Annotated in this window: 162 protein-coding genes, 1 tRNA gene and 2 riboswitches; of the genes, 111 read left to right on the forward strand and 52 right to left on the reverse strand. The window is 42.6% G+C overall.

The genetic code is table 11. The features are described 5' to 3' along the window. Positions 1-109: IS3 family transposase (locus tag EJP82_RS00005; protein ID WP_148125746.1), on the forward strand; the 109-nt coding region annotated here is incomplete at its 5' end. Between the two features lie 150 nt (positions 110-259). Here the strand turns inward: EJP82_RS00005 and EJP82_RS00010 are convergent. The 3 genes from EJP82_RS00010 to EJP82_RS00020 all read right to left on the reverse strand — a co-directional run bounded on the left by EJP82_RS00010 (position 260) and on the right by EJP82_RS00020 (position 4,446). Beyond that, positions 260-2,578: a glycoside hydrolase family 65 protein gene (locus tag EJP82_RS00010; protein ID WP_127189972.1), complete on the reverse strand. Its 2,319-nt coding sequence runs from the start codon at positions 2,576-2,578 to the stop codon at positions 260-262. Between the two features lie 74 nt (positions 2,579-2,652). Then, the gene (gene pgmB, locus EJP82_RS00015) at positions 2,653-3,321 is read right to left on the reverse strand and encodes a beta-phosphoglucomutase (protein ID WP_127189973.1); all 669 of its coding nucleotides are present in this window, start codon (positions 3,319-3,321) and stop codon (positions 2,653-2,655) included. A 90-nt stretch (positions 3,322-3,411) separates the two neighbouring features. Continuing rightward, a complete protein-coding gene (locus EJP82_RS00020) occupies positions 3,412-4,446 on the reverse strand; it encodes a LacI family DNA-binding transcriptional regulator (protein ID WP_127189974.1) in 1,035 nt (344 codons plus the stop codon). 360 nt (positions 4,447-4,806) lie between these two features. Here EJP82_RS00020 and EJP82_RS00025 point away from each other — a divergent pair, with 360 nt between their 5' ends. Next, the gene (locus EJP82_RS00025; RefSeq protein WP_127190364.1) at positions 4,807-5,034 is read left to right on the forward strand and encodes a DNA-binding protein; all 228 of its coding nucleotides are present in this window, start codon (positions 4,807-4,809) and stop codon (positions 5,032-5,034) included. 75 nt (positions 5,035-5,109) lie between these two features. After that, positions 5,110-5,346: a DUF6953 family protein gene (locus EJP82_RS00030; protein ID WP_127189975.1), complete on the forward strand. Its 237-nt coding sequence runs from the start codon at positions 5,110-5,112 to the stop codon at positions 5,344-5,346. 81 nt (positions 5,347-5,427) lie between these two features. Here the strand turns inward: EJP82_RS00030 and EJP82_RS00035 are convergent, their stop codons facing one another. Next, complete coding sequence (locus tag EJP82_RS00035) at positions 5,428-7,173, reverse strand: alpha-glycosidase (RefSeq protein ID WP_127189976.1); 1,746 nt, start codon at positions 7,171-7,173, stop codon at positions 5,428-5,430. 583 nt (positions 7,174-7,756) lie between these two features. On the opposite strand from EJP82_RS00035, the gene EJP82_RS00040 reads away from it, so the two are divergent. The 4 genes from EJP82_RS00040 to EJP82_RS00055 all read left to right on the forward strand — a co-directional run bounded on the left by EJP82_RS00040 (position 7,757) and on the right by EJP82_RS00055 (position 13,555). Beyond that, positions 7,757-9,079 carry a sugar ABC transporter substrate-binding protein gene (locus tag EJP82_RS00040; RefSeq protein WP_127189977.1) on the forward strand — a complete coding sequence of 441 codons (1,323 nt, stop codon included), beginning with the start codon at positions 7,757-7,759 and terminating at the stop codon, positions 9,077-9,079. Between the two features lie 96 nt (positions 9,080-9,175). Beyond that, entirely contained in the window at positions 9,176-10,477 is a 1,302-nt protein-coding gene (locus tag EJP82_RS00045; protein WP_127189978.1) for a carbohydrate ABC transporter permease, read from the forward strand. After that, positions 10,474-11,319 carry a sugar ABC transporter permease gene (locus EJP82_RS00050; RefSeq protein WP_127189979.1) on the forward strand — a complete coding sequence of 282 codons (846 nt, stop codon included), beginning with the start codon at positions 10,474-10,476 and terminating at the stop codon, positions 11,317-11,319. Before EJP82_RS00045 ends, EJP82_RS00050 begins: the two co-directional genes overlap by 4 nt. A gap of 157 nt (positions 11,320-11,476) precedes the next feature. Next, positions 11,477-13,555, forward strand: coding sequence for a methyl-accepting chemotaxis protein (locus tag EJP82_RS00055; RefSeq protein ID WP_127189980.1), 2,079 nt, complete (start codon positions 11,477-11,479; stop codon positions 13,553-13,555). 111 nt (positions 13,556-13,666) lie between these two features. Here EJP82_RS00055 and EJP82_RS00060 read toward each other — a convergent pair whose 3' ends face one another. From EJP82_RS00060 to EJP82_RS00075, 4 genes are all read right to left on the reverse strand, one after another. After that, positions 13,667-15,388: an alpha-amylase family glycosyl hydrolase gene (locus tag EJP82_RS00060; protein ID WP_127189981.1), complete on the reverse strand. Its 1,722-nt coding sequence runs from the start codon at positions 15,386-15,388 to the stop codon at positions 13,667-13,669. 327 nt (positions 15,389-15,715) lie between these two features. Continuing rightward, positions 15,716-16,684, reverse strand: a complete 969-nt coding sequence (locus EJP82_RS00065; protein ID WP_127189982.1) for a LacI family DNA-binding transcriptional regulator — start codon at positions 16,682-16,684, stop codon at positions 15,716-15,718. A 113-nt stretch (positions 16,685-16,797) separates the two neighbouring features. Then, positions 16,798-18,159 (reverse strand): alpha/beta hydrolase, encoded by a 1,362-nt coding sequence (locus EJP82_RS00070; RefSeq protein WP_127189983.1) that lies wholly within the window; start codon positions 18,157-18,159, stop codon positions 16,798-16,800. Beyond that, positions 18,156-19,481 (reverse strand): alpha/beta hydrolase, encoded by a 1,326-nt coding sequence (locus EJP82_RS00075; protein ID WP_127189984.1) that lies wholly within the window; start codon positions 19,479-19,481, stop codon positions 18,156-18,158. The genes EJP82_RS00070 and EJP82_RS00075 overlap by 4 nt, the downstream gene beginning before the upstream one ends. 111 nt (positions 19,482-19,592) lie before the next feature. Here EJP82_RS00075 and EJP82_RS00080 point away from each other — a divergent pair, with 111 nt between their 5' ends. From EJP82_RS00080 to EJP82_RS00090, 3 genes are all read left to right on the forward strand, one after another. Next, positions 19,593-20,963, forward strand: coding sequence for an MATE family efflux transporter (locus EJP82_RS00080; RefSeq protein WP_246053927.1), 1,371 nt, complete (start codon positions 19,593-19,595; stop codon positions 20,961-20,963). A 192-nt stretch (positions 20,964-21,155) separates the two neighbouring features. Continuing rightward, entirely contained in the window at positions 21,156-21,590 is a 435-nt protein-coding gene (locus EJP82_RS00085; protein WP_127189985.1) for an NfeD family protein, read from the forward strand. Next, positions 21,590-22,525 (forward strand): SPFH domain-containing protein, encoded by a 936-nt coding sequence (locus EJP82_RS00090; RefSeq protein ID WP_127189986.1) that lies wholly within the window; start codon positions 21,590-21,592, stop codon positions 22,523-22,525. Before EJP82_RS00085 ends, EJP82_RS00090 begins: the two co-directional genes overlap by 1 nt. 110 nt (positions 22,526-22,635) lie before the next feature. Here EJP82_RS00090 and EJP82_RS00095 read toward each other — a convergent pair whose 3' ends face one another. After that, positions 22,636-23,304 (reverse strand): PspA/IM30 family protein, encoded by a 669-nt coding sequence (locus tag EJP82_RS00095; protein WP_127189987.1) that lies wholly within the window; start codon positions 23,302-23,304, stop codon positions 22,636-22,638. Between the two features lie 29 nt (positions 23,305-23,333). After that, the gene (locus EJP82_RS00100) at positions 23,334-23,558 is read right to left on the reverse strand and encodes a PspC domain-containing protein (protein WP_127189988.1); all 225 of its coding nucleotides are present in this window, start codon (positions 23,556-23,558) and stop codon (positions 23,334-23,336) included. Positions 23,559-23,817: 259 nt separating this feature from the next. On the opposite strand from EJP82_RS00100, the gene EJP82_RS00105 reads away from it, so the two are divergent. The 3 genes from EJP82_RS00105 to EJP82_RS00115 all read left to right on the forward strand — a co-directional run bounded on the left by EJP82_RS00105 (position 23,818) and on the right by EJP82_RS00115 (position 26,439). Continuing rightward, positions 23,818-24,363: a flavodoxin family protein gene (locus EJP82_RS00105; protein WP_127189989.1), complete on the forward strand. Its 546-nt coding sequence runs from the start codon at positions 23,818-23,820 to the stop codon at positions 24,361-24,363. A gap of 92 nt (positions 24,364-24,455) precedes the next feature. After that, a complete protein-coding gene (locus tag EJP82_RS00110) occupies positions 24,456-25,205 on the forward strand; it encodes a glycerophosphodiester phosphodiesterase (RefSeq protein ID WP_127190366.1) in 750 nt (249 codons plus the stop codon). 19 nt (positions 25,206-25,224) lie between these two features. Then, positions 25,225-26,439 (forward strand): SLC45 family MFS transporter, encoded by a 1,215-nt coding sequence (locus EJP82_RS00115; RefSeq protein WP_127189990.1) that lies wholly within the window; start codon positions 25,225-25,227, stop codon positions 26,437-26,439. 110 nt (positions 26,440-26,549) lie between these two features. Here the strand turns inward: EJP82_RS00115 and EJP82_RS00120 are convergent, their stop codons facing one another. Continuing rightward, positions 26,550-27,224, reverse strand: coding sequence for a YcnI family copper-binding membrane protein (locus tag EJP82_RS00120; RefSeq protein ID WP_127190367.1), 675 nt, complete (start codon positions 27,222-27,224; stop codon positions 26,550-26,552). Positions 27,225-27,475: 251 nt separating this feature from the next. Between EJP82_RS00120 and EJP82_RS00125 the strand changes: the two genes are divergently transcribed. From EJP82_RS00125 to EJP82_RS00180, 13 genes are all read left to right on the forward strand, one after another. After that, positions 27,476-28,453, forward strand: a complete 978-nt coding sequence (locus tag EJP82_RS00125; protein WP_127189991.1) for a diaminopimelate dehydrogenase — start codon at positions 27,476-27,478, stop codon at positions 28,451-28,453. Between the two features lie 188 nt (positions 28,454-28,641). Beyond that, positions 28,642-28,935 (forward strand): RNA polymerase sigma factor, encoded by a 294-nt coding sequence (locus EJP82_RS00130; protein WP_127189992.1) that lies wholly within the window; start codon positions 28,642-28,644, stop codon positions 28,933-28,935. A gap of 1 nt (position 28,936) precedes the next feature. Continuing rightward, positions 28,937-29,092 (forward strand): cytochrome c oxidase subunit Vb family protein, encoded by a 156-nt coding sequence (locus tag EJP82_RS27840; RefSeq protein ID WP_170220087.1) that lies wholly within the window; start codon positions 28,937-28,939, stop codon positions 29,090-29,092. 379 nt (positions 29,093-29,471) lie between these two features. Continuing rightward, a complete protein-coding gene (qoxA, locus tag EJP82_RS00135) occupies positions 29,472-30,422 on the forward strand; it encodes a cytochrome aa3 quinol oxidase subunit II (protein ID WP_127189993.1) in 951 nt (316 codons plus the stop codon). 26 nt (positions 30,423-30,448) lie between these two features. Next, positions 30,449-32,392, forward strand: a complete 1,944-nt coding sequence (gene qoxB, locus EJP82_RS00140) for a cytochrome aa3 quinol oxidase subunit I (protein WP_127189994.1) — start codon at positions 30,449-30,451, stop codon at positions 32,390-32,392. Beyond that, positions 32,389-32,985 carry a cytochrome aa3 quinol oxidase subunit III gene (qoxC, locus tag EJP82_RS00145; protein WP_127189995.1) on the forward strand — a complete coding sequence of 199 codons (597 nt, stop codon included), beginning with the start codon at positions 32,389-32,391 and terminating at the stop codon, positions 32,983-32,985. Before qoxB ends, qoxC begins: the two co-directional genes overlap by 4 nt. Before the next feature lies 1 nt (position 32,986). Next, positions 32,987-33,277 (forward strand): cytochrome aa3 quinol oxidase subunit IV, encoded by a 291-nt coding sequence (gene qoxD, locus EJP82_RS00150; protein WP_127189996.1) that lies wholly within the window; start codon positions 32,987-32,989, stop codon positions 33,275-33,277. 259 nt (positions 33,278-33,536) lie between these two features. Beyond that, positions 33,537-33,884: a metal-sensitive transcriptional regulator gene (locus tag EJP82_RS00155; RefSeq protein WP_127189997.1), complete on the forward strand. Its 348-nt coding sequence runs from the start codon at positions 33,537-33,539 to the stop codon at positions 33,882-33,884. Between the two features lie 173 nt (positions 33,885-34,057). Further along, entirely contained in the window at positions 34,058-34,258 is a 201-nt protein-coding gene (locus EJP82_RS00160) for a copper ion binding protein (RefSeq protein ID WP_127189998.1), read from the forward strand. Positions 34,259-34,644: 386 nt separating this feature from the next. Then, positions 34,645-35,253, forward strand: a complete 609-nt coding sequence (locus EJP82_RS00165; RefSeq protein ID WP_246053928.1) for an HD-GYP domain-containing protein — start codon at positions 34,645-34,647, stop codon at positions 35,251-35,253. Positions 35,254-35,434: 181 nt separating this feature from the next. Beyond that, positions 35,435-36,451: an EAL domain-containing protein gene (locus EJP82_RS00170; protein ID WP_127189999.1), complete on the forward strand. Its 1,017-nt coding sequence runs from the start codon at positions 35,435-35,437 to the stop codon at positions 36,449-36,451. A 232-nt stretch (positions 36,452-36,683) separates the two neighbouring features. Further along, complete coding sequence (locus EJP82_RS00175) at positions 36,684-36,884, forward strand: cold-shock protein (RefSeq protein ID WP_009223993.1); 201 nt, start codon at positions 36,684-36,686, stop codon at positions 36,882-36,884. 103 nt (positions 36,885-36,987) lie between these two features. After that, positions 36,988-37,221 carry a cold-shock protein gene (locus EJP82_RS00180; RefSeq protein WP_127190000.1) on the forward strand — a complete coding sequence of 78 codons (234 nt, stop codon included), beginning with the start codon at positions 36,988-36,990 and terminating at the stop codon, positions 37,219-37,221. A gap of 84 nt (positions 37,222-37,305) precedes the next feature. On the opposite strand, the gene EJP82_RS00185 is transcribed toward EJP82_RS00180, so the two are convergent. After that, the gene (locus EJP82_RS00185) at positions 37,306-37,971 is read right to left on the reverse strand and encodes a response regulator (RefSeq protein ID WP_127190001.1); all 666 of its coding nucleotides are present in this window, start codon (positions 37,969-37,971) and stop codon (positions 37,306-37,308) included. Positions 37,972-37,988: 17 nt separating this feature from the next. Next, positions 37,989-39,143: a sensor histidine kinase gene (locus EJP82_RS00190; protein WP_127190002.1), complete on the reverse strand. Its 1,155-nt coding sequence runs from the start codon at positions 39,141-39,143 to the stop codon at positions 37,989-37,991. Positions 39,144-39,343: 200 nt separating this feature from the next. Between EJP82_RS00190 and EJP82_RS00195 the strand changes: the two genes are divergently transcribed. The 4 genes from EJP82_RS00195 (at position 39,344) to EJP82_RS00210 (ending at position 44,247) form a co-directional block, all read left to right on the forward strand. Next, positions 39,344-40,279, forward strand: coding sequence for an ABC transporter ATP-binding protein (locus tag EJP82_RS00195; RefSeq protein ID WP_127190003.1), 936 nt, complete (start codon positions 39,344-39,346; stop codon positions 40,277-40,279). A 12-nt stretch (positions 40,280-40,291) separates the two neighbouring features. After that, positions 40,292-41,458, forward strand: a complete 1,167-nt coding sequence (locus EJP82_RS00200) for an ABC transporter permease (RefSeq protein WP_127190004.1) — start codon at positions 40,292-40,294, stop codon at positions 41,456-41,458. Further along, entirely contained in the window at positions 41,451-42,608 is a 1,158-nt protein-coding gene (locus EJP82_RS00205) for an ABC transporter permease (protein WP_127190005.1), read from the forward strand. Before EJP82_RS00200 ends, EJP82_RS00205 begins: the two co-directional genes overlap by 8 nt. Before the next feature lie 184 nt (positions 42,609-42,792). Continuing rightward, on the forward strand, positions 42,793-44,247 hold the full coding sequence (locus EJP82_RS00210; protein WP_170220088.1) for a sensor domain-containing diguanylate cyclase: 1,455 nt from the start codon (positions 42,793-42,795) through the stop codon (positions 44,245-44,247). Here EJP82_RS00210 and EJP82_RS00215 read toward each other — a convergent pair. After that, positions 44,244-44,732, reverse strand: a complete 489-nt coding sequence (locus EJP82_RS00215) for a CcdC family protein (RefSeq protein ID WP_127190007.1) — start codon at positions 44,730-44,732, stop codon at positions 44,244-44,246. The two genes, EJP82_RS00210 and EJP82_RS00215, sit on opposite strands and share 4 nt — an antisense overlap. A 167-nt stretch (positions 44,733-44,899) precedes the next feature. Here EJP82_RS00215 and EJP82_RS00220 point away from each other — a divergent pair, with 167 nt between their 5' ends. The 6 genes from EJP82_RS00220 to EJP82_RS00245 all read left to right on the forward strand — a co-directional run bounded on the left by EJP82_RS00220 (position 44,900) and on the right by EJP82_RS00245 (position 50,019). Next, positions 44,900-45,355, forward strand: coding sequence for an Rrf2 family transcriptional regulator (locus EJP82_RS00220; RefSeq protein ID WP_127190008.1), 456 nt, complete (start codon positions 44,900-44,902; stop codon positions 45,353-45,355). Positions 45,356-45,401: 46 nt separating this feature from the next. Beyond that, positions 45,402-46,469: a lactonase family protein gene (locus EJP82_RS00225; RefSeq protein WP_127190009.1), complete on the forward strand. Its 1,068-nt coding sequence runs from the start codon at positions 45,402-45,404 to the stop codon at positions 46,467-46,469. 411 nt (positions 46,470-46,880) lie between these two features. Continuing rightward, entirely contained in the window at positions 46,881-47,954 is a 1,074-nt protein-coding gene (locus EJP82_RS00230; RefSeq protein ID WP_127190010.1) for a sulfate ABC transporter substrate-binding protein, read from the forward strand. A gap of 70 nt (positions 47,955-48,024) precedes the next feature. Next, a complete protein-coding gene (cysT, locus tag EJP82_RS00235) occupies positions 48,025-48,855 on the forward strand; it encodes a sulfate ABC transporter permease subunit CysT (RefSeq protein ID WP_127190011.1) in 831 nt (276 codons plus the stop codon). Positions 48,856-48,888: 33 nt separating this feature from the next. Further along, positions 48,889-49,749 carry a sulfate ABC transporter permease subunit CysW gene (gene cysW, locus EJP82_RS00240; protein ID WP_127190012.1) on the forward strand — a complete coding sequence of 287 codons (861 nt, stop codon included), beginning with the start codon at positions 48,889-48,891 and terminating at the stop codon, positions 49,747-49,749. Positions 49,750-49,794: 45 nt separating this feature from the next. Continuing rightward, a complete protein-coding gene (locus EJP82_RS00245; RefSeq protein ID WP_127190369.1) occupies positions 49,795-50,019 on the forward strand; it encodes a YezD family protein in 225 nt (74 codons plus the stop codon). 97 nt (positions 50,020-50,116) lie between these two features. Here the strand turns inward: EJP82_RS00245 and EJP82_RS00250 are convergent, their stop codons facing one another. Then, positions 50,117-51,022, reverse strand: a complete 906-nt coding sequence (locus EJP82_RS00250) for a hypothetical protein (RefSeq protein WP_127190013.1) — start codon at positions 51,020-51,022, stop codon at positions 50,117-50,119. Positions 51,023-51,731: 709 nt separating this feature from the next. Between EJP82_RS00250 and ssuE the strand changes: the two genes are divergently transcribed. From ssuE to EJP82_RS00315, 13 genes are all read left to right on the forward strand, one after another. Then, positions 51,732-52,289 carry an NADPH-dependent FMN reductase gene (gene ssuE, locus EJP82_RS00255; protein ID WP_127190014.1) on the forward strand — a complete coding sequence of 186 codons (558 nt, stop codon included), beginning with the start codon at positions 51,732-51,734 and terminating at the stop codon, positions 52,287-52,289. A 155-nt stretch (positions 52,290-52,444) separates the two neighbouring features. Continuing rightward, positions 52,445-53,050 carry a P-loop nucleotide/nucleoside kinase family protein gene (locus tag EJP82_RS00260; RefSeq protein ID WP_127190015.1) on the forward strand — a complete coding sequence of 202 codons (606 nt, stop codon included), beginning with the start codon at positions 52,445-52,447 and terminating at the stop codon, positions 53,048-53,050. 216 nt (positions 53,051-53,266) lie between these two features. Next, complete coding sequence (locus EJP82_RS00265) at positions 53,267-53,971, forward strand: response regulator transcription factor (protein ID WP_211350018.1); 705 nt, start codon at positions 53,267-53,269, stop codon at positions 53,969-53,971. A 4-nt stretch (positions 53,972-53,975) separates the two neighbouring features. After that, on the forward strand, positions 53,976-55,385 hold the full coding sequence (locus EJP82_RS00270; protein ID WP_127190017.1) for a sensor histidine kinase: 1,410 nt from the start codon (positions 53,976-53,978) through the stop codon (positions 55,383-55,385). Positions 55,386-55,451: 66 nt separating this feature from the next. Next, complete coding sequence (locus EJP82_RS00275; RefSeq protein WP_127190018.1) at positions 55,452-55,985, forward strand: hypothetical protein; 534 nt, start codon at positions 55,452-55,454, stop codon at positions 55,983-55,985. Positions 55,986-56,030: 45 nt separating this feature from the next. Then, on the forward strand, positions 56,031-57,170 hold the full coding sequence (ftsW, locus tag EJP82_RS00280) for a putative lipid II flippase FtsW (RefSeq protein WP_127190019.1): 1,140 nt from the start codon (positions 56,031-56,033) through the stop codon (positions 57,168-57,170). Then, positions 57,171-58,295 carry an FtsW/RodA/SpoVE family cell cycle protein gene (locus tag EJP82_RS00285; protein WP_127190020.1) on the forward strand — a complete coding sequence of 375 codons (1,125 nt, stop codon included), beginning with the start codon at positions 57,171-57,173 and terminating at the stop codon, positions 58,293-58,295. A 50-nt stretch (positions 58,296-58,345) separates the two neighbouring features. After that, positions 58,346-58,948 (forward strand): undecaprenyl-diphosphatase, encoded by a 603-nt coding sequence (locus EJP82_RS00290; RefSeq protein WP_246053929.1) that lies wholly within the window; start codon positions 58,346-58,348, stop codon positions 58,946-58,948. A 48-nt stretch (positions 58,949-58,996) separates the two neighbouring features. Then, entirely contained in the window at positions 58,997-60,031 is a 1,035-nt protein-coding gene (locus EJP82_RS00295) for an LCP family protein (protein WP_127190021.1), read from the forward strand. Positions 60,032-60,287: 256 nt separating this feature from the next. Beyond that, entirely contained in the window at positions 60,288-60,989 is a 702-nt protein-coding gene (locus EJP82_RS00300) for an ABC transporter ATP-binding protein (protein WP_127190022.1), read from the forward strand. Between the two features lie 6 nt (positions 60,990-60,995). Continuing rightward, positions 60,996-64,319: an FtsX-like permease family protein gene (locus EJP82_RS00305; RefSeq protein WP_127190023.1), complete on the forward strand. Its 3,324-nt coding sequence runs from the start codon at positions 60,996-60,998 to the stop codon at positions 64,317-64,319. Positions 64,320-64,339: 20 nt separating this feature from the next. Continuing rightward, positions 64,340-66,118 (forward strand): ABC transporter ATP-binding protein, encoded by a 1,779-nt coding sequence (locus EJP82_RS00310; RefSeq protein ID WP_127190024.1) that lies wholly within the window; start codon positions 64,340-64,342, stop codon positions 66,116-66,118. After that, positions 66,084-67,904, forward strand: a complete 1,821-nt coding sequence (locus EJP82_RS00315; RefSeq protein WP_127190025.1) for an ABC transporter ATP-binding protein — start codon at positions 66,084-66,086, stop codon at positions 67,902-67,904. The genes EJP82_RS00310 and EJP82_RS00315 overlap by 35 nt, the downstream gene beginning before the upstream one ends. A gap of 42 nt (positions 67,905-67,946) precedes the next feature. On the opposite strand, the gene EJP82_RS00320 is transcribed toward EJP82_RS00315, so the two are convergent. From EJP82_RS00320 to EJP82_RS00340, 5 genes are all read right to left on the reverse strand, one after another. Continuing rightward, a complete protein-coding gene (locus tag EJP82_RS00320) occupies positions 67,947-68,459 on the reverse strand; it encodes a hypothetical protein (protein ID WP_127190026.1) in 513 nt (170 codons plus the stop codon). 166 nt (positions 68,460-68,625) lie between these two features. Then, the gene (locus EJP82_RS00325) at positions 68,626-69,657 is read right to left on the reverse strand and encodes a ribonucleotide-diphosphate reductase subunit beta (protein WP_127190027.1); all 1,032 of its coding nucleotides are present in this window, start codon (positions 69,655-69,657) and stop codon (positions 68,626-68,628) included. 658 nt (positions 69,658-70,315) lie between these two features. Then, positions 70,316-72,649, reverse strand: a complete 2,334-nt coding sequence (locus EJP82_RS00330) for a ribonucleoside-diphosphate reductase subunit alpha (protein ID WP_127190028.1) — start codon at positions 72,647-72,649, stop codon at positions 70,316-70,318. A gap of 184 nt (positions 72,650-72,833) precedes the next feature. After that, on the reverse strand, positions 72,834-73,352 hold the full coding sequence (gene nrdG, locus EJP82_RS00335) for an anaerobic ribonucleoside-triphosphate reductase activating protein (RefSeq protein WP_127190029.1): 519 nt from the start codon (positions 73,350-73,352) through the stop codon (positions 72,834-72,836). Further along, entirely contained in the window at positions 73,349-75,325 is a 1,977-nt protein-coding gene (locus tag EJP82_RS00340; RefSeq protein ID WP_127190030.1) for an anaerobic ribonucleoside triphosphate reductase, read from the reverse strand. The genes nrdG and EJP82_RS00340 overlap by 4 nt, the downstream gene beginning before the upstream one ends. 171 nt (positions 75,326-75,496) lie before the next feature. Continuing rightward, a riboswitch (cobalamin riboswitch) is annotated at positions 75,497-75,728 on the reverse strand. Between the two features lie 200 nt (positions 75,729-75,928). Between EJP82_RS00340 and EJP82_RS00345 the strand changes: the two genes are divergently transcribed. Beyond that, positions 75,929-76,228: an MTH1187 family thiamine-binding protein gene (locus tag EJP82_RS00345; protein ID WP_127190031.1), complete on the forward strand. Its 300-nt coding sequence runs from the start codon at positions 75,929-75,931 to the stop codon at positions 76,226-76,228. A 97-nt stretch (positions 76,229-76,325) separates the two neighbouring features. Beyond that, positions 76,326-76,397, forward strand: a tRNA-Thr gene (locus EJP82_RS00350). A 599-nt stretch (positions 76,398-76,996) separates the two neighbouring features. On the opposite strand, the gene EJP82_RS00355 is transcribed toward EJP82_RS00350, so the two are convergent. After that, the gene (locus tag EJP82_RS00355; protein ID WP_211350019.1) at positions 76,997-77,413 is read right to left on the reverse strand and encodes a DUF2752 domain-containing protein; all 417 of its coding nucleotides are present in this window, start codon (positions 77,411-77,413) and stop codon (positions 76,997-76,999) included. A 21-nt stretch (positions 77,414-77,434) separates the two neighbouring features. Continuing rightward, complete coding sequence (locus EJP82_RS00360) at positions 77,435-77,779, reverse strand: DUF4234 domain-containing protein (RefSeq protein ID WP_127190033.1); 345 nt, start codon at positions 77,777-77,779, stop codon at positions 77,435-77,437. Positions 77,780-77,983: 204 nt separating this feature from the next. Between EJP82_RS00360 and EJP82_RS00365 the strand changes: the two genes are divergently transcribed. Further along, positions 77,984-79,072, forward strand: a complete 1,089-nt coding sequence (locus EJP82_RS00365; RefSeq protein ID WP_127190034.1) for an FAD:protein FMN transferase — start codon at positions 77,984-77,986, stop codon at positions 79,070-79,072. Positions 79,073-79,187: 115 nt separating this feature from the next. Here EJP82_RS00365 and EJP82_RS00370 read toward each other — a convergent pair whose 3' ends face one another. Continuing rightward, positions 79,188-79,649 (reverse strand): GNAT family N-acetyltransferase, encoded by a 462-nt coding sequence (locus EJP82_RS00370; protein ID WP_127190035.1) that lies wholly within the window; start codon positions 79,647-79,649, stop codon positions 79,188-79,190. Between the two features lie 187 nt (positions 79,650-79,836). Between EJP82_RS00370 and EJP82_RS00375 the strand changes: the two genes are divergently transcribed. Together EJP82_RS00375 and EJP82_RS28615 are read left to right on the forward strand one after the other, a co-directional pair. Then, positions 79,837-80,136 (forward strand): hypothetical protein, encoded by a 300-nt coding sequence (locus tag EJP82_RS00375; RefSeq protein WP_127190036.1) that lies wholly within the window; start codon positions 79,837-79,839, stop codon positions 80,134-80,136. A 25-nt stretch (positions 80,137-80,161) separates the two neighbouring features. After that, entirely contained in the window at positions 80,162-80,287 is a 126-nt protein-coding gene (locus EJP82_RS28615; RefSeq protein WP_281278176.1) for a hypothetical protein, read from the forward strand. A 117-nt stretch (positions 80,288-80,404) separates the two neighbouring features. On the opposite strand, the gene EJP82_RS00380 is transcribed toward EJP82_RS28615, so the two are convergent. Further along, complete coding sequence (locus EJP82_RS00380) at positions 80,405-80,563, reverse strand: asparagine synthase (RefSeq protein ID WP_127190037.1); 159 nt, start codon at positions 80,561-80,563, stop codon at positions 80,405-80,407. A gap of 569 nt (positions 80,564-81,132) precedes the next feature. Further along, a complete protein-coding gene (locus EJP82_RS00385) occupies positions 81,133-82,227 on the reverse strand; it encodes an FAD:protein FMN transferase (protein WP_127190038.1) in 1,095 nt (364 codons plus the stop codon). A 213-nt stretch (positions 82,228-82,440) separates the two neighbouring features. Here EJP82_RS00385 and EJP82_RS00390 point away from each other — a divergent pair, with 213 nt between their 5' ends. The 8 genes from EJP82_RS00390 (at position 82,441) to EJP82_RS00425 (ending at position 90,320) form a co-directional block, all read left to right on the forward strand. After that, a complete protein-coding gene (locus tag EJP82_RS00390; RefSeq protein WP_127190039.1) occupies positions 82,441-82,830 on the forward strand; it encodes a NusG domain II-containing protein in 390 nt (129 codons plus the stop codon). Further along, complete coding sequence (locus EJP82_RS00395; protein WP_211350020.1) at positions 82,814-83,368, forward strand: Gx transporter family protein; 555 nt, start codon at positions 82,814-82,816, stop codon at positions 83,366-83,368. Before EJP82_RS00390 ends, EJP82_RS00395 begins: the two co-directional genes overlap by 17 nt. Before the next feature lie 50 nt (positions 83,369-83,418). Continuing rightward, on the forward strand, positions 83,419-84,261 hold the full coding sequence (locus EJP82_RS00400) for an ATP-binding cassette domain-containing protein (protein ID WP_127190040.1): 843 nt from the start codon (positions 83,419-83,421) through the stop codon (positions 84,259-84,261). Then, complete coding sequence (locus EJP82_RS00405) at positions 84,237-85,121, forward strand: energy-coupling factor transporter ATPase (RefSeq protein ID WP_127190041.1); 885 nt, start codon at positions 84,237-84,239, stop codon at positions 85,119-85,121. The genes EJP82_RS00400 and EJP82_RS00405 overlap by 25 nt, the downstream gene beginning before the upstream one ends. Before the next feature lie 3 nt (positions 85,122-85,124). Further along, positions 85,125-85,925: an energy-coupling factor transporter transmembrane component T family protein gene (locus EJP82_RS00410; protein WP_127190042.1), complete on the forward strand. Its 801-nt coding sequence runs from the start codon at positions 85,125-85,127 to the stop codon at positions 85,923-85,925. A 74-nt stretch (positions 85,926-85,999) separates the two neighbouring features. Then, the gene (locus EJP82_RS00415; protein WP_127190043.1) at positions 86,000-87,994 is read left to right on the forward strand and encodes a peptidase U32 family protein; all 1,995 of its coding nucleotides are present in this window, start codon (positions 86,000-86,002) and stop codon (positions 87,992-87,994) included. 87 nt (positions 87,995-88,081) lie between these two features. After that, complete coding sequence (locus EJP82_RS00420; protein ID WP_127190044.1) at positions 88,082-89,368, forward strand: aspartate aminotransferase family protein; 1,287 nt, start codon at positions 88,082-88,084, stop codon at positions 89,366-89,368. 76 nt (positions 89,369-89,444) lie between these two features. After that, a complete protein-coding gene (locus tag EJP82_RS00425; protein ID WP_127190045.1) occupies positions 89,445-90,320 on the forward strand; it encodes a UbiA-like polyprenyltransferase in 876 nt (291 codons plus the stop codon). Between the two features lie 407 nt (positions 90,321-90,727). Here the strand turns inward: EJP82_RS00425 and EJP82_RS00430 are convergent, their stop codons facing one another. From EJP82_RS00430 to EJP82_RS00445, 4 genes are all read right to left on the reverse strand, one after another. Further along, a complete protein-coding gene (locus EJP82_RS00430) occupies positions 90,728-91,708 on the reverse strand; it encodes a polyprenyl synthetase family protein (protein WP_127190046.1) in 981 nt (326 codons plus the stop codon). Between the two features lie 62 nt (positions 91,709-91,770). Then, positions 91,771-92,217: a hypothetical protein gene (locus EJP82_RS00435; protein WP_127190047.1), complete on the reverse strand. Its 447-nt coding sequence runs from the start codon at positions 92,215-92,217 to the stop codon at positions 91,771-91,773. 271 nt (positions 92,218-92,488) lie between these two features. Further along, positions 92,489-94,366 (reverse strand): NAD(P)/FAD-dependent oxidoreductase, encoded by a 1,878-nt coding sequence (locus EJP82_RS00440; RefSeq protein ID WP_127190048.1) that lies wholly within the window; start codon positions 94,364-94,366, stop codon positions 92,489-92,491. A 55-nt stretch (positions 94,367-94,421) separates the two neighbouring features. Further along, a complete protein-coding gene (locus EJP82_RS00445) occupies positions 94,422-95,309 on the reverse strand; it encodes an FMN-binding protein (protein WP_127190049.1) in 888 nt (295 codons plus the stop codon). 772 nt (positions 95,310-96,081) lie between these two features. Between EJP82_RS00445 and EJP82_RS00450 the strand changes: the two genes are divergently transcribed. Continuing rightward, positions 96,082-96,459, forward strand: coding sequence for a RidA family protein (locus EJP82_RS00450; RefSeq protein ID WP_127190050.1), 378 nt, complete (start codon positions 96,082-96,084; stop codon positions 96,457-96,459). A gap of 84 nt (positions 96,460-96,543) precedes the next feature. Here EJP82_RS00450 and EJP82_RS00455 read toward each other — a convergent pair whose 3' ends face one another. Further along, positions 96,544-97,299 (reverse strand): TspO/MBR family protein, encoded by a 756-nt coding sequence (locus tag EJP82_RS00455; protein ID WP_127190051.1) that lies wholly within the window; start codon positions 97,297-97,299, stop codon positions 96,544-96,546. A 209-nt stretch (positions 97,300-97,508) separates the two neighbouring features. Between EJP82_RS00455 and EJP82_RS00460 the strand changes: the two genes are divergently transcribed. Both EJP82_RS00460 and EJP82_RS00465 read left to right on the forward strand, forming a co-directional pair. Then, positions 97,509-100,649, forward strand: coding sequence for a DEAD/DEAH box helicase (locus EJP82_RS00460; protein ID WP_127190052.1), 3,141 nt, complete (start codon positions 97,509-97,511; stop codon positions 100,647-100,649). Then, the gene (locus tag EJP82_RS00465) at positions 100,646-101,431 is read left to right on the forward strand and encodes a hypothetical protein (protein ID WP_127190053.1); all 786 of its coding nucleotides are present in this window, start codon (positions 100,646-100,648) and stop codon (positions 101,429-101,431) included. Before EJP82_RS00460 ends, EJP82_RS00465 begins: the two co-directional genes overlap by 4 nt. A gap of 103 nt (positions 101,432-101,534) precedes the next feature. Here EJP82_RS00465 and EJP82_RS00470 read toward each other — a convergent pair whose 3' ends face one another. Next, positions 101,535-102,218, reverse strand: a complete 684-nt coding sequence (locus EJP82_RS00470; RefSeq protein WP_246053949.1) for a GTP pyrophosphokinase — start codon at positions 102,216-102,218, stop codon at positions 101,535-101,537. Between the two features lie 322 nt (positions 102,219-102,540). Here EJP82_RS00470 and EJP82_RS00475 point away from each other — a divergent pair, with 322 nt between their 5' ends. Both EJP82_RS00475 and EJP82_RS00480 read left to right on the forward strand, forming a co-directional pair. Beyond that, a complete protein-coding gene (locus tag EJP82_RS00475; RefSeq protein WP_127190055.1) occupies positions 102,541-103,269 on the forward strand; it encodes a zinc-ribbon domain-containing protein in 729 nt (242 codons plus the stop codon). Between the two features lie 154 nt (positions 103,270-103,423). Continuing rightward, positions 103,424-103,729 carry a hypothetical protein gene (locus EJP82_RS00480; RefSeq protein ID WP_127190056.1) on the forward strand — a complete coding sequence of 102 codons (306 nt, stop codon included), beginning with the start codon at positions 103,424-103,426 and terminating at the stop codon, positions 103,727-103,729. A 29-nt stretch (positions 103,730-103,758) separates the two neighbouring features. Here EJP82_RS00480 and mscL read toward each other — a convergent pair whose 3' ends face one another. After that, positions 103,759-104,256: a large conductance mechanosensitive channel protein MscL gene (gene mscL, locus EJP82_RS00485; RefSeq protein WP_127190057.1), complete on the reverse strand. Its 498-nt coding sequence runs from the start codon at positions 104,254-104,256 to the stop codon at positions 103,759-103,761. Between the two features lie 174 nt (positions 104,257-104,430). Next, positions 104,431-104,530, forward strand: a riboswitch (purine riboswitch). A 156-nt stretch (positions 104,531-104,686) separates the two neighbouring features. Between mscL and EJP82_RS00490 the strand changes: the two genes are divergently transcribed. Together EJP82_RS00490 and EJP82_RS00495 are read left to right on the forward strand one after the other, a co-directional pair. Further along, positions 104,687-105,265 carry a xanthine phosphoribosyltransferase gene (locus tag EJP82_RS00490; protein WP_127190058.1) on the forward strand — a complete coding sequence of 193 codons (579 nt, stop codon included), beginning with the start codon at positions 104,687-104,689 and terminating at the stop codon, positions 105,263-105,265. A 65-nt stretch (positions 105,266-105,330) separates the two neighbouring features. Next, the gene (locus EJP82_RS00495; protein WP_127190059.1) at positions 105,331-106,683 is read left to right on the forward strand and encodes a nucleobase:cation symporter-2 family protein; all 1,353 of its coding nucleotides are present in this window, start codon (positions 105,331-105,333) and stop codon (positions 106,681-106,683) included. A gap of 7 nt (positions 106,684-106,690) precedes the next feature. Here EJP82_RS00495 and EJP82_RS00500 read toward each other — a convergent pair whose 3' ends face one another. Next, positions 106,691-107,029, reverse strand: a complete 339-nt coding sequence (locus EJP82_RS00500; protein ID WP_127190060.1) for a DUF4870 domain-containing protein — start codon at positions 107,027-107,029, stop codon at positions 106,691-106,693. A 108-nt stretch (positions 107,030-107,137) separates the two neighbouring features. Next, positions 107,138-108,286, reverse strand: a complete 1,149-nt coding sequence (locus tag EJP82_RS00505; RefSeq protein ID WP_127190061.1) for an MGDG synthase family glycosyltransferase — start codon at positions 108,284-108,286, stop codon at positions 107,138-107,140. A gap of 367 nt (positions 108,287-108,653) precedes the next feature. Here EJP82_RS00505 and EJP82_RS00510 point away from each other — a divergent pair, with 367 nt between their 5' ends. From EJP82_RS00510 to EJP82_RS00610, 21 genes are all read left to right on the forward strand, one after another. Continuing rightward, positions 108,654-108,842, forward strand: a complete 189-nt coding sequence (locus EJP82_RS00510; protein WP_127190062.1) for a hypothetical protein — start codon at positions 108,654-108,656, stop codon at positions 108,840-108,842. Between the two features lie 161 nt (positions 108,843-109,003). Further along, the gene (map, locus tag EJP82_RS00515; RefSeq protein ID WP_127190063.1) at positions 109,004-109,753 is read left to right on the forward strand and encodes a type I methionyl aminopeptidase; all 750 of its coding nucleotides are present in this window, start codon (positions 109,004-109,006) and stop codon (positions 109,751-109,753) included. Positions 109,754-109,827: 74 nt separating this feature from the next. Next, complete coding sequence (locus tag EJP82_RS00520) at positions 109,828-110,340, forward strand: GNAT family N-acetyltransferase (RefSeq protein ID WP_127190372.1); 513 nt, start codon at positions 109,828-109,830, stop codon at positions 110,338-110,340. Positions 110,341-110,755: 415 nt separating this feature from the next. Continuing rightward, positions 110,756-111,814, forward strand: a complete 1,059-nt coding sequence (coxB, locus tag EJP82_RS00525; protein ID WP_127190064.1) for a cytochrome c oxidase subunit II — start codon at positions 110,756-110,758, stop codon at positions 111,812-111,814. A gap of 94 nt (positions 111,815-111,908) precedes the next feature. After that, positions 111,909-113,759 (forward strand): cytochrome c oxidase subunit I, encoded by a 1,851-nt coding sequence (gene ctaD / locus EJP82_RS00530; RefSeq protein WP_211350026.1) that lies wholly within the window; start codon positions 111,909-111,911, stop codon positions 113,757-113,759. Further along, positions 113,756-114,385 carry a cytochrome (ubi)quinol oxidase subunit III gene (locus EJP82_RS00535; protein WP_127190066.1) on the forward strand — a complete coding sequence of 210 codons (630 nt, stop codon included), beginning with the start codon at positions 113,756-113,758 and terminating at the stop codon, positions 114,383-114,385. Before ctaD ends, EJP82_RS00535 begins: the two co-directional genes overlap by 4 nt. A 3-nt stretch (positions 114,386-114,388) precedes the next feature. Beyond that, entirely contained in the window at positions 114,389-114,712 is a 324-nt protein-coding gene (locus EJP82_RS00540) for a cytochrome C oxidase subunit IV family protein (RefSeq protein ID WP_127190067.1), read from the forward strand. A 137-nt stretch (positions 114,713-114,849) separates the two neighbouring features. Continuing rightward, complete coding sequence (ctaG, locus tag EJP82_RS00545; protein WP_127190068.1) at positions 114,850-115,779, forward strand: cytochrome c oxidase assembly factor CtaG; 930 nt, start codon at positions 114,850-114,852, stop codon at positions 115,777-115,779. An 18-nt stretch (positions 115,780-115,797) separates the two neighbouring features. Further along, complete coding sequence (locus EJP82_RS00550; protein ID WP_127190069.1) at positions 115,798-116,262, forward strand: DUF420 domain-containing protein; 465 nt, start codon at positions 115,798-115,800, stop codon at positions 116,260-116,262. Positions 116,263-116,568: 306 nt separating this feature from the next. Further along, the gene (locus EJP82_RS00555; RefSeq protein ID WP_127190070.1) at positions 116,569-117,288 is read left to right on the forward strand and encodes a hypothetical protein; all 720 of its coding nucleotides are present in this window, start codon (positions 116,569-116,571) and stop codon (positions 117,286-117,288) included. 46 nt (positions 117,289-117,334) lie between these two features. Continuing rightward, positions 117,335-117,745 carry a GntR family transcriptional regulator gene (locus tag EJP82_RS00560; protein ID WP_127190071.1) on the forward strand — a complete coding sequence of 137 codons (411 nt, stop codon included), beginning with the start codon at positions 117,335-117,337 and terminating at the stop codon, positions 117,743-117,745. Beyond that, a complete protein-coding gene (locus tag EJP82_RS00565) occupies positions 117,742-118,635 on the forward strand; it encodes an ATP-binding cassette domain-containing protein (RefSeq protein WP_246053930.1) in 894 nt (297 codons plus the stop codon). Before EJP82_RS00560 ends, EJP82_RS00565 begins: the two co-directional genes overlap by 4 nt. A gap of 32 nt (positions 118,636-118,667) precedes the next feature. Beyond that, a complete protein-coding gene (locus EJP82_RS00570; RefSeq protein WP_127190072.1) occupies positions 118,668-119,573 on the forward strand; it encodes an ABC transporter ATP-binding protein in 906 nt (301 codons plus the stop codon). After that, positions 119,566-120,861, forward strand: coding sequence for an ABC transporter permease (locus tag EJP82_RS00575; protein WP_127190073.1), 1,296 nt, complete (start codon positions 119,566-119,568; stop codon positions 120,859-120,861). Before EJP82_RS00570 ends, EJP82_RS00575 begins: the two co-directional genes overlap by 8 nt. Positions 120,862-120,914: 53 nt before the next feature. Further along, a complete protein-coding gene (locus tag EJP82_RS00580; RefSeq protein WP_127190074.1) occupies positions 120,915-121,115 on the forward strand; it encodes a hypothetical protein in 201 nt (66 codons plus the stop codon). A gap of 279 nt (positions 121,116-121,394) precedes the next feature. Next, positions 121,395-121,862, forward strand: coding sequence for an Hsp20/alpha crystallin family protein (locus EJP82_RS00585; RefSeq protein WP_127190075.1), 468 nt, complete (start codon positions 121,395-121,397; stop codon positions 121,860-121,862). A 149-nt stretch (positions 121,863-122,011) separates the two neighbouring features. Beyond that, a complete protein-coding gene (locus EJP82_RS00590) occupies positions 122,012-122,995 on the forward strand; it encodes a DnaJ C-terminal domain-containing protein (RefSeq protein ID WP_127190076.1) in 984 nt (327 codons plus the stop codon). A 33-nt stretch (positions 122,996-123,028) separates the two neighbouring features. Then, complete coding sequence (gene clpB / locus EJP82_RS00595; RefSeq protein ID WP_127190077.1) at positions 123,029-125,647, forward strand: ATP-dependent chaperone ClpB; 2,619 nt, start codon at positions 123,029-123,031, stop codon at positions 125,645-125,647. Between the two features lie 207 nt (positions 125,648-125,854). Then, positions 125,855-126,382 carry an AraC family transcriptional regulator gene (locus EJP82_RS00600; protein WP_127190078.1) on the forward strand — a complete coding sequence of 176 codons (528 nt, stop codon included), beginning with the start codon at positions 125,855-125,857 and terminating at the stop codon, positions 126,380-126,382. A gap of 167 nt (positions 126,383-126,549) precedes the next feature. Then, positions 126,550-129,567, forward strand: coding sequence for an efflux RND transporter permease subunit (locus EJP82_RS00605; RefSeq protein WP_127190079.1), 3,018 nt, complete (start codon positions 126,550-126,552; stop codon positions 129,565-129,567). Positions 129,568-129,685: 118 nt separating this feature from the next. Further along, positions 129,686-130,810: a phosphodiester glycosidase family protein gene (locus EJP82_RS00610; protein ID WP_127190080.1), complete on the forward strand. Its 1,125-nt coding sequence runs from the start codon at positions 129,686-129,688 to the stop codon at positions 130,808-130,810. Between the two features lie 149 nt (positions 130,811-130,959). On the opposite strand, the gene EJP82_RS00615 is transcribed toward EJP82_RS00610, so the two are convergent. From EJP82_RS00615 to EJP82_RS00625, 3 genes are all read right to left on the reverse strand, one after another. Beyond that, positions 130,960-131,667 carry an AIM24 family protein gene (locus EJP82_RS00615; protein ID WP_127190081.1) on the reverse strand — a complete coding sequence of 236 codons (708 nt, stop codon included), beginning with the start codon at positions 131,665-131,667 and terminating at the stop codon, positions 130,960-130,962. A 15-nt stretch (positions 131,668-131,682) separates the two neighbouring features. Beyond that, positions 131,683-132,093 carry a hypothetical protein gene (locus EJP82_RS00620; protein WP_127190082.1) on the reverse strand — a complete coding sequence of 137 codons (411 nt, stop codon included), beginning with the start codon at positions 132,091-132,093 and terminating at the stop codon, positions 131,683-131,685. Between the two features lie 87 nt (positions 132,094-132,180). Further along, positions 132,181-133,083 carry an AraC family transcriptional regulator gene (locus EJP82_RS00625; protein WP_127190083.1) on the reverse strand — a complete coding sequence of 301 codons (903 nt, stop codon included), beginning with the start codon at positions 133,081-133,083 and terminating at the stop codon, positions 132,181-132,183. 162 nt (positions 133,084-133,245) lie between these two features. Here EJP82_RS00625 and EJP82_RS00630 point away from each other — a divergent pair, with 162 nt between their 5' ends. Continuing rightward, complete coding sequence (locus EJP82_RS00630) at positions 133,246-134,643, forward strand: MATE family efflux transporter (RefSeq protein ID WP_127190084.1); 1,398 nt, start codon at positions 133,246-133,248, stop codon at positions 134,641-134,643. A 98-nt stretch (positions 134,644-134,741) separates the two neighbouring features. Here the strand turns inward: EJP82_RS00630 and EJP82_RS00635 are convergent, their stop codons facing one another. Beyond that, complete coding sequence (locus EJP82_RS00635) at positions 134,742-136,613, reverse strand: LTA synthase family protein (protein ID WP_127190085.1); 1,872 nt, start codon at positions 136,611-136,613, stop codon at positions 134,742-134,744. 589 nt (positions 136,614-137,202) lie between these two features. Here EJP82_RS00635 and EJP82_RS00640 point away from each other — a divergent pair. Beyond that, complete coding sequence (locus tag EJP82_RS00640) at positions 137,203-139,137, forward strand: endonuclease MutS2 (RefSeq protein ID WP_170220108.1); 1,935 nt, start codon at positions 137,203-137,205, stop codon at positions 139,135-139,137. Between the two features lie 47 nt (positions 139,138-139,184). Here the strand turns inward: EJP82_RS00640 and EJP82_RS00645 are convergent, their stop codons facing one another. Both EJP82_RS00645 and EJP82_RS00650 read right to left on the reverse strand, forming a co-directional pair. Then, on the reverse strand, positions 139,185-139,664 hold the full coding sequence (locus EJP82_RS00645; RefSeq protein ID WP_127190374.1) for a GAF domain-containing protein: 480 nt from the start codon (positions 139,662-139,664) through the stop codon (positions 139,185-139,187). 31 nt (positions 139,665-139,695) lie between these two features. Further along, positions 139,696-140,619, reverse strand: coding sequence for an alpha/beta hydrolase (locus tag EJP82_RS00650; protein WP_127190087.1), 924 nt, complete (start codon positions 140,617-140,619; stop codon positions 139,696-139,698). A 156-nt stretch (positions 140,620-140,775) separates the two neighbouring features. Here EJP82_RS00650 and EJP82_RS00655 point away from each other — a divergent pair, with 156 nt between their 5' ends. The 3 genes from EJP82_RS00655 (at position 140,776) to EJP82_RS00665 (ending at position 143,430) form a co-directional block, all read left to right on the forward strand. Next, positions 140,776-141,345, forward strand: a complete 570-nt coding sequence (locus EJP82_RS00655) for a GNAT family N-acetyltransferase (RefSeq protein WP_127190088.1) — start codon at positions 140,776-140,778, stop codon at positions 141,343-141,345. 150 nt (positions 141,346-141,495) lie between these two features. Beyond that, a complete protein-coding gene (locus EJP82_RS00660) occupies positions 141,496-143,013 on the forward strand; it encodes an MDR family MFS transporter (protein WP_127190089.1) in 1,518 nt (505 codons plus the stop codon). 72 nt (positions 143,014-143,085) lie between these two features. Beyond that, positions 143,086-143,430 carry a hypothetical protein gene (locus tag EJP82_RS00665; RefSeq protein ID WP_127190090.1) on the forward strand — a complete coding sequence of 115 codons (345 nt, stop codon included), beginning with the start codon at positions 143,086-143,088 and terminating at the stop codon, positions 143,428-143,430. Between the two features lie 112 nt (positions 143,431-143,542). Here EJP82_RS00665 and EJP82_RS00670 read toward each other — a convergent pair whose 3' ends face one another. Continuing rightward, on the reverse strand, positions 143,543-144,010 hold the full coding sequence (locus EJP82_RS00670) for a MarR family winged helix-turn-helix transcriptional regulator (protein WP_127190091.1): 468 nt from the start codon (positions 144,008-144,010) through the stop codon (positions 143,543-143,545). 450 nt (positions 144,011-144,460) lie between these two features. On the opposite strand from EJP82_RS00670, the gene EJP82_RS00675 reads away from it, so the two are divergent. The 3 genes from EJP82_RS00675 to EJP82_RS00685 are packed head-to-tail and all read left to right on the forward strand — an operon-like array spanning position 144,461 to position 147,793. Next, positions 144,461-145,756, forward strand: coding sequence for an MFS transporter (locus EJP82_RS00675; RefSeq protein ID WP_246053931.1), 1,296 nt, complete (start codon positions 144,461-144,463; stop codon positions 145,754-145,756). A 58-nt stretch (positions 145,757-145,814) separates the two neighbouring features. After that, entirely contained in the window at positions 145,815-146,522 is a 708-nt protein-coding gene (locus EJP82_RS00680) for an ABC transporter ATP-binding protein (protein WP_127190093.1), read from the forward strand. A gap of 29 nt (positions 146,523-146,551) precedes the next feature. After that, on the forward strand, positions 146,552-147,793 hold the full coding sequence (locus EJP82_RS00685) for an ABC transporter permease (protein WP_127190094.1): 1,242 nt from the start codon (positions 146,552-146,554) through the stop codon (positions 147,791-147,793). Positions 147,794-147,805: 12 nt separating this feature from the next. On the opposite strand, the gene EJP82_RS00690 is transcribed toward EJP82_RS00685, so the two are convergent. Beyond that, complete coding sequence (locus EJP82_RS00690; protein ID WP_127190095.1) at positions 147,806-149,062, reverse strand: BaiN/RdsA family NAD(P)/FAD-dependent oxidoreductase; 1,257 nt, start codon at positions 149,060-149,062, stop codon at positions 147,806-147,808. Between the two features lie 158 nt (positions 149,063-149,220). Between EJP82_RS00690 and EJP82_RS00695 the strand changes: the two genes are divergently transcribed. The 3 genes from EJP82_RS00695 (at position 149,221) to nadE (ending at position 152,423) form a co-directional block, all read left to right on the forward strand. Then, entirely contained in the window at positions 149,221-150,942 is a 1,722-nt protein-coding gene (locus EJP82_RS00695) for a two-component system sensor histidine kinase NtrB (RefSeq protein ID WP_127190096.1), read from the forward strand. Between the two features lie 143 nt (positions 150,943-151,085). Beyond that, on the forward strand, positions 151,086-151,520 hold the full coding sequence (locus EJP82_RS00700; RefSeq protein ID WP_127190097.1) for a BrxA/BrxB family bacilliredoxin: 435 nt from the start codon (positions 151,086-151,088) through the stop codon (positions 151,518-151,520). Positions 151,521-151,613: 93 nt separating this feature from the next. Further along, positions 151,614-152,423, forward strand: a complete 810-nt coding sequence (gene nadE, locus EJP82_RS00705; RefSeq protein ID WP_127190098.1) for an ammonia-dependent NAD(+) synthetase — start codon at positions 151,614-151,616, stop codon at positions 152,421-152,423. Between the two features lie 104 nt (positions 152,424-152,527). Here the strand turns inward: nadE and EJP82_RS00710 are convergent, their stop codons facing one another. The 4 genes from EJP82_RS00710 to EJP82_RS00725 all read right to left on the reverse strand — a co-directional run bounded on the left by EJP82_RS00710 (position 152,528) and on the right by EJP82_RS00725 (position 157,810). Continuing rightward, a complete protein-coding gene (locus EJP82_RS00710; RefSeq protein ID WP_127190099.1) occupies positions 152,528-154,714 on the reverse strand; it encodes an alpha-galactosidase in 2,187 nt (728 codons plus the stop codon). 10 nt (positions 154,715-154,724) lie between these two features. Then, positions 154,725-155,531 carry a carbohydrate ABC transporter permease gene (locus EJP82_RS00715; RefSeq protein WP_127190100.1) on the reverse strand — a complete coding sequence of 269 codons (807 nt, stop codon included), beginning with the start codon at positions 155,529-155,531 and terminating at the stop codon, positions 154,725-154,727. 1 nt (position 155,532) lies between these two features. After that, positions 155,533-156,402, reverse strand: coding sequence for a carbohydrate ABC transporter permease (locus EJP82_RS00720; protein WP_127190375.1), 870 nt, complete (start codon positions 156,400-156,402; stop codon positions 155,533-155,535). 103 nt (positions 156,403-156,505) lie between these two features. Continuing rightward, on the reverse strand, positions 156,506-157,810 hold the full coding sequence (locus tag EJP82_RS00725; protein WP_170220089.1) for an ABC transporter substrate-binding protein: 1,305 nt from the start codon (positions 157,808-157,810) through the stop codon (positions 156,506-156,508). A gap of 190 nt (positions 157,811-158,000) precedes the next feature. On the opposite strand from EJP82_RS00725, the gene EJP82_RS00730 reads away from it, so the two are divergent. Further along, positions 158,001-159,803, forward strand: coding sequence for a cache domain-containing sensor histidine kinase (locus tag EJP82_RS00730; protein WP_170220090.1), 1,803 nt, complete (start codon positions 158,001-158,003; stop codon positions 159,801-159,803). Here EJP82_RS00730 and EJP82_RS00735 read toward each other — a convergent pair. Beyond that, a complete protein-coding gene (locus EJP82_RS00735; RefSeq protein WP_127190103.1) occupies positions 159,727-161,247 on the reverse strand; it encodes a response regulator in 1,521 nt (506 codons plus the stop codon). The two genes, EJP82_RS00730 and EJP82_RS00735, sit on opposite strands and share 77 nt — an antisense overlap. A 177-nt stretch (positions 161,248-161,424) precedes the next feature. Between EJP82_RS00735 and EJP82_RS00740 the strand changes: the two genes are divergently transcribed. The 4 genes from EJP82_RS00740 to EJP82_RS00755 are packed head-to-tail and all read left to right on the forward strand — an operon-like array spanning position 161,425 to position 165,037. Then, positions 161,425-162,069: a YIP1 family protein gene (locus tag EJP82_RS00740; protein WP_127190104.1), complete on the forward strand. Its 645-nt coding sequence runs from the start codon at positions 161,425-161,427 to the stop codon at positions 162,067-162,069. A 27-nt stretch (positions 162,070-162,096) separates the two neighbouring features. Next, entirely contained in the window at positions 162,097-163,158 is a 1,062-nt protein-coding gene (locus tag EJP82_RS00745) for an efflux RND transporter periplasmic adaptor subunit (protein ID WP_127190105.1), read from the forward strand. Continuing rightward, the gene (locus EJP82_RS00750; protein ID WP_127190106.1) at positions 163,155-163,844 is read left to right on the forward strand and encodes an ABC transporter ATP-binding protein; all 690 of its coding nucleotides are present in this window, start codon (positions 163,155-163,157) and stop codon (positions 163,842-163,844) included. The genes EJP82_RS00745 and EJP82_RS00750 overlap by 4 nt, the downstream gene beginning before the upstream one ends. Further along, the gene (locus EJP82_RS00755) at positions 163,841-165,037 is read left to right on the forward strand and encodes an ABC transporter permease (RefSeq protein ID WP_127190107.1); all 1,197 of its coding nucleotides are present in this window, start codon (positions 163,841-163,843) and stop codon (positions 165,035-165,037) included. The genes EJP82_RS00750 and EJP82_RS00755 overlap by 4 nt, the downstream gene beginning before the upstream one ends. A 76-nt stretch (positions 165,038-165,113) precedes the next feature. Here the strand turns inward: EJP82_RS00755 and EJP82_RS00760 are convergent, their stop codons facing one another. Beyond that, entirely contained in the window at positions 165,114-165,959 is an 846-nt protein-coding gene (locus EJP82_RS00760; RefSeq protein WP_127190376.1) for an alpha/beta hydrolase family protein, read from the reverse strand. Between the two features lie 149 nt (positions 165,960-166,108). Between EJP82_RS00760 and acpS the strand changes: the two genes are divergently transcribed. Together acpS and mutY are read left to right on the forward strand one after the other, a co-directional pair. Next, positions 166,109-166,501 (forward strand): holo-ACP synthase, encoded by a 393-nt coding sequence (gene acpS, locus EJP82_RS00765; protein ID WP_127190108.1) that lies wholly within the window; start codon positions 166,109-166,111, stop codon positions 166,499-166,501. Positions 166,502-166,512: 11 nt separating this feature from the next. Beyond that, positions 166,513-167,694 (forward strand): A/G-specific adenine glycosylase, encoded by a 1,182-nt coding sequence (gene mutY, locus EJP82_RS00770; RefSeq protein WP_127190109.1) that lies wholly within the window; start codon positions 166,513-166,515, stop codon positions 167,692-167,694. A 3-nt stretch (positions 167,695-167,697) separates the two neighbouring features. On the opposite strand, the gene EJP82_RS00775 is transcribed toward mutY, so the two are convergent. The 3 genes from EJP82_RS00775 to EJP82_RS00785 all read right to left on the reverse strand — a co-directional run bounded on the left by EJP82_RS00775 (position 167,698) and on the right by EJP82_RS00785 (position 172,246). Further along, a complete protein-coding gene (locus EJP82_RS00775) occupies positions 167,698-168,810 on the reverse strand; it encodes a family 10 glycosylhydrolase (protein ID WP_127190110.1) in 1,113 nt (370 codons plus the stop codon). Positions 168,811-168,905: 95 nt separating this feature from the next. Further along, positions 168,906-170,648 carry a sensor histidine kinase gene (locus EJP82_RS00780; RefSeq protein ID WP_127190111.1) on the reverse strand — a complete coding sequence of 581 codons (1,743 nt, stop codon included), beginning with the start codon at positions 170,646-170,648 and terminating at the stop codon, positions 168,906-168,908. Positions 170,649-170,671: 23 nt separating this feature from the next. After that, a complete protein-coding gene (locus tag EJP82_RS00785; protein ID WP_170220091.1) occupies positions 170,672-172,246 on the reverse strand; it encodes a response regulator in 1,575 nt (524 codons plus the stop codon). 199 nt (positions 172,247-172,445) lie between these two features. Between EJP82_RS00785 and EJP82_RS00790 the strand changes: the two genes are divergently transcribed. The 3 genes from EJP82_RS00790 to EJP82_RS00800 all read left to right on the forward strand — a co-directional run bounded on the left by EJP82_RS00790 (position 172,446) and on the right by EJP82_RS00800 (position 176,057). Beyond that, complete coding sequence (locus EJP82_RS00790) at positions 172,446-173,402, forward strand: ABC transporter permease (protein ID WP_370877686.1); 957 nt, start codon at positions 172,446-172,448, stop codon at positions 173,400-173,402. 49 nt (positions 173,403-173,451) lie between these two features. Further along, positions 173,452-174,345: a carbohydrate ABC transporter permease gene (locus EJP82_RS00795; protein ID WP_127190113.1), complete on the forward strand. Its 894-nt coding sequence runs from the start codon at positions 173,452-173,454 to the stop codon at positions 174,343-174,345. Between the two features lie 74 nt (positions 174,346-174,419). After that, on the forward strand, positions 174,420-176,057 hold the full coding sequence (locus EJP82_RS00800; RefSeq protein ID WP_425464310.1) for an extracellular solute-binding protein: 1,638 nt from the start codon (positions 174,420-174,422) through the stop codon (positions 176,055-176,057). 344 nt (positions 176,058-176,401) lie between these two features. On the opposite strand, the gene EJP82_RS00805 is transcribed toward EJP82_RS00800, so the two are convergent. Further along, a protein-coding gene (locus EJP82_RS00805; protein WP_127190379.1) for an IS1182 family transposase occupies positions 176,402-177,697 on the reverse strand; the annotation gives its coding sequence in 2 pieces (ribosomal slippage) (positions 176,402-177,195 and positions 177,195-177,697; 1,297 coding nt annotated over the 2 pieces). This gene is flagged as partial in the annotation.

A 177,697-nucleotide genomic window follows, 5' to 3' on the forward strand; every position in this document is an offset into this window, starting at 1 on the left:
AGCATTGATCTCCGCAATTCATGAATACATACGGTTTTACAATTATGATAGGTTTCAGAAAAAATTAAACAACCTTAGTCCAGTGGAATACCGAACTAAGGCTGCTTAATGTACTTCAGTTTTATTAATGTCTACTTGACGGGGGTAAGATCATTTTGTCAGCCTCTTAAACATCAATAGCTCTTTCTTTTTAAAGTGTCCTTGACAAGGGGTACAGTTTAATCTACTTCAGATCGGGAACTTCTCTTTTTTTATTTTTTTAGATCGTAACCGCTGAACGTAGTACTTGAACTTCTCCAAGGCTACTTACTGTGTAGCTTTGATCGTAAACCTTGATGGAGACCGAAGTTTCCGTTTCATTCGTTACGGTAACGTTGTTGTCAGTAACGTTCACTTTGAGACGAGAACCACGGAACATAACTTTGAACGAGAACGATTTCCAGTGGGATGGAATGAATGGATGTAGAATCAGCTCGCCATCCTTCACACGCAATCCACCAAAGCCCTGAACGATAGACATCCATGTTCCCGCCATACTTGTAATATGGCAGCCATCCTCTGTATCGTTATTATAGTTATCGAGGTCGAGTCTGGCCGTACGCAGATACATTTCATATGCTTTATCTTGATAGCCAAGCTCGCAGGCAAGGATAACATGTAGACAAGGTGACAGGGATGATTCATGAACGGTCAATGGCTCATAGAAGTCGAAGTTACGTTTCTTAGTCTCCATGTCGTAACGATCACCAAGGAAATAGAGACCTTGTAGTACATCGGCTTGTTTAATGTAGCAAGAGCGCAAAATGCGATCCCATGACCAGTTCTGGTTGATCGGTAAGTGCTCAGGGGCCAGGTCCTTCACGGGTATAAGTTCTTTATCCAAGAAGCCATCTTGTTGTAAGAACACCTGACGTTCCTCATCATAAGGATAGTACATATTGTCTATAATCGTTTTCCATTGCTTCATTTCTTCATCTTGCAGTTTTAGCTTATCAGCCAATTCGAGATAATGGGCTTCCTCGTTTGCTTTGAGGTAACTTATTACTTCCAATGTGTACTCTAGCGTCCAAACGGCAATTCGGTTAGTGTACCAGTTATTGTTGACATTGTTCTCATACTCGTTTGGTCCGGTAACGCCAAGAATTACATATTTCCCCTTAGCAGCTGAGTAGTTAACACGTTGTTCCCAGAAACGAGAGATTTCCACGAGAACCTCTAAACCGTATTGCCCTAGGTAGGATTTGTCACCAGTATAGTTAACGTAGTTATAGATTGCGTAAGCGATCGCACCATTCCGATGGATTTCTTCAAATGTGATTTCCCACTCGTTATGGCATTCTTCGCCGTTCATCGTGACCATCGGGAAAAGGGCACCTTTAGTGAATCCAAGCTTTCTAGCGTTTTCCTTCGCCTTCTCCAAGTGTTTATAACGGTATATGAGTAGGTTACGAGCAATATCTGATTCCGCCGTACTGAGATAGAATGGGACGCAATATGCCTCAGTATCCCAGTAAGTGCTTCCGCCGTATTTCTCACCCGTGAAGCCTTTAGGTCCGATATTTAAACGGTCGTCTTCCCCGCTGTAGGTTTGATTCAATTGAAAAATGTTAAAGCGCACCGCTTGTTGTGCCGAGACATCTCCTTCAATGATAATGTCGCTGCCTTTCCATTTCTCATTCCATGCTACCGCTTGTTCAGCAAGCAATGCTTCAAATCCAGCTGCTTTTGCAGCTAGAAGCGAATTCTTCCCGGCCGGAACTAGTTCACCAAGCCCATAGTTACGGGAAGTAACGTTGGCTACATATTTGTACAGGGTTAAAGGGATACCTTGTTCCGCATGTACTGTGAATTCACTGGCTACATATTTCTCGCGTTCGGTTAGCGATGGTTCAATATCTAACTTCTCATCACTCTTATAAACGTCAAAGGCCATGATGGAGGTGATATGGAAGTCCAGCTTTTTAGTCTTTAAGGTAAGGTAGGAAAGATCACTAGCGGCTGATTTTTCTACTTCAAGCCAGAATTTTTCCTCATAGTTGGAGTCCTTGTTCTGAACGTCGCCGTCAAGATAAGGGACAACCGTAATGGAACCTGAAAAATTGAGTGGAGTTACCTGATAACGAATCGCTCCAATTTCGTGACGTGTGATGCTGACGAAACGGATAGTTTTCACTTCAATTTCTTTACCGTCCTCAAGCGTGGCTACAAAGCTACGGGACAAGTATCCTTCTTTCATGTTTAATTCACGAACGAAGTCTTTAACATTGCATTTTGCCAAATCTAAAGCCGTTCCCTCTATGAATACATTAATACCAATCCAGTTCGTGCTGTTCAACACTTTGGCAAAGTATTCAGGATAACCATTCTTCCACCAGCCAACACGGGTTTTGTCGGGATAGTATACTCCAGCCATGTAGCTACCTTGTAAGGAGGCACCGCTATATTGCTCTTCGAAATTAGCTCGTTGCCCCATGAATCCGTTACCAATACTAAAGATACTTTCGGATATCTCATGCGTTGTCGGATCAAAAGAATCTTCAATAATTGACCATTCATCCAGTTTTAAATATTGTTTCACGTTAATCGGCTCCTTTAAGTCATCATACTGATGATATTATATGGTGAATAGCGAAAACTACTGCCTAGTGATATCTACATGCAGGAGTCTGTTGTTAGTTCTTGCAGACGGTCTACCGACATGTTTTGGAGTGAGGGGATCACGAAATCAGCACTGCCAAGAGTCTGTGGTGATCCAATACCCACACAAGCCATACCAGCGCGACGTGCGGCCTCAATTCCCGCCTCAGCATCTTCAAAGACGACACATTGCTCTGGAAGAACACCTAATTCAGCAGCTCCAAGTATAAACACCTCTGGATCGGGTTTGGCACTCGCCGTTCGAGTCCCATCAATAATCACGTCGAAATATGGAGTAAGGCCTGTATTATTTAGGATCGTCATTGCATTTTTACTGGCGGATCCTAAGGCAATCTTTAGGCCATGATCGCGGCATTCTTTAACAAACTCCAGCGCACCGGATAAGATTTCTGAATGATCCATCGTCGAGATGGACTGGAAATACCAATCGTTTTTACGAGTTGCAAGCTCATTTTTGATGGATTCATCCAAGCTAAGCCCACCGATACTCAATAAAATGTCTAGTGAGGCCATACGACTAACACCTTTTAGCTTCTCGTTATCTTGTTCAGTAAATTCAAATCCTAGTTCATATGCTAATCGTTGCCAAGCTAGATAGTGATATTTAGCGGTATCAACTAAGACACCATCTAAATCGAATAAACAAGCTTTAATGGGGGACATTTAACTTTCTCCTCTCAATAGCGCAAACGTTTGAACAAAGTGTAAAAAATAAAAGAAGCAGAATGCTTCATTTATTTTTGTGCTTATTACTTAGTGCTTCGGTACAGAGTACATAGACGAATCGCGAACAATTAAGCGATGAGGAATGATCTGTCGCTTTTGGTAAGATGCATCGTTACTGTTCTGAATAGACTGGATCAAGACCTGGGAAGCGGTATAACCTAAGTTATATATCCCGATATCTATACTACTCAGTGGTGGTGTTGATAATTCCGTTAAAGGAATGTTATTGAAGCTAACTAGACATAAATCCTCAGGAACTTTGTAATTGAGCTCATTTAATCCACGTAAAACACCGAAGGCAACGACATCGTCGATCAGCACAATGGATGTGGGACGATCAGGGAGATTCATGAAGAATGACATGGCTCGGTAGCCGCTTTCCTGAAGGAACTCACCTTCCACAATCCATTCTTGTTTCGACTCGAGTCCGGCATCATGAAGTGCGTCTAAGTAGCCCTTGAGTCGATCCTTGGATACAACAAGATGTGGTGGTCCACTGACGAATCCAATTCGCTCATGTCCCAAAGAGATTAGGTGTTTCGTGGCATCATAAGAAGCCTGTACGTTATTGTTATCTACCGATAAAATGTCGGGATATTGTTCACTGCGTCCGATCAAGACGAAATTATGTCCATTGTCATGTAAAAAATCGATAACTGGATCGTCTTTGCGCGAATAAAGTAGAATCACTCCATCAACCCGACGTCCATTCAGAAGCCTAGATACTCCATCAACTTCTTCTTTCTCATTAGAACCTGAACTGATCAACACATCGTATCCCAGACGACTAGCTTGTGTCACAATACCACGAATCAACTCCATGAAGAAAAAGTTAGAGAATAACTCCTCGGCTGATTTCGGTAACATGATACAAATACTATTCGTTGTTTTGGAAACTAGGCTCTTGGCCATGATGTTAGGGTGATAACCCATCTCTTCCATAATAAGTTTTACTTTTCTTGAAGTTTCGGTACTGATTCTAGGGTGATTGGATAGTACCCGGGACACGGTAGAAGGTGATACTCCAGCCCTTTTGGCAACATCCTTTATGGTTACAGCCATAATAAAACTCCTCTGTGGAACCGTTTGCTTTTACATTGTAATTTTAATCTAAAGGTAATAGATTGTAAATAGATATTCCCAGTGAAAGTGTGACCTAAGAATGAACTAACCCTAATCATGTCTATATATGTGAATATTAACCTGGTAAATATGAATGATATAGGTTTTTTTGGGTATGTCCAGGAATTGTATCTGATATTTTTGCAATAAAATAAATTAGAGCTGGATTATGGTTTGAGCAAACGTTTTACATAAAGGGAGGATTGAAAGAGATTTCTCTAATTGGCTCAAATTTTGTGCATTCATGGTATAATGAAGGATCTAGTTAAAAAGAATGATTTAAGAAAGGGTTTATTATATATGCTTGCATTTGAGGATTGGAATCAAAAGGCGAAGAAAACTTTTAATGCGACAAGTAATGAAGTTGTATTAACGGTTACGGAAGCAGGGGAATCTTTAGGTCTAACTAAGGATCAAATGAAAGTTTATGTGGATAAAAACAAACTAACTAAAGTTCCAATCATGAGAAATGTCCATAGGTATCTATTGTTGAAGAGTGAAATAGATAAGATCGTTAGTAACATGTAGACTGGTTTTTATTACAACGCCTATCTGTATATTGTGTTGTTCACAACATAAGCCGATATAGTAGGGAGGATTTTAGTGGAGTATACAGAGAATGACGTTGCCGAATGGATGGTAAATGAAATCAAGTTTAAAGGAATCCTTAGTCAAAGTGATGCCATAGACTATGTCAAGTCACATTTCGGGGATGAGTTTGTTTTTGTGAATGAGAAGGGACATTCATCACTTTCCAAAGAAGTGAAGAAGGTGTTTCGTAAACTGCACGCTGGGAAGATTGCCTGGGATAGAGATGGGTTTTTCTGGGCGTGGACCTAATAGGTATCAAATAAAATAAGCAGGTGCCTAAGTAGTATATAATAGGCACCTGCTTATTTCGGTTGGTATTGTGTATTTTTCCTACTTGATTGCCGTTAGTATAGCATATCCATAGGCTGGAAGGTGGACTGATAATGTGTTACCCTTCGCCTCTATTGTGATGTCGTTGTTGGTATTTAACCACATGCATTGCTCCACTACTAACTCTATCGTCTGAGCGGAATTATCGTTATTGAGCAGTACGAGTACTGTTTCATCACCAAGCTGGCGCTTGAAGGCTAACTTTGTAGCGGATTCTTCAGCCAACAAAAACTGGAGCGAACCTGTTCGTAGTGCAGGAAGTTCCTTGCGCAGAGAAATTAGTCGTTGGTAGAAATTAAATAAGTCGCGATCTTGTAACGTTTCATCCCATTCCATACATTTTCGGCTATCCGGATCTTGTCCACCGTCGAGACCGATTTCACTACCGTAGTAGATACAAGGCGTTCCGCTATAAGTAAATAATAACATGGAAGCCAATTTCATTTTATTCTTGTTCCCCTCACAAACAGTTAGCAGACGTGGAGTATCATGACTATCGAGTAGGTTGAATGCAACTTCACTTGCCTGCTGCGGATAACGCGATAACTGTTTGCCGATAGCATGAGCGAAGCCTTGAGCGTCTAAGGTTCCATTTGCGATAAAATCTAGTACAGCATCGGTAAAAGGATAGTTCATGACTGCATCAAATTGATCTCCTTGCAACCAATTGGATGACTCATTCCAAACCTCCCCAAGAATATATGCCTCAGGGTTAGCTTGTTTCACAACTTTACGGAACTCCCGCCAAAATTGATGATCGACCTCATTCGCTACATCTAGTCTCCAACCGTCGATTCCGACTTCTTTAATCCAAAAATGTGCAACTTGCAGCAGGTAGTCCCGTACCTCTGGATTACCAGTATTTAGTTTAGGCATTATCGGATCAAAAGAAAAAGTGTCATAGGTTGGAATCCCATCAACCACATTTAAAGGGAACTTATGTATGTGAAACCAATCCCTATAAACGGAATGTTCTCCCTTATCAAGTACATCAACGAATGGCGCGAACTTCTTACCTGAATGATTGAACACCGCGTCGAGTAGAATGCGAATTCCCCGCTCATGACAAGCGATAACAAGTTGTTTCATGGTCTCTACATCACCAAAATGTGGATCGATTGTCATGTAATCGGTAGTGTCATATTTATGGTTGGTCGTTGCTGTGAATACAGGCGTGAAATAAATAGCTGTAATGCCGAGTTCGCTTAAGTGATCCAAGTGATGGATAACTCCTTGCAGATCACCTCCAAAGAAATTGTCACGCTCAGGTTTACCACCCCAGGGAAGAACACCTGCAGGATCGTTGTGGGGGTCTCCATTGGCGAAGCGTTCCGGGAAAATTTGATAAAAGGTAGCATCTTTAACCCAATCTGGCACTATAAATATATCGGACGGGTTAAGGTAGGGATATTCAAATAAACGATTGGGGGTAGTTGGGCGTGTAATAGTGAACTCATCCTCGGACATCCAGTGTTGTTCGTGTCCAGATTGCAACAAAAATCCATATTTCAAACGGCGAAATGGAGGTTTCACCGAACATTCCCAATAATCGAACATTTCATCGCATATTAGCTTCTTCATAGGAATCAATTCATTTGTTTGCTCCCATGCATATTTGTCACCTATATAAGCAAATACCTCAGAAAGATCATTCTTCTTGGAACGTAACCGAAGATGAATGGTCTCACGATCATAGGCGTAACACCAGTTTAATCTAGGACGATGATAAATTGCTTCTAGTAGCATTGTGTAATTCCTCCTATATACTTTTGATAATCAAAAAAGATACAACTAGGCCGAAGAACTACAGCCGAAGATGTACCTTTCGCTAAGAATCTCCTATAGTTCGTATGTGATAAGGAGATAGTAACCTATGTAATATCCAATATAGCTCAGGAGTATAACACTGTTCAAACCGTTGTACAAGATGACAACATATTTTTTTGTGCATAATATTTAAGGAATTAATAGGAATATATAATCTAATAAAGTGTTGACTTATAAGGGGAAACATAGGAGTTATCAGCAAAAATCGAGTTATTTTTTTACATTAAATAAAGATAAATTACGATAAAGTGAGTATGTTGGAGATATCCAAAGATAAGTGGGCAAAAGAACATAAAAACGATATGTGCAAACGTTTTTACAAAGATAGATCTGTGTTGTATGATGTTTCCGAGGATAAAGCGCTTTCCATCCTAGAAACTGGTCTCGTCTCAGGGTTTTCAAGAGAGATTAAGGTAAAACGAGGGACAACTTCAGGTTTTATGGTATCGTTTGCGCAAATTCTTGGCGGTCATGATGTATACATTTTGGGAGGGGTTATTTAATGAAACTTAAAAAGCTACTAGTTCTAGTTGCTGCAATGTCTCTGATGCTTTCTATCACAGCTTGCGGTTCGAAGAACAACACTGCTAACGGTGGCAACAATGTTCCGGCACCAACTACTGAAAATACACCTGAGAATACTACAGAGCCAGCACCAGCTGACACGGCGCTTGTGCCTGAAGAAGGCGCAGAATTGTTAATTTGGGATAGTAAAGACGAAATAAAATTCACGAATGAAATTGTGAAACGCTTTGAAGAGAAGTATGGTGTTAAGGTGAAAATTGAAGAAGTTGCCCCTACAGATCAAATAGGCAGATTGACAACTGATGGTCCTTCCGGACTTGCAGCTGACGTAATTATTACTCCGCATGATAAGATGGGTGAAGCTGCGAATTCAGGTTTAGTTTTAGCTAATGATGTTTTCGCAGAAGAAACAACAAAGAACAATACGGAAGCTTCTATTATAGCATCCACATATGATGGCGTGTTATACGGTTATCCGAGAGCAGCTGAAACCTATGCATTGTTCTATAACAAGTCACTTGTACCAACTCCTCCGGCCTCTTTCGAAGAAGTCATTGAGTTCGCGAAGACGTTTAATGATACTAAGAAAAAGAAATATGCTTTGATGTGGGAAGCAGGCAACCTGTATTTCAACTATCCGTTTATCGCAACTGGTGGAGGATACCTGTTCGGTGACAATGGTACCAATAAAGATGATATTGGTGTTGCTACAGATGGCGCAATTGAAGGCCTGAAGGTTTTCCAAAGCTTGCATGCAATTCTTCCAATCAAGAGTGGTGATATCAACGCAGATATCAAACGTGGTTTGTTTAACACTGGCGATGTAGCAATGGACATCAATGGTCCTTGGGAAGTTGCTGGTTACAAAGAAGCTTTAGGCGATAACCTAGCAATAGCACCAATTCCAACGATTAATGGGAAGACAGCTATTTCATTCTCAGGTATGAAAATTTACGTTGTTAACTCGTTTACGAAATATCCGAATGCTTCTAAATTGTTTGCTCAATTCGCATCATCCAAGGAAGCTCAACTTTTACTGAACGAATCAGTTGGTTCAGTTCCTACCAACCTAGAAGCTCTAGAGTCAGATCAAATTAAAAATGATCCAATCGTATCCGGATTTGCAGTTCAAGCTGCTAATTCCCAACCAATGCCTTCCATTCCGGAAATAGGTAACACATGGGCTCCTATAGGAGCCGCACTCACAGAAATGTGGAATAATAACGCAGATCCAAAAGCAACGATGGAGAATGCTGCGAATCAAATTAAAGATCTGAACAACGGAGTCGCTGCCGAGTAATCAGAGGACAATACTACCCACGTGGAGCTGTTTTTACCCGCCGCCTAAGGGCGGCGGGTAATTCCTCGATTTCAAAGGGAGAGGAGAAGGAACGCAATGGACCGACATCGGAACAAAGCAACGATACTGTCAATTTTATGCATGGGATTGGGACAATTATATAACCGGCAATTTATAAAAGGATTAATCTTGTTAATATTTGAAGTCTTTAGCGTTACATATCTCATTAATAATTTGCCAAGAGCATTATGGGGAATTGTTACTCTTGGGGAGCACCCAAGAACGCTCGTAAAAGGAAAATGGATGGACGGGGACCATTCCATTTTTATAATGGTAACTAGTTTGATTACGATATTGTTTCTATTGATTTTTATTGGAGTTTATATTCTAAATGTCAAAGATGCTAGAAAGATTGGCCGGGATAGAGAACTTGGGAAACAAGTGAATAATTTCAGGCAGTCAGTCAGATATGTACTTGACTATAAATTTGCCCTAGCCTTTTTGAGTATTCCTGCTACAGGGATTTTATTCTTTACGGTGATGCCGATTATATTTATGGTGATGTTGTCATTCACTAACTATTCTGCACCGAATCATATACCTCCAGCTAAGTTAGTTGGTTGGGTTGGATTCGATACATTTAAAAGTCTATTAGTACTTAAAACTTGGAGTCATACTTTCTATGGTGTATTGACTTGGACTATTATCTGGGCAGTGTTATCAACGGTCACCACCTATTTCGGAGGAATGCTCGTTGCATTGCTCATTAATCAGAAGGGGATTCGCTATAAAGGGTTGTGGAGAACGATATTGATTCTTCCCTACGCAATTCCGCAGATTATCTCGTTACTAGTTATGAGAATGATGTTTAACGGCCAGTTTGGAGCAATAAATCAATATCTTGGCTATTTTGGACTTGGAGGGCTGCCGTGGCTGACTGATGAATACTGGGCCAAGGTTACCTTAATCGTCGTTAATATGTGGGTTGGTATTCCTGTCTCTATGTTGCTCATCATGGGAGTGCTGACTACGATACCGAGAGATATGTACGAAGCGGCAGAAGTCGATGGTGCGACTGGATTCCAAAAATTCAAGATCGTTACCTTACCGATGATTTTATTTACAACGGCGCCAACGCTCATCATGCAGTTTGCTGGTAACATTAACAATTTCAATATGATCTACCTGTTGACAGGTGGAGATCCAGTCAAAGGCGACTATCAATATGCTGGAGCTACTGATTTGCTAGTAACATGGTTATATAAACTAACGCTAAATCAGAATAAATACAACATGGCTTCTGCTATCGGTATCATTATCTTCTTGATCGTTGCCTCGTTCTCGATATACAACTATCGTCGAACCAAGTCATTTAAAGAGGAGGATATGATCCAATGAGCGGACATAAAATCAAAAATAACCTACGGTTAGGTGTAAGCTATATTACATTGGTTTTATTGGCAATTGCGGCGATCTACCCGGCCTTATGGATCATAATGGGTTCCGTTCGGCCCGGAAAGTCCTTATATAGTAAAACACTGTTTCCCGAGTCCATTACGTTTAGTCACTACAAAGAGCTATTCCATTCACAAACTGTTCTATTTGGACAATGGTATATGAACACCTTGAAGGTTGCTACTTTTTCAACGATACTAGGAGTCCTTCTTATCTTACTTACTAGTTATGCTGTATCCAGATTCCGGTTTCGTGGACGTCAGACTGCGCTTTCGGTTGTGCTGGTATTAGGGATGTTTCCTGGTTTTATGAGTATGATTGCAATCTTCTTATTGCTTAAAGAAATAAACTTGTTGGATACACACACCGCTATAATTCTTGTGTATGCATCTGGAGCACCTTTAGGAGGAACGTTGATAGCAAAAGGATTTTTTGACACGATTCCTCGATCTCTGGATGAAGCGGCAAGAATTGATGGAGCCAGCAATTTTGCTATTTTCTCACGTATTATTTTGCCCTTATCTAGGCCTATACTGACCTATCTAGCATTACTCCAGTTTGTTGGCCCATGGGCGGATTTCATCTTTGCTAGGCTCGTTCTCCGGTCTAAAGACAAATGGACCATTGCGGTCGGGATGTGGGACATGGTTAATAGTAACCAGAACTCCAACTTCACATTATTTGCAGCTGGAGCAGTCCTAATCGCCGTGCCGATTACAATATTGTTCATGTTTCTACAGCGATTACTGGTTGATGGTTTAACATCAGGCGCTAGTAAAGGTTAATAACTACAACATAGAGGATCCAAGTAGATCCATCATAAAGAGCAAAATCACTAATGGTATAGTCTCAGCATTCGCGAGAGGCTATACCATTTTTTCACAATAAAAACCCTTTGAATATTTCTTACTGAAATTACTCATTAGAAGGGGGAGGCAAACTATGAAATTTTGGGGTCGGATTCAATTTAAGTCGGTCGGAATGAAGTTGTTTTTTATTATATTTGGGGCGATTGTATTGTTGTCAGTGGTTTTGGGGTTAAGCTCGTATGTCATGTCCAAAGAAATCATCCGTGGTCAGGTTGGGATGGCATCGAGTCAAGCGATTGAACAGGCGGCGGACAAGCTTGATTTCCTGTTTACACAATATGAATCGATATCTAGACAGTTGGCTGTAGATCAGACCTTGAAGAGTGATTTGGAGATCGTGAACAAGGAAAATGTTGATACTGTAACAAAGAATCAAGCTGAGAGTCGGATTAATAAAAGATTGGATTCCTTGAGAGCGTCCGATGATCGATTATTAGCTGTGAGACTTGTCAGCAAGAGCATGGAAGATGTTAAATCGTACAAGTCTACTGGCATTGCTGCTATCCGCACGGATGAGGTTGTTGAGGGTAGGGTGAAGTCGGTCCTTGATGCTAGTGGTGAACCAGTATGGTTACCCGCACTTTCGAAGGGGTTCTTCGACGCCTACACGGAACCAACGGTAACCATGGGTAGACTGTTACGAAACATGAAGAACCCGGATGCGGAATACATATTGTTGATAGAGATCAAAGAGAGATCGCTCGGAAGCTTATTATCCAATTTAAAGATTGGTAATTCCGGAGAAGTACGTATCCTGACAGCGGACAATAAGATCGTTCATGCCCCCGATGTTGAACTATTGGAGTCCGAGTCATTTATTGGTTTAGATGACAGTGTGTTGAAGAGTGAACAAAGCTCGTTCAGCAGGGAAGATGAACAAGGTGTTAAGCAATTGGTGGTTTATCAACCACTGCTAACGGGGGATTGGCGCATTATAGGGTATGCTCCTGAAAGTGACTTCCTCAGTGCAGCGGACAAGCTAATTTATGTGATGTTAATCGTATTGTTGCTTGCTATTATTGTGGCACTGCTTATTGGATATTCTTTGGTCCGAATGATTGGCAAGCCACTGGAGAAATTATGTCGTTTGATGGAAGAAGGGGAGCGCGGGAACTTGAAGGTGCGTGCTCATTTTAAGGGGCGGGATGAAATTGGCCGACTCGGACATAGTTTCAATAAGATGCTGGAACAGATTTCTTTGCTGGTAGATCGAACGAACCATTCGACGCTGGAACTACTGACGACAGCTGAGAATTTGGCAAAGGCATCGAAGGATACATCGCAAACCGCAGGGGAAATATCAGGAGCAACATTAGAAATTGCCAAAGGTGCAGCAAGTTTAGCTAATGAAGCAGAGAGAGGTACTGAACTTGTAGAGGATATAGGCACTCAAATGAACAAAGTAGTTGAAATGAATGATACGATGAATCAATCGGTTGAACGTGTTATTGAAGTTAGTTATCAGGGCAAAGAGTATATGGAGCAGTTAGTCAGCAAAACAGAAGCCGTTACACGTATGACCGGATTAATTGAAGAAAATTCCGACAAGCTCAGTAAGAGCACCTATTCAATCCGAAACATATTAGCACCCATGGTGGAAATGACCAAGCAGACGAATATCCTGTCGCTTAATGCTTCAATCGAAGCGGCACGAGCGGGCGCAGCGGGCAAAGGATTCATGGTCATTGCGGAGGAAATACGTAAACTTGCTGTTCAATCTAACAATTCAATTCAGACGGTGTCTATGATTACAGAGGAAATTCAGGAAGCGATTCAGAATACGGTGAATGTATTGCTAAGTATTTCACCTATGTTTGATGAGCAATTAAACTCGGTGAACGAGGTGAGTTCCATCTTTCAGAACGTGACAGGGGAAATGGAGAATTTCGTGGGAGATATTCAGAGCTCCTCTACCTCGGTTCATGAACTGTTGGCCTCTCAAGTATCGCTGGGAGAATTCATCATGAACGTAAGTTCAGTAGTCCAGCAGAGTAATGCTTCAACGGAAGAGGTGGCCTCCATGTCTTCAGATCAATATAAGGTAAGTGAAGAACTTGTTGCGCTATCCAACCGTTTAGAGGAGCTTGCTGAGTCACTAAATCAGTCCTTAAATGCATTTCATATCGAGACGGATAAAGATGTTCCAGCGTAATAAGCAATTTTGATTTATATAAACACGTGAATAGGGGCTGTTCCCAGAAGTCTTTATCGACCTGGGAACAGCCCCTTTATGTTCTTGAGCAACAGGAGAGTTGCAGTGTAACTATTTGAGAATTACAGTGGTATAAGCCGGTAAAGTTAACGTGTTACTAGTAAGGGTAGCCTCTGGTTTCGTGGCTTGCAAAATACTCTTAAATTCGCCAAGATCTGTGTCCAGAGCTAATCCTAACGTTTGTTCCTTACCTGATAAGTTATGAACAACAAGAACCGTTTCCTCATCACTCTGACGGATGTAAGCTGCCAAACTGGCATTATCGGTCGTGTATTCTTGGATTCCCCCGTCTCTTAGAGCGGGTATAGAACTTTTCCAACGAATTAATTGTCGATAATGGGAGAGTAGAGAATCTGGATCAGATAATTGTTCTTCCACACTAGATCTTGCTGTGCCATGATTGTTGATAGATGCCTGCCAAGTCGCCTGTCCAGCGGCACTGTCATCTGTGAACCAAACCATTGGCTCGCGGATCCCTTCGTCAGGTTTTACTCCAAGCATCCCAATCTCTTCTCCGTAATAGATAAATGGATTTCCTGGGAGAGTCAGCAGGAGGCTCGCCGCCATCTTAGCATGTTCTTTGTTCCCCTCTAATTGGCTCATTACTCGGTTTAAGTCATGATTAGTCAGAAATGTTGCGTCGACGAATTCGCCACCAGACTTCTCAGCATATAGCTTATAGGTACGTTCGAGAATAAAACCAATGTTGTTGTCTCGTTCTGATTTAGCAGACTGGATTATCGTCTCAGCTAAGCTGAAATTGAAGCTGGAGTCAAACGCTTTATTGAGATAAGAGGCAACCGTCACAGCTCCTTTATCCCATACTTCACTGACGAGGTAAGTATTGGGATTACTTTGCACTAGACCGCTGCGAAACTCTTGCCACCAAGCCACATTCTTATCTGTCGTTTCTTGGCTTTTATCGGTTAGTAAATCCTCGTAGATATGTTTGGCTGCATCCACTCGGAAGCCGTCCAGCCCCTTTTCTAACCAGAACTTCCCTATATCTTTCATCTCATCCCGGACTTCTTGATTGTCGAAGTTCAGATCTGGCATACCTCCCCAGAAGATACCGAGGTAGTGACCATCTTTGCCCTCCACAGTGTGCCAAGGATCACCAGTACTAGCAGCACTGGTTCCACCTAGGCTTCGATTGGAATCCTCGGCCCATACATACCAGTTGCGGTACTTGCTACTTTTGTCCTTGGCGGACTGGGTGAACCATGGATTTTCATTACTTGTATGATTGACGACTAAATCCATAATGACCTTAATTCCCCGTTTATGCGCTTCATTAATAAAATTTGTGAAGTCCTCCATTGTACCATAATCAGGATTGACTTCCCGATAGTTGCTGACGTCATAACCGTGATAGCTAGGTGAAGTGTTAATAGGCATTAACCATATCCCACCGATACCAAGATCATTGTCTGTATCTGGATTACCATCGTTCAGATAGTCCAACTTTTCCGTAAGCCCTTTGAAATCACCTATTCCATCACCATCTGAGTCATAAAAGGAGCGGACGAAAATTTCATAATAAACGGTGGATGGCTGAGTATCTAAGGAAGTTGTTGTCAACGTAGGTATGCTAGGATCATTGCTTAGATTATTTGTGGGGGATTCTGTCTCATTTGCTCCATTCGAAGAGGTGTTGGAAATGCCCCCAGTACAACCTGTCAGTAGAACTATGAATAGGGTTGTGACTAAGGCTACATGTAGGGTCCATCTGGATGTCTGACTTGAAGAGATAAACCAATTTCGATATTTCATAAATGACCTCCTTACAAGTGTAAACGCTTTATTAACTCATCATACCCCAGGCATCGAAATAATTCAAACGTTTGCACATCGAAAAAGGAACTAAAGTTTTAGGAGATAGCAGCACTTGTTTTGGTTTGAATACTGAATGATATGAAGTGAGATTGAAGTGAGATTAAAGTGAGGATAGGAGATTTCTCCAGTTCAAATGACTGAAATCGACTCGTGTTCAACTTAAATGAAGTTTCTCCATCTGATTTTACGTTTTAATGCAAAAGAGATGGAGAATGCTTAAATGTACTCGAGTTACTCCAGTTAAATGAGAAAAAAGGAGGAGGATTATCGCATCATCTTACTAAATATTATATGTGAAGCTGGATCCTCTATGCTATTAGCCACATTAGTAGGTATGGGGGCATGTAAAAGATGTTGCATTAATTCAAAAGCAAGTTCCGCAGTATCTGCTGTTGGATTCATATGAATCGGTTGCACTGTTGGGGGGAGTATATGTGGACATCCTCCAGTACAAAGGACAAACACGTCAAGTTGCAATCGAACGGTTTCATTGGCTACCAATGTTCCAATAAATTCGTTAGTCACGATCCCCATGTTGCCACGTTGTTGCTCAAGGAAAGAAGACAAGCCTTCCATATTATCAGCATCGAGCACATATACACAATCGGCTGGGACCTGTGAAGAGCGAATGATATTTTCAGTCATCTCTTTATTATTAAACGCTTCAGTAACCAAAAACCAGGATTTCGATGTTACTCCAACCATTTCTCTGAGTTTAAAAAAGGCCTCTTCATAATCAATGAGTACCTTATAGAATAAGGGGTCTTGAATATAGCTATCCAACACAATTAACGGAACACCCATTTGAAAATGCACGGATATGTCATTGAATACATCACTATTAACATCAACAAGGAAAACGCCATCCAACTCACGCTCTAAAACAATATTTAGGCTCGGTTTGTTGGTGTCTATATAAGATACGAGTAAATGATAGCCCTTGTCCTTACACAGCGACTCTAATCTTTCAGTTAACATGCCCCAATATAATTTTCTCCAAAATCCGTCGTTTGAATTCCTCATTAATAAGAGACCTAACAGACCGGTTTTTCCTTTAACAAGTGACCTTGCTGTTAGGTTAGGGACATAATTTAATCTGGATGCTATTTCTAAAACACGGTTACGTGTTTCATCTGAAATGGTTTGATTGTTTACTTGATTAAGAATATAACTGACTGTTGCTGAAGACACATTGGCTTCACGTGCGATATCTTTCATTGTGATCTTTCTCAACTTGTCGCCTCCATTGACAGATGACAGAATGAACCATGAATCATTGTGAATTGTAAAATATCACTCCAACTCTATCACCGCGGTTTTTTCCTGTCAAACCATGTAGGATGCACCTAAGTGGAGATGTCATTTTCCCAAGCTTCTACGAAATATTTAACCGCCATATCCTGATCTACTTTAAGAATACGATAGTAATTTGGATCCTGAGATCTGAAGGTTTCTTGATTTCCATCCTGAACTTTTATCCTGAATTGCATCCCGATGTCCCTTGGCAGTGTAAATGTCCCGCCATAACTACAATCAGATAGGCGCGGAACCGCCAACTTATCAACGAATAGCGTATCAACTGAGTGCATTTTATAAGGAACTGTAATTAACAGAGAAAGTTGGACTTGCTCGTTCAAATGGGGAATTATATTATATCTTCCGACAACAGAATCAGCGCCATCATAAGCATATGACACCTCAGTTTTTCCAGTTTGTTGTGGAATGAGTGTTCCGTTTGGCTTAATCTCTAGAATATCATGGTGGTCAACGTGATAAATACCGGATAGATCAGTCATTACAAACCCACTATCGTAGGTTACAACAGCATTTGTCTTCACTTCCATTCCGGTCAAACCTAGTTCCTTCCTACCATATAGATGATTTGATACGGGATGGCCGATAGTTCCGAAGAAATAAAGCAATGGAGCATGCACACGTTGTGCCCAGTCCCTCTCAGTATGGGCCCCATTTGGAACTTCGTAATACATGAGGTTTTGACCAGGAACGAAGCCATCATCAATGAGCTGGTCTACTACTTTACGAACATGCTGAACGAGAATATTCGACTCGTTTTCCCCGATATCAATCCAAAGGGATAAGTTAGCCTTATCAACTTCAGGATAGCGTTTATAGAAGATTACTTCTTGTAAGCTGTTTAAATTGAGTCGAATGAAAAATGGAGAGAGAATTGCGAGCTTGGAAAAGATTTCAGGATTACGAAGGCCGATGTTATAAGTTACTAACCCTCCTAAAGAGGAGCCCATTAACGCCGTATGTTCTCTACCTGGTATCGTTGAAAAGGTGTTATCAATATAAGGTTTCAGTTCATCAATAATAAATCGTTCATACAATTCTCCGCGAGTCTCGATATCGGGTGCTCCTTGAATCCCGAGTTCATCTAAAGAATGAGTATATTCATGAAGTCGTTCAGAGCCTCGATTATGTATACCCACAATAATGATTTCTTTCATAAGTCCTTGTGAGACCAATCTGTCCGTTGTCTCATGAATCCTCCAAGAACTTCCGGAGAAAGGATTGGGCTCGAATAGGCCTTGTCCATCATGTAAATACAGAACCGGATAACCTTTATTACTTTGAGTATCATAGCTAGGCGGAAGATAGACTGTAATTCCACGTTCGTTTTGTAGATATTCTGACTTTATGGGGCCAACATGAAGGATTCGACCTGTGAGATTGGACTGATTCATTCTTCCCACTCCTCGACAATGAATTTCAAATGTTGATTATTTGTAGTTGAGAATCTACGACTCTCTTTTCTTTTCTCATGACTCCCGAATTTTTTGGATACCTTAATATCAAAGGTAAGATCACGTGGCAATATGAATCTTCCTTCATACAAGCCATCGCGTACTTTTTGAAGTTTTATGCCAGCATGAATATCTGTATCAGTTGGTGTGCTATCCGGCACCTCTACAGTAATGACTAGTTCAACAGCCTCAGAAATATGTTGTACGATCTCGATATTTGTACTAGCTTTTAGATTCTCAAAAGAAACAGATAAGTTCGTTAAACCCTCCCTATTCGGGGTTAAGGTACCATCCGATAAAATTGACACAATATCAGGTTGATCTATCGAATAATCAGCATGCAATAAACTCATTTTGAAGCCGGAATCATAGGTGACGGTGGGATATAATCGTAAATGTCGTTCATTTAGTCCAATGGTTGTTCTGCCAACAATATCTATACATTGCGGAGTTCCTATATCACCAAAGAAGTATAAGAAAACGGAATATATTCGCTTTGCCCACTCCTCCTGAGTATGGCTTGCTTCTGGATCAAGCAAGAACACGAAATCTGATCCTGGGGTGAATCCAATATCAATGAATTGATCCGCAACTGAACGGACATGTTTAACCATGAGTGTTCCTTCTGCGCCGCCCATATCCATCCAAACTTTAATGGGTGGAGTAGGCTTTTCATCAAATTCTGTATAATTTTTTGTTTCAATCATGTCCTGATCTCCAGATTCAAGTGACACCAACTCGGTTTGGACAAAAAATGGCGAGAGAATTCCGATTTTTCCAAACACATCTGGACGACGAAATCCAATATGATAGGAAACTAACCCGCCAGCAGAAGACCCTAACATCGCGGTATTTTGTTGATCTGACAATGTTCTAAACCGAATATCAATCAAAGGTTTAAGTTCCTCAACTATAAAACGTTCATAGAGCTCTCCGGCACATTTATAATGGTAGCGCTCTTCTACATCCTGATTATAGTGAAAATACTCTGTTACCCTCAAATGAGAAACGGAAGATATAGCGACAATTATGATCTCCTGCATCATTCCTTCGCTGATTAAGTGGTCTGCTGCAATGTGTAGATCCCATGATCCACCTTGTAGGTCTCCTTGAAATGCATGCTGACCGTCGTGTACATAAAGAACAGGATATTGTTTATTAAGTGAGCTCTCATAAGAAGGGGGTAAATAAATAATGATATCCCTACTGCTTTGCAGAAATTTTGAATTCAGATTTTCGAAAGTAACAAAACTTGATTTCATACGATTCCTCCTCTTTACTTATTCGATTAAGTTCTTATACTTATACGTATAAGTTAATATGGGGAGATTATATCTACTTCTCATTTTTTTGTCAATGAAGGGGGAGTTTGGGTGAAGAATACGGGTAGTAACTTATCGATGTTTGCACTGACTTGGCCCATATTTATTGAAATGCTCTTGGGTATGCTTATGGGCAACATCGATACTTTCATGCTTAGTCATTATTCAGATCAGGCAGTGGCTTCAGTGGGGGTAGCGAATCAAATTTTATTTTTTATAAACTTAATGTTTAATGTTGTGTCAGCGGGTACGAGTATTATTATTGCCCAGAATTTAGGGGCAGGCAGGGAGAAATCTGCGACAGAAGTGGCTTCCGTAGCCATTGTTTTAAATATGTTATTTGGGATTCTAGTGAGTGGACTGCTACTAGGTGGTGGAAAATTTGTATTCCGTCTCATGAACATTCCAGAAGAATTAGCTCCAGATGCCACAACTTATTTATTGATTACTGGTGGTTTTGTGTTCATTGAGGCTGTGCGGTTAACTTTGTCGACCATTATCCGTAGTTATGGATTGACTCGTTTGACGATGTACGTAGCTCTTGGAATTAATGTGATTCATTTGGGTGGCAATTATGCGGTTTTATATGGGTCGTTCGGAGCGCCGTTCTCTGGGATTACAGGTGTAGCCATGTCCACAGTGCTCTCCCGATTGATCGGTTTAGTTCTCCTGCTTATCTTGCTGAGGATAAAAACGGATTTCACTTGGAAGCCGCGGGAATTGCGAGGGGCAACAATTCGAACTCATGCTTCAGCGTTATTTAAAATTGGAATTCCAACAGCGGGGGAGAGTTTTTTTTCGACTTTGGCCCAAATTTGTATTACTTCTTTTATTGCTCTTTTAGGTACCCAGGCACTATCAGCTAAAATTTATGCTCAGAATATCGGGATGTTCAACAACCTCTTCACCATCTCCCTCGCACTGGCAACGGAAATTTTGATTGGTCGATACGTTGGTGCCAAGTTGTTTGATGATGCTTACAGGAGAGGCAAGATATATGTTAGAGCTGCTGCAATGTTGTCAGCTGGTTCAGCTTTACTGATTGCTTTAAGCTCCAGTTTTTTGATTTCGTTATTTACGAATAATGAAGTAATCATTAGTCAGGCGATGCAACTATTATGGCTAGCGGTATTATTGGAATCGGGGAGGTCAGGTAATCTGATCCTGATCAATGCACTGCGTGCAGCAGGTGACGTGAAGGTTCCCGTATATATTAGCGTATCGTCTGTATGGATTGTCAGTGTTTCACTATCCTATGTGCTCGGAGTGTATTTCGGATTTGGAATGGTGGGAGTGTATATTGCCTTTATAGCTGATGAATGGATTAAAACGTTCCTGTTAAGGCGTCGATGGAAATCGCGCCGTTGGGAGAGAATAGATCTGATCGGACGAGATCAAGTATCAGGAATTAGTCCATTTTAGGATAATGATCTGATGTGCTAATTGCGAATAAAATAGAATTTCATGGCTTATTTTGACAATGAAGACCTAAAAAAGTCCTGATTTTTAGTGTTCCGAATAATTTTTTAGATACAAAACTTTCATTTATTGATACTTTTTACTCAGATACCCGTATACTATTAGTATAATGCGGAAAGGTGGTGCATCTACTAGATGGATGCATGGGTAGTTTGGTTAATTGCCGCAGGAGTTCTGTTGGTGTTTGAAATGATGACGCTAACTTTCTATCTTCTCTGGTTGAGTCTAGGTGCTGCGGTCGCAGCGATTATCGCACTCATTACTCCAGAGGGATTCCTGTTGCAGGTGTTGGTTGGTTGTTTGGTTGCTTTGGGTTTGACTTTTTTTACAAAGCCAATTGTCAAAAAGCTTCGTGCTTCAAAAGGATTTCAGGATACTGGGACCGAATTAGTAGGAAAGCAAGGAGTAGTGGTCGAACCGATCGAGCAAGGCCAGTATGGTATTGTGAAGGTTGGGGGAGATACCTGGAGCGCCATCTCAACACAGACTCTACGTAAGGATGAACGGGTGCGCGTGCTGGAACGAAGCAGTACCATTATCGAAGTGGAAAGATGGGAGGAAATTATTTAATGGAATGGGCAATTATAGTCGTCGTTCTTCTAGTAGTAGTTGTATTTATCTCACTTACAGTCAAAGTAGTACCACAGCAGCGGGTAGGTGTCGTAGAACGACTAGGTAAATTTCACCGTTTACTAACGCCGGGTCTTAACATTCTGATTCCGGTTATCGATCAAGTACGTGTTAATCATGATCTACGGATTCAACAAGCTAATGTACCACCACAAACCGTAATTACGAAAGATAACGTTCAAGTACAGATCGATACGATTATTTTCTATCAAGTCGTAGGTCCTGAACAAGCTACTTATGGTATCTCCGATTATGTATATGGTGTTAGAAACATTTCAACAGCTACAATGCGTCAAATTATCGGTAAGCTGGAACTGGATGAAACATTGTCCGGCCGTGAGAAAATCTCAACTGAAATCCGGGTTGCCCTGGATGAGGCCACTGAGAAGTGGGGCGTAAGAATTGAGCGGGTTGAAGTTATTGATATTAAACCACCTTTAGATATTCAAGAGTCGATGGACAAACAAATGAAAGCTGAGCGTAGCAAGCGTGCTATCGTTCTGGAAGCTGAAGCTGCTAAGCAGGATATGATTCTGCGCGCAGAAGGGGATAAGCAAAGTAAGATCCTCAAGGCGGAAGGGGATAAGGAAGCTCGTATTCGTGAAGCAGAAGGTTTACGTCAAGCTCAAGAATTGGAAGCACTCGGGGAAGCAGCTGCTATTAGATCAGTAGCCGAGGCTGAGAAGGCACGGATTGAGTTCTTGGCAAGCGCTGGATTGAATGAGCAAATTTTGGCTTATCGTTCCTTTGAGGCATTGGGTGATATCGCTAAAGGACCTGCAAATAAAGTATTTATTCCTTCGAATGCGATCGAGACGCTGGGTAGCTTAGGAGCTATCGGTGAAATCTTCAAAGCAAGCAAAGAGACTAAATAATTAACTTCAATACAGATGCAATGGAAGAGCCCAGGATACTTACATCCTGGGCTCTTCTTATAGCTCTAAAAAATTGCCTGGTAAATGATCTGATTCTACAGATCTAAGATTTATTTCGAGGACAATTTGTTCTTCAAACGCTGGATTTCATCGCGGACTGCGGAGTCATCTACTGCTGGAGTAGAATTAATACTCTCGCTAGGCGAGTATTGATGGCCAGAGACCTCAGCACCAGCTTCCCAAGCTAGAATTTTTTCTTCCATTCGTTGAAATCCTTTAGCTGCATCGCCACTTTCTATGCCGCGGCTGAAGTTAGGACGTTCAGCTTGTGCACGTTCCTTCGCTTTACGTGCTCTTTCCGCTAATTCGTTTTGCTTCTCTTTCAGACGATCGTATTCCTCTTTGCCTTCTTTCAGGCGAATTTCTAACTCAATTACTCGGCCTCTAGCTTCTTCCGCTTCAGTTGCAAACTGTGCGGCTTGCTCCTCATAGTTGATCTTAGCTACAGCAGCTTGACGGGCACGATCTTCGTCTCCCGCTTCTAGTGCTGCCAAGGCATCTAACTCGAATTTTTTCGATGTTGCTTCTGCCTCAGAATTCTTTCTTTTCAGAATACTAGCCGTCATCTTCTGTTCTTTGAGCATGTTTTCTGCTGCAGCGATATCTCCCTCCAGGTTACGTAAATATTGTCCTGTCATCATTACGGGATCTTCTACTTTGTTCAATACTTCATGGATCGTAGCTTTGGTTAAATTAGATAATCTGTCGAATAGGTTCATTTTATTCGCTCCTTTAGGATAATTAGAATTTAATAACTTGAGAATTGGTCATTAGGTCCGAAACCGTAGGTTGGCTCTTTGGGCACGATGATACTACCGAGCAGGTACAAGGCAACTACAGTACCGAAACTGAACAATACTGCTACTACTGCAACTAGCCGTACTACTGTAGGATCTATTCCAAGCCACTGAGCCACCCCTGCGCATAATCCACTGACTTGTTTATCTGTCACAGATCGATATAACCTTTTCATATACTAACCACTCACTTTCCTTTTATGATTTTATGGCGAAGGTAATTGTATTTGTCCGTTGTTCATGTCTTTATTCTAACGGGATTCGTGGCGCCTGATAACGGCCTGCAGACCGTTTGTAGACTGGACTTTGGTCGAGGAAGTTCCTAGTCAAGAAGTCTGGGCTGGCATAAAATGGCTAAATCGTAGTATAACAATAGGGAAGCTGTTTCATCGGATGGATCAACATAAGATCACAATAAGAAGGGAAGTGCGGTACATGAGTATTGCAATTTTACACGGCAGCACAAGAGAGGATGGGAATACCGAGGAACTAGCGAAACTGGTTCTTGAAGGGATTCCACATACGGAAATTAAACTTCGCGATAAGACGATATTACCGATTCACGATCAAAGGCATGATGAAGGTGGTTTTGATGCAGTAGATGACGATTATGATGGGATTATAAGACAAGTATTAGAACATGACGTTCTTATTTTCACCACTCCGGTATATTGGTATGGGATTTCTGGAATTTTAAAAAATTTCATCGACCGCTGGTCACAAAGCTTACGAGCACCTGATTACGATTTGAAGGCTATTCTCGCTAAGAAAAAGGCATATGTTATTACTGTTGGGGGAGATAATCCGAGAATTAAAGCATTACCCCTAATTCAACAATTGAAATATACATTTGATTATGTTGGCCTCCCTTTTGAAGGGTACATTATCGGTAAAGCCAGCAGACCGGGTGATATGAAGAAGGACTCGAGAGCAGCCGTGGAAGCAGCGTGGTTGAATGCCGAGTTGAAGTCTCTGGTATAGGAAATAGCGAACAATGAACAGTAAAAGGAGGGGCGTAAAGCGCCTCTCCTTTATACAGATTTAACAATGTTAAATTACAATAAGGTAGCATGATGTTATTTAAGGAGGACGAAATTTTGACTACTAACATAATTAATTTTGCGCATCGCGGGGCAGCAGGACTCTACCCGGAGAACACGATGATTTCATTTGCCCGTGCCCTAGAACTTGGAGCAACTGGGATTGAGACGGATGTACAAGTGACGAAGGATGGACATTTGATATTGATTCATGATGAGAACCTGCACCGTACGGCAGGGGTTGCGGCATGGGTAAAGGATTTGACACTAGAGGAAGTGAAATCGCATGAAGCTGGTTCGTGGTTTCATGAAGATTACCGTGGAGAGCAAATTCCTACACTTGAGGAACTGCTAGAGCTTGTGAAATCCAGTGATACCATCATTAATTTGGAACTTAAGAATGGTATCGTCATGTATCCCGATATCGAGAAAAAAGTAATTGAGACAGTGCAAAGATATGAAATGTCGGAACGAGTTATTATTTCTAGTTTTAATCATTATTCTTTGGTGGAATGTAAGAAGCTTGCGCCGGAAATCCGTACAGGCATTCTGTATATGGAAGGTTTATATGAGCCATGGGATTATGCAAAGCGGATAGGAGCAGATGCACTGCATGCCAATAAGTTTGCCGTAATTCCAGAACTCGTCGCAGCTGCTGCGGAGCAGGGAGTAGTTTATCATGCATTTACTGTTAACGAGCAAAGTGAAATGAAAGCACTAATTAAGGCGGGAGTAGCCGGAATCATTACAGATTATCCAGACCGTTTGGCAGAACTTTTATAATTATTAGGAGTGTGATGGGGTGAAAAAGACTTGGCTGCTTGGTCTTGGTTTTTTTAGCATCAGCATAACCTGGGCTTTGTATAATGCGTTTGTTCCATTGTTTTTGGACAACTATTTAAAGAGTACGGCGATGATCGGGTTTATGATGACGATTGATAATTATTTTGCGATGTTTTTGCAGCCATGGATTGGTCACCGTAGTGACAAGACGAATTCCAAATACGGGCGACGGATGCCCTATTTGTTAATCGGAATGCCGCTGGGTGCTGTTTTTGCCACACTAATTCCTTTACATACAGGGTTCATTACATTAGTTATATTTATGGTGTTGATGAACTTATCTATGAGCTTATTCCGTTCTCCAACGGTCGCACTGATGCCTGACATTACACCGGATCACCTGCGTACAAAGGCAAATGGAGTCATTAATTTTATGGGCGGGCTGGGGTCGGTACTTGCATTTGGTATTGGTTCTAAATTGTACGGGATGGGGTCTTATCTTCCGTTCCTTTGTGCAGGGCTTGTGATGTTATTCTCCATGTTTGTGCTTAAAGCGGTGATTAAGGAGCCTATAACTTTAGCGACTATAAATCCTTCAGAAGTGAAACCGAAAAATCCAGTGCGGATTCGGGAACAATTAGACAAGAAGACGGTATTCATTTTGGCTGCTATCTTCTTCTGGTTTGTTGCTTATCAGGGAGTCGAAGCCCTATTTACCTTATATGGTAAAAATCAATTAGGAATGTCGGATAGCGCTGCTTCCTTCTCATTGACGTTCTTTTCACTTGCTTTCCTTGTTTTTGCTCTGCCGAGTGGTTGGCTTGGGGCTAAATTTGGGAAGAAGAAAATTATCTTAATCGGTGTTGTTGGTCTTATGGTAATTTTCGGATCATTAATATTCATCCAGTCTGTCCTTTGGTTGCGGGTGTTTCTTATTATTGGAGGTCTCTTCTGGGCGTGTATTAATATTAATTCATATCCTTGGATTGTATCGACAGGGCGTGAGGAGAGTATCGGTACTCGGACAGGGATCTATTACTTCGTATCTTCACTAGCTGCAATTACATCTCCACCTTTGCTTGGCCTATTAATCGATACATTTGGATATTCTGCACTCTTTATTAGTGCTACTGGTGGTATGCTGCTTGCATTACTCTGTATGCTTAAAATTGCACCTGATGAAAAGAGGATCGAGAGTGATCCAGGAAATGAAACTCCAATTGGAGCGATATAACAAGCAGAGGGCAATCAAACTCTAGTTTGGTGCTACTGTGTAAAATAAAGAACCTCCGAATCGGCTCTATGGGCGATTCAGGAGGTTCATTGTTGTTTCAGCATGTATGACTAAGTTGACTTCTTAGCGGAGCGTAAAGAGATCCAGAAGGCTATGAGTGCGATAAGTAATGCTACCGAGGACAGCACGATGCTCGTTGTACCTGCAGCTGTAGAACCACCTTGTGTCGCTTCTCTAGCTGGAGTAGCAGTATTGCCTGAGGAGGCGCTTCCACTAGTATGGTTATGGCCACCTGTCATTTCAGTGCCTGTTTCGGTAGTCACCATTGTAATTGAATGAGGGTTCTTCTCGTTCTCTGCGCCAGTCCATTCTACAATACTTCCATCACTATAATATTGATAAGCATCCCACGCTAAGTGGCTCTCTTCTTTAGGGTTCTTAGCTACAAATTCAAACTGCTGGAATTGACCGGGTTGTATCCCATCCCCTTCAGCAGACCATGTGATCATCGTTATTAAACCTGTATCATTTTTGACCAACTCTACTGTCCAATCGGGCACTGGGCGATATTGTTGAAATTCCATACCACTTGGTATTTCAAGTGAAATTTTGACGGTCGGAATGTCCTTCTCAACTGGAATTTTGATGCTGTAGGTCTCCCATGCACCAGGAGAAGAAACTCCAGGGCTTACAGTGACATGCGCGCTGGCTATACCAGAGTATAGTAACAATACAACTGTGGCGATGGTGAAAGAGCTGATAAAACGGTTTTTGAATCTATTCATCATCAAATCTCCTTATCTATGGGTGTAATATGTGACGGTAATCATTGTACAACTATTCTTCCCGAATGAACATGCTTATAACGGGTTATAAATATATGTGGACTGGAAATGTACGTGTATAAATATGTAGAATGATAGTACATCCCGACTATATACAGTGGAAAAGTTGTTTACTTTTTATGTTAGTTATTTAAAAATGAACAAGAGTAAGATAAAATGATAACAGATTGTATTTTAAGGAGGAAACGTTAGTGTCAACAACGATTAAAGTAGGTATTGTAGGATACGGAAACTTAGGGCGTGGCGTGGAAAAAGCGCTGAAACAAAACCCGGATTTCGAACTACGTGCAATTTTTTCAAGAAGAAATCCGGACGATGTGGCGGCTGGAAACGGAGTCGTACATATTTCGGAAGTAGAGAAGTATAAAGGTGATATCGATGTATTGATTCTTTGTGGCGGTTCGGCTACTGATCTTCCAGAGCAAGGTCCAGAGCTTGCAGCGTTGTTTAACACTGTTGACAGTTTTGATACCCATGCAAACATTCCTGGGTATTTCGATAAAGTTAACGCGGCGGCACTTCAAGGTGGTAACGTAAGTGTAATTTCTACTGGCTGGGATCCAGGTTTATTCTCGTTAAATCGCTTGCTAGCAGAGTCGGTGCTTCCTGAAGGTAAAGAGTATACATTCTGGGGCAAGGGCGTTAGCCAAGGCCACTCCGATGCGATTCGTCGTGTTGAGGGCGTAAAGAATGGTGTCCAATATACGATTCCTGTAGAATCCGTGGTAGAGAGTGTTCGTAAAGGTGAGGACCCTGTGTTAACTACGAAAGATAAGCATCTTCGTGAGTGCTACGTTGTTGTCGAAGAAGGCGCAGATAAAGCGAAGATCGAACGTGAGATTAAAGAGATGCCTAACTATTTCGCTGATTATGTGACAACTGTTAATTTTATTAGTGAAGAGGAATTGAAGAGCAATCACTCTGCAATGCCTCACGGTGGTACGGTGTTGAGAAGTGGACGCACAGGTGAGAACAATACGCAGATTATTGAATTTGGATTGAAACTCGATAGTAATCCAGAATTCACTGCCAGTGTTCTTGTAGCCTATACGCGTGCGGTATACAAGTTATCCAAAGATGGACAAGCCGGAGCTAAGACAGTATTCGACATCCCTTTTGGTTTACTCTCACCGAAGTCGCCAGAGCAGCTTCGCAAAGAACTTTTGTAGAATTAGGCTATTCGTTTCTTCATAAATCAATTCTAAACCGCAGGAATCCTATGTTCTTGCGGTTTTTTTTGTGTTGGACAAACATACTTGCGTCGCTATACATAATTTTTTATAAAAATTGATTTTAAAGTGGTTGATACTTTTCGTAGTGCTGATTCGATTAATACTCATGAGGAGGTGCTTACCGGTTGCATGAGAATTTTGAGCGTATATATGATCAACATTTCGATGGCGTTTATCGATTTGTCTTGTTTAAGACAGGAGATCGATGGGTTACAGATGATTTAGTAAGTGAGATTTTTCGTAAAGTATTTCAAAGAATCGATGTCATAGGTACATTAGCGCCGGATCAATGGAAACCGTGGTTAATGACAGTTAGCCGTAATACGGTCATCGATTACTATCGACGTAAAAAGGAATATCCTTATGGTCATGACCCGGAAGTCTACGGATATTCAAAGGTTGAACCTGCGGAGCCATAAAATGACGTTAATTTCCCAGTTAGTTGGGGGAGCAGAGCCAGGAGAGATTACCACGCGACTCTGGAATAATGAGAAATTAATATTCCTTGCGGAAATGGAGGGGAGAGATGTCTTTTTCTCTTTTGATCCAGAGTCTGGCGAAGTAAACGCGAACTGAATAAACGGAATGAAATAGTCATCAAACACCTAAAACAAAAGAGGTGATTGATGATTATTTCATTTAATAAGTGATAATAATCACAATCGATGTTTATAATATGACAATTTTCCGAACTTATGCGTTTACGATGATTAATGTGAACAATTATCGAAATCGTGATATTTGCTGAAATATGACCGAATATGGACGTAAACGGGGTATAAATTCAATGTGGGAGCAATATAGATGATTACATTTGTAAATATATTACATAATTTACTTTCTCTATGATTTGTATTTAATTTGGTGCTTTCATAACATAGAACTTAGATGTAAGACAAAGTCATTCCGATGTGATCGGGAAGATGATATTTAGAGAAAGGGGTATCAGTATCCTATGAAAAGGAAAGGGTTGCTGCTTGTAGTTTTTTCAGCGCTTCTTGTTCTCCTGACCGGTTGTAATTCACTAGCTGTATTAAACCCAAAAGGTCCGGCGGCCAAGACTCAATCTGAAGTCATTATTTTTTCAATGATAGTAATGGCGATTATACTACTGGTTGTTTATGTTTTGTATATCTTCATAATTACTAAGTACCGTGCGTCCAAAGCGGCACCAGATTATGAGCCACCTCATGAAGAGGGGAATTGGTTGTTAGAAATGGTTTGGATTGTCATACCTATCATCATTGTTACTGTGCTGTCTGTTGTTACGGTACGGAGTACAAGTGCAGTTGAGAATGTTGCTGCAGGTTATGAGAATGAGAAACCACTAGTTATTTATGCCGCATCCTCGGATTGGAAATGGCACTTTAGCTATCCTGAGGAAGGAATTGAAACGGTAAATTACGTTAATATCCCTACCCATCGCCCGATAGAGTTTCGATTGTACTCATACGGTGCAATATCGAGTTTGTGGATTCCGCAGCTTGGTGGTCAGAAGTACGCGATGAGCGATATGGTTAATACCCTACATCTTCTGGCAGAGCAACCGGGTTCTTATGTTGGTAAGAATGCTAACTTCTCCGGAAAAGGCTTCTCGCAAATGGAGTTTGAAGCTTTAGCGATGTCACCTACTGAATACGCAGAATGGGTTAAAGAAGTCAAGGATACGGCTTCGGATCTAACCGAAGAAGAATTCAATTCTCTTTTAGAAATGAATTTTGCTGGTAGAAAGACCTATAAATCAACGCATTTAGAGTTTAACCCGCCACCTGAGGGTGAGAATGCGGGACATGATCATGGGGGTTCCTCAGATTCTGATTCTAGCACGGAGATGGACCACTCTGAAATGGACATGGACCATTCTAATATGGATCATTCAGAGGAAAATGCGACGAACGGCAACTGAAACTACTGGAAGGGGGTATATTTTAAATGAAATGGGATGAATTTTTCGTCACAGGAGAACCGATGATTTACGGAGCGATGGCTAGTATCGTTCTAGCTTCACTCGCGATCGTCGTTGGGTTGACCTATTTTAAGAAATGGGGCTACTTGTGGCGTGAATGGTTAACGACTGTTGACCATAAGAAAATCGGTATCATGTACATTATCGCTGCATTACTCATGTTATTCCGCGGTGGTATGGACGGGTTGCTAATGAGAGCCCAACTTGCCATTCCAGAGAATGGGCTTTTGGACGCGCAGCATTATAATGAGATATTTACTACACACGGACTTATCATGATTCTATTTATGGCTATGCCTTTCGTTATAGGATTGATGAACGTCGTAATACCGCTACAAATTGGTGCTCGCGACGTAGCTTTCCCTCGATTAAACGCTGTCAGCTTCTGGTTGTTCTTCGCGGGTGCAATGCTATTAAATATATCATTCGTAATCGGGGGTTCCCCGGATGCAGGATGGACTGCTTACTTCCCGCTAGCGAGTATTGAACTTAGTCCGACTGTAGGTAATAACTATTACTCAATTGCACTGCAGATTGCAGGGATAGGTACCTTGCTAACAAGTGTAAACTTCTTAGTTACGATTCTTAAAATGCGTGCGCCTGGTATGAAGTTAATGCGTATGCCGATGTTCACGTGGTCAGTATTAATCACGAACGTCATTATTTTGTTCGCATTCCCGGTGCTTACGGTTTCGCTAGCTTTGATGATGTTTGACCGTATGTTCGGTGCGCAGTTCTTTACGATGGCAAACGGTGGAATGGATATGCTCTGGGCGAACTTGTTCTGGGTATGGGGCCATCCTGAGGTTTACATCGTAATATTGCCAGCATTTGGTATTTATAGTGAGATTATCTCAACGTTCTCTCGTAAAAATCTGTATGGTTACAAATCGATGGTATACAGTATGGTTATCATTTCGCTATTGTCGTTCCTTGTATGGGCGCATCACTTCTATACAATGGGTCATGGTGTTACGGTCAATGGCTTCTTCTCCATCTCAACGATGGCCATTGCAGTACCTACTGGGGTTAAAATATTTAACTGGCTGTTTACGCTCCGAAAGGGCAAGATCGAATTTACGACTCCTATGTTGTATTCACTTGCTTTCATTCCGATCTTTACGATCGGTGGCGTAACAGGTGTCATGCTTGCTATGGCAAGTGCCGATTACCAGTATCATAATACAATGTTCCTGGTAGCTCACTTCCACTATGTATTAATCCCAGGCACAGTATTTGCAGTACTTGCAGGCTTCTACTATTGGTTCCCGAAATTGTTCGGATTTAGATTGAATGATAAGCAAGGTAAACGTGCTTTCTGGCTAATCGCTGTCAGCTTCAACGTGACTTTCTTGCCATTGTTCTTCTTGGGCCTTAAAGGAATGACACGCCGGACTTTCACGTATTCGGCAGAAACAGGTTTTGGTCCATTAAATATGCTTGCATCAATCGGTGCTGTCGGTCTGGCTCTTGGATTTGTATATCTGGTATATAACATTTACTGGAGTTTCCGTTATGCTCCGAGAGATACTACGGGCGATCCGTGGGATGCACGTACGTTGGAATGGAGCACGCCAAGTCCAGTTCCAGAGTACAACTTTGCACTCATTCCTAAAGTGGACGGACTAGATCCTTTCTGGAATTCTAAGAAGACAGGACAACCGTTAACTGAAGGAGAATATGAAGAAATTCATATGCCGAACAACAGTGGACAGCCATTTATCCTAGGGATGATTTTCATGGCCTTCGGATTCTGTATGGTATTCAGCTGGTGGGTTCCTTCGATAGTATTCGGAATTGGTATTGTGATCATGCTCGCGGTACGTTCATTCGAACGCGATCATGGACGTCATATTTCTGTCAAAGAAATTAAGGAGACGGAACAACGATTGCGGGGTGAACAGTCATGAAATTAGACAATACTTTGCCAATGGAATATAGATCAGAAGAGAACAGTAATCGAATTCTCGGGTTCTGGTTGTTTCTTGGAGCGGAAATTGTGCTCTTCTCAACTCTGTTTGCTGTCTACTTGACACTTTGGACTCGTACTGGGAGTGGACCTGATGCCAAGGAAATCTTTGAAATCGGGCCGGTACTCATTGAAACATTCCTGCTCTTGACTAGTAGTTTTACCTGCGGTCTTGCAGTGCATAGTATGCGACTTGGACTGAAGAAACCTTCGATGGTGTTCTTTGGAATCACGTTGTTATTGGGACTAGGGTTCCTCGGTGTAGAAATTATGGAATTTGTAACATATGTAAATGAAGGTGCTACACTTCAAACCAGTGCGTTCTTGTCCAGCTTGTTTGTTCTTCTAGGGACACACGGACTACACGTTTTAATGGGATTGCTGTGGGGCGGTGGCCTTATGCTACAAATCAGACGCGAAGGTTACACTTTAGAAACGTCAAATAAATCGTTTATTTTCTCACTATACTGGCATTTCCTTGACGTTGTCTGGATCTTCATTTTCAGTTTTGTATATTTGAAAGGACTGATGTGATATGAAAAAGCTATTCCCGATTCAACACGTGATGGGATATCTATTTTCACTTATCCTTTCAGTCGTTGCATTGTCCGTAATACTTTGGGATATGTCTGTAGCTCTGGGATTAACCATCCTGCTGATTTGTGCAGCCGTTCAGATGTCAGTTCAGTTGTTCATGTTCATGCACATTGGTGAGAATAAATCGAAAACAGCGCTATACACAAATCTCGGATATGCGTTATTGGTTGGTTTAATCACCATATTTGGTACATTGTTTACGATGATTTGGGGCTACCAGATCAAGTAATACAATAGTAAATAATTGAATGAGTTCAAGTTATAAAGATCACCTTGTATGCAGATGTGCTGCGTGCAGGGTGATTTTTTTGTGTGCTGGTGTGATAGAGAGGTGGGATCATTTATTCGAGTTGTTCACTTTGAATGAATATTCCAATCTATTAAAGAAGATATTAATAAAAATGAAACTCGCACTTTACATACCCCTAGGGGGTATGTAATAATGGATTTGTAGGGAAAAGCTAATGGGTTTTGTGAGGAGGGTTTATATGGAGAAGGAGAGTCATCCTCTTTCATCGCATTGTGCTAGGGAAGAAGGTCAAGAGGACGGCAAACGGATCAGAAACAGTCATCATTCGGAAGCGACTAAGAGTAATCTGACGAGCCGCTTAAACAGAATTGAAGGACAGATTCGCGGAATCAAAGGATTGATCGAGAAGGACACCTACTGCGATGACGTACTAAATCAAATTGCCGCTGCCCAGTCCGCCCTGAATAGTGTGGCGCGTCTACTCCTCGAAGGCCATATGAAGAGCTGTGTAATAGAACGCATTCAGGCTGGAGAAGAAGATGTTGTTGATGAGTTGTTGGTTACGATGAACAAGTTAATGAAATAATATTGGGAGTAATGCTAACAAAACTTTGAGCTTATGCTTCCGATGTGAGTTTTGTACGATCCATATTCATGAAGTAATGCTAACAAAACTTTAAGCTTATGCTTACGATGTAAGTTTTGTACGAACAATATTCAATGAAGTAATGCTAACAAAACTTTTAGGAGGAATTATTCATGCAAAATATTACTTTGAACGTAGAAGGTATGTCATGTGGTCATTGTGTTAAATCCGTAGAGGGTGCTGTTGCTGGTCTCGGCGCAGAAGCGAAGGTTGATCTAGGGGCGAAAAGTGTTAGTGTTTCTTTCGATGAAAGTAAGCTGACGGTTGAAGCCATTAAAGAAGCCATCGAAGAACAAGGATATGATGTTGTCTAAAGCAGAATAGGTTTTCTGCTGCTGCATTTAAGGCGTCTGCGAAAAGCAGGCGCTTTTTTGCGTTTATATGAACCGCCTCCAGTAGGAGGGTATTTATGCTGCTGATGATGAGTGTTGGGGTTTGTTTTTAAAAAAGTGACTTCGTTTATATTAATTTCACTGTAAGTATGTCTATGTTATAATTCCCTTTTTATCCTATAATATAATCGATATTTCCGACAAGAGATGCTAAATTTCGACTGTTTATTTTGTAAAATATGGCGTATAGTTGTAAGTGCAAGATATCCAATTTCCGCCTGTAAATACTAAAAAGGGGAGAATGGGACGAGAGGGGTCATACAAGCTACGATAAGTAAGTACGACTTAGTTTTAGGAGGCAAAGGACTGTGGTGACTGTTCCAAACGGAGCTGAGAAACAGAATATAGATAGGGAACCGGATGCTGCCAAGTGGATTAGTATGTTATGGCGGAAACATCCAGAGACTTATCAGCATTGTGTTAGGGTGGCCATTTTAGCTGAAAAAATAGCAATTCCATTAGAGTTAAGTAGTGCGGATAAGGATCAACTGATTCGAGGCTGCTTTTTACATGATATTGGCAAAGCAATGATTCCTCGTGAGCTCGTTCTTCAGCGAGCCCCGTTAACTAGGAAGCAATGGGATATTATTAAGATGCATCCCATACTAGGGGCAGAAATGGTTGAAATGAACACTGGACTTAGCGGGGACATTCTCGGGTTAATTCGACATCATCATGAACGGTGGGATGGTAGAGGATATCCAGAAGGCTTAAGTATGGAACAGATTCCAGTGCATGCACGAATATGTGCCGTTATTGACGCATTCGATTCTATGTTATCAGACAGACCTTATGGAAGTAAAATGCGTACTAGTGAAGCCAAATTAGAATTACTGCGGCATGCAGGTACCCAATTTGATCCTAATGTAGTGCATGCATTTATGAAACTTTCCGATGAAACTCTAAATATTTATTAATGGAGTAATGGAAGGAATTATATTAAACCAATAAATAGACTAGCTGGAAAATCTGTAATCGAGATTTCTACTGGTCTATTTTTTTCGTATTTGATAAAGAGACTAAGGTCACTCTAAGATATATTTGGGTTATGTTATAATTTTCCTCATCAACTGCTAAAGTGACTCTAGGGGGATTAACATGTTGCGTAGTGATCATGGCATTCATGCGGTACTTGTCGATCAGGGAGCTATTTCGTTTCGTCCGTGTTCGATGCCATTGATGACTTTTATGGAAGACCAGGGATGTATTCGTGATAGCAGTGTGCTTGGTTGTCAGTATAATTACTTGTCATGGGATGAAGCATTTCATCTGCTTGGCTGTGCGCTTGACTATAGCTCTTTAACTGGAGAAATACTTATGGGCAGCTTGATTACAGGCGACCAGCAGAATCGATCTCCGCTGTGGTTTTCCTTACCTCAAATGGAGTCTCGTATGAAGCGTCGCCGAATTATAAATATTATCGTGAACAAATGCTTCGAGAGTCATATGCAACCTATTGTGAATATTTTAGAAGAGACCATTGGGTATGAATTTCTACTTCGGCCTTCACTGAGTAAGGATCACTTTAGACCAAGTGATCTATTTGATGTGGCGCGGGAGACGGGACTTCAGTCTCAGCTTGATCAGGCAGCTAGGTTGACGGCTATTGAGACCAGTGCGCGGCATTTACCCCGCGGAATAAAGCGGTTTATTAATTTTTTGCCGTCTTCAATCGAGAACCCCAATCAATGCTTAAATCAAACGTTTGCGGCGATGGAGAAAATGTCGCTCGACCCGCGAGATTTTGTGTTTGAAGTCGTCGAGACTGAACGAATTACACACATGTCTCATTTGAAAAGTATTTTTAAAGTGTGCCGTAATATGGGGATTTCGATGGCTCTTGATGATGTGGGATCGGGTTATTCTACACTAGAGGAGATGAATGCTCTACGGCCTGACTATATTAAGATCGACCGTAGCTTGGTGAACGGGTGTAGTCGTAACCTTTTCAAACAAGAGCAAATTAAGCTCATTATACAGCAAGCGTATGCATTTGGGGGGAAGGTATTAGCAGAGGGAGTAGAACAACGAGAAGACTTCGAATTTTGCCTGAACAGTGGTGTAGTACTGGCTCAAGGCTATTTATTTGGTCGGCCGTGCAGGCCTGCTGAATAGTTGAATATTCCTAAAAAGAAGTGTAAGATAAAACATGACGAGTAAATTTATTTATTAATTCTGGATTTGCTTTTTACTTAAAAGGAGGATATAATGAATTTACTTGAGTTATTAAAAAAAACAATATTCACACATTGAAAAGAGTGTCACTCTTGTAAATGGAACTTTTTTCAATATGTGAATTTTTTTATGTAAAAAAGGAGCATGTTAATATTTTTTAGGAGGTACCCTCATGGAAACAGGAACAGTAAAATGGTTTAACGCTGAAAAAGGCTTCGGTTTTATCGAAGTTGAAGGCGGAAATGACGTATTCGTACATTTCAGTGCTATCACCGGCGAAGGCTTTAAAACGCTTGACGAAGGCCAACGTGTACAATTCAACGTTGTTCAAGGCAACCGCGGACCACAAGCCGAAAACGTCGTAAAACTGTAATGCAGGCTAAACTGCTCTTAACGCGTGCGTTAAGAGCAGTTTTTGTTTATTTTGGGGTATCGGGATCTTATAGGCCCATTCCAAAACCCGAAGGAGGAAAAGCATGAATTACCGTAAAAAAACGTTAGAAGAAATTCCTGAGGAGAGTACACCGGTTTGGTCTTGTAGCAGTGAGGATTGCAACGGATGGATGAGGGATAATTTTGCGTTTGATTACACTCCGGTATGTCCTCTGTGTTCCTCTGAAATGGTGAAGGGAACTAAAATGCTCCCCCAACTTGTGAATACTAACTCCGATCATAAATCGTTGCCGAAAGGCGTAAAGATTGATCGCTAGTTCATCGTAATTCGATCGAATTTGAGCAACCCTACTCGTTATTACGATTAGGGCTGCTTTTTTATTATGTAAATTATTAACTAATTAAATGTCTGTAGATGGAGTTTGTTCTTTCCAATAGAGGATAGCAATTTGTGTTCGGTCTCGGACGCCAAGTTTGCCCAGGATATCAGTTATGTAATTTTTAACCGTTCCTTCACTCAGGAATAGGTTCTGTGCGATTTCTTTGTTGGACATCCCGTCCGCAATTAGCGTTACAACATTGAGCTCAGTTGCTGTCAGCCCCGCTACAGATAGTTTGTTTACTTGTGGAGTTGGCATCGCTGGACGAAGTAGCCCTGACAGTTTGCGGGCGACATCGGGATGAATAAGCATACTACCGCTTTGTACCGTTTTGATTCCTTGAATGATTCGATCCGGCGGAATATTTTTAAGTAAATAACCGCTAGCTCCATTGCGTAGTGCTTCGAGAATGAATTCGTCGTCATCGAAGGTGGTTAATATCAGAACAGAAGTGTTAGCTGAAATCTCCTTGATTCTTCTAGTTCCTTCTACACCATCACAGACTGGCATACGTATATCCATCAGCACGACATCCGGTTGTCCTCCGCGTTGTAAGAAATCTACCGCTTCGGCTCCATTCGATGCAGATCCAATCACTTCAATATCCGAATCCATTCCAATTAAAAGTGTTAAACTCTCTCGAATAAAAGGATCATCGTCTACAATCAGCACTGCGATCTTTGACATGTGTAACACTCCTGTTCTTATCTGACCTCTTGGCGATACGTAATTGGAAGTCTTGTAGTGACGGTGAAGCGGGGCTCTAGGCTCCATTCCAGATGCCCTCCGGCCAAGTCACATCGTTCTTTCATCCCCGCTAGACCAAGTCCTGCACTCAGTTGGAGATTACCCGCGGGTAGAATGCCATCATTGCATACCGACATACAAACCTCCGTGTCTCTATAATGAATAACAATTCCAATCGATTCAGCATGACCGTGTCTTAGGGCATTCGTCACCGCTTCACGCGCGTTCTTATACAGGATGATCTCTTGGCTAGGGTAGAGGGTACAAGGTACCCCCTCCACAGTCAAAGAGGTAAGGATACCGGTATCTCTACCGATTTCCTCCAGCATTCGGCTTAGGGAGTGCATCCCTGTAACTTGTGGGGATGGTCTCATTCGGCGAACCGTTGCACGCATTTCATCCAGTCCGGTTGCTAACTGATCGCGAATCTCCTTCAATAAGTCCATTCCCTTGTCCTGGTCGGCTGGAATAATCTGAAGTGCTGCTTCCATCATCATTTTGGTTCGAATCATGCGATGTCCAACATCGTCGTGAAGTTGCTGCGAGATTCTACTGCGTTCCTCTGCCTGAGCAAATCCCTCTACTTGCTTGCTAAATAAGACTAGTCGGCTCTTGGATTCATCAAGCTCATAATGTTTCTTGCGCAGTTCGTCATATAAAAGTTGAGCTGCTTCCCTACGAAGCTCTAATCGCTGTAATAAGGTTACTAAGGCGGTGATAAGTAATAAGAAGATATTACTGGTTACAATCAGAACAGGGGGATGATTCAGTAGGGCGTAGTTAATAGCAATTAGATGCATCCCAAGCATCACCCAGCGAACCATTATAACAGGAAGAAGCAAGTATACAAATAACGGAGTAAGCGCAATGATGAACATCAAATTTCCATATGTCATACATAACCAGGTGGAGAAAATGATCTCGACAATGGAGAGCAACGTCAAGTGCGCTTCTTTATTCAGAAAACGGCCAAGTACAACTAGTGTGAAAAATAATAGAATATGAACAACGAATATTTCGTAAGAGATATCTTTTAGTAAGAAGATGTTGATAATTCCCGGAATCAACACCATTCCGTACATCAGTGGAAGGAGAGTATGTTTAGACATCATTCCCACCCTTTACTCGAGATATGGACATGTTTATAGGGATGACTTCAATGGAGTTATTATAGCATAATCATTTTTGGCCGAAGAGATGACTATAGTCACCTTCAATTCATGACCATTCGGACCTTCGTAATGAAAGCTGACTTGATACAATAAACACATGGAATTGGGAAATCAGCTCATTTGGGGGAGAGAAGAAACTAATGGCATTTATAGAAGTGAACGATGTCGGTAAGCGTTATGGAGATAAGTTGTCGGTGGATCATCTCAACTTACGTATAGAGGAGGGCGAGATCTTCGGGTTACTTGGTCCCAATGGTGCTGGGAAAAGTACGACGATAAACATGATCGTAGGTTTGCTTAAGTTAGATCAAGGTGAAATCCTTGTGGACGGAATTTCCGTTAAAGATCGGCCATTGGAAGTAAAGAAGAAGATAGGCCTCGTTCCACAGGATTTAGCGTTATATGAGATGATGTCAGCCGCAGATAACATTACGTTTTTCGGGAAATTATACGGTCTTCGGGGGCGTGAACTCAAGGAGCGGGTGACCGAAGCGTTACGATTTGTAGGTCTTGAGGATCGAGCTAAAGAAGCGCCGCGTACATTCTCGGGGGGGATGAAACGGCGGTTAAATATTGCTTGCGCGATAATGCATCACCCAAAATTGATTATTATGGATGAACCAACTGTAGGGATAGACCCGCAATCACGCAATCATATTTTAGAGTCAGTACGGGAATTAAATCGGATGGGATCTACGATTATTTATACGAGTCATTATATGGAAGAGGTGTCAGCTATTTGCGACCGAGTAGCTATCATGGATCAGGGGCATGTCATTGCTTGTGGCACCCAAGAGGAGCTACGCGACCTTGTTGCAGGAGAAGAAAAAATTGTCATGACGGCAATGGGAATAGGGGAAGCGGTTCTTGCGGAATTAAAACTCCATCCACGGATTAATAGCTTACACCAACATGATAATGTGTTAGAGCTGTATACAGCCTCCTCACAGAGTGATCTTCAGGATATTCTGTATATTTGTGCACAGCATGATGTGGTCATTCATTCTGTAGTGTGCGAGCGGCCTACGCTAGAGACACTATTCCTAAATCTGACCGGGCGCACGTTGCGAGATTAGGGGGATATCGTAATGAAGATGTGGCATATTATATGGTTTGAACTCCGAATGTTGATCCGAATGCGCGTTGTACTGCTCAATCAATTTCTACTTCCAATGGTGCTGATTTTGATTCTGGGCAATGCCTTGTCCGGGATGATTTCATTAGGAGATGATGCCCCGATAGATACGGTCACAGCAATGATTGTAGAGTCTCCTGGGCAAGAAGCTTTAACAAGTGTGGGGTGGAATGAATTCCTTAAGACTCCAGAGATAAGTGAACTGCTGAAGGTTCAACACGGTGATCATCGTGAGGAAGCAATCAGCTCACTTAAGTCAGGCGATAGTGACTTTGCCGTAGTTATTCCGACGGATTTTGCAGACAAGGTCATGAAAGGCGAGTCGGTCAAATGGGAGATGATTTATGGGAAAGATCACTCCAAGAATCATGTGGCTGAGATGATCTTTGAATCTTATTTGGATGAGGTGAATCGGGTGCAAGCTTCAACCATGGTGCTTGGACCTAATACCCTCAATTCTGCACCACAAAATGTTCCTACATCCTATGTTGAAATGGCTTCACTTAATAAAGAGGGTAATGCCTATTCAGCTTTCCAATATTATGCTGCGTCGATGCTTATCATGTTCTTGCTCTATTCTGGACTTACGGCAAGTAGCAGTCTTCAGAGTGAGAAGAGGAACAAGACACTCTATCGTTTAAACTCAACGCCAATTAGCACGCTGAAGATTTTTCTGGGGAAAATAGGTGGAAATAGCCTAGTCGCATGCATTCAGGCTGTAGTCATTATTCTTGGTACTACATGGCTATACGGTGTGAACTGGGGAAGACATCCTATATATCTAATTCTTCTGTGTGCATTGGTCATTATGGCAGCGATGCTAATGGCAGTAGTCATAACTCTTCTATCTAAATCTTCAGAGTCCGCACAGACCATTTTTCAGGTTATCATTGTTGGAATGACTTTTCTTAGCGGAGGTTTTCAACGGATTCCGGTTGATATTATCGAGAAGTTAGGTGAATTTACAATCAATCACTGGGCGCTGCAAGGGATGATACGTATTATTCTGGATGCGAGTACTGGGGAAATACTTCATCATGTGTTGATATTAGGATTATTTAATGTCATTTTGCTACTGGTAGGCACGGTGTCGTACCGAAAGGTGGGTTACCATGAATAGCTTTACGATTGCGTTGAATATAATTAAGCGAACGATTGGAACCAAAAAAGGCGTATTAGCGCATATTTTCTTGCCTTGCATTGTAATTGCTGCAGTTGTTGGTTTGCTTGGAAGGGAAGAAATAACCCGAGCAGAAATTGCCTATGTCAATGAAGATACAGGTGTAGCAAGTGAGTATCTGCTCGATGAATTGGCTAATAAACCGGATTATGTATTGAAGTCGTTCCAAAGTGAAGAGGTTATGAAGGAATATCTCATCGGGCTGAAAGGAAGTGTTGGCGTTATGATCCCTTCCGGGTTTACGGAAGGTGTTCTAACAGGGAATACTCCGATTTTGCAAACCTATGAAATGAAGATGAGTGAAGCAACGGTTACGATAAAAATAAATATTAACAATCTAGTAGCAGGGATGTCTTCGACTGCGGCAAGAGTGAATGCTTCCGCGATAGCTCAGGGTGAGGTGAGTGTCAACTTTTCGCGAGTACTGGACGAGATCAAGAAACACCGTATAAGCGCAGTTGATAATGACCTTAGATTATATCCTAAGCCAGGAATTACAACAGTTACAGGATTTACGCTTATGTTCTTGATGGGGTTGGTCAGTAGCACCGTTACTAGAATTGTAGAGGATCGCAGCCGTAGGACGATGGCAAGGGTGTTTAGTGCTCCCGTAAGGGCGTGGGAGATTGCTCTGGGTAACTTCGTAGGCAGCTTCATTGTGGGGCTTATACAAATTGTTGTGGTGTTGTTCCTGACTCGCTCGGTACTGAACTACGATTATGGTGTTTCTGTACTGCCACACTTTCTAGTTTTGAGCGCTTTTATGCTTGTGGCGATGGGGCTTGCGAGTGCAGTAGCTGGTTTGATCCGCAATCCACAAAACACGGGGACTTTAAATAGTTTGATTATTATACCTACAAGTATGATTGGCGGATGTTTTTGGCCCATTTCCTTCATGCCTGATATTATGCAGAAAGCAGCGAATTTTGTACCCCAGAAGTGGGCAATTGAAGCGGTGGAGAACTTATCAGCTGGGGCGGGTATGCAGAGCCTAGCGCTACCCATGCTAATGCTGGGTTTGATGGCCGTGATTCTACTAGCCATTGGCTCGGCCATTCTTCGTCCTAGCGAAACGAGTGCTGGTTTGTAAATAATAATATAGACGAATAAACAGGGTTATCTAGAGGCCACATTGGCGTTTGGATAGCCCTGTTAATGCGTTCTCTTAATATGGAAAATATCAATTAAGGTAAAAAGATTGCGTAAATATATTAAATCTAATATGTTGTAATTGTAATTAGTACCATCACAACATGAAGGGGGGGGACTCGCCTTTGCAGAATAATTTGAAGGTAGCAACCCAGATATTCGACATTCCCTCCGGCAACAAGCAAAGAAAGTTCGCTTGGATTTTGTCGTTATTTATTATTATCGTTTCTATGGCAGTTATACCGTTTGGAAAGGAGATGTTACCTGATATACATCCTTTCTTACCGGCGATTATTTCTTGGTTTGTATTTGGTGATCTGATAACAGGTTATATTCTATTTAGCCAATACCGGGCTTCTGGCACAATCCCCCTTCTTGTACTCTCTTGTACATATCTCTATATGGGACTCATTGCAATTCCTTATGCTCTAACATTTCCAGGCGTGATCTCAGAGGCAGGATTACTTGGAAATGGGGGCCAAACCTCGGTCTGGTTGTGGGTGTTCTGGCATGGGGGATTTCCTACGGGGATCATCATATATTTGATTACAGGTCTTGTATGGAAGGATCCTCTGATTTCGAAACAAAGGATTAATAAGTATGGCTTAATGGCTGTTGGCGGTAGTATCTTATCTGTCTTTATCGTATTTGCATTGGTAACGCTGGGAAGTGGTTGGTTTCCGAATATAATCTCTAAGGGAAACTACAGTAAGCTCATTAGTTCAGGAGTTGGCCCGGTAATCTGGATCCTAAATGTAATGGCATTGATGCTTATTATTATCAAATACCAGGGACGTAGTGTACTCAATCTCTGGGTCTCCGTGGCCATCCTTGCCTGTACACTTGATGTGACGCTTACGTTGTTTGCAGGTGCACGGTTTAGCCTCGGTTGGTATCTTGCTAGAGTTAATTCTATACTTGCGGGTACCGTCGTCTTTTATTCTATAGTTAATGAGGTTAATCGATTATTTATCAGATTGTCTGAGCAGCATAGAAAGCTAAGCGAATCGGAAAGACAATTGGAAGAAGCAAATGAGGAGCTTACCAGGCTATCCAATTTGGATGGGCTGACCGGTATACCAAATCGGAGACAAATGGACGAAGTATTGAGTAAGGAATTGGAAAGTTCAGAAGAGAGATCTTTATCCTTATTGTTGCTTGATGTAGACTACTTCAAACAATATAACGATTATTACGGACATTTGGGCGGGGACCACATTCTAAAAACCATTGCCCAGACTATATATGCGGACGTGAAACCGTTTCGCGGCTTTGTAGCACGCTATGGTGGAGAAGAGTTTGCCGTGGTATTGACTAATCTGGACGCGATCGGAACGCTACTCATAGCCGAGAGGATCCGCGAGGGCATAGTTGAACTGAATATCCCACACGAAGCTTGTATAGCGTCCGATCGTGTGACGATTAGTATTGGAGGTTATGTTGTGGCCCCGCATGAATCGATAGATGGAGATGAGCTGATCCGCAAGGCGGATGAAAGTCTGTACCGAGCTAAGGATGAAGGTCGCAATCGCAGTATAGTGAATGGGTGGTACGACGGATATAGCGACTTTGAAATTTAATTACGGGCAGTGTTGGTAATCTTGTGGTATTCTTTCAGCATATACAAGCGCCAACGGAGGATCATTCCAAAAGCTAATATGAAGAATACAGATCCTGTTTGCAGTACAGTAATATATTGCTCTACTACTTCATGAAGGCCCAATCGAATGACGAGTAGGCCGATTAAGATGTAGGCGAATCCACGAGAGCGCTTAGCATATACTTGACCGTCCACAACTTCAAAGTGAGTACTTCGGATGAGTGGGTAAGAGAACAGCAAGGCTCCAACTACAAAAGCAATCAAGGCCCAGAGAACAGGAATATGCATCTCAGGCGCAACGAACATAAAGAATCCTGTCGACATACCCAGTGGCGGGATAATAATCCCTTTGATGGTTACAGGTCTACGGCTTGCTTTGAGCCTGATAAAGAGCGTCATAATAGCCATGACAAACGCTCCAACTGTAACGATAATGGGTATATAAGAGGAATGTAGAAAATTCATAATGCGGTCCCCTTCTCTTAATCTAATAATTAGATATGACATTAGTTTAGCGAGAACATTATATCATAATCACCTTAGAAATATAAAAATATGAAGATTGTGATGAGAATATTTAAATCTAGGGTCATTTTTTCGAAATATATGTAGTAGGGAAGGAGAGGTGAGGAGTGAATAGCGAGTTTACAGTTGCCATTCATTGTCTTCTGTTTCTGTACAAAAAGGACGAGTGTATGTCCAATAGTGAAGAGATCGCATGTAGTGTAGCGACCCATCCGGCAAGGGTGCGAAAAGTATTAAGCTCTCTTCGTAAGCAGGGGTATGTCGCAACGAAAGAAGGAGTGGGTGGGGGTTATCTACTTAGTGTGAGTTTGGATGATATTCATTTAGGAGATCTTTACCGTTTGTTTGCACGAGGTTCACTACATCCAGGATGGTGCTCGGGCAACGAGGTGTCGTCATGTTCTGTTTCTTCAAATATTCATGGTGTAATGAATCTTATCTTTGCTGGTGGTGAGGAACGACTGGAGTCATATTTTGCTGAGATCAGATTGTCTGATGTTAAGGCGCTATTAGAGGGAAATAAATTGGAAGCTATCAGAAGCAACATGAGTGATGGCTCGTAGTTAAGCTTCAAAAATAATAATAGGTATCATGAGAGGGGATTGTTTAATGCATTATCAGAGTGGGAAAGACGAGTTGCTGTTCTATGTAGGATCTTATGCCTCCAAGGATGAACCAAGTATTTATTTGTGTAAGTTAGACAGGAGGACTGGGCTGCTCACAATGATCGACAGTACTTCAGGGATCCTCAATCCATCTTTTCTAGTAGCAAATAATGAGGCATCCCATCTGTATGTGGTTAGCGAGCAGACAACGGGTTCTGTATCTGCCTATGCGATAAATCCTGATAACGGTAAGTTGTCTGAACTGGGTGTACAGGTAATGGAAGGTGCAGATCCTTGTCATCTCGCGATTACTTCATCTGGATACATACTCATATCGCATTATTCTAGTGGTCATATCAATAGCTTTGGGTTAAATGAGAATGGTGCGCTTGCAGATATAAGCTCGCAAGTACAACATATAGGCGGAAGTGGTGCCATTGCTGACCGACAGGAAGCAGCTCATGCACACAGTATTGTACCGAATCAAGAAGGTAGTTATGCCTATGTCTCTGATTTGGGCCAGGATCAAGTTGTGATTTATGCGCTGAAGGATGGGAAGCTCGAGGCACGCGGAGAGGTAGCACTTCCTCCTGGCACTGGTCCAAGGCATTTCGTTATCCAAGAGTCAGTATCTGCTGCTTATGGAATTAACGAGCTTAATAATACAATAACAACTTATGCCTATGATCATACGGATGGTCATCTCGAAATGATTCAGCATATTACCACAATACCTGAGGATTTTACGGGAGTGAGCTATCCTGCGGATATCCACCTTTCACCTGATGGTCGTTATTTATATGGCTCAAATCGTGGTCATGACAGTATTGTGCGTTTTGCAATAGACCCTTCAACTGGTCTACTCAGTGAACCAAAATGGATGGGCACAGGAGGAGAATGGCCACGGAACTTCGCTGTATTGGAGGATTATGTACTAGTAGCGAACCAGAACAGCAATAACATTGTGGCATTTAAGCGAGATGGAGATACGGGTACGCTTACAGTCACGGGCAGTGAACTTGAGATAAAGGCTCCTTCGTGCATCGAGCCGTTGAATGGCGGAACAGAGTAACAATTAATTGGGATAAATAACCAAATGTAAACATGGATACCAATAACCTCCAAGCCACTTCTCGTCTAGTGGTTTTGGGGTTTTTTGTGTTAGCTGGGAGGATGGCTTTTATAAGCATAACTTATATGTTTTTCATTATTTTTACAAAAAAGGTTTGACAACAAAACAGGGTGCATATAGAATAATCCCATAGCACACTAAACAGGTAGGAATAATAAAAGTTCTCACCGTACGAACGGAAGAACGCTCTACTTACCTAGGCAGACACGGGTAGTAGCTCGGTTTGACTATTGGGGAGGGGCGTTTCTCCGTTTTTCTCGTATTTTCCATACCATGTGGAATTTACACCATCCTGTGAGCTCAGATTTGGAAGTCATGAACGATAATAAAGAGAGTATGGGGAGTGATAAGATGAAAAAGGTGTTGAAGCAAGGGGTTCTGTTGAGTTTGGTTCTAGTAATGTCCATGGTTATTGGAGCCTGCGGAAACGAGAAGAAGAACAACGCAGCAAGCGCAGAGGTCAATACGTCCAGCAGTGGAGAAAAGCTGAAAGACATCGAAATCTTAAATGTATCTTATGACCCCACACGTGAACTATACGAGAAATATAATAAGGCATTTGCAGAACATTGGCTTAAAGAGAAGGGTCAGAAAGTTACGATTAAGCAATCACATGGTGGTTCAGGCAAGCAAGGTAGAGCGGTCATTGACGGCTTAGAAGCAGATGTTGTAACACTTGCCCTTGGATATGACATCGATGCGATTCAGCAGAGTGGATTAATTAATGAAGGATGGCAACAAAAGTATGAACTGAACAGTTCGCCATATACTTCAACCATTGTATTCCTTGTTCGTAAGGGGAATCCAAAGGAGATTAAGGATTGGGATGATCTCATTAAAGAAGGCGTTGAAGTCATTACACCCAACCCACAAACTTCGGGTGGAGCACGTTGGAATTATCTAGCTGCATGGGGCTATGCTCTACACCACAACAATAATGATGAAGAAAAGGCGAAAGAATTTGTGAAAGAACTATTCCAACACGTGCCGGTTCTAGATAGCGGTGCTCGTGGATCAACGACAACGTTTGTGGAACGTGGATTAGGTGATGTTTTACTTGCTTGGGAGAACGAAGCTTGGTTATCCGTTAAGGAGCTTGGCCCCGACAAGTTCGACATTGTGTACCCTTCTGAGAGTATTCTAGCCGAACCTCCAGTAGCTATTGTTGATAAGAACGCTGATAAAAGAGGGACTCGCGAGGTCGCCGATGAGTATCTGAAATATTTGTATTCAGAGGAAGGGCAAACAATCGCTGCGGAGAACTATTATCGTCCTACACTAGAAAGTGTAAAGACGAAGTTTGCTGATCAGTTCCCTGAAATCAAGTTGTATACGATTGACGAGGAATTTGGGGGCTGGGCTGAGGCACAACCGAAGCATTTTAATGACGGAGGCATATTCACGCAGATTTATGCGCCTAAATAACCGACCGTAATAAACGGAGGCGCGTCTCTATATTTTGCAGTAGGGATGCATTAGGAAAGGATGAAGATTGATGCACAGTACCACGACAAAGCGCGGGGTGTTGCCCGGCTTCGGATTGACTATGGGCTACAGCGTTCTTTATCTCAGTCTGGTGGTATTGATACCACTGTCTGCGTTGCTGTTAAATTCAACGGGACTTACTTGGAGCAAGTTTTGGGATGTTGCAACGGATCCGCGAGTACTTGCTTCATTTAAAGTTAGCTTCTTAACCGCTGCAGCGGCAGGACTAATTGACGTAGTACTTGGTCTGCTACTCGCTTGGGTGCTGGTGAGATATGATTTTCCGGGGAAAAGTATCTTTGATGCCATGATCGATCTTCCATTTGCGCTTCCTACTGCAGTTGCGGGGGTAGCACTAACGGCGATTTATTCCCCTAATGGTTGGATTGGTTCACTGTTTGAACCACTTGGGATACGAATCGCCTTCTCACCGATAGGGATTACGCTCGCACTTATGTTTATCGGTATTCCGTTTGTCGTCCGCACGGTACAGCCCGTGTTGCAGGAGCTAGATGCAGAAGTGGAGGAAGCAGCGGCGACACTAGGTTCAAGTCGGTATCGCACCTTCCGTAAGGTAGTGTTGCCTGAATTGTTGCCACCTCTTATGACGGGTTTTGCACTAGCCTTCGCACGTGGAATTGGGGAGTATGGCTCGGTCGTCTTCATCTCCGGTAACATGCCGATGAGAACGGAGATTGCTCCGCTACTTATTATGTCGAAGCTCGAACAGTTCGACTATGCTGGAGCAACCGCCGTGGCCTTACTGCTGCTGCTGATCTCGTTCGCGTTGCTGTTGCTTATAAATTCACTGCAACGCCGCGTCCGCAAGACGGCACGTTAACCTGGATATGACGATGAACGGAGGATAAAGAAAATGGCCGGTTCTGTACCTTTAGCTTCAAATAAACCTTCCACGGTAAGAAAACGAGTGGCGAATGAATCGGTTGCTGTGAAGTGGACACTGATCGGGGCTGCTGTGTTAGTTATGCTCTGGTTAATTGTATTACCACTTACGATCGTATTGGCTGAAGCCCTGAAAAAGGGCTGGGGAGTATACGTGGAGGCTATTACTAATCCCGATGCATTGTCTGCGTTACGGTTGACCCTTCTAGTTGCTCTCATCACAGTACCGCTGAATACGATATTTGGCGTGGTAGCAGCTTGGGCGATTACGAAGTTTAAGTTTCGGGGTAAAGGGATACTCGTTACGTTAATCGATTTGCCCTTTGCGGTGTCACCTGTAATCGGTGGGCTAATTTATGTACTCGTCTATGGGGCACATGGTTGGTTCGGTCCCTGGTTACAGGAGCATGATATAAAAATAATCTTTGCACTTCCTGGAATTATTCTGGCCACATTATTTGTTACGTTTCCGTTCGTAGCTAGGGAGTTAATCCCGTTGATGGAGGATCAGGGTCAGCAAGAGGAAGAGGCGGCTGTTACACTTGGTGCCCGGGGATTTAGGGTTTTCTGGAAAGTAACGTTGCCTAATATTAAATGGGGTCTATTGTACGGAATTATTCTTTGTAATGCTAGAGCCATGGGTGAATTTGGAGCTGTGTCTGTTGTATCGGGTCATATTCGGGGAGAGACCAACACGCTTCCACTGCATGTAGAAATTTTGTATAACGAGTACCAGTTCTCCGCGTCCTTTGCGGTATCTTCGCTGCTGTTGCTGTTAGCGCTTGTTACCTTATTGTTGAAGAACTGGTTTACTCGTAAGAGTCATCATTAAGATTTGTTTTGACTTGAATCGCCAGAGGAGAAAGGAGATTGCATGATGTCAAAACCATTACAGGTCGATAACGTGTGGCTAGAGCGGATCGCAGGAATGCTGAATGAAATGGAATTCGGATCGTTAAATATCATCGTTCATGAAGGGCAAATTGTTCAGGTGGAACGTACAGAACGGAAACGATATGAACTGGGTCAATCCGGGGGCGTCAAGTCATCTGGTGGACCACGGAATGTCGTCAAGCCTCTGCGCGAATCAGGAACGAGATAGAGAATGAACCTAAACAGAAAACCCCGATATCCGGTTACGCCTGGGCTATGGAGCCTGGTGTTCACGGAAATCGGGGTTTTTGTAAAGATGGCTTCGTTTAATTAGTTGAACTTTCTGACTCCGGATCTGTAGGCAGGTCTCCTGTTGCTCTTCCAGTTGATTCGTTGTTCATCTGATCATAGTGGCCTGCAAAGGGGCGCGATCTCCGTGGTTTATTCCCTGCTAGCAGAAAGCCTACAAAGAAGAGTAGCGCCTGGGCTCCAAGGATGTACGGGGATAAATCTAGACTAATCCAATGAATCAAACTGATGAGGGCGATAAAGATAGATAGGGCTTGAAGTAATGCTGCCCCTTCCACTTTTCTACGGCCACCCATTAGTGCGGGATAGAGTAGCAGCAGAGAGAAGATGACGGACACAAAGCATGTCCAGTTATTTAGCAGTATTCGTCCCTCTATCGTTGTTCCGACACTGAGATCTATGATGAGTTTGAATAGCCAACCAAAACAGAATAGTAGGGCCGATGCGAATAGAAAAGGTAGTATAGGACGTACTTGCTGCCATAGAGACTGCCCCCAGCTGGGGCGTTCAATCCCACTAAGCAGATTCTCGCGTTCTTCAATTAAGCGCTCGCTTTCTCTCTCCAACGTCTTTTGAAGCAGAGGGAGGCGAGCAGGGTCTTGATCATTGATATAAGCTCCGATTTGCACTAGCAGATCAGCAGTTATGTAAGGAGCAGCTCTACAGGCAAGTAGTCTGTCGCTTAATAGTTCTTCTTCGTAAGAAGCGGTCTCCAATTTATGAACCTTGCGCATCAACGGTCCTGCGGCAGCGGAGAACAGTTCTAAGCTAATTCTGAGATGATCTAACCTGGAGCGTTCCTTGCGCGCCATCTTGCGCTCCGATACACCATATAATCCAAGAAATAGAGCAAGTGCAAGGAAGGAGGCTAAAGCTGTCCTCTCGTGTTGCTGAAGCCAGGTTATCCATTCCGAAAGTGACACACTGATCACCCTTTCGATTTTCCTTTCTCCACTATTACATACGTTTGGGGCGTATTTCAAGACTCTACGATGAAATGAGGTCAAGAGATTGCAGAAATAGGGTGATAAACGGTGAATATATATGAAAGTTTGTATATGTAAGCAGTTTCCTACGAGATTGACAGGTAATTAAAATATTGATAGCATCATTTTTAAATAAAATGAAGGGTTCAGAATCAAAATCAATGCTAGACTACTTAAAATAGTGAGGGATTAACCCACTATCTGCATACTATCTGAACCGCCGTGCGTTGTCGCAAAGCATAGTGTATGGAAATGAGCCTAGAAGGTGGATGATCCGAGTCCAGATGGTGGACACCATGTAGGGTAAGCGGACACTGTGTACGCTAATTACTCAAAAACGCCCCGAAATTCAGATTTGGCGGACATGGGTTCCGTTATTGACCTAAATTGAGGATAAATCAGCACTATATCGACGAATAACGGATCCTATGTCCGTTACTACTTCTATATTGATGCTTTTGAGCGAAATAAGGTATCTCATGTCCGTCTAGCTACTTAGGCTTATGCCACTTGTTTTTATCCGGTACCTAAGATACCCAAGGGACTATGTATGGTTGTCGGAGGGATATTAAGTACATTAATTACTCATAAACAAACGCCGCAAAGTTCACATTAGGATTATACAACATTAAAAAGGAGTGTCATCATGGCAAAAGCTACGATAATAAATGGTAGTCCAACACCGGGCTCACGATTGACTGCCGTAATTTCTTTAGCGGAAGAGTTGCTGATTAAAGAGGGCTTTGAAGTACAACACGTCAATGTGGGTGAACTTCCACCAGGAGATCTGATACATACTAAATTCGAGAGCGAAGCCATCGTCAAGGCGAATGCCTTGGTAGCCGGGGCTGATGCGGTCATTGTGGCTAGTCCAGTATATAAGGCTTCATACACAGGGGTCTTGAAGACATTTCTAGATCTCGTTCCGGAAAAAGGCTTGGCGGGGAAAGTGATTTTACCGCTCTTCATCGGGGGGAGTCTCGCGCATCTGCTCGCAATAGACTATTCTCTCAAACCCGTGTTGTCTGTACTGGGTGCAAGGCATATCTTGGGAGGTGTCTATACTGTAGACTCTCAAGTGGTCCGAACTGAAGAGGGTGGTTTTGAAATTACGGAGGAGCTAGTAGGAAGAGTTAAAGATAATGTGAAAGAATTAGCGGAGGAAACAAAGATTCGTATTCACTATGCTTCATTATCTGAATAGTAAATTGCCGCGTTGTTGTTGCACCGGGTCAGCACACTTTGGAGTATATCCAAAGAAAATGATCCGGTTTATTATTATTTGCTAACGGTTGGAATTGGAATGGACGAATAGTACAATGAAAGCAGATGAATTTTAAAACCATAGGGGGCGCAACAATGCTGAAATTAGTGTTTTTTGTTGGGGTTGCGGGAACTGGGAAGACGACAGTCGCTCGGGGACTTGCTGAACGTATGCAGGCTACTTTTCTAGACCGTGATACAGTAGGCGGTAGATTTGTTGAGAAGATGTTGGAGATGAACGGACTGGATGTAAATGACCGCGATTCTGATTTTTATAAGAAACACCTCCGTGATTTGGAGTATGATACGACGAAAGACATCTGTATCGAGAATCTGGCGGCAGGGCAAAACGTATTTATGATTTCACCTTTTACAGCAGAGTTGAAAAATAAGGCATGGATCGAAGAGGTCATTTCAGCGGCGGGCCTAACAAAGCAAGAAGTAGATGTTAAGGTAATAGCCGTTACTCTTAGCGACATGGAGACACAGCGCAAACGGATTATTGATAGACAAACCGAACGTGACACGTACAAGCTAGAGCATTGGGATGACTTTAAGCAACGCGTTCAATTTGTACCGGACATTAACTGGGATATTTCTTCCACTTCGATTCTTGTTTTCGATAATAGCGGAGAACTGACAGAAGAGAAGATTAACAGCGTGTATCAGTTTGTGAATGGTTCAGATAGTAGTGTGTCCTGAAACATGTACTAAGATCGAGCTACTTGAAGAACATATGATAGATAAATATTAGCCTATACTATTCAAAATGACGCATAAACTGGATTCAGTGAATGCGTTATTTTTTTGTGTTTAGTGTAATAATAGGCTAAGCTAATCTGATACTAGAGGGAGTGTGCTCGCCCAATTTGCTGAGACCTTTGAACAAGAACAGAACTGATTTTGATGGAGGATTTCGTGGATAATAATAATCGTAATGAAATACTTCTCGTTGAAGATGATGATAACATAAGACGGTTTATAACGATTCATTTAACAAGTAATGGATTTGTGGTAAATGAGGCTGCATTAGGAGCAGAAGCGTTACTGAGCTTCGAATTGAGCAGGCCTGATATAGTTGTTCTGGACATTATGCTACCTGATGCCGATGGGTTTGAGATCTGCCGAAAGCTAAGGGAAAGGGAACCAGCGATTATCATCGTTTTCTTAACTGCACGTGGACAAGATCTGGATAAGATCAAAGGACTTGAAATCGGCGCTGACGATTATATTGTTAAACCGTTTAATCCACTAGAGCTTGTAGCAAGAATCAAAGCGATATTGCGTCGTACAGATATCGCTCTACAACCGCAAAGACTAGTACTTCAATCAGGTCCAATTCGGATGGATCTGAATTCGAATAAGGTGTTTAAGTGTGACGATTGTATTGAATTAACGCCGAAGGAATTCCACATGATAAAAACTTTTTTAGAACATCCCAACACAGCATTATCCAGGAATGAATTATTGAACCTCGTATGGGGAGAGGACTTCATTGGAGATCCTAAAACAGTAGATGTTCATGTACGAAAGTTAAGAGAGAAGATTGAAGATGATAGCTCGAATCCTTATTGGATCGAGACGGTATGGGGGTTAGGTTACCGCTTTAGGGAGGACGACTGAAGAAATGGGAATTCAGAAAAGATTAGTAGGAAGTTATGTGACGGTCATCACCATCACAGTATTTATTCTTGAGATTTTTCTCATTATTTCGGTGAGATATTATTATTTACATAATGTAGAGCGAGCCCTTTGGAACCAGGCGGAATTATCAGCTTCCTTTTTTCAACAATATTTTACGGGTGAAGATTTGGAGAAACAATCAGATCGATTGTTGAAAGGATTTGCCCACAATTCCGAGGCACAAGTGCAGATCATTCTTCCATCGGGGCGACTTCTGCAAGACTCTAGCGGACTTCCGGGCAACAACACTATGGCCGAGTATACGGATGTCCAAGAGGCTATCATTGGGCAACCCAGTACCTGGAAAGGTAAGGTTGCCTCAACTCGAGGAGACATATTAGCGGTATCTTTTCCCTTACAAACCAATGGCATTACCGTAGGGGTAGTCAGGTTTGTTACTTCCTTAACGGAAACGTTAAATACCATTAATAGAATTGCCGCCATTCTAATCGGTGTTGGTTTACTTGTTATTGCGATAGTTACTGTCCTCGGATTATTGCTATCATGGACAATTACGAGATCTATTAGGGACCTTAAACGGGCAGCAGATCGAATGACGGAGGGAGACTTCAGCATTAAGGTTCGTAAGCGCTACCAGGATGAGCTAGGTTCTCTCGCCGATACGTTAAATATGATGGCAAATAGAATTTTGAAGAGTGAACAACTTAAAAATGATTTTATTTCCTCTGTATCGCATGAACTGCGTACCCCATTAACGTCGATTAAAGGCTGGATTATTACGATGAAATCGAATGGAGCGGACAACAAGCCTCTACTTCTTGAGGGACTTGAGATTATTGATTCGGAAAGTGACAGGTTAGCACATATGGTAGATGAACTATTAGATTTCTCTAAAATGGATAACGGAAGAATTGTCATGCACTTCGGACCTGTTCATCTACCAGAATTACTTGATCATATTGGTAGACAACTTGCCCCAAGGGCTACTCGGCAAGGAATTTCATTCGAAATTGAAATGGATAAGAATATTCCAGTTATTCAAGCTGACGAGAATCGTATGAAGCAAGTATTTATTAATATTATTGATAATTCACTTAAATTTACTGCCCCTTTTGGTCGAATTGTTGTTCAAGCCCATACTCCTCCGGGACAGATTGTTATTACTATTGAGGATACAGGTTCAGGAATTGCAGAGGGGGATTTAGAGTATGTGCTGCAAAAGTTCTACAAAGCAAATCAAAATGCTTCTGGCAGTGGTTTGGGTCTTTCTATATCCGCTCAAATCATCAAGCTACACTATGGAGAATTACGTATAACTAGTGAGATGGGAAGGGGAACGAAGGTATCTATCTATCTTCCGACAGAAGAAAAACGAAATTTAACTATTTCATAACCACTTTGTACGCTTCCAAAGATAGAATAGTACTTAATCGTGATAAGCGAGGAGTAGGATATCAGAATGTTCAACAAGCTCTTTAGAGTAGGGATCATGCTGATTACGTTAGTGTTGATTGGAGGATGTGGGATTCCCGTGACTCCCATCGATATGATTAAGCCTCCAATAGCTGAGGGGAGTATTCAGCGAGATAAAATAAGCATTGAACTTATTAATTTGCTTCCTGTCGAAGTTCAATTGATTGCTCCCCTGCAAGGAAGGGAGAGCAATGACATCTCATTTGGAGATATGGATGGAGACGGTATCAATGAGGCTGTCGTGGTGTATGAAGAAAACAAAGCTACAGGTAAGATGCTAAAAGCGGCATTGTTCAAGCAACATAATGAGAAGTGGCGAATTATTTCTCAAGTTGAGGGTTTTGGTTACGGCTTAGAGTATGCTGGATTTCCAGATCTCGATCATGATGGTCGATCCGAGCTTGTGCTAGGCTGGTCATTGGGGGAGGCTGGAGGTGGCCTGGATGTATATGGGTTTAGCGGTGATGAATTGAAGCTGTTGTCTAGGGAAGATTACCACGGCCAGCTCGATCTTGAGTAATCATCCGTAAGGATTATGGTTATAGAGATGGAGGTGTCCCATGATTTGAGCGGTAATATAAGAGGCCGCCCTGATTTTCTCCTGCTTTTTTTGACTATTTTACTTGTAGGTAGTGGATTGATTATGATTTTTAGCGCCAGCTCTCACTTGGCGTTGATACAACACGATAATCCGTGGCATTACGTCATGAAACAAGGCGTGTTTGCACTCATCGGATTATTTGTGATGTTCACTTTTATGGGTATTCCATTTACATGGTGGAAGAGGGCTGCGCCAATTCTCCTGCTCTTCTCATTATTGGCGCTCACCCTGGTATTAATTGGGGGAACGAGCATAAATGGAGCTAGACGTTGGTTTTTTCTAGGTGCTTTTAATTTTCAGCCGGCTGAGTTTACTAAGTTATCCATCATCGTATATCTGTCCGCAGTAATTAGTAAAAAGGGTGAACGTATCCGGGAATTTCGGAAAGGGCTACTTCCGATTTTGGCGATTGTAGTTATCATTCTGCTGCTTGTCATGAAACAGCCAGACTTCGGCACGATGTTAATCTTGCTCTTTATTGCTGCAACGATCTTACTGATCGGTGGTACTGACCTCCGTCATCTTGTCATTTTTAGTATGGGACTCATCCCTATCATTGTTTATTTTGCGGTCAGTAAGAGTTATCGTCTCCAGCGACTCACCTCGTTTCTAAATCCGCTGGATAGTCCCCAAGGCTCAGGGTATCAACTTATTCAGTCACTGTATGCATTAGGACATGGAGGTCTTACGGGGGTAGGAATTGGACAAAGTGTGCAAAAATTATTTTATCTACCGGAGGCACATACCGATTTTATCTTTGCTGTGATTGGTGAGGAATTAGGATTTGTAGGTACATCTCTGCTCATCTTCGTGTTCTTCCTGTTTATCTGGCGTGGGTTTATGGCTGCGATAAGCAGTTATGATCCATTCGGTATCATGTTAGGAATAGGCGTCATTATGATGATATTCATTCAATTCTTGTTGAATGCTGGAGCTGTAACCGGCATCTTACCGATTACGGGAGTACCGCTTCCTTTTATTAGTTATGGAGGTTCTTCGCTAGTGTTGTGTTTAGCGAGTACCGGTATTCTGCTCAGTATTTCAAGGGATAACAATCGAAGACGTCAAGAAGCCACCAGAATTCAACAAAATAGAGGTTCTTAAATGATTATCATCCGTAAAATCGCAAAGTTGGATAAACTCGTGTTATTCATTGTGTTGTGTCTAATTACAATAGGTACCATTGCTATTTATGGAGCCACAACGGAGACAAAATTAGAAGGTCTCCACAGGACAAATTTATACCTATTCGGTGCATTTTGCATTCCAATGCTTTTTCTCGCACTGTTCGATTATCAAATTCTGTTAGGTAAGCTTGCCTACCTTTTCTATGGAATTGGCATTGGAATGCTGGTGCTTGTCAAGTTTACCGGAGAGCATATTAACGGTGCAGTTCGTTGGCTAAGTATTGGACATTTCCAGCTACAGCCGTCTGAAATAGCTAAAATCTGTACAGTGCTGCTGGTTGCTCATGTACTTAGTAAGCGAGAGGGAGAGAAGCTCCGTCTTTTACAAGATTTAATACCGATTTGCATTATTTTTATGATCCCTATTCTCTTAATCATGCAACAGCCAGATTTAGGTACTGCTCTTGTCTTTGTGGGCGTACTGCTGAGTATGCTGTGGATGGGGAATATCCGTTCACTATACATGATACTGTTCATCAGTATTATGGCTGTTATGATTGGCACCATATTGTGGTTGTACTATGCCAACTTTGAACTATTATCCAAGGTTACAGAACCTCATCAATTATCCAGAATTCAGACTTTCCTTGATCCAACTAGTGACCCCGATAAATCATGGCATGTGAAAAACGCGATCATTGCGATTGGTTCTGGAGGAATGACCGGAAGTGACGGATTTTTTTTGCGTAAAGGATATATTCCCTATGCCTATTCCGACTCGATTTATGTGGTCATAGGCGAGAAATATGGTTTTATGGGTTCAGCAGTGCTGTTATTACTATTTTTTCTGCTTGTGTATCGTATGGTTCAAATCGTTATGGATAGTAGAGAACTTGCCGGATCGTACCTTGTTATTGGGCTTATGGGGATGTTCATCTTTCAAATTTTCGTTAATATTGGCATGCATATAGGTCTGGTACCACTGACGGGTATTTCGTTACCGTTTATAAGTTATGGGGGGAGCTCCCTACTTAGCAATATGATTGCAATTGGATTGGTGTTGAGTGTTAACGTCCATAAAGACGAGATTCATTATATATAAAAAAGGGAAAATCGGACTTTTCCGTAAACATAGAAAGAAGGTTTTTACATTTGGATATATCTCATGTGGATTATCTCGTATTTCAGTTCATCAATCATGGGGCCGTAACATTCTCAGCATTAAATCCATTTATGAAATTGTTGTCAGAGAGAGCTGAATATCTGTTTTACCTCGGTATTATAGTATATTGGTTTACTCGCATTCATAGGCACAGGGAAATGGCGATCATAGCACTCTTGTCAGCTTGCGTTGGATTTAGTGCAGGTAGTATGATTTCTCACTTTTTCTATAGGGACCGACCGTTTGTTCAACATGCGGTTAATCAACTCATTGAACATGCGGCTAATGCTTCCTTTCCAAGCGATCATTCAATAGGGGCGTTTGTCATCGCAACATCAATATGGTTATTTCGTAAGAAAGACGGAGCCGTATGGCTTGTATTAGCCGGGTTGATTTCATTTTCAAGAGTTTGGAATGGAGTTCATTATCCTTCCGATATCATGGCGGGGGCACTATTAGGAGTAGTCAGTGCATTCTTAATGTATCAAATGTTTAAACGATGGTCTGTACTTCATCAATGTGTCAACACCGGGATTCAGCTATATGAAAAAATAGAGGACAAGATTTGGGAAAGACATAAAAAAGATCAGTAGTCCAATCTCTAATAGCTTAGATATAAATGTAATGGAGTGGAGGAAATTATGCCAGTCAAACCCAAGAGAATAGCTATTCGTAAAGTTTTTCTGATCATGTCTCTTGTCATAGTTGCTCTCATCATCGGAGTTGGAATCTATGGCGGGTACATATATTACAAGGCGGATTCTGCCATTCAGCGTATAGCTGCTCCACCTAGTCTTCAACATAAGGATCCCTTAGTCGAGAATTCGCCCGATGATGAGGAGAAGAAGCTGACCCCACCGCTGATTATGCTTCTGGCAGGAATTGATAGTCGGGATGGAGGTGCAGGCTTGTTGAATACAGATGTCCTTATGCTGATAAGCTTTAATCCGCAAACACATTCCGCCAGTCTATTATCGCTGCCGCGTGATTTGCTACTCAAACCTAAATCATTACCTTCGCGTAAAGCAAATTTTTATTATGCTTATTACTCAATAAAGGATAAGTCAACGGCCATTCACAACACAAAGCATTTGTTTGGCGATTTGTTGGGGCTTCCAATTGATTATATGGTTGTGGTGAACTTTGACGCCTTACGCCAAACGGTAGATACGCTTGGTGGTCTTGAAATCGATGTTGATATGGATATGAAATATAACGATTCTGCAGATGGGACTCATATCGATTTGAAAAAGGGATTGCATAGACTTGACGGAAAACAAGTACTGGACTTCGTGCGGTATCGTAAATCGAATCAAGGGACTGGGGAATCCTCTGATTTCGCGCGCAACGATCGTCAGCAGCAAGTGATCAAGCAAATCATAGAGAAGTTGGGGGCATTCCAACAAATATCCCAATGGGGAAAAGTAATAGATATCATTGGCGAAAATGTGAAGTCAGATATTCCTCAATCCGAACTTAATCAATGGATTTTCAACTTCTCCAAAATCAAACCGGATCATATTCGTTCATTACATTTAGAATCCCAATGGAAAAGCCCTTATGTTTACGTAGAAAAAGAGGGTTTGATAGACGCATTAGTCGCTCTACGAGATGAAGCAGGTATCAGTTCAGAGAGCCCGATCAATCTTGAAGGCGTTGGAACGATGGATAAATAAATGTAAGCAACGTTAAGGATGTTACCCTCATTGTTAAAGGACTATTTGCTGAGTGGACATCATAATGAAGAAAAGCTTGATATTTAAGCTTTTCTTTTTTTTTGTGAAAAGAACTTAAAAGAATAAAAATTCTTAGGCCAGTTCAACCGATTAAACCTAGCTTTTTTTTGTACAGCATTTTTATGTGATACACTAGCTAATAAGTGTAAGTACGGAATAGAGATCAGTTTGGGTAACTATCGATAGGGGGATCGGAATGGCATTTGTGACGATTAAGGATGAGTACAAAAGATATAAAATGGGTGATACAACGATTGTTGCTAACGACGGGATTAATTTTGAGATTGAGCGCGGTGAATTTGCAATTATTGTTGGCCCCAGTGGTGCGGGGAAGTCAACGGTACTGAATATATTGGGTGGGATGGATACTTCGGATGAAGGTCAGGTTCTGGTCGATGGGATAGATATTGCACGCTTTAGTAACAAGGAATTAATCGGGTACCGCCGGAATGATGTTGGTTTTGTGTTTCAATTTTACAATTTGGTACCGAACCTAACAACGAAAGAAAATGTGGAACTTGCCTCACAAATTTCTCCTCATGCCTTGGATGCGGAACAGGTGCTTAGGGACGTGGGACTAGGAGATCGCCTTAATAACTTCCCGGCACAACTATCAGGGGGGGAACAGCAGCGGGTAGCCATTGCCAGAGCGCTTGCCAAACAACCTAAGCTTCTACTCTGTGATGAGCCAACGGGTGCCTTGGACTATAACACGGGTAAACAAGTTCTGAAGTTACTACAAGACACTTGCCGTAATACAGGGACTACCGTGATTGTAATTACCCACAATTCGGCGTTAACACCGATGGCAGACCGGGTAATCGAGATTAACAACGCCAAGGTTCGTAAAATGGTGATTAATCCGAGTCCAGTATCCGTTGATGATATCGAGTGGTAAGGGGTTATGACATTGAAGAAAAAGGCACTTTGGACTGATATATTTCGGGAGATTTGGCGTACCAAAGCAAGATTTTTATCTATTTTCGCTATTATAGCGCTTGGCATTGGTTTCTTTGCGGGTATCAAAGCGACGGGTCCGGATATGCTGGACACAGCAGACCATTATTTTAAACAGCATGATTTGTTGGACTTGAAGGTTGTTTCGTCTTATGGATTAACGGAAGACAATATTGCAATATTAGAGCAGGCAACCGAGGTAAGAGTTGTTCAGCCAGGGTATAGTGCAGATGTATTCTTAGGCGACACCGGACTGATTGCCAAAGTCTCCTCCTACAATAATGAAGATACGTTGAACCGGGTTAAGGTGACTTCAGGCAGACTACCCGAGCACTCCGGTGAAATCGCAATTGATGATAATTTCGTCATGAACAAACATTTCAAGTTGGGGGATACCGTTACTTTTACAAATCCGGACCCGGATATCGACTTGGGAGATACTTTCAATACGGTCAGCTATAAAGTGGTAGGTATAGTCAAGAGTCCACAATATATTGAATCCCTTACTCGTGGAATCAGCCGTATTGGTAAAGGAACAACGGATGCATTCGTCCTTATTCCGGAAGAGGACTTCAACTTATCTGTATATACAGAAGCTTATGTAAGCTTTAAAGATACGGTAGACCAGACCGCCTATACTTCTACTTATGATGATCTTGTAGAGAAACATAAGATAGCATTGGAGCAAGCTTTAAGCGGGCAGCCTGATGTACGTTTAGCGGAGGTGCGTTCTGAGGGACAAGAGAAGCTGGATGAAGCGCAGGCTAAGATTAAAGATGGCAGAGAGAAGTTAGCTGAAGCCGAGAAAGAGTTGGCAGATGCAAAAACCAAGCTGGATGAAGGTCAAAAAAGCTACGACGATGGTGCATTAAAGCTAGAAACTGAAATTGCTAAAGGACAGGCGAAGCTAGATGCGGCCGCCAAAGAAATAGCAATAGGTAAGGCTGAACTTGAGAAAAATCGAAAATCGCTGAAAGAGGGACAGACCCAGCTGAAGGCGGGTCAAGTTGCCTTGGATGCACAAAAGAAAAGTGCCGAGCCTCGGATTGAACAAGGGAAAAAGTTGGCCCAGTCATTAACTGGGGTCATGAGTTTACCACCGGATAGTATCCCAGCAGAGCAGAAGCAACCTCTAATCACAGGTGCAGAAGCGGCGGATGCTCAGTTAGGCAAGGCTGTGGCGGGATTCTTCAATGGTAACGTTGATGTAGAGACGTTGCGAGGGGCTATCACCTCTTTTGAACAAGGCCTAACTCAAGGTGAGCAGCAGCTTAAGTCTGCTCAAGATGAAATCGACTCGAAGCAGAAGGTAATAGATGAAGGTCTGAAACAACTTGCCGCAGCAGAGCGGAAGTTGGCTCAAGGAGAAGCGGATTACGCCGCGGGTATCTCCAAGCTTGGGAAGAGCAAACAAGAAGGAGAAGAAAGTCTTGCCAAAGCCAAGGTAGAGCTAGATCAAGGGCTGGCCGATTATAATGCAGGCTTGGCAACTTATAAAGAAGAGAAAGAAAAAGCTGATCAGGACATAAAGGATGGAGAGCATGATATCTCGGAAGGTCAGCAAAAGTTAGATGAACTGGAGTTGCCGAAATACTATGTGCTTGACCGCAGTAGTAATCCCGGATATACCGAGTTTAGTGATAATGCGGACAGATTAGCTTCGATCGCGACAGCCTTTCCCGTTTTCTTCTTCCTCATCGCCGCCTTGGTCAGTTTGACAACGATGACGCGAATGGTAGAAGAGCATCGGTTGCAGATTGGTACATTAAAAGCGCTTGGTTATGGCAATGGCGATATTATGAAGAAGTTCCTGGTTTATGGAACTCTAGCGAGCCTTGCCGCAGCTGTTGTGGGGCTGGCTGTCGGGTTTACTATTTTCCCGAATATCATATTTAATGCATATGGGGCTTTATATAACCTACCTAAAGTCCGAATTAGCTATTATGCAAGTTATAGTATCTTGTCCGTCCTTGTTGCACTGCTCTGTACAACGATGACGGCTGTGATTGTTACTAGAGTTGAGCTTCGCAGTAATGCTTCCGCACTTATGCGGCCCAAAGCTCCAAAGAGCGGGCAACGGATATTACTCGAACGCTTTACCTTGATATGGAGAAACTTAGGTTTCATTGGCAAGGTGACAGCGCGTAATCTGTTCCGTTATAAGCAACGCATGTTTATGACTGTGTTTGGAGTTGCAGGTTGTACGGCATTGATCCTGACCGGGTTTGGATTGAAGGATTCTATTGCTGATATTGCTGGGCTACAGTATGGCCAAATCATGAAATACAACGCTTTGGTGGCATTTAATGACGATAGTAATAACAGTACGCAGAAGAAGTTGAAATATGACGAGCTGATTGCTGGAGTTCCAGACATTACAGGAACGCTAAATGTGGCGCAGGATAAAATGACGACAGTAGCCAAAGGGGTCAACAACCAGGAGGTGACGCTGTTCGTTCCTGAATCGACAGATCAGTTTGATGATTTTGTAATGCTGCAGGAGCGAGTGTCTGGCGAGAGGAAACAACTGACTCAACAAGGTGTAATCGTTACAGAGAAGCTTGCTAAGCTGTACGATCTGGAGGCAGGAAGTAAGTTAACGCTACAAAATAAAGACAATGAGCTTTTTGAGGTCAACGTAGAGGGAATAACCGAGAACTATTCTATGCACTATATTTATATGTTACCAACATATTATGAAGAAACATTTGGTAAGATACCTACGTACAACACTCAACTGCTTACTTATAGTGAAGTAAATCAGCCTTGGGAGGATGCCTTAGCTGAGAAGTTAACTAACAATGAGCGGGTAGCGCTTGTGAGTTTCTCTAGCCGTGCGGGAGGCGCCTTTGGTGATACGATGGAAAGTATGGATGTTGTTGTACTTGTTCTGATTATTTCAGCCGCAGCCTTAGCGTTTGTAGTGTTATATAATCTGACCAATATTAATGTGTCTGAGCGGATTCGGGAGCTATCGACAATTAAAGTGTTAGGCTTCTATGACAAGGAAGTAACGATGTATATATATCGTGAGAATATTATCCTAAGCTTCCTTGGGATCATTGCAGGGTGTTTCCTGGGTATACTGTTGCACGGTTTTGTACTCGAGACTGCAGCGGTTGATATGATGATGTTCAGTCCAACTATTCAATGGCAGAGCTATGGTTATGCTGCCTTACTAACTTTGCTATTCTCCGGAATTGTTATGCTATCTATGCACTTCAAGCTGAAGCATATCGATATGATTGAAGCTTTGAAATCCGTTGAATAGGCTTAACCGGAGGAATACTAATGGCAATGATCTTATCTTTTCTGAAAAAATACCGGATTGCCGCGCTTTCTGCATTATGTATGATGCTAATCGAGCTATCCGTAGAATTGATTCAACCGCTGCTTATTTCCAAAATCATCGATAATGGGATTCGTGAGGAAAACTTATCTGTAGTTTGGTTATGGGGCGGAGTACTAGTGGGGAGCGCGATCCTTGCCTTTGGGGCGGGGATTGCTAGCTCCTTCTTTGCGTCACATGCAAGTCAGGGATTCGGCTATGATCTGCGAGATAAACTATATGATAAGGTGCAATCTTTCTCTTATAGCGTATTTAACAAGTTTGAGACATCGTCCCTCATTACCCGTCTGACTGGAGATATTACACAGCTTCAGGATATGGTGTTCATGAGTCTACGTTTTGCCACGCGTGTACCGCTTGTGGTATTTGGTAGTATGATTATGGCCTTGTTTGTTAATGTGAAACTCGGTCTGCTGTTAACTGTAACGGTTCCTATACTATTTATATTCGTCATTTGGATGATGAAGTTAGCTTCTCGTTTATTCAAGAAGGTGCAGCAGCGAATGGATGCAGTTAATGGGGTCATTCAGGAGAATCTGACTGGGATGCGGTTGATCCGTGTCTTCGTGCGAATGGGCCATGAGATCAAGCGATTTGAGAAGCACAGTAAGGAATTAATGAAAGCTACAGTGTCTGCCATTCGATTAACTGAGACAATGATGCCATTTGTTCTGCTCATGATGAATGGCGGAGTTATAGCGATATTATGGTTCGGACGTAAGGATATTGCGGCTGGACAAGCGACACTTGGAGAGGTGGTCGCAGTATTGAATTATACACTTCGCACACTGGGAGCTTTATCCGCACTCTCGTGGATTATGACCTCCTACTCCCGGGCTTCCGCTTCAAAGGATCGGGTTCAAGAAGTATTTATGATGGAAGATGCGGTTCAGGTAGATGAGCATTCTGATAAACAGCTAGCTCAGGGAAATCGTCATGATTCCGTGGATGGAAAACTTGAGTTCGAGAAGGTTGGTTTCCGGTACCCTGAAAGTGATATTAGTGTACTAGAGGATATCTCTTTTACAGCATTACCGGGCCAACGGATTGCTATTATGGGTGCTACTGGGTCGGGAAAATCATCACTCATTAGGCTTATTCCCCGTCTATATGAGCCGACTAGCGGTATCATTCGAATCGATGGAACCGATATACGTCAGATTCCTAGCACGCAGCTTCGTGGTGCAATCGGTTATGTTCCACAAGAAGTGATGCTGTTTACAGGCACAATCAGGGAGAACATCGCCTGGGGACGAGAGGGTGCTAGCCTAGAACAGATTCAAGAGGCCGCGAAACGGGCTCAAATTCACGAGACGATCGAATCATTGACCCATGGCTATGACACTTTGCTAGGTCAGCGTGGGGTCAATCTGTCCGGCGGGCAAAAGCAACGCCTGTCCATTGCCAGGGCACTTGTCCGGCAGCCTTCTATTCTTATATTGGATGACTGCACCAGTGCCCTAGACGTGCGCACTGAAGCTGCGTTGCTGAACGCGCTGACGGAATTGTCTTGTACGACATTTCTGATTACTCAAAAAATCAGCTCTACTACAGCAGCCGATCTCATTCTGCTACTTGATGAAGGTTGTCTACTTGCTAGTGGCAGACACGAAGAGTTATTAATCAACTCCACATTATATCGGAAAATCTATGAATCTCAGAATAGAAAGGGGGAGGAACCGGGATATGTTCAAGACCTTCACCGAACCTTTCAGACATGAATTTCCTAAGCTAGATCGCCAGCAAACCAGCTCGAATGGGCGGAAACCAAAGGCAAGGGCCAAGGACTGGTCTGGAACACTCGGACGAATCTGGAGATATCTGGCCCTCCGTAAAGCGAAGCTAACGCTAGTGCTACTCATGGTTCTCTGCAGCTCTGCACTAGCGCTACTGGGACCTTATCTAGTTGGAGTAGCAGTTGATGACTTCTTAGAAGGCGGCGAGGGAACGGCTTGGATTTTATTTCTAGCAGGCTTAGGGCTATCGTATGTAGGCTTCTCTCTGACTTCATGGCTGCAAAATATATGGATGATCGAGATTTCTCAAGAGACGGTATACCGGATGAGACTAGACTTGTTCCGTCATCTCCATCAGCTACCGATTCCTTTCTACGGTAAGAGACAACAGGGCGAGATTATGAGCCGATTAACCAATGATATTGAGAATGTTAGCTCTACCCTGAATAGCTCAGCGATTCAGATCTTCTCCAGTGTCCTTACATTGGTCGGGACGTTGATTGTTATGTTGTATCTAAGTCCATTGTTAACGCTATTAACATTTCTCATTGTGCCGCTTATGGCGCTCGGAATGCGCTGGATATCACGGCGAACGGGCCCACTATTCAAGCAACGTCAGAAGAACCTAGGCGATTTGAATGGATATATTGAAGAGACGTTGTCCGGGCAAGTGATAATCCAGGCTTTTTCCCAGGAACAGCGAGTCATTAGTGAATTTAAGGAACGAAATGTAGCGATTCGCCAATCTGGATTTTGGGCTCAGACATTCTCGGGCTTCATTCCGAAGCTGATGAATGCTCTTAACAATTTAAGCTTTGCAGTTGTGGCTGGGGTTGGAGGAATTCTGGCGATCCGAGGTGCGATTACGGTTGGAGTTATTATCGTATTTGTGGAATATGCACGGCAGTTTACCAGACCGCTTAACGATTTGGCTAATCAATGGAATACATTACTGTCAGCTATAGCGGGCGCCGAGCGGGTATTTGAAATCATGGATGAGGAAGTCGAGGAGAAGCACGATACAGATGCGGTTAAGCTGGATCATGTGGAAGGGGCTGTTGTCTTCTCGGGAGTTTCTTTCTCTTATGATGAAGATGAAGCAGAAGAGACGCTAGAAGATATCAGTTTTGAAGCCAAGACTGGCGAGATGATCGCACTAGTAGGGCCAACAGGCGCAGGTAAAACAACTCTGATTCAGTTGTTATCCCAATTCTACAATCCGGGGCAAGGAACCATTACTGTAGATGGGCGAGATATCACAACAATCCGCAGGGAAAGCTTGCGTTCGCATATGGCGTTTGTATTGCAGGATTCCTTTCTATTCAAGGGGACCATTAGGGAAAATATTCGTTTCGGCAGATTGGATGCTACCGATGAAGAGGTTGAGGAAGCGTCTAGGCTTGCTAATGCTCATTCCTTTATTAAGCGTCTGCCAGGTGGTTACGATAAGGTGCTAGAAACAGGTGGAACGGGGATCAGCCAAGGGCAGAAGCAATTACTCGCCATTGCGCGAGCCATTCTAGCGAATCCCTCCATACTCGTATTGGATGAGGCGACGAGCAGTATCGACACCGTGACCGAAATCAAGATTCAAGAGGGCCTGGAACGGCTGATGAAGGGAAGAACAAGCTTTGTTATTGCGCATCGACTGAATACCATTCGGCAGGCTGATCGTATCTTAGTTCTGAAGGATGGACGTCTGATAGAACAAGGTTCACATGATGAACTATTGGAGCAGCAAGGGTTCTATAGTGGGCTGTATCAGGGATGAACAATATAGTCACTATCTAGGATATAGTGACTATGTTGTTTTTCATTGTAGATGTATGGGCTTTCTCTCTCCCGTTAAGGTGAAGGGCTTCACTACATCGCTTAATTTGATTTCTCCAACAACATCCTTAGATTCACCATTTACTTTGTAATGAATCTCCACATGAATTGAATCTTCCTTGCTAACCTTCATATTTTCAAATAAATTATTGGTGTTGTAATATATTTTACCATTCGCAGTATCAGGTAAATGAAAGGGATCATCTGCCTGACTTAGTGATACAATCATATTTTCACCGATAGATAGGCCATAACTAACACCATCAAATACCTTATTTTCACCAATGACCTCTAGATATTGCTTCGCAACATATATATAATCAGGCAAAACTACAAACTCAATATCTTTAATGTAGAAATCATCTGTTTCGATATCGAAGACGTAGATCGTGGGGGTTTGACGAATTTGAGATTGATTATAAAATAGGACACCAATAAGAGCGATGAAGATAAGACTAAAGGATATAGTTACTATGTATTTTTTCAGTTCATTCAACTCCCATCTTTTGTAATTCGTTTATTAAATTATAATCTCAGGGACTATAAATTGATATTATTAAATTGATGGATTACCGAATGAATAGTGACTATACAAGCGCAAAAACCTTGATGGCTAGAAAAGCCGATTCAAGGTTTTTGTGTTTATGAACTAAATCATTTTATTACAAATCGTCAAATCCATTGTCATCGCCGACCTTACCGTAGTTACGGGACTTGGCTTCGAAGAAGTCAGTCTTCGTCGCATTAAGTGCGTCATCTGAGAAAGGTTTGATCCAAGGCATACAATTGACGTCAACGCCTTCATAAGCCTTTTCCATGCCCATTAGTGTAAGACGCTTATTCGCGGTGTACTTGATGTAATCGGATAGTTCGTTCAAGTCAATGCCACGAACATCCTTGAGTGTATAATGAGCCCAATTTATCTCAAGTTCCACAGCACGGTCAATCGTGCGGTACGTATATTGGATGTTCTCCTCAGTATTAAGCTCAGGATAGTCAGCCAAAAGTTGTTTGAACACTTCAGCAAAGAAGTAGCAGTGCTGATTCTCATCACGCTGAATGTAGGAGATCATTTGGCTAGTACCCATCATTTTCTGATCGCGTGCCAGATTATAGAAGAAAGCAAAAGTACTGTAGAAGAAGATCCCTTCTAGAATCAAATCTGCAACGAGTGACTCGAAGAACGTCTGAGGAGTCGCATTGTCACGGAAATTTTGATAAATATCCGAGATGAATTTGTTGCGTTCAAGTAAGACCGGATCTTGCTTCCAATATTCAAAGACTTCCTTCTGTTCCTGATCGGATACGATGGAGGACAATACATAGGAGTAGGATTGGTTATGAACAACTTCCTGCTGCCCGATAATCGCTGAGATGGCCTCTAGTGAGGAATCCGTAAAATACCGCTTCACGTCGCCGACGAACATCGTCTGCATCGAATCAAGTACCGCGAGTAGCGAAATGTTAATTTTGAATGTGCGTTGCTCTTCGGGATCAAGTTGTCTGAATTGTTGTGCATCTTTTGACATCGGGATTTCGTCCGCGATCCAGTGGTTTAGTAGTAATACTTTGTACAGCTTATACATATGCGGCATGCGAATGTCGTTCCAGTTGAGGATACCTGAGCATTCTCCGCCGATAATACGTGTAGATTTATTTGGTGCTTCTGTATTAAAAATAGTTTGCAGTTGCATTGATCTTCATCTCCTTGAAGTAATTTTCGATAGGCTGCGATAGCGAAATGTTCTTACGATCGCTGTTGCCCTCGGATTTCCTGATTTAATAACCGCCTATAGCGGTAGAAATCCGAGGGCAAAGGCGAACGCTTCGCTTCTTCAGAATCATTTCGCTCTCTCCGCTGTCCTCAAAGTAGCAGTGTCCGATATTATTCCAAGTAGGAATCTAACATATCAATCCCCTCTGGAAATCTTGTGCCCCGATCCAACCTAAGCGTTTCCCGTAGGGAGAGCGCCTCAAAGCATGTAGTATTATATAACAACACTCAATTTGCTCTCTCCACGCTTTTGCAGGAGTGCCAAAAGTAGAGCGTGCCCGAAGGGCGACAAGCGGCTCATTGCACTCATCAATCTCGGGTGGATACGAAAGCAGAAGTGTCTGCAGCGTGTTTACCCAGGTAACTCGGGTGCATCCAAAGTAAGACGTGCCCGAAGGGGGAAAAGCGTGCCACGCACCAAAATTATAGTGCATCCCCGAAGGGGACAGCGGGCAGGAGCGCCTCTTAATCTCCCACGTTACCTAAGCGGGTATCCAAAGGGCGGCAGCCCTTGGGGCCCTCCCTTACGGTAAGGGAGGGTTTGGGTGGGTTGAGAAACATGGGTGGGATGAGACCTATCAGGATGCGCAGCTCTCACATTCCTCGATCGTTAATGCACGGCTACGAACGTAATAAGTTGATTTCAAACCGGCCTTCCAGGCGTGAATGTGAAGTTCTAGGAATTCTGTAGCCTTGATGTCAGGGCGTACATATAGGTTGAAGCTTTGAGCCTGATCAACGTGACGTTGGCGGGCACCAGCCATTTCAATGGACCAGTTCTGGTCGATCATGAAGGCTGTTTTGTAGTACCAGATTGTTTTCTCAGACAAGTCTGGAGCTGGGTTGGCAATTTTATAGGTCGTCTTCTCTTCATAGGAGAGAAGTTCATATAGTGGATCAATGCTGGCTGTCGAACCGGCAATGATCGAAGTCGATCCGTTAGGAGCGATAGCGAACATCCATGCATTACGTACACCATTCTCAGCTACTTCCGCTTGCAACTCTTGCCACTGTGCTGTGGTTACGAATTTTCCTTCGCGTGTGCCGTCCGTATAATTGCGGTAGGTGAAGTAATTTCCATTCTCCCAATCAGAACCACCGAATTTAGGATAACGGCCTTTTTCTTTGGCTAGTTCCATACTTGATTTGACGAGAAGGTAGTTGATCTTCTCATATAATGCATCGTTATATGCAACAGCTTCGTTAGATTCCCACTTGATGCCTTCGAGGGCGAGTAGATGGTGCAGTCCAAATGTTCCGAGTCCGATGGCCCGGTATTGGCTGTTGGTGTATTGTGCTTGCAGCACTTCAATATTATTAATGTCGATTACGTTATCTAGCATACGTGTCTGGATCGGTACGAGTCGATCTAGAACTCCTGCTGGTACTGCGCGTGCTAAGTGGATGGAGTTTAGGTTACAGACAACGAAATCGCCTGGAATTTTGGAGATAACAATCCGGGTCTGTCCATCTTTGGTCACAAGCTCTTCATGTTCGATAACCGTAGGTGATTGGTTCTGCATGATTTCAGTGCACAGGTTTGACGAATAGATCATCCCGTGTGCACGGTTAGTATTCGCACGGTTAACCGTGTCTCTATAGAACATATATGGTGTGCCTGTTTCAAGCTGCGATTTCATAATTCGTTTCATGATATCAATAGCTGGCATTGTGATACGTGATAGAGTTGGGTGATTAACAGCTTCCTCATATTTTTCACGGAACTGCCCTTGACCAAGTTGGTCATCGTAAAAGTCTTCCAAACCAAGTGGGCGACCATTCGCGTCTTTCCAATCCATTGTTTTCTTCACTTCATGTGGGCAGAAGAGATTCCATTCACCACGTGCTTCTACTGCTTCCATGAAGAGATCGGGTATACAGATGCCGTGGAATACGTCATGTGCGCGCATCCGCTCATCCCCATTGTTAAGCTTCAAATCAAGGAAAGCGAGAATATCTTTATGAAAAACATCCAAGTAGACAGCAATTGCACCTTTACGTGTACCAAGCTGATCCACACTGACAGCTGTATTGTTAAGCTGGCGGATCCAAGGGATGACGCCGGAGCTAGTGTTCTTGTGACCACGGATATCCGAACCACGTGCCCGTACCTTACCTAGGTAGACGCCAATGCCACCGCCCATTTTGCTAAGTCTAGCTACGTCGGTATTGGAATCGAAAATTCCCTCAAGCGAGTCGTCTACGGTGTCGATGAAACAACTGGAGAGCTGCCCAGCGACTTTTTTACCAGCGTTAGACATCGTTGGAGTTGCGGCAGTCATGTAGATGTTACTCATTGCCCAGTAGGCTTCTTTAACCAAGTCAAGGCGCTTATCCGCTGGTTCTTTGTGCATTAGATACATTGCAATGACCATGTAACGTTCTTGTGGCAATTCCATTGTCCGACCGTCGAAATCAGTCGCTAGATAACGCTCGGTAAGAGTCAATAGCCCTATGTAATCAAATAATAGATCACGAGTTGGATCAATAGTTTCCCCGAGTTCTTCAATTTGCTCTTTAGTATAGTACTCTAGCAATTCTTCACGGTAGATTCCGGCTTTACACAGATCAACGATTAGGTGGTGAAATGATCCGTAAGGCTCCTCTGGATAAGCCTTGTAACGGCGATGAACGGCTGCCTTTTTATAGAGAGAGGTAAGTAGGGAGCGAGCCGCAGCGAATTTCCACTCGGGTTCTTCTTTGGTGACAAGTTCCAGAGATGACATGGTAAAGGCATTACTAACTTCTTCGCCTGTTACTTCGTCACGTCTAAGTTTGGCATTAACACCACGTAGTAGGCGTTCCTTGTTGAGTTTATTTAAGTCCTCTAGAATGCGGTCAGCATAAGTGCTTAGGCGCTCCTGATCGAAGGCTAGTTGGCGGTTGTTTGGTTTAGTTACGAATATTGGCATGAGATATCCTCACTTTCATGGATGGGGTAATAGGATAGAAAGAGGTAGTTCAGTTTTCAAATCTTTAAATTTGAATTAAAGTCTGTAAAAAAAGGCGCTAAGTAAAGTAGCGCCGATGAAATTGATATAATCATTAGGCTTAAAAAGTATCACAGAAGTTCAATTATACTAGAAACTTGAATAGCTAGAAAGAGTAAGTTGGTTTCCATAGCTTAATTTCCCCATGGGACAGGCTTTGTTGGATATCAATTAGCCGTTGATTGGAACTACCACAATAGAGTAGTGAAGGATCACGAAGTTTTTCGACGAAACGTCCGTCTACCAATACTTGGCAACGCCGAAGTAACTCGTATTCCGGCGAATCTGTTTGTTCTATTAATTCTTCGTAAGTATAACCGCTATATATCCAAATCGATATCGGACCTACTTCTTGAACTAGTCGTTCAATGAATGCACTAACCTCTGATGCAGAGAAGAAGGGGTCTCCTCCAAGAATTGTGACGCCACTGAGTAAAGGGTTGTTCTTGATGTCGTTTATAATCTCCGCTTCCCGTTCCTTTGTGAAGGGATCGCCATAATTAAAATTCCAGGTGGCGGGACTGAAGCAGCCCTTGCAGAAATGGCGACATCCGCTAACGAAGATGGAGGCTCTTAGGCCTTCACCCTCATTAATTGATTCCGGATAGTAGCCACAGATGTTCATGTGTTATGCTTCAACCGATCCCGAACTTCAGCCTGTTTGGCAGAATTAAATCGAGTCTGATAATCTCCAGTAAGATACCCAGTAACACGGCGTAGACGGCGGATGTGCACATCATTCTCATGACTATTGCAAGAAGGACAGGTTGCTCCGATAATTCCCTCAAAGCCGCAGGCTGAGCAGCGATCAATCGGGTGATTGATACTGAAATAGCTGACCTGTTGCGATAGAGCGTATTGAATGATTTTCAAGAACGCTGCGGGATTACTCCGGGCATTACCGTTCAGCTCAATATAAGAGATGGCTCCTGCATTACATAGATCGTGGAAAGCGGATTCTAGTTCAATCTTTCTAGCAGCACTAATAGAATAGTAGACTGGAATATGAAAAGAGTTCGTATAGTATTCACGATCCGTTACACCTGCGATCGAACCATAAGTGGACTTATCCCGCTTAGTAAACTTGCCGGACAAGCCTTCTGCCGGTGTGGCGAACAGGGTAATGTTCAGGTTGTGGCGCTCACTCTGACGGTCGCAATAATTACGCATATAGGAAATTAATTCGAAAGCTTTTTTGTATACGTCGTTATCTTCGCCATGATGTTTGCCGTACATAGCCTTCATACATTCTGCGAGACCAATGAATCCAATGGACAAACTACCATGTTTAAGGAGTTCGCCAACGGGCTCTTCTGGATGAAGATGTTCGCCGCCTTCCCATACGCCTTCTCTCATCATGAAGTCTGAGGCTTTGGCTTTTTGGGCCTTTTGAATGTTGTAGCGGTGCAGTAGTCCTTCAAGTGCGATATCGAGGTAATGATCTAACTCCCGGTAGAATCCGCGCTCATCAGCTACTTTACGTTGTCCTAATACGGTACCATGCTCCAAACCAAGCTTCACAAGATTCATCGTATTGAAGGAGAGATTTCCTTTGCCGGACAAATGATTCTGTCCAAAGCGGTCGTGTAGTACTCGTGTACGACATCCCATTGTTGCGAATTCCGTATCAGGATCACCTGGCACGTAATACATCAAGTTTAGCGGCGCATCTAGGTTCGCAAAGTTTGGATAGAGCCTTTTAGCGGAACATTCTGCCGCTTTTAGAAATAGCGAATAGTTAGGGTCCTCTGGTGCTTGATTGACGCCTTGTTTACATTTGAAAATTTGAATGGGGAAAATCGGTGTTTCGCCACTGCCCAGTCCGCGCATCGTAGCTGTCAGTAGTGACTCTGTAACGAGCTTGCCTTCCGGTGAGGTGTCGGTACCATAGTTTATACTTGTGAATGGAATTTGCCCACCTGCACGGCTCGACATCGTATTCAAATTGTGAATAAGACTCTCAGCAGCTTGTAGTGTTTCACTCTCGGTTTCTTTGAGTGCAAATTTAAATGATTTAGGATAACTCTCTTGTAAGTCGCTACGGCTCATTGAGATGTAGCCCATGCTGTCATCCAAGCTACCTTCATCAAAGTAATCCAGACCTTTGCGGAAATATTTGAAGAACGACTTCGCTACAAAAGGAGCCAGGTCGAAATCTATTTTATTAGCTGAAACGCCGCCATATTGTGAATTTTGCTGGGATTGAAAAATAATAGCGACTAAAGCCATAGCAGTCATTATTGAGTTTGGAGGACGTACGCTCCCATTGCCGGTATTGAAACCTTCACGGAGTAATTTGTCGAATGGGATAAAAATGCAGTTGGTCGTGCCGATCGCATATTGATCAAGATCGTGGACATAAACAACATTATCTTTAATTGCTTGTATCAACCGTTTTGGCATAACGAAGTTTCCTGCATACCATTTGGCGTATTCACTACCGAATTTACTCATTTTGCCCGAGAAACTTTCCCCGTTCAAATTGGCGTTTTCGCGAAGCATCTCCAAATTTCGACTCTCAACGATTTCATCGCCCAGAGTAATTACTTCATCAAGCATTATTTCACGGTCGGTAAAAATAGGGTTTAACAACGCCATTTCAAAGTTCTCCTCCCAAAAAACTCAGCATTAATATAATATAAAAAGCATTCTCAACCCTACTAGGTCAAAAATGCCCGAATGCATCTCAAGAAAAGCCTAATGGCATTTCAAAAAATAGCTGAATGTCAGCTGCAAGCGGACACCATACCCGTTCCTCGCAGGATTGTTCCGGTGTCGTCTAAACAGGCAGGTATCCTGGCTTCCGGAATAGTCCTCCGACGCCTTCCCGCAGGATAGAAATAACTGCAGTGGCATTCTGTCGGATGATTCTTTAGAGGGTCCATATTAACCCTAGAAGCTTCCGGTTACAGTGGCGGGACCGCAGCGGAATTGCACCGCACTTCCCTTTTTAAGTCGCAGCGGGATTTCCCGCTGGATCACCTGTTTACACTATATTTGGTTGCGTTGTTACAAGAGTAACCCAATATATTGTGTTTGTAAACGGAAAATTTACAAAAAAAACGATAAGATAATGAGCCGGAAGTGAAGGATTGGCTTCATGATGCGGGCTCGCGGGGACAAAATAAAATTGTGAACTTTTATTGCATCTGTGGAGTGGTTACAATAGAGAGAGGTGAAAATAATTAAGGAGGTTTTACGATGGCAATTGCGGAGGTAACGGTTATTCCGATCGGAACGGGAACGACTAGTCTCAGTCCCTATGTAGCAGAATTACAGCGAGTATTGGAGAAACAAGAGGGAATACAGTATCAATTGACGTCGATGAGTACGATTATTGAAGGCTCACTTGATCATATTTTTGCGGCAATCCGGGCCATACATGAAGCGCCTTTTCAATCTGATGCCCAGCGTGTGTCCACCTCGATCAAAATAGATGATCGTCGGGACAAAATTAGCTCTTCGGAACAAAAGCTACGCTCAGTGCGTGAGAAGTTATAGGAACTTTATTGAATAGAGGGAATCATTAGCCACTTATGCTTGCAATAATTTCTGAGCGTTGTATAATTGTTTTTGTTTCCCGCATAACAAGCACCATGCTGGTGTAGCTCAGGGGTAGAGCAACGCACTCGTAATGCGTAGGCCGGGGGTTCAATTCCCTTCACCAGCATCTTTATAATATACGCAGCCTTCTACGAAATTCGTGGGAGGTTTTTTTGATATTTCACACGGTCTATATATACATTTTATCCCAACAGAGGATATAATAAGTTATACGATAGTTTAGGAGGGATCCAAATTACTGCACAAGGTAGGGGAACACGCAATGCTACAGTAATTGTCTTATTACTAGTAGCTATTTTACTAGCGATAACGAACCCAACAATAGAGGATTTCAGCGAATATATCGTGAAGGAAATTACGAATGAAAGTGACGGTGTAATAGTACAAGGAATTGCTAACTCGTTGGGAAGATCTGTTATTGAGGCTACTAGTGAACGCGATAACTATGTTATTTTTTCAATATTTACAGTAATTGATGGTGCATCGTCTGGTAAAGTTCTAGGACTCTTAAACAGGATATTTATCACGTTATGAACATACATAATTAGCGCTGGCCTGCGGATATTCTCCGTATGGCCCTTTTTTATGAAATTTACCTTTCCTTCTTATCACCCACATGATAGTTATAGAAAAAAGAGCATGATCTCCCGTTTCCGAGAAACCATGCTCCAAATCTTTGTACCTGTTACCCTTAAACTATCGTTACTACAACCCAATCCATTGCTTCACAATAGTGAGCAGGGTGGGGATCAACGCATCCGGATTGTACACCATCGGCTCGATTTGATCGGGAAGCATGAAGATTAATCGTAAAATCCACACTGCTAGTAGCAAAATAATAAATAGGATAATAATTGGCTGACTTAATTTTTTATAAGCTGCGAGTATGCACATCAGTATAGGCATGATGAATAACGGATGGTATATCAATGCTGCTCCAATATCCCCTTGAAAGAGACTCATATAAGCTCTCGTCATACCACAAGCAGGACTAGGAATACCAAATACATTTGTAAAGATACAAATACTCCCTTGGAACAGAAGATTTACCGCAATACTAAGGAGTCCCACGACACCAAAAACGAAGATGGGCAGGAACCTCTTCCGGTCCAATTGTTTCAATGCACTAATCATATAGAATGATTAAGCTGTTATAAACTTATTAATTTTGTGCTGAAGAATTGCCACAGAAACAATCGAACCAAATAAATACAAGATAACGATCAATGCCGTATCATTAGTTGCATACCTATTTCCACGAGCAACATCCGCTTCATATATACGTGAACCTGCTTTGTAGAACGCAAAGAACCCGTAAATTCCGCAAGTGATTATTGTTAATATCAAATCTAGACCTGCGCTGCCTTCATTATCTCGGCTAATCTCTCTTGATTCGTCCAAGACTTTGTACATCCAATAAATCCCGTAAATTCCGCATGTGATAATAGAAAAAAGAATACCCAAACCAATACTACGCTGTTGAACCAAAAGTCATCATTCCTCTCAATTTTACAAAATACTACTATTTTCACATATGATAAGGTATCAGAAGCCAAAATGGTAGTACTTTTATCTACTTCACCAAAAAATAAATAAGATAATGTATGCAAACGTGAATTTTTACACTTTTAGTCCTGTTTCTTTTCTGCTACAATCAAGGACGAAAATGACAGAGAGAAAAGAGGTTCACTTATGAAGAGGAACAAATCAGCAATTATGCTGGTAATCATATCTATTGTTAGTACTCTAATCGGGGGCTGCGGAAATTCCGGTAATGCGAAGGAACCCACAGCAAATAAGGAGCAGTCACAGGCACAACAGAATAATGGGCCAATGAAGGAAACTTTTTTTATTTTTGATACCGTTGTGAATGTATCCATTTACGATGATCGGGCGACCAAAGAAAACCTTAAAGATATCGAGGATCTACTCAATAAGATTGATAACAAAATCAGCCGCACGAATAGTGAAAGTGAAATTTTCAAGGTTAATGCGAACAGTGGGATAGCTCCCGTACAGGTTTCTCCAGATACGTTCGAACTTGTCTCAATTGCGATAGATTATGCCAAAAGGACAAATGGTTTGCTTGACCCATCGATTGGGAGGCTCGTTACCCTGTGGAATATTGGGCACGAAGGCGCTCATGTGCTTCCTATAGAAGAGATCGCTCCTATGCAACAACTTTGTGATTATCGCAAGATTGAAATGAACGAAGAAACTCATGAGATTTATTTACAGGATAAGGGCATGGAAATCGACCTAGGTTCCTACGGTAAAGGTTATGCCGCAGATGCCGTTTACGATTATTTGGCGGAGCAAGGATTTAACAGTGCAATTATCGATTTGGGTGGTAATGTCTTTGCCATGGGCCAGAAACCTACAGGTGAAGATTGGAACATTGGGATTCAGGATCCTACCCAGGAGCGGGGCATTCCCATTGGTTCAATTCGCATTAATGACAAAACCGTTGTGACCGCAGGTATTTACGAGCGTTATTTCATTGAAGATGGAAGGATGTACCCACATATTATTAATCCGAAAACGGGATATCCGGTCGACAATAATATCAGCAGCGTAACGATCATAACTGACCGCTCGACTGATGCGGATACTATGGATACAGCCCTGGTACTTCTAGGAATCGAAGAGGGGCTGAAATTCGTGGAGAATATCCCCAATGCGGAAGTCCTCTTTATTACGAAGGACAAGAAACTGTATGCTTCTTCTGGATTTAAGGAAATGCTGAATAAAACCAATGATAGTTATACTTATGCAAATTGAAAGTAGCATATTAATTTAATTCTCAAAAAAAGTAGGGTGAATAACAAGAGGATGTCCTTTAAGCCATATAAATTGGCTAAGGGGCATCCTCTTGTTCATGTTAAGGAAGGATATATTATCGTAGTTGTTTCTCATAGCAAAGACTGGACTCACAATCCACATACTCTCCGTATTTATCGATGGGATAATACCCGTGCTTCTGATACAAAGTTATGGCTTCTGGGAGTTTTTCTCCAGTCTCTAGTCTAATGGTTGAGTAATTCAAAGCTAGGGCTCTATTTTCAAGGTCGTTAAGAATCGCTGTCGCTATTCCACGATTTCTAAATTCAGGGTCTACAAAAAATCTCTTCAATTCTACGATTTCATCATCAATAGGTTTGATTGCGCCGCATCCAACTGCAATTTCGTTAAAATATGCAACGATAAAGATGGTCTTGTTATTCTTAGAATCGGTAAGATCTAGCCCGAATATCTCACTTGGTGGGTAGACCTGTAATAAATAATGATCAAGTTTTGTTATTATACCGTTCAAATCTGGATGATCAGCAGTGACCTGCACCAATGTTACGTTGTCCATTTTACCCATTCCTTCCTTCAATCAAGTGCTAGAGCCGAAATATCTAAGTTGAAATTATCTCTTGTGCATCTGCTTATTGTCAATGAAAACAAAACTAACGTTTTTTAAAAGCATGAATGCCACGTACGCATTTTTATTTTCAGCATAAGATGTCTAATATGACTTAAATGAAATGGGAGGGTACCGTATGGCTCCCCTTGATAGAAATAAGAAGCAGAATTGTAAACGTTCAACGCCAAAGTCCTCCCTGAAGAGTAAAAATTTAGAGATCATTGTAGCCTCGCTACTGTTAACTGGTAAATTAAAAGTGGATTCTATAGAACTCTTTCGGGAAGCATCAACCGTTATTAGTCTAGTTGGTAAATTCAATACTCTTGGTGACTTGAGTAATCCAAATATAGGGAAGATGACACAATTTCTAGATGAAAATGGTGGAATGACTTTGGATGAAGTATTTGCAGCTTTGAAGAAGAAGAGTGGAAGATGAGGACATTTGACTGAAGAGGTGAATTATGAGTAATTCATTTGATGGAGAGGGTTTCACAGAAGCGGTCATTATAGTGATATTAATTGCCCTATTTTTCTTTGGATCTGAGGATATTGGGGATTTATCAACAGGGCCTACACCAGCGGACTAATAAACAGAGGGGGATTTTCTATGCGAGGGCTTAGACTTTGGTGCGTATGAGATTGGGACAGGCTAAAGAAAAAAGTGTATATACCGGGAGGAATTCCTCCCGGGTCACCCTCCAAAGCTAGCGTCGGTCAAACAGGTCAATGGCACCTAGCACGACATGTGCGAGGCCAAAACCAAGAGCTCCCGTTGCAGCAAGTTTATACTTGCTTCCAAGCAGTGATGCAGCAGAAGCGGATACTACAGCTCCGAGAACAGTAGGAATCATACCTTCACGCATACGAAACACCTCTTTGAGTTAGTTTGGAAGACATCGTTATTCTGGGCTCAATCATGAGTTGTTATTCATTCGTGGAGTGATATTTAGTGGGAAAAAAAACGAATTAAAGAAATAGAAAATCGCCCTGCGGATTATCCGCAGGGCGATTGCCTAGCTCCGGTTCCAATGAAGTGGATAATGGGGGACCGGACTTAGTTATAATGCTGTATGATAATCTGTCTTTTATGTACACGTTAAAAGACATCAACATCGGTATTCCTACTTGTACAAGTACCTGTTTTTCTAAAACGACAAAAGCCCTACCTCTCTTTCATCCTTGCGGCTCCGAAGACCGCGCCAGTGTGAATCAGAAACAAATTCTTACTCTTGGGTCAATAGAATAGGAATGCTATACCTGAAACGGTATATAGAAGGGTTGTACGTTGAGGAATCAAAAACCGAGGATAATCAATCAAATTATATTATATAACAATATACACACATATGTCAATAGCGCAACAAAGAAAAACGGGCAGTTGATATTAATGTATCAACTTACCCGTTAAACATTTGATATAATAGTTGTTTATCTAATTCGCAAATGTATAGCTGTCATTCGTTTTATTCAACAATTTTTTGAAACCAGAAGTGCCATAAAGCTTCTTATCTTTCGAAATGAACAACGCCTCGGCGTCGGGTGTATTTTCGATAAATTTGAGCCCTTCTTCGATTCCAAGCACGAATAATGTAGTAGATAAGGCGTCAGCATCGGTCGAGCGGTTGGTCACGATGGTCACGCTACTGATATTATTGTCTACAGGGTATCCCGTGGTCGGATTAAGGATATGCTGGTATAACTTACCGTCCTCTATAAAAAAGCGTTCATATATCCCTGAAGTTACGATGGTCTTGTCCTCGACTTGGATGGTACCAATCGGATTTCCTCGCTCTTTGTCGGGGTCTTGAACACCAACGGTCCATTTCTTGCCACCGGGTTTACTACCCATAGCAAAGACATTGCCGCCGAGGTCGATAATGGCACTGTTGAACCCTTTGTCAGTGAGATAATCGTAAATGACATCTGCTGCATACCCTTTACCAATAGAACCAAGGTCGATGTCCATGCCTTTTTCCTGTAAATAAATTTCATGTGTATCGTCGTTCATCTCAACCTTACGGTAGTCACTTAGCAGCAATGCCTCTGCGATGTCTTCCTTAGCGGGAACATGCGCACCTTCATGCCCAATGTTCCATAGTCCAACGAGCTTACCGATCGCGGGATCGAACAAGCCATCTGTACGCTCGGCGTATTCTAGTGCTTTGGAGACGAGATCATACGTATCTTCTGATACTTTAACCGCTGCAATACCTGATTTAGCATTGACCTTAGATATTTCACTGGTTTCTTGATTGCGGCTAATTTTTTGGTCAATATTTTTCAGTATATTCTCAATGTCTTGTAAATTGTCCTTGGTCGCTCGTGTGTCGTAAATTTTGACATTTACAACCGTATCGAATATAAAATAGGTTTGGGATAGTGGCTCGAGTGTTTCGTACTGAGATGAATTGCCGCTCGTAATTTGGGTAGAGTCCGCTGCATTATTGTTATTGCCAAAGCATCCACTTAACAGACTGGCGAATAGAGCTAGGGTGGTAAGTGTGATTGTAAGTTTGTATTTTTTCATTAGAAGCCTCTTTTCTTCCTGTCAGTTCGTCATTGATTTTAGCAGATCGACCTTTATTACACAAATTGGATTCCAAAAGACGACTTCCGAAGTGAGAGTTTTGTGAAAAGAGGTGAAATAAACACAATAACAGACGTTATTCATTGAAGGTTGATCTAGTTCCATGTATAATGAATAAGATTTATATAATCAAAAAATAAGGGAGTTTACCCCATGAAACGCGGAGATATGCTATTAATCGGCTTGATTGTTATCGTTGCGCTTGCATTTCTAGTTCCTAGGTGGTTTGAATCTAGTGAAAAAAATCACAACGAGACACCAAAGGTTGCTAATATTACAGTTGATGGAAAGTTATTTAAAACCGTTGAATTGACAAAAGAAGAGCAGATAATCGATGTAAAAACAGAATTTGGGTATAATATATTAAAGGTTCACGATTACGGGATCGAGATGATCGAAGCAGATTGCCCTGATGAAGTATGTCTGTCGTTTGGATTTGTTGAGCGGAATGGGGGCACTATTGTTTGCTTGCCTCATCGAGTGCTAGTTGAAATCGAGGGGATTCCTGGGGAAGGTGATGATGTCGATGTCATCGTTAAATGAGCAATCTAGTATCGCATTAAAAAGAACGGTGATCATTGCGATCTTTGCCGCTGTGTCTGTAGTTCTTAGTCTAGTGGAAATGTACATCCCTGTTAATATGAGTGTTCCAGGCGCGAAGCTAGGCCTCGCTAATATTATGGTGCTGACCTGTCTATATTTTTTACGGACGAGGGACGCTTTCATGATGGTCATACTTAAGACCTTGTTAACGTCTTTTATGTTTGGGACTTTTTCTAGCTTCTTATTCAGTATTATGGGAGCGTTGTTCAGCTTTGCTGCGATGTGGTTCCTGCTACTGGTGGGACGAGATAAACTGAGTGTAATCGGAATTAGTATTATCGGTGGGATTGCGCATAACTTCGGACAACTCACTGCAGCAGCACTTTACTTTGGAACTTTAAATATTTTTTATTATTTGCCTATGCTTATGATTATGGGAGTTCTGACGGGGATTGCAGTAGGTATCGCGGTGAGATATTTAATACCGGCACTCTCCAAACTGTCTCTATTTGATAGTTTTCTGGCTAAAACATCTTGATCGGGTGTAGTTGACCAGTTCCTAGCTGGTCAAGAAGGGGGAAGAGGGTTATGGAAGGAACAAAACTAGCCTATGATCTGCAGCAGGTTTCCTTCGCCTACGAACCGGAGCATCCGGTCCTCAGCGATGTGACACTAAGCATTACCTCTGGAAGCTGGGTATCGTTGGTTGGTGCCAACGGTAGTGGAAAATCGACGCTCGCCAAGCTACTTGGCGGGCTTCTTGCTGTGAATGCCGGAAAGATCATTGTAGAGGGTACCCCGCTGCTTAGGGAGACGGCTTCACTTATTATGCCCCGTATCGGCATGGTATTCCAAAATCCAGACAATCAATTTATTGGTGCTACCGTCGAAGAAGACATTGCTTTTGGACTGGAGGGCCAGTGTTTGCCACGTGTAGAAATGGTGTCTCGAGTGCAGCAATACGCGGAGAAGCTAGGGATACAGCATCTACTTTCCAAACATCCATCCGAGCTATCAGGCGGACAGAAACAGCGTGTAGCAGTGGCTGCGATTCTAGCAATGGAGCCTGCAATTATTATTTTTGATGAGGCATCTTCTATGTTGGATGAGCAGGCCCGCGGTGAATTGTTACATATTTTGCGGGACATGAGAAGCAATGGAGATTACACCATGGTATCGATCACACATGATGCTGAAGAAATTATGGCCTCGGACCGAGTGATTGTACTTCGGGATGGGACCGTTGCCGCCGATGTAGATCCGGATACATTATTTAGTGACGATGCTTTGTTGAATTCTTGTCGGTTGATTGCTCCTTACCACATTCGTTTAATTCAGGAACTTGAGAGACGAGGGATTAAAGTTCCTCCTTTTCCCAATGCTGATAAGGAGGTGGAAGGGACCTTATGGCCATTACTTTTCAACAAGTGAGTTTTGCTTATGATGCTAAGAATCTTTGGCGACATGGAGCATTGGAAGATATAGACCTGAAGATAAATGAGGGTGAATTTGTGGCGATCGCCGGTGCTTCAGGCTCGGGAAAGTCAACGCTTCTGCAGCACCTCAATGGTATTCTGATGCCCACGACAGGAAAGGTTCAAGTGTTTGACGTTATCATGTCGGCGGGAGAAAAAACACCTAAATTGACGGAACTTCGTCGACGGGTTGGATTGGTATTTCAGTTCCCTGAACATCAGCTCTTTGAAGATACGGTAGAGAAGGATCTCTGTTTTGGGCCACTAAATTTCGGAAGCAGCAAGGTGGAAGCGAAGGAGCAAGCTAGTAAGGCACTCTCTATGGTGGGTTTGGATGACTCATTCCTTGAACGAAATCCGTTCCATCTGAGCGGAGGGCAGATGCGTAAAGTAGCAATTGCTACCGTACTTGCGATGGATCCAGATGTGATTGTGCTGGATGAGCCCACGGCGACATTAGACCCGCAGAGTAGGGCGGAACTTGCGGAACTACTGTACCGTCTGCGGAGGGATCAGGGAAAGACGGTAATTGTTGTAACACACCGAATGGAAGAAATGCTGCCATATGTAGATCAATGGATTGTGATGCAAGATGGGCGTAAGACGTTTCAAGGCTCAGCTGCGGAGCTCACTCGGGAAGCATTGAAACTTGAAGCTAGTGGCCTTGCACTCCCGTCCTGCATTTCCTATTGGAATCAAATAGCCACCCGATTCGGACTGGAAATGGAAGAACCTTGTTTGACTGTAGAGGCTCTGGCGGAAAGGTTAGAGAGGGTGCTACAAGTTCATGATACGGCAGAAGGGGGTGGCGGTTAAAGGATGCGAAACAAATTGCTATTCGGGCGAAGCATTGATACGGGCTCTTGGGTCCATAGTGTGGACCCAAGGGCAAAGCTAACCGGTATGGTGCTCTATCTTATCGCTCTCTTAGTTGTTAATTCATGGGTCGCGTTAGGCTTAGCTACGGTCTTCTCACTAGCGTATATGGTTTCTACCCGTATCCCACTGAAGTATTATGCCAAAGCCGCCAAGCCACTGTGGGTTCTTATGGTATTTATCTTTGTTGTTCAAAGTCTGTCGATTAAGCAAGGGACCGTCTTATGGCACATAGGTTCATGGGAACTTTACTCCGGTGGGCTGAGCAGCGGGTTAATCGCTGCCTTGCGGATGACCCTACTGGTATCTTTTACTGCTATTCTCACGTTTACAACGACACCAGGACTTCTCAATCAAGGCTTATCCGGTGTTTTGAAGCCACTGCGTAAAGTAGGGATCTCGGCGGAGCGATTGACTCTTATGATGGGCATTGCATTAAGATTCATCCCGACGATTCTAGATGAGACTCACAAAATTATGAAGGCACAAGCGGCTCGGGGAGCGGATATGAAGGAGCTACCCTGGAAGGAAAAAGGCAGGTTGCTAGTTTCATTGCTTGTCCCGGTGACGGTTGGAGCATTTCGCCGTGCTGAAGAGTTAGTCCTTTCTATGGAGTCACGTGGTTATATAGTCGGGGCACCACGCTCGGAATATCATCTATTGAGCTGGAGTAAACGTGATACTGGGTTTATTCTATCGTATGTGATGCTAGTCGCTATCATTGTTTATCTCAGATTTATATAGAAGAAGATGTGGAATCGATTATTATTGATCTTTTGAACGCTCACACATACTACACATACAGAGGGGGAAACGCTGTGGCTCGCTATTTTAATGGAAAAGAAGTTGAATTGCTTGCACCGGTAGGTACGTTTGATATTTTCAAGGAAGTAATAGAGGCTAATTGTGATGCTGTATATCTCGGAGGTCCGAGTTTAAATATGCGTTTAATGCGCAAGGGGTACAATTTCACGCTGGACGAGATTACTGAAGCTGTACAAATCGCTCATGGCTTGGGTAAAAAAGTGTATATTACGGTTAACAATTTACTTAGTGAGGGCGAACTAGCTGAAGCTCGGGATTATTTAAAATTTCTCGAAACGGCAGGACCTGATGCGCTCATAGTTCAGGATTTCGCTGTCATCGCATTGATTAAGGAGATGAATTTGTCTCTTGATGTCCATTCTTCAGTCATGATGAACGTACACAACGTGGAGATGGTTAAGGCCCTTAAGGAAATGGGTGTCACACGGGTTGTTACGTCGAGAGAAATGGATCTGATGACAACGCGGCATCTTCTGGCAGAGACCGGCATGGAGCTAGAGTATTTTGTTCATGGGGATATGTGCTCGGTACATGGAGCTAACTGCTATTTCAGTTCTTCTGTATTTGGAATGAGTAGTAATCGTGGTAAATGTCTGAAACCGTGTCGTTGGGAATATCGAATCAAGAAAGATGGCAATGTGTATCCTTCCGAGTATCCTCTTGCTGTTAAAGATATGTTCATGTATGAGCATATTCCAGAACTGATCCATGGTGGAATAACCTCATTCAAGATCGAAGGTCGCATGCGCGATTCCGCTTTTGTGCTGATGTTAGTGAATGCTTATGGAGATGCTATCGACCGTTACATTGAAGATCCAATTGGTTTTGAACGAAGCCGGGATACGAGTTTGTTATTTGAGAATCGTAAACGTGATTTTTCCACGGGTTATGCATTTGGTCGTCCTGGATTATCGTATATCAATAAACGTTATGAAGGAACGGGAAAATTCTATAGTACAGGCAAGGTATTTAGTACACCGACGGTAGAGCGTGAACTTAGCGCCACAAGGTTAGAGAAGATCTCGGAGAAGTTGACCAGCATTAGACAATCGGAGACTTCACGTGTAGCGGAATTATCCGTCCATGTGAACAATATGGCACAAGCTAAGGTTGCGTTAGAAGAAGGCGCAGATCATATTTACTTATCAGGAGATGTGTTTGAGCCAGACCGTCCTTTTTCCAAAGCGGATTTGTTGGAACTTGGCGCGTTGAAGGGGAATGCTAAGGTATATTTGGGATTGCCACGAATGATGACCGAACTTCAATTTGAAATATATGATGCTTTATTATCAGGTGAACGTTTACCGATCGATGGAATTTTGGCGACGAATCTCGGTGCGATTCATAAGTTTGCTTCCAGTGGTTACCCACTTGTGGGTGATATCAACTTGAATATATCGAATCCACTATCGGCAGAGTTCTATAATTCTCTTGGAGTAGAGAGACTTACTGCATCTATGGAACTTCAACTGAACGATTATGTATCCTTACTGAAGAATACTCAGGTGCCGCTAGAAGCGATTGTACACGGTTCGTCCGTTATTATGTATATGGAACATGATTTGTATGAGAATACGGAAGCTTTTGAGCCAATCGCTAAGGAAGATAATCAATATGTAGATAATAGTGTGCTAGTGATGATGACGGATAAAGGTGAGAACCCGGTATACCGTGACGTTCATGGGCGCTGTCATCTAACTTTGGCTAAGGAATTATGTCTCCTATCGGTGGTAGAGGAACTCAGTGCCGCAGGATTATCTGTATGTCGGATTGAAGGGGCAACGTATCGTCCAGAACAGCTAAAGAATATAGTACGCGTCTATAGATCCGCGTTAGATAAGGTAGGGACGGGAGAACCACAGTTGGAGGAATTGAATCCGGTGTATGCGGGATTTACACTCGGTGCACTGCAATTTGACGGAGATCATAATAACGAGGCTAAGGATTCGGATGCAGAGAGTAAGGCAGAACCTGAAACGGTTGTGTAATCCATATTAATGCCTGTCTAGTGAGTTCTTGACCACAAGGTAGGTGAAGATTTTCACACATTGTGAACAGGAAAAGGAGCGGGAATCATGCAAAATTACATTGGACCTCAGAATGTTCTCGAGAAACGCAAACAATATTTCTATCCCTGTACCAGTCATTTTTATCATAATCCACCCCAATTGGTAAAAGGGGAAATGCAGTATTTGTATGGTCATGATGGTCAGCGTTACTGTGACTTCTTCGCAGGGGTATCGGTTGTGGCCAGTGGCCACTGTAATCCAGAGATAGCAGAACGTACAGCGGAGCAACTGAAGATGCTGCAACATACCTGTACGATCTATCTAACACAACCTAATGTTGATTTAGCTGAACGTCTGGCTGGTGTCCTTCCTAGAGGGGTGAACCGTACGTTCTTCGTGAACAGTGGTTCAGAGGCGAATGAAGGTGCGTTGACATTGGCTCGTCTCCATACAGGCCGACGAGGCTTCCTAGCCTTGGAGCAAGGGCTGCATGGGCGGACGTACTTAACAATGAGCGTCACGGGGATACAAATGTGGCGTACCGATCCACAGCTTGAGCACGAGCGTGATGTTACTTTTATTCCGCGACCGTATGAACGAGGTGTAGATACAGAGATAGCGGCTCGCCGTTCACTGGAAGCATTGAAGACTGTGCTTGAGGAGAAGGGTGAGGAGATCGCTGCTATGATTGTGGAGCCCATTCAGGGCAATGCAGGAATCATTGTTCCTCCAGAAGGGTACTTCGCTGAGGTGAAGGCACTGCTAGAGCAGTATGGAGTTCTGCTTATTGCCGATGAGATTCAGACTGGGTTTGGTCGAACTGGCGCTATGTTTGCTATGGACCGTCTAGGTGTTGTGCCTGATATTATTACGATGGCCAAAGCGCTTGGAAGCGGCATACCTGTGGCAGCTTTTGCTACTACGGATGAAATTGCGGCAAGCTATAATCGCCCATCGGCTTCTACCTTTGGTGGTAACCCAGTATCGTCTGCAACTGGCCTTGCTGTACTTGATTATATCGAGTCACACCATCTACCCGCACGGGCGCAGCAGCTTGGTGCACAATTACTAGAAGGGCTCCAAGACATCGCTAATCGCTATCCAGCGATAGTGAGTGAGGTACGGGGAGCTGGACTAATGATCGGTGCGGAGTTGTGTTGGGACGATACCCGGCGCGGAGCTGAGCTAGTTGATGATGTACTAGAAGAGATGAAGGATCGCGGCTACATCATCGGTAAGAATGGGGTAGATCGTAATGTGTTGGCCTTCCAACCTCCATTAGTGATCACAGAAGATGATATTAGCGGGATGCTCGCTGCATTAGAGGATACGTTATCGAAATTATATTTTTAGAGTACGCTACAAGAGTAAGAAGGCGAGTAGGGGAATGATACCCCTAACTCGTTTGGAACAAGGAGAGTGAATTATAATGGAACATGCCCGAAAAATTACGCATAGAATTAAACTTTACGGTGAACTAGTGATGTTCTCGCATACGCTATTTTCACTGCCATTTGCCATCATTGCAATGGTATGGGCCGCTGAGGGCTGGCCGTCCGGGCGTGTGATGTTATGGGGACTAATTGCACTCATTGGTGCTAGAAACGGCGCAAATGCTTTTAACCGTGTAGTAGATCGCGTATTTGACGAGAAAAATCCACGTACCGCCCATCGCCATCTACCACGGAGGTTATTGGAATCGAAGGAAGTATTATTGTTCGTGGTGGTCAATTACGGTATCTTTATTTTCGCTGCTGCCATGTTGAATATGCTGTGCTTCATTTTGTCACCGGTAGCTATATTCCTGATTTCATCGTACTCTTACACGAAGCGATTTACGTATTTAAGTCACTTATATCTCGGTTTCACCATTGCATCTGCCCCAATCGGAGCATGGTTTGCTGTAACAGGGCAATTTGCTTTCACCCCATTCATACTCGGAACCATCGTCATGTTATGGATCGCGGGCTTTGATATCATCTATGGTTCCCAAGATATCGAATTCGATAAGAATCATGGGCTTTGGTCTATTCCAAGTGTGTTTGGCCTGAAAAATGGTCTGAGGATCGCAGCGGGGCTGCATTTCATTATGGTACTGTTACTGATCGCACTTATTCCGATAAGGGACCTAAGTTGGTTTTATATCGCAGGCATTGGTATTGCCACAATTCTATTGCTGACCGAACATAAAATTATCAAACCAAGTAACCGAAAGCGCATGAACGTCGCTTCGTACAATTTAAATCAAGTAATTAGCATGGTCATCTTATTCTCTACATTGGCTGATTACTTCTTATTATCCTAAGCTTTACAACAAAAAGGCAGGGTAACAAGTAGATCAATCTACTTGTTACCCTGCCTTTTTTCTTCTTACATAAAAGAGTGGTAAAGAAGCTAGCGTAGCGGGCCGTTTGAATCTGAAGAAGCTAATAGCTTTCCAAGGAAAGCTACATCGGAAGCATAAGCTGCGTTCGCCTTTACCCTTAGGTTTTCATCACTACTATATAATCTGAATTAAAAAATGATGATATACCGGAGAGAGCGAAATGATTCTGAAGAAGCGCAGCGTTCGCCTTTGTCCCCGAATTTCGACCATAATAACAATTCAATCAGGAAATTCGGGGACAACAGCGATCGTAAGAACATTCCGCTCTTGGAGGCTATAATCACAATGATTAGTTCAATTTATATAGTAGGGACTCTTTCATCCCATTAACTATCACGGCCCCCAAAGTAATTAAGCAATATCTGAAGATCGTGGTGAGCGGGATACTCTTGAAGCTGATCAATAATTTCCTGCGCTTCATTTAAATATTGTTGGCTGAGGTTCTCAGCCTTCTCAAGAGCGTCACTACTTTGGATACTTGCGATGACAGCATCGATTTCCTCAATGGGGGTCTCACTAGACACTGAACGGATAGAAGAAGCTAAATGCTGATCTTCAAGCGCGTACAATACGGGGAGTGTGACTTGGCCGTGTCGTAGGTCACTACCAGCTGGCTTGCCTAACTTATCCGAAGATTGCGTAAAATCAAGTATGTCATCACGAATTTGAAACGATATACCGAGCTTCTGTCCAAAAGTGTACAGTAGATCAGATATTTCTTCATCTGCACCAGCAGATTGTGCGCCTATCTTGAGACATGTGGCGATTAATTGCGCAGTCTTGTTTATGGATTTCTCCAAGTATTGTTCAATCGTGATATCGTAATTATATAAATAAGATAATTGCTGATATTCGCCTAGGCATAACTGTGTTGTTGCTAAAGAGGATAGGTCGTAAGCGTATCTCTCACGTTCAGCTGAATAACCAGAAATCAGTTCGATGACTCTCGCTGACATATAATTACCTACATGCAGAGCTCCCTTAACGCCTAATTTGACATGAAGCGCACTCTGACCGCGACGGACAGGGGAATCGTCTATGATGTCATCGTGAATTAGAGAGGCGGCATGAATAAATTCTGCAGCTGCAGCGAGTCGCCATACTTTACTCTTATCAGGTGAAGGGCCGAAACGGCTTCCGACGATGACCATTAAGGGACGAACGCGTTTGCCACCCGATCGGACCAGATCTACGATACTTTTGGCAAGAACCGAAGAGCGGGGAACATCTTTATCAAACTTGACTATATTTATGATCTCTTTGTCTACCGTTCTTAGAGGGATGTTTAAGGCTTCATCGAGCTTCATAGATGAACCTCCTCATGTCGTATTCTGTGCAGTCCCCACACGAAATAGTGTGCTCTGGATTATTAGATGGCTTGGCTAGCTCGGCTGTGGGTATTCTCAAGTTGTAGAAATAATTCCCATCCCTTTAATAAGCGTTCTTCTTCAGGAGTACCTTCAATGGCTTTGATCTGAATTTGTTTGATAATAGGTGCCAAGTGAGAAAGTAGTTCATATTCTTCCCATTGAAGACATAATTGAACATAAAAACTGTATAAGTAGTCGCCATCCAATACCTGACGGGTGAGGTATTCACCAGAGCCTTCACAGCTGCTGTGTCGCAGAAGGGCGAGCTTGATTGCAATGTAAATGGAGAGTAGACGACTTTGACGATCTGAGGGTAGATCATATCGAACTAACAGGTCCGCCATAGGTAATACGTCTTCTTCCTTAAGATCTAGAATAATACCAGTTTCAGGCGATAATTCGCCCTGCAACAAGTGAATAGCTTCATGGAAGAGTTTAATATTCATAAGGGTACACTCCTTAGAGGCAGGTAGGTTAGCAGGGACCCTGATACCGATATTGGCAAATTTCCGTAACCGGATTCTCGATAAACTTAATTAGCAGCTTGATTAAATGAGTGAGAAATAAAGTGCTGAAATAAGAAAGTTCTTCTTCGGTATAATGCCGTAATCAGCTTTAGTATCCTTGAAATTTGAGATAAAATTAGAGGTAAAAATTAGAGTAATGTGCGGCTAGCGCACATTACTCCGTATTGGGAATAAATAATGGTTACAATATTTATTCAGTGTATAGATACCATCTTCGTACTAACGGAATTCTCTTCCATTGTTTCTTAAGCCAAGGAAGAACGTAGTAGTCAAGGCCGAACATACTGCCTGAACCACCGATGAGGGCAACACCTGCTGTCATGTACCAGAGCATTTCGGAGGAAGCCATGCTGGATGACCAGATCATGACACCAAGTGCTACTGTAACAGCCGATGATACTGCGGTAAACAGACCCACGATAAGCATCGCGCCGATTGCGATTTCTGCGAATACCATAAAGAATTGGAATATCGTTGCAAGAGTAGTATATCCACCATCACTCGTATAGAAGAAGATGTCCATAGTTCCGTTAACAATACTCTTAATAAATCCAGGAACAGGAAGAGCTGTAACTGCAGTTGATGCACTTTCTACGGCAGAAGCCGCTGTTTGAGCATCTACTGTCGTAGTAACTGCTCCGGCAGCTTCACTGGCTGCTGATAAAGCATCGCCAGCATTAGGGGAAGCCGGGATCAAGAAGATGTTAGAAGGATCCTTCCAAATCTTAGGCAACTTATCGAGACCTTCAGTCAACCATTTATAACCAACAAAGATACGAAGTGGTACCAACCAGAAGTTTGGTGAACGTTTGGAGAAATGGCCACCAAGGAAACTTCTACGATTGTTTACATGGAAGAATTCATGCATCATGTAAGTCCAAACTTTACTGAAACCAGCTACAGTGAACAAGTAGTAAAGGTTGATCAAATGCTTGCTGGCCATAGCCATGAAGCCGCTAAGCATGAACATTTTATTAGGAAGACCAACATTGGCAACACCGTAACGGCTACCGATGCAGACCATAGTTCCGTGGAAACCTGGTTTATAAGATTTTTGCGGTTTATTGTTAATAACTGCATGAATGTTGTGAGCGATGAGCGGGCCTGCTTGCTCAGCATTCTCAACCATTTGTGGTACCGGACGAGTTTCACCTTCAGGAATATAGAAGATATTATCGCCTACGATGTAAACATCCTTGTGGTCAACACTTTGCAATTTATCGTTAGTAACAATACGTTTACGACCTTGTTGTTGAACATCAAGCTTACCAACGAGGTCAGAGCCTTCAACACCAGCAGTCCATACAATAGTGTCGGCTTCAAGTTCTGTATCACCTAAAGTTACACTAGAAGGAGTAACACCAGTAATTTTAGCGTTAGTAACGATCTCGACATTCATCTTGTTAAGACGTTTAACCGCCTTATCGATCAGTTTGTCGGGAAGGATAGGTAGAATCTTAGGAGCCATATCCGCTACAACTAGACGAACTTCGCTAGGATCAATGTAGAATTCTTTGCAAAGCTCATCACGGAATTCAGCCAACTCGCCAACTAATTCAACACCAGTGAATCCAGCACCAACAACTACGAAGGAAAGTTTCTTACGACGTTTAGCTGGATCGCTTTCTTTAGCTGCTTCGCCAAACATGCGGCGAACTTGCTCTTTCAGACGAATAGCATCTTCATAAGACCATAATGTTAGAGCGTGTTCCTCAGCTCCAGGGATACCGAAGAAGGTTGGTTTACAACCTGTACCGATGACTAGATAGTCATATTTATAAGTGGCCTTCTCAGACGTAAGTTGCTTAGATGCGAAGTCAATGTTGTCGATTGAATCGAGAACGACATCTACCTTTTGTCCGGCAAAGATTTTCTTTAATTCAATTTTGATAGAGTCTTCCGGAGCCCGATTTGCCGCTACTTCATGCAATTCTGTCAGAAGCGTATGATACGGATTGCGGTCGATCAATTGAATTTGTACATCTTTGTCTTTTTTGAACAATTTGGCGAGGTGCTTGGAAGTGACAACACCACCATAACCGCCGCCTAAAACTACTATTTTCTTCAAAAGATTCACCTCTTAATATGGGTTGGTATTCATGGAGCTGAGAGATAGGAAATTCTTATTTTGCTTGTTCTAGAGCTTGAGCTGCAAGATCATAGTAGGACTTCAATGTGATTGAAACGCCGGAAATGGCATCAGTCTTACCTTCTTCATTAAAAGTTAATGCAGCTGGATCTTGTTTCTCAAGCAAATATTGTTCAGCTAGAGCTGCTTGTTCATGCCATTCGGAAGAAGCTCCGCCAGCTTTCATACCGTATTTACCGTCAATGGAGTTTTGTTTCTTGTCTTCACCTTTATCATTTATGCCACTAAAGTTTACATTTAAAACCTTACCAGCAGCGACAACGATGTCGGCAGTTTCTTTCCAGCCAGAGTGCTCATCGAATGCAGCAGCTTCAGCGTGGTAGGTACCATCTTTGTATGGACCAACTTGGACCGGACCAGCAGTTAGAGCTGTGCTAGCCAGATCAAAGAACTCGCTAACGTGTACAGATACGCCAGAAATAGCGTCCGTTTTGCCTTCAGTCAAAGTGATATCTTTAGGATCTTGTTTCTCAATTAAGTATTTCTCAACTGCAGCTGCTTGCTCATGCCATTCGGAAGCAGCGCCGCCAGCTTTCATACCGTATTTGCCTTCTTCTGAATAAGTAACTTTATCAACTGGTGCTTTTGCGCTTGTTGCATTCCATTTAGCTTCAGTGATTTTACCACCGGATACAGTCAATGTAACGAATGGGCGCCATCCGGAGCTTTCATCAGTTTCGCCTTGTGCAAAGTAAACACCATCTTGATATTGACCTTCTGCAGCAGGAGTATTAGTGCTGTTTTCTGTTGCTGCCGGTGGTGTGTTATTTGCTTTCTCAGCATTTTTAGCATCATTGGATCCACAACCTGCGAGAAGACCTAGCAGCAATGCGCTGCTGAGAATAATAGAAGCTTTTTTCATAATTATGACCTCCAGAAATGTATTATATATATTAAAATGTGAACCATTTTAATAACAGAAGAAATGTGAAGCAGCTAGGAAATATACGGTACAATCGAGAACGGAGAGCAGTAGTCGTTGGAATTCTAACATAAAAACAGGAATGGTTATGTGAAATAAATCACTTACCGTGTGACATAGCTATCCCTGTTACCTCCAATTTATAGGATAAACGATCGGAGTTAAAGAGCCGAAAAAGATTGTTCGAATTTTTAAAATTTAAATTTTGTGAAGAATTATTTTTATTATATCACATTAACTATAATTCTGGGCGATTTTTTTCACATAGTTTGTGACGACTTTTAATGAATAAAACTCCTAATTATTACAGGGCAACGGAAGTCGCCGATCCAAATATTACAAACAATAAAGACATTCCTATTTATTATAGTAGAAAACAATAATGAATAGTGAACGCCTTGTGAGGATGATTTCTGGCGTGCTTATAAGGTTTTAGATCAATAGGTAGCTTTCATAACCAAATTAGAGTGTATCATATAGATGACAGGAAGGCAGTAAAAAGTTGGATTTCTATTATTTACTCGTTATTATACAATGGATCAAGAAAACGGCTCATGCAAAAGGACGAAAGTAAATACTGTGAGTTCAGTTTATCTTTTGTAGTTCACCATGTTAATATATTTAGAAGGTTAAAATAATGGCAATATAATGAAGCTTCTCAGTGGAGAGATTTATATTAGTCGAATTAATTATAGAAAAGGTGGAATAGTAAATGTCTAAAAATGTTATTTCAACTGATGCAGCGCCAGGGGCGATCGGACCTTACTCACAAGGGATGCAAATTGGAGAGCTCGTGTTCACATCGGGGCAGTTAGGTTTGATTCCGGAGTCAGGACAATTTGCTGAGGGTGTTGAAGCGCAGACAGCGCAATCCCTAAACAATGTTAAGGCAATACTTGAAGCGGCAGGTAGTGGGCTTGATAAGGTTGTTAAGACGACAGTTTATTTGAAAGATATGAATGATTTTGCTAAGGTAAATGCGGTATATGGTACTTTCTTTGCACAACCATATCCGGCGCGTAGTGCGGTTGAGGTAGCTCGTCTACCGAAAGACGGATTAGTTGAGATCGAAGTTATAGCCCTGAAATAGTCTTTGATGCAAGGGCAAAAGCATAAATCCGGTAAGGGGCCGGAGCGGATGAAGAACATGTTGGTTCTCTTCGCTTCGGTTTTTTTAATCTCGTTCGCATGCACGCATGAACGTGATCCACAATGCATATACCAAAAGGATGGAAGACAATATTCCAGCCGTAAGAAAAACTGTCGTATGCTCTTTCTGTTCTACAGTTATCGCGGAATACCCCCAGAAGAATACGAGCGGAATAATACCGTTAAGTGAACGGTAGCTAATGAGGAAAGAAGCTAGCACGCCAAAGATAAGTATAATAACCCCTACAAATAGCTCGTTGGAATGTAAGTTAATGCCGATATCGGTGTAATATAGCGCAATTTGTATATTGATAAGTGTTGCGACACAAATCCAACCGAAATACAGACTGAAGGGTAGAATAATAAACCAACGCTCTCCTCTAGTAGGGAAGAGAATTTTTTGAGTTCGTAAGTACAATACCGCGAGTGTAATCAGCAACATGATTATCGCGATTAGGGATAAGACGATAAATTGGTATTGCCAGAGTAGAATCCAGGCTATATTAAATATACAGGACAGTATGAACCAGAATCGTAGAGGGAGCACGGAATCAGTTAATCCATTATAGCTACGAAATTGGTATACGATAAATCCAGCCAATAAGGTGTAAATGACGATCCATATCGTGAAGGCGTATCCTGCGGGTGTAATTAGCGTATGATGCATATCAGAGATTTCTCCGGTACGCTTGCCACCGAGTGGAACGAATTGAGCTAATGCGTTCATGACTACTACAGCAACAAAGAATATACAGTTCCATATTGGATATTTTCGGACCATGTTATAGTTTCCTTTCTTGGAGGGGATTCGGTGATCTGAAGATAGTAATTAGTCATATGAGTTTACTATATAATTGTATCCATTTATGGTAAAAACAATATCATGGGTTCCAGTCTATATTGCAGGATAATGTGGTATCGGTTTTATATGGTTTGATTTTCGTATAAAATGTAATTAAATGATGGAATCAGAAACGACGGGAGATCACCATGAATCAACGTCTTTATGGAATATGGCTCGGGGATGTGTTGTTTTGCTTCTCGGGTGAAATATCAGAGTCAAAAGTAGATACCTGGACGGCTTCGATCAGAGCGATTGAGCTTACTGAAGGGATCAGACCATTTCAGCAAGCTGCGCTAAGGCTTGCGGAGGTGCGATGTCCTGTCTCTTCGGCGCGCAGAGCAGCGCGAAGTGGAGAGCGTAAGGGGTTAATCGGGCGAACTTTAGAGGGACTTGCACTGCCGGCTCCCGAGGCATGGTCTCTATTGCTTCATTGGGATGAATCACTTTTAGTGAAACAAGGAATCATTCCCGGAGTTGAGATGAACTACTGGAGTGTGGTTTCACAGTTTGCACTTGAGCTGATGTTACAGGGTAAAATTACCCCTGGAATGAGACCAGTGGCGAGGATAGGTGGTCGACGGCGGGGTGCGCAATCGTCACTACGTGCCGCATGGGGACCGCTACTAAGTAATGAGGAGGATGACGAAAAGTTCCGTCAATTGGCGGGCGCAATGCCTCCGATTTGTTTATCGGCGGTTCAACTTGTAGCTGCACAGGAGGAAAGTTCGCTTGAGCAAATGCAAATTTCAATCCTTTATTCATTCCTGACGGCGATAATTGATAACGAGACGCGCAAATCGGTTGGTGATCTTGGACGCAAGCTAAATCCTTCCAAAGCAGATTACCGCCGAGGTTATTCTCCGCTTCACGAATTGTGGTGGAATAGCCTACTTTCTTCTGGGCAGCCACCCGATATTCAGGGAAGTCTTGTAGAAATTTCTCAGTTGGCCGAGGATATCTCAGCTGCTGGCGGAGACCAGCCTCAGGTTACAGATGATGAGCAGGACGGACGGGGTGTAGGAACATTTCGTCTATGTCTACGTCTAGAACCTGCGGAGAATATAGATGGGCATTTATTGAATAGACAGGAAGGCGTTCCTGAATGGGTCCTAACATTCTGGGCTGAAGGGGTCGAAGACCCAGCGCTTCTGCTTCCGGCCGGGTTTATCTGGAGCTATCCGGAACGTGAGATGGAAGTCCGGGAGCGCATATATAAGGACATACAGGAAAACTTACTCCTTCGTCTCAAAAAGGCGTCAGAGTTATCTGCTGAAGTGTCGATTGCCATGGAATCGCAGCGCCCAGAGGGGGCAACCCTCGGACCTGAGGAGGTATATACCTTCTTGAGCAGATCGGTACCTTTACTACGCAAGAACGGTGTTGCAGTGCAAATGCCTTCTCGGTGGACCAAAGAGGGTCGCCGTCAGGCTGGAGTTAAGATTAAGGCAGATGGGTGGGATAGTGAGAACGAAGATGCTGGATTGCCGAAGTTTGGGGTGGACCAATTAGTCTCGTTCCAGGCAGAAGCCGTTATCAACGGACATGAACTTACCCAAGAAGAACTAGTATTACTTTCAAACTCGAAATCTCCGCTTGTTTTTTTTCGGGGTGAATGGATAGAGATTGATGTAAAAGAAATAAAGCAGGTCCTAAAGTTCATGAAGCGTCATGAGCAAGGAACGATGACATTCCGCGAACTAATGTATCTAACATCTGATAATGAAGATGATAATCGTTTGGACGGAATGTATGTCGAGCGAGTGGAATCAACGGGACTGCTCTCCATGCTGATGGACGGAGAAGCAATAAGAAGACCGGAGTATAAGCAGGTTCCGGCTTCGTTACAAGGCACACTGCGTCCTTATCAGGAGCGAGGTTATCAGTGGTTGTCAACTATGCGAAAACTGGGCTTTGGCGCACTGCTAGCGGACGATATGGGGCTCGGTAAGACGGTACAGGTGATCACGGTTCTACTGGATGGATTAGCAGAAGGGGCGGGTAAAAGCCTGATTATTTGTCCTACATCATTACTGGGAAACTGGGAGCGGGAACTTACCCGATTTGCCCCAGAATTGAGGTTGTACGTTCATCACGGTAGTGATCGACTCCACGGAGACCGTTTTCTAGAGGCATGTGAGAATCGGGATGTTGTATTGACCACGTATCAGTTGGCGGGTAGAGATGCGAAAGAGCTACGTGATGTGAAGTGGGATACTATTGTGCTTGATGAGGCGCAGTATATTAAGAACTTCGGTACGAAACAGGCCCAAAGCGTAATGAAGCTTGCAGCCCCTCATCGGATTGCCATGACGGGTACTCCAGTGGAGAACAGACTGAGTGAGCTGTGGTCTATTTTCCAATTCCTCAATCCGGGTTATTTAGGATCACATGCCTCTTTCCGGTCACGTTACACTGGAACGGGTGGGAACCAGAGTGCGGAACTAGGCAAGCTTCGTAAATTGGTAGCCCCATTCCTTCTTCGCCGCCTCAAGAGTGATCCTGATATCCGTAAGGACCTTCCGGAGAAGATTGAGCTTAAGTCGTACTGTACACTGACACCAGAGCAGGCAAGGATGTATCAAACTGTGACGGAGGAATTGATGTCTCAGATCGGAACTAGAGACGGTATTGCTCGCAAAGGTTTGGTATTGACTTCCCTAACGCGACTCAAGCAGATTTGCGATCATCCTCTGCTTGCAGTAGGTAGGACGAATGCAGGGGACATTGCTGACCGATCAGGTAAAATGGAGCGATTAACTGAGCTACTCGATTTGATTATGGATAATGGCGAAGCATCGTTGATTTTCACCCAGTATGTGCATATGGGCGAATTATTGAAGGAACGGTTAGCTCAAAGATATGGCGTAGCCCCTTTCTTCTTACATGGTGGCGTACTTAAGAGTGAACGAGATCAAATGGTTCAAGCGTTTCAAGAAGGTATTGGCTCACCTTTATTTGTACTATCCCTTAAAGCGGGGGGAGTTGGGTTAAACCTGACTAGGGCTAATCATGTTGTTCATTATGATCGTTGGTGGAACCCTGCTGTTGAGAATCAAGCAACAGACCGAGTGTTCAGGATTGGACAGAATAAGAATGTAGAAGTTCATAAGTTAATCTGCCAGGGGACCCTTGAAGAACGAATCGATGAACTGATTGAACGGAAGAAGTCACTATCTGAACAGGTCGTGGGTTCTGGTGAGCAGTGGTTGACGGAAATGTCGAATGAGGAACTACGAAACTTGGTTGCTCTACAAGCGGGAAGTATTGGGGAGGAGGATGGAAGATGAGTGGAGCGAATGCGACCCACAGTAACCTTCAAATGGAATTTCTCCCGGAAGGGATACGAATTGATATATCGGCTAGTGATAACAATAAAGAGTCGAAATATTCAATTATACTCGCTATACCTCCACTGGATACAGAATTCGAAGCATCGTTGGTTCAACGCTTGCAAGATCAACCACTAAAATTGGCAGCATTGCTCGAAGTTGGGTCCAGTGGTATTGTGGATTTCCTGCCTCGTAGATTACCTTGGGGTTTGATTACAACAGGAGGGGAGATGCCCGGCGGCGGGGTATGCTCCTGCGGTGAGTTAAGCTGTAACCATAAAATTGAAGCATTGAAGTATGCCGATAACATGTGGGAGAAACAGCCTGATCTACGACTGAGAATGCTTGGATTAACCCGGGAAGGCTTATTAGCTGCTGTGCTCGATAATTGGGCAGCTATAGAACCATTAGAAAATGCTGAAGAAGCACTGCTTCGATATGTTGGTAATCATCCTGAGGAGCAAAGTCGCGCACAAGGGAGTGGACCAAACATCGCTGAATGGCTCGCGGAAGTGGCTGAAATGGGCAGGTTGCATCAGCCGGGCCCGCAGTTTCATGACGTGCAGATCCATCTTGATCCTGTGGATGAGTCCCAGGCTCCAGTAGCATCACCGGTGCCTTGGAAGCAGTTGCTTCCCCATGTTTTCTCTGCTTCGAAAGGATACTCCCTTATTTCATCTGGGGTCATGCAGCGTGCGGAGAAACTCGCCGCCTCGTTACGCAAGCTACCTCAAGAATAACGGGAATTAAATACACATAACAAATGGCAGGTTCAGGATATCCCTGGGCCTGCCAATTTGTCGGAGCCATATTTATGATGTTGATACGAATAAGCACGAGAAACTAAGGTGAAACGATGGAGTTGCCGGGATTATTTCCCTCAAGTGAGCCCATAATTTCTTTGCGCAAGCCATGCATCTTCTTATCAAGTGCATCTGCTGCGAGGGCAGCTTCTGTTAATTCCTTCACGATATGTGGGGGGACCTGCTTCTCGAACTTGTAGAACAGAATATGTTCCATGCTGGCCCAGAAATCCATGGCTAATGTACGCATTTGAATTTCAATTTTCATCCATCGCTGCCCTTCGAACAACGTGAGTGGAACGGCGACGATGAGATGCAGACTTTGGTATCCATTAGGTTTGGGATTTTCGATATAATCCTTGATTTCGAGGATGGTAAGATCCTCTCTTTTACGGAGATGGTCCAGAAGACTATATATATCTTTAACAAAGGAGAAGACGATTCTCATTCCGGCGATATCATGGATTTTATTAACCATATTGTCGACCGTCATTTCAAGCCCCTTACGTTCTAGTTTATCCAGAATACTCTTAGGTTCCTTAATGCGTGTTTTGATGTGTTCAATAGGACTATAACCGTTATGAATTTTCCATTCGGTTTGAATGAGTTTGATTTTGTTCTTCAATTCATCTAAGGCGAGCTGATATAGAGTCGGAAGCTTTCTCCATTCCTCCAACCTACGTAACTCATTGTCACCAAATTCTAAGTGGTATAATTCTTTCAGGTTTAACTGACCGAGCAGTGTATCTTTGCCATATATATTAGATGTACTCAGATTGATCTACTCCTAATAATAAATTTCCTTCTTTATTGTACCTTGAATAGCTCGCTTAAATCAAAAGGAAACATGAATATGCAAGATCAACAGGTAATCTAGTGAAAACTTATCATTTGAAGGCAATTTACCGAAATTAAAAGGAGAAATCAATGAGTACGAGTTAAATGGTGCGGTATTTAGGTTTGGCTGTAATTTTCACCAATGCGTCAAATCTGGTATGATAATTAACAACTTCAAAGAATTGCTCGGATAGGAGAGGAGTAGATTTATGAAATTTTTACAACGAATTAAAGATGGTGCGGGAAAAGTGACCGATCGTGCGCAGAATGTGGTGGAAATCGGGAGGTTAAACACGCAAATTTCAAATATTGAACGTGAAATGGGACTGTACTTTCAGAAGATGGGCGAAGTGTTCTATGAGGGTTACAGGATTAAGAACATGTCTCTAGCGGAGAAAGAAATGGTTGAACTCGCTAAAACTTGTGATCTGCTGATAGAGGAACGGGATGATATTCGTGCTAAAATCGCCGAGTTAAAAAATGAACATTTGTGCAGTGCATGCGGTAAAACCGTTGCGGAGGATGCTTTGTTCTGCCATTTTTGTGGACATAAGCTGCAGAAATCAAAGGTGCAGGATGCAGGAATGGCTACGGAACCTACGGTTGAACATAACGAGGTAACAAGAGATACTGTTCCTGAGGATGATGATTTCCTCACTCCACTCTTGGAAGAATTGAGAATTTCGGAAGAGGAGAAACAGCCGGTAGATCCTGTAGCAGACGCACGCTACCTTCGTGATTTGGAACGAGAGCGCCAGCGTCAAGAGGAATTGGATTTGCGCATACGTACATGGAATGAAAATGTGGAAAAGGGAGACTCTGCTTCCGCACCCGTTGAATCAACCGTGAGCATTAACACGGTCAGTTGTCAGATTTGTACAACTTCACTCGTAAAAGGAACTAAATGGTGTCCACATTGTGGGGCAGAACAGATTTAAGGTGCGAATAAGCAGTAACCGAGGAATTGTTCACCGAGTTGTAATAAGTAGCCTCTCCAAACGGGAAGATGTTCCGTAGTATTAGGTAGGATGTTGTGCTTTCTCTCTAAGTGGGGAATATTATTACTAACTGTGAACTAGGAGTGTGACTATAGTGGAATGTATCGTTTATTTTGACGTGATGCATGGTGATGTGGTGAAGGAATTAAGAGGTCTTATTTTTCTTGATGAAGGTAAAGCACCGACGGAGAAAGACTATCTGTTGATGTTTGAAGATATGGGCTACAAGCTTCGGCTTGAAGACCCTAATGATCTGGTGTTCAAGCCGACTGAGCCGAGTGCAGACCTTCGTCAAATTCGGATCCGTAGAGTGGATACAGGTGAGAAGAACTATAAGGAAGACAAGGAATTGAGATCGGTTGTTTCAGGGTTGTTACCCAATGAATCGAGACCTATCTAAAGTTCTGAGTTCTTGAACATAGGAGAAGATTACTGTCCTCTAATTTGTTCAGGCTCATTAAGCATCGAAGTACAATGAGAACATCTAGTAGCCTTAACCGGAATTTCAGAGTAGCAGTAAGGGCATTCCTTCAGCGTACTTTGAGGTTCCGGTTTTTCTTGTTCCTGCTTGTCTCTTCTTAAGAAATTAATACCTTTAACAAGAAAGAATATGCATAAAGCGACAATGAAGAAATCGATCATAGTATTGATAAATTGACCATAAGCGATGACTGCAGCTCCGACTTCTTTGGCTTGAGCTAACGATACGACATCTGCCCCACTAGGCAGTTTCTTCTCGCCATCCAAATTGATAAATAGATCGGTGAAATTAACGCCACCTAGTATCTTCCCGATGGGAGGCATCAGGATATCGTTGACGACAGAGGTCACGATTTTTCCAAATGCACCTCCAATAATAACCCCGACTGCAAGATCAATGACATTCCCCCGCATAGCAAATTCTTTAAACTCTTTGGCAATTCCCATCAGATAAGCTCCTTTCAACTTCTTCTAATCTTCGTTTGTATTATACTGTAAAAGGATACTTTTTTGTCAAAAGTAAATGCATATCCTTTGCAAAGTTTTCATGAAATCCACGAAATACCTCTTTATTTCCGTTCATACTTTGGGTATACTTCTAACATTGCATGAAAGATTCGACAATATTTTCATAGCTTTTCTCGTATATATGCAGGAATTGGCCGCATGTTTCTACCTGATCGCCGGAAATGATCAGACTACGAGGAAGAACCCTAACTCGACGAATGTCGCGTTATTTCCTGACGTTTTCTTGTCAGTTATGGTGAATTCTTCCACTGTAGTCCGTTTCCTTATTATTGGGGGAGATGGATTTTTTTTATACTTACAAAGCTTTTTTATACTTACAAAGCTAGATAACATAAGGAGGAGCAAAGAAATGAAACTACTTAAAGAAAAAGTGATGGCAGAAGGTATTGTATTGGGCGAGCAAGTTTTGAAAGTGGATTCCTTTCTGAATCATCAAATGGATCCTATGCTTATGAAAGAAGTTGGGAGTGAATTTGTTCGACGTTTTGCAGGAGAGGGAATTACGAAGGTACTGACGATTGAGTCTTCGGGAATCGCCCCGGCCATTATGACTGCATTGGAACTTGGTGTACCGATGATTTTTGCACGCAAGAACAAATCTCTTACTTTGAAGGAAGATATCTACGTTGAGTCAGTATACTCCTTTACGAAGAGAGAGACGAATGAAATAACGGTCTCGAAGAAGTTCTTGAACGCAGATGACCGCGTGTTAATCATAGATGATTTCCTGGCTAACGGAGAAGCGGCTTTCGGACTTGCACGAATCGTTGAACAGGTTGGAGCAAGCGTGGTAGGTATCGGAATTGTTATTGAGAAGTCATTCCAACCAGGTTCTAAGCTATTGAAAGAAGCCGGATACCGTGTAGATTCACTCGTGCGTATCGCCTCACTTGAGAACGGGACAGTTACATTTGTAGAGGGTGAATAAGCGGGGGCTATAGATAGATATGTGCCAACATTAGTAGAGTTGATTTGGGGAGGAACTATTTTATTATGGAACGCGAGAAAATATTTCAAAGAAACAGACATCCATTTAAGACATTTTCGTTAGGACTACAACATGTGCTAGCCATGTATGCAGGAGCGGTTATTGTTCCGCTAATTGTGGGGAATGCGCTTGATTTCACGCTTGAGCAATTAACTTATTTAATCGCAATTGATCTTCTCGCTTGTGGGATCGCGACGTTGTTACAGGTGTTTGGTAATCGCTTCTTTGGAATTGGGTTGCCTGTTATGCTCGGATGTGCTTTTCAAGCCGTATCGCCCATGATTGCGATCGGTTTGGAGGATGGGATGGGAGTATCCGCTATCTATGGTGCTATTATCGCATCAGGGCTATTCGTCTTCCTGTTCTCAGGTGTTTTTGGGAAGTTGATCGCGTTCTTCCCTCCGGTGGTGACAGGTTCCGTTGTAACCATTATTGGGGTCACTCTGATTCCAGTTGCTTTAACGGATCTTGGGGGTGGAGATAGAACGAGTCCCGATTTTGGGAGTCCGTTGAACTTGATCCTCGGCTTTGGAGTTCTGATCTTTATTATCTTGATGAACCGTTTTACAAAGGGGTTTCTCCGTTCCATCTCAGTTCTGCTTGGTTTGATCGCTGGTACAATCGTGGCTGGATTAGCTGGCACAGTAGATTTCACACCGCTGAAGGAAGCGGGTTGGTTTCATATGGTGCAACCGTTCTATTTTGGGAAGCCAACGTTTCACGCTTCGGCCATTCTGACGATGATCCTTGTGGCTATTGTTAGTGTAGCGGAATCGACTGGTGTATTCATGGCACTTGGCAAAATCGTAGGTAAAGACATTACTTCCAAAGATTTAGCGCGGGGCTATCGTGCGGAAGGTTTGGCTATTATGTTAGGTGGAATATTCAATTCATTTCCCTACACTACGTATTCTCAAAACGTTGGACTTGTCCAGATGAGTCGTGTTAAAACACGAGATGTTATTTTCGTAGCAGGTAGCTTGCTCGTTCTTATCGGTTTTGTACCTAAGATCGCAGCATTGACACAATTAGTACCCACCTCTGTTCTGGGAGGGGCGATGATCGCTTTATTCGGTCTCGTTCTCTCTTCAGGTATTCGGATGCTGGGAGATCAGGTGGATCTTAACCGACATGAGAACCTACTTATCATCGCATGCTCCGTTGGAATGGGGCTAGGTGTAACAGTAGTTCCGGAAGTGTTTGCGCAACTGCCGGACAAACTACGGATTCTCGTTGATAATGGTATTGTTGCAGGTAGTTTCACTGCTATTATTCTGAATCTGTTATTTAATGGGCTGCGTGGTAATCAACGCAATACGGTTGCGGTTGAACCCGGCGAAGAGGGGGAGGTAGCTTAACCTCCAATTACATCCGGTGTAACTGTCTCTCAGCAAGTTCGCCGAATAAGGGGAGTTTGAGCCATTTACCTTGTAAACAGGCGACCATTAACACTAACCAAAGGACCAATCCTATTAGGGTTAACAACAGACCTACTATGGTGCCAATAAGAGGGAGAAATCCTATGAGCGCATGTCCAATCATGAGAGTACCGAACAACATGATCGATTGTAAGGCATGAAATAGAACAAAACGACTCCTTCTCTCTACAACTAGAAAAATAACGCCTCCAACAAAGGCAAATAAGTAACACAGAAATCCAGCTAGATTCTCATAAATACCGGTAGATGATTTGAAAGGGGACATGGCAATTACCTTCTTTCTAGGGGCAGATGAAGGAGGAAGGTGGTTATCCACCTCTTCCTGTCTCATTATCCAGTGTATGACGAGCTGTATCATGACAGAACCATTCACTCACTGGGTAGCCGAAAAGGCGGAAGCTCCTGCGGGAGTAAACCACTGTTCCAAAATATCGTTCACAATGACCTCCGTAGCCTCCGGCTTGCGGAGGTTTTCTATTTCTATTTGCAAGTTGGTAATCATGTCTTCATTATCCCAGAGAGCTTCAATTTGTTCTGTTAATTGCTTAGCGTTATATGCAATGTTGGCAATGCCTTTACGCTTCAGATAAAGTGCGTTATTGAGCTCTTGCCCTGGAACAGGCCGATAAAGGAAGAGTGGAAGGCGGCTGACGAGTGCTTCAGATAATGTGATGCCTCCAGGTTTAGTAATGATACAATCACTAACTCCCATCATTTGGGCTACTTCGTTTACATAGCCATATAAATGTATGTCAGGGCAACCTTCAAACATATTGTGGAGCCCGCGAAATAATTCTTGATTCCGTCCACAAACAACTAGAACTTGGTGTCTTTGACTTGAGATTAATGATTTGCAGATATCACGAAGGCCTTGCACGACGCCATAGGCCCCGGCCATTAGTAGAACGGTTTTCTTGGTAGGGTCTAGCTTATTTAGTAAATCAGAATGGGGTGTGGTTGGTTTGCCGAAATCATAACCTAGCGGTATCCCGCTTGCGACGATACGATCACTCGAAATACCACGTTCGATAATTTCAATTTTTAAATCCTCGGTTGCGACATAATAACGATCAACATTGGGATGTACCCATCTCCCATGAAGATCGAAGTCTGTTACCACATTTACTAATGGCAGTGTTAAACCGGTTTTCTTCGTTAACTTGGGCATAGCTAACTGTGGGAAAGTATGAATAATGAGATCGGGCTCTTCCTTAGCGATGATTTCCTTCAGCATCCGCATGCCCATTGAATTAATCATCCGTAGGATCGAAGTATCCGGTCGCATATCTTTGGTGATGTTGTAGACCCATCCATATACGGAAGGTAGGGTTTTGAAACTTTGAATATACACAAACTTGGTTAACTCATTGAGAAATGGGTGGGCTTCCGCCATTAAATCTAAACTAATAACATTCTGTATTCCCCTAGTATGAAAGCATGCTTCAATGGCTTTGGTGGCTTGATAATGTCCATCACCATAACTAGCGTACAATATCATAATTTTGGGCGTTTTTAAATTCATGAGCGGTATCCCTCCAGTTTCAATTCTCATATATGATGTGTAAGTGTCTCAGAGTATAAACAAAAAAATATGCCCTAAAAAAATGTGTGTTTGGAAGAAAGCTGAAACGTTAATCTGAATATGATACAATGTAAAGGATAGGAGGTTGTTTCCAACATATTGCGATGACCGTAAGAGCCAGCTTTAGGCGCAAGTACATGTGCCTAACTTGATTTAGCGGGAATTTCTTCGGGTATGTCCAGTCTCAAATGCCTGTCGAAAAGGCGGAATTGCAATTCCCACAACTTCATGAATGAACTTACAGTCAAACTTTTCGGCGTTCTCAAAATCGGAGCATTAACCACAAGCGTTCTGGGAGGGAATTAGTATGGCAACGAAAGGTCATAATGAAGTCAAGGAGAGTCTGCGGGAAATGACCCGAATATTTAAGCCGAAAGATCCGAAAAAGTTTGTTAGGGATTATGTTCGGAAATACCGTATTATGGGCGGTTATGAAGAGGAATTGACACACCTCGTGGAGCATGAATTGGGTAAAATGGACTCATCCGTTTCCTAATACATACTCTGGGATCGGAATAATGGTACCTATTTAATGAGATATGTCCTTACTACCGTTCTGGCGTCTAACGCTAGGTACGGTTTTTTTTTACCCTGCTAACATATAGTATATCAATGCTTATTTAACGCAGTGTAAAGCCTGTGAAGGGAGATATAAATATGAAGGTGAGCTTGAAATCAAAAGAGGATATTGCCGGGATTCGGGCGGCCGGAAGTATTCTGGGAGATTGCCATAAGGAAATAGCGAAGCGAATCGGTCCAGGGATTTCGACGCTAGAGATCGATAATTGGGTGGAAAAATTTCTAGCCCAAAGAGATGCCACACCTGAACAGAAGGGATACAGAGGGTATCCGTATGCAACCTGTGCATCTGTGAATGAAGTGGTTTGTCATGGGTTCCCGACAGATCAAAAGCTGAAGCATGGAGATATTGTCACGATTGATATTGTAGTAAATAAGAATGGTTGGTTGGCAGATTCAGGTTGGTCATACCGAATTGGTGAGGTCAGCTCAGAAGCCGATCGCATACTAAAAGTTACTGAGCGAGCTTTATATGCCGGGATTGCCGAGGCGATGCCTGGGAAGAAGATTGGTGATATAGGCTTTGCTATAGGTAAAGTTGCTAAAGAAGCAAAAGTCGGAGTAGTAAAGCCGTTGATTGGACATGGGATTGGTCGAAATATGCATGAGCCACCGGATGTACCGAATTTTGGACGTGCTCGCACAGGTATGGTACTTCAAGCTGGAATGGTGATTACGATCGAGCCTATTTTTACAATTGGAGATACGGGTGCAATACTATGGGATGATGATGGTTGGGGGATTCGGTCCGCTGATGGTAGCTTGGGTGCTCACTATGAACATACATTGGCAATAACCGAAGACGGGCCTATTATATTAACGACATAAAAAGTACACTTAACTCTAATGATACAAACATTATATGAAGCACTAGCTCAAGAAAGAGAGAACCTACAATGAAGATGATTAACGATAAACAATTCGATGAGATATATGAAATAATGGAAGGTTCATTTCCTGAATCTGAAATCAGAACTTATGCCAGGCAACGTGCGCTGTTATCGAATCCGAACTATCGACTGATTACGGAAACGGATGCAGATGGGAAAATCATTGCTTTCCTAGCTAGCTGGGAGTTTTCAACTTTCGGTTTTGTAGAACACTTTGCTGTGAGTCCCTTATTACGTGGAAGTGGCCTAGGGGCTAAATTGCTGAGTCAATATATTGAGCAGTCCCAGATTCCAATCCGATTGGAAGTAGAATTGCCTGAGAGTGATTTCGCAAAGCGGAGGATTGGATTCTATGAACGGTGCGGATTTCATCTTAACTCATACGATTATGTTCAGCCCCCTCTAAGAGAAGGTCAGGCTGATTTGCCGCTCAACATTATGAGTTATCCAGATCCACTCACGGAAGCAGAATTTTTCCATTTTAGAGAAACAGTATATACCGAGGTTTACAAAAGGCTGAAATAAGATGTTAGGTTAGCTGCTCAGGACATTAATTGTCACATATTAACAATGCGAAAAAAGAGCCCAGCTCTTTTTTTTTTGCCTACACGGAAATAAAGTTAACCAAATTGTCAAAATTGGGACAAGGCGAGGAACAGGGATGTGAGGCGCTTGGATTGAGGTAATTAACTAAAAGTTTACAGTCGTTAAAAAGCTAGAAAACGCTAACAAACATTGAAGTAATGCGTTTATTCGACAACTATAGCACAGTGAAAACTACCCACCAAACATTGACAAAAGATGGGTTCAATCATATATTTAATGGGTGATTGTTATAATTGACAAGATACTATTATTAGTGATAGAGCAGATTGCGAGCGAGTCTAGGTATGTAAATAATGTAAATGATCGGAAGAAAACGCAAAAGTGGGGTTGATCAATGATGAAACGTTGGAAGGCTATAAGACGGCTTGGGCCTTTGCTGATTGGGCTTACTTTATTGTTGTCTGCTTGTGGCCGTGAGGATTTGTCGACGCTCAGACCGCAGGGGTCGGTGGCAGAGGGACAATATGGCTTAATGAAGTTATCCATTGGGATCATGATTTTCGTGATGGTGGTTGTATTTGGTATCGCAGCATATGTATGGGTTAAGTTCCGGCGCAAGCCAGGGCAGAATGAAATTCCGGAGCAAGTTGAAGGGAATTTCAAGTTGGAGGTTATTTGGACGGCAATTCCAATTATACTCGTCTTGATTCTGGCCGTGCCTACGATTCAGAAGGTGTTCGCGTTTGGAGAAGATTATTCTGCCGATAAGAACGCAATAAAGGTAAAGGTTACTTCGCACTTGTTCTGGTGGGAATTCACTTATCCGGATTACGGGATTACAACTGCGCAGGATTTAATCATCCCTACGAATAAGAAGATTGCGCTTGAGCTTAAGACAGCGGATGTTCTTCACTCTTTCTGGGTTCCATCTCTCGCAGGTAAAACGGATACAAATACAGATGGTACGATTAATAAAACGTGGATTGAAACATCAAAAGAGGGAGTATACCTCGGTAAGTGCGCAGAACTTTGTGGGCCTTCACATGCTTTTATGGAGTTCAAAGTTAAATCGGTAAGTCAGGATTCCTTTGACAAATGGGTAGTCTCAATGAAGGAACCGGTCCAAACCATTGAAGATCCGGCGGTGGCAGAAGTATTTAAGAGCCAATGCTTGTCATGTCATGCTGTGGGTGAGCAAGGTGGTTCAGCTGGGCCTAACCTAACGGGCATCGGAAGTCGGGAATCGATCGCTAGCATTTTGCTGAATGCAGAAGGCAGTGGCAATACGGTAGATGGCAAGCCGGTTAAGGATAATTTAGTAGAATGGCTAACGGATCCTCAACTTGTAAAACCGGGTAATAAGATGCCCTCACCGAAAGAAGATCTTGGGCTTACGGATGCTGAAATTAAAGCGATAGCTGAGTATTTAGCGGATAGCAAAGTTTCATATTGATCTTTGGTGCTTCATGCGACATAGATCCACTCGGAAATTAAAGGGGGAACAAACCTTGGCTCATGCTCATAGTGTCAAGCGGCACAAGGGTTTGATGGACTGGTTAACAACCGTCGATCATAAGAAAATCGCTATCCTGTACTTATGGGCTGGAGGCTTCTTCTTCGGCATTGGTGGGATTGAAGCGCTATTAATCCGTGTTCAGCTTGCGAAGCCGATGAATGATTTTGTATCGGCTCAGCAATTTAATGAATTGATAACAATGCACGGTACGACCATGATCTTTCTTGGAGTTATGCCGGTTATCTTTGCACTAATGAACGCCGTTATCCCGCTTCAGATTGGGGCACGCGATGTAGCGTTTCCATTCTTGAATTCTTTGGGATTCTGGACGTTTTTGTTCGGTGGTTTGTTGCTTAATTTGAGTTGGATTATGGGTGGGGCACCTGATGCAGGTTGGACGTCGTACACTCCGTTGTCTTCCACAACCTACAGTTTGACGCACGGTATCGATTTCTACACGATTGGCCTGCAGATAGCGGGTTTAGGTACACTAATCGGAGGGATTAACTTCCTGGCGACGATCATTACTATGCGTGCACCGGGCATGTCCTTTATGCGGATGCCAATGTTCACATGGACATCGTTCATTACGTCAGCGATGATCCTATTCGCCTTTCCCGCTATTACGGTAGGATTGGTGTTACTTACGTTTGACCGGATTCTTGGTGCAAATTTCTTCGACGTGTCGAAGGGCGGAAACCCGGTACTCTGGCAGCATATATTCTGGATTTTTGGGCATCCAGAAGTTTATATTCTGATTCTACCGGCTTTTGGTGTTATTTCTGAAGTCATCAGTACCTTCTCGCGCAAGCGGCTGTTTGGTTACAGTTCCATGGTATTTGCTACAATTTTGATCGCCTTTTTAGGCTTCATGGTGTGGGCGCATCATATGTTTACGACAGGTCTAGGCCCTGTAGCCAATGCATTGTTCTCTATTTCAACGATGTTGATTGCGGTCCCTACAGGAATCAAGATCTTTAACTGGTTGTTCACCATGTGGGGTGGGCAAATCCGTTTTACAGTACCTAATCTATTTGCCGCTGGGTTTATCCCGACGTTCGTAATGGGTGGGGTAACCGGTGTTATGTTGGCTTCTGCACCAGCTGATTATCAGTACCACGATACATATTTCGTTGTGGCGCATTTTCACTACGTAATTGTCGGGGGCCTTGTTCTGGGCTTGTTCGCTGGACTTCATTACTGGTGGCCTAAGATGTTTGGACGGATGCTTAGTGAGAGATTAGGTAAGTGGGAATTCTGGACGTTTATTATTGGGTTTCATCTAACTTTCTTCGTTCAGCATTTCCTAGGGTTGATTGGGATGCAACGTAGGGTCTTCACTTACTTGCCGAATCAGGGCTTTGACCTTATGAATTTAGTCAGTACGATAGGTGCGTTCTTAATGGGCGTAGGTGTGATTATCTTCTTAGTGAATGTAGTTATCACGGCTCGTCAGCCTGTAGGCGTAGCGAATGATCCATGGGAAGACGGACGGACACTAGAATGGAGTATCCCATCTCCACCGCCAGAATACAATTTCAAGCAAATCCCACTCGTTCGTGGTCTTGATGCTTTCTGGAAGGAAAAGACGGCGGGTCATAAAGAGATGACTCCAGCGGAACCAGTAGGGCCAATTCATATGCCTTCTGCGACGATTCTTCCATTTTTGATGTCACTAGGTATTTTTATTGCCGGTCTTGGATTCATGTTTACAAGTGATGACTTTGGTAATAACTTTTTGAACTTCATCTTTAACAACTATATTGTGACCGGCATCGGTCTTGCTATTACCTTCGGATCCATGCTGTGGCGTTCACTCTTTGATGATCATGGGTGGCATATTGAACAGGATGAACTGAACGAGAAGGGGGTCAAAGCATGACGACACCACATGCGCCAAAGGTTACAGGAGCGCTTCCTCATGAGCCGGAGAAGGCGACGCTCGAAGGGCGCAACAAGATTCTAGCCTTTTGGTTATTTCTCGGCGGTGAGGCTGTATTATTTGGTACCCTTTTCGCTACTTTTCTAACACTGAGAAATCAAGTGGCGGAAGGTCCTTCAGCTAGTGAACTGTTCAGTTTACCGATGACTGCTGCGGCTACGTTTATCTTGTTAGTCAGTAGCTTAACGAGTGTATTCGCTATTCAAGCGATGCACCGGGGCAATAAGAAGTCGCTAATGGGCTGGCTAAGCGTAACGGTCTTGCTGGGGCTTGCGTTCCTCATATTGGAGATTTATGAATTTTCGGTATATATGATTCATGATGATTACAGTATGACGACCAGTGCTTTCAGTTCTGCGTTCTATACGCTTGTTGGATTCCACGGGGCACACGTGTTATTCGGGATTCTATGGATCGGTATTCTGATTGGACAGTTGTTAAAGAAGGGGCTTACGGTCGTAACGGCTCCTAAAATATATGTATCCGCGATGTATTGGCATTTCATCGATGTGGTATGGGTATTCATCTTCACAGTTGTCTATCTACTCGGGAAGGCGGGGGTATAGAGGATGGAAGACCAGGATAAACATGTTGATTCGGTGATAAAGCGGCGTCACCGCCAAGAAGGACCACAGAAACATGTGATTGCTTTTATATTCTCTATTGTATTGACTCTCATAGCGTTTGCGGCCGTTGCGGCTGGGGGCGTCAATATCGCATTTACAGTGGTTATACTTCTGGTCATGGCAGTGTTGCAGGTGCTTGTGCAGCTGGGGTACTGGATGCATTTGAAGGATAAGGGGCATATGATCCCGATTATCTTTATGGCTGGGGGATTTTTTGTAGCCGGTACAGCGATTATTACGGCGCTTTACTGGATGTGGTGGTCTTAGAGAGGTTGGTCCAAAAGTCATCTTTGGATCATGAAGTATATGAAGAGGTGGGCTTGCTTATAAGCCCCCTCTTTTGTATATTCAGCAGGTAGTTCACAATTTGGACAGATTTAAGTGCGATGGAAGGAGGTTTTGTCATGCTGGGTTTAGAATATTTCAACTTTGAACAAGTGTGGAATCTGGTATATTTAGCGGTAATGTTGCTGATCCTTGCCGGGTACTTCTTGCTTGTGGGCCCGTTAAGTGAGAAACTTGGAGAAGGACAATCTGTATCTGTAGGTAGGAAAGTATTGTTCGTGACAGGGATGATGTTGCTCTACTTGGCACAGGGAGGACCTATCGATCTGCTGGGCCACATGATGTTTAGTTTTCATATGCTCAGTATGGCCTTATCCTATTTGATCGCTCCACCGCTCTTGATGCTGGGTATTCCTCTCTGGGCTTGGCGTGCTATAATACAGTTTCTTGCTAAAAGTCCACTGCGGCGTTTAAAGTTTTTAGTTAAGCCCATCGTGGCTGCTGTACTTTTCAATGGGTTGTTCTCGTTCTATCACATTCCGGTGATTCATGATTATGTCATGCTGAACTTTGGAATTCACCGAGCATATTACCTCATTTTGTTCATTACTTCGGGGTTCATGTGGTGGACGCTTGTTAACCCACTGCCAGAGGCGGCAGAGGTGCAAGGTCTTAAGAAAATGGGATACATCTTCCTCAACATGGTGCTGTTAACACCGGCTTGCGGCTTAATTATTTTTGCAGGTGAGCCGCTATATGCAACTTATAATGATCCAGTAGTGTGGGTGAAGGCCATGGGGTATTGTATACCGGGTGATACTACGTATCTACTTAGCCAGTTTGGTGGACCACAGTTTTTTGGATATTTGGAGCCTGCAATCGATCAACAGGTCGGCGGAATTCTCATGAAATTTCTTCAGGAGATCATATTTGCCTCAATGCTGGCTTATGTGTTCTATCAATGGTACAGGCAGGAGAACTGGGAGGGTGATGATGAGGATATTGTGTCCGCACCTAGATCGGAGTTACCTTCTGGGAAGCTTAATTAAATCATTAGGAGGATTGAAATGGATGTATACACATTGTTCCCGACAATCAGTACTGCATTTATTGTAATCAGCGCTGTGTTGGTTGGGATTGGTTGGGGACTCATTATCAAAGGTAAAAGGGAAGCGCATAAGAAAACGATGATTGCTGCAGCGATTGCTGCAATACTCTTCTTCATAATTTACTCGTCACGGACGGTATTTATCGGAAATACGTCATGGGGTGGCCCGGATAATTTGAAGGGTTATTATCAGACATTTCTTATTTTCCATATCATACTGGCGACCGTTGCTGCTGTATTTGGTCTGACTACGCTTGTGCTCGGCTTTAAGGAAAAGTATGCAAAACATCGTAAATTGGGAAGAATAACGGCAGTCATTTGGTTCTTTACGGCGATTACCGGTGTAGCAGTATACGTGCTGCTATATATCTTATATCCGGGTGGACATACCCAAGCAGTATGGAAAGTAATCTGGGGATACTGATTCAATCTATAGAGTGAACATAAATAAAGGCTGTTGAGATGATCTCAACAGTCTTTTCTGCGTTTTGTAGCATGAAAGCACGCTGTGAGAACGTTTTACTGCCACTAGACCGTCTTTGTGGCAATGATTAATTGGAACAGATAGCAATTGATTATAAACATCTCCCTCGACAGATGGAGTTTTATTTGTTTATTTTTGTAAAAAGTATTGACGACGAAAAAAGCACAGTATATACTGTGTATAAAGATATAAACACCAGCACACTGAAAGATATAAGTGAACTAAAGAAGAGAAAGGTTGATTCACTTGGATACATGGAAAAACGCTTGGTTTATTTTCAAAAAGGATTTACGCATGGATCGATTACATCTGATAGGTAATATTATTTTTATGATTTATATAGGAATTTCGATAAGTACGATGATAGAATTTCGGAATGAAACAGAGAGAGTATTACAACCATTTTCCGACTTTATGATGTTACTTGTCATTCCATTAACCGGTTTTTTCTTCTCGAGACGTTCTTTTAGTTATATAAAAGAGGATTGTTATACCGGAATGCTTCACTACTATCGGGCACTTCCCATTGCAATTGGAACGATTATGAAGGCAAGGATCATTCAGTTAGTAACGGCATTAATATTTAATGGGATTATCTTTTATCCGCTCTTGTACATCATGTCAAACGAACTACGGGATAACCTGAATATAGGTCAGTATATCGTTTTTATATTAACTTGGAATGGGTTCGCGTTACTTATGAATGGTGCTTATATCTATTTTGAGCTCCTCAAGAAAGGGCGCACCTACTTCTGGATGACAACCAGTGTGGTGTTGTCCGTAGCTGTGATAACTGTTGTTTTGAGAGTGGTCAATACGAACCTGGTTATGCTTACTGTAGATTATACAAGTCGCTTTTCGTTTCTATCTCCACTTATGTGGGGATCGTTAATCATAGGGTGTGCTGGATTTACCGTATTGTTAAAGGCAACCGAGCGCAAATTAGCTATACGAGATTTAAAGTAAGGTTGGGGGTCCCATATGATTGCTAAGGTGGAGGTGAGGTAGAAAGGTGTGGATTCCTATTCAGATTAATGAGAGTAGCCCAGAGCCGTTGTATCATCAGATAGAAACGCAATTAAGATCGTTGATTGTCAGCGGACAGATAGATGAAGGAACCCTACTTCCCTCTATAAGAGAATTTGCTGGAAGCTTGAGTTGCAGTGTTATTACAGTCCGCAGAGTATATCAGGATTTGGAGAGCGAAGGACTACTTCGGACAAAACAGGGGACCGGGACATTTGTTGCTAAAGTTGGAGCAGGCGAAAGAGATGAATACCGAAGAGTAGCTGTACAGGAAGCTCTAGAATCGGCGGTTGAAGTCGGTAAATCAGTTCAATATGGCAAAGAAGAACTTAAAGAATTATTTCTGAAAATTTTAAATAAGAAATATCTTGAGAACGAAGGAAGTGATCCTAAGTGACGGAGCAGTTGGCTTTAGAGTTTCGAGGGGCTGTGAAACGCGGACTAAGGAAAGTAATCGGACCGATAGATATGCAGATCCCAGTAGGATATATCGTAGCGTTAGTTGGTCCCAATGGGTCTGGTAAGAGCACAATCCTTCAAATGTTAATGCAAATAACCACATTGGATGCAGGGGAAATTAAATGGTTTGGTGAAACGAGTACAGGCATTCTGCCAACAGAACTGAAACAGGGAATTGCGTATGTACCTGAGGGACCGGTCACTGAAGAAAACTTCATGACAGTTGAAGAAGCAGCGGGTTTCCGAGCACATTGGTATCCGTCATGGGATCATAATCGGTTTGAAGAGTTGGTGGCTCGATTTAATGTCCCTCGGAAAGAGCGTCTAAACCGGATGTCTAAAGGAGAACGTCGTAAATTTGAGATCGCCGCTGCGCTTGCGATACGTCCCAAACTACTACTGCTTGATGAACCTTCTTCTGGACTTGATCCCTTTGCTTGGAAGGACATGATCGATGAACTTCGGAGTTGTATGGATGGGGAGGATTTGACGATCGTCTTATCTACACATATCGTTGACGAAGTGAAACGACTTGCTGATTATATTGTTCTAGTTCATCAGGGTCAAACGTTAGGTATGTTCGAGAAAGATATGCTCTATGGTAGCTTTAAAGAGATTTGGGTTCGAGGGGAGCTTGCAGGAATTGAAAAGTTCGCAGAGGTCATTTCGTGTCAAGACGATGGTCCATCCACAAAGAAGTTAATCGTTAGGGATAGGCAGGATGATTGGAGTGCTTCACATCTCAAAGAACTGCAGATCATTAAGAGTCGAAGTCTTGAATTGGAAGAGATTTTAGACCTTTGGATAAAAGGACATAGACCTCAATAATAAATTAAACTAAGAGAAGAGGGTGTAACAGAATGGCAAATGCATTACTTTTAGAGAAGGTTGTTAAGCAATTTGGCGACAAGACAGCGGTAAATGAAATATCACTACAAGTTGAGAAAGGCGAAATATATGGCCTGTTAGGAGCTAATGGTGCTGGGAAAACGACAACAATGCGTATGGTCCTTGGACTAATTTACCCAGATAGTGGTCGTATTATGTATCATGGTAAGCCCTATGGTAAGGAGCTTCAACATTTGATCGGGTATTTGCCGGAAGAACGGGGACTGTATCCCAAGGTAAAAGTGAGTGATCAGATCAAATACTTGGCCAGATTACGCGGCATGTCAACTTCTGATGCAGATAAGAGTCTTCGTTATTGGCTCGATCGTTTTGAGGTGCCAGAGTATTATGATAAGAAAATTGAGGAATTGTCCAAAGGGAATCAACAGAAAATGGGCTTTGTCGCCGCGGTTGTACATAAACCGGATATTCTTATTTTGGATGAAGCTTTTAGTGGACTTGATCCTGTGAATGTAGAATTGCTAAAGGCTACGGTTTTGGAGTTGCGTGATGCAGGGACCAGTATTTTGTTCTCTACGCACCGGATGGAACATGTAGAAGAGTTGTGTCGTAACATTACGATACTGGATCGATCGAAGACGGTATTGCAAGGTAACCTACGTGAGATCAAGAAACGTTATCCTAGAGAAGAAGTCATTCTTCACACGACGGGAGAAGTAACCGGACTAGAGCAGTTGGAGGGTGTTAAGAAGGTCGAGCGACAAGAACGGGGATACAGAATTTCAATTTCTGATGTTGCTGCGGCAAAAGCTATATTGCGTAAAGCAATGGAAGAGAGCGATGTTGAACACTTCGAAATAAAGGAACCAACGCTTAATCAAATTTTCATTAAAGAGGTAGGTGAGTCGAATGAATAGATTAGGAACGGTCATCGGCTTTACATTTTTGAATAAGGTTAGAGCAAAATCTTTTGTCATTACAACGGTGATTCTAGCTTTACTTGTTTCAATCGGTCTTAACGTACCTTATTTTATAGAAAAGTTTACAGGTGAAGATAGTGAATCGGTAGCAAAGATTGGTCTCGTATACGGAAATCAACCAGAAATCGCTGAATCTTTGAAGGTCTATACGGATAAGCAATCTAATAACAAGTACTCTTTCGTAGAATATCAAGTGGCGGATGAGGCAGTGTTGAAGCAGGATATTAAAGACAAGAAGATTGATGGTTATCTGGACTTCAGTCAAGATACAAATGGGGCATTTCCTGAAGTAAGCTTTACCTCTAACAAAGAGAGTATGGATGTTAGTCTTCAGACGTCTTTGCAAGCTGCATTACAAAGTGTAAAGACTCAATATATTACTAAAGGTTCACTTACTGCAGAGCAGGTAGCTGAGATTAATATGCCAGTACAAATTGCGACATTTAAGGCACTTCCAGATGCGGCATCGGGTGAAAATGGTGAGTCAGCATCAGGCTCGAAGAGCATAGCGATCATTAACTATGTTATCGTATATGTCCTCATATTCCTCTTCTTCTTCTCTAATATGATGACGGGAAATATGATTGCTGCAGAGGTAACGGCAGAGAAGAGCTCACGTGTTATGGAGATTCTGATAACTAGTGTATCACCACTCACTCAAATGTTTGGGAAAATCGTGGGTATGTTCTTGATAGGAATATTGCAGATAGCAATCTTCGCTGCAGTTGTGGTTGTGAATGTTTCGTTGCCACACAATGCACCTCTGTTAGCGGATTTCGATCTTGATTTATCACAAATTAACTTGCAGGTGGTTATTTTAGGCTTCATCTTCTATATCCTAGGTTACTTCCTCTATGCTACCTTGTTTGCTGCTATCGGTTCACTCGTGAGTCGGACAGAAGATTTGGGGCAGGCGATTATGCCAATCACGATGCTATCTTTGGCGACATTCTATATCGGGATTTTCAGCTTGTCAGCTCCTAACTCGATGCTGCTAAAGGTGTGTACCTATATTCCGTTTATATCTCCCGTGTCTATGCTCGTACGAATCGGACTTGGAGAAATTGCAACATGGGAAATCGCGCTGTCGCTCGCAATCCTCGTTATATCGATTGTGCTCTTCGGATGGTTATCCGCTAAGATTTACCGTACGGGCGTACTGCTCTATGGGAAGCGTCCATCATTCAAAGAACTACGTAAAGCAATGAAGGCTTATAAAATTTAAGGTTATTGTTGAATTGATAAATGAAACAAAAAAAACTTTAGAAGGTTAGTTAAATGAAAAATAAATATAAAATGCCACACTCTGGTTTGTACCTAATTGCGATTGCGTTCATGGCAGTCTACTTTGGTAATAAACGCTTCGACTGGGGATTTCCTGATTTTCTACAGGGCGCCATACTTGGTTGTGCGATTGTTCTGATGCTAGTATATATAAATAAGATGGGGAAAATTATTAGGGCTAAGAAAAATGCATAGTAGTAATAGAACGATGTGATAAGAAATTCATAATTAGATGAAGCCCGATGAAACCATGTCGGGCTTTTTTTTGTTATTTCAGAAGAGGCACTTTGATTAAAGATCAAATAAGGTCAAATAATTAAAAAAATATCATTTAATGTGAAAAAATAGTCCAAAACGGCAGATTTCGGATTCATACCGGCCTAAATCGACTTTGTTTTAACTCAGAAAGGAGACTATAATTAAGTCATAAGGTCAAAGAAAGTCAAAGTCAGATTTTTGAGAGGAGAATGTGAAATGTTTGATTTAGTTCCTTTTAACAGACGTAGAGATGATGCTTTTGGTGTACTGACTAAATCTTTGAATGAAGTGTTCAATGATGATTTCTTTGCACCGATCAAAAGTTCTACAATGTCCTTCAGAACGGATATCCGTGAAAGCGAGCAAGCATATCTGATCGAAGCTGAGCTTCCTGGTTTTAAGAAAGAAGAAATCGACATTGACTTCGCCAATCCGTATTTGACGATCAAAGCTGTACGCAAAGAAGATAATCTTGAAGAGAATGAGAATCATCAGGTTATTCGTAGAGAACGTCGATTTGGCGAATATGTTCGGAGATTCTACTTGCAAGATATAGAAGAAGAAAGTATCAGAGCTTCGTTAAAAGACGGCATGCTCACGCTTGTGGTTCCGAAGCAGCAAAAAGCACAAAGTAAACGTATCGAAATTCAAGATGGAGATTCCACAGGAACGCAGGCTGAATAAGGACAAATTAGATTAAGATTATCAATTTTTAATAAAGAGTGTTGATATATAAGGCGCATTGTAGTGGATGATTCCGGCTATGGTGCGTCTTTTCTCAGAATCAATTTATGAAGGATGTGAAATCATATAGATGAAAGGAGGGGACGGACATGGCTACAAAAAATTACTATGAAGTTTTGGGAGTAAGTAAAGGGGCATCACAGAAGGAGATCAAGAAGGCCTATCAGAAGCTCGCCAAGAAGTGGCATCCCGATGTAAACAAAGCACCTGAGGCAGAGGCGAAGTTCAAGGAAGTAGCTGAAGCTTACGAGGTACTTGGTAGTGAGGAGAAACGTAAGGAATATGATGAGCTACTGAGATATGGATTCGGACGAGGAAGAGCTAATGGAACTAAGACTAGTGGAACTTCTTCATATGGCGACAATCCTTTTGGCGCAGGCTGGCAAGGAGGAAGTTATTCTTACGGAAGCAGTTCAGGCATACCTGAAGAGGACTTGTTTGGAATGTTCTTTGGGAACCGGGGAGCGGATCGAGCTGGGTTTGACTTCTTCTCTGGTAGTGGGAATGCACGTCAAGCCAGCAGCATGCAAGCTCAGTTAGAGATTTCGCTGGAGCAGGCATACAAGGGTGGGGACGTAAGAGTACAAGTGGGTGGTGCGAATGTGAATGTTCACATTCCAGCACGATCACACGAAGGTAAAGTGATTAGAATACAAGGAAACGCTCAGAATGGCATGATAACGGGCGGGGACTTGTTACTTACGCTGCATATTTTGCCTCATGAAATCTATGATCCTCAAGAAGGTGATTTACATGGTATTGTACAAATTGCTCCGTGGCAAGCAGTTTTGGGAGGAGAGACCAAGGTACCATTACCAGACGGTAGTATTGTGAAACTGAAAATTCCAGCAGGCATTCAAAGTGGCAAGACACTACGTATTCCAGGCAAGGGCTTAAAGCGCGAGAATGGGACGAACGGAGATATTTTGTTTGGCATTGAAATCATCGTTCCCGAACATACAAGTGAAGCTGAGAAAAATCTATATCGCAAATTAGCCGAGTCTAGCCGGTTTACTGCTGGACCTAAACGAACAAGTATCAGCACACGGCGGCATAAGACCACAATGGGTTAATCATAGATAAATAAACTGAAAGGTGTGAGATTTATGGATTTCAATAAATTAACGCAGAAGTTGCAGGAAGCTGTTGCTGCAGCACAGACACTGGCTTCAGAAAGCGGGCATCAGGAGATCGATAATCTCCATCTTTTGAAGGCATTGCTCCAGCAACAAGAGGGCCTGCTGCCAAGATTATTGCAAAAAATGAATATTCCTGTAGCTGAGATGTTATACAGTACCGATATGTTACTTCAACGTAAGCCAAGTGTTAGTGGATCCGGAGCAGCAACTGTAAGGCTGTATGCCTCACCATCCCTGATTCGTGTGCTGGAAAGAGCGGAGAAGGAAGCTGCACAGATGCAAGACGAGTTCGTCGCTGTGGAACATGCGGTACTAGCAATGGTGTCCGATTCAAGCAAGGAAAGTCGCGAACTACGTGAGATATTTACGAACCGGGGGGTAACGCGAGATAAGTTATTGTCGGTGCTCGCCGAAATTCGCGGACATCAACGGGTGACGAGTCGAGAACCAGAAGCAACCTACGAGGTTCTAGAGAAATATGGACGTGATCTCGTGGCGGACGTTCGGGCGGGGAAGATTGATCCGGTCATCGGGCGTGATGGCGAGATTCGCCGGATCATTCGTATTCTGTCCCGTAAAACGAAAAACAATCCAGTGTTGATCGGGGAACCAGGTGTAGGGAAGACGGCTATTGTAGAAGGACTAGCGCATCGAATTGTACGGAAAGACGTGCCTGAAGGGCTGAAGGATAAGACTATTTTTTCCCTCGATATGAGTGCGCTTGTGGCGGGTGCCAAATTCCGTGGGGAATTCGAAGAGCGTCTGCAGGCTGTATTGAAAGAAGTTCGCGAGAGCAACGGGAGAATTATTCTATTTATTGATGAGTTGCACACCATTGTTGGAGCAGGTAAAACTGAAGGTGCTATGGATGCGGGAAATATGCTGAAGCCGATGTTGGCCCGAGGTGAGCTGCACTGTATTGGTGCGACAACACTTGATGAATATCGGAAGTACATTGAGAAGGACCCAGCACTGGAGCGCCGGTTCCAACAGGTGTTAGTTAGTGAGCCCGATGTAGAGGATACAATCTCGATTCTGCGTGGATTAAAAGAACGATTTGAGGTTCATCACGGGGTCAAAATCCATGATAGCGCATTAGTTGCTGCGGGGGTTCTATCCAATCGCTATATTACTGATCGTTATCTACCCGATAAAGCGATTGACCTTGTGGACGAAGCTTGCGCGATGATCCGCACGGAAATTGACTCCATGCCAAGTGAGATGGATGAAGTTACACGCCGTCTTATGCAAATGGAGATTGAAGAAGCTGCTCTGAAGAAAGAAACCGATGATGCCAGCAAGCGTCGTCTAGAAATACTTCAACGCGAACTAGCCGATCTCAAGGAGAAGCAGCTTGGGATGTCCGCACGTTGGGAGAAGGAAAAATCAGCTATTCAAGGTATTCGCGAGATCAAGAAACGGTTAGAGCAAGCACGTAAGGATCTGGTGGATGCTCAGGAGGAATACGATCTCAATAAATCGGCAGAACTGAGTTATGGCATTATCCCGGATTTGGAACGACAATTGAAGGAAGCTGAAGAAACTGCACTACAGGATCAAGATACTAGACTACTACGTGAAGCGGTGACTGAGGAAGAAATTGCGGATATTGTCTCTCGCTGGACCGGGGTACCCGTTACTCGCCTGGTTGAGGGAGAACGGGAAAAGCTGTTGCGTCTGGAAGAAACATTACATGAACGGGTTGTTGGGCAGGATGAAGCGGTCAATCTGGTGGCCGACGCTGTGCTCCGTGCGCGGGCTGGAATCAAGGATCCAAATCGTCCCATTGGCTCATTCCTGTTCCTTGGTCCGACTGGAGTCGGGAAGACGGAGCTAGCGAAGGCACTCGCAGTATCCTTGTTTGACCGCGAAGATGGTATGATCCGCATTGATATGTCGGAGTATATGGAGAAGCATAGTGTCTCCCGTCTTGTTGGAGCACCTCCAGGGTATGTCGGTTATGAGGAAGGCGGTCAACTCACGGAGGCGGTGCGACGTCAACCCTACACAGTTGTCCTGCTGGATGAAGTTGAGAAGGCACATCCTGACGTATTTAATATACTATTACAGCTATTGGATGACGGGCGATTGACCGATTCGCAAGGACGTAACGTCGACTTCAAGAATACGATTATCATTATGACCTCTAATATCGGTTCACCACATCTTATTCAAGGCACCGATGATCAGGGCGAACTTACGGAAGAGGCAAAGGCAAAGGTTATGAATGATTTGAGAGGTCATTTCCGTCCTGAATTCCTGAACCGAATAGATGACATCGTGATGTTCAAACCATTGACCCTTAACGAAATTGAGCAGATTGTAGATAAGTTGGTGGATGAATTACGTGTACGCTTAGCAGAACGTGGGATTGGCCTCGTCTTAAATGAAGAGGCAGTGCGTTTTATTGCCAAGGAAGGCTTTGATCCCGTGTATGGTGCAAGACCGCTGAAACGGTTCATCCAGCGTAGCTTGGAGACTCGAGTTGCACGTGCCCTCATTGGTGGTGAAGCTGAGGAGGGTTCCGTGATTGAGGTTCAAGAGTCTGGCGGCGAGTTGGTAGTATCGATTTCCAAACAGGATTAACCAAAGTGAAAGGGCGTTCCCAAGCCATTATGGTAGGGGACGCCCTTTCATATTCATCTGACTTTCGCAGGGTTATTGCATGACAACGATATTTCGCTCAATCATCAGGAGGGTTGGCTTCATTATTACCATAACCTGACCGTATTAAATCGAATGAGATTGAATCATGCCGCGATGCTGTTGTACTCGCTGATAACCGGCTAAGCCTTGTCCGTTACGGAACTGCTGCTAGACAATCGTACATTGGAGTTTAAGCAGCATAAGGGTAATAGCTTGGATTTGAATGTCTCCTACCGACGCGAGAATACGTGGCTGCATCATGAGCCTATTTTGGAGCGGGAGTTATTCAGGCATATTAAAAACGGGAATAAAACCGAACTGATGAGAACTTACGTCTCATTTCCCGAGGAGAAATATGGATTACTCTCTAAGAAGAGTCATCTACGCAGTAAAAAGAATCTAGCCGTCTCCTCCGTAACACTGGCTACACATGCAGCTATTGATGGGGGACTGTTCAGGGGAATAGCGTATACACTTAGTGGTTTTCATATCCAGTATATAGAAGAATTGAAAGACATTGATGCCGTAAAAGATGCAGAGCTATCGGGTATCTCTTTATCCGACATTGCTACTCGGCTTCAATTCAACGATCAGAGTTATTTTACGAAAGTATTCAAGAAATACACGGGTACTACTCCTAAACAATTTAGGAACAATAGTGGAATCACACTTTAAGCTATGACTCGATCTCTAGACGGAAAAAAAGTTCAGTCTCAGGTCGAGTATGTAGCCCGTCGCACGCCCGTTTTGATCCCTGCCCAAACCCAATAAACTAATAGAAGTACATAAGAGAACTTACAGATAAGCTTTTAATTGGAAAATTGGAAGGGGAACGAAGGGGAATGGGATGGTTAACAAAGTGGGCATTTGCCAACAAAGCGGCGGTAGGATTACTGACCGTTATGGCACTTGTAGTAGGGATTGTGAGTTATACGACGCTACCTATGGAATTTATGCCGGAGGCAGATAATCCGCAGGTTAGTGTCATGGTTATCGGGCCTGGTCAGAATGCTGGATCCATGGAAAGTAACGTAACAACACCGATTGAAAGTTCCTTTGGGTCATTAAAAGGGAAGAAGGAAATCCTATCTACCTCGGGAGATGGGTATGCGAAGATTGATATTTATTTTGATTCCAAGACGAATATGAAGGAAGCTGCACAAGAGGTTCAAAAAGCAATAGATCCACTGCAATACCCGGAAGGTGTGATGAAGCCATTCGTGCTTCAATTGAACACTTCAATGATTCCAGTCTCTGAGATGACGATCTCTTTTGAAGAGGGACTAACTTCGGGTAATATTGAAATTGCTGAAAAAACGATACTTCGTCAGTTGCAAGATATTAAAGGCGTTTCGAATGTCGGATTTTATGGAAAACCGGTTTCACAAATTAATGTTGAAGCAGATCAGATCAAGATGGCGCAAATGGGAGTACCCTTCTCAGAACTGATGGGTGTACTTCAAGGGCGTAACGTATCAGCATCGGTGGGGGCACAGACCATTGGTGGGCAAAGTGGTAACGTGAATGTTGTATCCCAAATTGAAAGTGTAGATACTTTGAAGAAGCTGCAAGTAGCGGAAGGAGTTACACTACAAGATATAGCCACGGTTGAATTGAAACAGGATAAAGAGAGTATCAGCCGAGCAAACGGTAAAGATGTTCTATTTGCAGTCATATTCAAAGAAGCCAATGCCAATGCGGTGGATGTAGGTAATAAAGTCCAAGAAATTGTAGAGAACTTGAATAAAACCATAAAAAATGCTGATGTATCAGTTGTTATGAGTACTTCGGATATGGTTGTTGACTCTGTAAACAGTATGATGCGTGAAGTATTAATAGGAGCTTTGTTCGCGACCATCGTTATTTTATTGTTCCTGCGTAATATACGTGCGACTTTAGTTACGGTGATTTCGATCCCACTTTCACTAGCGATAACGTTATATTTACTGAAAGTATCCGGTGTCTCCTTGAATATTATTACGCTTGGGGGCGTTGCAGTAGCCGTTGGACGTCTGGTGGATGACAGTATTGTAGTTATAGAGAATATCTACCGTAGATTGCAAAAGGAATCCTTCTCAATTGGAATGGTGATCGGTGCAACGAAGGAAGTTGCTCAGGCAATCACTTCTTCCACGATCGCGACGGTGGCTGTATTTTTACCAATGGGTCTCCTAAGAGGAGGATTACAGGCTTTTCTGCTCCCATTTGCCCTAACAATTACGTATTCCTTACTTACCTCATTGGTAGTAGCCCTGACAGTAGTACCTTTACTTAGTTCATGGCTTTTACGGAATACTCACATGAGTGAAGGTAAACCTTCTCCCAAATTTGGACGATTTCTACAGTGGAATCTCAGTCACAAATGGGTAACCTTATCACTTGCATTCATCGTCTTTGCTTCTTCAATCGCAGCTTATGTTTTTATGCCTAAAGGCGCTTTGGATGCTTCCAATGCAGATTATGTTGTTGTGAAGCTACAGTATCCAAATGATGTTCCGGTGGGAGAGATACTTGATAACGGAAAGAAACTTGAACAATATATGATGAAGCAAGATCAGGCAGAGACCGTATTGCTGGATTATGGTAACAGTAGTGATATGGCGCAATGGGGGAATGTCTCGTCGCTTGCTGAAGTTAGTTATACGGTAATCATGAAGAAAGACGCAGATGCGGAGAAGTTCATAGAACAAGTTCGTGCACAAAAGGAAAACTATGACGGAGCTACTTTGACAGCAAATGAAACTAGCATGATGAGTTCAGGTTCTACAACAGAATATATCGATATTGTTGGTGATGATCTAACAGCGATCTCAGAGGTAGAGAAGGAAGTTAAATCCAAGCTAACCACGGTGGACGGAGTGGAGAAAGTCACTAGCAGTGGGGACGATACGAAACCTGTATTCTCCTTCACCGTAGATCCACTCCAGGCCAAGGGTCAAGAAATTGCGATGCAAATTAGCGCAATGCTTAACCCTGTACCGATTGGACAAATTGAGCTGGATGGTGTCTCAACGGCTGTCGTGTTAGAACCGGCACTAGTGCCGAAAACAGAGCAGGATCTGAGTGGCATGATGCTGATGACTGCTGGAGGTCCGGTACCCGTCTCCCAGCTTGCAAAATTTGAAGTTCGCAATGAACCAGCTATGGTCTATCACAAGGAAGGTAAAAATTACTTGCGCATTACTGCGGAGGTAGATCCGAAGCTCGTGTCCAAGATTGGTGCTAGTATTAAAGAGGAAATAGATTCAATTAAGACCCCAGAAGGTGTGACTTTGTTTGCAGGGGGAGCTTCTGTCGATCAAGCAGGTGATTTTGGTGACTTAGGTATGACTGCACTAATTTCCATTGGATTAGTCTATCTGATCATGGTACTTACGTTCAAGACGCTTCGTGCTCCATTTGCGATTATGTTCTCCCTACCATTAGCAGCGATTGGTGCAATTATTGGATTGTTAGTATCAGGTGTGACGCCTGACTTCACGGCCTTGTTCGGTGCTTTGATGCTAATAGGTATAGTTGTAACGAATGCGATTGTCCTGATTGATCGAATCAAACATAATGAGGAACACATGTCTATTCGCGAAGCGATTATCGAGGCAGCGATGACACGGATGCGTCCAATATTAATGACTGCGATTGCCACGATCTGCGCGATGCTACCGCTTGTATTCGGGCATTCTGAGCAAGGTAGTATCGTATCGCAAAGTTTAGCGATTGTCGTAATCGGAGGGTTGACCGCCGCAACGATTCTAACTCTCATCGTAATACCAGTCATTTATGAACTGTTCTACTTCCGCAAGTCAGCCCAACAGCGCAAGCAGACCATTAACGTAGCCCCTGAAGTTACAGAATCAGTGTGAATGATCCGCTCATAGATTAAGATCATATGCCATACAACCATGAGCCTGTGAAACTTTCTCCCCTGGCTTTGCGTTTACATGAATAGTAGTGGAGACGATAGAGTTAGGGGACAGAGCAATGACAGAGGCATCATTACCTAGCCGGACATCGGCTAACAAGCGAAAGATAACTAAGAAACGGCGCAAGAAGAACCAATTCTTGTCCTTTATGATTCGATTATGTATGATGACGATGTTTTTACTATCACTTGCTGGAATCTGGTTCTTCTTCACACCTTCTGGTAACAATATGCGGTTTCTAATGGCAGATACTTTGATCACAACACAACATCGGCACTGGGCCAAATATATTATCGGACAAGAAGAATTGGATAAGCGGGTTGCCGCATATCAAGCACAATTCAATGAAATGGGTACGGAAAAGGATACACATACGATCTCCATTCCGATTAAAGAGGGAGAAGAGAGCAAGGAGAAACCTTTGATCGAGGTCGAAGAGGTATCAGGTACTGGTTACCATGGTTATGTGTTAACTGTAAATGATCCGACTAAGATACGCCTTGGTGTTCCTGCTAAGGTGGGTAAGGGTGAGAAGGTTTCAAGTATGGTGGAACGCACTGGGGCCATTGCTGGCGTTAACGGTGGTGGATTCGCTGATCCGAACTGGAAAGGCAATGGATTTAAACCTATCGGTCTTGTTATTTCACAGGGAAAGTTGTACTACGATGGCATAGGGGAGAAGAATTCTACTCAAATCGTTGGTCTCGATAAGCAGGGGAAAATGATTGCCGGAAACTATTCAATTCAGGAACTACAGGATCTTAATATTCAAGAAGCGGTTACATTCCAACCACGGATTATTGTGAATGGGAAAGGACAGATCAAGAGCCAGAAAGACGGATGGGGAATTGCCCCGCGTACCGCTATGGGGCAGAGAGAGGATGGCGCAATACTGTTTGTTGTAATTGATGGTCGCCAGCCGGCCTATAGCATCGGTGCAAGCCTCTATGATGTCCAACAAGTCATGTTGGATCATGGGGCAGTGATTGCCGCTAATCTTGATGGTGGTTCATCTACAGTACTTGTAGGAAAGGGTGGCGAAATCCTGAACAAACCATCATCTGAATACGGCGAGCGTTACTTGCCAACGGCATTCTTGGTATTTGAGCATCCTGAAGAGGTGGATATTCCTAACGTTTGGAAGGGTCTTCGTCCGCAAGACATTGATGCGGGCAAGAAATAGAATGAGTTAAGGAGGCACAGCCTCGACTTTATTCTGATGTTTATTAAAAAAAGGCAAGCCTCCGGTTAATTGGAGGCTTGCCTTTTGACGTTTTCGGCCCATTGTGGCTTGTTAGCATAGAGGACGGAACGATTTGGAAAAAGCGATAGCTATTTAATAAATATGCCGCCAAAAGGAATAACCTCGCGCAGAACGCGTTTGACAATACCGGCATCATTGTGGAGATCTTGTTCAAGTTCGCGATTTCTTGCTCCAGACTGAATTAACACGGTGCCACGTCCGGTCATTTTCCACTGATAATTCATATGTTGGCTAGCGAGATGATTACCATATACGGACAATTCAAGCTTGGCATTCTCAGGATAGGCGATGACACTTCTTGCATCAATGTAGATTGCTTCCTCGGGATGGAGGGTAAGTTCGATAATCTGACCCTGAGTCAGAATGCCAATCATACCTTCCCCAGAAAATTTCATTTTGATCGCATCTCGAGTAATCATCATATTCTTCATTTTTAAGATCCGGGTTTCCATTTTAACTCCCTCTGTATAGAAGAAGAGATGTTTGAAGTCATACAGCAGATCACTATCTTTGGTAAGCTGTATGGACTTCATAGATACGGAAGGGGGAAGTGCAGCCACGAATTGGCAAGGTCCGATCATGTCCGCTTGGATCAACTTCATTTTCCGATACATTCCCTTAAAGCTCATTAGCTTGTCACTACGATTCGCAGAGGCTCCACGATACGCGATAATCTGTCCAGGATGTAGGATATGCGCCTTTTCGCCCACATTTAACCGGAAGGTTACAGCTTGTCCACTTATATGCGTGGGTTCTGACTCATATTGTACATCCATAGGATAGACCCTCCTTTACTTTCGAAGAATGAAACGTAATCCTCGAAGCAAAATGAAATAGCCAGCAACGAGCGCTACAGCCACTATGATCATTATTCGAGTCTTGCGTCCCGATGCTTCGCGGGATTGTTGTGCTTCTGTCAAAGCCGTTACAGTTGCCGTTAATTCCTTGTTACGCTCTATTAATTCCAAGTTCTGTTGTTGAAAAGTCTCCAGCGTTGCTTGTGCTTCGCCGAGCTTGTCCAAGGTAACTTGGTAGTTTTCTTTTAGCTCATTAACTTCCGCAGGTAATTCAGATAATTGCTTCACACCACTAAATAAATCACTAAAATAACCAGCCTCGGCGCGGGGAGCTCCAAGCAGAAGTCCGCCACAGAGCAGCACTGCAAATGTGAACTTAAGAATTGCATTAGACCAACGATTCATTGTCTCTCCACCTCCGATAATGTTTCTATATAACATTACGTACCATTCATCACAAAGGTTTCTATGTCCTCTCAACTGCAACTATTGTTACTCTTTACGCCAAGCGAAGCGTTGGCGGTATTTTCGGGGAGCCAAACCTTCGATTTTGGTAAAAGAGGCGGTGAAATACGCGGCGTGGTTGAAACCAACAGCCTCAGCAATCCGTTCCATACTGAGATCAGTCTGCACCAGTAGCAGCTTAGAATGTTCAATTCGTAGATTAAGCAAATAGACCGAAGGTGAACAACAGTATAATTTTCGCATACAACGAGCTATATATACGGGGTGAAAGTTAATACTCTCACCAAGTTTTTTCGCTGAAAATTCCTCACGGTAATGCTCACGCAAATAGGTGGCGGCACGTTCCGCGCAAATGGTTTGAGAGGAAGGTCCATCTGCCCCAATGGATGACGAGAGCAGTACGATAACCTCCTGAAATAGTGCCTGTTGCTTGAGACGGACACTGGAGAGGTGAATATTCTGATTCATTTGCGTCAATTCACTAATAATCTCAATAATCTTCAACGGTTGAGCGAGCTTAATGAATTGTGGAAGTGCAACGTTATAGGAAGTCGTCGTAAAAGGAGGGAGAGGAAGATTGCGAGGAGTACTTTCTCCTGAAGTCTTCCATTGGTTCTGATGGTAAGACTCTTCGTCTATGACTCTCCAATCGCTGAGAATTTGAAAATGCAGCCAATAGTATTTCGTCTCCTCTACACAACCTGCATACGCGTAGTGTTGACTATCTGGGCGAAGTATAAGGGCATGACCTTCCTTTACTTCGTAGTCGACGCCCCCTTCTCCAACGAAAAGACAGCCCTCGATAACTACAAGTAGATCAAAGGCTCCAATGTTCTGCCTACTGGGATGCCTCCCACCAATTTCTGCGTATGACAATCCGCTGACAATATAGTGAGGGAGTGGCGGGGCCATAAAATCTATAATGAGCATTTTTAGTAACCTTCTCTATACATAATTATAGTTGGAATATTGAAAGATTGAGTTTGTTAATTGATACAACTGAATAAGTATAACAGCTATAATGTGTTTCATGCTACATAGTTTAAGCGGGAATGTAGAATCGTCCCCGTTCTACAGGGAGTTGTAATAGTGATGAATAATAAGCTTAACGAGGATCGTAAATTTACCCTTTGGGTGCTCGCCTGGCCGGTGTTTATTGAATTGTTTCTACAGTTTTTACTGGGTACAGTCGATACGCTCATGGTTAGTCGGATATCCGACCATGCCGTAGCCGTTGTGGGTTTCTCCAATCAATTGTTTAATGCGCTCACCACACTGTTTGCCACCGTGGCAAGTGGGGCAGGAATCGTTATCGCTCAGAAGATCGGTTCACGTCGTGAGGAAGAAGCAAGAACGGTTGCTATTATCGCATTTAAAGTTACAGCCGTTATTGGACTTGTACTAAGTGTGATACTTATAATGCTACCGCGACCTATCGCTGAGATCCTACAGCTTCCAGAGGAATTACTTCCGCTGGCAGAGGTGTACATCTCTATTGTTGGGGGAGGTATGATTTTAACGGCAATAATGTCTACGCTAGGTACGGCGATCCGTAATACAGGTAATACGAAAGGACCTATGTACACAGCAGTTGGAATGAATATCATCCACATTGTGATGAACTATTGTTTCATATTTGGTGCGTTTGGATTCCCGCAATGGGGATTGACCGGAGTAGCTATTTCGACGGTGATAAGTAGGTTGATTGCATGTATAGTGTTAATGTTCATCTTCTTAGGGACGTTTGAGCGGCGGATCGGATTGAAGGACTTCTCATTGTTTGATAGGAAGTTATTCAAAGAAGTGCTCGTCATAGGTTGGCCTCTTGGTATCAACTCAGCAAGCTGGGTATTCTCTCAATTGGCGATCTTCTCCTTCCTTGCAATATTGGGATCGACAGAGTTAGCGGCTAGGACTTATATGAATACGTTGGAATCCTTTTGTTTCCTACTGGGCTTCTCGTTGGCCCTTGCTTCGCAAATTCAAATTGCCCATTTATATGGCGCAGGAAAGACTAGAGAGGCTTACAGTTCAGTATACCGAATGCTTAGGGTAGGTCTTCCTCTAGTGATCGTCAACGCTTTTATTCTTGTGCTATTTGGTCGCCATGTGTTGGGTTTGTTCACTCAGGATCACGAGATCTTGTCACTATGTGCCTCGTTGTTATGGTTAAACTTACTGTTACAACCTGGTAAGATGGTGAATATGGCGATTGGGAATGCGCTAAATGCGGTAGGCGATACCCGTTTTACGATGAACATATCTTTAATCTTCATGTGGGTAGTTGCCACGGGTTGTTCTTATTTACTTGGTGTCTCTCTCGGCTGGGGTATCGTGGCGATATATGTCTGTATGATTTCTGACGAATATATCCGTGCGGTGCTATCTTACTTCCGCTGGAAAGATCGTAAATATTTACGATTGAGGGAAGAGGATATGAGTAGGAATAATTCAAGTCAGTTGACTACAGAAGTAGTTCACTCCTGTTAATGAAGAGGTAAATGGCATAATATCTTGGCAAAAAGAAGCCCCGGCCATCCTATAGGGATAGACCGGGGCTCTTTAATGTGGTGAGACTGCTTAAGATGTTATTCTTGTTCAGGGTTCCGATCAGGAAGCTGCTGCACATAACTATCGGATAATTTAAGTAACTCTAATGCCCGATTATATTCACTTTCTGTTGTAACTGCCTGCTGCACACTGTCAGGAGCAAAAGGGTACTGAGTTCCATCATCGTACCAAGCGCCTGGTATGAACAAGGCTTTATCATTCAGGAAAGAACCTGAAGGTAGATAGTAACGTTGCGGTAATAGGTTGTTAGTTTGGTTCAAGATATCCTGACCAAAGTGAATCTGATCTGTCAGCGATATTCCCATAAGGTTCGAGATTGTCGGTAGTATATCAACCTGTCCACCGACGTTGTCTAAGACAGCAGGAGTAACGCCTGGAGCTGAAATAATCAACGGAATGTTGATCATATCAATATAACCATAGTCTCTGCCGTAAATCTCATTCATAAGTTCTAAGCCTTTTTTATCGAGAGAGTATAGAGGCAGTCCGAGATGGTCACCATAAATAACAACTACGCTGTTATCCCAAATGCCTTTCTGCTTCAAATCATCGATGAATAATCCCAGCGCGTAGTCCGCATAGTTTTGAGAGCGGATGTAGTCTCCGACCATATTATCCTGAAAGCGTTCTGGTAGAGTGATATGATCCTTTTCATGCGGCATAGTAAAAGGATGATGTGCCGTCATCGAAATTACTTGGCTGTAGAATGGCTTACCGGCTTGCTGCATCTTTTCTAGCTCGGCAGCAGTCTTTTTATATAGCACTTCATCAGATGGGCCGAAGAACACGGCATCTTCTTTACCAAAGAAGTTATCTTGATCGTAATACCGGTTGAAGCCAACAGCTTCATACAGTTCGCGGCGATTCCAGAAATCAACAACATTGGTATGGAACGTAGCGGTATCATAGCCCTGAGCTGTTAGCAGCTTTGGAAGGCTTGGCAGTTCTTTGTAAGCGTAGTTCTGTGTTGCAGCCTCGTTATAAGGAATATAGGACGAGGTGTTGACGACAAATTCAGCATCTGAAGTATTACCTTGCCCGACCATTTGATAGAAATTTTTGAAGTATAGGTTATCTTTGACCAATGCATTTATGTTAGGAGTAATCTCTTGACCATCGATCGTTAAGTTAACCAGGAAGTTCTGGAATGATTCCATTTGGATGATGATAACATTCTTGCCTTGAGCAGTACCAAAGTATGCTGGATCTTGGACCGATTGCACACCTTTTAATTGATCGATTTTGCTTTGAGTAATGGCGTTCTTATCGACAAGTTCGATATCCTCATTGGCAAAAATGGAATACGTCTCGTAGTTTAGAATCCCCATTTGCTCCGCTTGCTTAATTTCATTCATACTGGCACGATTTGGCCAAATATTGAAGATACAAATAGTTAACGAAGCTGCAAATATCGTAGCGATAACGCCAGTGCTCAATTTTTTTAAACTGAAATAACTTTTTGTTTTGGGCAATCTCTTTTTACGAATAGCCCAGAAGCCAATGACAATGATGTCTAGGAATATTAGCAGATAGTAAGGCGCAAGTAGTGAAAACACGCTATTACTAACGGCTGTAACCTGATTTACTTGTTCGAGTGCGTGATAGGTAACTATGACACCATAATATTTATGATACATAATGGCGGCGAAGAAAATGGCTGTAACAATTAGATTTACTGTTAGATACATGCCCACTTTACGTTTGGAAGAGAACCACTCGATTAGACAGAACAACACCCATATAAATGGAATTTCTTTTAGCAGAGGCCCCCAAGGTTGTATGCCATCAAAAATGGACAACCAGGCGAGATAAATCTTTAAAATCAAAATAATTGAAAAAAAGACGAATGGCTTTGTGCTAATGCGCCGGATGTGGTCAAATAAAGGCACTTTATATCCTTCCTTTCAGATACTGTGTATTCTAATCGTTTTGAACTGGTGATTTTACATTGGCATTACAATTTTAGCAACCTCTAATATAATACATGAAATAACGTAAAGATGAAAATTAATCAATTGACTCAATTAGAAAGATATCCCAGCATTGTGTTAATGAAATAAGACGTAAAGCTGATTATTGACTTCATAAGACGTTATTTGGTAAATTAGTAGCATCCTCATAATAAGGAGAGTTTTTGATGTCGGTGAAAGTTCTTAACTAATAAATTTCATATGGACTGTACGATTGGTTGTAGAAAGAAAGACTGTTTTTTTTATTAAAACATGTCTTCGATTCTCTGTGCCTTTTTACGGTCTCTGAATTTAGTTAAGAACACACGCGGGACATCATACGGCGCCTTATCGCTGTTTGTTTCTATGGACCTCTAGACCGTGCTGTTTTTCAGCACGGTTTTTTTGATTGATCCAAAGGGATAGACATATGCGGGATAAGTTTAGGGCAAAGGATGGCATTCGTGCTTTCTTTTGCCCTTTTTGTGTTGTCATCCATTCAGAAAATTTAGGGGGTATAACATTGGGAATGTTTAATCTACACATGTTGGAATACGAGAGCATCAGGGAAGAGCTCATGAGGTACGCTGTTTCTTATGAAGGACGGCAGCGGATTAGCAAACTAAGTCCGTTGGAAGATAAGCGGAGAATTAGACAGGCGATTGAAGAGACAGCAGAAGCGAATGTGTTAATAGGAAAAGGTTCCAGTATTCCACTTCCTTCACTTGAAGGGATTGAATTAGTAATGTCACTAATGGGAACGGGATACTTGTTCACCGAGCAGGATTTGACAGCAGTTCAGCGATTTCTCCAAAGTTGTGGTCAGCTTAAAAAATATATGGCGTCCAAGGGAGAACTGGTGGATCGAATTGGCTCTTATGCTGCATCTCTGCGTGACTTACCGGCAGTCCAGCAGGAAATATTACGTTGTATCCATCAAGGCGTCATCACCAATCAAGCTAGTCGTGAATTAGAGAAAATACGACGGAAGATCGATGTAGTTAAGGAGAAAATCAAGAAGAAGGTTCAATCCGTGATGTCTCGTCATTCGAATATCCTACAAGAGAATATCGTTAGTGTTCGTGGTGGACGTTATGTTATTCCCGTGAAGAAGGAGTTCTATAAACAGGTGGACGGTCGAATGTTAGATCAGTCCGCAAGCGGACAAACGGTGTTCATTGAGCCACGGGAGATATCAGGGCTCCAGAGTGAGCTAGAGGCGCTGCAAGGAGACGAAGCGCGTGAAGAAAGTAAGGTGCTAGGGTACTTGACGGACTTGGTGGAAAGGGAAGTCGCAGAGCTTCAGCAAAACATCAACATTACGGGTACCTACGATTTTATTTTTGCGAAAGCGAAGTATGGTGCCTCGATCGGCGGAGTTGCAGTGACATTAAATGAGAACGGGGTAACAAAGATTAGTGGGGCTAAGCATCCAATGTTACTTCATAGCATGGTTGCGCTCGACCTGGAGATCGGGGAGTCGTATAAAAGCCTTGTTATTACCGGACCCAATACAGGTGGGAAAACCGTAGTATTGAAGACGCTGGGGATTCTTTCGCTGATGGTTCAGTCAGGGCTACTCGTACCGGTAAATCCGGGAAGTCAATTCGCTGTCTATTCTGGGATTATGGCTGTAATAGGTGACGGACAAAATCTAGAACAATCACTGAGTACTTTCTCTGCTCAAATCCAGAATCTTGTCCAAATGCTGAAAGAGGCGGGGCCTTCAACACTGTTGCTGATTGATGAATTGGCTGCCGGCACAGATCCTGGCGAAGGGATTGCCCTGTCGATTGCAATTCTGGAGGAATTTAGCCGTAAGGGTGCCACGGTGATGGTGACGACGCACTATAATGAACTGAAGACATTCGCATCTAAGGCGATAGGATTTCAAAATGCGCGGATGGAATTTCATGCAGAGACCTTACGTCCCTTATATCGTCTGACGATAGGTGAGGCGGGTCAAAGTTATGCGATCGAGATTGCGAAGAAGCTCGGTATTGCTGGTGGCATCATAGAACGTTCCCGGGATATTGTATCGCGTCAGTCCGGGGGGAAGGAAAAGCTGGATATATGGGATGATCTAGAACTGAATCCTTCGGCGACTAATGTGCTAACTAATCCTTTCTCAAGTCCTAGTACTAATATGGGGGCAAAGAAGGTAAAAGAACCAGCGCATGTATTCGAAGTTGGCGATGCTGTATTTGTAACTTCATTTGGGAAGATTGGTATTGTAAGTGAAAGTGAAGATTCTAGAGGTTTGGTAGAGGTTATGATTCAAAAGCGGAAGGTAAAGGTTAACAAGAAGCGGCTTAAACCACATATCAAAAAGCAGGAATTATATCCAGATGATTACGACATGGATATCGTATTTGACAGTAAAGAAAATCGGAAGAATCGGAAGTTGATGGGGAAAAGGCATGTCGATGGGCTTGAGATTGTAATAAGAAAAAATGAGGATTAATGATAGGGAGACCCCCCGTTAGGGGAGGTCTCCCTGATTTTATTATCCTATAGTTGCTGGGTCAGAATATCAACAAAATGTTCAAGGAACTGCTGATCTTCCTCGTCAAAGCGCCCCTGAAGTGGGCTGTCGATATCAAGAACTCCTAGTAGCTTGTCATCCTTGACGATGGGGATAACGATCTCACTATTGGAGGCTGCATCGCAGGCGATATGGCCTGGGAAGGCATGGACGTCCTGAATTCGTAGCGTCTCTCTGCGTTCTGCGGAAGTTCCACAGACACCTCTTCCCATAGGAATCCGAATACATGCGGGAAGCCCTTGGAATGGTCCTAAAACGAGCTCATTTCCGTCGTAAAGGTAAAATCCTACCCAGTTAATGTCTTCTAAATAGAAATTTAAAAGCGCGGAAGCGTTGGCTAGATTTGCAATAGTGTTGGGCTCATCGTGAATGAGTGCCCGTAATTGGGATAGAACAGCAGTTTGTTGTTCAGCTCGAGGTCCTGAGTAGTCTTTGGTATGAAACATAATAGTCTCCTTCATTAATAGCATTGAATTTTTATGTAACAGTGTCTAATGCTTCTTCAATAAACGAATGAACTTCATGGATATATCGATTTGGATCGACTCCGAAGGCGTTCCCATGAACAGCTTCCTCCACTAACAGGAGTCGTTTTGGCTCAGGCTTATGATTGTACAAGTCCTGACTCATGTGCGTGGGTACATAGTTATCCTCCGTACCATGAATGAATAACACGGGAAGCGTACTGTTCTCTACCGTCTTAAGAGGACTGACCTGCCCAAGCCGGAAGCCCGCTTTCCTCTTCGTATATCTGTCCACCATAGGCAGAAGGGGGAAGGCGGGTATTTTATTTAATACAGTTAATTGGTGGCGTATGAGCTCGGTCAAATCGGAATAAGGGCAATCGGCGATCACAAATTTAACGTTGGGATGAGCGATACTGAGATATTCGAGTACGGTTCCCCCACCGAAGGATTGACCATGCAGACCGATCACACAATCATTCCCGTAGTTCTCCAGAATCCAAGTCACCCACACCTCTATGTCATACTTCTCCTCATATCCATAGGTAGTGTATTTACCTTCGCTTTTTCCGTGCCTACGTTGGTCAATGAGCAGGATATTAAAGCCTTTCTGCTGAAACATATCGATATATTGTGTGGACACGGCAAGTGAAACAGTATATCCATGAACAATGATCGCCCATCGTTGTAAATCTGGATGGGGCTCTAGGACATATCCGTGCAGCTTTAATCCATCTTTGGAAGTCGTCTGTACTTCACGTTTGTCCAGTGTATCGAACCGTTCCTGCGAAAAGACACCTGTTCTCTCTAAATATTCAAACATGCTTTCATTGGTTTGGAGTTTCATTTGTGTGACCTGGCGAAAGGTGAAGTGCATTAAACCGCTTGCGATCAACAACACCAACAGTAGTACAAGTATTATAACACTGAAAACCATGAGAGAATCCTCCTTATGACCTATCCAGACTGTGTTAGTAGTATAGTATCCCAAATTGGACCAAGAAAAACGTCTTCTCTTTGACTCTCCTAGTCCATTTGTGATTAGCTATGTGTAGAGGTAATTAGGGGATGACGTGCGGAAGGAGTGAGGTAATTGTATAAATGTGAGGGAAATATCCCTGTGCTGGAGAGCGAGAGACTGCGGTTACGAGCGATGGAAAGAGCAGATGCTGAAATTTTGTTCCGTTATTGGAGCGATCCTGAGGTAGTCAAATATATGAATATTTCTCCATTTGCCTCTGTAGAGGATACGCTCGAAATGATTAACCTGCTTAATGGTTTATCCGAGAGCGATGACACTTTACGCTGGGGAATCGAACTGAAGGAAGAAGAAATTTTGATCGGTAGTTGTGGTTTTAATGTATGGGAATTGTCAGGATCCTATCGCGGTGAGATCGGATATGACTTAGGTAGAGAATATTGGGGCCACGGCTATATGTCGGAGGCGTTACATATGTTGTTGGCATACGGATTTGAGACGATGGGACTTAACCGGATTGAAGCGCTGGTGGACCCTGACAATGTGAGATCAAGGCAATTGCTTGGAGCATTTCACTTCCATGAGGAAGGTTTACTTAGAGAATATCAGAAAACGGATGCTGGATTTATCGACTTGTTAATGAATTCTCTTTTGAAACGAGAGTTCTATAGGGCGGGCATTTAGTATGATTTTAGAGGGATGAGATATGGGCAGCATATAACGGAGCGATGACTCCGTTATATGGCTGCCTGTCTTTATTTTTATAGGGGTATCAACTATAATTGTAGCTTGTGGTTAGGAAATATAAGTAAGAGGAAGAGAAGGGAAGGCATCATGAAGAATATCCCGGTTAATAGAAATTTTATACTGATTGGATTATTGTTATCGACATTTTTGGCTGCGATCGAAGGTACAGTTATCGGCCCTGCCGGGCCAAGAATTGTTGGCGATTTAGGTGGATATGAGCTGTTGAGTTGGGTGTTTACCGCCTATCTATTGGCAATGGCCGTTGCGACACCGATTTTTGGGAAAATTAGTGATTTGTACGGACGAAAACCGGTTTTTATCATCGGTTCAATATTGTTTCTAATTGGTTCCTTATTATCTGGACTCTCCCAGAGCATGGAACAACTTATCATTTTTCGTGCAATTCAGGGGATTGGTGCAGGTGGACTTATACCCGTTACATTCACGATTATTGGTGATATTTACAGTATGGAAGAGCGTGCCAAGGTACAGGGATGGATTAGCTCTGTATGGGGGATTTCCTCATTAGTTGGACCGTTGCTTGGTGGATATGTGGTCGATTCGTTGAACTGGCGGTGGATCTTTGGCTTTAATGTTCCGTTTGGTCTCTTATCCTTATTTATGATTATAAAATATCTTCATGAAAATATAGAGAAGCGGAAAGTTAAAATTGATGTGAGTGGTGCGGTTACTTTCACAGTCGGGGTGACGGCATTATTGTTTGGTCTAGCGACAGGAGGTAGCCAGTTTGCCTGGACATCGCCTGCGATGCTCGGAATTATGACGTTAGCAGTCGTTTCGCTCATCTTGTTCTTCATCGTAGAGAAACGGGCTGAAGAACCACTTGTTCCATTACAATTGTTCAAGGTGCGTGATATTGCTTTCTCTAACTTGGCAAGTTTGCTTGCGAGTGCCTTGTTAATTGGACTTACAACTTATTTACCGCTGTGGGTTCAAGGTGTACTTGGCAAAAATGCTACAATGTCTGGGCTCGTCTTAGCACCGATGTCTGTTAGCTGGATGCTTGGTTCTATCTTAGGTAGTCGTTGGATTATTACTCGAGGATCACGATATACTTCGCTGATTGGGATGGTTATTATTTCCCTTGGAGCCGTTGGTATGGCATTTATTACGGAAGGTACTCCTTTGTTCATTATGTTAATATTTAATGCTTTGTATGGATTAGGGTTTGGTTTCTCTTTCACGGTATTTACGGTAATTGCGCAATCATCCGTAGGCTATAGCTTACGTGGTGCATCAACTGCGCTTAATACATTCACTAAGTCGATAGGTCAAACGATTGGCGTTACCGCGTTTGGTGTACTGATTAATTTACAGATCGCTGCTAAGACAGCCAATGGCACGGCTTCCAGTGCCACAGTGTCACAAGACGATATCAACAAATTACTCTCACCAGAGAAGGTTCATTTACTGCCGCCGGATCTGTGGAGTGACTTGAAACATGTACTACAAGGAAGTCTTCACACGTTGTTTATTGTTATGGCTGTGTTGGCCTTGTTAGGTGTTATTAGTGTATTTGGTTTACGGAATCGGGCACCAAGAGCTGAAGGTAACGAGGAAACAATCGAGCCCGCAAAGAGTTAATAACCTCTTATGAAGGTGTTGTATAAAAAAGCGCCATTCTTCGCACCTTAACGGGGAAGGGGAGGTGTTACCATGAACGAGGAAATGAATCTGGATCAAACCATGCTGGTGAATGCGTGGCAACAACAGCTTCCAGAATATCTAAACCCAGGTGATTCAGCACAAGTGCTGGCGGACCAAGCGGATCCTCATGGCGTTCGGCTGCATATTGAAGCGGCAGGACATCAATTATATTCTTTTGACTTTCAATGCTCCTATGTGGACCCTCGTGAAGTTCGGGTAGATCTGGTCGATGTGGAGCTTGCAGGCCAAACTGTGGATGAAAATACAGAAGTGATTCAAGAGCTGACGAAGGATTACGTCCGTCATATCCATGAATGCGCACAGGCTCTTCACAAGATCACAAAACCATCTTAGAGAGCGAGGACTATTAGTCCTTCGATTTGATTCGTAGTTGCTCTAACAGAACAATATACAAAAATGACGTATAAACTGATTATCAGTTTTATACGTCATTTTTGTTGTCTATTTATTTACGGGAGAGTGGTGCAAGTTTCTCAGCTTCTCGTCCCATCTTCTTAAGTAGATCGATCATAAGTTGCTTTTCAGATTCGTTCAAGCCACTAAGGGCATGATCGATACGCTCTGAAAACTCAGGGTACAATTGATCCATTAATTCCTGACCTTTTGCCGTCAATTCTGCATAAATGACTCGGCGATCGCGTGAACATGGTTGACGGTGTAGTAAGCCTGCTGTCTCCAGTTTATCAATCACATAGGTAACATTACCACTCTGCAGTAGCAGCTTGGCGCCGATTTGTTGTATCGGTTGAGCCCCTTTGTAATAGAGAACCTCCATTACTGCAAAGGCCGTAGGATTGAATCCTTGGATTTTGCTTCCTGTCACAGCATGTTCGTTGACACTTTTAAAAGATTTAGCAAATACACGGTATAAATGCAACGATAAATCAGTTCCGCGCTCCTCGGTTTTCAACATTCTCATCCCGCCTTATTTTATATTTTCTAAATGAATGAAGTAGAAATGGCTTCTCCGTCCTTGATATGGGCGGTCCCCGTTTCTGTGAGAAATATAAGCAAAGTAAGAGTTGAAACTTATATTACTTATATTTTTAAATAGTTTGATTCATTGATATCTTAGAGCAGAATAAAAATTAAGAAAATATTATTTATCACAATTTGGGCTTTTTAATATTTAAAACTTAAGATAAAACAATAAAGTTCACACAATGTCCAAAAATTCCCATGAAATTCAATTCCCTCTGATAAATCTAATTATTCTTTTCCCTTCCTCCCCGAGTCTTAGTTGAAAATCAGCCGAGAGCAGGTCTAGGATTCACCCTTGAGCACGATGGAATAATGTTCCAACTTAATTAAGATTAATTACAGAGGATTTCATGAAGAGAATTTAATTATGGGAGTTGTTATTATGAAGGAAAGAACACCATCCGGTGGAGGATTATTGCAAAACCGTGCTTATCTAGCTTTGATCAGCTCACAGCTTGTTTCCAATCTCGGTGATTGGCTACAAATGCTGGCCTTGATTACGATGATCGGACTGAAGTGGCAGGCTACATCTTGGCAAATCACGATAGCAATGCTCTGTATTCTTATACCAATGCTATTAGGTGGATCACTGGCGGGCATGCTAGCGGATAGGATGGAGCGCAAGAAACTTATGATTATTTCGGACGTAGCACGTGCTGCAATAGTACTAGGATTGGTATTTGTTACTCAATTATGGCAGGTCTATCTACTTCTGATTGCTAAGGGCATCTTCGATGTGATGTTCTCACCGGCAAAAAATGGAAAGCTTAAAGAAATCGTAGCTCCGGAGCATATGGAGACGGCTGTATCCTACAGTGCGATTATCGAGCAAGGTAGCAAAATTATCGGCCCAGCACTTGGAGGGCTGTTAACGGTAGCCTTCGGAGTTTCTATCTGCTTTATTATCGATTCGGTTTCTTTTCTATTATCTGCCATCATCTTAATAGGTGTCCCTAGTAAGCGGAACATCATTCGAGCGAACGCAGTGGATGGTCTCTTAGAAAAGAAAAAGAAATTTAAATTTTGGAATGAGCTTGCTGCTGGAATCAAAATCATTTCTGGAATTCCGTTAATTGCATTTGGAACTTTGACATTAACCATGGTACTGCTAGTCCTGCAGATAGCAGATTCACAAGCGATTGTGTTATTCAGGGAAATCCCTGGGATACCTCAAAGCCTCTTCGGCTGGTGTATTACACTTAGTGGAGTGGGGACTTTAGCTGCTGTCGGAGTTTCTAAGTTACTGCGAAACTGGTCACCACTAAGCAAGATTGGTACTGGGGGTGCACTTCTGGGCGCTGCCTTTGCATTATCAGGCTTCCTTGTCATATTTGGTCTATTTAACTCTATAGGATATGCGTCAATGGCGGTTATCTTTTTTGTGGCAGGGCTGGGAGCAGGTTTAGTGTTTATTCCATTTCAAGTCATGTTACAGAAGCGCACCCCTGAGTCTTTGACGGGTCGTGTCTTTGGCACTGTTACAAGCCTAACTTCAACCGCGGCCGTACTAGGACCTATCTGTGGAGGTTTCTTGGTTACTACTTTTGGGCCTGCGCCAGCATTTATGTTGTCAGGATGTCTAATGATTGTCATTGGACTAGTGTTACTATTGTTCAAGTCAGCAATTCTAAAACGTGATCGCGAGGTTACGGAAAGTTTACTTGAAGCGGCTTCCTAGTGTAATGTGGTAAAATAAAACAATACTTTTAATAGATAAGTGAAGTAGGTGCAATGGTATGGACAGTAACGTACTACTGGAAGTAGCGATCCAAGAGGCGGGTTATGAACCAGGTATAGCCAAGTTACACAATATCAATATTTCTGTGAAGCGTGGGAAGTTGACGGGACTACTAGGTCCCAATGGGGCAGGGAAAAGCACGGCATTGAAGGGTATACTTGGACTTCTTCCTTTTGCAAAAATGACAGTGGATTATGGTGGCGCATCTGATAAATATGCTTATGTACCGGAGCATCCAGTATTTTATGAAACATTAACTTTGTGGGAGCATCTCAGCTTGGCTGCTGCTGTCTATGATATGGATGAGAATGAATTCGAAGAGTTAGGAAGAGCGTTACTAGAGAAGTTTCGGATGACTGAGGTGAGAGATCACTTGCCTGAGAGTTTCTCAAAAGGAATGCGACAAAAAATGATGCTGATGCTCGGTTTTCTCGTCAAACCGGATGTTTATATCGTCGATGAACCCTTTATTGGGCTGGATCCTCGGGCGACAAAGGACTTCCTTGAACTGCTGGAAGAGGAGCGAGGGCGTGGTGCGGGCGTCCTTATGTCAACGCATGTGCTCGATACGGCAGAGAAAATTTGCGATGATTTTATCCTGATTTCAGCTGGTAAAGTGGTTGCGAGCGGGACAATAGATGACATCCGTGAGGTTGCTTCTCTACCTGAAGGGTCACTTTTCGATTGCTTTGACGTGCTAACCTGATCCTAATTGTATCGAAGGAGAGAAAGTCTGTGACCAAGCCCCAATTGACAACCATTCATAAGTTATTTATGAGAAGAGGGTGCGACTTTGTCCGCAAACAATACCGTGCGCTGAATACTGTAGTAGATTGGATCGTGATGCTATATATCGGTGTACCCGGCATATTATTGTTCGCACGGATTTACTATAGCTTGTGGCATGAGGACCTTCCCACTTGGCTAGTCCAAATGCCTTATTCTACAGTTCCATCAGTGATGATGGGACTCATCTTACTTGGAGGCGGATTGACTCTGTTTCTCGAGGCAGCCGATGTATTATTCTTGAGACAGCAACAGAGATGGATTAAAGGTCTGATGTTACGCGGTGTTCTGGTTTCGATTATGAGTCAAGTGCTATTACTTGGAGCGGGTGTGGCCGTTTTGCTGCCACTGTTGCAACGTATTTATGAAATGAATAGTACGGCAGTTATATCTCTATATCTCGTTACACTAGGTGCTAAATGTATACATATGTTTCTAGAAAATTTGATCAACATCATGTTGAAAGGGTGGAAACGCTGGGCACTACTATCTTTGGTAACTAGTATTTTAGCTGCAGGATATATAGCCTGGACCGTCAATGGGACAGGATATCTCGGAGTAGTTCTGTTATTCTGCGTTGTTATTACCATTCCACTCGGATGGTATAGATTTAACAAGAAGTGGTGTTTCGAGGCAGAGGTTCGTGAGGATGAGCGGCAGAAGACGAAATTGACCAGCTTACTGCTCTTAGGTGCTGTTGATCGTCCTTCCGCTGTACGCTCACGTCCAATATTGTTTCAACATTCGAATGCACTGTTACCCTCGCGTAGTCCTGAGACCAGAGTGGCTGAGTTAGTTGTTAAATCGATTTTACGCAGTAAAAATGCGCTAGGCTATCTTCTGTTCACGTTGCTAGGCTTTATTGGGGTTCAATTACCACCAGCCCCAATCAACATCGTCGTATACATTCTCCTGTTATTTCTATTGCTTCACTGGATGAACAGTTATCGACGCTACTTTTTTTCGCGGGAACTGATGAGAATTCTCCCTCTTAGCTCCGATATGGAGTTTCGTTCCGCCATTCCAACGCTACGAATTATGTTATTTCCGGCCATTCTGTGCCTGAGCGCGGGACTTGGGCTCTCTTTACTCAGTGGATGGGGTCTCCTGTTATCCATTCCTTGTGCGGTGCTCGTAACTTGGTGGCTAGGAGCTGCTCCATGGAAGGTTTCTTCGAGAAGGAAGATTTGAGAGTAAGTTCGTTCAGTCTTTTCCCGCGGCATGTTTTCCGGCGGTATACCCAGTTGAAAAGGCAGCCGTAATATTGTATCCGCCTGTGTAACCGTGAATATCAAGAATTTCACCACAAAAGTATAATCCATTAATCTTTTTGGACTCCATAGTTGTAGGATCTACTTCTTTTAAATTTATCCCACCACCTGTAACGAAGGCTTCTCTTAATGAAAGTGTTCCATAGGCTCTTATAGGAAATGTTTTTATAAGTTTCGCAAGGGCCATCCAAGACTGTTTAGGAATATTGTCATGAGTCAAATCCTCGCTTAATTGGGCATTTTGTAATAGAAGGGGGATTAACCTTTCAGGCAGGTACCCTTTTAATACATTTTTGATGCTCTTCTTGGGTTCTGCTTTTGTTAATTTTAAGGTTTCAGAAAAGATTTCATCGACACTTTTGTCTGGTGAGAGATCTATGGTAAGCAGGATATTTCCGACATCATATTTCTTCAGGGCTTTGACAACAAACTGACTACATCTTAGGGCTGTTGGTCCTGATATTCCGAAATGAGTAAATAGTAGATCACCATGATGCTCAATGATCTTTTTACCTTTTGGGTTCCATACTGAGAGTCCAATGTTTCTAAGAGACAAACCCTGTAGTTCTTTAGATTGAATGAAAGGTTCGTTTGAAGTAATAGGGACCTCAGTCGGAAATAGTTCTGTAATTGTATGTCCTGCATTCTCTGCCCAAATATACCCATCTCCTGTAGAGCCCGTATGAGGGACAGACTTTCCTCCCGAAGCTATAATAACTTTTCTTCCATAAATGATCTCATTAGTTTTGAGACGTATTCCTACAACCGTGCCATTAGCGTAGAGTACATCTTCAACGGGAGAATTGACTCGAATAGATACTCCTTGTTTCCGCACCTGATTGACTAGGGCATCAACAACAGACTTAGCCTTGTCTGTCACAGGGAACATTCGCCCATTATCTTCCTCCTTGAGCTTAATTCCTAAATTTTCGAAGAAGGCTATGATATCTTTATTATTGAATTTAGAGAAAGTACTATATAGAAAGCGTCCATTGCCCGGTATATTCTTGATGAGGTCTTCGATTTCTTTATTATTGGTAACGTTACATCGTCCACCACCAGATATTCCAAGTTTTCGTCCTAGTTTATCCCCTTTATCTACAAGGAGGACCTTCTCGCCATTTTCACTAGCTGCGACGCTTGCCATAAGGCCTGCTGAACCCCCGCCAACTACAATTACATCGTACATATTTATCTCCTTTTTGATCTAGATCTATTTGTATTTATTTGATTTTTTTTGTGGAATACATGTCACTCTTTAGTCTTAAATAAGAATTATTGTAAAAAACTGTCGGCTATGTTTTAATCGAGACATGAATGTTATTCTTCCACCTGAGGAGGGAAAAAGTGGATGCTGTAAAGGAAATCCTACTACAGGTCTTGATTGCTAGTTTGCCCGCATGTCTGTTTCCGTTATGTTATGAGAAATCCTTCAATTACTGGTCTCGAAATTGGGAATCCGAGCGGCAAGAAGAACGAAGAGGTACTAAAGAGTCATATTCTACGGGATTTATGCTTACCTGTATGATCAGTATGTTGCTGTGTTCACTTTTCTCTGTTCAGCTATGGGGAGTTATTCCACTCAATTTCGGCATTGTTCCATTATTTGCTCTTATGTTATATGGTAGATTGCGAGATGGGATTGCCCTGGCTCTGCTCCAGCTTATCATTTATCCTATATTTGCAGTAAACTACACAATCACAGGACTGATCTTAGAGACAGGCGTACTCCTGTACCCTATTATACTTTTGGCATCCAATCGGTTTAAGAATAGCGACCGTTATGGCAAGATCGTGTTAATCTCACTTTATTCTGTGATTGGCGAACTACCTTCCGCAATTTTCCCTCTATTAAATAGAGGTTTGAACTTTGATTTGGATGTAACCATTATATTTGCGGCTATAGCCAATATCGTGACTACACTGTTGATTGCCAGCTTATTTATTTATATGATTGAGGGCACCATGGAGAAAGAGAAACTCCGTCTTCAGGTCATGCAATTGTCACGTAAATATTTCCGTGAAGCTGAGAAATTACAACAGATGATGGATGCCGCTCCACTAAGCGTTATTTTACTAGATCAACAGCACGGTATTGTGTCGATTAATGACACCTTTCTTCAATTATACCGGATTGAACATCCGAGTGCGATACGAGACGATCTGCTCAAGCAAAAACTGGACAGTGTTCTAGAAGGGTTTCAGTTGGAAAGTATCATTACCCAGGTTGAAAAAACACTGGAGGGTGAGTCTAAGAGTAACATCTTACTACATAATGGTGATAAAACGTACATTACAAGTACTTCCCCTATAAAAAAGGGATATACAGATGAAACTATCGGTGTCGTCATAATTTTACAAGATATAACAGAGCTTGAGGCACTACGTAAGGAATTGAACCATGTTGAGCGCCTGAGTCTCGTTGGTCAAATGGCCGCAGGAATTACGCATGAAATTCGTAACCCAATGAGTGTAGTACGGGGATTCCTACAACTGATGAAGGAGCAGAGTCCTTCTTCATTAGACCACTATTATCGGATTGTGATGGAAGAATTAGATCGTGCCAACTGTATAATTAATGACTTTCTATCCATTGCTCAGAATCAGGTAGTTAATATGGAACGATGTAGCTTACATGACATAATTAAGGAATTAACTCCGCTATTATGGGCGGATGCTAATTTACGTGGTCAGAGCATAGAGGTTGGACTGGATGAGCAGGTGCCTTCCCTTTTTCTTAATGCCAAGGAGATCAAGCAAGTGATCCTAAACCTAGCCCGCAATGGGATGGAGGCGATGGATGGGAAAGGACAGCTAACGCTACAGACCAAACTTACCCCATCTGGTGTAGAAATGATAGTTAAGGATACAGGCATGGGGATTCCTTCTGCACTTAAGGAGAAGCTGTTCGAGCCCTTCTACACGACAAAGGTCCAGGGGACAGGACTCGGGCTTGCGCTATGTCTTAGTATTGTGGAGCGTCATGGCGGGAATATTACTGTGGAATCGGAAGAGGGAAGTGGAACAGCAGTTATTGTTTTTTTTCCGATCACCGAAAGTTTTCTTTGAAACAGTAATCTATTAGCTTAGGACAAGAGTTGATCTTTTTGAAAGTTGCTTTCCTTTCTTTTGAATGTATAATAAAATAAAGCTCGGTGAAGTGGCAGAGTGTCAGCCATGTATCGCTAGTAAACATAAGGAGTGAGCGCGAAATGTCGATGTCATTTGACCAATACATGAGAGATATGGTTCAACCGATGAGGGATGAACTAACCACTCTTGGAGTTCAAGAATTACGTACCCCTGAAGAAGTAGAGGGGAATTTGCCTACATCAAAAGGAACGGCTTTGGTCGTTGTGAATTCGGTATGTGGTTGTGCTGCTGGGCAATGTCGCCCCGGTGTTGCCAAGTCGTTGCAGAACGACCTGACTCCAGATCATTTATTTACGGTATTTGCTGGGCAAGATAAGGAAGCTACGGCCAAAGCACGTGAATATTTTGCTCCATATCCACCTTCATCACCTTCCATTGCTTTGCTGAAGGACGGAGAACTTGTTCATTTTATTGAACGCCATCAGATTGAAGATCGTTCTGCTGATGATATTGCTGCAGAATTAATCGGTGCTTTTGATCGCTTCTGTCGATAAGGAAAGCTGTCAAGGGACGCCCCGCAAATCGGCATTTACCGGTATTTGCGGGGCGTTTTATATAATTACATACATTAGTGGAGGGATCAGACAATGAGTTTGCAACAGGAAATCATTAAGCGTTTGGGTGTGAAGCCAAGTATTGATGTAGATCAGGAAATTCGTAACCGCGTGGATTTTTTGAAAGAATATGTGAAGAATTCCCGCAGTTCTGGGTTGCTGATTGCTATCAGCGGCGGGATAGATAGTGCGGTTGCGGCAGGTCTTTGTAAGCAAGCGAGTGATGAATTGACACAGGAAACGGGTAACGAATATATCACACTTGGTGTATTCCAACCTTATGGCCAACAGGAAGACATTCAACATAGTTATGACGTAGCTAAGGCCTTTGAATTAAAGCATACTTTGGAGACCAATATCGAAGAAGCCGTAAATGAGATCTCATTAGAAGTAGAGCATGGACTTAAGTCTATTGGACAGTCACGTCACATCAGTCATCAGGGTAAGGGGAATGTTAAGGCGCGGACTCGAATGGTTGTTCAATATGCATTATCTTTCGAATTGAATTTACTCGTAGTAGGTACCGATCACGCTTCCGAGGCGATTACTGGGTTCTATACGAAGTGGGGTGACGGTGCGGTAGATATTACACCGCTTAGTTCGCTGAACAAACGCCAAGTTCGCGCGCTTGCTGCTCGTCTGGGTGTTCCGCAGGATATTCTTGATAAAGCACCAACTGCTGGTTTATGGGAAGGCCAGACCGATGAGAAGGAGCTAGGGATTAGCTACGAAGATAACAGTGATTATTTAGAGGGTAAAGAAATTGACCCTGCTGTTAGAGAGCGTCTCGAAGCTTTCTATAGTAAAACTGAGCATAAACGTAGCCCAATTCCAGGGATTTAATGTAGCTCATATTTAAATGGTATCAAATAAAAGAGATAAGATTCATGACTACGAGTACAGTAGTATGGATTTTATCTCTTTTTTGCAGGTTTAGTTACTTGAAATTATAAGCGCCTGAATCTCCAGCTCACACTTTGGAAATCACCCGCAGTAACTGGAACTTGAACTCCTGCGTACATCAACGTGTCTCCGTGCATAGTTAGCCCTAACGATTGCTCTACATAAACGGCTGATGGGTCTAACCCACGTAGCTGTAAGCGACGTAATGGCTCTGCCGGCTCGGCTAACACTTTGATCCAGAAGACGAGAGCCTCGTCTTGTTCTTCCGATACGAACATCCAGGCGGTTTCATTGCCTTCAAATGGACTACTTAAACGGTAGAAATCTCCATTGAATGTCAGGTCGCGTACTTCTTTGCATTGGGAAATTTGCTTTTTTACAAGCTCTTTTTCGTCTAATGTCATCTTAGTTAAGTCTAACTCGTATCCAAAATTGCCCGACAGAGCGACATTACCTCTTGTGCTAAGGGGCGTAATTCGATGAACCTGATGATTCGGAACAGCTGTAACATGTGACCCCATTGCGCTAATAGGATATACTAAGCTCGTTCCGTATTGAATCTTTAATCGTTCAATAGCGTCTGAATTATCACTTGTCCACGTCTGGGGCATGTAATAGAGCATTCCCGGATCGAACCGACCTCCACCGCCAGAACAGCTCTCAAAAAGAATATGTGGGAAACGCTCTGTGATGGTATCTAACACTCGATATAGCCCAAGCATATAACGATGAGCTGTCTCCCGTTGACGTTCTGGGGGGAGACAAGCAGAACCGATCTCCGTCATATTGCGATTCATATCCCATTTAACATAATTTATAGGTGCAGAGGATAGAACACCACTTAAGTTTTCGATTAAAACGTCACATACATCCTGTCGAGATAGATCAAGGATTAACTGGAACCGTCCTTCGGTTCGACGACGGTCGGGAAGATGCAGACACCAATCAGGATGAGCCCGATATAATTCACTATCTACGGAGATCATTTCAGGTTCTAACCATACCCCGAACTGCAAATCCCGTTCGTTCAACTCTTTCGCAAGTCCTGATAGGCCATTTGGTAGTTTCTCAAGATTCACGAACCAATCGCCCAAAGAAGTCCGATCATTGTTGCGCTTCCCGAACCATCCGTCGTCTAATACGAATAACTCAATTCCCAGATTCTTCGCTTCATCAGCTAGACTAACGATCTTCTCCTGGTTGAAATCAAAATAGGTTGCTTCCCAATTGTTAACGAGAATGGGTCGTACTTGATCGCGATACTTCCCACGACTTAATCGTGTGCGATAGATCTTGTGATATTGCCGAGACATGCCACCGAGCCCTTCACTGGAATAAACCATCACCACTTCTGGAGCTTGGAAGGTTTCACATGGTTCAAGTAACCAGTTGAAATCAAATGGATTAATTCCCATACTGATGCGAGTAGTCTGGAATTGATTTACCTCGATGGAAGCTAGAAAATTACCGCTATAGACCAGGCTAAATCCATACGCATCACCATGATCCTCTGTCGTGGTCGGCTCCACTAATGCAATGAACGGATTATGTTGATGGCTACTTGCACCCCGACGGCTCTCCACGGATTGAATACCTGGCGCGAGCAACTTCCGATGCATCCATCGCTCTTTGGCCCATGCACCAGATAATTGAATCCACTCCATAGACTTATGATGGAAATCAATACTAGCGCTTAATGCCCGAAGTAATCGAACTGGCTGCTTCCCTTGATTGGTAAAACGTGTAGATCTCACAATCGCATCAAAGCTCTCATATACGGTATAGCTTAAACATATTTCCATATTACTCACTGGATCTAAGAGAGTGATCTCCAGCGTATTCGCTTCTGTATCCGACTCGACATAAGTAGCTGGAAGACCTTCTAACCGTGGTTTTCCAGGCACAATCCGATGGGATTGATAGAGTAATTCTGCTGCCGTTGTTCCGTTATCGAACTGTATTTGATAGGCGGGCTGGCGAAAATCTGATGTGCCATAACCCGGATACTCCTGTGCTACAACATCAAGTGAGAAATAGGGTTCATCTGGGTCAGTCATAGGTGAGAAGGGACGCTCCACTATCGGAAGGAACTGTGTTAAGTCAGAATCGGTTATTTTCCGTCCCCAATGTAAATGTACTAAATAACCACGATGATCTACTTGGAAAATATAACTGGTCTTCTTCGATTGTAGATGAAAAATCCCATTGTCTGCGTTATATATAATTCCCATGATAATTCAACTACCCCTTTACAGCGCCATCCGCAAGACCACGAATGAAATATTTTTGTAAGAATAAATAGAGAATAGTAACAGGTAGCATTCCAATTACACAACCTGCGGCCACCCAACTGATTTGGTTCTGAAATTGCGAAATGAACTGAGAAAGTGCGACAGGGATCGTCTGCACCGAAACTCTTTGCAAGAAGAAGATAGAGAACTGATAGTCATTCCATACATTCAAGCCGGTCAGAATAATAACGGTTGCTGTAATGGGCTTCAGCAATGGCAGAATAATACGGAAGAAAATCGCAAACTTGTTGCAACCATCGATAAGTCCAGCTTCGTCTAATTCCTTCGGTACTGAACTGATAAACCCTGTGAATAGGAAAATCGTTAATGGTAACTGGAACGTAACCTGCGTTAGAATGGCGGCCCAATACGTATTTATCCCGCCTAAGTCAACAATCATCGAATACAACGGAACTAGAATCGTTAGCGCCGGAACAATTAAGCAGGATATACAGAGTAAATAAATGAACTGATTCCACTTGGTTGGAAAACGTGATAGTGGATACGATGCGAACGCACCAATAAATACAATCAATATGACGGAACAAAACGTAATGATAAAGTTGTTCACGAGTGCCTGGCTTAAATGGGCCTGATTCCAAGCATTCGTGAAGTTATCCATGGTCATATTTGTTGGGAAAACCCACTTTGAACTCGTGTCATCCGACGGTTTCAAGGCCATACTTAGCAAAATATAGAAAGGAATTAAGTGAACGATACCCATCAAGGTTAATATGCTGTATTTTATAGTTTTCATATTACAACTTCACCTCTTTTCGCTTGAGAAGAATGAGTGAAGTAATACTTACAATCGCAATAAATAAGAACATTACATTTCCTAACGCTGCGGCATATCCAGCATCTTGACGTGCAAAGTATAAGTTATACATCATCGTGGACAAGGACGAAGAAGCATATCCTGGGCCCCCGTTAGTCATCGCTACGATTACATCGAACAGCTTCAGACCACCGATAATGTTCAAGACCACATTTACCGTAATAGCAGGCATCAGTAATGGAAGTGTTATATTTTTGAATTTTGACCACCAGTTAGCTCCATCAATAGAAGCCGCCTCATAGTAGTCCTTCGGAATGGACTGAAGCCCTGCAACGAAGATTGTCATGGCTACACCCATAAATTGGAACGTGTTTACAAATGTAATAATCCATACTGCTCTAGGACCGCTCGCCAACCAGTCGACCGGTTGTGCGCCGAATAGTGCCAAGATATCATTAACAGCTCCGCCGTCAAATTGGAAGAAGAAGTACCAAATATAACCCATAATTAACGAACTGATAATGACTGGTAAGTATACGATGGTTCTTACGAATCCTTTAGCTCGTAATTGCTGATCAAGAAATAATGCATAAGCAAGTCCTAAGACATTCTGGAGTATTGTGCTACCGAATCCGAAAATAATAGTATTGATGATCGTAGTTCCAATATTCTTATCACTTAACATAGCCCAGTATTTCTCAAAGCCTACATAGCTATATTGTTGAGAGTAACCATCCCAATTCGTGAATGAAATGCGGATACCTTCAATGAATGGATAAAAAATAAACACTGCGAAAAAAATTAATGCAGGGATGTACATAACATTTAAAATTGTCGAGGAACTCAACATTTTCCGCTTCACTTACACCAGCCCTTTCTCCTCGAACTTAAGAGAAAAGCCCAGGATCCCTTGAAAAGCTCACCTGGGCATCTGTTAAGTTGTTCAATCACATTTATTTGGTTGCACGAAGACGGTCGAATTCTTTCTTCATATTCTCGGAGTATGCTCTTGCATCAATGCCGCCTGCGAGAATGTCTTGACCATTCTTACACAACACATCCCACATTCCATTTGGCAAATAGACACGGTCGAAGAAAGGAAGTACAGGTGTTTCTTTATATTGCTCGTAGAAGGCTGTCAATTCACCCGCATCAATCGCAACGTTAGAAAGTCCAGGAGGCAATTGGTTTGATTTCGCTACGGCAGAAACGTTATCAGATTGTGCAAAGTAAGCTACGAATTTCTTTGCGGCATCGATATTTTTGGAATCTTTCGATATTCCCCAAGTTGTTTTCTCTCCGCCAGCGAATGTTGGGATATCTCCTGCTTGAATTGAAGGAATTGGCATCAGACCTGCATTTAGGTTTGGATTTATTTTTTTCGCTTCTTCAATAAAGTAAGGTCCATACACTCCGAATACTGCTTTACCTTCTGCGAATGCTTTGGCGGAATCGCTATATTTTGCTGTAAGTACGTCTTTGTTCAAATATCCATTAGTTTGTAGATCCTTGAGCATTTGAGGTAATTTATCGAACTCATTCCAATCAAACGTACCATCTAGAAACGCTTGGCTGTAATTCTGCTCTGCACTAATTAAGAGCGGTGTAGCAAAGAAGTCGAAGAATTGTCCGATTGGCCATGAATCTGCCCCACCGATATGAACCGCTACGACGTTACCATTGCTTTTAGTCTTGACTGCTTCAGCAACTGCAAGAAACTCATCGTAAGTAGTTGGAACTTCCAATCCGTATTCTTTCAGGAGGTCAATATTGTACACCGGTCCTGATTTGTCTTGGTCCATCGGAAGTACATATAGTTTGCCTGTTTCATCCGACACACTTGGCTTGATTGCTGGATCTAAGTCGTTAGCCCATGCTTCACCAGATAGGTCCAAAAGATATTCACCATAACGGTTCTTCGACCAACCGTGTGTTGCGAAAACGTCTGGCATGTCCTGCGAAGCCATTTTAACTTTCATCATGTTCTCGTAATCTTTACCTGGTGCACTGAACTCTACTTTAATGTTAGGGTTATCTACCATAAATTTGTTCGAAATATCTTGAAGCACCTTCGCTTGCTCACCTACGACGTTCGTTGATACCGTTAATGTGACATTCTCTTGTGACTTCGTTTCAGCTTTGTTTGCTGTATCATTCCCCGCCGTATTCCCACCTGCATTTTTGTTCGATCCACATGCTGTAAGCGCTGTTACAAGAAGTAGCACTAGGCATATCATCGACAACCAACTTTTTCTCATGTCTATTCCCCCTATGGATAAGATGAATGTTTCTATAAACAATATAGCAATTCGGAATGCGCTTACATATGCCCCGAAACTACGATCTATAAGACGATTTCTACACATCTATTCGATATGGATAAACTAGGCTATGATAATTCATATCGCTACATTAACACGAATATATAGCAAAGGCGGAGGTTTCAAGGTGCGTCATCATCTATATACATTTCGTTTTAAACTTACCAGTCTCTTTGTCATGACCATTGTTATTCCTGTGTTATTAATTGGTTTCGTCATTCCTTATTACTATCAGACAATGATTACGAAAGAGAAACAAGTTTTAACGGAAGGTACGTTGAAGGCGATGGCGCGAAACATTGAGACTTATCTAGATGACCTAGAACGTATTACGATGATGCCTTTTTGGAATGAAAACATTATGTATGCGTTGAAGTTAAAAGCGAATAAACAATACGAAAACTCAGACGATTATACCAAGTTGATCGCTGATCGTGCATTAAATGAGACCCTACCCATCATGTTACAAAATACGAGAAAAGATATTCTTGGTACGCTTCTCATTTCGAATGATGGTACTGTATATGTTACGGACTCGAAAGAGGAGATGACAGGACCCATTCCTGGATTTCCATATCAAAATCAATTCTGGTACAAGCAAGCGGTCGAAGCAGACGGGAATGTTGCCTTTATTAGTGCGCATAAGCGAGACTATTTAATGTTCTCCGAACAGCAGCAGGTATTCTCAGTTGCTAGACTCATTAAGGATCCGGATTCAAGGCAACCCCTTGCGGTCATTATGGCCGAGGCGGATAACAATATATTGAACAAAATGGTAAGGGATATTTCTTTTGATGTCAGTTCCATCGTCGTTATTCAAGATGATAATAATCAGTTATTGTACTCTAGCAAGCCCATTCCGACAGAGGCCTTGAGTGACATCGGAGGGTCAAGCGGGGTTACCAATGTAAGCGGGAAGGACTATGCTAAAGTAACAGAGAGCATACCCCAAGCTGAATGGAAAATAACCGTATTACTATCTGCTGAAGAGTCTGCTTCTAAGGTTCGTTGGCTGTATACAGTCGCCTTTCTATTCCTGAGTATCGGCCTCATCGTCACTTTTGTGTTGTTCCTATATTTATCACGAAATATCATAAATCCATTCAAGCAAATGATTCAAGTCATGCGCAAAGTGCAGCGTGGTAATCTAGATGCTCGGTTCAACGCAAAGGGCCGAGATGAGATAGCTCAACTCGGTGTAGCATTGAATCAAATGATATCTCAACTTAATGAAATAATCATTCGTGAGTATCGTACCGATCTTGCCAAGCGAGATGCAGAGTATCGCGCACTACAGTCGCAAATCCATCCTCATTTCCTATATAACATTCTTAATGGTTGGATCGGATTGAATCGTGCGGGTGAAAAGGCTACCTTGGAGAAAGCGATTCTTGCCCTTAGCGGCATGTTGCGATACTCATTAGAGTATAATGATTGGTCTAGCATTGAAGAGGAATTTCTGTTTATGCAACGTTACGGTGAATTGCAGCAGCTACGCTTTGATGATCGATTAACGATCACACAGTCTTATCAGTCTGAGCTTAAATCATTTCGTATTCCGAAACTGCTGCTGCAGCCTTTATTAGAGAATGCAATAATTCACGGTTGCGAACCGGCGAATCATCCTTGTATGGTGAATATTCGCACTGAAATGATCGATGACAACGGTACTCCTGCTGTACAAATCAAAATTACAGATAATGGAGTGGGATTTATTCCAGAACGGAAATTGCCTCACAGTTCCAATAGCGTTGGGCTCCAAAATGTCCGTGAACGGTTGATAATCGCTTATGGTAAAGACAACGCACGTTTTGAAATTCAGAGTATTGTTAATGTAGGAACGGAATCCAGAATTACAATTGTTTGGGATTCATCTTTTGATGAAGTTCAGAAGGATAACAATCAAATTGCTCCAGAAATAACCTCGTAAAATGACGGGTACTATAGTAGCCGACTTGTTCGGCTACTTCCTGCACCTTAAGTCCAGGTTTCGTCAAAAACAACTCTTTCGCTTTAACCATCCGAATATGGGTTAAATACTTCATAAATTTCTTACCTGTTTTCTTATGAAACAATGAACTTAAATAATTTGGAGTTACATCCATGTCATGCGCGATCTGTCCTATTCCAATGTCATTCATATAATTTGAATTTACATAATTTAATACTCGTTGAATTAAATCATTCTGTGATAGTTCAGTTTGGGCTTTCTCAGCCAAGCGACTTTCTTGTACACTCTGTAACGACTTGACCCACAGATGAATTTGCCCACCGGTCTCAAGCTCGCACCCTAGAGATGTACATAGGAATACACGTAGGTTCTGCACAGCATGTTGGTCGTACTGGTTCAGTGATTGTATCTTTTGTACAAGCTGTGTCAATTCATTTTCATATTGAAAATAGTCTTGCATATGCGCTAGTTTGCATAACTTATCGACTTGTTCACTGATGATCATATAATTTGGCTTTTCGGCTAATGAAACAACTTCATGCTCCAGCCAAAGTCTACCAGGAGGTAATAGACGGCGTAATGAAAAGAGACCTGCAAGTTTATTTATGCCTTCCTCTAAATCAAACAAATCCATTTCGCGATCACACTGAAACCCAGTCACAATGCATGAACTGGTTTGAAATTGCTGAATTTGTTGAGTGAGTATTTGTTGGATAAGTGGGAGTTGGAGCTTCATCCGCTGTTCAGCAGATTTGCGCCACCCTATAACTTGTGCTAGATCACCATTCGGAAGTGTAACGAAAGAGATTGCATTCTCTAACATTGCGAATTGTATTTGCTCACTATAAGCCTCTTTTAAATTAACAATCCATTGGAAACGGAGTTTCGTCTGTTCCTGCTCTGTTAAATAGCTATCGATATTGAACAACGTAATTGAGAAACGATAGTCTTGCAAATGATACGTTGTTTCAATTTCTTCAACAGATCGGGTGCGATGAAATAGTGAATTTACAGCGGTTTCAAAATGATTCGCCATTTGATTTACATTCGCTTCAAGTGCAAGCAGCACCTTGGACAGACTCGCTTCGAGTTCCTCTGGACTGACAGGCTTCAGCAAATAATCAAACGCCTGAAGACGAAGTGCATTCCTTGCATAGTTAAAATCTGAAAAACCAGTTAACACGATCCACTGTGTATGAGGAGATAATCCCTTACCTTGCTCCATTGCTTCTAATCCGTTTAGTCCCGGCATTCGAATATCAACAAAAACTAGGTCTGGATGATGTCCTTCCACATATTGTAATAGCTCAGTTCCATCTTTGGCCTCAGCTACAATCTGTATATTAAGTGACATATCTTCAATCATACTTCGAAGTGTTAACCTTATTAAGCGTTCATCGTCAGCTATAATGACTCTCAACATAGATGCCTCCTTAACAATACAAACATAATGAAATGTTTCGAGATAAGCATATGTATTCTATCTTCACACGTCAATCTAATAAGTAAATATATACACTTGTGAATCTTTTTTGCTATGATCTCGTATAGACAGTAAGGACTGTTTATTTTTGTAAATCGATATACAAGTTAAAGGGGGATGAAATGGTTGAAAAATGTATTCACGATCTTTGTATCACCGGTAGAGACGTTTCAAAGAGTTAAAGAAAGCAAGGCAGCTTGGATTATACCTTTGGCAGTGACTATGTTGCTCTCAATAGTTACAGTTTTCCTACAACTGTCGTTAATGGAGAAAGATATAGTCGATAAGTTGCTAGAACAGCAGACAGATCCAGCAACAATGGATGCAGTCATAAGAATATCACAAATTTCTGGCATAATCATGGCGTTTCTCATGTCGGCAGCAGGTATTTTCCTCATGGGGCTCCTGCTCCTGCTTCTGAACCTAGTGGTGCGCGGATCAGCGAAATATATGCAGTTAGTCACGGTTGCAGCTTTCGCCGCATTGCCAACATCTATAAACGGTTTGTTAACTTCACTGATGTTAAAATTCACAGATGCGCAATCTCTAAACGATGTTTCGCTTAGTTTAGGTGCTTTCGTATCGGATAAGGCGAGCTTGATGTATCGTGTCTTGTCTTTTATTAATCCCTTTGGTATTTGGGGAATCATTATGTACGTGGTTGGAGCCGCAATTATGATGGGACGTCCACGTAAGGTGGTTGGAAAGTGGATTATTGGTGCATGGCTGATTATTTCGGTGGGTTCTTTGCTAATTTTATAAATTAAGTTACATAGGATAGGTGATGGAATGCTAAAGAAAAAGTGGGTATGGGGTGTAATTGTAGCACTTATTATTATCATACTAGCAGTAGTTAACATTACGAGTTTGAACAAAGCAACCGAAGTTACTTCTGTGAAAGTGACGGAGGGCACCATTATTGAGCAAATTTATACGAACGGTAAGTTGGAGGCAAAGAAGACGACGGAGATTTATTCGCCGGTAAGTGGTGTAGTGGAATCTGTGAGCGTCAAGCTTGGAGATGTGGTGAAAAAAGGTCAGAGTCTACTGACACTTAGCATGGATGAGATTACGGACCAGCTCGCAAAGGAAAAGATTAATTTGGAGTTGGCAGAAGCAGAGCGTCTCAGCGCCAAGAAGCAACACTTTGATAAGTTTAAAAATTCCATAATTGATGATCCAAGCATGGAAATGGAGGATCTTGACTTAACGCAGTTTGATTTACGGATTAAGAGTAGTAAGTTAACCATTGCTTCACTAGAGAAAAGGCTGAATAACAGTTCGGTTAACGCAGCAGAAGACGGGGTTGTAACCCATATCTCCGTAAATAAAGGTCAACTGATTACGGAAGGAAGTGGGATCGTTACTGTATCCGATCTGTCTTCCTACAACGTTAAGGCCTATTTGAATGAGTTGGATGCAGGAAAAGTTTCAATGGGTATGAGTGCAGTTGTTACGGGTGAGTCCATTACTGGAACCTATAATGGACAAGTAAGTTATTTGGCTAAGATGGCTGAGTTAATCGATCCTGCATCTAAAGATGCAACAGTAGAAATGACTGTGGAGCTAGGAGAGAGCTCACCTGAACTACGGCCAGGTTATAATGTAACGATTGAAATGGTTATTCCTGATAAATTGCGTTTACTCGTTCCAATGGAGGCAATTCAGTATACCGGAGATCAGCCCTTCGTATTTAAGGTGCATGAAGGAAGGGCTGTTAAAACGGTAGTAACGACGGGTAAGGAGAGTGAGGATCAAATTGAGATACTCACTGGTGTGGGCATTGGCGAGGAAATTGCCGTGGAAGGCGCGGAATTGCTCCGTGACGGAGACAAGGTGAAACTTCGATGATTACCTTATCTGACATCACGAAAGTGTACAAGAATGGTCCACTTGAAGTTCAGGCCCTTATGCCGTTTAACGTCAAGATTGAAAAGGGAGAATTCGTGGCGATCATGGGTTCTTCGGGTTCAGGCAAGTCAACGCTTATGAATATTATTGGCTGTCTGGATGTGCCGACCGCGGGTCGGTATGTACTGGATGGAGAAGAGGTTCATACTTTAGATGAGGACCAATTGTCCAGAGTTCGGAATCGTAAGATAGGCTTCGTTTTCCAAAGTTTTAATCTACTAGGGCGTCAAACTGTGCTGCAAAATGTGACGCTTCCGATGATGTATGCAGGGATTTCACGAGAGAAGCGAAATGAACGTGCAATTGAACTACTAGAGCGGGTTGGGCTTGAAGACCGGGTGAAGCATCGTCCTACTGAGCTATCAGGTGGTCAGAAGCAACGGGTAGCAATTGCCCGTGCACTTACAATGAATGCACCTATTCTGCTTGCTGATGAACCAACGGGGAATTTAGATACGAAATCATCGAATGATATCATGAGGCTCTTCAAAGAGATTCATCAAGAGGGAACGACGATTGTCCTGGTGACTCATGAGCCTGATATTGCTGAACATGCGGAACGTATCTTATTATTCGGCGATGGAGCATTGCTTAAGGATACACGCAAAGAAAGTGTGCGATCATGAGTATTTGGGAGAGCATATGGGTAGCTTTGGACAATCTGCGGATGAACAAACTCCGATCCTTCTTAACGATGATTGGTATCGTATTTGGTGTGGCAGCGGTTGTGACCGTTGTCTCTATCGGGCAGGCAGGCCAATCTTCCATCATTTCGATGGTGTCAAATTATAATGATGGTTATTTCGTTGTATATCCCAATTACTCAGAGAGCGAGACGGTGGATACAAGCTTCCGGTTCCGAGATTTAACGGAAGCGCGGAAGCTCAAAGGCGTACGTTATGTTTCTGCATCACTCAATTATTCAATGACAACGAAGCTTAAGAAAGACTCACTTCGGGTAAACATTACGGCTACGACATCCGATATGCATAAGATGCAGAAAATTGATATGGTTGAAGGCCGGTTCTTTAATTCTCAGGAGGAGCGGGCGCGGCAGAAGGTCATTGTAGTTGATTCGAAATATGCAGAAAAGGCCTTTGGCTCTACTAAAGGGGCGAGCGGTCGGAAGATCGTTTTTTCTGGAGGCACCTTTCGGATTATCGGCGTGTATAAAGTCCAGGGAAATATCCTTAGTGGGATGGAGGGAGAGCAGTATTCGGCTTTTGCCCCGATCACCGCGATGCCCACAGGGAATAATGGTGAGAGTGAGCAACTAGGAGTAATAGAAGTGTTATCCACCTCTCAAGACAATATCCAAGAGACGATCAAGACGGTTAAGGCTTGGCTTGCAGATAAGAACAATGTTGAACCCAAGGCATATTTGACGCAAACGGGAAAAGAAGCAGAACAAATGGTATCGAGTACGTTCTCTATTCTGCAAACCGTTATTGGTTCCATTGCTGGTATTTCTCTGCTAGTCGGTGGGATCGGTGTTATGAATATTATGCTTGTGTCCGTCACTGAACGGACGCGAGAGATCGGGATCCGTAAAGCAATTGGTGCAACGCCGGGAACGATCATGCTACAGTTTATGATTGAGGCCGTGACCCTATCCTTTATCGGTGGGACAATAGGTGCTTTATTGGGATTGCTTCTAGCCTATATTTTCGCTCTCATATCGGGTTGGCCATTTGTCGTTTCCATGTGGGCCATTTTACTGGCGTTTGGTTTCTCAGCAGCCGTTGGTATCTTCTTCGGATTGTATCCGGCGAACAAGGCTTCCAAGCTCCATCCGATCGAATCGCTACGTTATGAATAATTTATCCAAACAACCCGAAACCACAGCGTCTGCTGTGAGCTTCGGGTTGTTTGTTTTATATTAGGTTAAGGATGGGTTAAGGCTGGGGGTGACCTGTCTCGTTTGGTGCTACTAAGCTGTCACGGATGAAGGAAATGCTAGCTTGGATAGCTTCTTCAAGCTGTGGGGTGGTTCCTTGAAATGGATGTACGGTATTAAAAGTATGATTACCCCCATCGATTTGAGCCCAGGCGATATCAGGTCTCAGTTCAACTAGTTTGCTAGATCCTTCTCGGAAACGCACCTCGTCTTTGGTGCCTTGAATCAGTACAATAGGGAAGCTAACCTTAGTTAGTCTCTCTAGAATGTCATACCGTTCTTTGTGATGTTCCAAATCATCGAGAATCGCGACATCAAGTGGCATTTGTTGACCTGTACGTCCATTCTGGGCGAAACTGCGTCCGTTCTTGCGCATTTCATCTTTTTGCTGGGCAGTGAATAGGTCGAGGTCAGTGATACCATTCCAGGAAATGACGCCGGATACGGTGTCGGGGTGATCAAGGGTATGAACAAGGCAGACGGCAGCTCCCCGACTATGTCCGAGCAGATATAGTGGTAAATTCCGCAGAACTTCTTCTTTGAGCAAATAATCAATTAAGGCATTCAGATCAGAAAGCTCTCGCTGGTATGTATTCAGGGCGAATTTCTCTAGTTCCGTGAATTCAAGTGGATCCTCTCCAATTCCGTTATGAGAAAAGTTGAACGTAATCACTTCATTAGTTTGGCTTAATTGATCTGCAACATAGGGGAACATCCCCCAGTCCTTAAATCCTTTATACCCGTGGGCAATAATGATCAGACCTACTGGTGCGCTTTGTGCCGGAAATCGGGTACAGTGTAAAATGACACCTTCTTCTAACGGGATATTGAAATCACTCGCCATCATCATTCTCCCTTCCTTGATGGGTTTATTATCCAATAATTATACCATAGAAGACACGGTAGACTCGCTTCAAGACAGCTTCCCTGTTAAAATGATATTGTTGTGGCTTTATCTTTGTAAAATGCAAGATCAGGAAGAGAGGAATCGTCTTGATTTATGGAATTGGACACGATGTGGTTGATATAGAACGGGTTCAAGCAATGTTAAAGGGAAGAATCGGTGAAAAGCTGATGCACCGAGTGCTGACCCCCGCAGAGTTAGAGTTGCCCGGAAGGTTGGCGCGTCCGGCGGAGTTTCTATCAGGTCGCTTTGCTGCTAAGGAAGCACTGAGTAAGGCATTTGGTTGTGGAATTGGTGAAGTATTAGGATTTAAGGACATGGAAGTTCTACCCGACGTTAAGGGGAAGCCATTCGTTTCTTTGTCATCTGAGGCTTGGACAAGATTGCAGTTACGAGGACCTGAGGAATATAATATACATCTTAGTATTACACATGAACGGCATATGGCATCTGCGTTTGTCGTTGTAGAGCAATTGAAATAAAGGAGATTACAATGCAAGAAATTATAGATAGTAAGGCTTATTTTAGTAGGGAATTGTTAGTTTGGTATGACCGATCGAAGCGTGACTTGCCTTGGCGCAGACACCGTGATCCTTATTATATTTGGGTATCAGAGATTATGCTGCAACAGACCAGAGTCGATACGGTGATTCCGTATTTCCATCGCTTTATTGAGCGGTTTCCAAGTATTGCTGATCTAGCGGAAGCGCCGGAAGAGGATGTGCTTAAATGCTGGGAAGGACTTGGTTATTACTCTCGTGCCCGTAATCTACAGACAGCGGCACAGCAAGTCATGGAAAGACATGGCGGAGTTGTTCCGAATGACAAAGAAGCGGTGTCTGCACTAAAGGGTGTTGGTCCCTATACAACTGGAGCTATTCTAAGTATTGCCTATAACCAGCCGGAACCTGCGGTCGATGGTAATGTGATGCGTGTGTTGTCGCGATATTTTCTGATTGAGGAAGATATAATGAAAGCCCGTACTCGTATCATGATTGAAGAACTGGCAGCAGGATTGATTCCACAAGGCCGAGCTTCTGATTTCAATCAGGCCTTAATGGAACTGGGTGCACTAGTATGTACACCGAAATCCCCAAGCTGCCTGACTTGTCCTGTGATGGAGCATTGCGCAGCACGATTAGAAGGTGTTGTGGATGAGTTGCCGGTGAAGAGTAAGGCGAAGCCGCCACGTCCGGAATATCGATTCGTTGCCCTTGTAGAGGGGAGTGGACGTAACGAAGGACGCGTTCTGATCCGTCGCCGTGCAGACAAGGGGCTACTCGCACGAATGTGGGAATTGCCTCACATGTTGGCTAATGTATCTCCTTTAGAAGGTGCCGGGCTACTGGATGCGCCTGCAATGGATCAACTGGTGGGGGAACTTGCTGAAGTTGGCATAGACGTAAAGCCTGAGGGTGCTTATATGGACGCCGAGCATACGTTTAGTCATATCCACTGGAATCTGCGCGTATTTCGTTTTGGTGATGTAGCAGAGCGAATAAATAATGTAGCTGAATCCGGTACGGGATATGAATTCGGTGGGGATGAAGCGACTCTTGGTGGAAGGGAAGGCGATTCTGGCGAATATCGTTGGATCAATCAGCAAGATATGGCCAGTCTCGCCTTTCCGAAGGTGTTTCTTACAATATTGAACCGTTATTTTGAGTTAAATTAAGGATTACCAACCTGTGCGATTATCAATTTTCTTTAAGTCATTATCCGTCCACTTACCATAGACGAAAAATGATAGATTTGTAATTTCCGGGAAGTTAGCTCGAATGCCCTGATGAACATTATGGTATTGTGCATTTGTCCAATCCGTATCTAGTGTCGCGATAATTTCTGTGCTACCGATCTTTTGTTTGGTTTGACTTAGAATACCGGTTTCATCATAGACCCAGCTTGGTGGAAACTCCCAATCATCGAAGTAAGCCATTGGTGAGATGAAGTCCATGTGTGGTATAAATTTAGCGATGTCTTGACCACATTCAATAAATTCCGGCGGTAAAATATAAGCACCGAAGAATAGACCCGGTGTGATGCTATTCAGATCATTGCGCACATCCTGCACGTATTCACCAAGCTTTGTTGTTCTCCATTCGTTCCACTCTGTACGCTTAGCATTATCCATCCCAAAGTTAATAGTAATCGGATCATAGCCGTATTGTGATTGATATTGTTGTCTTGTGTAGTTACCCATATCCATATTGTAATCGTCGAAACGAATCCAATCGAGTACGATACCATCGATATCATATTTTGTAGCGATTTCTTTAATAATGGACCGTTCATAGGCTTGAACATCAGGATGGAGCGGATTTACAAAATACTCGTTTCCGTTTGAGCCTGTAAAAGGAACAACCTGACCGTTAACCAGTGCTTTCATTTGCCAATCGCTGTTCATATCAAATGCAGCTTTGTCATGGAACTGCGGAATCCAAGCTCGCACCTGAATTCCACGGTCATGGGCTTCTTTTATTACATCCTTAACGGCATCAAAGTTGGCATAACCTGCGGCGATTGGAGCAATTGTACTTGGATAAAAAACGTACCCTGAAGGAACGGCATCATCCTCATCTTCTTTAACATTTAAATTAATGACTGAGACGTTACGCTTCTTGGCATTGTTCATAAACTTAACAACATCGTTATGATTCTTAAAGTTGTCGACCGTGCGAACAATGACTTCCGTGACAAAGGGACCGGTCTGTGCGTAACTGTTGTTGACGGGCAAGAATACCATGGAGATGATTAGCATGGAAGCGATCAGGAAGATAAATTTCCGTTTCATTAAATGATCCACCTTTCATAAATGATTGTATTCTGATGCCATTGTAAGTTTATATCCTGATCCAAACAATGTACCTATACAACGATTTATGTTCTCTAGGAATGAATATAGTAAGGAATGGTGAGCTTAGCGGTAGTTCCAATGCCAAGTCGACTATGCAGTGAAACGCCAAAGGCCTCACCAAATTGCAGTTTAATACGTTGATCGACATTGCGTATACCATATCCTATTTTAATTCCTTTTTTGTTAAATATCTGATCGATCGTTTCTATGTTCATTCCCATTCCATCGTCAATTATTTTAAAGGTGATTCCACTCGGCTCTGCAGTAGCAACAATGCGAATATGAATTCGATCAGCATACCAAGCATGCTCCAGTATATTTTCCACAAAAGGCTGTAAAATTAGCTTTACTGTATCATATTTGAGCACTTCTTCATCGATATCATAACTAAAATTCATACGTGATTCGTATTGAATTTTTTTAATATCTATATAAGCCTGCACCTGCTGAAGCTCTTTTTCAATAGAGATGATTGTTAATCCATCATTAAGACTGAGTCGGTAAAATTTAGCTAGTCCACTGACCATTTCGCGATGCTTTTCTGTCTCCCCAAATTGCGCCAGTCGGTTAATAGAAGAGAGCGTGTTATATAAAAAATGTGGATTGATTTGAGCTTGTAGTGATTCCAGTTCAGCTTCTTTTTTCTGAAGATTGGATAGGTAGACATCTTGAATGAGTTGGTTCATATTCTCTCCCATATCATTTAGTGCGGAAGCGATTTGATTAAATTCATCATGCCCCTTATAACGAAGCCGCTTATGAAAATCCCCCTCTTGGAATGAGCTCAACACAGATACAATTTTAGTAACTCGTTTGGAAAAATAAGCTGACAAAAAAACACCCGCGATTGAGAAGACAACGATGCTAATTATGCAAAGTAACAGGGTTACTATTTTTACATTGAACAGTTCTTTTTTTAATTCGTGATTTGGTATATTGGCGACGAGAGTCCAATTGAGGCTGGGAATCGGCTGTTTAATTTGTAAAAAATCTTGATTATCTAAGGAGTGAATGTGCTCGGCAGTTATGTTCGGATCATCAGAAGAGATGTAAATAACCTCATGAAGCTCATTCTCAATATATAATGTGCTCCCTTTGCGAATTTTCTGGTAATCTACGCTTTGTAGAATATCAGATATTTTAACGGTAATCTTTATGAAACCGATCATTTTGGGATCGGTAGGCTCAAAGGCATCCATCAGTCTGCGAAGCAAGGAGATGTTCTGAAATTGCTTATCGCTCTCTATTTGGCTCCATTGCGTAGTGAGACCATATTCCTCCTTGGGGAGACTTGTGTACCATTCTTTGTCGACAATCCTTTGTAGGTGATACATTTCATAGAAGGGTCCTTTTCTTAAGGGATCCATACCATCATAAAGAAAGAATACTTCAGGAATTGTATCGTTCTTGATGTAAACGGAAAGTGCGATATTATGCTTAGTTGAATGGATTGTACTCTGCAGACTGGGAAGTAAGTAGCTCTTCGTCGTCTCGTAGCTGTAATAGCCATCATCATATCGCCGTAAATAGTCAGCTAGCGTTCGATCATAATACAACCGGTCTGTCAGACGCATAATATCTTCCGTTTTATAGTTAATGTTGTCTTGAATCTGCTGTAGGGTACCGTGAATATTAGCGCTGGTTTGTTCTGTGATCGAATGCACTGATGTGTTATAGGCAAATATTCCAACGAAAACTACCGGTAAAACGAGCAGAAAGATATAAGAAATCATGAGCTTGTAACCAAATGAAAAATATCGTTTCTCACGCTTCATACATCGCGTCTCCTTCAACCTCTTTAGCTTTGTTTCCGGTAATCTCCGGGGGTCACCCCGAAGTGGTCTTTAAACTGCCTGCTGAAATTGGTTTGATTTTTGTATCCGACCCGTGCGCCAATTTCATAAATTTTATATTGATGATCCTGAAGCAGACAACGCGCCTTTTCCATCCGGCGTTCCACTACATAATCACTGAAGTTAATGCCAGTTCCCTGTTTGAATAGAACTCCAAAATGATTAGGGGAGAAGGAAAAGTAATTGCTGACATCGCGTAATACGATATTCTCGTGTAGGTGCTCCTCGACATAGATAACGATGGATTCGATGAGTCGGTTATTCTTTTTTTGCTTCTTAAGATGTAAAAGTTCAGAAATCTCAAATACTTTTTTGCATAGCCAGGTTTTAATATCATCTATCGTTTCAAATTTAAAAATAATATGGAGATCTTCAAGCTGCATGCCGGGCATTTGAAATAAATCTTCATTTACATTTGCCAGATACGCATCAAGCTTAGAAATAATTTGAATGGAAAAATTGTATACGGTCACCTTAGATTTCATACTACGAATCAGGGTGAATAGATGCTCTAATTCATCGTGAATTTGGACCAGGTGATAATTAGACATCTCAACAAAGAGAGCGTCCAGCGCCATTTCCCAATGCTGGACTTCTTTTACATGTTTGATCTCCATATCTCCATAGCGGATAACTATGCTTTTACCTATAAGCATTTTGAGATCAAGTGCCTGCAAGGCTTGCTGATAAGAGGCTTGCACCTGCTCAAACGAGGAGAATGCATTTCCTAGACCAATGGTAATCGTAATAGGAAGTGTTGTTGCGATATCTCGTATTAAATCATTAAGCAGTTGGGTATGTTGGTGATTACTCTCAACTATCATGGCGAATTGATGTGCAGACAGTTTGCATAAGGTATAAATGTCGTGCTGTCTACAGTGTTGGTCGATCACTTGATAAACTCTATTTACGATATCCTTAGCTTCATGTTCTTTATAGGTATTAAGCTTCCAAGCCAGATCATCTATAGCAATATAGGCAACAGCTAGCTCACACTTGGATAGCTTAATTCCATATTGTTCTGTCAGCATAATTGCATTTGTGTTCCAATCTAGTTGACCTTCATAGAGTTGAAGTAGTAGATCATTCTTAATGGCGGGAAGCGTTTTGTGGTAGGCGTTCTCTAGCATTGAACGCTGAGTCTCTTGGTCGAGTTGGGCCTTTACCTTATAAAGTGCTTGTATAATTTCCTCATCATCTATCGGTTTTAGTACATAGCTCTGTGCGTTAAGCTGCATAGCTTGTTGGGCATATTGAAAATCTTCGTATCCGCTTATAAAAATAATCTTTAGTTGTGGATTCAACAATAGTGCCTCGCGTGACATTTCGAGACCTGACATGATGGGCATACGAATATCAGTAATTAGGATATGTATAATATTTGTCTTCATATATTCAAGTGCTGCTAAACCATTGTTTACGACCGCTGCAACATTCATCTGAAGTTCTTCCCAAGGGATAAACCTCTCCAGTCCTCGTAAATCCAAGATCTCATCATCCGCCAGCATGACATTGTACATGCTAATCCTCCTGATATTAATTTTTTTGATAGCGCCAACATTCATATTACATCACATTACTCTTCGTACTGGCAATGAACACAAATTAAGATCATTGCAGAAGTCTATAAATCGTTGCATGCATTAGTTTTTTTAAATTTGCAGCTAATTTACTATAGGCTATATCGAATTAATATCAGTCAACGGAGGAAGTGTTGAAATGAAGAAAGACAGCATAACTGCTGCAATGCCCCTTAAAGATGGCAGGAAAAAGTTCCGAGTCAGATACATGGAGCAAATTGACTTGCAGCTTATGGTGATACCCGCATTGGTGCTCATTTTTATCTTCGCTTACTTACCTATGTATGGAGTGTTAATGTCATTCCAAGACTACGACATATTTGGAGGCTTTTTTCATAGCCCGTGGGTAGGTTTTAAGCATTTTAAAATGTTCTTTGATTCTCCTGATTTTTGGAACGTCATGCGTAACACAATAGTGATCAGCTTTTTACGATTGCTAATTGGTTTTCCTGCACCGATTATTTTGGCTCTTATTTTGAATGAAGTGGCACATATACGTTTCAAAAGAATAGTTCAGACAATCAGTTACTTACCACACTTTCTCTCATGGGTTATTGTGTCGGGTTTAGCTATGTCGATTCTAGCTACGGAAAATGGAAGTTTAAATATGTTGCTAGAGAATTTTAATCTAATTAATGAACCGATCAACTTTCTTTCGATTCCGAATTATTTCTGGGGAATTTTAATCTCAACAGGAGTATGGAAGGAAATAGGCTTCTCAGCGATTGTCTATATCGCAGCAATAGCAGGTATCAATCCTGAAGTGTATGAAGCAGCATCAATCGATGGTGCCACCCGGTTGAAGAAAATTATGTACATTACTATTCCAGGAATCGCGGGTGTCATTATTATTTTCATGATATTAGCTGTCGGTGATATTTTGAGTGCTGGTTTTGAAGACATTCTATTATTAGCGAAAAATCCCGTACTTCAAGATGTGTCGGACGTAATTGACACGTATGTTTATCGCGTAGGTATTAAAAATTCGCGATTCTCCTATGCTGCAGCAGTTGGATTGTATAAGTCTATTATAAGTGTTGCTCTGCTGACGATTGCGAATGCGATTGCTCGTAAGTTAGGCCGAAGTCTCTGGTAAATCGATCACTTTATGTTACATAAATTATTTGAAATGCAGGTGAAGTTCTATGAGGACAATTAATTCTGATCGAATTTTTATGATCTCAATTTATGTGTTTTTAATTGTTATGTCTTTTGTGATGTTGTATCCATTTTGGAATTCGGTCGTTATTTCCTTTAACGCAGGTTCAGATACGTCGCTTGGGGGAATTACGTTTTGGCCCAGAGAGTTTACATTAGAGAACTATAAAGTTGTCTTTCAAGATAAACGAATGATGAGTGGGTTTGTTATTTCTATCTTACGAACGGTAATAGGTACTGCGATATCGATTACTTGTACCGCGATCTTCGCCTATGGCATGTCCAAAAAACAGTTGATTGGCCGTAAATATTTTATGATTATGTGTATTATTACCATGTACTTCAGCGGAGGACTAATACCAGCTTATCTGATCAATCGTGAGTTGGGACTGATGGATAGCTTTTGGGTCATGGTTATTCCGAACATTATCAGTGTCTGGAATATGATCATATTTCGTACCTTTTTTATAGAATTACCGGAAGGCCTTGAAGAATCAGCAAAAATTGATGGTTGTGGCAATTGGAGAACCTTCTTCAGTATTGTGGTTCCTATTTCTGGTCCGGTCATTGCCACGCTCTCGTTATTTGCGGCGGTATGGCATTGGAACGACTGGTTTACAGCAAGTATATATATTACATCGGAGCATTTGATGCCCATTCAAACTTTGCTACAGCAAATATTGAGCTCCAACATTATGTCAGAGCAGATGATGCAGACGAACGCCGCGGCTCAAGGTCATATGGCCAGCATGCAAAGTGTTACAACAAAATCACTGACGATGTCGACGATGCTTGTTGCGACGGTCCCAATCTTGTTGGTCTATCCTTTCTTGCAAAAGTATTTTACAAAAGGTGTAATGATCGGTTCGATCAAGGAATGAGTTTGCAAATTTAGTGAGGGGTATCAAAGCTAAGCTAGGCTTTTATATACTATATTTATAATGGGGGAATGAATGTGAAAATTAGAAAAAAATCAATGTTTCTTTTCCTTGCTCTTATGTTAAGTATGAGTGTTCTGTTCGCAGCTTGTGGTAAGGGGGGAGAGGTATCCAATCAGAATAAAACAGTGAACCAAGGAACTGCAGGAAATTTTGTTCTAGGGGAAACACCGTTAAAGTTCTCCTTCTATGGTAATTATGATTGGTACACGATGAATCCGTGGGGTCAAGATCCAGCAACAAAGTGGATTCAAGAAAATAAGAAAGTAACGGTCGAACCGATTCAATCAGGTGGGACAGCACTGCAGAAATTTAACACCATGATTGCTTCGGGGAAATTACCAGATGTGATATGGGGAGATCGTGGGACAGATGTAGAGAAGCTTAGAAAGGCAGGTAAGCTTGTACCGCTGGACGCCTATTTAGATAAATATCCTAATTTGAAAAAGTGGGCTGGAGATAAGACGCTTAATATGCTGCGTTCTGAGGATGGAAAGCTGTATCAGTTTCCTAACTGGTATACAAAACGGCCAATGGGTAATGGTGGATATGCTATAAATAATAAGATTTATAAGGATCTAGGGTCGCCAAAGTTGGAAACTTTCGATGATTTATATAGTTATTTAAAATTAGTCAAAGAGAAGCATCCAGAAGTGGTTCCATTTGAAGTGGGCATTTCCGGACAAGGAATTGATTTCTTATATGCGGGAATGTCAGAAGATCGAACGGTTGGTCATTTGATGAATCGTGCGGTTCCTGATGGAAACGTGTTGAAATCTTTGTTCAGTGACCCGGTATATAGGGAGGCAATGGTATTTGCCAACAAATTGTTTAAAGAAAAGTTAATTACTCAGGATGCGATTACGCAGACGCGGGACCAGGTGAAGGAGAAAATTAATAAGGGTATGGTTGCTATTTACGGTGACTTTACTACTACCGTTATGGGGACAGAAGCGAATAGTATGTTAAAAGCTAAGGACCCGGAAGCTGGTTATACCATGATCTGGCCACTTCATAAAGAAGGTGTTGATCCTAATAAGGTTTGGGTCAATGAGTTTGATTCCCTTGGCTGGAATGTGAGTGTGATTACAACTGCGGCCAAAAATCCCGAAGGTATATTCGCTTATTTAGATTGGTTGACAGGGGAAGAAGGAGAACGGATTATTTTTTGGGGACCAGAAGGAACCTATTGGCAGGGAACGAGTGATACGGGTGCACCATTATACACAGAAAAATATGCTAACGATGTTGAAGAACGAACTAAATTGATGGCGATTTGGGATACATTCCAGTGGGCAGGTAATACGACGTTTATCGATGAATCCAAATCAGTCAATGAAATGAATCTACCTGAAGATAAGCGGGATTGGGCTACGGTGTCGCAAACCAATGTTGGGTGGAAAACTTCTTTTGATGCGACGGAATTTGGGAACATTAATCCACTACCAGATTCAGCAGAAGGAATAATAATGCAACAAATAGCTGATATTGCAGATCAGGTTCGGGCTAAGGCACTGTTTGCCAAAGATGAGCAAGAAGTTATAGCCCTCCTAGATAAGGCAGAACAGGATGCTCAAAATGCTGGTTATGAGAAGCTTTTGAAGTTTCAAACACAAAAATGGCAAGAAAACTTGAAAAAAATTAATGAAAAATAAATTGAATTTGAAGATAAAGCTATACTTAGCGGATCATTGCATAGAAGAGAAGGACGGCATATGCCGTCCTCAGCTTGTCGAGAAACCCAGTCATTTTCATGACATCGGGTTTCTCTTTTTATTTTGGCAGATATAAAATCGGGAAACTAGGNTTTGTGTTAAGCGTTTGTGGACTGGAAATCAAAAAGTCTTAAATTAAGTCTTGATAAAGAAAGTTGAGAACTCGCTTGAAGCCCTAAGCCCTATCTAAGATAGGGCTTCAGCTTGTCGAGAAATCCAGTCATTTTCATGACATCGGGTTTCTCTTTTTATTTTGGCAGATATAAAATCGGGAAACTAGGAGTTTAAACCCGGTACTCTAGGCGATCCAGGTGGATCGCCATCTTCTTCATATTCTGTACGGCTGCCGTCATCAGTGCTTGTTCTCTGACGTTTGGTAGCCCTCGCAAACGGCAATAGCGAAACCCATGGAGCTCTTTAGCATCCGCGAAGCTTCGCTCTATCGTTTCTTTTCGTTTACGGTATAACTGTTTGCCGGACTTGCTGAGCCGGTTATTCCGTACCCAGTCCTTGCTGTCTTCCCAAACATGTCGGGTTACCACCTTCCGGTGGTTTCGGGATTGCGTACATTGGTCCAGCAAGGGACAGTTCTTGCAATGCTCTGGATCGGACGCGTACTGCCGATAACCCTTGCGATCTGTGGTTCGGTAACCCAATTCATGGCTTGCAGGGCAGACGTAAATATTTCGCTCTGCATCAAACGTGAATTTCCATTTCGGAAACAAACCTTGCTTCGGATGAAATCTTCGGTGAGCAATTACCGCGAAAATATTTCTGCTTTGTAAACCTCGACAAATTGGCGTAGTTAAATAACCTGAATCTAATGCAACAGCTTCGACCTCAAATTTAAAACGTTCTCGCTGACGGTCCAAACGCGATAAATAGGGAACAGAATCATGGACATTTCCCGGTGTGACATGCACGTCCGTAATAAAATTGTACTTTGTATCCACCGTGCGGTGGTCCAGATAAAAGAAGCCCTCTGGTTTGCCATCCCGAATCATATATCCGCTGTCCGGATCCGTCTTGCTTACTTTAATTTCTTTGTCCTCAGTCACTTCCTCTCTAGGTTTTAGGGCTTTTTTCCGTGCTCTTTCCGGTCTTCTGCAACGGCGGCGTTTAGCTCGTCCACGTAATCTTTGGTATTTTGCAGCACTTGCTGTTTCGTGTACTGGTGTTTATTCGCATTTGCTTTCACGTGGGTAGAGTCACTCACCAGAACACGTCCGCCAACCATCCGGTGGGAAATGCCCTGCAAGACAATCTCATCGAAAATATCCTGAAAAATGTTCGTACCTTTAAACCGAGTTCGCCGATTCCAGCTAATAGTTGTATGGTCGGGCACTTTATCTGTTAATCCGAGGCCTAGAAACCATCGGTAAGCTAAATTGGTCTGAATTTCACGTTCTAATTGGCGTTCGGAACGAATGCCATAAAAGTATCCGAGAAATATCATCTTAAACAAAACAACAGGGTCAATCGCGGGTCGTCCATTATCCGCACAGTACAAGGGCCGAACTTTTTCATTGATAAAGGAAAAGTCGATATGTTTATCTACTTTGCGCAGCAAATGATCTTGC

The organism is Paenibacillus anaericanus (genome assembly GCF_003994475.1).
Lineage (GTDB): Bacteria > Bacillota > Bacilli > Paenibacillales > Paenibacillaceae > Fontibacillus > Fontibacillus anaericanus.

Coding starts and splice junctions, on each gene's coding strand:
- EJP82_RS00540 (WP_127190067.1), top strand. CDS start 114,389: ATGGAAGACCAGGATAAACATGTTGATTCGGTGATAAAGCGGCGTCAC.
- qoxC (WP_127189995.1), top strand. CDS start 32,389: ATGAAATTAGACAATACTTTGCCAATGGAATATAGATCAGAAGAGAAC.
- EJP82_RS00100 (WP_127189988.1), bottom strand. CDS start 23,558: ATGAAAAGGTTATATCGATCTGTGACAGATAAACAAGTCAGTGGATTA.
- ctaD (WP_211350026.1), top strand. CDS start 111,909: ATGGACTGGTTAACAACCGTCGATCATAAGAAAATCGCTATCCTGTAC.
- EJP82_RS00725 (WP_170220089.1), bottom strand. CDS start 157,810: ATGAGAAAAAGTTGGTTGTCGATGATATGCCTAGTGCTACTTCTTGTA.
- EJP82_RS00385 (WP_127190038.1), bottom strand. CDS start 82,227: ATGAAAAAATACAAACTTACAATCACACTTACCACCCTAGCTCTATTC.
- EJP82_RS00120 (WP_127190367.1), bottom strand. CDS start 27,224: ATGAATAGATTCAAAAACCGTTTTATCAGCTCTTTCACCATCGCCACA.
- nadE (WP_127190098.1), top strand. CDS start 151,614: ATGAGTTTGCAACAGGAAATCATTAAGCGTTTGGGTGTGAAGCCAAGT.
- EJP82_RS00060 (WP_127189981.1), bottom strand. CDS start 15,388: ATGAAATATCGAAATTGGTTTATCTCTTCAAGTCAGACATCCAGATGG.
- EJP82_RS00305 (WP_127190023.1), top strand. CDS start 60,996: ATGACATTGAAGAAAAAGGCACTTTGGACTGATATATTTCGGGAGATT.
- EJP82_RS00095 (WP_127189987.1), bottom strand. CDS start 23,304: ATGAACCTATTCGACAGATTATCTAATTTAACCAAAGCTACGATCCAT.
- EJP82_RS00175 (WP_009223993.1), top strand. CDS start 36,684: ATGGAAACAGGAACAGTAAAATGGTTTAACGCTGAAAAAGGCTTCGGT.
- ctaG (WP_127190068.1), top strand. CDS start 114,850: ATGCTGGGTTTAGAATATTTCAACTTTGAACAAGTGTGGAATCTGGTA.
- EJP82_RS00090 (WP_127189986.1), top strand. CDS start 21,590: ATGGAATGGGCAATTATAGTCGTCGTTCTTCTAGTAGTAGTTGTATTT.
- EJP82_RS00035 (WP_127189976.1), bottom strand. CDS start 7,173: ATGCTACTAGAAGCAATTTATCATCGTCCTAGATTAAACTGGTGTTAC.
- EJP82_RS00795 (WP_127190113.1), top strand. CDS start 173,452: ATGAGGACAATTAATTCTGATCGAATTTTTATGATCTCAATTTATGTG.
- EJP82_RS00585 (WP_127190075.1), top strand. CDS start 121,395: ATGTTTGATTTAGTTCCTTTTAACAGACGTAGAGATGATGCTTTTGGT.
- EJP82_RS00365 (WP_127190034.1), top strand. CDS start 77,984: ATGAAGAGGAACAAATCAGCAATTATGCTGGTAATCATATCTATTGTT.
- EJP82_RS00625 (WP_127190083.1), bottom strand. CDS start 133,083: ATGCTCATTATAGATTTTATGGCCCCGCCACTCCCTCACTATATTGTC.
- EJP82_RS00345 (WP_127190031.1), top strand. CDS start 75,929: ATGGCAATTGCGGAGGTAACGGTTATTCCGATCGGAACGGGAACGACT.
- nrdG (WP_127190029.1), bottom strand. CDS start 73,352: ATGAACATCTGTGGCTACTATCCGGAATCAATTAATGAGGGTGAAGGC.
- EJP82_RS00375 (WP_127190036.1), top strand. CDS start 79,837: ATGGCTCCCCTTGATAGAAATAAGAAGCAGAATTGTAAACGTTCAACG.
- pgmB (WP_127189973.1), bottom strand. CDS start 3,321: ATGTCCCCCATTAAAGCTTGTTTATTCGATTTAGATGGTGTCTTAGTT.
- EJP82_RS00195 (WP_127190003.1), top strand. CDS start 39,344: ATGGCATTTATAGAAGTGAACGATGTCGGTAAGCGTTATGGAGATAAG.
- EJP82_RS00640 (WP_170220108.1), top strand. CDS start 137,203: ATGTTTAATCTACACATGTTGGAATACGAGAGCATCAGGGAAGAGCTC.
- EJP82_RS00190 (WP_127190002.1), bottom strand. CDS start 39,143: ATGATGTCTAAACATACTCTCCTTCCACTGATGTACGGAATGGTGTTG.
- EJP82_RS00070 (WP_127189983.1), bottom strand. CDS start 18,159: ATGAATCAGTCCAATCTCACAGGTCGAATCCTTCATGTTGGCCCCATA.
- EJP82_RS00230 (WP_127190010.1), top strand. CDS start 46,881: ATGAAAAAGGTGTTGAAGCAAGGGGTTCTGTTGAGTTTGGTTCTAGTA.
- map (WP_127190063.1), top strand. CDS start 109,004: ATGAAGGTGAGCTTGAAATCAAAAGAGGATATTGCCGGGATTCGGGCG.
- EJP82_RS00700 (WP_127190097.1), top strand. CDS start 151,086: ATGTCGATGTCATTTGACCAATACATGAGAGATATGGTTCAACCGATG.
- EJP82_RS00680 (WP_127190093.1), top strand. CDS start 145,815: ATGGACAGTAACGTACTACTGGAAGTAGCGATCCAAGAGGCGGGTTAT.
- EJP82_RS00610 (WP_127190080.1), top strand. CDS start 129,686: ATGACAGAGGCATCATTACCTAGCCGGACATCGGCTAACAAGCGAAAG.
- EJP82_RS00185 (WP_127190001.1), bottom strand. CDS start 37,971: ATGTCAAAGATCGCAGTGCTGATTGTAGACGATGATCCTTTTATTCGA.
- EJP82_RS00790 (WP_370877686.1), top strand. CDS start 172,446: ATGAAGAAAGACAGCATAACTGCTGCAATGCCCCTTAAAGATGGCAGG.
- EJP82_RS00615 (WP_127190081.1), bottom strand. CDS start 131,667: ATGGATGTACAATATGAGTCAGAACCCACGCATATAAGTGGACAAGCT.
- EJP82_RS00040 (WP_127189977.1), top strand. CDS start 7,757: ATGAAACTTAAAAAGCTACTAGTTCTAGTTGCTGCAATGTCTCTGATG.
- EJP82_RS00675 (WP_246053931.1), top strand. CDS start 144,461: ATGAAGGAAAGAACACCATCCGGTGGAGGATTATTGCAAAACCGTGCT.
- clpB (WP_127190077.1), top strand. CDS start 123,029: ATGGATTTCAATAAATTAACGCAGAAGTTGCAGGAAGCTGTTGCTGCA.
- EJP82_RS00085 (WP_127189985.1), top strand. CDS start 21,156: ATGGATGCATGGGTAGTTTGGTTAATTGCCGCAGGAGTTCTGTTGGTG.
- EJP82_RS00170 (WP_127189999.1), top strand. CDS start 35,435: ATGTTGCGTAGTGATCATGGCATTCATGCGGTACTTGTCGATCAGGGA.
- EJP82_RS00395 (WP_211350020.1), top strand. CDS start 82,814: ATGTCATCGTTAAATGAGCAATCTAGTATCGCATTAAAAAGAACGGTG.
- cysT (WP_127190011.1), top strand. CDS start 48,025: ATGCACAGTACCACGACAAAGCGCGGGGTGTTGCCCGGCTTCGGATTG.
- EJP82_RS00020 (WP_127189974.1), bottom strand. CDS start 4,446: ATGGCTGTAACCATAAAGGATGTTGCCAAAAGGGCTGGAGTATCACCT.
- EJP82_RS00620 (WP_127190082.1), bottom strand. CDS start 132,093: ATGAATCGTTGGTCTAATGCAATTCTTAAGTTCACATTTGCAGTGCTG.
- EJP82_RS00670 (WP_127190091.1), bottom strand. CDS start 144,010: ATGTTGAAAACCGAGGAGCGCGGAACTGATTTATCGTTGCATTTATAC.
- ssuE (WP_127190014.1), top strand. CDS start 51,732: ATGGCAAAAGCTACGATAATAAATGGTAGTCCAACACCGGGCTCACGA.
- qoxD (WP_127189996.1), top strand. CDS start 32,987: ATGAAAAAGCTATTCCCGATTCAACACGTGATGGGATATCTATTTTCA.
- EJP82_RS00740 (WP_127190104.1), top strand. CDS start 161,425: ATGAAATGGTTGAAAAATGTATTCACGATCTTTGTATCACCGGTAGAG.
- EJP82_RS00715 (WP_127190100.1), bottom strand. CDS start 155,531: ATGAAAACTATAAAATACAGCATATTAACCTTGATGGGTATCGTTCAC.
- cysW (WP_127190012.1), top strand. CDS start 48,889: ATGGCCGGTTCTGTACCTTTAGCTTCAAATAAACCTTCCACGGTAAGA.
- EJP82_RS00160 (WP_127189998.1), top strand. CDS start 34,058: ATGCAAAATATTACTTTGAACGTAGAAGGTATGTCATGTGGTCATTGT.
- EJP82_RS00550 (WP_127190069.1), top strand. CDS start 115,798: ATGGATGTATACACATTGTTCCCGACAATCAGTACTGCATTTATTGTA.
- EJP82_RS00155 (WP_127189997.1), top strand. CDS start 33,537: ATGGAGAAGGAGAGTCATCCTCTTTCATCGCATTGTGCTAGGGAAGAA.
- EJP82_RS00520 (WP_127190372.1), top strand. CDS start 109,828: ATGATTAACGATAAACAATTCGATGAGATATATGAAATAATGGAAGGT.
- EJP82_RS00310 (WP_127190024.1), top strand. CDS start 64,340: ATGGCAATGATCTTATCTTTTCTGAAAAAATACCGGATTGCCGCGCTT.
- EJP82_RS00105 (WP_127189989.1), top strand. CDS start 23,818: ATGAGTATTGCAATTTTACACGGCAGCACAAGAGAGGATGGGAATACC.
- EJP82_RS00450 (WP_127190050.1), top strand. CDS start 96,082: ATGTCTAAAAATGTTATTTCAACTGATGCAGCGCCAGGGGCGATCGGA.
- EJP82_RS00780 (WP_127190111.1), bottom strand. CDS start 170,648: ATGAAGCGTGAGAAACGATATTTTTCATTTGGTTACAAGCTCATGATT.
- EJP82_RS00510 (WP_127190062.1), top strand. CDS start 108,654: ATGGCAACGAAAGGTCATAATGAAGTCAAGGAGAGTCTGCGGGAAATG.
- EJP82_RS00295 (WP_127190021.1), top strand. CDS start 58,997: ATGCCAGTCAAACCCAAGAGAATAGCTATTCGTAAAGTTTTTCTGATC.
- mutY (WP_127190109.1), top strand. CDS start 166,513: ATGCAAGAAATTATAGATAGTAAGGCTTATTTTAGTAGGGAATTGTTA.
- EJP82_RS00410 (WP_127190042.1), top strand. CDS start 85,125: ATGCGAAACAAATTGCTATTCGGGCGAAGCATTGATACGGGCTCTTGG.
- EJP82_RS00630 (WP_127190084.1), top strand. CDS start 133,246: ATGAATAATAAGCTTAACGAGGATCGTAAATTTACCCTTTGGGTGCTC.
- EJP82_RS00535 (WP_127190066.1), top strand. CDS start 113,756: ATGACGACACCACATGCGCCAAAGGTTACAGGAGCGCTTCCTCATGAG.
- EJP82_RS00745 (WP_127190105.1), top strand. CDS start 162,097: ATGCTAAAGAAAAAGTGGGTATGGGGTGTAATTGTAGCACTTATTATT.
- EJP82_RS00435 (WP_127190047.1), bottom strand. CDS start 92,217: ATGAATATTAAACTCTTCCATGAAGCTATTCACTTGTTGCAGGGCGAA.
- EJP82_RS00180 (WP_127190000.1), top strand. CDS start 36,988: ATGAATTACCGTAAAAAAACGTTAGAAGAAATTCCTGAGGAGAGTACA.
- EJP82_RS00760 (WP_127190376.1), bottom strand. CDS start 165,959: ATGGCGAGTGATTTCAATATCCCGTTAGAAGAAGGTGTCATTTTACAC.
- EJP82_RS00405 (WP_127190041.1), top strand. CDS start 84,237: ATGGCCATTACTTTTCAACAAGTGAGTTTTGCTTATGATGCTAAGAAT.
- EJP82_RS00390 (WP_127190039.1), top strand. CDS start 82,441: ATGAAACGCGGAGATATGCTATTAATCGGCTTGATTGTTATCGTTGCG.
- EJP82_RS00645 (WP_127190374.1), bottom strand. CDS start 139,664: ATGTTTCATACCAAAGACTACTCAGGACCTCGAGCTGAACAACAAACT.
- EJP82_RS00605 (WP_127190079.1), top strand. CDS start 126,550: ATGGGATGGTTAACAAAGTGGGCATTTGCCAACAAAGCGGCGGTAGGA.
- EJP82_RS00465 (WP_127190053.1), top strand. CDS start 100,646: ATGAGTGGAGCGAATGCGACCCACAGTAACCTTCAAATGGAATTTCTC.
- EJP82_RS00660 (WP_127190089.1), top strand. CDS start 141,496: ATGAAGAATATCCCGGTTAATAGAAATTTTATACTGATTGGATTATTG.
- EJP82_RS00300 (WP_127190022.1), top strand. CDS start 60,288: ATGGCATTTGTGACGATTAAGGATGAGTACAAAAGATATAAAATGGGT.
- EJP82_RS00400 (WP_127190040.1), top strand. CDS start 83,419: ATGGAAGGAACAAAACTAGCCTATGATCTGCAGCAGGTTTCCTTCGCC.
- EJP82_RS00490 (WP_127190058.1), top strand. CDS start 104,687: ATGAAACTACTTAAAGAAAAAGTGATGGCAGAAGGTATTGTATTGGGC.
- EJP82_RS00570 (WP_127190072.1), top strand. CDS start 118,668: ATGGCAAATGCATTACTTTTAGAGAAGGTTGTTAAGCAATTTGGCGAC.
- EJP82_RS00110 (WP_127190366.1), top strand. CDS start 24,456: ATGTTATTTAAGGAGGACGAAATTTTGACTACTAACATAATTAATTTT.
- EJP82_RS00205 (WP_127190005.1), top strand. CDS start 41,451: ATGAATAGCTTTACGATTGCGTTGAATATAATTAAGCGAACGATTGGA.
- EJP82_RS00445 (WP_127190049.1), bottom strand. CDS start 95,309: ATGAAAAAAGCTTCTATTATTCTCAGCAGCGCATTGCTGCTAGGTCTT.
- EJP82_RS00315 (WP_127190025.1), top strand. CDS start 66,084: ATGTTCAAGACCTTCACCGAACCTTTCAGACATGAATTTCCTAAGCTA.
- EJP82_RS00370 (WP_127190035.1), bottom strand. CDS start 79,649: ATGGACAACGTAACATTGGTGCAGGTCACTGCTGATCATCCAGATTTG.
- EJP82_RS00245 (WP_127190369.1), top strand. CDS start 49,795: ATGTCAAAACCATTACAGGTCGATAACGTGTGGCTAGAGCGGATCGCA.
- EJP82_RS00720 (WP_127190375.1), bottom strand. CDS start 156,402: ATGTTGAGTTCCTCGACAATTTTAAATGTTATGTACATCCCTGCATTA.
- EJP82_RS00575 (WP_127190073.1), top strand. CDS start 119,566: ATGAATAGATTAGGAACGGTCATCGGCTTTACATTTTTGAATAAGGTT.
- EJP82_RS00215 (WP_127190007.1), bottom strand. CDS start 44,732: ATGAATTTTCTACATTCCTCTTATATACCCATTATCGTTACAGTTGGA.
- EJP82_RS00500 (WP_127190060.1), bottom strand. CDS start 107,029: ATGTCCCCTTTCAAATCATCTACCGGTATTTATGAGAATCTAGCTGGA.
- EJP82_RS00380 (WP_127190037.1), bottom strand. CDS start 80,563: ATGCGTGAAGGTATGATTCCTACTGTTCTCGGAGCTGTAGTATCCGCT.
- EJP82_RS00430 (WP_127190046.1), bottom strand. CDS start 91,708: ATGAAGCTCGATGAAGCCTTAAACATCCCTCTAAGAACGGTAGACAAA.
- EJP82_RS00505 (WP_127190061.1), bottom strand. CDS start 108,286: ATGAATTTAAAAACGCCCAAAATTATGATATTGTACGCTAGTTATGGT.
- EJP82_RS00275 (WP_127190018.1), top strand. CDS start 55,452: ATGTTCAACAAGCTCTTTAGAGTAGGGATCATGCTGATTACGTTAGTG.
- EJP82_RS00075 (WP_127189984.1), bottom strand. CDS start 19,481: ATGAAATCAAGTTTTGTTACTTTCGAAAATCTGAATTCAAAATTTCTG.
- EJP82_RS00050 (WP_127189979.1), top strand. CDS start 10,474: ATGAGCGGACATAAAATCAAAAATAACCTACGGTTAGGTGTAAGCTAT.
- EJP82_RS00755 (WP_127190107.1), top strand. CDS start 163,841: ATGAGTATTTGGGAGAGCATATGGGTAGCTTTGGACAATCTGCGGATG.
- EJP82_RS00225 (WP_127190009.1), top strand. CDS start 45,402: ATGCATTATCAGAGTGGGAAAGACGAGTTGCTGTTCTATGTAGGATCT.
- qoxA (WP_127189993.1), top strand. CDS start 29,472: ATGAAAAGGAAAGGGTTGCTGCTTGTAGTTTTTTCAGCGCTTCTTGTT.
- EJP82_RS00330 (WP_127190028.1), bottom strand. CDS start 72,649: ATGCCAATATTCGTAACTAAACCAAACAACCGCCAACTAGCCTTCGAT.
- EJP82_RS00425 (WP_127190045.1), top strand. CDS start 89,445: ATGGAACATGCCCGAAAAATTACGCATAGAATTAAACTTTACGGTGAA.
- EJP82_RS00475 (WP_127190055.1), top strand. CDS start 102,541: ATGAAATTTTTACAACGAATTAAAGATGGTGCGGGAAAAGTGACCGAT.
- EJP82_RS00285 (WP_127190020.1), top strand. CDS start 57,171: ATGATTATCATCCGTAAAATCGCAAAGTTGGATAAACTCGTGTTATTC.
- EJP82_RS00580 (WP_127190074.1), top strand. CDS start 120,915: ATGAAAAATAAATATAAAATGCCACACTCTGGTTTGTACCTAATTGCG.
- coxB (WP_127190064.1), top strand. CDS start 110,756: ATGATGAAACGTTGGAAGGCTATAAGACGGCTTGGGCCTTTGCTGATT.
- EJP82_RS00340 (WP_127190030.1), bottom strand. CDS start 75,325: ATGGCGTTGTTAAACCCTATTTTTACCGACCGTGAAATAATGCTTGAT.
- EJP82_RS27840 (WP_170220087.1), top strand. CDS start 28,937: ATGACGTTAATTTCCCAGTTAGTTGGGGGAGCAGAGCCAGGAGAGATT.
- EJP82_RS00260 (WP_127190015.1), top strand. CDS start 52,445: ATGCTGAAATTAGTGTTTTTTGTTGGGGTTGCGGGAACTGGGAAGACG.
- EJP82_RS00200 (WP_127190004.1), top strand. CDS start 40,292: ATGAAGATGTGGCATATTATATGGTTTGAACTCCGAATGTTGATCCGA.
- EJP82_RS00590 (WP_127190076.1), top strand. CDS start 122,012: ATGGCTACAAAAAATTACTATGAAGTTTTGGGAGTAAGTAAAGGGGCA.
- EJP82_RS00325 (WP_127190027.1), bottom strand. CDS start 69,657: ATGCAACTGCAAACTATTTTTAATACAGAAGCACCAAATAAATCTACA.
- EJP82_RS00650 (WP_127190087.1), bottom strand. CDS start 140,619: ATGGTTTTCAGTGTTATAATACTTGTACTACTGTTGGTGTTGTTGATC.
- EJP82_RS00710 (WP_127190099.1), bottom strand. CDS start 154,714: ATGGGAATTATATATAACGCAGACAATGGGATTTTTCATCTACAATCG.
- EJP82_RS00735 (WP_127190103.1), bottom strand. CDS start 161,247: ATGTTGAGAGTCATTATAGCTGACGATGAACGCTTAATAAGGTTAACA.
- EJP82_RS00785 (WP_170220091.1), bottom strand. CDS start 172,246: ATGTACAATGTCATGCTGGCGGATGATGAGATCTTGGATTTACGAGGA.
- EJP82_RS00455 (WP_127190051.1), bottom strand. CDS start 97,299: ATGGTCCGAAAATATCCAATATGGAACTGTATATTCTTTGTTGCTGTA.
- EJP82_RS00690 (WP_127190095.1), bottom strand. CDS start 149,062: ATGTACGATGTAATTGTAGTTGGCGGGGGTTCAGCAGGCCTTATGGCA.
- EJP82_RS00775 (WP_127190110.1), bottom strand. CDS start 168,810: ATGAAACGGAAATTTATCTTCCTGATCGCTTCCATGCTAATCATCTCC.
- EJP82_RS00270 (WP_127190017.1), top strand. CDS start 53,976: ATGGGAATTCAGAAAAGATTAGTAGGAAGTTATGTGACGGTCATCACC.
- EJP82_RS00665 (WP_127190090.1), top strand. CDS start 143,086: ATGAACGAGGAAATGAATCTGGATCAAACCATGCTGGTGAATGCGTGG.
- EJP82_RS00750 (WP_127190106.1), top strand. CDS start 163,155: ATGATTACCTTATCTGACATCACGAAAGTGTACAAGAATGGTCCACTT.
- EJP82_RS00460 (WP_127190052.1), top strand. CDS start 97,509: ATGAATCAACGTCTTTATGGAATATGGCTCGGGGATGTGTTGTTTTGC.
- mscL (WP_127190057.1), bottom strand. CDS start 104,256: ATGGGAATTGCCAAAGAGTTTAAAGAATTTGCTATGCGGGGGAATGTC.
- EJP82_RS00055 (WP_127189980.1), top strand. CDS start 11,477: ATGAAATTTTGGGGTCGGATTCAATTTAAGTCGGTCGGAATGAAGTTG.
- qoxB (WP_127189994.1), top strand. CDS start 30,449: ATGAAATGGGATGAATTTTTCGTCACAGGAGAACCGATGATTTACGGA.
- EJP82_RS00495 (WP_127190059.1), top strand. CDS start 105,331: ATGGAACGCGAGAAAATATTTCAAAGAAACAGACATCCATTTAAGACA.
- EJP82_RS00045 (WP_127189978.1), top strand. CDS start 9,176: ATGGACCGACATCGGAACAAAGCAACGATACTGTCAATTTTATGCATG.
- EJP82_RS00420 (WP_127190044.1), top strand. CDS start 88,082: ATGCAAAATTACATTGGACCTCAGAATGTTCTCGAGAAACGCAAACAA.
- EJP82_RS28615 (WP_281278176.1), top strand. CDS start 80,162: ATGAGTAATTCATTTGATGGAGAGGGTTTCACAGAAGCGGTCATTATA.
- EJP82_RS00025 (WP_127190364.1), top strand. CDS start 4,807: ATGCTTGCATTTGAGGATTGGAATCAAAAGGCGAAGAAAACTTTTAAT.